A 230,686-nucleotide genomic window follows, 5' to 3' on the forward strand; every position below is an offset into this window, starting at 1 on the left:
GATATACTATCTACAAAAAGTGGCACAACTTAGACCGAAATCAGTGGCACACTTTGCTCCGATATGAGTGGCATAAGTTCGAGCGATTTATCCACACAGAGAGAAATAATCTCTTTGATATCCAATTTTTCCATTAAAGCAGCTTTGCCAATGTACTTCTGTTTTCCCTTTTGAAAAGGATTTTCTTGTAGGTAGTAAGGAATCATGCTTTAAGTATTTAATTACATGAAGTTAAAATTCAGATATAATAATTTTATTACAAATATAAAATTACTTAATATGTTATATATAGCAAATGGTTTATACTATAATAAGACTTCACCGCCATTTTTCGTCGGTGAACAACAAAAAGAATAATACATACTTAACCGACTAATGAATTGATTCTCATTTTAAATATGAGCTTTAAAGTCACTTTTAAAAACAATTTACTTTCTAAATAAGAATTTTTATTAGGAGCTTATTGTTGTATTGTAAGATGTATTACAACTTATAATTAGTGCCTTGCAGAAGTTTTCGAGAATATTAATTTATTTTATTATGCTGCATATGTAGTGTTTGTGGGAGGTATAGAGCTTTCAAATAATAAATGTGTAAAATAAACTATAAATTATTTTATTTAGAGGGTTACCTTTTTGCTTTATTCGGAATTAAGGGGTGTAATAAATGAATAGATCTATCGAAAGATAGGTGGTAACCTGACTCACTACCATTTTAATATTTATTTATTGATAATACATATTAACTAATTCTAAATTTTAATTTATGAAAAAGAACCTTTACTTTTTCCGAGTATGGGTAATGGCCATTGCCATGCTCATTTCAGTAAGTGCTTCGGCTCAGAAGCGAGAACACATTAAAATTGATCCAAACACTCGTTACGACAAGAATGAGCTGGTTTTAAAGTCGGCCATCGGTAGCGATTATCTGATCGACTTTAAGCTAAACTCCTATGATTTGCTCTATATTGCATCGGAGAATGCCTATAAGGTGGAAGCCAACAATATGGGAGATATTCTGGAAAAGGGTAATCCGGCTTTGCCACGATTTGCTCAATCCATCATGATTCCATCAAGTGCGGATATGCAAGTGGAAGTTTTGTCTTCGGAGTTTATCGAAATTAAGGATTTCAACGTGGTTCCTTCAAAAGGTAATCTTACCCGTGATATCGATCCAAAGTCTATTCCTTATAGCTATGGCGAGGCTTATCAGCAGGATGATTATTATCCTTCTAACTTGGCTTCGCTTAATGATCCATACATCTTAAGAAGTGTTCGCGGTCAGGCATTGGTGGTGAATCCGATCACCTACAATCCAGTTCAGAAAACCTTAAGAATCTATACACATATGGAACTGAAGGTGAGTGCAAGCGGAAAAGCATCTACCAAAAATACTTTAACTGGTGTCAAGTCTGCTGCTCCTGACAGGGGATTCGAAAAGGTATATGAGTCTCATTTCTTGAATTACGTTCCTTCGAGCACGAAATACACAGCTTTGAACGATGAGCCTGGCAACATGCTGATTATTTGTTACGATGATTACATGGATGAAATGGCTGATTTCGTTGCCTGGAAAAAGCAGAAAGGAATTCCTGTTGAGATGGTGGCATACAGCACCATTGGTAGTGCTTCGGCTATTAAAACCTATGTGAGTAATTGTTACAACACCAAGGGTTTAACTTATTTGCTATTGGTTGGTGATGCACCACAAGTTCCAACATCATCTACAAGTGCAGGCGATTCGGATAACAACTATGGCTTTATTGCTGGGAACGATCATTACATCGACATTTTTGTAGGACGTTTTTCGGCACAAACTGCTGCACAGGTAACTACTCAGGTAGAAAGAAGCATACATTATGAACGTGATATCAACTCTTCGGATACATGGATTGCATCGGGTGTAGGAATTGCATCCAATGAAGGATCTAACCCCTCAGACGAAGAACACATGAATGCCATTCAAACAAAACTGGAAGGTTATGGTTATACCATTTCGCGCTGTTACCAAGATGGTGGGTCTGCTGCACAGTTGACCAACTTGCTGAATGCCGGTAAAGGAATCATAAATTATGTTGGGCATGGTTCTAATACCGGCTTCGCAAGTATGGTATATACCAATACCAATGTAAACAATCTTACCAACGATAACAAGCTGCCTTTTATTTTTGATGTGGCTTGTGTGAACGGGAATTTTAAGAGCATAACTTGTTTTGCCGAAACATGGTTACGCGCTACACATAACGGCAAACCAACGGGTGCTATGGCAATTTGTGCTTCTACCATCAATCAATCGTGGGTGCCACCTATGATTGCACAGAATGAGATGAACGACATTTTAATTGAGAGCTATGCCAATAACATTAGAAGAACTTTTACTGGTATGGCACTTAACGGGATGTTTAAAATGGTGGATGTTTACGGATCGGGCGGAGAGAATATGATTGACACCTGGACCGTATTTGGTGATCCTTCTTTGCAAGTAAGAACCAAAACACCTACTGTTATGCAGGTAAGTCATTCTGCAACTGCTACTCCTGGCGCTAACAGCTTTACGGTAAACAGCAATACCAACGATGCCTGGATTTCGATGACCCTTAATGGTGAGATTATTGGTACTGCTAAAATCAACAACGGTTCGGCAAATGTAAGCATTAGCCCATTGCCATCAAGTGGAACGATTAAACTTACAGTTACAGGCTATAACAAGATTCCGTATGTTGCTGATATTAATATTTCTGGAAGTGGAGTAGAAGAAGTAGTAGCCAATTTTACAGCGAATAAAACAAGTATTTCTACTGGAGAAAGCATCAACTTTACGGATTTGTCATCCAATAATCCTACTTCGTGGAATTGGTCTTTTACGGGTGGTACACCAGCGGTTAGTACCGCTCAAAATCCTACAGTTACTTACAATACTGAAGGAACTTACTCGGTATCTTTAACGGCAGCCAATAACAGTAGCACCAATACCAAAACCATTACCAATATGATTACGGTAAGTGCTCCAGTATCTCAAACTTACTGCGAAGCAACAACAAATGGCTGTAGTTCTTATGAATACATTTCGAACGTTTCATTCGGAACCATCAACAACAACTCTACTTGTGATGGGTATTCTGACAATACATCCCAGGTAGCAAATGTTGAACAGGGGCTGAGCTATGATATTACCGTAAGCATTGGTCGTCCTGATTCAAGAAACCAGGTAAGTGCTTGGTTCGATTGGAATCGTGATGGAGAGTTTAGCGGAGCGGATGAAGAATACTCTTTAAGTTACAATTATGGAAGTAGCGTTGGTACGGCAACTGGTAGCATCCAGGTTCCTGCTACAGCCAGCTTAGGTGCTACCCGAATGAGAGTGCGAGTTACCTACAATGAAACACCTCAGGCTTGTGGAAATACTAGCTATGGCGAAATAGAGGATTATGGTATTCAGGTAGGAAGTGGAAACAGTTTAAGAGATAGGGCATTAGGAGAGAATGCAAGCATTACGCTGTATCCTAATCCTGCTACCGATTATTTTAAGTTGGAACAAATTGGAATTTCAGGAGAAGTAAGTGTAAAGATCATCAACCTTACAGGTACGGTAGTCAACACATTTGTCTCCGATGGCTCAGATAAGTTTGATATCAGCAACTTAACTAGTGGAATATACATTGTACAAGTAAGCTCTGGAGAAGAAAGTTGGACTAAAAAATTAGTGGTGAAGTAATTAGATATGCTAATCACCCAGGGACTGTTGAATTCCCCTACTCACAGTCCCACCCCTTTTTATTCATTTGGTGCGTGAGTCACACCAATAAGTCTGCCTAAGTTATCATTTAATGTAAATTTAAGTAGTAGTGTAGAACCGGATTTTCGATGCAAATTGATCTTCCGGTTCTTTCTTTTCAATAAAAAGTAGTTTTTAATTGCTTTTGTTTAATTTCACCACTCGTTTGTATGTTCAGACAAAATATTAAAAACATTAGTACAATGAGTCAATATATTTACACACTAAAGCTTAAAGTGCGCGATTACGAGTGCGATATCCAGGGAGTAGTTAACAATTCAGTCTATCAAAACTATCTAGAGCATGCGCGTCATGAGTTTTTGGAATCAATTGGTAGCAACTTTAAGCAACTACACGAAGAGGGAGTAGACGCCATGGTCTCTCGTATCGAAATAGATTATAAAACCTCACTAACCAGTGGCGATGAGTTTGAAGTGCGATTAAATATTGAAAGAGAAGGATTAAAATTGGTATTCAACGAGGATATCTACCGAACATCAGACAATAAACTCTGTGCCAAAGGAAAGGTATTCGTTATTTGCCTTGTGAATGGCAGGTTGAGCAAAGGAGAAGTCTTCGATGAACTGTTTAAAGAATATCTTGTTTAAAATTTACTTTTCTGCATCAGGCAAAATATTGCCTGGTGTGGGATAGTCTTTCCTTCCAGTTCTACTTCCTTAATCTCCAATATCCTAAAATACTGACTCATTAAATCCTGAATTTCTTCTACAGAAGAGAAGTAGAGTTCTGTTCCAATAGGAGTTTTCCTATATTTGCCTTCTCCTCCAAAGTTTTGATCCTTTTTGCTAAAACAAATTGAAAGATAATAGCCACCTTCCGATAAAAGCTTACGTACATTCTGCACATACATTTTCCTGTATTCAGGATAAATATGATGAAGAACTTCAAATTCATAGGCTAGTTCTATTGGAGGCAATGTAATATTGGTAGTCTTACACAAGTCTAACTCATAGAAATCTCCCTTTAAATTCTTGATTCCAAATAATTGATTGGCATGACTGACGGCTATTTGAGAGATGTCTATTCCTGATACTTTGTATCCATTTTGTGCAAAGTAGGCTGCATAATGTCCTAAACCACAACCTAAATCCAGTAAATGCGAAGGTGATGAAACTAGACTTTTTATGGTGTTGATTAAAATATCAGGAGGCGTTTCACGTTTCCATGGTATTTTATCAAGGGGTATTCCTTTATAAATATCTTTCTCATTCATGTTTACCTAAGAAAGAAAAAAACAGCATAATTATCAAGTTACAGGCAATAAAAAAGGATCGAACTCCTCCGATCCTTTCCTAACACAAAGTGTTAACCTTAATCTCAATCTATGATAAAACTACTCTATTCTTTTTTCTTCTTGAATACATTTCAAAGGTAAGGCAATACGCGGTTAAGAGCTGCAAAGGAAAGTTAAAAAAGATTAAATGTAATAGAATAAAAAATGGCTGAGAAACTCAGCCATTTTTATCTAACCATTAACCAACTAACTAAAAAACTCATTTCATGAAAATCCCCTAATTTTCAATTGGCCTATTAGCCTGATATCCTGACAATAACAAGTCGCAAAGCCGTTGTGAGTTTTAATCGGCGGCAAAAGTAGAAAGTATTTGTGAAATTACAAGTCTTGCATGCATAAAATGTGCGCTTTTAAACATTATTTAACACTTCTTATATTGATCTTTTTTCATTTTTAGATTGACATCTATTTATAGTTTCTCTATATTGCAGGTAGAAAGCCTTCCAATTATCTTATTACCACCAAAATATTAGGATATCACAAGTTGTGGCACTGTATATATTGCATTGCTAATTGTGTAACTCTAATACTTTAATTCATGTTCGATCTTGACAAATGGCAGGAGATTTTTGAAACCATCCGAAAAAATAAACTTCGAACCATCCTTACAGGCTTTAGTGTATCCTGGGGTATTTTTATGCTGATTATCCTTTTGGGTTCTGGTAATGGGCTACAAAATGGGGTGTTAGATCAATTCAAGCGTGACGCTATGAATAGCCTCTGGATCTATAGTGGCAGAACCAGTATGGCATTTGATGGCATGCAACCAGGAAGAAGAATACAGTTTACTAATGAGGATTATACTCGCACTAAAGATTCTGGGCTTGATGTAGATAAAATCAGTTCTCGCTATTCCATTTATAGAAATAACGTAATTTCATACAAATCGGAGTACGTTTCCTATGAAATTATTGCGGTACATCCCGACACTGAAGTCTTAGAGAATACGACTTCCCTAAAAGGAAGATTTTTAAATGATGTCGATATAAACCAATATAGAAAGGTGGTAGCCATAAGCACTATTTTAGAGGAAGCACTCTTTAAAAGAGAGGAACCTGTCGGAAAATACATTAAGCTCAATGGCATTCCATTTCAGGTTATAGGAGTCTTTACCGATCATTCAGATAGAGATTTACAAAGGGTATATGTTCCGGTATCCACAGCTCAAAGGGTGTTTAATGGAGCCAATCGAATTTCCAACATGTCTTTTACCACCAATACTCATGATATTGAAGCATTGCAGCAAATGGAGAATCATTTGAGAAAGAGTTTTGCTGCTCGCCATAAATTTGATCCAAAAGACAGAAGAGCCATGTGGATTAATAATAACATGGAAGGTTATCAACGTACCATGGCGTTATTTTCAGGCATTCGAATTTTTGTTTGGATCATTGGTGTATTTACCATTATAGCAGGAATTGTGGGAGTTAGTAATATCATGATTATTGTTGTGCGTGAAAGAACCCGCGAAATTGGAATTCGAAAAGCACTTGGTGCAACCCCTAAATCTATTGTAGGGTTAATTTTGCTAGAATCAGTTCTGATAACCTCTGTAGCAGGATATATGGGATTGGTAATGGGGGTGTTATTATTAGAACTTCTTGCTCCACATACTCAAATCGAATTTTTTATGAATCCATCAGTTGACCTAAGTGTAGGTTTGCAAGCTACGGCTGTACTGGTTTTTGCTGGCTTATTGGCTGGGTTTTTTCCAGCCTGGAAGGCGGCAAACGTCAAGCCAATAGAAGCTTTGGCTGATGAATAGAAAAATAAAACTCATTTCAATAAAAGAAACTTTTAATCACTAAATGAATTATCATGTTTGATAGAGATCGATGGACCGAAATATATATGGCACTTAAAAGCAATAAATTAAGAACATTCCTAACTGCTTTTGGTGTTTTTTGGGGTATTTTCATGTTAATCATCATGCTTGGATCTGGAAGAGGTCTGGAAAATGGCGTGTACCATGGTATGGGCGACTTTGCAACCAATTCAGTATTTATCTGGGCACAGCCAACAAGCAAACCGTATAAAGGATACAAACAAGGACGACGCTATAACTTCACCAACCAGGACACCAAGGCCATTTTGGATAACATACACGAAATTGAGATTCTTGCACCACGTATCCAAGCCTGGGGCGGTGGTGATGGCGAAAATAATGTAATTAGAGGATTGAAAACAGGCGCATTTAGTATTCTGGGCGATGTTCCTGAAGTTAATCAAATAGACCCAGTGACTCTTACATCAGGTAGGTTTATTAACAAAATGGACATCAAAGACATGCGAAAGACTGCTGTTATTGGTAAGCGCGTAATTGAAGTTCTATTTGACGAGGGTGAGGAACCTCTTGGAGAATACATTAAGATTAATGGAGTTTACTTTCAAATCGTTGGAACCTTTAAATCTATGCATAATCAAGGTTGGGGTGATTGGCAAAATCAATGTGTAATTATTCCATTTGCAACCTTGCAAAAAACATATAATTACGGCAATCGAGTAGGACATTATTCCATTACTTCAAAGAAAGAATACTCTGCAAGCTTGGTTGAAGAAAAAGTTAAGAATTTACTACGAAGACGTCATGCCATTCATCCTGATGATCAAAGAGCATTTGGAAGTAATAATGTTGAAAAAGAATTTATTCAAATTAATAACTTATTTATAGGTATAGCTGGCTTAATATGGATTGTTGGCACAGGTACTCTTCTTGCAGGAATTATTGGCGTTAGTAATATCATGCTATTCATTGTTAAAAAACGAACCAAAGAAATTGGAATACAACGAGCTTTGGGAGCTTCTCCATCAATTATAATTAGTTCAATACTTACAGAATCTGTAGTGTTAACTGCAATAGCAGGTTGGATTGGTCTTGTTTTTGGTGTATTTCTTTTGGAGATCATTACAAAAGCAATCCAAAATGGTGGAGGAGATGAAAGTATGTTTTCCAATCCAGAGGTTGATTTCAATATTGCAATTATTGCCTTGGTAATATTAATCATTTCAGGTTTGGTTGCTGGAATAATTCCAGCTAAAAAAGCGATGGCGGTTCGACCAATTGAAGCAATTAGAGATGATGGGTGATGTTATAGTGGCTTGACTATATTGCTGTTTTTTGCTTTATAATAATCTAATTATTATTTTTATTAATTAATAATTAAATATTATGAAAGCTATATTTAAATTAACAAGCATAATTTTCCTTGTATTGTGTTCTATTAGTTGCTTCTCTCAGAGAATTGATGTGAGAGGTAAAGTGGTAGTATTTGACTCTATACCAGTTGTTAATGCTAATGTAATAATAAAAAGTACTAAAGAAACCGTTAAAACCAATCATTTGGGAGTCTTTAAGTGTGAATGTAATGAAAAAGATAAATTAATCGTTCTTGCTAAGGGGTTTAATAAGTATACAATTAAGGTTAAAAAGAAGAACAATGAGTTGATAGGCAAATTAAAATTGGCTAAAATCCCTAAAGCAGCAGAAATTGCAATCAATAAAGGACATATTCTGAAGGTTGATTCATTTAAAGAATTGGCAAAAAAATATTCTGATCAAAAGGATTACTCTAAATATACGTCCTTTATGGATATTATTAGAAACGAATTCCCTTCATTGCAAATTTCAAGTGGAGAAATTATTATACGGGGAAAATCATCATTTTATGGATCAAGTGCAGCAAATATTGAGATTGATGGAGTTATGACAGATTATTCTACTTTGTCTAATTTATCGCCAAGCAATATTGCTAAAATTGAAATTGTTAAAGGGAGTGATGCTGCAATATATGGTGTTCGAGGAGGAAATGGAGTAGTTAAAGTAACTACAAAGAAATAGTTATTATAGAAAATAATAAAAAAGGGTGTCATGTTTGAATTTGACACCCTCTTTGTTTTTAAAATAGCTCCTCTATCGAGAGATACCTTTCTCCTGTATCGTAATTAAAGGTAAGAACTGTTGCATTAGCTTCAACTGAGTTTAGTTGCTTGCTAACAGCAGCAAGTGATGCTCCGGTTGAAATACCTGCAAGTACACCTTCTTTAACAGCTAGTTCTTTTACTTTAGCAAAAGCCTCTTCTTTACTTACCTGAATTGCACCATCGAGTATTTCTGTATTTAAGTTTTTAGGTATAAAACCTGCACCAATACCTTGCAATGGGTGAGGTCCTGGCTGGCCTCCGCTAATTACAGGTGATGCCTCTGGCTCTACAGCAAATACTTTAAGATTTGGAAATTGCTTCTTTAAAATTTCAGCAACTCCACTAATATGGCCTCCTGTTCCAACACCTGTTATCAGATAATCTATACCTTCAGGAAAATCTGCTATAATTTCCTCAGCGGTAGTAGTTCTGTGAATTTCAACATTGGCCTCATTGTCAAATTGTGATGGCATCCAGGAATTAGGATTGCTAGCAATTAACTCTTCGGCCTTTTCAATTGCACCTTTCATTCCCAATTCTCTTGGTGTAAGCACAAATTCGGCTCCATATGCAGCCATAAGACTTCGTCTTTCAACCGACATTGATTCAGGCATTACCAAAATTAACTTATATCCTTTAACAGCAGCTACCATAGCCAATCCAACTCCAGTATTTCCAGAAGTTGGTTCAATAATTATTGATCCTTCCTTTAGAGATCCATCTTTTTCAGCTGTCTCTACCATAGATAATGCAATTCTATCTTTAATACTACCCGCAGGATTCGACCTTTCAAGTTTCATCCATACATTAGCTCCATTAAATATTTTATTAAGTTTTACTACTGGAGTATTTCCAACTCCTTCTAAAATATTGTTCAGTTTCATTTGGTTGATATTTAAATTTGAAAATTGATAATTTTACTTTCATCAAGGTTTGTTCTAACCTTAGTTTCATGCTTGTGATAAACGATACTGTTTGATTCTACACTAGAAGTTAACCAAACATTACCTCCAATAATGCTGTTCCGTCCAATTACAGTATCACCACCTAATATCGTAGCACTTGAATAAATAATTACATTATCCTCCACGGTAGGGTGTCTTTTCTTCTTGGCTAAGCTTTTTTTAACTTGTAATGCTCCTAAAGTCACCCCTTGATATATTTTTACATTGTTCCTTATTATTGCAGTTTCACCGATTACAACACCAGTTCCATGGTCTATAAAAAAAGATTCCCCGATTGTTGCCCCAGGATGAATGTCAATACCTGTTTTTGTATGAGCATACTCACTCATGAGTCTAGGAACAGTAGGAACTCCAAGTCGATGCAAGACATTACTTAGACGATATACCATTATTGCAAAAAAACCAGGATAAGCTATTATTACTTCACCAATAGTTTCCGCAGCAGGGTCAAATTTTTGTATTGCCTCAGCATCTTTTAAAAGTGCGCGATAAACCGATGGTATTTCTATCATAAAATCGTGTGTGATTTCTTCAACTGATTTCTTCAACTGAAAGTTTACAGGTAATAACAAGAGCTTTAAAGTTGATTCCATTTGATAAAGCAAAGACTCTTCTGCACAACAACTCTTACTTCTCCTGGCACTAATAGGAAATAGGGTGTTCATGGCTTCTTCAACAAATCGATGTGCAAGATCTCTTGCAGGCATGTCAATTTCATTGTTGTTTCTGGAAGCTTGTAATTCATCCATTACTTTACTTAAATAACTCATTGCTTTTATGATTTTTAATGTATTGATACGTAATTATTTAGGTAAACTTATAAGTAAACCTATGAGGGGATTGTTAGTAAGATTGATTATCTACTAACAACAGCAACAGCAACAACAGACTTGATTGTTGTTGTATCCAAACCTTTGGGAATAATTTGAAAAGGATTGTTGAATTGAATGCACACCCAATGCAATCGAAGAAGTTCGATCTGATTGTTTGGTTCTGATATGCTTTAAATTCCTTTTCATTTTGAAGTTTCTAGAAGCAAACTTAAAAAAAATAAATTAAACAAGACTCTTAAGTCTGAATATTTCTGTAAAAAAAATGTTATTTATTTTAGCCATGTAAAAAAATAACTTTAACGAGCTTTTTTATTACTTTTAGTATTAGTAACATAAACTAACTGAAAATGAATACATCAAAATATATTTGCCCAAAATGTGGGAGCAATAGCTTTGAAACGGATGAGTTTAGGGCTACAGGAGGAAGGTTTGCTAAAATTTTCGATGTTCAAAATAAAAAATTTACTACAATTACATGTTCCAGATGTTCTTATACGGAATTGTATAAAGGAACAACTAGTCAATTAGGAAATATCTTTGATTTCTTAACCAATTAAAATCATTTTAATGAAGAAAAAATTACTTTTTGTGTGTTTGGGAAATATATGCCGATCGCCAAGTGCCGAGGCTGTTATGAATGGATTTTTAAAAGTAAATATGCTGGATGATGAATTCGAATGTGATTCTGCAGGAACAGGTGGATGGCATGTTGGCGAAAGGGCTGATAGTCGAATGAGAACTCACGCTGCTCGAAGAGATTATGACTTGACAAGCATTGCAAGACAGTTTAATCCGAAAAATGATTTTGATGAATTTGATCTCATTTTAGGTATGGATTCACAAAATGTATCTGACCTGAAAGGAATGGCAAGAAATCCTGAAGATTTGAGTAAAATCAAATCAATGACTGATTATTGTAGCCGATACAAGCACTACAATTCTGTTCCTGATCCATACTACGGTGGGGCTGATGGTTTTGAATTAGTTTTAGATATTTTAGAAGATGCATGTGATGGATTGCTAAAACAAATCGATAAATGATAAAATCTCAAATTATTGAGAAAATAGAAAGCTGGGCAGGATGTAAAATACAGAAAGAAAAATCTGTATCTGGAGGTTCTATTGCTCAAACCAATTTGATTAAACTGGAGGATAACAGAACCTGTTTACTAAAAACGGGTTCTGAGTATTCTGATAGCTTCTTTAAGGAAGCTAATGGCCTTAAAGAGATTCAAAAAGCTACTTGCATCAGAACACCAGAGGTTTATTTTGTTGAAGAAGAATTTTTATTAATGGAGTTCATTGAACAAGGCCATAAAGATCAAAACTTCTTTATAAAATTTGGAAAGCAATTGGCAGATTTACATAGCCGTACCACTTTCAAATTTGGTTTTAAAGAAGACAATTACATAGGTTCGACACCACAGTTAAATATCCCAAAGGGCACAGAATCTGAAAGTTGGATTGATTTTTACTATAACAAAAGATTGTTGTATCAATATAAATTAGCAGAAAAAAATCAACTGGTTGGAAACGAATTAAAAAACGGATTTCTGGTTCTTGAAAATAGGATAGAGGAAATACTGGAAGGTAGCGAAGAAAAACCTTCACTTTTGCATGGTGATTTATGGGGTGGAAATTATCTGTGTGATTTGGATTCTAATCCAGTCTTAATTGATCCAGCAGTGTACTATGGCCATCGCGAAGCTGATTTGGCCATGACGAAGTTATTTGGTGGCTTTACCGATGAATTTTATCAATCCTATAGCAAACACAAGCCTTTACCACAGGGGTACGATTACAGAGAAAACATTTACCTACTATATCATGTACTTAACCATTTAAATTTATTTGGTTCTTCTTATTATGGCCAGGCTGTGCGTTTGGTGTGGTCTTACCTGCACTAAATGCAAATAATTTAACTAAGGAATAAAGAAGTCTTCGGCAATACTTTCAATTTGCTTGTAAGATATTAGTTTGCCCTTTTTATGATATTCTTCCACCCTGATAAGACCTACATTAATTGCATACCACTCAATAAGCGTTGTTTTGTTTCTCAATATGCCAGAGAAATATATTTTATCTGAGGAGATTTTATAGCATTTAAATTTACCTGCAGGCGTTTCAATTCTTTCAACACCATCAACCTTTCGATTTACCAACAAAACAGTCATAGACATTAAAACTGAGCCTGTGCCACGAAGGATATCAGCTTTACAGCTAGCTTCGGGAAGAATTTTACCTGGAATTGGTTTAATTGGTAAAACAACTCGATCCGCATCGATCTTAACGACCATTTTCTGGTAGGAATCTAATTGAATCGGATCTAAATATCTCTCGGCACCAATATAGAAGTTGGAATCTTTAGAGGTGAAATGAAAGTATTGATAGAAGGTGTTTTGCTTGACAGTTGTAATCTCTGATTCGATATTATATCTTATTTTTCCTGTTGAATCTTTTGATTTACTAGCCAATTGCCAAACCTCTGTGTAAGCTTTTCTATTTTTATGATCGTAATTCACATATTTAACTTTAAAATTCCTCTTAGAAGGCATGTATGAGTAATCTCTTTGTCCAAAACAAAAAGTAGAAATCATCAAGAATAAAAGAGTAGAATATATACGCTTCATCAATTCTGTTTTAAAATAATGATTGTATTAAAAATAAATTTACATAAATTTCAACTGAGCAAAAAACTTTAAAGCCTAATATTTATAAGAAGTTCATAGAATTCTAAATAAGCACTAGTCAGTTTAATTATTCTTAAAAACAACTATATTTGAATGACCAACCTTCTAAAATCAACCTGCATTATTAATTATTAATTTTTTTGAGAATGAGAAAATTATTATGTGTAGGTTTAGCTACTATTTTATTAGGATTAAGTGCATGTAGTAGTGATGAATCTGAAATCATTGAAGAAGGGATTGTATCACAACCCCTTAAAATTGATTCTAAAGTGTTGTTGAATTTGGTAAATGATGTTAGAGCAGCAGGTACAACCTGTGGAGATAACTATTATCCACCTGTTGATGCTGTTTCATGGAGTACTAAACTTGAGGAAGCTGCAATAAATCATAGTACCAATATGTATGAAAATGACTTTTTTTCACACGAATCGCCACAGGGAAGCACTCTAACAACACGTTTACAAAAAGTAGAGTATAACTACTCCACAGCAGGTGAAAATATCGCTTATGGCTATACCAGCGAGCAACAGGTGATTGAGGCTTGGTTAAAAAGTCAGGGCCATTGTGCGAATTTAATGAATGGCAATTTTAAAGAAATGGGTGTAGGGCGAGTTGGGAAATACTGGACTCAGAATTTTGGAACACAAAGGTAAAAAAAAACCACACCGAGCGTTAATCGGTGTGGCTTATATCTGTTTGTTTGAAAAGCTTTAAGTCTGTCTGTTAAAAACTTAAATTAATTGTGTTGTGAAGCGAATTATTCTGACACTACTTCAAATTCGATCTCAACCTTAACTTCTTTGTGAAGTTTGATTGAAGCGGTATATTTACCGATCTCTTTTACAGCGTCTTTAATAGAAATCACTTTTCTGTCAATTTCAAATCCTTTTTCAACTAATGCTTCAGCGATTTGGATGTTGTTAACAGAACCGAAGATCTTACCAGTAGTACTAGTTTTAGCACCTAAACTTAAAGTAACACCTTCTAGTTTTTTAGCAACTTCTAGTGCTTCGTTCTTAATTTTTTCCTCTTTATGAGCTCTTTGTCTCATGTTTTCAGCATGCATTTTCTTAGCTGACTCTGTAGCTAAAATAGCAAGACCGTTAGGAATTAAATAGTTTCTTCCGTAACCATTCTTAACAGTTACGATATCGTTCTTATATCCTAAAGTATGGATATCTTGTTTTAAGATTACTTCCATTTCGTTTCCTCCTTCTTTAAAGATTATTTCATCATGTCAGTTACGTATGGTAGTAATGCTAAGTGACGAGCACGTTTAACAGCAGTGGCTACCTTTCTTTGATATTTTAAAGAAGTACCTGTGATACGACGAGGTAAAATTTTACCTTGCTCGTTTAAGAATTTCTTCAAGAATTCAGGATCTTTGTAATCAATGTACTTGATCTTGTTTTTCTTGAAACGACAGTATTTTTTCTTTTTGATCTCAACTGAAGGTGGGGTCAAATATCTGATTTCTGATTGATTCTGTGCCATAGCTTATTTCTCCTCTTTAGTTTCTTTAAGGTTTCCTTTTCTTTTAATTGAATACTCATAAGCGTATTTATCAAGCTTGAAAGTTAAGAAACGCATGATTCTTTCATCACGTCTGTAGTTAACTTCTAATTTCTCGATGAATTCACCTGGAGCTTCAAATTGAAGCAATTGGTAAAAACCAGTGCTTTTTTTCTGAATTGGATAAGCAAGCTTGCGCAGTCCCCAGTTCTCTTCATTTTCAATCTTACCGCCATTTTCGGTAATAAGAGTCTTGAATTTTTCTACCGCTTCCTTTACCTGAGCCTCAGATAAAACGGGAGTTACAATGAAAACGGTTTCATAATGATTCAACATAACTTAAATAATTTAATTAATACTTAATAATTAAGTGTTTTTATTGAGCCGCAAAATTAACTATTCTTTTTTGATTTTTCAAGAATATCAATTCTTTATTCGACTACGATTTGCAAATGTACGGATTACAAGTTTATTAGTAAAGGACTTTAGAGGATTAATTTAAAGCAATATACGGACAGATCAGCATAAAATACACTGTTTTTAATCAGTCTGTATTCCTAGGCTTCCTTGGCAAGAGATCTATTTTTTTGTAACTTATTAGTAACAGTATAACTAAACTCAGGCTTATGAAGGACAGGATGATAACATTAGCGACCTATAGTTACTCGAGAGCCCAGTTGCTTCAAACTCGTCTGGAATCAGAAGGAGTAGAGTGCTATTTAAAAAATTTAAACCTTATTCAATCTGCTATTGGAGGTGGAGTAAAGGTTAGAATAAAAGAAGAAGATCTCAATCGAGCTTTAAAAATTATCGAAGAGCTTGACTTAAGCTACGCGCAGGAAGATTTAGATGCAGCTTTTCCGCATCAGAATATTGATGTAAATCGCATTTTGGTTCCTGTTGATTTTTCGGATTTTTCTCCAAAACTATGTGATTCTGCAGTTGGAATAGCTAAAAAGTTTAATGCAGATATTTTACTTTTTCATACCTATTTTGCTTCGGCCATTGAAACTGTTCCATTTTCTGATAGCTATACATACAATTCAACCGTTGTAGAAGTATTATCAGAGGTAGAGAAGAATGCAAAGGCGAAAATTAAGGAATTGTATTACGATATCCGTAATAGGTTAGAAAAGGAGAAAATTGAAGGAATAGAGGTGGATTATGCACTTAGTGGAGGAACTGCTTCTTCCGAAATTTTAAACATGTGTAACAAGTATCGACCAGATTTAATGATAATGGGTAGTAGAGGCGAAACTGCTGGTACAACGAACCTTTTAGGAAGTGTAGTTTCCAATGTAATTGAAGAAACAGATGTGCCTATGTTAATTTTATCTGACCAAGGAGATGAAGTTGATTTTGATCAGGTTCGTAACATCATGTATGCAACAGATTTTGATAAAGCAGATTTTAGAGCAATTGCCAATCTTAAATATATTACTCAACCATACGACATGAAAATTCACTGTGTTCATTTCGATGATAAGTCCACGAATGATCCAATGGAAGAACACCGAATGCAAATTATTCGCAAATACTTAAAGCGTGCTTTAGGAGATACTGAAGTAAGTTGTAGAATTATTCATGAAAATGAAAAAATGGAAGGAATTGACAAATATATTCATGATCATGATGTAGGCTTAATTGCAATTTTGGCAAGAAAACACAATTTGTTACAAAGACTATTCTTTGGACAAATGTCACGAAAACTATTTATAAAAACACATATGCCAATATTGGTGTTCCACTAGATAGCCAATTAGAACTATAAAAAAAAGACGCAAATTGCGTCTTTTTTTATTTTACTTGTTCACCTATCAGCACAGGGTCTGTATCCTTAGTGATTTCCTTTATTTTTACTTTATAGAAATGATTCCTCTTAAGTTCGCATCCCTCAAACACAACCGGTACATAATGCTCTCCATATCCTTTCGCATTTTTACCATCCGTTTTTTCAACCAAAACAATTTGCTCTTTACCAATAAATTGCTTTCTATATTGAAACTTCACATCATCAGCAATCTCTCTTAAGACTTCACTTCTTTGAGTTTTAATTCTTTCATCTACCTGAGCTGGCATTCGCTCAGCTCTTGTTCCTTTTCTTATTGAATATTTAAAAGCATGTACGTGGCCAAATTGCAAATCTTTGATGATATTACATGTAGATTCAAAATCTTGGTCTGATTCGTCAGGAAAACCAATAATAATATCTGTAGTAATATTAAAATCAGCACGAACTGAACGAACTTTATTTACAATTTCCTTAAATCGCTTAATATTATACATTCTTCTCATCTTCAGAAGAATAGGATCTGATCCACTTTGTAAACAAAGGTGGAGGTGAGGAGTCATCTTTGGGTGATTTAACAGACCTAGAAATTTATTACCAAAACCATCAGGTTCTATAGATGAAATGCGTAGGCGAAAATCTCCTTCTAAATCAAGGATTTGCTCCACAACATCATCGAATTTGTAGCTTTCATACTCGTATCTTCCAATGTTTACTCCTGTTAAAACTACCTCTTTCGCACCATTTTTAACGACATTTTTTACGTTATCTAAGATGTCCTGAATAGGCCTACTTACAGCTCTGCCGCGTACCGAAGGAATGATGCAAAATGTACAGAAATTATCACAACCATCTTGTATTTTAACCATACTTCTCGTGTGGAATCCTTTATCGGTTGAACCGTAAGAAAACAGATCAGAATTTATTTTCGATGGATGAAAAATCTCACCATTATAATGTGCTTCCACCAATGAATAAACCGAACTTTTATGGTCATTTTCAACTACATAATTGATTTCGTTGCGACCTTCGAGTTCTGTTTTAGCATTGTTTGCCATACATCCCGTTACGACTAAAACAGAATCTGGATTTTTTCGATTGGCTTGACTGATAAAGTTTCTGGATTTATGATCACTTTGATGTGTAACTGTACATGAGTTAATGACGTACACATCCGCTTCTTTATCAAACGGAACCAATTTAAATCCATTATCTTGAAACTGAGAAGCTATGGCATCAGTTTCATACTGATTTAATCTACAACCTAAGGTTTTGAAAGCTACTTTTTTCACGCTACTTTTTCATTTACAACAACCAATTCTCCTTCAACAGAAAAATCAGTAGCTGATGTAATTTTAATATCAACAAACTCACCTATTAAAGATTTGTCCAACGATAAAAATCGAACATTTATCTTTCCTTCTGTTAGGGCAGCCAAAAATCCTTCGTGTCTTGCTTCTCCTTTTACCAAAACTCTGAATGTTTTACCCACCATGCTTTCATTATAAGCTCTGGAATGAATTTTCAATTCCTCCGTCAACTGATGATGGCGCTGCTTTTTTACATCTAAGCTCACATCATCAAACCATCTATGACTTAAAGCACCAGGACGAGGAGAATACATGGCGATATAGGCCATATTGTACTGAAATTCTTCCATGGCTTTTCTAGTATTCTCAAATTGCTCGTCATTTTCACCCGTAAATCCAACAATAATATCGGTAAACAAAGTTGCCTGAGGTATTAATCTTCGTATGGTTCGAACAATTTGGCGATACTTCTCAATACCATGTTTTCTGTTCATGTGAATCAAAACCTTGTCATCACCTGACTGTATAGGTAGATGAATCTGCTTTGCAAGACAGTCATAATCAGCAATTACCTCAATCACTTCATCCGTCATATCACGAGGGTGTGGAGAGGTAAAATATACCCAAAATTCTTTCTTTAAATGATTTCCTAACTGACCAATTCTTCTTAAAAGTTCAGGAAAATCAACCTCTTCACCTTTTTTATCCAGACCATAGGAATTAACATTCTGTCCAAGCAATGTAATGGATTTAAAACCTTTTTCTACCAGGTTTTTCACCTCGTCAACAATTTCATCGGATGGACGAGACACCTCTCTACCTCTTGTATATGGTACAGCACAAAAAGAACAGAACTTATCACATCCATTTTGTATTGGTACAAATGCTTCAAAATGTGAAGTATAATTTGGTTTTACATTCCAAAATTCTGAAATATTTTCATTTCGAGCATCAAAACCGCTTTGCAATCCAACTGGTGTAGAGATTCCATATTGCTGAATCATTTCAGGTAATTTTGGTAAATCCTTCATCTGAAAAATGATATCAAACAGTTTTAAAAATTTCTCTAAATCAGATGGTAAAATGCAACCAGAAACGAATGTAACAAGGTTTCGTTTGTTTTTCCAAAGGTTCCATTTATGAATTTTAGAATATACTTTATCAATCGCTTTTTGACGCACGGAACAAGCCAATATTCCAATTAGATTAGCCTCCTCTTCACGATCGGTCCATTGGTATCCCATTTTTTCAATAACCGAACGAACACGCTCTCCATCGGAGGCATTCATTTGGCAACCCAATGATACTAAGTGATATTTCATTCTTCAATAATTATGAATTATAAATGATGAGTTAACTCAATTGCATTTTACATACCATTCGTTCACTCATCTAATTAGTTTATAGTATTTTAAAAATATACTTCCGTATGAATAGGACCCAAGTTAATTCCTTGTTTCTCTAGAATATCATATGCTTCATAAATCATATGGCAATTACCGCATAAATAGCAAACCGTATCAGAAGGTACCGGATTTTGTTTCAAATATTCCGTAACCCTTCCATAAAAATCACCTGAATTTTCCCTAGAAGTACACAATATATAGTTGTTGTTTTGGTAAGATTCTCTTTCGTAGGCTTCTTCTTCCTTTCTTACTCCATGCAACAATTGGTAATCCATATTAGGATGAGTTGCAATAAAGCTATGGATAGGAGAGATGCCTGTTCCCGTAGCAATAAATAAAAACTTCTTTTTGGAAATTTCATCTTCCTTCAAAGAAAAATGACCAAATGGACCATCAACATCTAAATAGTCGCCAGGTTTACAGCGTTTTAATTTCTTCGAAACCAAACCATCTTCCACCTCTTTAATCAATACCTCTAAAAATTTATCTTGTTCAGAACTATAAATTGAATATTCTCTTCGGTCGATACTGCCAGAAAATCCTAAGGTGATATATTGTCCAGTCTTAAAAGTGAAATCTTTCTTTTCCATTTTTATAATATAAGTAGATGGAGTAAGATTTCTTATTTCAATAACTTTATGTGATCTCATACAAATTTTCTATTTTTTTTGATTTTCCCTTCAATTCCCTTTTTCTTTTTTATGTGGAATCTTTTTAAATAAGGGATTACAAAAAAATAGAAATTTCCTTTAAGTTACAAGAATAATAAGACCTTTTTATCTGTTTAGAGTTCAAAAATTATCACTTTTACAAAAAATGCCTTAAAAAAGGTAATTTTACTCTAGATTTATCCAAAATGTGATTTGTTTAATTTATTATCAAATACCTGTATATCCGAATGTTTAGTGTGTGAAGGTACGTTTTAAACTCTCTCAGAATCCATTATTTATTTCCTGCCTTAGTTCTTGGTCAGAATATTATAGAATTTTCGATTTAAAAATTTTAATTGTATCTGTGAATTTTATCACATCATAACTTTGCAATATTTTTATTCGAAAAATGCAGAAAAATCGACTTCTGATTTTTTATAATCATTAATTACTGGAATTTCAATAATTGGACAATCAAAATTCATTTTTTTCAAATAGTGTTCAAAAACTTTTACTGAGTCTTTCAAGATAAATTCACTATTGGCTGGAAAATGATTGTAAATTAACCCGTGCAGTGGAATGTTTCTTTTTTTCAAAATTTCCAAGCTAAGCAGGGTATGATTGATGCTACCCAATTTGGAAGAGCTAACCAAAATGGTTGGGTATTTCTTTTCCTCCAAGAAATCCAGCAATGAATAATCTAATGTAATAGGAACATTTAAACCTCCAACACCTTCAAGAAGAACAATTTCGAACTGGTTATTTAATTTTTTGCTTGAAATATTAATTTTCTCAATATCAATGGTTTCATTTTGCATTTCAGCAGCCAAATGAGGCGATGCGGGATAGTCGAAAACAAAAGGGCAGGTGGTGCCATCTTTATCAACATCCATTAATTCAATTCCCATTATTTCGCGATGAGTCTGAATATCTTCAGATACTCCCTTACAACCTGTCTGTGCAAATTTTTGTGTTATAACATTTACTTGCTTTTTCAATAAGTACTTAGCTAATAGTCCTGTAGCAAAAGATTTTCCAGCATCTGTATCAATTCCAGCAATAAAATATATCGACATGTAATTTATTTTTTAGGTTTTGCAATAAAGTAAATTGGTTGATAGGTTAGAGGCACTCCTAATTCAGTTCCAAAGAGGTCTAAATAATCCTCTTCAAATCTTTTTAAATCACTCTTTGTCCACGCTTTACCAGGAATTCCATTTACTCCAGTTTGTTTCATATGCTTTAATACTCCTACCGGATCGGCAAAGTACCTTGTAATCGTTTCCCTATCACTCCATATAATTTCAAATTTATCAGCGAGCAACCTTTCATGCTTTCCGAAAGGCAGGTAGTTTAATCCTTTGCCTTCAACATCTCTAATTTCCCTGTAGTTATCAGGTCCAAAGGAGCTGAATGCTAATAAAGAGTCAGGATTTAGAACATCGTAAATGTTATTCAAAAACAACTCCAAATCAGTAAACCATTGAAAAGTAGAACTTGAAATAATCAGATCCAGATTCTTAGGAAGTTCAATTGATTCAATATCCCCTCCAAAAAATTGAATGCTATTATCTATGCTTTGTAATACATCTTTATACTCTTCAACAATATCATTAGCAAAGTATTCCTTTGCCTTAAAATGGCGAAAAAACTTCTCTGTTAGGACTGCTGGCCCACATCCTATTTCAAGAACCTTTTGAAAATTCTCCTTTTTAATGTTCAGTAACTCATTTATAAGTCTTGATGCAATAGCTTCTTGAACTATAGCATGTTTACGATAGGTTTCAATGCTTTTTACAAAGCTTTTCTGAACATTTTCTTTATTAATATTTTGATTTCCCACAACTTAAACCTTCAATTATCTCATCCCACGAATTCCATTTGTCAAAGCAATAATGAGGATATTCTCTTTCTACAATTTCAATAGATTCTTCCCATGCAAGCTTCTGGCTGGCCGCTGAGAAAATTAAATCTTGCTTGCCCATTAAGGCTTTGTTGTATATGTTCCAATCTATAAAGTGATTTTGAATTAGCTTCTTTAATTCCTTCAATTCCAGCAGTTGATCATCAAATTCTCTATTCGGAATATTCGATTTAAAGTGAGTGAAGGCAGATTTTCCTCCACACATTCTCATCCAAAATTTTTCCAGATTTTTTGAGTTTAATCCATCAATAGTACCCTGAAAAACAGCAGGAGGAATACCTTTTAAGTTGTCAATCGGGTGTAAAGTGCCATTAATAGCTATCACATCAGCAAATAAACCCTTACGTGCCTTCAGTAGTAGATTTGCAACGTAAACACCTAATGACCACGATATAAGATATACCTTTTCGTAATTTTCGAAAAGACGATTTATCTCCTTAGGAAGTAAAATATCCCTATAATCGTAGCAACTAAGAACATCATACTCCTTTGAAGTTAAATGCTGCAATGGCTTTTCATCACAGCTCCATCCGTTAAAAAAAAGAATACACTTCTTTTTTGAAGTTTTATGTAACCATTTAGTTTCCATCGCAATATTCTTTTATCAATCGTGGTACATCTTGTAATTCTTCCCAATTCATATCTGCACAAATCGACAAACGCAAACGCGAAGTTCCAACTGGCACTGCTGGTGGCCTAATTGGAAAGATCAAAAAACCTTTCTTTTGCAGATATCCAGCTAAATTTACACATTTTTGACTATCACCGATAACTACTGGTACAATATTCGAATTGCCATCGGTTTTTAGACCTAACTCGATGAGTTTATCTCTCAGTTTCTTGGCCAACATCATCACGTGCTCTCTTTCTATCCGCATTTTAACGATAGTACGCAACATGATAATATTCCAACTAATTACAATAGGAGGTAGCGCTGTAGTGAAAATCAAGGATCTCATTCGATTAATCAGGTATTTCTTAATGATTGAATCGCAAATTACAAATGCTCCGATTGAGTTCATAGCCTTTCCAAAAGTACCAATCAAAAGGTCTATTTCATGCATTAAATCAAGCTCTTCAGCCAATCCTAAGCCCTTTTCTCCTCTTACTCCTAATGAATGAGCTTCGTCCAGATATAAAAAGCAATTGTACTTTTTCTTTAATTCGATAAGATTTTGCACATCAGCTTCATCACCATCCATGCTAAAGATCGATTCACTTACAATAAATACCTTATCGTACTTATTTCTTTTATTTTGCAATATTGTTTCAAGATGATTGTAGTCCAAATGCTTAAAACGCATGTACTCTGCATTTGACAGGCGAATACCATCAATTATACTAGCATGGTTTAACTTATCTGATAAGATTAAATCTCCTTTTCCAGATAAGGCCGATAAAATTCCGATATTTGCATGATATCCAGAGTTGAAAAATAGGGCAGAACGTGAGTATAGCTTTTCCAATTCTTCTTCCAACTGCTCATATTCCGTAAAGTTTCCGGTAAGCAAACGTGATGAACCAGATCCAAAAGAATTCCCTTTAGGTCTTGGTATGTTTTTTTTACTTACACCTAGATAATCATTGGAGGAAAGGTTTACTTTAAAATCTTTATATGAGATATTTTTCAATGATCTCAGGTTCCCCGAATCCTCTAATTTACTTAATTCTTCTTTATATCTATTCAATAAACTATTCATCGTAAAATCAAGATGGTTTAACTATAGAAATAAGTCTTTCGCATAAGAAAATCAATTCTTCGTCACTGATAATAAATGGAGGCATTAGGTATACATTCTTGCCAAATGGACGAACCCAGATTCCATTTTCAACAAATTTCTTTTGCATATTGGCCATATCAATAGGTTCTTTCATTTCTATAACGCCAATTGCCCCTAAAATACGTACTTCGGCAACATTACTAAAGCTTCTTGCAGCACTTAACTCCTGTTTCAGAATACTTTCAATCGTATTTACTTTATTTTGCCAATTATCGCTCAATAGCAAGGAAATACTGGCAATTCCAACTGCACAAGCCATTGGATTTCCCATAAAAGTAGGTCCGTGCATAAAATTTCCTGGTGTACCATTGGAAATTCCTTCACTTACTTTTAAATTGGTTAAAGTTGCTGCAAATGACATGTATCCGCCTGTAATTGCCTTGCCGACGATCATGACATCTGGCTCTATGCTTGCGTATTCGCAGGCAAACATTTTGCCAGTTCTACCAAATCCCGTTGCAATTTCATCCAATATCAATAAGATGTCGAATTCATCGCAAATTTGTCTTAATTTTTTCAAATATTCTGGATGATAGAAACGCATACCTCCTGCACCTTGAACAATTGGCTCAAGGATAACAGCAGTTAATTCTTCATGATGCTCCCTTATCATTTTATCCATTGGAGAAAATGCTTCTTCATCCCAACTCTCATTAAATTTGCAAGAGGGAGCTTCTACAAAATAATTTATCGGTAATACTCCCGTGAAAATTTCATGCATTCCAGTAACTGGATCACAAACCGACATTGCGTTAAAAGTATCGCCATGATAACCAGAACGTATTGTAAGAAACTTGTTTTTTTTAAAATTTCTGGTAGCAAATCTATACTGTATTGCCATTTTCATTGCTACTTCAACAGCAACAGAACCCGAATCGCAATAAAATACTTTTTCCAGGGATTTAGGAGTAATTTTTACTAGTAATTTAGCAAGGTCGACTGCAGGTTGGTGTGTGATCCCACCGAACATCACATGAGACATATTTTTTAGTTGCTTTTCAACAGCTTCATTTAAAACAGGATGATTATATCCGTGAACCGCGCACCACCAAGATGACATTCCATCAATAAGTTCACGACCATCTTCAAGTTTTAACTTTACACCATTTGCTGATACCACCGGATATACTGGCAATGGATCTTTCATAGAGGTGTAAGGATGCCAAATATGGTTTTTATCAAAACAAAGGTCTATTTTACCTTGCATACTCATACAATATAAATTCTTTTAATTTCCTGCGTAAAGCTATGATTTCTTAGTTTACAAGGATAGGATTTGAATGTATTTTTATAACATATCTCCTTAAAATCCTTACAATCTAGATTATAATACTAGAAAGGCTGTTATTTCCATGTTAAAAATCAATTTCAAACTCCTTTCATTGAAATTAATGATTAATTTCGAACATTATTAAATCTGACGAATGATATAAATACTAAACAAATGAAACGAACATGAATTTTAGCATTCTAAAATACACACACGAGAATGATTAAATTCATCAAGATCCTGAAAGCTTTCGGGACCATCTAGCAAAAAAATAAAATTTAAACAGATGAAAACATTTAAGTTTTTTTTGACTCTAAGTCTGGCTTTATTCCTAATGAATAACCTATCAGCTCAAAAGATCTATAATCCAAATGCTGATGCAAAAAAGGATATTACTAAGGCCGTGGCTAAAGCAAATAAAGAAGGGAAGCATGTTTTAATTCAAGTTGGGGGAAATTGGTGTCCGTGGTGCATCAAAATGCACAGATATCTTCACAATCAAGAAGAAATCAATAATCTTTTGAATAATAACTATGTATTCTTAGAAGTAAATTACAGTAAAGAAAATAAAAACAAGGAAGTTTTAAAGGATCTTGGTTATCCTCAACGATTTGGTTTTCCTGTAATGATAGTCCTTAACGCTAAAGGGGAGAGAATTCATACTCAAAACACAGGGAATTTGGAAAAAGATAAAAGCTATGATTTCGATCGGGTTAAATCATTTCTTTACAATTGGCGTCCGGACGCTCTGAATCCAGCCAATTACAAATAATCACTAAAATTTGTTAATATTAGACCAAGAACTCCGATTTTATTTGAATAAAGAAATAAATGTACTTTCTTTGTATCGGATTTATAAGAAAATCTAAAGAATAAAATAATAAAAAAAGATTTTATGACTATTGCAAAAGATAAAATGGTATCAGTTATTTACGAATTAAAAACTGATCCAGCTGGTGAAATCATTGAAAAAGCAGTTGCTGAAACTCCTCTAACATTCTTGTGTGGAGCTGGTCAAATGCTTGAAAAATTCGAATCTAACCTTATGGGATTAAAAGTAGGTGAATCATTCGATTTTAAATTAGAAACAGCTGAAGCATACGGAGAAGCTTCTGAGCAAGCTGTTATCGACCTTCCAAAAAATATTTTCGAAGTAAACGGAGAGTTTGACGCAGAAATGATTAAAGAAGGAAACGTGGTTCCAATGCAGGATAGTTCAGGTCGTAGAATGAACGGTATCGTATTAGAAGTAGCAGATGCAACTGTTAAAATGGACTTCAATCACCCATTAGCTGGTGATGACTTGTATTTTAAAGGTGAAGTTATCGAAGTAAGAGATGCTACCGACGAAGAAAAACAAGCAGTTTATGCACCACAAGGTGGATGTGATAGCGGAAGTTGTAATGACGGAGGCTGCGGAAGCGGTTGTGGTTGCTAATAGCAATTCAAAAATATACAAAGCCCGAAAGCCAATTGGTTTTCGGGCTTTGTTTTTTTATTTCATAAAACTACCTTTAAAGCTCATTAAAATAATTGCTCTATGTGGAAAAGATTACCCCTTTATGTAAAAATACTAGTAGGAATGGCTTTAGGTATTGTTGCCGGAATGCTTGCTGTTTATTTTGATCTAACCAAATTCACTACAGACTGGATTAAACCATGGGGTGCAATCTTTTTAAACCTCTTAAAATTAATAGCAGTTCCTCTAATATTTGTTTCATTGGTAAAGGGGATTTCAAGTCTTTCCAATATCTCCAAACTCTCACGCATAGGGATAAAAACCATCTCACTTTATGTAATTTCTACAGTTATAGCTGTTAGTTTTGGGCTTTTACTTGTAAATAGTTTTGAACCAGGAAACACCTTCCCAGAACACAAAAAAATTGAGCTACAGGAAAGATTTGGATCAGATATTAGCCTTAAGAAGAATCAAGCCGATCATATCAAGGAAGAATCTCCACTTCAGTTTTTAGTTGACGTAGTACCAGACAATTTCTTCAAAGCAGCCACAGACAATACCAAAATGCTGCAAATCATATTCTTCGCCATTTTATTTGGGATTGCAATGGTAAGTCTGGAAGAAAAAAAGGTAAAACCAGTAAAGGATTTTTTTGATGGAATAGATGCTATTATTCTCAAAATAATAGACATCATCATGCTTTTCGCACCATATGGAGTATTTGCATTAATTGCTGGATTAATTGTTGATTTTTCAGGTGATGCAGATCTTTTTACAGCATTGGGATGGTATGCAATTACGGTCATAGCAGGATTATTGATCATGATATTTTTAATTTATCCTTTATTCTTAAGAATTTTTACCCCAATAAAGTATACTGACTTCTACAAATCCATTTCTCCAGCTCAATTACTAGCTTTTTCGACCAGTTCCAGCGCAGCAACACTTCCTGTAACAATGGAATGTGTTGAGAATAAAATGGGGGTTTCAAATGAGGTTGCCAGTTTTGTTTTGCCTGTTGGCGTTACCATTAATATGGATGGTACTAGCTGTTATCAGGCTATTGCAGCGGTTTTTATTGCCCAGGTGTTTGGTGTACCATTAGATATTTACGATCAGCTTTTAATTGTGGTAACAGCCACTTTGGCTTCAATTGGAACGCCTGGTGTACCAGGTGGTAGTATTGTAATGCTTATTATTGTCCTCACATCTGTTGGTATTCCTATTGAAGGTCTGGCATTAATACTTGGCATAGATAGACCATTAGATATGCTTAGAACGGTTGTAAATGTAACTGGAGATGCCACCGTTTCGACAATTGTTGCGAAAACGGAAGGAAAATTAACTTACCCTCCACAAATAATCGCAGAAAAAGTAAAATCTTAAAATCCCTCACAAATAGAGTATTTAGGCTTATTGTTGTATTAGCTTTGTTTAATCTTTTACTATTTTGCTTGAACAAAAATCAATTGAATTTGTTTCCTGATTGAACCATTAAAAAAAATGACATGAATTTCAGGAATTACAAATTTAGTTTAGGATTATTTCTCCTAATGATCGCAGCAATAGTTAATGTTTCATGCGAAGACGATGACGATGACATGCCGAAACCAATGCCAATTAAAGAAAATATTGTTGACATTGTTATAGGTAATGATAACTTCTCAATTTTAGCTGCCGCTCTTACAAAGGCAGATTTAGTAGATGCTTTAAATGCCAATGGACCTTTTACAGTATTCGGTCCAACAAATGCAGCTTTTGAGCAATTGTTTATGGATTTGGGAGTTTCAGGTATTGATGATTTGAGTGCTGAAGCTTTAACTCCAATTCTTTTATATCATGTATTGGGAATTCAAGCAAAATCAACAGATTTATCCAATGGGTATCTGGAAACACTAAATACATTTACTCCTGGGGATTATCCGATTAATTTACTTGTTAGTTTTGATTCGGGCGTAAAATTAAATAATAGTGCCAATGTTACCACCGCAGATGTTATGGCGTCCAATGGCGTTATTCACATCATAGACGAGGTTCTTCTTCCTCCTGATGTTGTTGATATAGCTATCGCAAATGCTACATTCTCACATTTAGTAGATGCGGTTATTAAAGCTGATTTAGTGGATGCACTTAAAGGAGATGGGCCATTTACGATTTTCGCTCCAACTGATACTGCTTTTGAGGCATTATTTGCCGATCTGGGCATAAATGGAATTCAAGATTTGTCAGCAGAAGATCTTACCCCAATTCTTACCTATCACGTTGTTTCAGGAAATGTTCGAGCAGCAGATGTTAGCACAGGTACAGTTTCGACCCTAAATACCGAAGCTGATCTTGAAATAGATGCTGATGGTAGTGGAGTTATTATCAACGGATCAAGTAATGTTATTGCTACTGATGTACAAGGAACCAATGGAGTAATACATGTAATTGATAAAGTATTAATTCCTGGTGCAGAAGAGGAAGCACAGTCGATAGCAGATATTGCAGCAGCAAATAGCGATTTTTCTAGCCTGGTAGCAGCTCTTGACAAAGCAGGTCTTGTAGAAACAATGGATGGAGAAGGTACATTTACAGTTTTTGCACCAACCAATCAGGCTTTTCAGGATTTATTTAACAGCCTAGGTGTTTCAGGAATTGAGGATTTATCTGTTGAAACACTAACTCAAGTTCTACTTTATCATGTTTTAGGCAGTAAGGTAATGTCATCGGATATTAATCCAGGATATGTGGAAACACTTGCGACCAATAGTCCGGATATGGATCCTGTAATGTTACGATTAGACACTGATGATGGAGTGAAGTTAAACAAAGAAACAATGGTAACATCTGCAGATATTGAAGCATTTAATGGTGTTATTCACGTAATCGATATGGTTTTATTACCTCCTAATGTAGTTGATATTGCAATTGCTAACGATAGCTTTAAGCATTTGGTAGCTGCAGTTGTTAAGGCTGATTTAGCTGGAACTTTAAGTGGAGATGGACCATTTACAATATTTGCTCCAACCGACGCAGCTTTTGAAGCACTTTTTGAAGCCATAGGCGTTGATGGAATTGACGACTTAAGTGCAGAAACTTTAACCCCAATTTTGCTTTACCATGTTGTTTCCGGTAATGTAAGATCAGATCAGGTATCAACTGGCATGGTTGCAACTCTAAATGAAGGTAGTATGCTTGATATTGATACAAGTTCGGGCGTAACAATAAATGGAGATACCAACGTAACTGCAACAGATATTCAGGGAACTAACGGAGTAATTCATGTAATCAATAAAGTTTTATTGCCAGAATAACCTGTATAATATACACTAAAACCTGCCATTTCATGCAGGTTTTAGTTTTTTTGATTAGATTTAATAATTATTAAAAGGAGTGGATTTAAAATCTTCTCACCAATTGAAAAATATGAGTAAATATTCCATAAAAGATCTTGAAAAAATAACAGGAGTAAAAGCTCACACCATTAGAATATGGGAGAGAAGGTATGGTATTATTCAGCCAGAAAGAAGCAAAACCAATATTCGTTCTTATTCTGATAGTGATCTTCGTAAACTGCTCAATATTTCAATGCTTAATTCATCAGGAATTAAGATTTCCCATCTAGCTAAATTAAGCAGTATTGATCTTGAAGCTAAGATTTTAGAGTTATCAAGATCAAATAAAAGTATCGGATTTCACATAGAGAAACTTACACTTGCAACCGTAAATTTTAATGAAGAGTTGTTTGAGTCTATCTTATCCAAATGTGTACTCGAAAGTGGAATGGAATCAACCATTACAGAAGTACTTTTTCCATTTTTCGAAAGGATAGGAGTGCTTTGGCAAGTTGGCTCAATCAGTCCGGCTCAGGAACACTTTATTTCAAATTTAATTAGACAAAAATTATTTGCATCCATCGATTCTCTTTCAGGAAAGTCAGTTGAAGGTGCTTCGAAAGCATTGATATACTTAAAGGAAGGTGAGTTGCATGAAGTCGGGATTCTATTCTATAATTATATACTAAGAAGAAATGGATTCAGTACACTTTATCTTGGACAAGATCTGCCATTTAAGGATTTGGTAAGTGCAGTAAATGATTACAATCCTGATTATATTATCAGCTCTTTCATTTCGCCAATTAATGCAGAGGATATTAACGTTTACTTGTTAAGTATGGAAAAATCCTTTAAAGGTATAGAGCTAATGGTCACAGGACTACAGCTTAAGCAAGATGGAGTAGAAGTGCCAGATTCCATGAAGTTGATTACATCTCCTCAAAAATTTAAAGAGCTACTTCAATTGAAGTAAATAAAAGACTCTCCGGTCTTATTTAGAAAAACTAATATAAAATTGCCAAAAGCCTTTCATTTAAAAGAATGTAGGCTTTTTTTATTTAGAATCAGAGGCTGTTATTAAAGTTCTGTTTAAGGATTGATTGATTTTTGTCTAATCTTTTTGTATTTTTATTAGACAAAACAACAGGAGGTACAATCATGACAACAATAGAATTTAATAATACGATCGTTAATTTAGAAGAGCAACTTAGAGTTTATGCTTACAGATTAACTAACAACAGAGAAGATGCATTGGATTTATGCCAGGAAACCGTTTTGAAGGCTTTCATATACAAAGCGAAATTTAGCCATAACAATCTTAAAGCTTGGCTCTATACAATTATGAAGAACTTGTTCATAAATGCATATAGAAAGAAGTTAAAACAACGTGAGTGGATGGCTCATGAAACAAACAACAATCTTGGAAAAATGAATGTAAGTTTTGACAATCCATATTCTACACAAAATTATAAGGATATCATGAAGGAACTAAACAAATTGGAAGAATCACTACGTACACCTTTTAAAATGTTTTTAGAGGGATTCAAATATCGTGAAATTGCTGAACATGCAAATTTACCAATTGGCACCATTAAAAGTAGAATATTCCAGGGGCGTAAAATTTTAGCTGAACAATTGGCTGACTACTCATAAGTGCCATCAAGTTTTATCCATTTTTAAATGATAAATTAATCGGGGTTTATTACCTTTGTTCTCGATCAGAGGGAAAAAACCCGATTTATTCATCAAAAACGATTAAGATGGCTAGTAGAAGACGCTTAAAAAAAGACATTGATTATCTTTGTTTTGAGGTTATTTCAGATTGTTATAACTACAATTATTTGCACCCGGAAAACAAGGAGCAGGTAATGGATATCATCAAGGATACTATTATTGCAAGAAATAATTTAATTGCAAGAGTTAATCATCCTGATGGAAAAGATAATCCTAAAATGGTAAAGGCATATTACAAGTCAATTTTTAACGACTTGATTAAGAATGTAGATGAATCATTTACCAGATTAAGCACCTTAATTAAGGAAAAGTAATTTCCAAAATTAGATATTTTAATAGCTTTGCATTTTGCAAAGCTTTTTTTATGCCTACAGAAAAAATCATCTATATTAAAGACATTGGCGAAGTTGCACTAAGAACTGATAAGCGTTTCAAGCGGTTATCAATTCGTATGGCTCCAACAAAAGGAATTTGGATAAATGTTCCGGATGGCATTTCAATCAAGGAAGCCATAAAATTTGCTGAAGAAAACAAGGCATGGATTATTCAAGCCAAACAAAAGAAAGATGCCAGGGAAAGTCAGCAAACCATTTTCGATCAGGATACCAAATTTAAAACCAAATACCACGAGCTAAGAATTACTCAGGTAACTACCAAGTCTTATTCTTCGAAACTTAATAATGGCATACTTGAGGTAATGTATCCTGTAGGAATGGAAATTATTAATACGGACTTGCAAGAGTTCATTAGAAAATCAATCATTGAAACTCTTCGGCGCGAAGCAAAATACTATTTGCCTAAAAGGATAGAATTTCTTGCGAAACAACATGGATTTAAGTACCATTCCGTACAAATTAAGAATACCAAAAGCCGATGGGGATCTTGTTCTCATGATAATAAAATCAATTTAAGTTTGCATTTAATGCGTTTGCCAGAAGAATTATCGGATATGGTTATCCTCCACGAATTGTGTCATACAGTTGTTAAAAACCATTCCATCCAATTCTGGGAACTTTTAGCAAGTCATTGCCCCAATCTTGCGGAAAAGAAAAATAGAATCAAGAAACACTCTATAAACATCATATAAATGAGTACAGAATTATATATCGTAATAGGACTATGCGTATTTGCCTTTCTTGTGGGTAGTCGATTAAAAAAAGCATTGAAAACACCACAAAGTAAATCGAAGCATCAAAAAAAGAAAAACCATGTCAAAAAAAAGGAGTTGTCACCAAAGCAAATAAAACTCCGACGGATATTTACAATTGCAATGCTGGTTTTGGTTTTTGGACTTTTGATCTTCATGATTCCAGCATTATCAAGAGATATTTTAACATCCAATGGGAGTGTAACAGAAAACCTTATTTTAAGAATTTTAATTGTAGGATTCTCAATTTATATTCTTTTTATGGGATATGTAAAGATAAGAAAGTCGAAATAGGCTTTCTTATCTTGCAAACACCATTTTTCCTCTAGATTTTAGCAATAATTATTTTGCTATTTACACTTGCATCTGATTCAATTACTGAGCATTGTCAACAATTCTTACCATTTTTAAGCTCCTTAGCTTGTAATTTTTGTAAACAATCAGACCATTTTGATTGAAAAAATACAATTGTCAATCCATTTCGAGTAAACAAAAGCATTTTTTTCTCATATTATTTGTTTACATCATTAAATTAATGTTGTAAACTGAAATCGGAGTTAAATCCAGTTTTCAAAAATTGAATATTTACATGTGTAGTTTATAGTTGTAACTAAGTTGTCTGTTTCGTATCCAAACTATTGTTCATTCTCAATTGCTTTTTGTATACACATTTCAAATGTATTATATCATTTAAATATAGGTTACAAATCTAATAGTAGTTGATACTTAAGCACATTGGATTCTAGTAACCAGACTTTTACGGATTTGTATTACATCATTACTTTAATTATTTAGTTTACAATACTATAAAACTGTGTGTGTATGGATGATAATTGTAAAATACTAGTCGTTATAATATTGTAATTCAATGTTTTATGAGCTTTAATTGATTTAAAAATCGAATAGTATTTCAATCAAACAGGCCGAACTAGTGTTGATTCTTGTTATATTTCTAATAAATACATTTGTAAATAAATCCTAATGAGCTGCAGTACTGTAATTTAGATCGACAATGGCTATATTTATAGTATTATATACTCTTTTTGTTTAGGTAATGGTTAATGGATGCTATTTATTTTAAGAAGCCTTTTCAAGTCTATGTATACAGAAATTAGGAGCTTAACGCATTTAGAAATGTAATCTACAATTGTAATTAATAATTGTAACTGTTTAAATTACCTATTTACATGCATAAATTACATAAGTAACACGGATTTAAATTTCTTATTTGATTTTTGTAAATTTTATTTTACCTTTGTATCGATAGACACAATTAACATCTGTAAAATATCAACCTATGAAAGATAGAATCGTTCAATTAATTAACAGTGAAGGTTTAACATCTTCTAAATTTGCTGATACAATTGGTGTACAACGCTCTAGTATATCTCATATATTATCAGGCAGAAACAAACCAAGCCTTGATTTTGTACAAAAAATAAGACGTTCCTTCCCTCATGTTAACATTGATTGGATTATTTTTGGAGAAGGTGAAATGTACACATCACAAGACCCTGCTAAACTTTTCGAGAATGAGATGATTCAGTTTGAAAAGGAAGAAGAAACACCTAATATCACTCCACAACCACCCAAACTAAAAAAGGAATCGTCTAATAAGGCTGTTAATCAGCCTGAATCCTTCTCAGAAATGAACGTATTCGTTCCTGGTAAACAAATAGAAAAGGTAGTTGTGTTTTATACTGATAAAACTTTTAGGGAATACAACCCATCTTAAGCATTTTTTAAATTATCTTTGCCTGGATTTATTCTTAACAGATATAATATTGCTAGGCACCATGAAAAAATTAGTACAAGACTTTGAGGTACTACAAAGAAAAGAGCTGAACGATGAGCATTTTGTGCTGGATGTAAAGGCTTTAGAGCCACTTCCGGAAATACGTCCAGGACAATTTGTAAACGTTTTGGTAAAAGACTCCAACACAACCTTCCTTAGAAGACCATTATCGATCCATTTTGTAGATTATGAGCACAATACAATTAGCTTATACATCAAAAAAATTGGTGATGGAACCAAAAAATTGGGCAATCTTAAAGAAGGTGATTCATTAAACATTGTTTATCCATTGGGTAATCAATATTCCATTCCAAATAATGCCAATACATTACTTGTTGGTGGCGGTTGTGGTGTAGCTCCCTTGCTATATCTTGCAAAACACCTAAAAGAAGCAGGTAATAATGTAACTACCCTTCTTGGTGTTAGATCGGAAAAAGATGCCGTAGAGCTTGATGCTTATAAAGAATACGGTAACATCCTGGTTACTACAGAAGATGGTTCCTTTGGTGAAAAAGGATACCCAACCCAACACTCTGTATTGGAAAAAGAAAAGTTTGATTACGTATTTACATGCGGTCCAGAGCCAATGATGAAAGCCGTTGCGGCATATTCTGTACAAAAGAACATCCCTTGCGAGGTGTCGCTTGAAAACACTATGGCATGTGGATTTGGCGCTTGCTTATGCTGCATAACTGAGACAACAGAAGGTAATAAATGTACTTGTACCGAAGGACCGGTATTCAATATAAACGATCTGAAATGGTAAATTTAGGAGTAAAACTTAAAGATCTAAGCTTAAAAAACCCAGTAATGACCGCTTCTGGAACCTTTGGGTTCGGTGAAGAGTTCGAAGATTTTATCGATTTAAGCAATTTAGGCGGTATTTTAGTAAAAGGTACCACCAGACACCATAGAGAAGGAAATCCTTACCCTAGAATGGCAGAAACGCCTTCAGGAATGCTAAATGCAGTAGGATTACAAAATAAAGGCGTTGAAAACTTCTGCAAGGAAATTTATCCACGAATTAAGCACTACGATACCAATATCTTGGTTAATGTTTCAGGATCAGTAATTGAAGATTATGTAGAAACAGCAGCTATGATTAACGAGCTGGAGTATATTCCAGCCATTGAGTTGAATATCTCATGTCCTAATGTAAAGGAAGGTGGTATGGCATTCGGAACCAGCTGTACTTCTGCTGCTTCAGTGGTTAAAGCGGTTCGTGAGGTGTATAATAAGCATTTAATGGTAAAACTATCACCTAATGTTACTGATATTACCGAAATAGCCAAAGCAGTTGAAGCTGAAGGAGCTGATTCCGTATCATTGATCAACACCCTATTGGGCATGGCAATTGATGCAGAAACCAGAAAGCCTTTATTATCAACAGTTACCGGAGGTTTATCAGGTCCTGCAGTAAAGCCTGTTGCTCTTAGAATGGTGTGGCAAGTATTTAATGCAGTTAACATTCCCATAGTTGGATTAGGAGGCATAATGAATGCCAAAGATGCCATTGAGTTTATTTTGGCCGGGGCTACTGCAATTCAAATTGGAACAGCGAATTTTATCGATCCACAGGTTACTGAAAAGGTAGTTGTGGGCATCGAAGACTACATGAAGCGTCACAACGTTCAAGATATCAATGATTTAATTGGCACATTGCAAATTCAGTAATTGAACTTGATTTATTAAAGAAAAAATTCTTTAATTGACATATAATGAGTTTACATGTGTAATTACATCTGTAAACTCATTCTTTTTTGAAAGAAATTACCAGAAGTAATATCTTTATACTTTATAACCTTTATATATTATATAACAACATGTTACAGGGACACGGAGATGATGGATACAAATATAAACAGGACATTAAAGCCAATTTTAGCACCAATGTCTGGTACGGTGGGTATTCCGAAGCGTTAAAAAAACATCTGATAAAGAATTGGAATGCCATAGACTCCTATCCTGAAGCTTCTGCAGAGAGCTTTACCCATGTTTTGGCGAAAGATCTTGATGTTGAAACCAATATGTTGATGGCTGTAAACGGTGCTACTGAAGCCTTTTATCTTATCGCCCAATGCTATGGTAATACGAGCTCTACAATTGTTGTTCCTACATTTTCGGAATACGAAGATGCCTGTAGAATCAATAAACACAAGCTTGACTTTATCAATTGGAAAGACTTGTCCTCTTCTGCCAGCTTCGATACGGATCTTATTTGGATCTGTAATCCTAATAATCCAACTGGCGATATTTTATTACAAAAAGATCTTGATATTTTGCTACAGAATCATCCAAATTCTGTTTTTGTAATTGATGAAGCCTATATAGATTTCACTGATGCAATTTCATCTTCAATAGATTTGATTAAAAAGCATCAAAATCTTATCATCGTAAAATCGCTCACAAAAAATTTCGCAATTCCCGGCCTGAGATTGGGATATTTGATCGCAAACAAGGCATTGGTACAGAAAATTGAATTCTACAAGGCTCCCTGGACGGTAAATTCACTAGCCATTGAGGCTGGAAAATACCTAATTCAGCACAAAGCGGATGTTTTACCTCCTATAAAGTATTATAAATCAAGCACAGAAAAATTCAGAGAAAAATTGGCTAAAATTTCAGGCATTAAAATTCACCCTACAAAAACTTCCTATTTTTTAATCGAACTAGAAAAAGGAGACTCTACAGGGCTAAAAAATTACTTAATTTCTGAATTTGGCATCCTGATTCGAGATGCTAAAAATTTTCGTGGCCTAAATTCTTCTTATATTCGCGTGGCAACATTAAATGAAGAAAAAAATCAGTTGCTAATTGATGCATTACAAAAATGGAGCAAATTAAATACATTATAATACCTCTTCTAATAGGATATATATTGGATCTAGTTTTTGGAGATCCAAGAAAGTTACCTCACCCTATAGTTGGTTTTGGAAATTCAATTTCTATTCTGACCAATTGGTTGAACAAAGGAAAAAATAGATTGATTAAAGGTGCAACGATGTGTTTGTTTTTGGCATCATCAGTATTTGCCCTTTTTTACCTGTCGTCATATTTATTGCTTCAACTTAATGAATATGCGTACCTAATTTTTACATCGGTATTTGTATTTTACGGATTGGCCAACAAAAGTCTTTTGCAGGAAGGAGTTGAAGTCTTTCACCATTTAAATAGCATGGGATTAGAGGCCGGACGTAAAAGACTATCCTGGATTGTTGGACGTGATACATCCCAATTGTCAGAGCAAGAAATTCGCTTAGCTGTATTCGAGACCTTATCAGAGAATTTATCGGATGGCGTTGTTGCACCACTATTTTACTATGCAATTGGTGGAGTTCCTGGCATGATGTGCTACAAAATGATTAACACCATGGACTCCATGATTGGATACAAAAATGACAAGTACATATTATTTGGTGGATTCGCCGCACGTTTGGATGATGTAGTTAATTTTATCCCAGCTCGAATCACTGCCTTGTTAATGACCTTTGTTACTTTGAGTTACCGTGGACTAAAATTCATTTTTAAATATGGGAAAGCACATACCAGTCCTAATGCAGGATATCCCGAATCAGCACTGGCTGGCATTTTAAATTGTCGATTTGGCGGCCCGCATGACTATGGTGGAGTTAGTGTTGATAAACCTTATATTGGTGAGAATGATAGACCTCTGAAAAATGAAGAAATCAATAAAATCAGATACATAAACCACGCTGTCTGTTTTGTTAGCATCCTAATTATTATTGCATGCTATTTACCATGGAATAGCCTGTTTTAAAAAAGGGAAAAAATATTCTTGTCAGACTTATAAATTCGTAAATTCACCATAACAAATCATTCTTATATATAACACTTACATTTAGCTATGATTCATTTAATTACAGGAGGACAAAGGTCTGGGAAAAGCGAATTTGCAGAAAAATTGATCTTAGGTAAAACTTCAAATCCTGTATATATGGCCACTTCAAGGGTTTGGGATGATAATCATAGAAAAAGAATTGAAGCACATAAAACTCGCAGGGGACCTCAATGGACCAATATCGAAGAGGAAAAGTTTCTAAGTAAACATGACGTAAATAACAGAGTCATCTTGCTTGACTGCATTACCCTATGGCTCAACAATTTTTTCTTCGATAATGGAGAAGATGATGATAAAACAATTGCTCAAGCCAAGGAAGAGTTGGACAAAATATTGTCACAGGATTGTGATTGGATTATTGTGACAAACGAATTAGGCTTGGGCGGTCATCCGGGCAATGAAATGGCAATGCGCTTTAATGACATCCAAGGAACCATTAACCAATATATAGCAGCTAAGGCTGATATTGTTAGCATGGTTATATCGGGGATTCCAATAGAAATAAAGAACACACTAAAATAAACCACTAACTAAACTAACATGAACAAACTCCTTACAATTGGAGCACTATTAATTGCTCTTTTATTTACTACATTCTCTTGTAAAAGAGTTCCTACAAAAGCCGAGAAAAGAATAAAGGTTGGCGTATTCGACAAAAATGGCGATAGCCCTTGGTGCATTACCGATGCTGTTGAAGCTCTTAAAATCGATCCAAAAATTGATTGCGAAGTGATTCGTGCAAGTCAGATTGTGTCTGATGAAATTCTTGAGTTCGATGCAATTGTATTTCCTGGCGGAAGTGGAAGAAGTGAAACCATGAGTCTTGGAGAAACAGGTATCGAAAGAGTTGTTTCTTTGGTAAAAGATAAAGGCATAGCTATTGTTGGTATTTGTGCCGGAGCATACATCATGACCAATACACCAAACTATCCAAGTTTGAATTTAACTGGCTATAAAGCAATTGATATTGAGCATGATCATCGTGGACATGGCTTGGCAAAATTCTCTTTAACCAAAGAAGGCGAAAAAATCTTTCCTGAATTAAAAGATCGTGAAATTTCGTTTTGTCAGTATTATGAAGGACCCGTTTTGGTTTCTGCAGAAGATGAAATTGAAGAATCATCATTGGGAACCATGTTGTCTGATGTTCACACTGTTGAAGGATCACCTGCAAATATGACTAACAACAGACCATTTATAGTAGCCAACACTGTTGGAAAAGGAAAAGTAGCATCATTTGTTGGTCACCCAGAATGCACCCCTGGTATGCGTTGGATGCTTCCTCGTATTGTTCGTTGGGCTACCAATAGTGAAATAGTTAAATATCCTAAGTCTGTAGTTCGTCCGGATTTCTTCAAGGAGGAAATCATTTATACCAAAGATATTCAGGATCTTCAATCAAAATATTACAATAACCTTTTGGGATCGAAAGAAGAGAAATTGGAAGCAATTGATAAGGTGGTTGAATTGGCTTGCTGGTCTTCAAAAAAATGGATTCCTGGTTTATTGCGCGATAAAGATGCTACTGTAAGAAGCAAAGCCTCAATTGCATTGGTAAAATTAGAAAGAACAGATGCATTAGCTGATTTGGAAGTAGCATTCGCTAATGAAACTAATGATGATTGTAAAGTTCAGTTGGAGAAGAGTTTAACTGAATTAAAAAATATTCTTGGTAAAAATAGAAATTAACAGATGATTGAATTTAAAATTGATTCTTTATCAGATAATTTAAATAAAGAATTACAGGAGAAGATTGATACGAAAACCAAACCTATTGGTTCGTTGGGAATGTTGGAAAAAATTGCTTTCCAGCTAGGGAAAATTCAAAATAGCCTAAATCCTACAATTAACAATCCTAATGTGGTGGTATTTGCTGGAGATCATGGCATTGCTGATGATGGAGTTAGTTTTTATCCAAAATCTGTTAGCTACCAAATGCTATACAATTATATGGAAGGTGGTGCAGCATCAACTGTATTTGCCAAACAACATGGTATAAAATTTAATGTAGTTGATGCGGGTGTTGATCATGATTTTGATCCAAGCCTTCCTATAATAAACAGAAAGTTGGCCTACGGTACTAATAACTACCGATTGGAACCAGCAATGACCAAAGAGCAATGCCTAGAAGGAATTAAACGAGGTGCCGAAGTAATTAAAGAAATTCACCAAAATGGATGTAATTTCATTATTTTCGGTGAAAAAGGAATTGGAAATACTTCATCGGCTTCACTAATACTTAGTCTTTTAGGAGATATTTCTTTGGAAGAATGTGTTGGCAGAGGTACCGGATTAGATAAGGAAGGTGTAAAAAGTAAATTCGATCTTTTAAACGAAGGGCTTTTAAAATATAACAAATCCAATGATCCAATTGATGTGCTTACTCACTTCGGAGGATTTGAGATTGTGATGATTGTTGGGGCGATGCTAAAAGCAGCCGAACTTAAAATGACACTTTTAATTGATGGATTCATCATTACATCGGCATTACTGGCTGCATTCAAAATCAATCCTAAGGTAAAGGATTACTGCTTATTTGCACACAAATCAAATGAACAGGCTCACATTAAAATGCTGAATATCATTGGTGGCGAACCAATTCTAGACATCGGCATGCGCTTGGGAGAAGCAACAGGAGCAATGGTTTGCTATCCTTTAATAAAGAGTGCAGCTCAGTTCATGAACGAGATGGCTTCCTTTCAGGATGCTGGCGTTAGCGAAGCAAAAGAAGAAGTATAAACCAGATTAAACTCAATTTCAATATGAATTTCGATATAAAAACCCCAAACAAAGAGTTGATTGAACAACTTCAACACAAAATTGATTTTAAAACCAAACCCATTGGTTCATTAGGAATGTTGGAACAATTGGCCGTTAAAATCGGTTGCATTCAAAATACCTTATCCCCAGAATTAAACCAACCTACAATAATGGTTTTTGCTGGAGATCACGGCATTGCACTAGATGGCGTTAGTCCTTACCCACAGGAAGTTACCTGGCAAATGGTTGCCAACTTTATGGCTGGAGGCGCTGCCATTAATGTATTTGGTCGTCAGAATGGCATTGATATAAAAATTGTTGATGCAGGTGTAAATTACGATTTCGACAAAGAATGGAATGTAATTGATGCCAAAGTGGCTCACGGAACCAAATCATACCTTAATGGAGCGGCCATGACAGCAGAACAATTTCAGCTTGCCATTAAAAGAGGAGCAGATTTGGTAGAACAAGCTCACAAAGGTGGAACCAATACCATAGGTTTTGGTGAAATGGGTATTGCAAACACCTCTTCTGCAGCTGTATTATTGCATTTATTGGCTGATGTAGATTTAAAAGAGTGCGTTGGACGAGGAACTGGATGGGACGATGAAGGCTTGAAAAGAAAGTATGAAATTTTGAAATCGGCCGTTGAAAACTACAAAGGAGACTCATCTATTGAAAGTATATTCGCTCACTTCGGAGGATTTGAAATTGTAATGATTGCCGGAGCTATGCTGAAAGCTGCAGAGCTAAAAATGGTAATCATGGTTGATGGATTCATCATTACCTCAGCACTTTTGGCTGCCTCCAAAATTAATCCTAAAGTATTGGAATATTGTATTTTCACTCACAAATCGAATGAAAATGGACACAAGCACATGCTAGAGCATTTAAATGCTGATGCAATTTTAGATTTGGGAATGCGATTGGGTGAAGGAACCGGTGCTGCTGTAGCTTATCCTATTATCGAATCAGCAGTTAACTTCCTGAATCAAATGGCTAGTTTCGAGGATGCTGGCGTAAGCAATAGCGATAAAGTCGTTAATGAATAATATCAGTTCTAAAGCTTAGAAAAAACATGAAACGCGAATTCAACATTTTCTTTACAGGTTTATCCTTTTTCACAAGAATTCCATTTCCAAAATGGGCTGATTTTAAAAAGGAATATCAGCACGAAGCCATTAAGTATTTTCCTATTGCTGGCTTGTTAATTGGTGGAGTAGCGGCTCTTGTTTTTTATGTGAGCAATATACTTTTGCCCTTTAATTTGGCTGTGATATTGAGCATGGTAGCCACAGCATTGCTAACCGGAGCATTACATGAAGATGGCTTTATGGATGTGTGCGACGGATTTGGTGGCGGTTGGACCAAAGAAAGAATCCTTGAAATTATGAAGGATTCGTTAATTGGTGCATTTGGCGTTACGGGAATTATCTTCCTGATATTGACAAAGTTTTATTGTCAGTTCTCCATATCGGCGAACCAATTGCCTTGGATTTTAATTGCTGCACACGCGACAACACGAATGGCAGCAGCTACTTTGGTAAACACACACCAATATGCAAGAGTTGAGAATTCCAAAGCCAAAGACTATTCACAAAAACTAAGCATTGGTAATTTTATATTTATGGTATTAACAGGAATTTTGCCTTTGGCTCTTTTAGGCAATGCTAAATTTTCCCTGATTATAATTCCTGTATATCTTTGCAAGTTCTTATTAGGAAGATATTACAACAAGTGGATAAACGGATACACAGGCGATTGCATTGGTGCAACGCAACAGGTTTGCGAAATCGTCTTTTACCTATCTTATTTAGCACTTTTAAACTATTAATATTACAAAATGGAAATCTATTTAATTCGTCATACATCAGTAGCAGTAGAACAAGGAGTTTGCTATGGACAAAAAGATGTTGATTTGGCAGCAACATATCCTGAAGAGTTGGAAGCTGTCAAGAAAAATCTTGATGGAGTGGAGTTCGATAAAATTTATACAAGTCCACTTTCAAGAGCAAAAAAACTAGCCAACGATATTTATCCTGATCAAGCTGAAGAAGAAAAAAGACTAATGGAATTGCACTTTGGCGATTGGGAAGGAAAAGTTTGGGACGAAATTAAAGATCCTTTCCTTGAGAAATGGATGGAAGATTTCGTAAACCTTAAATGCTCTAATGGTGAGTCGTTTGTAATGCTTCGCGATCGTGTTTTGGAATTTTGGAATGAATTGAAAGCACAGGATCACAATAAAGTTGCTGTGTTTACTCATGGCGGTGTGATTCGAACCATTCAAGCTATTGAAAAGAACATTAAGTTGGAAGATTCATTTAATATCGCAACACCAGCATTTGGCGAAGTGGTTGTATTAAATGTATAAGTTTCTTTCGATAGTATAAGCTTAAGCAGAGCCAATTAGGTTCTGCTTTTTTTGTGGATTTTATTGTGTGGTTTAATGAACAACCTCCCTCGAAAACAAAAATACACCCTTTACACTCATGCAAAGAGTATTTTCTTTTGATAAAACATGCTTTACACGCATGAGAAGCATATTTTTTTGTAGATCCACGAGCAATGCAAGCATGTGCAAATCATTTTTCTCTGATAAAACATTCTTTGTAAGCATGTGAAGTATATTTTTTTTGCGTAAAATAAGCTTTGTATGCATGAGATTTATATTCCTCTGCAATAAAAGATACATTGCAAGCTTGAGATACACATTTTTTTATGGTCGAACATGGATTTAAAGCTTGCAATCCATTTTTTCCTAAAATTAAGTTGCTTCCGCAGTATAGTGGTATTTAGAGAGTTTCTGATTGATCGCAAGTACTTGTGCTACTCAACGATCATTTTAGTTTTAAATTTGTCATCAAAAAATAAAATACTATTTTAGCAAACTGAAATTAACAATAATTCAATATGAAACAACTGTTTATTTCTTTGATTTACTTGCTTTTAATGTGTGTGTCATGTACAGAACGTGTGGTATTTACACATGAGAAGGTTACTCCGGAATATGCAGAGATTGTAAGCAAAGAAGATGTACATGCCTTTGCTGATACACTCATTACTCCTTATATATATACCAAGGTGATCTCGTTACGAATGCTTCCTGTAAAAGAGAAAAAGCAGAAGTTTGTAGAAATGTTATTGCCATCGGTTCTTTTGGCTCAACACAATTTAAATCAGAAAATTAAAAGAGTAGAGCACATTGAAAATTGGCTAAACCAATATCCAAATTACATTGAGAGCGATAGTGTTTTCCTTTTTCAATTGTTCGAGCAGTACAAATGTTCCGAAATATCAGAATTGAAGAAAAGGTTAAAACCGCATCCGGCAAGCATTGTTCTTGGACAAGCAGCTTTGGAATCAGGTTGGGGATCATCCAGGTTTTTTCAGGAAGGTAATAATGTTTTCGGTATATGGTCGTACAACAAAGGAGAGAACAGAATTAAAGCATTGGTGGGAAGAGATTCTACGCATATTTACGTGCGCAAATACTCCAGTATTGAAGAATCAGTAAACGATTATTATCAGACCATTGCAAGAGTTCGTGCCTACAAAGAATTTAGGTTAGAGAGATCAAATACCGAAGATCCTAGCAAATTGGTACCATTATTGCATCGTTATTCGGAGATTGGAGAGGCATATACGAAAAAACTCAATAGACTGATAAAGAACAATAAGCTTACTCAATACGACAGCTATACGATTGATGATAAGTATTTGCAAAAGGAAACCGTTGAATTGGCCCAATTAAATAAATTTCCTCTAAACAATCTTTATTGAAGAATATTTTTGTGTTAATTCTATTTGATTTTTCTCTGAAATCGTTATTTTTAGGCTTGTTTTGACCGAAAAATCTAAAATCAAATAATCATAAAATTCAAAGTATGAAAAAATTAATTTTATTTATCGCAGTATGTTTTTGTGCCACAAGTTTATTCGCACAATCAGCAGAGGAATTAAAAAATGCCGGTAATGATGCGTTAAGATCTAAGGATTACAAAACTGCTCTAGAAAAATACGAAGCATTTTTAGGAGCTGAAGATACATTCGAAGATACTGCATTGGTTTTTAATGCTGCCTACTGTGCTAATAAATCGAAAGATTACGCTAAAGCAGAAAAGTATTTTGCTCAATCTGTTGCAAATAATTATAAACTTTCAAAATCGTATCAATATCTTGCTTTAGTACTAAAAAAGCAAAAGAAGTATGATGAAATGGTTGCTACCTTGAATAAAGGTATCGAAGCTTGCCCTACAAAAAATAAGAAACTAAAAGCATCTTTGGCTAAACATTACTTCAGTGCTGCACAAAAAGCCAATAATTTCGAAAAGTCAGAAGATCTTTATAAAAAAGCTGCAGGGATAGAATCTAAGTATAAAGAAACTGCACTTTTGGCATTGGGTCAGTTGTACTATAATAAAGGAGCTGAATTTTGGCCTGCAAATCAACCTAAAGCTAAATCATATTTTGAAAAATCAACTAATACATTAAATGATGTATTAAAAATGAACCCAGGAAGAAAAGAAGCTTCAGATTTAATCGCAACCATTAAAGGTTTGGTGAAGTAATTTCTTAGAAATAATATAAATAGAAAGGGATACTCAATTTTGAGTATCCCTTTTTGTTTTCTTTCGTATAGGAAATTGTATTTTCATGCCATCAGATTATGAGATTAAATTACGAGCACATTCAAAAGATTCTTTTCAAGGGTATTCTTCTCTTGGCAATATGTGTGCTGTCATTTTCGGTCTGTGCGAACAATGAATTGAAAGGCAAATTCAATTTGCATTCCGTAAACTTGGTTCAGAAGTCTATAGACGTTAGCAAATCAGATGAAACACTTTATTTCTCATTGAGAGCCTATTCTTTGCAGGGATTAAATAAGGTTGACATATACTTTGAATCTCCATCTGGAAAACAAATCATTCAGACCACTTGTGAGAACAAGAAAAAAACCAAAGTTGGAATGCTTTTGGGTAGAATCTTGTTTAAAAAGAAATCAGAAAGTGGTGAATGGAAAATTAATAAGATTGTTGTTGAAGATTTGGAAGGCAATTGCCACACTTACGACAAGAAATTCCTTGCTGAAAATAAATTTACTCACTCTTTGCTAATCAAAAGCAAAAGATAGCTGACCAATACCCGTATATTCAAGAAAAATTTCTCTTATTTATCACTAGTCTTAATTAAAAGTAATTCAGTAAGATACTGATATCATTACAGTTTTTAACTAATTCTCTATATTTCTTACGCTGTTTTATTAGCATCTTTGCAACTCACAAAATACTATTAACCGTGCCTCTTGCACGAAGAAAAACAAACAAATGGCAAAGATTAGTTCAAAAGATGCTTTAAGATACCATGCCGAAGGGCGTCCTGGTAAAATTGAGGTAATTCCAACAAAACCATACAGAACTCAACGAGATCTGGCTTTAGCCTATAGTCCAGGTGTTGCCGAGCCTTGTCTTGAAATTGAGAAAAATGCTGCAGATGCTTATCGATACACAGGAAAAGGAAATCTTGTGGCAGTAATTTCCAACGGAACAGCAGTTCTAGGCTTAGGTAATATTGGAGCATTGGCCGGAAAACCTGTTATGGAAGGTAAAGGTCTGTTGTTTAAGATATTTGCGGATATCGATGTTTTTGACATCGAAGTGGATGCTACTGATGTAGATAAATTTGTAGAAACCGTTAAAGCTATTGCTCCAACTTTTGGAGGTATTAACCTGGAGGATATCAAAGCTCCGGAATGTTTCGAAATTGAAGAAAGACTAAAAAAAGAACTTGATATTCCTGTGATGCATGATGATCAACATGGTACTGCTATTATTTCTGCTGCAGGTTTATTAAATGCTTTAGAACTTGGAAACAAAAAAATTGAAGAAGTAAAAGTAGTGGTAAATGGAGCAGGAGCTGCTGCAATATCTTGTACCAAACTTTACATTTCGTTGGGAGTGAAGCCTGAGAATGTAATCATGTGCGATAGTCGTGGCGTGATCAACACCAAACGTACCGATTTAAATACTCAGAAAAAACAGTTCATGACAACAGAAGATGTTGATACTCTTGAACAAGCTTTAGTGGGTGCAGATGTATTTTTAGGTTTATCAGTTGGTGGAATCATGAGCAAAGAAATGGTTCTTTCAATGGCCGAAAATCCTGTAGTATTCGCTTTGGCAAATCCTGATCCTGAAATTTCATACAATGATGCTTTCGATGCTCGAAAAGATGTTATTGTTGCTACGGGACGTTCTGATTATCCTAACCAAATCAACAATGTATTAGGTTTCCCATATATTTTCCGTGGTGCTCTTGATGTTAGAGCTACAGCCATTAACGAAGATATGAAAATTGCTTCGGTTCATGCCATTGCCAAGTTGGCAAAAGAGCCTGTTCCAGAGGCAGTTCATGCTGCTTATAACGAAGCCAACATCGTATTTGGCAGACATTATATTATCCCTAAAGCATTGGATCCTAGATTGGTTTCGAGTGTTTCCATTGCAGTTGCAAAAGCTGCTGTTGAATCAGGTGTTGCACAAAAAGAAATTACAGACTGGGATGCTTATGCTGAAGAGTTAAAACAGCGATTAGGCACAGAAAATGAGTTGCTAAGAACAGTATTCAACAAAGCAAAAAGATTCCCTAAACGTGTTGTATTTGCCGAAGGTAATAACTTTAATGTGCTTAAAGCTGCCCAAATTGCTCTAAACGAAGGAATAGCAAAGCCAATTATATTGGGTAATCCAGAAAATATTCAGCGCATTGTTGAAGAAAATGAGTTGGATTTAACTGGTGCTGATATTATTGACGTTCGAAGTGAAGCTGAAAGAAGAAGAAGAGACAGCTATGCTAATATTTTATGTGAGAAACGCGGCCGTAAAGGTTTAACTCACAAGGAAGCAGCTGAAAAAATGTACGACCGAAATTATTTCGGTGCCATGATGGTTGAAAATGGCGATGCAGATGCATTTATTTCAGGATACGCAACCAGATATTTCGAAGCACTTAAAATTGCCAGCAAAGTAATCGGTATCGAGGAAGGAATGAAAACTCTTGTGGGAATGAACATAATCATGACCAAAAAAGGACCTCTTTTCTTCTCTGATACTACAGTAAATTCAGAACCAACACCACAATCCTTGGTTGATACAACGTTAAGTACTGCTCGCGCATTAAAAACATTTAATGTTGATCCGGTAATGGCCATGGTATCTTATTCAAACTTTGGTTCGGTAAGAAAAGGTAGCCCTGTAAAAGCCAATAAGGCAATTGAATATTTGCACGAAAATCATCCTGAATTGCCAGTTGATGGTGAAATGCAATTGAATTTTGCCCTTGATAAAAAACTGAGAGATGAGACCTTTGCTTTTAACAAGATTAAAGGAAAAGATGTGAATACAATCATATTTCCAAATCTGAGCTCCGGAAATATTGCTTACAAGCTAATGCAAGATCTTGGTGGATTGGAAAATATCGGACCTATTTTGTTAGGAACTGCAAAGCCTTTCCATATTGTACCAATGGGATGTTCTGTAAGAGAAATCATTAACATGACGGCAATAGCCGTAGTGGATGCACAGGGATAAACTAAAAATTAACACAAATATGAAGAGGATGGAAGTTAATTTCATCCTCTTTTTTTATTAAGAAAGATCATTTTAATTGACAATTGGTATTGTTTTATCATCGGACTTTCTAATTTTGCAAAAATTTTTAATCATGAGTGTAATATATTTTCTAGATCTTATTGGAACGCTAGTATTTGCAATCAGTGGAACATTATCTGCAGCAAATAAAAAGCTTGATTTATTTGGAGCTTACTTTACTGGATTTATTACAGCTATTGGCGGTGGTACGCTAAGAGATGTGATTTTGGGTAACTTCCCAGTTGCCTGGATTAGTGATTTAAATTATATCGTGATTATTAGTTTGGGAGTAATTCTTACTTTCCTTTTCAAGAATACAATTATGACTTTGAAACGCACACTGTTTCTCTTTGATACTATTGGAATTGGAGTTTTTACAATTATCGGTATTGAAAAATCATTGAGTCTTGGTATTCACCCATTTCTGGCAATTATCATGGGCTTATTCTCAGCGGTAATGGGTGGAGTAATTCGCGATACTTTGTGTAACGATATTCCTTTAATTTTCAGAAAAGAAATTTATGCAACTGCATGTCTCGCTGGTGGTGTATTATTTATTTTGTTAAATTCAATAGAGATTAACTCTGCATTAAATCAGTCTCTTACCATTTTTTGTATTATACTTTTCAGATTGCTTTGTATTAGATTTAAAATCTCATTGCCTGTATTAAAATACTAGCTGGTAAGCCATTCCTTTTTCTTTAACGAGCTGAAATTTCGTATATTTAGTAAGCTCGTTAAAAAGGATTCAGATGGCTAATAAAAAAGCAATTTCCATAAACAAACAAGTTCTCCATTTTACTCCGGATGATTCTCGAGTGGTAACTCGTTTTTTTACTCCAGGAAACTTAAAACGCATAGAGAATATTTTTGAACGAATATTTCTTTTGCCTGAGGAAGAAGCTAAAAATATTCTAGATCAAACTTTAAAAAGTTTTTCTAAGCGCCATCGCAATATAAAGAGAATTTTTAAGGATAATTTCGACCAAATTGTTAAGATAACAGAATTCGAAAATGACTTTAGCTTGGAACAAAAGCTATTAATAGGCTCTTATTTCACAATGGAATATTCCATTGAATCCGCTGCGCTTTTTAATCCATCCATTGTTATTCACCCTGAGGCTATCGATTCTGAATCTGATAGATTAAAGGTTCTGTTAAGCTTCAGAGCTGTAGGAGAAGGGCATATTTCTTCAATTGTTTTTAGACGAGGTGTAATTAGGTCTAATGGTGAATTGCTGGTACAAAAAAACAGCGCTTTGGTTGAACGGGTAAACCGAATTCCTGATCCCATATATTTAAAAAGTGATTTTTGCCTGAAGTTAAAAGAAATTGGTACTTATGATTTGGTTTCAAAAATATTAGACAATTTATTGGATGAGTTTACATTTAATGAACTAGAGGAAGCCATTCAAATATTCAGAAAAAAGAAAGATATAAAGCACAAAAAAATAGGGAGGAGTAGCGAAGAGGCTATTGATACCTTACTGTGGTTAGCCAACGCTAATTATGAGATCAAATTTTCGCCTGAATTGGATATTAGCGCACGAGTAATTTTCCCTATTTCGAATAATGAAATCAAAGGAGTTGAAGATGCCAGGTTTGTATTATTTAAAAATGGTAATGGAACGGGAAAACATGTTTACTACGCAACTTATACTGCTTACAATGGTTTTACAGCTTTGCCCCAATTGATAGAAACTGTTGATTTTTGTCATTTTAAAGTATCAGTTCTTTTGGGTGAAGGATCAAAAGGCAAAGGCATGGCATTATTCCCTAGAAAAATACATGGCAAATACGCTACAATATCCAGGAATGACAATGAAAACTTATACATCATGTTTTCTGATAACATTAAGCATTGGGAAAACCCAATTCTTTTGAAACCACCTGCATTTTACTGGGAGTTTTTCCAAATTGGCAATTGCGGTTCTCCCATTGAAACTGAAAAAGGCTGGCTTCTTTTAATTCACGGTGTTGGTCCAGTACGAACCTATACCATAAGTGCCATTTTGCTAGATTTGGAAGATCCAACAAAAGTTATCGGATTATTAAAGGATCCATTTTTAATTCCTAACGAACAAGAAAGAAACGGCTATGTTCCTAATGTTGTCTATTCTTGCGGTGCAATTATTCATAAAGACATGCTGATCCTACCATATGCGATGTCCGATTCACGTTCCGGGATTGCATCACTTAAGGCAGAGGAATTATTCGATAAGATGGTTTACTATTAATGAACAATTTTTGTGTTTGAATCCAAACGTTCTGGCCTATAATAGAACTGTGCACCATTAATGGGTGGTACCAAAAGTTTTTCATACACTTCAATATGCCTTTTAGCAATTTGTGACCAATTAATTTTCTCATTATTAATTCTTATATTCTCTTGAAATTCAATCCTTAAGTCATCATCTTGTAGCAGATTGGTGATGTGATTTACATATTCATCATCCGTTGTTGCATAAAATCCACCTTTAACTTCTTCTATCCAATTTTTGAAACTTATTAATTCAGAAGTAACTACTGGTAATAGCAAAGCTGATGCTTGAGCCAACACTCCACTTTGACCTCCTTTAAGATATGGTAGAGCCATAATATCTGCAGCACTTAAAATTGTATCCAACGTAAATTGCGGAAACTTACCGTAAAGAATTTTAACATAATTCTTGATCTCAGGATTATCCAATGATTTATACATTTGATCTTTGTAATCGGATTGCTCATTAATTCTGCTTCTGGAAGCCATAAGCAAAACTAAATCTTTATTCTTTTCAATTAGTCGAGGAAGCAAATCAATGATTTTCTCAAAATTTTTGGTTGATCTCATATAACCAGCCAACAGAAGCACTTGTTTTCCTTCCAAACCGAGTAATTCCTTCGCATTCTCAACTCTCTTTATTTCACGAACACCGTGTGGAATAACAAGTATTGGATTCGGGCAATCATAGTCCTTCAAAAGAATATCTTTTTGAAAGCTTTCATGAACAATTATCGACGAGCTTAAATTTAAAATATGCTGAACAATTATTTTTTCTTGATATTTAAGGTCCTCAAAAACAGTATGCAAAGTTACAACTACAGGTGTGTCTGCTAAATTACAACGAATTAAAAACTCTACAATCTGCACTCCTCGTTGATCCCCAAATAAGCCAAACTCATGTTCGATTTGAACGATATCAGGAGTTAATCTTTCTACATGAAAGAATAATTTAGAAGCAATGTCCTTGTCATGTGGTGCATATACCTCAAATACATTATCCCCCTTTGCTCCAATTTGAGCTAATATTCTAATTTCTTTTCCCTTAGCACTTACAGAGTTAGTTAAATATTGAGTGTAAGTTGCGATTCCGCATTCCGTAGGCGGATACGTTGAAATATATGCAATTCTCATAATAAGCTTAATTAAAACATTTTAATAGATTTTGTACACTTGTAATCGCAAGACAAACCGTCTCATCACAAGCCCCATAATAAATCCATAATTCTCCATTATCCTTTTCCACTATACCATTGGTAAAAACAACATTAGGGAAGAAGCCATTCTTCTCGTATTCCATTTCTGGAATCAACACAGGTGCATCGAGCTTCTTTAGTATTTTAGTAGGATCATGAAAATCAAGAAGCAGTAATTTTAAGGAGTAAACGCTTTCTTCTCCTTTCGCATGGTATATTATCAACCAACCTTTATCTGTCTTAATTGGAGAGGAACCACCTCCAATTTTTTGCCGTTCAGTTTTTGAACCATCAGGACGTAACAAACAAATATGTTCACCCCAATTCTTCATATCTGGAGAAGTGGCATACCAAATAGAGGGCAATCCAAACCCCTTATTATCGGGGCGATGAATTGCTGCATATTTTCCATTTACTTTTTCAGGGAAAAATGCCACATCCTTGTTTAAAGGAGGAAAAACAATTCCAAGTTTTTCAACATTTATAAAGTCTTTTGTTTTTGTCAAATAAGTTACATATCCATCTCCTGACACAGCTGTGTAATTAATGTAAAAAACATCGTCTATTTGAACTATTCTAGCATCTTCAACGCCAAAACATTCACAATCCAGAGTAGGATAGATAAATGGTTTGTCCTCTACAATAAAGTTAATCCCATCTTTACTTCTAGCCAATCTCAAGTGGCTTATCGTTGTTAAATAATCAACACCTTGATAAAAATACCCCCGTGTATCTTTGTAGATTAATTTAGGATCATTTTTATCAATTCTCATTACCTTGGGCTCACCATCATGGTAATACGGAATGGTAATGTGATTTTTTTCAGGTAAAGAATTCTCCGCCACCCTGATTAAAAGAAGAGTTTCATCTTTAAACTGTATGGCACCAGGATTAAATGCTCCTAATACCTTAAAAGAAGGATTAGAAGCCTTAACATCTTCAGGGTGAATCAATGGATTATTTTTATGTCTCTTCATGATTTCAAGACATATCAATCAAATTGGTGAAGTTTAAGTATTTAGCAGCATGTTCACCATAGGTATCTACTTTATCCTCGGAAATCTGATAAGTGCAACGTTCACCATATACTCCAGAAAATAAAATTTCATACTCCTGATCTTCTTCATCCTGCATTACAATTTTGTAAATGTTCTCATGAATTCTTTTATCCAATAAACTCTTGTGGCAACAAGGACAAAACATAGAGATCTTTTCATTGTTTTCCATTTCAAAATTTGCATGTTTAAGAATCTCATAATCACCAAGGTGTATGCTAAATAGCAGAACTCCTTTTTGACCTTTTTCATTTTTAGCTGAGATTACAATTCTATCATTAACATTCAGATAGTTTCTACAATGTGGACATATATAATTTGCATTCATAACAATGTGTTTAAATAGTTCGTTATTTATAAAAAATATACGCCTTTAATTGAAGAAAGTCAATTTAAATTGATTAATAATCAAGTATATAAAATATTAAATGTTGGCTCATCAAATATAGAAAGCAATTTAGTTTAAGATCAAACTTTCAAATCCATTTTAAATCGGTTATATTTGAGATACTCAGAATTGAAATAGAAAACACAATTAGATTTGAAGTTATTAATAAATATTATACGTTGGGTAGCAAGATTTTTAGGAATATTTCTATTCCTATTTTTTGTTTGGTTTGCTATTGAAATTGGTGCACCGGATTTGGATATGATGAGTAATCAAGAGGTAAAATTATTTCTGGGCAATTTAATAATGCTTATAGGATTAATTGTTGTTTGGAAGTATGAATTTATTGGATGTGTACTTTTAATTGGAGGTTACATCTTTTTCTCCATTGTTAATTACTCATTTTGGATAGGACCCATTTTTCCAATATTTATGTTAATTGGTATTCTTCACCTATTTTGTTGGTTTGCAGATGTTTTTAAAATTGCGAAAAAATTTAATTTTTCTGCTCGATTGTTTTTAAAATAATAGAGTATATAAAAACATTAAAAACGTGTAGATGTAGCATAAAAATTACTAATTTTGAATCTTGACTAACTTAAAAAACATAAATTTAACCACATGTTAAACATTGCATTGTTTGGACCTCCAGGAGCCGGAAAAGGAACCCAGTCTAAAATGCTGGTTGAGAAGTATAACTTAGCATATATTTCAACTGGTGATATCCTAAGAAGTGAAATTGCGGAAGGAACTGAACTTGGCCTACAAGCTAAAGATATAATCAAAAAGGGAGGCTTGGTGCCCGATGAAATTATAGTTCAAATTATTGAGGAGAGAATAAAAACAAATACTGAAGTTAAAGGTTTTTTATTTGATGGTTTTCCTCGCACAACAGTACAGGCCTATATTCTAGAAGGTTTGCTTCTAAAAATGAACACAAAATTGGATTGTATGTTGAGCCTAGAAGTTCCTACGGATCAATTACGCAATCGTTTGCTTGAAAGAGCAACAAAAGAGAATAGACCTGATGATACTGAAGAAGTTATCGATGTTAGGTTACAAGAATATGATACCAAAACTGCTCCTGTAGCTAACTTTTATAAAGAAAAGGAAATCTATCACGGGATTGATGGGTTAGGTGGTATTAATCAAATTTTCGATCGTCTAACGAATGTTATTGATCAAACACTTGAAAAATCTTGGATCAATTTAGTCCTTCTCGGACCTCCAGGTTCGGGAAAAGGAACTCAGGGAAGAAAATTAGCTGAAAAATTCAATTTGGTTTATATTTCAACCGGACATTTAATGCGCCAGGAAATTAAGAAGGGAACCGAAATGGGTAAAAGTGCTAAAACTTATATTGAGAAAGGGGATATTGTTCCTGATGAAATTGCCATTAAACTAATTGAAAGGCAAATTAAAAAACATCCTGATGCAAATGGATTTATTTTTAAAGGATTCCCTAGAACAATTGTTCAGGCATATATATTAGATGGATTGCTAAGAAAACTTCAATCTACTGTTACTTCTGCCATTAACTTGAATGTACCTACATTAGAATCGATTAAAAGGCTTACAGCCAGAAGTAAAACACAAAGCAAACGAGCTTATGATGCTGATACAGATATAATAATACATCGATTGGAACAGCATGAAAAAAGAAGTTCTAAAGTAAGTGATTACTATTCGAAACAAAATAAATTAGAATTAGTTGATGGAGTTGGGGATGAAGATCTGGTTGCAGATCGATTAAGTGAAGCTGTAATTGAATCATTTAAAAAGATTAGATAACAAAAAAGCCGGTTTTGATTTAAAAACCGGCATTTTTTTTCGATAAAACACAAAATCTACCGCTTGACAAGCTCATTTTGATATTTTGTCAAATCTGAGAAAAAATATTTTTTTATTTTGCTAACATTGTAGACAACACCAATCACTGTTAGGGTTTATGTATTTAGAAAAACCTACTATCAATAGTATTCTTAAAGGGTTAAAGGAACTTTCTGTTTCTGATAACACTCAATTTTTATTATTGATAGGAGAAAACTGTAAACTAAATCTGGAGAAACTAGTTCTTTCTTTAAATAAAGCAAAACATTTATTTATAGGCGGGGTTTTTCCTAAAGTGATCTACAAAAGTATTACCTCCGATACTGGGATTATCATTAAAAAGATCAATTTTGATGTTGTTCCAATTTATTTCAACTCTGAAGAGGAGTTTTTAAGTCAATTTGCAAGTTATCACGATCGTCAATTTACTACTGCATTTACTTTAATTGATGGTCTTTCCGAAAAGGCATCTGATCATTTGACTACATTATTTACACACTTAGGAAATAATGTTCGGTTCTTTGGTGGGGGTGTAGGCTGTTTAGAAACCAAAGATAAAGGCATCTTATTAACAAATGATGGCGTTTTTAATACTGGAACCATTATTGTTTTCCTCAATTCAAATACTAGAATGGATGCAAAACATGGTTGGCAGAAGTCTGAAGGACCATTCATAGTCACCAAATCAGAAAAAAATTTAATTAAGGAACTCAATTGGGAAAATGCGTTTGATGTATATCAAAAATGTCTCAAAGAAACCCAAAACCTAAATCTCACAAAAGAGAATTTCTCATCTCATTCAATTCATTTCCCATTTGGAATCTATAAAGAAGACAGGGATTATATCGTTCGAGATCCATTTGAAGTAAATTCCAAGGGATACATTACATGCGTTGGCAACATTCCAGAAAATTCATTAATTGATATTCTAGCAATAGAACAGGACACGCTAGAAAGCATCTCCAGTACAATGATATCCAATTGTGTTATAGAGTCTAAAAATAATCCTATAGCACTAATATTTAGCTGTATATCAAGAGTTAAACATTTACAAACCCGGTTTGATGACGAATTGGTAGCATTTAACAATGAGATAATTACAAATTTTCCTCATTGCGAATTAGAAGGTGCTTTATCCATAGGAGAAATTTATTCTAGTGGAAATGGATACTTGGAATTACTTAATAAATCGGTTGTTTTAGGACTAGCTTATTAATTTATAATAATGAATACAAATAGCTTAATTACTGATATATCGTTTCTATATGAACTTTCTTTATCTGTAGGACAATCTCTTGATAGAAAAGAAAACTGCAAAAATTTCTTACAAACTCTGATGTCAAGAAAAAACCTGGAGTTTGGTGGCGTTTGGATTCGAAATTATAGTATTCCATACTCAACAAAAACTACAGGATATACAGTAATATATTCACATCCTCAAATTAAACTCGAACAAACTGATATAGAAGACTCAGATTTTTTAAATCAATGTTTTGAAGATAAGGATTCCTTTTCAATTCCGTTAAGCATAGAGGCAAGAGAAGCCATTGGATTTAAAAAGAAGGAGAGAGGTGTAATCACTTGTTACAAATTACAGGAGTTGGGTTTTGTAGTTCTGTATACTTCAGCACAGGATAAACTATGGAATGAAATTGAACAAAGGAAACTTAAAAATGTAATCAATAAATTTGCCATTTCAGTAAAAGCATGCCTGTTTCACGAAAAATCTATTCTTGATCTCATCACAATCTCAAAGACCCAGAAAGAATTAGAAAAAGCCAAGAAAGAAGCTGAAGAATCAAATGAATTAAAATCGGCATTTCTTTCAAATATCAGTCATGAATTTAGAACCCCAATTAATGCAGTAATTGGATTTTCAAATCTACTAAAGAATCAATATATTGATTCTTCGGAACAGAAAGGATTTATTGACAACGTACTGAATAGCAGCTACAAACTACTTAAAATGGTTAATAATTTGTTGTATGTATCAAAAGTAGATTCAAACCAACTAAATTACACATTGAAAACCTTTAAAATCAATGAAACATTAAAGGAAGTAAAAGCTCATTTAAATTCCCAACTCTCCAATAAGCCTCAAGTAAATTTTAAATTGGTATTTCCCAATAATTCTGAGGATGTACAGATTGAATCTGACCGTGACAAATTGATTCAAATAATGGATTGTCTGGCTGATAATGCTATCAAATTTACGAATGCTGGCAAAGTTGAATTAGGATACTATATTGATGATAAGTCTATTCCTGTTTTTTACATAAGAGATACGGGCATTGGAATTTCGCAGGAAAAACAAAAACACATATTTGAAGTCTTTCGACAATTGGATTATGAAGCCAATAGAAAATTTGAAGGATTTGGATTGGGACTTACTTTGTGTAAAAAGTTAATTCAATTGTTAAAGGGTGAAATCTGGTTTGATACAGAAGAAGGCGTTGGATCAAATTTTTACTTCAGATTATCGGGCAATGGTAGAATTCAGATGGACTTATTAAATGATACTAAGCCAAACTCAAATGATAGTCTGGGTTCCATTAATGATTTAGATTTTTCTGAAAAAAATATTTTAATAGCTGAAGATGTTCGATCCAACTTTAATTATCTAAACGCAATAATCGAATTAACCGACGCATCTGTTGTATGGGCTCAAAATGGAAAAGATGCAATCCAAATTTGTCGTCATAACAATCCTAAAATAGATTTGGTGCTAATGGATATCAGAATGCCTGAAATTGATGGTTTGGAAGCCATTAAGCAGATTAAAGGCACAAATAAATCAATTCCTGTAATTGTACAAACGGCATATGCAATGAACAATGAACGCGAAGAATGTTTACATGCAGGAGCTGATAATTTCATAACCAAACCAATTGATCCAAGAAAACTAATTCAGATACTTCAGGAATATTTGTAATAACAATTAAAAACAAAATTCATAATAGATATAAAACCAAGCCATTAAAAGTCTTATAATTCACATTATGTTATTTTTATGTATATAAAAAAAGGACCAAACTTTGGTCCTCCAATTTAGCCCTATTGCATATTATCCAATTGAGTTTTTACCTCATTATATTTTTCAAGATAAGCTTCTTTTTGATTTCTAAGTTTGAAATAAATTTCTTTTAGAATCAACAAGGTGTTTTTCTCACCAGGTTTTACTTCGAGTGCACTTTCAAAATATGGTATAACCTGTTCGTAATCAGCATAAACCTCTTTTATTGCTTCATTATACTTTTTAGCATCCAAAATTTCATTTACTTCTTTATGATGCTTACTAACTCTATTTGAAACTATAATGGCCAAATTATATCTAGGAATAAACGCTTCTGGATCTAATTCTATTGATTTTTTATACATAGAAATGGCATTATCTAACTCTCCCATTTTATCATACAATTGGCCTTTTGCGCTATAAAAAGATGCATTGTTTGGATCCAGAGCAATCGCTTTATCTAAATAATCTGCTGCTTTCTGTGGCTCTCCACCGAACATGTAATAATTAATCAGTTCTACAAGCATATCTGAATCATTGGGAAACAACTCAAATCCATTGTGAATATATTCTACAGCTTCTTTTTCATTACCGTTTGCTTTTAAAACTTTCGACAAATATGCATATGTTTTTGCCCCACCATAATTGTATTCAATAGATTGCTTATAATACTTGATAGCTTTTTCAAAGTTTTCAGCTTTTTGAGCAGCCATACCTGCATTAAAAATAACTACAGTATCTACAATTGGATTATCTTTAAATAAATCCATTGATTCAATTTCAAGAACTTTTTCAAATGCAGCCAATGCTCCTGAATAATCTTTATCATTATAGCGATTAACCGCTTCGTTTGTGTAATCAGGAATCATATTAATCATTTGTGCTTTTACCGGCTTAAGCATCTTCCCTTTCTGATCTAACTCAAGAGCTTTCAAATATGCATTATAAGCAATATCCAAAGGATTTTTTTCCAAGTTTTTATAAGCAGGAAGCGGACTTTCGAAAATACCCTGGTAAACTTTACCTTTTACTAGGTAGGCTTTTGGATAATTTGCACATTTTTCATGCTGAATTCCTTCATCGATATTTTCTTTCGCTTTATCTAGCTTACCAGATGTAAGATAATTTTGCGCTCCAGAAACTTTACTTTTTTGTGCGAATACGGAAGAAGCGCTCAACATCATAACTAGAATGAATAGTATTTTTTTCATGTTTTCTATAATTAAACTTAATAATGTTTAAATGTAGAAAAAAAAGAGGGAAACACAATGCTTCCCTCTTTTTTATGTCAATATAGAAATCTTATTCCATTCCTTCCAACTTCGCTTTCACTTCGTTGTATTTTTCCAAATAAGCTTCTTTTTCATTTCTAAGCTTGAAATATAATTCTTTCAAAGTAATCAATGAGTTTTTCTCATCTGGTTGCATTTCAAGAACTTTTTCAAAATATGGGATTACTTTTTCGTACTCTGCGTAAACACCCTTAATCGCATCATTGTACTTTTTAGCATCCATAATTTCGTTAGCTTCTTTATGCTTAGCAATTGCTGCGTTCAGTTTTAAAAGCCCTAAATTATACTGAGATGTGTAATCATCTGGAGTTAATTCTAAAGCCTTAATGTACATTTCTTCAGCTTTTGCAGGTTCTTTAGTCTTTTCGTATAAAGTACCTTTTGCTCGATAGAAAGAACCATTATTAGGATCTAAAGCAATTGCTTTATCAAGGTAATCAGCAGCTTTTTGAGGCTCTCCTCCTAACATGTAGTAGTTAATTAACTCAACTAGCATCCATGAATCATTTGGAAACAACTCAAATCCTTTATGAAGATATTTTACAGCTTCTTCTTCATTACCGTTTGTCTTCAAAACATTAGCTAGGTTAGCATATGATTTAGCTCCTCCATAGTTGTAGTCGATAGACTGTTTGTAATACTTAATAGCTTTTTCATAATTTTCAGCTTTTTGAGCAGCCATACCTGCATTAAAAATAACTGCAGTATCTACTACAGGATTATCTTTAAACATATCCATAGCTTCAATTTCCAATACTCTCTCGAAAGCTGCCAACGCGCCAGCATGATCTCCTTCGTTGTAACGATTTACTGCCTCATTGGTGTAATCAGGAATCATATTGGTCATTTGTGCTTTTACAGGCTTAACCATTTTTCCTTTTTCATCTAACTCTAAGGCTTTCAAATATGCATCAAAAGCAACATCAAGAGGATTTTTAGCCAAATCTTTGTATGCTGGAAGTGGACTTTCAAAAATACCTTGGTAAACTTTACCTTTTACAAGGTATGCTTTAGGGTAGTTTACACATTTTTCATGCTTAATTCCTTCATCAATAGCTGCTTTAGCCTTATCTAACTTACCTGAAGTAAGAAAGTTTTGTGCTCCGGTAACCTTACTTTTTTGTGCGAATACAGCCGAAACGCTCAAAATCATAACCAGAATTAATGATAATTTTCTCATAATCAATGTTTAGTTTTTATAACAATCTTGAACAAAAATATACCTTTCTCCGAATATTCGAACAAGATTAATCACTTTATAATTATTCTAAGTATCAAAATACTATTCTTCAGCATTTTCCGTTGCTTGCTCCGCTCCTTTTTCTTCATCATCTTCATTTGAAGAATTTACCTTAGCTACAGCAGCAATCGAATCGCTCTTCTTACTCAGGTTGATCAAACGAACACCTTGAGTTGCACGTCCCATAACTCGAAGATCTGAAACTGCCAATCGAATGGTAATACCTGATTTGTTGATAATCATCAAATCATCAGCATCAGTAACATTCTTAATAGCAATCAAATCGCCAGTTTTTTCAGTAATGCTTATGGTTTTAACACCCTTACCACCTCTGTTGGTAATTCTGTAATCATCAATATTTGATCTCTTACCATAGCCATTTTCCGAAACAACAAGAATATCCTCTTCTCCATTCTCAACACATATCATGCCAACAACTTCATCACTCTCGTCTTTCAGCGTAATTCCTCGTACTCCAGAGGCTGTTCTACCCATTGAACGAACTTGATCTTCAGCAAATCGAATGGCTTTACCCGAACGCCCAGCAATTACAATTTCATTTTTACCATTGGTAAGTTTTGCTTCAAGAAGTTGATCTCCTTCTCGAATAGTAATTGCATTTACTCCATTTACTCTAGGACGAGAATAAGCTTCAAGAGGAGTTTTCTTAACAACACCTTTCTTAGTACATAGAACAATGTAGTTGTTATTAATATATTCTTCTTCTTTTAGGTTAAGAACATTTATATATGCCTTCACATTGTCATCAGGTTCTATATTCAATAGATTTTGAATAGCTCTACCCTTCGACTGCTTAGTTCCTTCTGGAATTTCGTATACTTTTAGCCAGAAACATTTTCCTTTTTCTGTAAAGAACAACATGGTATTATGCATTGTAGCCATAATCATGTGCTCAAGGAAATCTTCCTCCCTGGTAATTGATCCTTTTGAGCCTACACCACCTCTATGCTGTGTCTTAAACTCTGCCAATGGCGTACGTTTAATGTAACCCATATGAGAAATCGTAATTACCATTTCTTCATCAGCATAGAAATCTTCTGGGTTGAATTCTTCAGAAGCATAAACAATGTCGGTTCTTCTTTCATCACCGTATTTTGCTTTAACTTCTAACAATTCTTCTTTAATGATATCCATTCTCATCGATTCATTAGCAAGAATTGCATTCAAGTGATCGATCAACTTCATCAATTCTTCGTATTCCTCATGCAATTTCTCACGTTCTAAACCTGTAAGTTTTTGCAAGCGCATATCAAGAATTGCTTTTGCTTGAATTTCATCCAAATCAAAGTTGCTCATCAATCCGTTCTTCGCTTCCTCAGGAGTTTTAGAGCCTCTGATTAATGCAATCACTTCATCAATATGATCTAAAGCTATAATCAAGCCTTTAAGGATGTGAGCTTTCTTTTCAGCTTGTCTTAACTCATATTGAGTTCTGCGTACAACAACATCATGTCTGTGCTCTACGAAATTATCAATCAACTCACGCAGATTAAGCAATTTTGGACGCCCTTTTACCAGTGCAATATTATTTACACTAAAAGAGGTTTGCATTTGAGTGTATTTGAACAACTTATTCAACACAACATTTGCAATTGCATCTCTCTTAAGATCAAAAACGATTCTCATACCATTACGGTCCGATTCATCGTTTACATTCGAAATTCCATCAATTTTTTTATCATTGATTAAATCAGCAGCCTTCATAATCAGCTCTGCCTTATTAACCATGTAAGGAATTTCTGTTACAATTATCTTTTCACGGCCTTTTTCATCCGTTTCAATATTTGTTTTGGAACGAATTACTACTCGACCTCTACCTGTCTCAAACGCTTCTTTAACACCTTGATATCCATAAATTGTACCACCTGTTGGGAAATCTGGAGCTTTAATAATCCTTATAAGCTCATCCATTTCCACTTCTTTATTATCGATAGTGGTTACAATTGCATCAATGGTATCCGATAAGTTATGTGGAGGCATATTGGTTGCCATACCTACAGCAATACCAGATGCACCATTAACAAGAAGGTTAGGAATACGGGTTGGAAGTACAGTTGGCTCCTTTAATGATTCATCAAAGTTTGGAACCATATCAACAGTATCTTTATCCAGATCCGATAAGGTTTCTTCAGCAATCTTATCCATTCTTGCCTCTGTATAACGCATAGCAGCTGGGCTATCACCATCTACAGAACCGAAGTTTCCTTGTCCATCAATCAATGGGTAACGTAAAGACCAATGTTGAGCCATACGAACCATAGTCATGTATACAGAGCTATCACCATGTGGATGATATTTCCCCAATACCTCACCAACAATTCTTGCTGATTTCTTATACGGTTTGTTTGCTGTAATACCTAACTCGCCCATTCCGAAAAGTACTCTTCGGTGAACCGGTTTTAAGCCGTCTCTAACATCTGGCAAGGCTCTGGAAACAATAACCGACATCGAATAATCGATATAGGCGGATTTCATTTCCTCCTCGATGTTGATACGTATAATTCTTTCTCCCGTAGTCATCTATAATTAATTTAAAATTCTAAACTTTTCTCAGAACTACAAAAGTAACAAAATATGTGATTTTTGCGTAAGAAAAGCATCTATATTTGTGTATGGATTAAGATAAATATTTTACTTTTTTACTTTAAAGCTTGATTTCTAGTTTAATTCCGATTCTAATTGAGTTTTTAATTGAAAATTGATGTGGAAATTAGGCGGTATCTAATATTTTTTCATTATTTTAAAGTTGCTTTAATCAATTCGAAAAATAATATTCGAATATTTAAATAACAATTACTTACGAATTTAATTTAAAGACCTACTATATGGATTCAAAATTTTCACCTCGTATTAAAGATGTTCTTTCATACAGCAAAGAAGAAGCTGAAAGGCTTGGAAATAGTGCTATTGGAACGGAACATTTGTTTTTAGGAATTCTTCGTGAAGGTGAAGGCATTGCTGTTGATATCCTTATCTCTTTGGGTGTTGATCTTTACGACATCAGAAAAAACATTGAAAGGGAAATTAAATCAGACACTATTACTGATTTAGATCAAAACAACATTCCTTTACAACGGTCAGCAGAAAGAGTTCTTAAATTGATTTATTTGGAGGCTAAGGCCTTAAAAAATAACACCATTGACACCAGTCATTTACTGCTTGCCATATTAAAGGATGATAAGAGTATGGTTACTCAAATTTTAGAGAATCAAACCGTAGACTACAATAAGGTAAAAGAGAATTTAAAAACTTTGTTCCCTAAAGCTCAGGCTGATTATCCATCAGAGGAGCGTGAAGGAAAAAGTGGAATGTCTGGTGGATCAAAGGGATCAAGTGCCCGTGGTAAATCCGAAACCCCAGTATTGGATAACTTTGGTATTGATATTACAAAATCGGCAGAAGAAGGAACCTTAGACCCTATTGTGGGTAGAGAAACTGAAATCGAACGATTAGCGCAGATTTTAAGTCGTCGAAAAAAGAACAATCCAATACTAATTGGCGAACCTGGTGTTGGTAAATCTGCTATCGCAGAAGGCTTGGCTCTTAGAATTGTTCAGAAGAAAGTTTCACGAGTGCTATTTGGGAAACGAGTGGTAACCTTAGACCTAGCCTCTATTGTTGCTGGAACTAAATATCGTGGACAGTTCGAAGAAAGAATGAAAGCTATACTAAATGAGCTATCCAAAACAACCGATATCATCCTATTCATTGATGAGATTCACACCATTGTTGGTGCTGGTGGTGCTACAGGTTCATTAGATGCTGCAAATATGCTAAAACCAGCTCTTGCTCGTGGAGAAATTCAATGTATTGGTGCAACAACTTTGGATGAATATCGCCAGAATATTGAGAAAGACGGTGCTTTGGAAAGACGTTTCCAAAAAGTAATGGTAGAACCCACTTCTGCTGAGGAAACTATTGAAATTCTTAATAATATCAAAGAGCGTTACGAAGACCACCACAGTGTTTATTATACGGAAGAAGCAATCAGTGCATGCGTGAAGTTAACTTCCAGATATATAAGCGACAGATATCTTCCAGATAAAGCAATTGATGCATTGGATGAAGCTGGTTCGCGAGTTCACATTTCAAACATTCATGTGCCGGTAATTATCGAAGAACTAGAGAAAAAGATTGAAGAAACTCGTCAAAGTAAAATTAAAGCTGTAAAAGCGCAAAAGTTTGAATTAGCAGCTAGCTTTAGAGATAAAGAAAAAAACTTTGCTGAAGATCTTGACAAAGAAAAAGAAAAATGGGAACAGGAGTTAAGTCTTAAGAAAGAAAAGGTTTCTGAAGAAGATATTGCAGAAGTTGTTGCTATGATGACAGGAGTTCCAGTTAAAAGAATTGCACAAGCTGAAGGTTCTCGATTACTTAAGATGGATGAAGAATTACAAGGTAAAGTAATTGGTCAGGATGATGCGATTGCTAAAATTGTAAAAGCAATTCAGCGGAATCGAGCGGGTTTAAAAGACCCTAACAAGCCAATTGGAACATTTATTTTCCTGGGTCCTACAGGTGTTGGTAAAACCCAACTGGCTAAAGTCCTTTCCGAATATCTTTTCGATAGTACAGATGCTTTGATTCGTATCGATATGAGTGAGTACATGGAGAAATTTGCAGTATCGAGATTGGTTGGAGCTCCTCCGGGATATGTTGGATACGAAGAAGGTGGACAATTAACTGAAAAAGTGAGAAGAAAGCCTTATTCAGTTGTTCTACTGGATGAAATCGAAAAAGCGCATCCTGATGTGTTTAACATTCTGCTTCAACTATTAGATGACGGTCAATTGACAGATAGTTTAGGGCGAAGAGTTGATTTCAAAAATTCAATCATCATTATGACATCTAATATTGGTAGTCGTGAGTTGAAAGATTTTGGAAAAGGCATTGGTTTCCAAACTGGAGGAAATGATTCGAATGATTATGCCAATAGCATTATCCAAAAGGCTTTGAAAAAAGCTTTCGCTCCTGAATTTCTGAACAGAATTGATGATTTAGTCATGTTTAATTCATTAACTCAGAAGGATATTCATAAGATTATTGACATAGAACTTAACGGATTATATAAGAGAGTCAATGACTTGGGTTATAACATCAAAATTTCAACTGCTGCGAAAGATTTCATTGCTGAAAAAGGATACGATGTTCAGTTTGGTGCCAGACCACTAAAAAGAGCAATTCAAAAGTATCTGGAAGATGAAATGGCTGAAGTGATAATTAAAGCAAGCATCACTGAAGGTGATACCATATCGGTAGGTTTAGACAAATCGAAACAAAAAATCACCACCAAAATACTAAAGGCTCAAAAAGAGCTTAATTAAACGAAAGCCGGAGAGTTAATCTCCGGTTTTTTTATGCTTTTTTCATACTTTTTTATTCCTATTTATTTAGAATAAATCAAAACAATTCCTATCTTTGATCGAAACAACAAAATACATAATTATGCAAAAAAACAATAGCAAAGTTACATTTGCAGGAAATGCAATGACTTTAGTAGGAACAGAAATAAATACAGGAATGAAAGCTGAAAACTTCACAGCCTTGGGACAAGATTTAGCTCCAGTTCAACTTTCTGATTTTGATGGAAAAGTGAAAATTCTTTCAGTATTTCCATCAATTGATACTGGTGTTTGTTCTGCTCAAACTCACAGATTTAACAAAGAAGCTGCTTCGCTTGATAAAGATATTCAAATCATTACCTTATCAAACGACCTTCCATTTGCTTTAGGTCGCTTCTGTGGTGCTGAAGGTATCGAAAATTTGGTTACTTTATCGGATCATAAGGAATGTGATTTCGGTTATAAATATGGTTTCGTAGTTGAAGAATTACGTCTGCTTGCTCGTGGCGTTGTGGTGATCGACAAAAACAACGAAGTAAAACATGTTGAGTATGTTGCTGAAATGACTGAAGAACCAAATTACGAAGCTGCTTTAGAAGTAGCAAAATCTTTAGTTTAATCTAAGCTTGTAAAATATACAGAAAGCTCCTTCGGGGGCTTTTTTTAATATCACAACCTATGTACTTATTTTTCGATACCGAAACCACAGGTTTACCAAAAATATGGAATGCTCCTGTTACCGATTTGGACAATTGGCCACGTCTGGTTCAATTAGCCTGGCTACTGTATGATAGTCGCGATCAGGAAATTAAATCAGCCAATAGAATTATAATTCCTGAAGGATTTACGATTCCTACCGACGCATCGGACGTGCATGGCATTACAACAGAAAGAGCTCTTGCTGAAGGTATAGATCTTTACGAAGCTTTAAATGAATTTTCATCGGCAATGGATGATGCTGAATATTTAATTGCACACAATATTAGTTTCGATGAAATAATAATTGGTGCTGAATTTCTTCGTAAGGATATAACAAGTCAATTGGCTGAGATTCCGAAAATCTGTACCATGAAAACCACAACCAACATTTGTAAAATTCCTGGAAGATATGGTTTCAAGTGGCCAAATTTAACCGAATTATACCAACATCTTTTCCACAAAGGTTTTGATGGTGCCCACGATGCCCTTGCAGATGTTAGAGCTTGTGCAGATTGCTTTTTTGAATTGAAAAAATCGGGAATGTACCAACAGCAAGGAAGTTTATTTTAGAAAAATACTTTGCACAAAAAAACCATCTGTATTTCTACAGATGGTCTTTATTCTATTTTTGTATGATTGGTATTACTTTACAATTCCAAACAAATCGTAATCTTCACAATCTGTTATTTCAACATTGTAGAATTCTCCAATCTTTAAATCTCCATACTCTGCTGGAATCAATACTTCCGGATCCACTTCGTACGAATCAAATTCGGTTCTTCCGTAATAATAATCACCTTCTTTTCTGTCGATCACTACTTTTAACTCTTCGCCCAAACGTTTTTTGTTGGCCTCCATGCTGATATCTTGCTGAATCAACATGATATCCTCTTTTCTTCTCTCCTTTTCTTCTTGAGGGATATTATCCTCGTAGTGATTTGCAGCATAAGTATCTTCTTCGTCGGAATAAGGAAATACGCCCAAACGTTCAAATTTCATTTCCTGAACGAAATTTTTAAGATCTTCCATATCTTCCTCTGTTTCACCTGGATGGCCAACCAACATGGTAGTTCGAAGCGTTATACCTGGTACTTCTTCGCGGATTTTTTTGATAAGATCAATGGTTTTAGCTCTATCTATACCCCTTCGCATCAAATTTAACATGTTGTCACTTGAATGTTGCAAGGCAATATCGAGGTAACGGCAAACTTTCGGATTCTCACGCATTAATTTTAAAATACCGTAAGGAAATTGAGTTGGATATGCATAATGCAATTTGATCCATTCCAGGTCTTCAATTTTAGATAACTCTTCTATCAATTCTGCCAATTTCGATTCTTTGTACAAATCGATACCATAATAAGAAAGATCCTGAGCAATTACCAAAAGTTCCTTCACTCCTTCTTTCACAAGATTTTTTGCTTCTTCAACAATATCTTCGATAGGACGAGAAATATGCTTGCCTGTAATAATTGGAATTGCACAATATGAACATGAGCGATTACATCCCTCCGAAATTTTTAGATAAGCAAAATGCTTTGGAGTAGTAACAACTCTTAAATTTTTGAAATCTGGGACATAGTCTTTATTCAACTCGTTTACCATACCTTTCCAATCGAACTTTCCAAAATACTTATCAACTTCCGGAATTTCCTTACTTAATTGCTCTCTGTATCGTTCCGATAAACACCCCATCACAAAAAGCTTATCGATTCTACCATCTTTTTTCGCTTCCACATATTGCAAGATAGTATCAACCGATTCCTCTTTCGCATCACCAATAAACCCACATGTATTAATAATAATGGTTTTGGCATCGCTATTCTCTTCTTCACATGTAACAGAAAACTGATTTGCATCGAGTTGTTTCATTAACAATTCGGTATCCACCAAGTTTTTTGAACAACCTAAGCTAATAATGTTGATTTTATTTTGACTCATACAATCCTCTTATCTCAAATTAAATTTTGGCAAAAATAGGATAAATTACTCTCTTTCCCATCTCGATATTTACTTTTGAATCTATTTATACCGATTACGAATCAATTCCTATGATTGCTGGGAGCATTGATAAAAAATCAGCAGGTGATTCCGTATCGGCATTAACTCCCGAAATTCGGGACATGCTATTGTAATTAGCAAAACGATTGGTAAATCATTTTGAAGTACAATTGGCATAAAATGAAAAAGGCTACCCAAAAGGCAGCCTATCTTATATTATAATATTCGATCTTTTCAATCAAATAATGAAGCTACGAATTCATTACGGTTAAATACCTGCAAATCCTCCATCCCTTCACCAATTCCTATATATTTTACTGGCACCTTAAATTGATCGGAAACACCAATTACAACCCCACCTTTGGCAGTTCCGTCTAATTTGGTAATTGCTAATGCATTTACCTCGGTTGCTTTGGTAAATTGTTTTGCTTGTTCGAATGCATTCTGTCCGGTAGAACCATCCAATATCAATAGGATTTCATTTGGAGCACCTGGGATTACTCTGTCCATTACACGCTTAATCTTACTCAATTCGTTCATTAAGTTGATTTTGTTGTGCAAACGTCCAGCTGTATCAATGATAACTACATCAGAACCTTCTTCTTTGGCCTTGGTTAAGGTTTCGAAAGCAACAGAAGCTGGATCGGCTCCCATTCCTTGATTCACAACAGGAACTCCCACTCGCTCCGACCAAATAATTAACTGATCGACTGCTGCAGCACGGAAAGTATCGGCTGCACCAAGCATCACTTTCTTTCCTGCGTTCTTGAATTGATGAGCTAGCTTTCCAATGGTTGTGGTTTTTCCAACACCATTCACACCAACTACCATGATGACGTATGGATATTCTGATTTTGGAAGTTCGTAAGCCTCGTAATCACCTTTATTGTTTTCTTCTAAAAGAGCAGCAATTTCCTCTTTTAAGATTCTATTCAATTCTGATGTTCCCAAAAATTTATCCTGAGCAACTCTCTCTTCAATTCGTTCGATGATTTTTAATGTTGTATCCACGCCCACATCAGAAGTAATCAATACTTCTTCCAATTCATCAAGTACATCATCATCAACGGTAGATTTACCAACAACAGCTCTGGAAAGCTTTTTGAATACACTTTCCTTTGTTTTGGCCAACCCTTTATTAAGATTTTCTTTTTTCGATTTCGAAAAACTTCCAAATAATCCCATTTCTTCTAAATTTTAAGCTGCTAAAGTACAAAAAATCGCAAACACAAACAATTAACAATAAACGTTTTAAAATAAAACAATAAAAGTTTTGCTTTAAAGCACAAAAAAAGCTTCCCAAATAATCGGGAAGCTTTTATGATTCAGTATGATATGAATTTCTTACTTCTTAGCAAAGAAATCCTTTACGTTCTCATTTGGAACAATCTCTTCTTTAAAAGAGTATGCGCCAGTCTTAGGTGACTTCACCATTTTGATTACTTTAGCGTAACCACGGCCTTCACCTTTCTGTAGGGATGCTACTACTTTCTTAGCCATATCTTAAAATTATTTAATTTCTCTGTGAAGGGTTACTTTCTTCAAAATAGGATTGTACTTCTTCAACTCCATACGGTCTGGAGTATTCTTTTTATTTTTAGTAGTGATGTATCTTGAAGTTCCTGGCATACCGCTTTCCTTATGCTCAGTGCACTCAAGAATTACTTGCACTCTATTACCTTTTTTAGCCATTTTCTATGCCTTTTTTAATAATTTTTAATAAATCCTTTTTCTTGAGCTTTAGTAAGTGCACCTTTTACTCCTAATTTGTTAATTAGACGTACTCCGGCAGCAGAAACTTTCAATTCAATCCAACGATCTTCCTCAGGAAGATAGAACTTTTTAACGAAAAGATTTGGATAGAATCTTCTTTTAGTTCTTCTCTTAGAGTGAGAAACATTATTTCCCACCATTACGCTCTTTCCAGTAATTTGACAAACTCTTGACATAGTCCAGATTATTTTTTTCCTTAAACGCTTTTCAAACAGGTCGCAAAATACGTAATAATTTTCTAAAAAATCAAATTATCTCACAACTTTTTACAGATATATTTTCAATCAGCATCAATCCACCGCTAATCTGCAAAAACAATACGTTTTTATGATCTGCCAGAATTCAGAATAACAAACAATAAATATCTGAATTGTAAATTGAAGTGATCCTACATGCAAAAATAAAAAAATCCCTCCGAATACGGAGGGATTTAAGCAATTATCTCAAGCTTATTCTCTATTCTTCTTCCTCGTTCAAAGATTTAAATCCTTTACCGATAATTTCATTTGCTTCTGTTACGTTCACAAATGCTTCAGGATCCACTGACTTAACGTGTAGCTTCAAAATCTCAAGCTCTCTTCGACTCATTACAGAGTAAACCATTTTTCTTTCTTCACCCGAATAAGCACCTGTACCAGTAAAAACAGTTGCTCCACGTTTTAAATCTCCTTTAATTTTAGATACGATTGATTCGTACTGATCTGAAACAATCATAACTGTTTTGTGATAGTTTGCTCCACTCACCACCATATCGATAATCTTACCTTCGATATAAATAATGATCAATGAATAAATTACAAACTCCCATCCAATCGCTCCTGTTTCTGTTGGCTGTACCAAAGTAAATAATACAATTATACCATCAACAATCATTACCAATTTACCCAAAGAGATTTTAGTGTATTTTGCAAAAATCATTGCAATAATGTCCGAACCTCCTGAAGTTGCTCTGGATTTAAAGATCATTCCGATAGCAATACCATAGAAAACACCTGCTACAATGGTGTTCAACATTGGATCTGCAATTACTTTTGGATACCCAGGAACAACATATGTCTCCATTATCCAAACGGTCAACAAAATAATACCAATACTAAGCATTGTTTTAATCCCAAATCGAGGGCCTAAAATAATTGTACCAATAATTACCAACGGAACCTCCATTGCAAAAGTACAGTAACTAATTTTCCAGCCAAACAATGTGTTTAGTACGGTTGCAATACCATAAACTCCACCTGGCGCCAATTTGTAAGGCACAACAAATAAGATATCGGAAACAGCAAAAATAATACTACCTATAATCAGGTAAGTGTATGCCGTTAACCATTCATTCGACAAGAACTTTTCTTTAGTAATAAAAGCCATTTTAATAGTGTTTGTTAAAGTGATAAAAATTCGCCGACAAAAATAGATTCGCCGATTTTATTTGCAAGGTTTTTCCTTATTTTTCTCACTTTTACAAACACCTGAAAAACAGAACAAAAAGAAAGTTTGGCATATTTTTTTTAGCAGCTTTTCAAAAAACGATAAAAAAAGACGTCAATTTTTCACTTATGAATAGATAGTCACAAGTATTATTCCTGATTTTAAAATAGTAATAGGACAAAAAAAATAAAATAAAAAATCATGATTATGTCTAATAAAAATACCTTAATAAGTGCCACATCACGTATTTTCACTTTATTTGAGCTCATACAAAACATGTAAACTACACAAAGAGAGAGTTTTCAGGCTGAAACGATATCATCAATACTTATATTTGGCATTCGCTCCATTTTACTTACTTCTATGCTTAGAAATCCATATTCATCTATCACTCGCCCCTCTATAACATAACAGCCTGGTCCACGAAATGGATATTCTTTGGCAATAGGTGGAAAATGCACAGTATCTAACCAATGTCCATCTAAATCTACCCATGTTCCAAAATACATAATTTTACCATTACTGGCTTTTGCGGGTTTGCGATGAATTAAAAAACCAACAATTCTGATGTAACAATTGACTAAACGAGGCAAATGACAGGCTTTTATGTTGGAAGGTAAATCACCTTTCACCAATTGAAATGGTGATTGAACCGATAAGCCTAACAATTCCAATTCGTCGAATGCATCTTCGAGCTTGTGCTTCCACAATTCGGGCAGCTCAAATTCTTTTACCTCTGCCTGAAAAAGTGTTCTTTCCGGTTTGGTCTTCCTGGTGTGTCCTAATAGAAAATGAGCATCCCACAACAGCTCTTTCTTTCCTTTTCCTGTAAATCGAAAAGCTCCAATACGTATTAATATTATCAATTGCTCCAAACTGCTTGGGAAACGCTTCACAAAATCGCGCAAGCTTTTAAAACTTCCATGTTCCCTGCGCTCTTCAATCATTTTTTTTCCTGTTGAACGTTCTAAATCTCTTAAAAGGTAAAATCCCAGCCAAATGGTATCTCCATCAATAATATTTTCCCACGAACTCCGATTTACGCAGGGTACTTCTACCTTGGCACCATGCATTACTGCCTCGTGCAGATAGAGTTGTGCTGAATAGAATCCTCCTCCATTATTTAAAGTTGCTACCATATATTCCAATGGATAATATGCTTTTAAATAAAGCGCCTGAAAACTCTCTACTGCATAACTGGCCGAATGCCCCTTTGCAAAAGCATAATTGGCAAAACTCTCTATTTGCCTCCAGATATCGCTCACCACTGCATCGAGATATCCTTTTGCTTTACAATTGGAGAAAAATTTATCTCTCACCTTTGCAAATTCGTTTCGCTGTTTAAATTTCCACGACATTCCTCTGCGCAAGACATCTGCTTCATCTAAACTTAGCTCGGCAAAATAATGAGCCACCTTAATTACATCTTCCTGATAAACCATTACGCCATAAGTTTCCTCAAGTATATTATATAATTCAGGTAAATTATGTTTTGCCTGTTCTCTCCTTTTCTTATTCTGAAAACGAATAATGTATTCTCGCATCATTCCACTTTTGGCAACTCCCGGACGAATAATGGAACTGGCAGCAACCAGGCGTTTGTAATCTTCAGCTTTTAGCTTGGTTAAAAGCATGCGCATGGCAGGCGATTCCACATAAAAGCAACCAATTGCCTGTCCTTTTTTTAGCATTCTCTTTACGCGAGAATCCTCCATAAACAGTTTGGTGTCGTTAATATCGATATCTATTCCATGATTCTGCTTAACGATCTCCAAAGTATCTTTGATTTTTCCCAAACCACGCTGACTCAGGATATCGAATTTATGCAGTCCCAAATCTTCAGAAATGTACATGTCAAACTGAGTGGATGGGAATCCTTTAGGCAAAAGCTCAGTGGCTGAATAATTACTAATGGGCTCATCGGCGATTAAAATCCCACTGGAGTGAATACTATTGTGGCTTGGAAAGCCTGAAATATATCCACTATAGCGAATCACCCACTTTCCATATTCATCGGCTTGCGCTGGATTCGGATTTTTCTGCAAACGACTGATTTCTTCATCGGGCAAACCAAATACTTTCCCAATTTCGCGAAAAGCTGACTTGTGATTAAATGTGATAAAATTTCCCAGTAAAGCAACATGATCCCAACCATATTTGTCAAACAAATAACGTGTGACATCATCCCGATCTGTCCATGAAAAATCGATATCAAAATCGGGAGGTGATGATCGGAACGGATTGATGAAGCGCTCAAAGTAAAGGTCTAAGTCAACCGGGTCAACATTTGTGATTTTCAACAAGTAAGCAACCAGGCTATTGGCTCCACTTCCTCGTCCAACATGATAATATCCTTCACCTTGCGCATAGCGAACCAAATCCCAATTAATCAGGAAGTAGGAGCAGAATCCAAGTTGTCGGATCACCTTCAATTCCTTGTTTAAACGATCTAAAATTTCATCGGTTATTGTACGATATCGATATTCCAAGCCCTCACAGGCCAATTTCATTAACAGCTTAAAATCTTCTTCTTCCGAATCGGTAAAAAGCTTTTTGTTTTTGTTGGTTCCAAATTCGAAATCCATGCTGCAAGCAGCCAATAAAGCTTCTGTATTTTTTATAATTTCAGGATAATCTTTATACAATTCCAACAGTTCAGACTTGCTTCTATATCTATCTTCAAAACTCGCCTGTTCCTCTTTCGAAAGCTTACTTAGCAGTGTATTTCTGTCAATAGCTCGCAACAGTCGATGAATATTGTAATCTTTCTTGTTGCGAAAGCTTGCTGTTTGTAGAATTACCAGCTTATCCAGGCGATTCTTCCATTCAGAAAAAGGCAAGTGAGGTACATCCTGCGGTCTGACTCCAATGCATTCATTTGCTTTTAGATCTCTATACTGGCTTTGAAATGGATAGATCACATAAACTTCATTCAAATCCGGAGCCTCTGGTTCAAATATCTTACTAACATGCAGGTTTCCTGATAAAAACTCATTGATTTCCCGAAACCCGGTCGCATTTTTGGCCAGCAAAACATACTGCTGCATTGCTCTATTCCTGATATCTGCTCCAACAAGCGGTCTTACATTAAATTCCTTTGCCTGCCGTACAAAATCGAGACTCACGGCTGTATTATTAATATCAGTCAATACAATGGTATCGTGTCCTCCCACCTGGGTTTCCTTTAAAACCTCCTCTACAGAAAGAGCTCCATACTTAAAACTATAATATGAGTGGCAATTCAATAACATTAAATACAATAAAGAATTAACAATTAGTAATGATCTATTACTAATTGATTTTTATCGTCTACGGTGAGCAGGAATAATTGGAGCTTGTCCATTAAAAGGATTCATTCCTCCAATGGTTTTTACATCCATTCCTATGGCGCGTTTCACCGCATTTTTCCCAAATCTGTTTCTCAAATGATCCATTTTCTGATACAACTTAATGAGCTTTTCAGAGTCCTCAAACAGGCGAATCTGGTAAGTTCCGCCTACCAAATTGCTGAAGCAAACTCCGATGAGTCGAATCAAAACCCGACGTTCATACATTTTATCAAACAGGTCGAGTACTGTAGCGATTAGTGTATGATCAAGCGATGTGTAGGGAATTCGCTTCTGTTTGGTGTAAGTTTGAAAATCGGAATAGCGAATCTTAAGCGTCACACAAGCAGTTAGTTTGTTTCCATTTCGGAGCTGATAAGCCAAATTTTCGGCCATTGCAACCAAAATACTACGTAATTTCACTACATCAGTGGTATCTCGCTCAAAAGTTCGTTCTGTAGATATGGATTTTCTCTCATTCCAGGCAATCACTGGAGTGTTATCAATTCCTTGTGCTTTTTTCCAAATCACTTGCCCATTTTTCCCCAGTACACGTTCCATTAATTCCATAGGCATTTCTTGGACCGTTCGTACTTTTTCTATTCCCATGCTTCGCAATTTGTGGTAAGTTTTATCGCCAACCATAGGAATTTTTTTAATGGAAAGCGGAGCCAAAAATGGAACTTCATATCCCGATTCTATATTGATATGATTATTGGGCTTGGCCTCGCCTGTTCCAACTTTAGAAACTGTTTTACTGGTAGATAAACCAAAGGAAATAGGCAAGCGTGTCTCCTTTACGATCTTTTCTCTCAGTTCCTTTGACCACATGTAACTTTCCTTCACAAAACGATCCATCCCTGTTATGTCCATATAAAATTCATCAATGGATGATTTTTCGAACAAAGGCGAACGTTCCTTAATGATTTCCGTTACATGATCGGAATATTCGCTGTAAGTTCCACTATTCCCCCTAATCACAACAGCTTCCGGGCAAAGCATACGAGCCATTTTCATGGGCATGGCAGAATGGATGCCATACGTTCGTGCTTCGTAAGAACAAGCTGCTACCACTCCTCTATCTGATGTTCCCCCAATCAAGACCGGTCGATTTTCCAATCTACTGTCCAACAACCTTTCACACGACACAAAAAATGTGTCTAAATCCATATGCAATATTGTCCTTTTCATTAAATGTCGATATTTTCGTCATAATCCTGTCAATAATTTAGTCTATTCTCCTTATCTTTGAAAGAAAAAAGCATGTTTTTTGCAGAAAATATCAAGTTTCTTCGCAAGAGAAGAAGAAAATCGCAAGCCGATTTGGCTGAACAGTTGGAGATTACAAGAACCACACTGGCTGGCTATGAAAAAAGCGTTCAACCACCTTTTAAAGTACTGGTGAAATTTGCCGAATACTTTAATGTTTCCATTGATGCTTTAATAAGGTATAACCTGCAGGAATTATCGGAATTCCAGCTTTCGCAAATCGAAGATGGATTTGACATTGATGTAACGGGAAAGAAGCTTCGCTTGCTTACCATATCGGTAAATCAGGATGGAGAAGAAAATATAGAAATGGTTCCCTTAAAAGCACAAGCTGGCTATACAAATAGCTATGGCGATTTGGATTTTATAGAATCACTACCAAAATTCTCTCTCCCATTCTTGCCCAAAGATAAAACCTACAGAACCTTCCAAATTGAAGGAGACTCCATGCTTCCCATTCCTGAAGGATCGTGGGTAACGGCATCCTACATTCAAAACTGGGAAGCAATTAAAGATGGTACTCCTTGCATTATTGTTACCCAAGAGGATAGTATCGTATTTAAAGTGGTATACAAGCAATTTGAGAAAAATCAGTCTCTCCTATTGGTTTCTTCAAACAGAAATTATAAACCTTATGAACTGCAAATTGGAAAAGTGGTAGAAATCTGGAAATTTGAGACTTATAATGGCTTTGAGATTTTATAAGAAAAAAAATCAAAAAAAAGTGTAACTAATCATGCTCCTCCCTTACTAAATAGATAAAGAACAAAATACACACACATTGAAAAAAGAAGATCTATTTAATCAAATTCTATCGGATAATAGTGATCGAATACAACGGATATGTCGTTACTATAATTCGAATGCCGAAGATCAAAAAGATATGTATCAGGAAGTACTGATTAATATCTGGAAGAGTTTGGATCAATTTAAAGGTAAATCGGCAATTAGCACATGGGTTTATCGGGTAGCTGTTAACACATCGCTAAGCTTTACGGGCAAAAGCTACAGAGAAATGCAGCTAATAATAAACACCGATACGCAAAATCTAAGCTCCATTTTAGACAATGAAGATTTGGAAATCAAGAAAAAAGAAGAAAAGCAATTCAACCTACTTCAGAATGAGTTAAATATGCTTTCTGTGATCGACAAAGCCTTAATATCTCTTATGCTTGAAGGATTAAGCATGAGAGAAATTGCAGATGTGATCGGCATTAATGAACCCAATGTAAAGGTGAAAATTCACCGCATTAAAACACAATTAAAAAACAAATTAACAGGAGGTAAGCATGAACTTAAATAAAACAAAGAACGAAAAGGTTAATCTGGATCAGTTATTAGGAAAACTTAAAAAGGAGGATAGTAATTATTCTAACCTATGCAAAAGAATGAAGATTGTTTATTGGATTTTCATCCCACTTTACACGATAATTGCCTTTATACACTATTTTGATACAAAAGAGCTTACTGATTTAATTGCAGGACTATTCCTTGTAGCGGCATTTTTACTATTTGCACTAGTATTTGGAAGCTACCAAAAAGAATACAAAAATGTTGATTACTCTCTGCCTACCCTTCTCATGTTAAAGCAAGCTGCAAAAAGGTATCATCCCTTCCGAAAAAAGAGCATACTGATACTTCTTGCAGTTTTTTTAATGAATGCCAGTTTTAATCTTAGATCTCAACCATTATTCAATACTGTTGAATCTCAAATTGTTTTCTTTTCGATTTTCATACTTGCAATCATCATAGGTCTAATAATTTGGTATTTCAAATATAAACCCCTTCGTGATAATGCACTGGCAAATATTGCCGAAATTGAAGGCAATTAAACCTATAAGTCATTTTTTAACATCTCGTTAAAACAAGCTAAACAATTGCAAGCTTACCTTTGCATTATCAATCAAAAAAACAAAAACAGATGAAAGTAGTCGCATTTAATGGTAGCCCCAAAAAAGAAGGCAACACCTATCATGCATTAAAATTAGTGTGTGAACAGTTGGAAGAAAAAGGTATCGAGACCGAAATTGTAAATGTTGGAATCAAAAACGTGAAGGCTTGTACTGCCTGTAACTTGTGTTTCAAGAATCAAGACGAAAAGTGTGTCATCAAAAATAATGATGTGAATAATTGGATTCAGAAAATGAAGGAGGCCGACGGGATTATTCTTGGATCACCAGTACACTATTCATCATTAAGTGCCAGCATGAAATCCTTTCTCGACCGTGCATTTTATGTAGCTGGTGCAAACGGATCATTGTTCCGTCATAAAGTAGGTGCGTCAGTTGCAGCCGTTCGTCGTTCAGGTGGATTACCTGTTTTTAATGAATTGAACAATTACCTGACTTATTCGGAAATGATGATTCCAACATCGAACTATTGGAATGTGATTCATGGATTAATGCCGGGTCAAGTTCATCAGGATGAAGAAGGTGTGCAGATTATGAGAATTTTGGGTAAAAACATGGCTTATCTATTGGAATTAGTTGAAAATGGAAAGAATAAAATAGAAGCCCCTGAGAAAGAAGATAAGGTATACACTCATTTTATCAGGTAATTAGGTAAATGAAAAACAGAAAATCTCCATTGACAGAAATGATAAAAGATCTGATAGTTTGATTATAAAGACGATTATTCATTTAAAAACAATTTAATATGTATTGGAAGTACCTAATTGCAGCATCACTTTTACTAAGCTTTTCTGCTTGTAAACCTTCTAAACAGTCGCAAACAAATAAAATTGAAGTAATTGCTTCATCCGACAAGCAATGGACGGGAGTTGCAGTAAGTAAGGATAACCGATTGTTCGTAAACTATCCCAAATGGTCGAATGATGTGCCCATTAGCGTTGCGGAAATTGTAAGTGGTAAAGCAATCGCATTTCCAAATCAGGAATGGAATAATACTGATGACAAGGAATCCTTTCAGGCTGTTCAGTCGGTAGTTGTTGATGAGCAGAACAAGCTATGGGTATTGGATACAAAAAATCCTCTTTTCCAAGGTGTTTTGGAAGGAGGCCCGAAATTGTATGTTTTTAATTTGAACAACAATGAAAAGGAAAAAGTATATCAATTTCCTGAAGGTGTTTACCAAGCGAACTCTTATTTTAATGATGTTCGGGTTGATACAAAAAATCAATTTGCCTACATGACTGATTCAGGAAACGGAGCATTAATCGTTTTGAATCTGCAATCGGGAGAATCTAAAAGAGTATTGGACCATCACTACTCTACCGAAAGCGAAGTGGATCACCTCATTTGTGATGGAATCAAATGGGAAAACAGTGTACATTCCGATGGTATTGCTCTTTCCCCTGACAAACAGTTTTTGTATTACATTGCCTTAACGGGTCATAGTTTGTATCGGGTTCCTACTGAAACATTACGTTCTCAGAACGTAACAGAAGAACAAATAGCTGAGCAAGTAGAAATGGTAAAAAAAATTCCAGCCACTGATGGAATGATGTTCGATAAAGATGGGAATCTATGGTTAGGCGGTCTGGAAGACAATTCCATTAATGTCCTGAAAAGCGATGGTAATATCAAAAAACTGATTAAAGATGAGATCATTCGTTGGGCCGATTCATTTGCCATAGATACTCAAGGAAATGTATTCTTTACAACATCACAAATTCATTTGCCAGAAATCCAGAGAAAACAATATCAAGTTCTCAAACTATCAAAATAAAATATAAAATGAAAGACGGACTTTTAAAAAACAAAAGGTCCGTCTTTTTGTTTACAATTCAGCGAATCAATGGAAAAAGTACGAACCTTACGATTTTAGATATTGCAATACTTATAAAAGCATACAAACTACAATTAGAATGAAATCATAATCAACAAGATATTAATATGAAAAAAACAGCATTGGTAAGCGGTTCGAACAGAGGGATAGGCTATGCATGCGTACAAGAACTTTTACAAAAAGGACATCGGGTGATTCTTACTGCCCGCACTCTGGAAGATGGAAAAAAAGCAATCGAGAAACTAAAAAGTTTTGGCGAAGTCCACTTTCATCAATTGGATGTTTCCGATGAAAGGAGTGTACAACAAATTGTCAAATATGTTGAAGATAGTTTTGGTCATCTTGATATCCTGATCAACAATGCGGGCATTAATTACGATACTTGGCATTCGGCATTTAATGCCGATTTAGAAGAGATACATCAAACTCTGGAAACCAATTTGTTTGGAGCCTGGCTCTTGGCACAAGCCTTTATTCCTAATATGAAAAAGCAGAAATATGGACGCATTGTGAATGTATCGAGTGGCTTGGGAGCTTTATCGAACATGTCTGCCGGAACGCCAGGTTACAGCATTTCAAAAGCCGCAATGAACGTTCTTACCATAAAGTTGGGCCAGGAATTAAAAAGAAATAACATCCTTGTTAATTCGGTTTGTCCGGGATGGGTAAGAACTGATATGGGCGGTTCAACTGCTCCCCGTGATCCCCAGAAAGGAGCGGAAACCATTGTTTGGGCAGCCGAGCTGGAAGACAAAGGGCCTACGGGAAAATTTTTTAGGGATATGGAAGAAATCGAATGGTAATGAAAGTATCTTTTACTTTTTTAATGGCTGATTAACAAATTATTAACAACCACCACATTTGTTGATATTCAACATACCACACATCCATGTAACCATATTTCAGCTCTGTGCGATATTGATTTCTTTCCTCTTTAGCTCTAACATTGCAGCGTATTTCAAACATGAATGATGAGAGCAATTTTAATTTTACTAATGAGCATCAGCCTTTGTTTTTCGCTTGATGCACAAACCAAAACAACAGAGATGAAAGATCAAAAAGTTTATCCAAAAAGCTTTTCCCACGTTGGAATTACAGTGCCTGATTTGGACAAGGCAGTAAAATTCTACACCGAAGTAATGGGTTTTTATGTAATTATGCCTCCAACCGAAGTCCTGGAAGAAAATGAGACAGCAATCGGACAAATGTGTATCGATGTATTTGGCAAAGGATGGAACAGTTTCCGCATTGCGCACCTTTCAACAGGCGATCGCATTGGAATTGAACTATTCGAATTCAAAGAAAGTCAACCAAAAGCTCCGGAATTCAATCCATTTCAAACCGGCTTATTCCATTTTTCCGTTCAGGATCCGGATGTAGAAGGATTGGTTCAAAAAATTGTTGAGCATGGAGGAAAACAGCGTATGCCTATTCGCGAGTACTATCCAGGTGATAAACCATATCGTATGTGCTATGTAGAAGATCCATTTGGAGTGGTATTCGAAATCTATTCACACTCCTACGAACTTCATTATTCACCAGGAGCGTACAAGTGATTCTCTTTTGCAAAATTTTGTCCCCATTGGTCTAATTTCATGATAATGGGGATAATGCTTTTTCCCGCCTCAGTTAATCCATACACAACTTTTGGTGGCACTTCAGGGTGAACCTCCCTACTTACCAAACCATCCCGCTCCAAGGCCCTTATCGAGAAGGTAAACATACGATTAGAGATACCATGAATGCTTTTTTGTAATTCACCTGAACGCATTTCACCATCTTTCAAGTGAAACAAAATAAGCGATTTGTACTTATCGCCTATCAATTGTAAAGTAAAGGCCAGAGAACAAACAAACTTCTTCCCCTCGTAATTAATGATTTTTGAATTGCTACAATCTTTGGTCATGGTCGAATCTTATTTGGTAACAAATATAAGCTTTTACAGGTAAAGAAAAATCGCCAGCCTACAACTATAGATTGACGATTTAATCTTATCATTAAGGATTTTAATTTACTTTATTTCAATCCACTTCGTTTCAAAAGAGGATCGATTGATGGTTCTTTGCCGCGGAATTTCAGGTACAAATTCATCGGATGATCGCTTCCGCCCTTTTCCAATATATTCTCACGGAAAGCATCCGCAGTTGCCTTATCGTAAATGCCATTCTCTTTAAATGCCTCGAAAGCATCGGCATCCAATACCTCGGCCCATTTGTAGCCATAGTACCCGGCAGCATAACCACCTGCAAAAATATGTGAGAATGAGGTACTCATACAGCTTCCATTCACCTTAGAGAACAATTCAGTTGATGCCATTGCCTGGTCTTCGAATTCTCCCACAGGATTCGTAATTGGCTCATTAACACTATGCCAAGCCATATCATTTAAACCAAAGCTTATCTGACGAACAAAACCATATCCACTTAAGAAATTGCTGCTGTCAATAATTTTCTGAATCAGTTCCTGAGGAATTTTCTCCCCTGTTTTATAATGCGCTGCCACTTCATCCAACCACTCCTTACGGAACGCAAAATTCTCCATAAACTGCGATGGCAACTCCACAAAATCGCGATATACATTGGTTCCCGACAATGCACTATAGGTACATTTCGAAAGCATACCGTGTAATGCATGACCAAACTCGTGCAAGAAAGTAGTTACCTCGTTAAAAGTCAACAAAGATGGCTTGGTTTCTGTCGGACGGGTAAAGTTACATACAATCGAGATGTGTGGTCTGTAATCTTTATTCTCTTTTTTGTACTGATCTACAAATGAAGTCATCCAGGCACCACCTTGTTTGGTACTTCTTGGGTGGAAATCGGCATAAAACAAGGATAAAAAGTTTCCTTCCTGATCTAACACCTCATACACATCCACTTCTTCGTGATATTTAGCGATATCAGCACTCAACTTGAACTGAATGCCATACAATTTGGTAGCCAAATCGAAAATTCCCTTTTTGACTCTCTCCAACTCGAAGTAAGGACGTGTAATTTCATCGTTGATATCGAATTTTTCGGTCTTTAGCTTTTCAGCATAGTAGGCCCAATCCCATCTTTGTAAATCGAAATCTGCCCCAAGCGATTTTGCATACTCTTGCAACTCCTTAAATTCCTCTTGCGCTTTTGGCATTGAAGCATCCAAAAGTTCATTCAAGAAATGAATTACCTTGTCTGCCGATTTTGCCATTCTTTCCTCCAATACATAGTCGGCATAAGCTTCGTATCCCAACAAATGCACCTTGGCCAAACGCAGTTCTACTATGCGATGTATGATCTTTTGATTGTCGAATTTATCGTTGAAACATCGCGAAGTATAGGCCTTGAACATTTTTTCACGCAATTCGCGCTTATCAGCGTATTGCATAAAGGGAACATAGCTAGGAAATTGAAGGTTAAAGATCCATCCATCCTTCTCCTTTTCCTTTGCCAAGGCCGATGCAGCTTCAAGAATTCCTTCAGGTAGGCCTGCAACATCCTCTTGGTTCGTTAAATGAAGTTCGAAATTGTTGGTTGCCGCCAAAACATTCTCACCAAACTGCAAGGTTAATTTTGAGAGTTCTTTCGAGATTTCTCTGATTTTCCCTTTCATCTCTTCATCCAAATCAGCACCTGATCTAACAAAAGACTTGTATCTATCCGTTAAAAGTTTGGTCTGTTCTACATTTAAATCAAACTCATCTCTTTTTTCGTATACCTTTTTCACTCTTTTAAAGAGTTTCTCATTCATGATGATATCATTTGAGAATTCGGTAAGCATAGGCGATATTTCTCGTGCCATAGCCTGCATTTCATCATTGGTGTGCGCATGATTTAAATTGAAGAAAACCGACCCAATTCTATCCAACTGATGACCCGAATACTCAAGAGCTTCAATGGTATTCTTAAAATTTGGTTCTTCAATGGAATTGGCTATATCATCAATTTCGGCTCTGGCATTTTCGATACTCTGCTTAAATGCCGGCATGTAATGCTCCAATTCAATTTTATCGAATGGAACAGACTCATATGGTGTTGAAAATTCTTCTAATAAAGGATTTTTACTCATAATATATCGTGATTTAATAATTTCTCAAACAAAGATAAGAATTGAACATACAAAATCAGGGATGTAAAAATCTTATTTGAAAAATTTTAACAAACATTATCATGTTTATAGCCAATATCAACACATTATATTGATTTTCTTGCTATTACAGAAGAGAAGTATTGAATCATTCCAATCCAAATAAGAATTTCGAAAAGCTTTTCGAAAGCCTCTATTTGCACAATAATCTTATTTGCAGTGATTTAAATCCCAAAAGAATACCTATATTTGACTTGGTTTTGATAAGGGGGAAACTTACAAACCCAAAAGTAAATGTCATGAAAGAATTCAATTTATTAATAAGACAATCAGGTATTGGTGTAGCAAATCTAACTACATCCAACTCTTTCATTGCTTCTCATTTCCCTAAATCACTTAATACTTTTCGCTTTCCCGTGTGGGTACGATAATTTCTTACTAATTAAAGTATTCCTTTAAATAGAAAATCACTATTCATAAAGCATACAACCTTTTATTGCATCTTTTGCATACAGAAAAACATGCAATACAATCATTTGCATCTTGCCCAAATATTTAGGCAACAAGATGTAGTTTCGTATACCATAGAAAATCATTCACATGAAGCGAATTTGTATAAAAATAGGCTCAAATGTACTTACCAAAAGTAAGGGCCAAATCGACAAGCAGAGAATTAAAAACATTGTATTTCAGATATCGGAATTAAAAAAGTTGGGATATCAGTGTATCCTTGTATCATCAGGTGCTGTAGCAGTCGGAAGAAGTAAAATTAATCTGAATCAAAAAACTGATACCATATCAGCTCGACAGGTATGGTCATCGGTTGGGCAAGTTGAATTACTAAACATCTATTCGAAATATTTAAGAGAGTACAACCTGCAATGTGCTCAGGTATTGGTAACAAAGCAGGATTTTAGAACCAGGGAACATTATCTGAACATGAAAAATTGCATCAGTTCCCTCATGGCCAATGATATTTTGCCAGTAATCAATGAAAATGATGCGGTTTCGGTTACCGCACTAATGTTTACCGATAACGATGAGCTTTCCGGTCTTATAGCATCGATGATGGACTGTAAAGCACTTTATCTACTAAGTAATATTAATGGAATCTACACCGGAAATCCAGAAGATCCTAACGCAAAATTGCTAAGAACCATCAATGGTGATATCAACCGATTAAAGCAGTACATCACCACCAAAAAATCAAATTTCGGACGTGGTGGAATGCTTACCAAATGCAGTATTGCCGGAAGAATAGCCAAATCAGGCATACCTGTGCACATTGCCAATGGTTCAAAGGATAATATTGTTCTTGATTTAATAGGAGATCATGAAAATGTAGATCACACTGAATTTATAGCCTATAAAAAAGCATCAACAGTAAAACAATGGCTTGCCGGGTCTGATGGATTCGAAAAAGCACAGGTAATTATTAACCAAGGGGCTGAAGAGGCTTTAAACTCTAACAATGCTACGAGTTTGTTACCGATTGGTGTAACTGATATTAATGGAAGTTTTGAAAAAGGAGATATTGTAAAAATCATGAATGAGAAAGGCAAAGTTTTAGGATTAGGCAAAACTTCCTATAGCAAAACCAAAACAGAAATTCACATGGGAAAAAGTGGAGCCAAACCATTGGTTCATTACGACTATCTATTCTTATATTAACAATTAATTTACTGATAATTACATATCTTTATCTTACATTTAAATTCAAATACAATGAATACCAAAGAACAATTCCATAAAATCAAGGAAGCATCGAGAAAAATGCCTCTTTTACCTACCCAAAAGATTGATGAAATTCTATTAAAACTATCCATAGCAATCGTTGATTCCAGCTCTGCTATTTTAGCAGCAAACCAAAAGGATTTAGAACGAATGTCTGTCGAAGATCCAAAATATGATCGATTGTTACTAAATCATGAGAGAATAATCGGGATTGCAGGGGATGTAAAAAATGTTGCCAGATTAGATTCTCCATTAGGACGTACACTATCATCAAAAAGGCTCGAGAATGGTTTGCTGATTGAAAAGATAAGCGTGGCATTGGGCATTGTTGGTGTTATTTATGAAGCCAGACCAAATGTTACCATTGATGTTTTTGCGCTTTGCTTAAAATCGGGAAATGCTTGTGTTTTAAAAGGAGGAAGCGACGCCATATTCTCGAATCAAGCCATTGTGAAGATCATTAAAAACACATTGAAAGTAGAAAATGTCAATCCAGAAATTATTCAGTTGCTGTCACCAGAACGAGAAGCTGCAGTGGAGTTAATGAATGCACAAGGGTTTGTCGATGTTCTGATTCCACGCGGATCACAGAATTTAATCAACTCGGTTCGTGAAAATTCAAAAATTCCGGTAATTGAAACTGGTGCAGGCATCGTACACACCTATTTTGACAAAGATGGAGACCTCGAAAAAGGGAAAAACATTATTTATAATGCAAAAACAAGACGTGTAAGCGTTTGTAATGCCCTTGACTGTCTCATTGTTCATTCTGATAGATTAAAGGATCTACCTGAGCTGGTAAATCAGTTAAAAGATAAAAATGTAGAAATTTATGCTGACCAAGACTCCTTTGAAGTTCTAAAAGGCTCATATCCTGGTCAACTTTTACTTCAGGCAAGTAAGGAGTCTTATGGAACAGAATACCTAAGCCACAAAATGTCAATCAAAACAGTAAATGATTTTGAGTCTGCACTTAATCACATTTACAAGTACAGTTCAAAGCATAGTGAGGCCATAATAAGTGAGAATAAAGAAACCATAAAAGCCTTTTACTCAATGGTAGATGCCGCGGCTATTTATTCCAACACTTCAACTGCATTTACTGATGGTGCACAATTTGGACTGGGAACTGAAATTGGTATCAGCACACAGAAACTTCATGCGAGAGGACCAATGGCTTTGGAAGAATTGTGCTCATACAGATGGATTATTACTGGTGATGGTCAAATAAGAAGTTAAATTCCCATGCCCGAATGATCTGCATTATATTCGGGCTTTTTTTGTCCATTTTATCTTTATCATTGAACATTTTTTGGTTTATATTGTAATAAGAAAAACAATAATCCAATATAATGAATAATTACACCCTAATTTGGCTTAGAAGAGACTTAAGATTGCAAGATAATGCAGCGATATATCATGCGCTTCAATCGGAGAATAAACTTTTATTCTACTTCAATTTCGATACAGAAATATTAGATCAACTTGAAAACAGAAATGATGCCCGAGTAAATTTTATTCATACCGAACTTCAAAAAATTAATCAGCAGCTTTCACAACTTGGATCTTCCTTAATTGTAAAGCATGGGCCAGCACAGGAATGTCTATTCCAGGTAATAAATGAATATCCAATAGCGAAGATCTATGCAAATAAGGATTACGAGCTGTTCGCTACATCCAGAGACATGAACTGCAAAAGAATTTGTGAATCTCAACAAGTAGAATTTCAACTTTTTAAAGATCAAGTGATATTTGAAGAGCAAGAAATCCTTAAAAAAGATGGAAACCCCTATACGGTTTATACTCCTTACATGAAAAAATGGCGTTCTGAGTTCAATTCGAAGGAACACCTACCCTATTCCTATGAACTAAACTCTACGAATATTGCACAAGTTGAATTTACAGAAATACCACCCTTATCTAAAATTGGTTTCAGTGAATCTTCAATTGAGATTCCTGCCATTAATTTATCTGCGAATATGCTTAACAATTATGATGCTCGTAGAAATTTTCCTGCCTTAAAAGCCACTTCAAACCTGGGTATTCATCTTCGTTTTGGCACCATTAGTATTCGCCAGGCAGTACAAGAAGCATTAAAAGGTGATGATCAATTTTTAAATGAACTTATCTGGCGCGAATTTTTTATGCAAATCTTGGTCAATTTTCCAAAAGTTGAAAGCGAATGCTTTAAATCGGCTTACAACAATATTCAGTGGCTGAATAATGAAGAAGAGTTTGAACTATGGACAAATGGCAAAACAGGCTTTCCGATTGTGGATGCCGGCATGAGAGAATTAAAGGCCACAGGCAATATGCACAATCGCGTAAGAATGATTGTTGCCAGCTTTCTGGTTAAAGATCTTTTAATCGATTGGCGTTGGGGTGAAGCTTATTTTGCCAATCATTTGCTCGATTACGATCAGGCAGCCAATAATGGCAATTGGCAATGGGTTGCAGGATGCGGATGTGATGCAGCTCCTTATTTCAGAGTATTCAATCCCATTGAACAACAAAAGAAATTCGATCCCAATTTTGAATACATTAAAAAATGGGTACCTGAATTAGACACGGATTCCTACCCTAAACCGATGATTGATCACAAGTTTGCCAGGATTAGAGCATTAGAAGCATATAAAAAAGCTCTCAATACATTTTAACAGTTTATTGCCTGCAAAAAACCCCACCTTATTTCATAAATAATCAATTGTTTATGAGAATATTACGCATATATTCATAATTTTTACAGGAAAATTTTAACTTGCCCTGTAACCATTCTCATATTCCCAGGTAACCAATACAGAACAAAGAACAAAACACGCTAGCAATTAATTTTATTGTGAAAAAGAGAGATGACGAACAATTAATGATTTTGGTAAGATCTGGTGAATTGAATGCATTATCACCTTTGTTCGATAAATACCATATGAGACTTTATAATTTCTTTCTGAGATTGACAAAAAACCAATCCATTAGTGAAGACCTTGTACAGTCGGTATTTAGAAGAATATTGACCTATCGAAAGACTTATAACGAACAACACAAATTCCGATCGTGGATGTATCAGATTGCAAGAAATGTACACGCAAATTATTATCGGGATAATAAATTAGTGATTTCAGACTTTAGTGAACCTGAAAAAATCGAATATGAAACCGATTCGGCCATAGAAGAAATGGAAAAGGAATCCAGAAAGAGAATCTTATACGAGGCGATGGACAAATTACAAACGGATCAAAAAGAGATCATAGAACTCAGTCGATTTCAAGGTTTAAAATACCGAGAAATAGCCGAAATAACAGGCCTAAGCGAAACTGCTGTGAAAGTAAAAGCCCACAGGGCAATAAACAAGCTAAGAGAACTTTATTTTAAACTGGCTTAATTTAGACAAGAATGAATTGCAAATACATACAAGACCTTCAGATAGAATATTTAGAAAACAATTTGAATCAGGAACAGACCAATGAAGTTGAAAAGCATCTTTCCTCTTGTGAAAATTGTAGGAATGAATACCAATTTACCAAACAATTTTTGCATACGATAAATGATATTGAAGATGAACAGCCTAGCGCTAATTTAAGTACGAATTTCAACCAATTATTAGAAAAGGAGAAAGAAAATCAGCGCCAGGAATCGAATCAATTTACGGATCAAAAACAAAACAATTATAGGTTTGGTGAGTTCCTAAAATATGCAGCAGCTATTCTTATCATATTCGGAGTTGGTTTTTTATTGGGAAAAAACTCACCCTCCACCAATGATCAAAGCATGGAGATAGCAAGTTTGCAATCGGATTTGAATAACATGAAGCAAAATTTAACGATGGCTACTCTGAAACAACCAACCAGCAGTCAGAGATTAAAGGCTGTTAACATTTTGGAGAAGCAAGATGTCGCAGATGATAAAGTGCTCTCTGTATTGGTTCAAACCTTACAAAGTGATGCTAATGTAAATGTTAGAATGGCAGCAGCAAATGCACTAACCAAATTCGCACAGCATCCCTTGGTAAGAAATGCATATCTCGAAGCCTTAAAAAATCAAAAAGAACCTTCTATTCAAATCACTTTAATCAATATACTCATCGATATTCAAGAAAACAGGGCTAAAATTTTACTGGAGGAGATCATGAAAGAAGACAACAGCCTTCCGGTAGTTAAAAAAATGGCCAAAGAAGGAATTAAAGTTTTTGTTTAGAATAGATTTTGAAATACAATATGCCGGCAGCTCAATTAATATCAATTTTTAAAACATCGAATAATGAATACACTGAATAGACTCCTAATTATCTGCATCCTGATTACAGGAGCATTAAACCTTAAAGCTCAAAATTATGAATTGGCAGTTAGACAAGGTGATCAAATTTGCATTGAAAATCTTCTTGGCGAGATTAAAGTTGAAGAACACACTGGTTCAAAATTGATCATCGAGACGAATTATGAGAAAATAATTCCAGCACGAGCCAAAGGCTTAAAACCAATTTATGGTAGTGGACTGGATGACAATACTAATATTGGAATCAACTCATCTAAAGAGGGAGCAATCCTTACCTTAACGGGATTAGGTAAAGTTACCCAGCACAAATATTATTTCTTTAAAATCCCTAAAGGTGTAAACCTGAAAATTAACTGTAAAAGTCCATTTGCTTCATCAAAAGCCATTGAGATTAACAATTTCAGCTCAGAAATAGAAATCAATACCTTAATGCCGAGTGTCAAGCTAGATGAAGTTACAGGTCCTGTAATCCTTGATTTGATCAATGGTGATGTAGATATTAACTTTAATAGAATTAACCAGGAAAGCCCTATTTCTATCTCGGCAATTAATGGAACAGTCGACATTAAAATGCCATCAAACACTCCTGCCAATATAGCATTGAGCAGCATTAATGGTGAATTCTATACCGATTTTGACATTAAAGTTGATGCAAAAGAAAAGAAAGGTCTTTCGTATGTTGGTGGTGGCAATAAAATTAAAGCCCAAATTAATGGTGGTGGTGTAAACTTTAAAGTAAAAACCATCAACAATAACATTTACCTAAGAAAAAAATAGAGCCAACAGGCTGCTTCGGATCCTTGTTTCATTCTAACTCTTGCAAAGTAAAGAGTTAATCATTTTTTCCCTGGCAGCCTTTTTTGTGCCCTTTTGTTAACAGTTTCAAAACATCAGAAATATGAAAAAATCAATTTATGTCACATTATTGTTCATGATGACAACTGTGTTTGCTTATGGACAGAAAATTGTTGAAAAATCTGTAAAGATCTCATCAGAAGAGAAAGTCTCTTTGGAGTTTAAATTTGCTGATGACATTAAAATTTCAACTTGGGATAAAAACGAAGTGTATGTTAAAGCCTCTGTTAATATCAATGAAAATGAAGACAACGATGCTTTTCGATTTAATGTAAATTCATTTTCTAAAGGCATCGAAATCGAATCGGAAATTGAAAATATGGAAGATTTGCACAGAACCACAATCATTAAAAGAGAACAGAGCAAAGACGGGAAAACAGAAACCATTACAACCAATTCAATTGACATGGAACTTTTCTTTGAAGTAAAACTACCTCGAAATACCAGATTATCAATCAATACCATTAGTGGTAATATAAGCATTGTTGGCTTACAGAGCAAAATGGAGATTGAAACCATTAGTGGATTCATTGACCTGAGTCTACCAAGCAAGCAACAAGCAGATCTGGTTTTGAATACAATTACTGGTGAAATGTATACCGATTTTGAATTGAATACAAAAAACAAGGGAGAATTAAAGCATTACCGCAACGGTAAATTCTCTACATCATTAAATGGTGGCGGTGAGGAAATTTTCCTAAAAACGATAAGTGGTGACATCTTTCTACGAAAAGACAAGTAATACAACTACTTGGTTCCTTCTTTCCGAAGATTTGTTATTACCTTTTTTTACACAGCTTAAACCTTTGAGACAATTATAACTCAAAGGTTTTTGTTTGTTATAAGCCTTCTTTTAAATTCAATAATTACTCATTGTAAGAGTAGATTTAGTAGTTTTAGCTTTTCAAAATGAATTAACCTAAAATAGAAACAAAATTACACCTATGAATCTTGATTTTTATTCAAAACGCATACAGAATTTTAAAGAGGAAGTTCAGTTGCTAAAAAAAGCAAACCGCAAATATTCAGCAATTAGATTGTTTAGTGCAATTGGAGCTTTTGTTCTTTTTTATGTTATTCTTCCCTACTCAATGCCTGCAGCTATTTTTGTTGCTGCCATTTTAATTGGAGCGCTGGCCTATTTTGTTCGCAAATACAGCAGAAATGAGAAAAACATCAAGAGGCTTCTGAAATTGATTGAAATCAATGAAAATGAATTGAATTGCCTGGAAACAAGACATAGTGATCTCTATAACAATGGCAAGGAGTACGAAATACATAACCATCCTTACAGTTCCGATTTGGACATGTTTGGTGAACACTCCATTTACCAATTGATTAATCGTTGCGTAAGCAAGAGTGGAAATGACTGTTTGTCCTCCTACTTATCTGCTCCAGCCGACAACTCAACCATTGCCCAAAGACAAAAAGCCATTCAAGAGTTACGCAATAAAATCGATTGGCGCCAGAATATCATACAATACGGTTTGCAACGAAAACTAAAGACCGATGATCCTGATTTTGTAGGCGAATGGGGCAAAATGCCATCCCCTTTTCATGGCAATAGAAAATTATCACTGATCATCTCCATTTTACCATTTCTGTCGCTTCCAGCACTAGTTTATGCAATGATAGGTTCCTCAATTCCAATTTTATTTTTGCTAATGATTAGCATCTCGATTCACTACTTTAACTTCAAGAAGGTAGGCATTGCTCATAACAGTACCTCTAAGCGTGCAGATATGCTTAAGATTTATGCCAAAATTATAGAAGAATTTGAATCGGAAGATTGGCAATCGGAAAAACTCACAGAAATAAAGCAACAGCTTGCAAGTAATGACATCAAATCCTTCCAAAAAATTAGAAATCTTGGAAAACTAATTGAGCTCCTTGATCAGCGATACAACATGTTGGTTCAAATCCTATTCAATGCTCTTTTCTTTTACGAACTGCACTTGCTTTTCCGCATCGATAAATGGAAAACAAAGTATGGACATGAAATTGAAAGCTGGTTTGAGAGCATTGGTGAAATTGAAGCTTTAAGCAGCATGGGCAACCTTAGCTTTAATCATCCGGAATGGACCTTCCCAACAGTTGTTGAGGAGCATTTTAAACTTGAAATGAAAGAAGCCGGTCATCCAATGATTGATGAAAGCAAGCGTGTTTGCAACGATTATGAAATGAATGGTCCTGGAGTAGTTCACATCGTAACAGGATCGAATATGGCAGGAAAAAGTACCTTTTTACGCACCATTGGTGTAAATGTAGTGCTTGCATTGAGTGGAGCTCCAGCTTGTACAAAGCAAATGCTGGTTTCAAATGTTGAAGTAAATACTTCCATGCGAATTAAAGATTCGATTGAAGAAAATGAGTCATCCTTTTATGCTGAACTGAAAAGAATTCAACAAGTGCTTGATAAGGTAAACAAAAAAGAAAATGCATTGCTTTTACTTGATGAAATCCTTAGAGGAACCAACTCCAAAGACAAACATACAGGATCGGCTGCACTAATCAAGCAATTGGTGAAATACAATGCAGTTGGGCTCGTTGCCACCCATGATTTGGAATTGTCTGTTTTGGAAGATGAATTGCCTGGTCATGTGAAAAACAGATTCTTCGATATTAAAATCGATGGTGAACAATTGTACTTTGATTATAAAGTTCAGAATGGTGTTTGTAAAACTTTTAACGCACCTATTTTGATGAAGAAAATGGGGATTGAGATGGAGCTAATTAATGATTAATTATAAATGATTAATTTTTATACTTTCACTCCAAATTAGACACTGATTTACACGATATTTCACTTTAATTGGGATTATATGTATAGAATTTTGGCATAACTAAGAAATGAATAAAACTCAAAAACAACTTTTCAAATTAATTGGCAACTTATTATCGTTTAAAACTAGGGAAAAATATGGCTTAAAATATCAAAACATTGCTATTCTGGGATTAGTTTGCATTCTACCCATTTTCCATAGATATAATTCATTAGTAGTTTCTGTGAGCGAACTAATAATTGTTATCCCTTTAGTCAGTTTTATAGTTACATTTATGTTCTTTAAATATTATAAGAAGAATTTTGGTTTTATCTGGTCTCTTTTTCACAATCTTACAATTGGTCTACTTGTGCTTTTCGCTTTAATAACTATCAATTCAGCATATCAATCAGATCATATTAAATTCAAATCTTATAAAATTGAAAATGTAAAATTAGCAGATAATCATCAAAAAGGTAGTATGCGTGCACTACAACCAATTATAGCGATTGAAATAAATTCAATTATTAAGCACATTAAAATTCATCCTCAATACACTAAAGTTTCACTACATTCTGATAGCATTAAACTTGGAATTATAAAAGGCAACTTAGGTTATTCTGAAATTAAATCATTTGAGTTTATAAAAAAGTAAGATTATCTATATTATCACTATTGAAAGATTTATTCTGTTTCTAATTAAATTAGTTAATGTTTTGCCTTGCTATTAAAGGAACAGTAACTATTCAAGGCTAAAGTTGTTTTCAGAATTCTGCTTAAACTTTATAAAGGCATTTACTCTTTTGTTTGATTTTATTGTTCCCATTTTTGTTTTAATTTCCTTTGAAAAGGATGACTTATGATCAAATCTGCTGTGTATCAATTTATGATCAGCATTAAATACATTTTTTAATTGAATAAATCCTTTTGGATCTTGAAATGTATAGTTCAGGCTTATATCTGAAAATTTCTTTGCCATAAATGTGCCATGGGGCAATTTATACAAACTATCTAAAACAAATGGCTCCTTTGGTCTCAAAAGCATTTTATCAAAAATACTAATCAGATCTTCCGGGTTTAGATGATTTTTAATTTCCGGAACCGGATTGTATTCATTATCCACAGCAATTCTTGCCAAGGGCAATTTAAATTCGGATTGAAAATAGCAGCTGTCTGTTTTTATGATTGCAAATGTAAGTCCTTTAATTCTTTTGAGATGATGTAATGCTTTCTCTTGCCTGGCCACTGTTTTTCCACCAAATCTTATGCGCCCTGCATTTTCGCTTACTTTCTGAATCAACTGAACACTGTCTTTTTTTGTATCAAAAACAAAGTTTAGAAATGGTCCTGGTATGATATAACGAATATCCATAAGCTCAAAAGTGTACATACTATCCTGGCTTATTAGTTTCCAATAACTGGTACTTTGAAAGCTGGTTTTGTGCGTATTGATATTCATAGGTACTTTTTTAGATATAATGGTGTTTTTGTCCAATTCAAAAAAAGTGGTATCGTTTTGTTGAGGCAGTAACTGCACAAACTTTAGTTTGGTTACATTGGTTTGCTGTTGTGTCTTATTATTAGAACATGCATTACTTACAAATAGTAATAACAAGTAGAGCGCCGTTTGTTTCATATAATATGTGCTTACACAATGATTCATACTAACTGATTTATTGTATTAATTTCTTCTTATCCGTAAACTTACCGCTTAGCAAATTATTTATTTTCAATTGTTTGTTTTAACTCTTCCAAGCAAGTAGATATTTCGGGATACAATCTTTTATTTCTATCACCTCTATCCTTATCCAACAGCCATGAATGAATTAAATCGAGAGTTGATTCTCCCTTGTAATTCAATACCCTAAAATCTAGTCGACTGCTGTCTGATATTAATTCCTTTAAACATGCGCATGCATCTTTTTGAGAGCCCAAACTTAGATGGTTTAGATTTTGTATCATCTGCATTAATGGAGTGTTACCCGCTGAATTTTGACTATTCACATTCATTTTGGGATTACTTACTAAAGTTTTTACCAGAACCGTTGCATAGCCATCTACTGCGTAATGTAAGGCTGTCGCACCAATATAGTCAGGCAGATTTAGATCAATATCAGGGTTTTGCATCAGTTGCTTTACTAATTCTGATCGCAATTGCAGGTTCGATTGAATTTCTTTATCAGAATATCCATATGACCTGTTCTTTGTGTAACACAGCCAAGTTAGAGGCGTTCTTGCCAGTTGATTTTTGATTACATTAGGATTGGCGTTGTAATCCAAGCAAAGTTTAATGTTTTCCTTGTAAAAATCAACTTCATCTATTTTCGCATCAGTGCCTATTCGGTATACAAATTTCGATAATTCCTGCGATGCCCCATTATTATACTCTTCATTCGGTTTTAGCTTGTCAATAAGCTCTGTATTCTTATCATCTAACCAGTTTTTTCTACTTGCATAATCAAAGGCTGAAAAATTAACATTGTTTAAACTATTCAATTGTAGGTCATCTCGATTAAGAAACAGGCTGATTAACTCAATTCCTCGATCATTTATTCTATTTACTCCAATGTTGCCACTCATTAAGTACTGTTGCAGTGGGTTATTGTTATAGTAATAGTTACGAATGTTTACATCGACCTTTGGACTGTTCAATAGTAATTTTATAAGCTCAATTGGGTGATTACAGGATTTCTTTTCCTTTTCAAGATAATATGCACGCAAAGCGTAATGCAAGGCGGTATTTCCCATGGCATCCTGAATATTCGGGTTCGTACTGTCCAACGAAAGTGCTTCCTGTAATAGTGTTAGCTTTTGTCGGCCATTGATATGTTCCCACTGTTCAAATAAAAACAACTTGTGTAAGGGAGTCTGCCCCAATGAATCCTGCATATTCCAATAAGGAACTTTCCATCCTTTGTAGTTATCCTTAACACGAATTGTAATCTTCTTACACTCCCCTTGATCTACAATTTGGTTTTGATTTCTATCGGTAAATAGCAACAGATAGAATTCGCTTACCTTAATTTCCGACATGGCAGTGGAATAGCCCATAAAGTTTAGGGAGTCAATCTCGAACTCTAACTTAAGCATATCCCCCAACGAACCAAGTAAATTCACCCTCTTATTTTTCTCGTTCTGATAAAACAGATAGTGATGTGCACTTGAATTAAATCTCAGAGCTTCATAGCCTCCATTTTTGGCTGTAGCCATTCCAGTTCCCGGAGCAAAACACTCTATGGTGTCAATTGCCATACCTGTTTCCACCACAGGTAATCGTGATACATAATAAAATGCAGCAATGCGAGTAGCGTAAAACTTTTCGTTTGCTAAATCAAAGCGTTTATTGTAAAAACGAAGGGCAAATTTGCTTTTATCTATCTCTATCGTATCACTTTGGGTGGATATTGGCAATTCAGTACCGTTCTGAAAAACATAGACTGTGCTATAGTTATCGGAACGCTTACTTCCTTGTATTTTTAACATTGAGCATGATTGTAGTACAATCACAATAAAGATAAGCCCAATTAATCGTAACGAATATTTCCTCTTCATCCAGTAATTCTTCCTTCTCGGAAGGATAATTAGTACATAAAAAAATCCGAACCATACTGATTCGGATTTTTAAATTTCATAATGAATCTTTATGCTGTTTTTGCTTTTAAATTTCTGATAACGAAATAAGCTCCTAGTAAAACAAACGGTATACTTAACCATTGTCCCATATTCAAAGCCATTCCTTCTTCAAAGGCTTCCTGATTTTCTTTAATGAACTCGATGAAGAAACGAGCGGTAAAAATCAATACCAAAAAGGCTCCGAAAATCATACCTGAACGTTGTTTTGCATCTGTTTTCCAGTACATGTACATCAGAACTCCAAATGATATCAGGTAACAAATTGCTTCGTACAATTGTGCAGGATGACGAGGTGCTTTTGGATCTTCGATTGAAGCTCGTACAAACTCAAATCCCCAGGATACAGTCGTTTTCACACCAATAATCTCAGAGTTCATCAGGTTACCCAAACGAATGAAACATCCTGCCAAAGCAACTGGAATTACAACGTAATCTAAAATCCAAAGAATTGATTTTTTGCTTACCTTTTTTGAATAGAACCACAAAGCAGCAATAATACCGATTGCAGCTCCATGAGAGGCTAATCCTCCACGCCACACCTTTATTATTTCTGCAGGATGTTGCGAGTAAAATTCCCAGCCATAGAAAAAAACATGGCCTAAACGCGCTCCTACCACAGTGGCAATCATGGTATACAAGAACAATTTATCAAGCCATTCCAGCTTAATTCCATCCTTCTTAAACATTTTCTCAACGATATAGTATCCCAACAAAAAGCCAAGGGCAAAAAGTAATCCGTACCAACGAACGGAAAAGGAGCCAATTGTAAAAATTTCAGGTTTTATATCCCAAAGGATTGATAGTAACATATGAGTTATTTTTAGAGTTCAGTGTATCAAAATTAAATGGATTGTCCCGACAAGCGGAACAATCCATGTGAAAATAATATTAATATTTCATATTAGGAAATTAAGCTGGCACACCTTTACCGTGACATTGCTTAAATTTCTTACCGCTACCACAAGGACAAGGTTCGTTACGTCCTACTTTCTGAACATTTCGAACTGGCTCAGCCTTTTTAGGAGCTTCTCTTCTGCCATCAGAACCTAATTCTTCCTTAGAAGTTCTTAGGTTACTCATATCACGCTTACGTTCTTCAGCTTGACGCACTTCTTCAGGATCCTGCAATGGAATGTGACCTTTCATTAAGCTGGCAACCACTTTCTTGTTTACATCTTCAACCATTACTTTAAATAAGTTGAATGATTCAAACTTGTAAATCAAAAGTGGATCTTTTTGCTCGTATGAAGCATTCTGAACAGATTGCTTCAAATCATCCATTTCACGCAAATGCTCTTTCCAGGATTCATCAATAGTTGCTAAAATCGATACTTTTTCGAAAGATCTCATTACATCTTCAGCTTCGGTATCGTAAGCTTTCTTCAAATGAGTAACTACATTGAACATCTTAGAACCATCAGAAAATGGAACCACGATATTCTCGTACATTTCACCTTTCGATTCGTAAACATTCTTGATAACAGGATACGCTTGCTTCGCAATAGCTTCAGTTTTTCTATTGTAAGTATCCATAACCACATCATTTATCTTCTCAGCAATTACAGCAGGAGTTTCTTTCAAAAACTCTTCCTCTGTAACAGGAGATTCAATTGAGAAGGTACGGATCAAATCCATTTTAAACTCTTCAAAATCGCCGCCATGATTTTCATTTGCAATCACTTCAGAAACATCGTACATCATGTTGGCAATATCCACCTGGATACGCTCTCCGAACAATGCGTGACGACGACGCTTGTAGATTACCTCACGCTGAGAGTTCATCACATCATCATATTCAAGCAAACGCTTACGAATACCAAAGTTGTTCTCCTCTACTTTCTTCTGTGCACGCTCAATAGATTTGGTAATCATGCTATGCTGAATCACCTCTCCTTCTTCAAGACCCATGCGGTCCATAAGCTTCACAATACGATCTGAGCTAAACAAACGCATCAAATCATCTTCAAGAGATACGAAGAACTGAGAAGACCCCACATCTCCCTGACGACCCGCACGACCACGTAACTGACGGTCAACACGACGAGAATCGTGACGCTCTGTACCAATAATTGCCAAACCGCCTGCCGCTTTAACTTCATCAGTTAATTTGATATCGGTACCACGACCAGCCATATTGGTTGCAATAGTTACCGTACCTGCCTTACCAGCTTCTGCTACAATATCTGCCTCTTTTTGGTGTAATTTCGCATTCAGTACGTTGTGTTTAATACCACGAATCTTAAGCATTCTACCCAACAATTCCGAAATCTCAACCGAAGTTGTACCTACCAATACCGGACGACCTGCATTCACCAATGCAACAATCTCTTCGATAACTGCTGCATACTTCTCACGCTTGGTCTTATACACCAAATCATCACGGTCATCACGAGCAATTGGCTTGTTGGTTGGAATAACAACAACCTCTAATTTGTAAATATCCCATAATTCACCTGCTTCGGTTTCTGCAGTACCTGTCATACCCGAAAGCTTGTGATACATTCTAAAGTAGTTCTGAAGGGTAATGGTAGCAAATGTTTGAGTAGCTGCCTCAATCTTCACATTTTCCTTCGCTTCAATTGCCTGGTGCAAACCATCAGAGTAACGACGGCCTTCCATAATACGACCTGTTTGCTCGTCAACAATCTTCACTTTACCATCCATCAACACATACTCAACATCTTTTTCGAATAAAGTATATGCTTTCAACAACTGGTTTACTGTATGAACACGTTCTGTTTTAACCGAGTAAGATTGGATCATTTCATCCTTCTTTCTCAGTTTTTCTTCATCAGGAAGATCTGATTTTTCGATTTCATTGATTTCAGTACCAATATCTGGCAATACAAAGAATCCTGAATCGTCGGTATCAGCACTTAGTAAATCGATACCTTTATCGGTTAATTCAATTGAATTATGCTTTTCGTCGATAACAAAATACAACTCATCAGTAATGATGTGCATGTTTTTGTTATTCTCCTGCATATAGAAGTTCTCTGTCTTTAATAAAGTTGCTTTATTCCCTTGCTCACTCAAGTACTTAATTAAAGGCTTCATTTTTGGTAAACCTTTAAAAGTTCTCAATAACAACTTCGCTCCTTCTTCTTGTTCTTTTTTGTCTTCGCTATTCAACAATTTCTTCGATTCGGTAAAGATTTTCATTACCAAGTCGTTCTGAGCCTTTACGATTTTCTGCACCTGAGGCTTCAAAGAATCGAACTGTTGATTGTCACCACGTGGAATTGGACCAGAGATAATCAATGGTGTACGAGCATCATCTACCAATACCGAGTCAACCTCGTCGACAATAGAATAGTTGTGACGACGCTGAACCAAATCCTTAGGATTGGTAGCCATATTATCACGCAAGTAATCAAACCCAAATTCATTATTGGTACCGAATGTAATATCTGAAGCATATGCTTTTCTACGCTCATCTGAGTTTGGAGAGTGCTTATCGATACAGTCTACCGACATTCCGTGGAATTGATACAATGGTCCCATCCACTCCGAGTCACGTTTTGCAAGGTAATCATTCACGGTTACTACGTGAACACCACGACCAGTTAATGCATTCAAAAATACAGGCAAGGTTGCAACCAATGTTTTACCTTCCCCTGTTGCCATCTCTGCAATTTTACCTTGATGAAGAACCGTACCACCAATCAACTGCACATCATAGTGAATCATGTCCCAAACAATCTCTGTACCTCCGGCAGTCCATGAGTTGAAGAATACAGCTTTGTCTCCGTCAATTTGAACATTATCGAAATGTGGAGCCAAATCACGGTCAAACTGAGTTGCTGTAACTTCAATTTCTTCATTCTCTGTTAAACGACGAGCAGTATCTTTTACAATCGCAAAAGCAGTTGGTAAAATTTGCTCCAATACTTCTTCTATTTTCTCATCTATTTCTCCTTCAATCTTATCAATCTGATCGTAAATATCTTCCTTCTCATTCACAGAAAGTCCACCATTTTCGATCTTGTCTTTCAAAGATTTAATCTGATCATTTTCAGCTTGTATGTAATCTTGAATACGTTGCTTCAATTTTGCTGATTCTTCACGAATACCATCGTGGCTTAGTTTTGTTACTCTATCATACTCAGCTTTAATTTTTGCCAAATAAGGAGTTAATTCTTTTAAGTCTCTGTCCGATTTGTTACCAAACAGTTTTCCTAATGTTTTATCTAGAAAACCCATAATGATTTATTGATTTCAGTATTGATTGCATTCCTCTACGAATAGAAGAACCTATAATGTATTTAAAATAGAAAGTTGGTTCAGAATTGAACCTTAATAAATTAGCATGAATAACCTGGAGCACGAATAGGATTATCGCGCTTAACAACTTGGTTAAAACATGGTTCTGAATAAGGTAGATATCCTTTTATATACTCAGGTTCAGGATAATTCAGAAATTTTAATTGTTGGTTTAATGCAGGAATCTTAGGCAGATTCTTCAATACAGATAATTCTTCCGCAGTTGAAAAACATGAACCAGCCAATTGTTCTTGCTCTACATTTACCAGAATTGGCGAAGCAAAAGCTTCATCCAGATGTTCAATATGATCAGCGTACCATTCAGCAAATAGCTCGTTGTCCACAGTAAAATCCTGTGCATTGGCCATAGGTACGGCTGCCGCACATCCTGTGAGCACACAAAAAACTACTATGAGGTATCTGTTCATATCCATCGAGACCAAAAGTAGAAATTTTTATTGGTTTGAAGGCTTTTTTATGAAAATAATTTGAAGGAATAGACCGAGATGACTAATAAAGTTGATTCTCACCCATTCTTTCAAACTCTTTTTGACCGATTCTTCGACCATTAATAATAGTGGTATCCCAATCTTGAATAATTTTCCAAATTCCTGATATCTTTTTATGAACAATATGAAACTGCCCATAATGAACAGAGGTTTCATCATTTATTATCGTTGCCATCTTATAATAGCCTACTTCATAGGAGGTATCAGAATTTGAATGCCTGCTTTCGAACCAAAAATCCAATTTTACAATGGCAGACTTCTCCTTGAGCATTTGAAATCTTTCAACATTGGCAGCCTTAAAAGAGTTTTCTGTATCAATCCCATTTGGAGTAACTCTTAAAGTTTGATCTGCATAGAGATCATTTAATGCTATTGCATCTATCCTTTCAAATGCAGATTTAAACTCTTTCCAAACACTTTGGTCAATGTCATTTTGTATCATTTCCATATTAACTTGAGCTGAACTTAAACCTGATATACACATGATCAGAAGAAAGATGATGGTTCGCATAACAAAGATTTTCTTTTAAAGATAAATTCTTTTTGCAAATCAGATACAAAAAAAGGATGCCACGGTATTAACCAGACATCCTTTCTTATAATATTATTTGTATGGATTATTCAGCAGGAGCAACAAAAGTTCTTGCTTTGAATTCTTTGTCCATCATATAAAGACCATGTCCTTTACCTTCGAACATTCTCAATTGGTCAAGAATTTCACTAACACCAGCTTCTTCCTCTACTTGCTCATCAACAAACCACTGTAAAAAGTTTACTGTTGCATGATCTTTTTCTGCAATGGCAACATTTACACATTCATTAATCAAGCTTGTTACTTTTTCTTCATGAGCTAATGTTTCTTCATAAATGTTTACAACACCATTCCACTCCGAAGGAACCTCAGCAATAGGTTGAAGAATAACACGCCCACCTCTTTCATTTACAAAGTCAAGCATTTTCATAGCGTGGAAAGTTTCTTCTTCAAACTGAACTTTCATCCAATTTGCAAAACCTGGCATTCCGTTCGCGTTAAAATAGTTAGACATTGACAAATAGAAATAAGCTGACCAAAATTCAGCATTAATCTGCTCATTCAAAATCTTCTCAACATTTTTATTGATAGCCATAATATATAATCTTTTTTGTGTTTTTCTAATTTCATTCAAATGTAAGGGAAATCTAGCAATCCCCTGTTTTAGTTTATTAAATTTAATGCTTATTTAAACTCAAACTAAATACTAAACAATTAACAAAGTCAACATAGTAATTGTTCTACAAAAATCAATTAAAATAATACCCCAACAGAAAAATTCCATTGGGGTAAAACCTGAGTGATGTAGTGAAAACTAAACTATTGCGAACTACATCTATACTACATAACAAAATGGTGAAAATACTACGAAATAACACTAAAAATAATTTTAATCATGGCGAGATTAAATATTCAACATTTTGTTTTTTAAATCATATCCATTCAAACTCATTTCTAACGTCAGGTGATTTGAATAAATTGAACAATAGCAAAGTAAGCCAAGAGAAACCTAATCTGCAATCACTATATATTATGATTTTTTACGCAAAAAATCTCATAAAAATACTCACCAAAGTGCAGTATGGCTGCCTAAGGTGAGTATCGAATTAATAGCAAAAGAAAAAATCTTTATATCTAACCAACTAACTTCTCATGAATAAGTTCGTTATTGATTCCCGTTCGTTTAATGTATCTCTCATATTGCTGATTTCTATCATAGCCAAGCATAATTCCCAGAATAAAATCCTGTTCATCGGTAAAATCGGACAAAGATTTATCTCCAAAGAATTTCACAATCTGAATGCATTCCTGTTTCCCAAAAAATACATTAATCTTGTTTTGACTAACAGTTTGTAGAAAATAACTAATCCCCTTGCGCTGCAATAAATTTTCTGTTTTTTCCCTCTCACTGCTATGCATGGTGTGTAATACCAAACTTCTTAATCCTTTGTTGTATTCATAAACGTGGTGAATCAAAATCTGCATGTCAGCAGTCTTATAATCCGAACAAGTTAGCTTTATCATTATCTAATTAAATTGATTTTTAAGTTCCGCAACCCAATCTGCTACTCTTTCTTCTGTTTGGTCATCTTGATTATCAATATCGATAGCCAATCCTACTAACTTTCCATCTTTCTCTGCTTCCGAAGCATCATATTCATAACCATCAGTAGAAGTTTCTCCAACAAGTTCACAGTTTTTTTCTTCCAATGCCTTAAATAACTCGCCCAAACCATCGACAAATGAATCTGAATAGGAATACTGATCGCCTAAACCAAATAGGGCAACTTTCTTTCCATCTATATTTGCATTTGAAATTTCAGATAAAAAGCCTTCAAAATCATCTTGCAAATCGCCAATCCCCCATGTAGAAGTTCCTAAAATTAGGTTATTAAACTTTTCAAGATCAGATGCACTGGCATCAGCAACATCAATAATTGTTGCGATATCTGCGCCAAATTCTTCTTGTATTTTCTTTGCTACGCTTTCTGTATTCCCAGTAGATGAACCGTAAAAAATTCCGATGTTTTGCATTTTGTTCTTATTTAGATTAAATATACCGACAAAAGTAAAGGGCATTTCAATGCTCATCAATCGCTATTTGTTGTGATTTATGACATTTCAAGTTTTTCGCCACACTAAGTTCCCTATGAATCAACACCATAATAAAAATCACACTTCATCATAAATGGGAATTAGTCAAATAAATCACATCTTTGCACCCATAGATATACCTACATATCATTAGCAAATATTATTGCTCATTGCAGAAGATTTATCTATTTTTAGTATTCCGCAGAAGGAGCGCGGAATTTAATCTCTAAAATATTACTTATGGATCCGGTATGGTTGGCTATTGCATTTGGTTTAGGACTTGTTGTCAAATTAATTGGATTACCTCCTTTGGTAGGCTATCTTTTGGCAGGCTTTACACTCAAATATTTTGGTGCAGAATCTGATGATTTAATTCAAAGTATATCCGACCTGGGAATTACTCTACTTCTGTTCACCATTGGATTAAAGCTTAGAATCAAAGACCTTTTGCATCGTGAGATTTGGGGAGGTGCATCCATTCATATGTTGCTGGTCACAATACTTATGGCAGTTATTCTGTTTGGATTAAGTTATACCTCACTACATATATTTACAGATTTCACCTGGCAGCAAGCTTTAATCATTGGTTTTGCGCTCAGTTTTTCCAGTACCATTTATGCAGTTAAAATTCTGGAAGAAAAAAGTGAATTAAAATCTGCATACGGAGTTTTATCTATAGGTATACTTATTATTCAGGACATATTTGCAGTTTTTTATATTGTACTGGTAGCAGGAAAACTTCCAAGCTATTGGGCCATAGGATTACCGGTATTATTCGTTATTATCCGCCCTGTTCTATTACTGATATTGGAAAAAATTGGTCATGGTGAGATTTTAATATTATATGGATTTTTCCTTGCCTTTGTAGTAGGTGCCGAATTGTTCAAGTTTGTTGGCTTAAAAGCCGATTTGGGTGCTTTGGTAGTAGGCATATTGATCTCCAACCATACGAAAGCAAAAGAATTGGCCGACTCTTTAATGAGTTTTAAAGATATTTTTCTGATTGGCTTCTTCCTTTCCATTGGTTTAATTGGCCTGCCAAGTATACAAATGTTGATTCTTGCTTTTGTATTGGCTTTAGCCATAAACTTTAAGGTGATATTGTACTTTTTTGTTCTGACCAGATTTAGAGTTCGTGCCAGAACCTCAGTTTTCACATCTTTGGCCTTGGCCAATTTTAGTGAATTTGGACTCATTGTAGCCTCAATTGCTGTAGGCAAAGGCCTAATTCCTTCCGATTGGTTGGTATCCATAGCGATCTCAGTTGCCATTACCTTTATCATATCATCACCTTTAAACTCAAATGCCCATAAAATATACTTTGGCATTCGTAAGTATTTAAAAATTTTCGAAACCAATAAACGATTGGTATACGATAAAGCTTTTGATATCGGTGATGCAGAAATTTTGGTTTTTGGGATGGGTAAATTAGGAATGGCGGTTTACGAACAATTAAACCGAACATATGGACGTAAGGTATTGGGACTTGATTACAATTACGATTTGGTTCAGCGTTTAAAAAAGGAAGGCAAAAACATTCAACAGGATGATGCAACAGATAGTGAGTTCTGGGAAAACATTTTCGAAAAATCAAATCATCACAAAATACGTTTGGTAATGCTCTGCATGAACGATCACAAATCGAACTTGTATGCAGTAGAGCGTTTGCAAAAAACCACTTACAACGGAAATATCGCAGCCATTGCACGATTTGACGATGAACGACAACAACTTGAAAAAATGAATGTTGATGCAGTTTACGACATCTATTCTGAAGCCGGTTATGGTTTTGCCAATCATGTTTGTCATCAAATTAATATAGGATGTGAAACACGAAAACCAATGTGATAATACTCCACTTGCTCTTATATAATTCGGAAAAATAAACGTACATCCATTACATTAAAGAACAAAGATCTTTAATATAGGTATATAAATCTATAGGAAGGCAAATTATACAATTGCTCTTTAGATTCCTGGTTTGAGTTCATAGTCTTTTTCAAAAATCATACAGGGTAAAAATACACTTCCCTCCTACTACTATCACCTTATTGCATGATATATCTTAAAAAATCAGATCAAATGTCTTTTAATAACAACTTACAAAATCAATTTGCATTTATTGATACATTTTGATGTCCATTATCAGGCAATCTGCCGATTTCCATTCAAAAGTTATAGAAAAAAGATTTTCTGTAAAAAATTCACTTTCGAAAATCCTACTGACATAATGCTGTCACTACTGTCATTTAGCTTTGTTCTATTGTTAATTTATTAAAAATGGAAATTATGAAGAAAGTAACAGCACCAGCAATGATGGTATTGTCTAAAGTCGTGAGAACAACTTTGGAAGATTTAATGAAAAACATTGAAGACTTTCCAAAAGAGATTGTTCAAGAAGCAGTAAATGCAGGATTACATCCTTCAGGTCCACAATATTGGATTTATAAATGGGAAACTTGTGTTACGTTAGAAGAATTTGAATTGAAAATTTGTTTGCCTGTGGCTACTTTTGGCAATAGCTTTAGTAGCGAAAAATTTAAATTGGAAAAACTAGAAGAATATGTACATGTAAAGAAAACACATTTGGGTGCTTGGGATCAACTTAAAGAATCGTACGAAGTACTCATGAAAGAAATGGAAGAAGCTAAATTGGTTCCAGGACAAACATGTCGTGAAATATACATAAATTGCGATTTCGAGAATCCTTCGAATAACATTACTGAAATTCAATTTCAGGTGAATTAAACCATTGTATGTAAGAAGTATCCGGAGTGTTTTAGATGTGATGCAAATACTCCGGATATTTCAACAATTAAAGGGAAGCTAAATTTTGAACAGAATAGACAGATTACAGGCCATTTTAACTCAATTACAAAGCAAGAAAGTGGTAAAAGCACAGGAAATTGCTGATCGATTTGACATTAGCTTAAGAACTGTGTATCGCGATATACGTGCACTTGAAGAAGGAGGAGTTCCCATTGGTTCTGAAACTGGCATTGGTTATTTTTTAGATGACAATTATGCATTACCTCCCATCATGTTCACAACCGAGGAAGCTTCGGCTATTTTAATCGCAGGCAAGCTCATTTCTCATATCTCCGATAAAATTGTAGATGCCTCCTTTCAGGATGCTTTGTACAAAATTAAATCGGTAATGAAATCTGAGGACAAATTGGTTCTTGAAAAGCTTGAGAGCTCGGTGAAGGTATTCACTGGAATCACCAATATTCCTAAAAAGGATTCTATCTATTTGCAGGATATTCAAAAAGCACTGGTAAAATCAAGAATATTAAGATTGGGCTATTTTGCTCACTACAAGCAGGAACTATCGGTTCGCGAAGTAGAACCTATTGGTTTGTTATTTTATGCCCTAAACTGGCACTTAATTGCCTATTGTCGTTTAAGAAATAGTTATCGCGACTTTAGATTGGATCGGATTCGGAAACTGGAAATCACAGAGCAAACTTACCATCGCAAGCTTGATAAAGATTTCGAAGACTATTTGAATCAGGAAAGAGAGCAATATCAACATTTTGAGGTAGAACTCAGAATGGAAAAACCAATGGCTCTGCAGCTTCATGAATCAAAATATTGGTATGGGCATATTAGTGAACATGAAGATGGAAACTTTGTCGTAATGAAATTCTTAAATCCAGATTTAAACGGTTTTGCTCGTTGGATTTTAACAATGACAGATAAAGTTGATATTCTTTCTCCACCCAATCTTAAAAATATGGTAGGTGAAATGGTAAAAAAGCTATATGAAAAATACCAGGACGACTTGCCTTAATTTGAATTCAAATAAGCAAATGACTATTTTCTATATTATTAAATTGTGCAGACAATTCATCTCATTAATTGTAAGCATATTCCTGCTATTTTTACGATTATGAGCTTGAAAATCATTCAAACTTGTAATAACTTCTTATTCTTTTTAACTTTAAGAATCTGACAAAGAAACAAACCATCCTATATTAAACAGATTACCTAAAATAAAATACCTATGCCTAAAACTTATGTAGAAAAGTCGATCACAATTGCTGCTGGTGTTGACAAGATAAAAAGCGTTATTGCTGATTTCAATCACTGGAAAGCCTGGTCGCCGTGGTTCATACTGGAACCTGAAGCAAAAGACACGATTTCTGATAACGGTAAAACCCATGAATGGGAAGGAAAACGAATCGGATCAGGAATCATTAAAGTCGTTTCGGAAGAAGAATCCGTAATTAAGTATGATTTGCAATTTCTAAAGCCATGGAAATCGGAATCGAAAAGCGACTTTATTATTGAGAAAATTGACGAGAACAATACCAAATTGACATGGACCCTGGCAGGATCTCTCCCATTTTTCATGTTCTGGATGAAAAATATGATGGAACGCTTAATAGGAATGGATTACGACCGCGGCCTGTTGATGTTGAAAGATTACATCGAAAAGGGGCATGTTGATGCCAAACTTGAGTTTCTTGGAGAATCGCAATTCGAGGGTTGCAATTTTATTGGCCTAAAGAGCGAATGCACCATTGATAATATTGGCGAAGTAATGGAAGCTGATTTTAAAAAGCTGGCAGAATTCGCAAAAGAAAACGAAGATATCGTTACCTGCGATTGGTTCTCCGTGTATCACAAGTTTGATTTTAACAAGAACAAGGTAGTTTACACTGCTGGAGTTGGAATCAAATCAGATCCTGAAAGCATACCGGCAGGAATGTTCAAAGGAAATCTTCCGGCTACCAAAATACAAACGGTACGTCATATTGGTCCTTACGAACTTTCGGGAAATGGATGGAGCGCGATCATGTCCATGGAAAGAGCCAAAGAGTTCAAACAAAACAAGAAGATCCCTCCGATGGAATTCTACCGCAACAGCCCAATGGAGACCGAGCCAAAAGATTTGATTTCAGACATCTGTATGGCAGTCAAATAAAGTAATGATTTAAACAAGAGGCGCAAAACACTGCGCCTCTTATTGTTATACCTAACATTTCTCCTCCTGCCAGAAAATTCCGCATAAAAAAACAGCCACCCAATGGGCAGCTGTTCTAATTCCAGTAATTGAATACTAGTTTACCGCTTCGTCCATAGCTTTACCAGCCTTGAACTTGATTACTTTCTTAGCAGCAATCTGAATTTCTTTTCCAGTTTGAGGGTTTCTACCTGTTCTAGCAGCTCTTTCAGAGATTGAGAATGTACCGAATCCAATCAATTGAGTACTTTCACCTTTCACTAAAGATTCTTTAATTGAATCCATCATTGCATTTAATGCTTTTTCGCTATCCGCTTTTGACAATTCTGCCTTTTCAGCAATTGCTGAAACCAATTCTTGCTTGTTCATATAATTTTTCTTTATTAAAGTGGGAAGATAATAAAAAATTCCCCAGTTTATTTGATTCTATTGGACTTTATTGATTTAATTTTTTCCAATTGCTCAACAATATAAGCATTTCTTAAGTACAATAAAAATTTTTATTGGGGCTATATTGTAAAAAATTGCCCTAAACCTTGAGTGAATTTTAATGTTCAAATAAAAGTCAATTCTAATCCAGGACATCCACCATAAACATTGGATCCTTGTTAAAAGCCGTCCAATCCTTTTTAAGGGCCTTGTACATCTCTTCCATACCTTCACCCTCTATCCCGCTCTTTTTCAGCTCCAAAATGTATTTCATCAGGTTGTAACAGGTGGTAAACTGCCCACAGGCAATCAAGGAATTCATTCTATCCAATTTGATATCTTCCTCGCTCCACCAAAGGGTTGTTGGGGCTTCCGAAGCAATCATGGCAACGGTTTTCAATTGCTTTTTAGGAGCAGAAATTTCTCCATTATTTTTCTTTTCACCATTCAATTCTCCAATTACCGAGCTAATTCTTCTATTTTTCAAGCTATCCGAAGAGTACAGCAACTCATAATTCAGGTATCTGATTTGCTTCAGGAATACATTATTAATCATTTTGGCACCCGATGTGGCACGTTCTATGATCATGCGCTTTACCAAGTCAATATCCAATCGCTGAAAAGATTGAACTTCATCCAAAAGCGATTCCGGTACATTCTTTCTGAATACCGATTTAAGCTTTCGTATTACATCGTTCTTTACATGACCAAGAATAGCCCCAATTAAAGTAAAACTTAAACCAATCCCTGTAAATACTCCTCCTACAACGTATAAGGATGCCCAGTCTCTCCCCTTAATCAGTTCCAAAGAATTGATCAGCATGATCAGAATACCTGCCAACAACACAGACCAATACAACCAGTGAACACGAACATACCTTAAGAGGCTCTTCATTTTCTCTTTGATCGACAGCTTAGTGGTATCCTGGGTGCTTTCGGCTTGCCAGGGCTGCATATCGCTGCTGCCCACATCGTTTACAATGATCAAATCCAGTGGTTTTTGGCGTTGCTTGGAATTGCTGATGTTCACCATACTCCCAATGCCCTGGTTGTCAACAATGCCTCCATCCATTACACCAACCCCATGGCAGAAATCAGGCAGACGCTTTAAAGCCTTGTAATGAGGATCTTTTTGCTCTCGAATGTAATCGTCAGGAAAAACCAGTGGCTCGAATCCAATGGGAAAACAGGAGGATGAAGCTACGATATCCGACAGCTGTACTTTTGCACTTAGCTGATTCATTTCGGCACAGCGCAAACTTCCATTTCCAAACACACCCACGTTCTGAAAACGGAAAGCTTTGCCATATGAAAACTCCGTAGCGTTGAAACAAACATGTTTCAGACTTGGGGATGTACTCTTTTTGAACATGCCAAACTCTCCCTTGAAAATGGGCATATCAGCATAGGTTAACGCAAAGGCATTGATGAGCGAAGGCTTCTTGTACGGATGTTTCGCCCAGACTTCGGCGAATTCCAACTTGGCCACCGCATGTTCCACCAATTTGTCATTGCTTGGCGCAAAGTTCTGATAAAAAGCTTTGTAGAAAGTATGGAAGTCGAAATTCTCTTCCTGAACAGCCTTTGCATAGGCCACAGCCAGCAAAGAACCTCCACTAACCGAACTTACGGCCTCTACATGGCTCAATAAAGACTCTCCCTGGTAGTTAATTTTATTGAGATAGGACACAACGCCCAGGGAAAAAAAGGTAGCGCGATATCCTCCACCGCTAAAGCACAAGCCGATGGATTCGAATGGGGTGATTGGGGTTTGCATAGGTTATTAATTATAAGAATTGAGTTAGTTTGTCTTTCAAACTATAAATATAATAATTAATACATTTCAATAATGTATCTTTGATGTGTTGAATTACAACTATCCGATCGCTTAACACCCTTGCAAAACAGTTGTGATTTGCTTGCAGAATGTATCTTTGATGTGTTGAATTACAACCTAATATCGTAATCAGTTCCATGCCCACTAGTTGTGATTTGCTTGCAGAATGTATCTTTGATGTGTTGAATTACAACAGTGGGAAGGTAATGAGTTGGATGAAGCAGTTGTGATTTGCTTGCAGAATGTATCTTTGATGTGTTGAATTACAACCTGATCGGCCCTGGTTACAATCGTTGCTGGGTTGTGATTTGCTTGCAGAATGTATCTTTGATGTGTTGAATTACAACCAAACCGTTACATACAACGGTGAACAGGTAGTTGTGATTTGCTTGCAGAATGTATCTTTGATGTGTTGAATTACAACAACATGGTTTGGATTCTGTTGGTATTATGGGTTGTGATTTGCTTGCAGAATGTATCTTTGATGTGTTGAATTACAACCTATCGTGCGCTTAAATACTTATTTGATTAGTTGTGATTTGCTTGCAGAATGTATCTTTGATGTGTTGAATTACAACGATAAGGTTTCAATTCCTCAAGCTCCTGGAGTTGTGATTTGCTTGCAGAATGTATCTTTGATGTGTTGAATTACAACAGAAGATCAGTTTTTATACTCTCATAGCACGTTGTGATTTGCTTGCAGAATGTATCTTTGATGTGTTGAATTACAACCTTTTTCTCTATCAGTGTATCCACTTGTTAGTTGTGATTTGCTTGCAGAATGTATCTTTGATGTGTTGAATTACAACCGCCAGCCAAATCATTAACAAATGGACCTAGTTGTGATTTGCTTGCAGAATGTATCTTTGATGTGTTGAATTACAACAAACGCGCATGGGGTGAACAATTGTGCAAAGTTGTGATTTGCTTGCAGAATGTATCTTTGATGTGTTGAATTACAACTTCCATAACCCGGATAGCTCATTATTTAAAGTTGTGATTTGCTTGCAGAATGTATCTTTGATGTGTTGAATTACAACTAAAATCGATAATAATATAATCCGATTAGTGTTGTGATTTGCTTGCAGAATGTATCTTTGATGTGTTGAATTACAACGTATTATAATGACACATGAACAATTTAATGGTTGTGATTTGCTTGCAGAATGTATCTTTGATGTGTTGAATTACAACCAGCACCCCTAAGTAATGTATTCTCCAATTGTTGTGATTTGCTTGCAGAATGTATCTTTGATGTGTTGAATTACAACTGATACTGGTTCTGGTGATACTGGTTCTAGGTTGTGATTTGCTTGCAGAATGTATCTTTGATGTGTTGAATTACAACAAGATGGTGAGTTTATCGCACAATGTAATAGTTGTGATTTGCTTGCAGAATGTATCTTTGATGTGTTGAATTACAACAATTACTAATAAAACATATATCATAAAATAGTTGTGATTTGCTTGCAGAATGTATCTTTGATGTGTTGAATTACAACACTTTCTTAACAATTGCTTTTTAATAGTATGTTGTGATTTGCTTGCAGAATGTATCTTTGATGTGTTGAATTACAACATTAATTAGGTCGTTAGATATGTACACATAGTTGTGATTTGCTTGCAGAATGTATCTTTGATGTGTTGAATTACAACTGTAATAATTCTGGCAATGTAATTGGATTAGTTGTGATTTGCTTGCAGAATGTATCTTTGATGTGTTGAATTACAACTAAGCAAGCAGAGGTTGAAGAAGTTCAGGAGTTGTGATTTGCTTGCAGAATGTATCTTTGATGTGTTGAATTACAACAGTTTCGGGTAATTCAATGCCATTTCTAAAGTTGTGATTTGCTTGCAGAATGTATCTTTGATGTGTTGAATTACAACTTAGAAATACCGTTATCTGAATTAATGGATGTTGTGATTTGCTTGCAGAATGTATCTTTGATGTGTTGAATTACAACCCTATTGCTAAATATAACTCTTTTAGCATGGTTGTGATTTGCTTGCAGAATGTATCTTTGATGTGTTGAATTACAACAAGTGCTTCTTCTGCCAATTCTCTTTGTTGGTTGTGATTTGCTTGCAGAATGTATCTTTGATGTGTTGAATTACAACTCACTCACTCTCACCCTCACCCCGCCGGAGTTGTGATTTGCTTGCAGAATGTATCTTTGATGTGTTGAATTACAACGGGAAGTCAGTAAGTATTAAATCAACTATCGTTGTGATTTGCTTGCAGAATGTATCTTTGATGTGTTGAATTACAACGTAAACATCCTTTTTACCAACTGTGACTCCGTTGTGATTTGCTTGCAGAATGTATCTTTGATGTGTTGAATTACAACGAATGGCAAGTGCTTTCAAACATCGCTTTTGTTGTGATTTGCTTGCAGAATGTATCTTTGATGTGTTGAATTACAACTGGCTAAATTACCACAAGCAGCTTAGAGTGTTGTGATTTGCTTGCAGAATGTATCTTTGATGTGTTGAATTACAACGGCTTTTCTGAAAATCAAAATGTATTCAGGGTTGTGATTTGCTTGCAGAATGTATCTTTGATGTGTTGAATTACAACGTACGAACAAAATTGCTGTTCTGTTGACATGTTGTGATTTGCTTGCAGAATGTATCTTTGATGTGTTGAATTACAACAGAAATCGATTAGGTTTTCTTCTTTGATTGTTGTGATTTGCTTGCAGAATGTATCTTTGATGTGTTGAATTACAACAACTAAAGAGTTTGGGATTTCATTATAATAGTTGTGATTTGCTTGCAGAATGTATCTTTGATGTGTTGAATTACAACTGTTGAAAGTTAACTTTATGTCATTATATGGTTGTGATTTGCTTGCAGAATGTATCTTTGATGTGTTGAATTACAACCTATTCGGGAATCTTTCTTTTAGTTTTATCGTTGTGATTTGCTTGCAGAATGTATCTTTGATGTGTTGAATTACAACTTATTATGGCCATAGTCATTGTAAAAGTCAGTTGTGATTTGCTTGCAGAATGTATCTTTGATGTGTTGAATTACAACCTAAGGCGATGCAACCGTCAAGTTGCTTTAGTTGTGATTTGCTTGCAGAATGTATCTTTGATGTGTTGAATTACAACCCTGGAGATATTTTTGAACATCCAATTATAGTTGTGATTTGCTTGCAGAATGTATCTTTGATGTGTTGAATTACAACTATCGTTGTGGCTGGGATCATCATTGTATAGTTGTGATTTGCTTGCAGAATGTATCTTTGATGTGTTGAATTACAACGACTGGAAATGGAAACATGTTCGGTAGTGGGTTGTGATTTGCTTGCAGAATGTATCTTTGATGTGTTGAATTACAACTTTGACTTTTTCTATTCAAATATTCACTACGTTGTGATTTGCTTGCAGAATGTATCTTTGATGTGTTGAATTACAACGAAATAAAAAAGATAAAAAAAGTACAGATTGTTGTGATTTGCTTGCAGAATGTATCTTTGATGTGTTGAATTACAACATTTTCACCACAACAAAAAAAAGATCTTTCGTTGTGATTTGCTTGCAGAATGTATCTTTGATGTGTTGAATTACAACAGCTTTTGTTTATGGCAGCCACGACACCATGTTGTGATTTGCTTGCAGAATGTATCTTTGATGTGTTGAATTACAACTGATCAATTAAATAAATCTCTATAAAATCGGTTGTGATTTGCTTGCAGAATGTATCTTTGATGTGTTGAATTACAACAAACAGTATTAAGACATGAAGAGTATGCAAGTTGTGATTTGCTTGCAGAATGTATCTTTGATGTGTTGAATTACAACCGAACCTTCTAATCCTAAAGTGTCTGTTGGGTTGTGATTTGCTTGCAGAATGTATCTTTGATGTGTTGAATTACAACTTGTCCAGTTCGCGCCGAAACTACGACATAGTTGTGATTTGCTTGCAGAATGTATCTTTGATGTGTTGAATTACAACAGGAGGATGAATAATGACAGAAAACAAACCGTTGTGATTTGCTTGCAGAATGTATCTTTGATGTGTTGAATTACAACCGAGAATAACAACTATAACCAAGCCAGTTAGTTGTGATTTGCTTGCAGAATGTATCTTTGATGTGTTGAATTACAACAGCTTGTTGATCACAGAAAGACATATCTGCGTTGTGATTTGCTTGCAGAATGTATCTTTGATGTGTTGAATTACAACATTAAACGTTAATAAACTCCCTGCATTACGGTTGTGATTTGCTTGCAGAATGTATCTTTGATGTGTTGAATTACAACCTATCAAGGGAAAGTATCTCACAATAAGAAAGTTGCAATCTACATCAGAAATGAAAAACCCGAAGCTTTTTGGCTTCGGGTTTTCTTGTTATGGAGATTTTTTGAATTCTAACAGTAGTGATCGAAGCAAGTAATTTTTAAATATGCTAAGCATCTCAAAGATGCTAAGCATGTAAAAACCAAGATCAAAAAAGTTGTAACTGCTGCACCACATCCGGTTTATCAGCTTCTTCCCTGCTGTAAAACAATTCCATGGCTGCAAATTGCTTGTCGGTGATTTTTAGAATTCCGACATGACCATGTTCGGGCAACAAATGTTTTACACGTTTGGCATGAACATCAGCATTTTCGCGAGATGGACAGGTTCGCATGTAAATGGAAAACTGAAACATGGTAAATCCATCTTTCAACAATTCCTTTCGAAATCGGCCTGCTGCCTTCCTTTCCTTTTTGGTATCGGTAGGCAAATCGAAAAACACCAGCACCCACATGCTACGATATTGGCTTAAGGCTTCGTGACTCATAAAAATCGGGATAGAGTATTTTACGTCGTTCTCCGGCAAAACATTCGAACAAGGAGTTTGTGGTTCGGCTAATGGCTGTCATTAAAGGACTTTTTTTACCAGCTATTAACACATCACTGGTTAATACACTCAACAATTTTGCTTTTTGGTCGGTTGTTAAATCTTCCGATGTAAACTCTCCATTGTAATACATGGGCAATACCAACTGATCGCAAAACGGACGGTAAGGTTCCATGATATCATCGGCCAAACAATAGGCATTGTATTTGTTCCTGTGAAAAATACCTAAAGTAGGCAGCATGCCACTACTCACCAAAGCACGTGCTACTGCTGCACGAATTAAAGCATAAGTATAATTCAGCTGCGGATTAGGCGCTTTCCCGAAACGCTCGCGAACAAAATCATCTTCTCCCAAAAGCAAATCCCAATACACTTTGGCAGCACGTCCTTCCACATTGTCCGAATCGCCCGATTTAATTTGAGGAATTAAAGCATGCAATCTTTTGGCCTCCTTTCCCATTTGTTCCAAAATATCTGCCTGATTGGCCACCTTAGCAGCAACCGTTTGAGCCCACAAGTTCTTTTTTAAAGGCTCAGAAGCTGCTATTTGTATTCTAAAACGCTCCGATTGCAAGGAGTTGCCAGCCAAAGGCATGAACAAACCCACAGGGTGATGTTTCTCGTTACAGGATAAAACCGCCACATTGTTTAGTACCAATTCCGAAAGCAAAGCCTGGCTAATGGTTACCTGCGGATGATCCAAAACCACCACTCCTATGTCTTCTATGGGAATGCTGGCAACCTCCTTTCTTTGTTCTGGTTTTAATACTTTCAATTGTTTGTCCTGTCTACGCAAATAAGCAGGATTTCCAAAATACAATGTGCGTTTTATCATGATTGTCTATTTTAATTTCACATACTCATTTCCAACTCTTGCTTTTGGTAAAGTTCTTCTCCAACACTTACAATTCTACCAAGATGATCCAATCTCACCTTTTTAATTGTTCCAAGAGGTGCTGTACTTCTGATATTTATATAGCTTATATCTTTTAAAGCTTTATTTTCTTCAACATTTGTTTCCAAATGAAATCTAAACATATAATTCTTTGTAGCAATCTTCTGTACTCTATACAAATGCTTCGAAACTACTTTTGCATTTCTCTCATCCAATAAATCCAAATCATTTGGATCAAAACCTTCGGCAGGGAAAACAAACATTTCATTTTGTTTCATGGTAAACAAAAATTGCCATCCTTCCTTCTTCTTATAGTCGTAATCAATTACAGAAACTCCTGCATTTACCCTGGCAACAGCCTCATAAAAAGAAACAACCTGTTCTTGCAATTTGCCTTTGTGGTCTCTATAAATAGCCACATGATGGTTGTTTCCTGTACTTACAAAATCTACTGGTTTGGTTTTGCCTTCAGCATCCATTATTAAATTGCGATTGTGATCTTTCTGATCGTGTAAGGCTTCTGCATTTTTTACACCAGAGATTTTAACACGTTTCATTGCGATTCCAGCCTTTTCATTCAACCAAATTGGATTTTTATCAAGATTTGAAAAAGCTTCCTTAGCATTGCCTCCAAACTCTTCCAGTCTGGCACTCAAAATTCTTTTTACACCTTCATCTATTACCTTATCCAATTTTAAATCAGGTCCTATTTCCTTTCTAATGGTATAATTCTCTTCTGCTACATGAATTTTTACCTTTTCAGGCACTTGTTCTTGTTTTGCAGCATCGGTATAAACTGGATTCTTTGCAACCGCATTTTTTCCGGTAAATGCTTTCTTGGCATCGTTCCCAAATTCAGCCAGGCGCCTTAAAATGGCATCCTTGTATTTTGGTTTGCATACTTTTAGTGCTGTTTCAAAAGTCATTTTGACACCTAATTTTTCCTCTTTTACCCCTTGCTCTATTATCCTTCCATAAACTGTTTCTTTATGTAGCTGTCCGCGAGGTGTAAGTTGTACTTTTTTAAAGGTTTCACCAGATTTCCTGTAATGGTTTACATTCTGCGTTACTACCTTATTTTTAGCTTTAAATGAAATTAGTATTTGTTCCAGATGATTTTTAACCTCCTGTCTGAAATTGGGCATTGGTGATTTAAATACACGTTTCTTTCTCCCGCTTTTAGTCTCTAAAGCGGTCGTTATTTTATTTCTAATTCCGTATAGTTTGCTCTCTTTCTCGCGAGAAGCATGCAAGTTATTTAAATATTGAACATGATCGTAGGTAGTAAAAGCAGCAGTTAAGGCATCCATAGCATGATGGCGATGATCGTTGCGCTTGGTCCAATCTTTTATCACCAGTACTTTCTGATCATTCTTTCTTTCCTGCTCTTCGGTCAAACCTAAAGCTTTGTACTTCGGCAAATTCAATTCCTTCATTACATTCACCAATCCCCAATCATCACGCAAACGATCAGTAACACTACCCGAGGTGGTGTTAACCGTTCGGATTACTTCCATTAACATTTGCTTTGCTTTTTTAGCTATATACTGGCTGTTTCTAAGATCACGCTCAATAAAATCATTAGGCAAATCCACTTCCTTCATCAGTAATTTTTCATACTTAGCCTTACTGATGCCTTTTACTTGTTTGGTATTATGAGTTTTTAACCAGGCAGCATACAAACTTTCCACTCTTGCCTTAAAATCCAGCAATTCAACACTGTATTTTTCTGAAATAAAATCCATTGCAGTCGAATCACCTTTTTCCAAATTCACCTCCCGAAAAGCCAACGTTTTATTCGAAAAAGAGTCATCAAACAATTTTGCTTTTGGAATAATATGCTCAATATCTATATCCTTTGAAAATAGTTGTGATGGTGAAATATAACGATTGGTAAAGATGGTCTTATAACCATTCTCACTCAATTCTTCATATAGTCTATATCTAATAATATCATTTCTTGTAGGATTCAGCACATTAAAAGGAGCTTTTCTAAGAATTTTAACAATCTCTTCATTTCTTTTCTTAGCATCATTAATTCCTTGGGTCATTCTCTTTCGCTCATCAGCCGACTTTTTCAACTCACGAGCCAATTCAATCCTTACTTCATCAGGTTTTCCATATACCTCAATTACCTGATTCACCAAATTCACCATTTGATTCAAAATCTTTTCAACCACAGGATTGCGCAAACTATTTTTGGGCAATAAATTTAATTGATCTTTTAGCTCCCTACTTGCCAATTCTTCTGCATTCAAAGAGTGTGAATGATTATAACCAGCCTCATTGCAGGCTTCGGAATACAGAAATCCCTTTTTCAAATATGGATATATCTTTTTTATGGCACGAGCACTCAATTGTCCATAATCCTGCTGCAAATTTAAATTAGCCAACATAGCTGCATATTGAGGCTGAAAACCAAAACCTTTGTGCAGCTTTTTCTTTAATGCTACTGCCGAATTTCCATAAACAAACTGATCTTCCTCACTAATCTTCTCATCATCTTCAACAGAATAAATCAAATGCCATAACTGATATGCAGCTTGCTTATCAAATTCATTTCCCTTAATATCGGCATCAAAACGAAGTAAATCTTCAGATAAACCAATCTCTGGAAAGATTGCTTTCAACTCCTCATTAATTTCTCTTGCTGATTTCTTAGCCCAATCGAATCCATAACCCTCATACTCTGCAATCAATTGATAAACTCCATATAGCTGTTGATTTGTTGTATTACCTGAAAGCCCTTCCTTATAGTTCAGTTTCCATTCTTTTTTCGGTAGTTCCAAACACTTCAATACCTGATCGTGACTTAAATCTCCTCTTACATTCAACTCTTCGAACAAAATCTGCCTTTCCATTTCATCAAGTTTTCTCTGCTCTTTACTTTTCTGGTTTTGAAGCTCTAAACTATTTACCAAGCACCAAACTTTAAACTCTTGAAACAAAGGTGATGACTTTGGTATAGCCTTATGTTTCGGTTCAAACTCACAATTACTAATTAAGTGTTTCTGCGATTTCAACTTACGCTGATAAAAGATAACAACATCGCGCACTTCTTCTTTCAGTTCTGGAGTTAACTCCCTATGGTGCTGAGCTTGTGTTTCCCATATCTTCTCAAACTCATCTAAATAATCCTGACGATAAAAAACTTTGTTCTTTAAACTGCCGTGGAAATTCTTCTGTAACTGGCGATAAAGATTCTGTCCTATGGTTTCCTTTTCAAAATACAGTTCCTTACTTCTATCGCTAATAGCTCCCAGGTAGCCACTCGATTTATTTAGGTTATTATTAATTTCGACCAATACGTAAGCAATAACTTCTATCGGTAACTGCTGCTGGAGAGCATCTACTCTCCATTGATAATGTTGTAATTTTACTTGCTCACGTTTACCCTTGTTCTCAGCAGTGTATATCTGGTGCACTGCTAAAAACAATTTTCGAGTATTTTGTTGCCCTTGCCCTTCAAGTTTCCTGTAAAACTCTTCGGTAAGAATATCCGGATGATACTGTTTCTGATAATTCCATATTGCATCGAACTCTGATTTTAAATCAGAACGATAAAATTCTGGAATATAATTTCTACCATCATTTAACAAGTTCAATACATACTGTCCCGGAGTCAATCCTTTATCGTATAATTCTTTTGCTATAGCCATTCCGTCAATCACACTTCCCTCTTCTTCATTTTTGGCTTTACGACTACTTTTGTAACCTCTTTTTTTATTAATGGCAAACAATACTCTGGCAAACTCCTCCAACTCAATTTTATCAGTTGCTGCTGCTGATCGCAATCTCCAAGTTTCATGAGTTGTAAAATTTCCTTCTTCCGTTAAAACTGTATCCTTCAGAATTATACCCGATTTTATAAGTAGTTCCTTAAGGTTTTGTCTCCTTTGTTTATAACGTTGTAGGTTTCTTCTTGCACCACGCTTTAAAGTTCTATCAGCATTCACCGATAATGGGTTACCTTTTTCAAAATCGGTTTGCTCATCTGTCGTTAATGGATTAACGCGTACACCCAATTTAATTATTTCTGAATGTTCGTAATCATTCTCAGCCTCATTAACCAAAGCCCAACCTATTGAGGTTGTTCCAAGATCTAATCCTAATATTTTTTTCATTATGAGTTGTATGTTTAGTTTATTGTTTCTATTTTTGGAGTACATTCTGTAAGCAAATCACAATAAGGATTATTCCGTTGTGAAAACATTTAAGCCGCCTCGACTTTCCATTCGGGGCTTTTTTATGCTCTAATCTTTCCTGATATATGAGCTATCGGTTTCCATAGCTATAATCCAAGCTGTTTCGTGAAGTAAACCGATATAATTGTGCGAAGTGTTGGTCATGTGATTGAATAATATTCTTCTCAATAGAATGAACAATATGTAAATATAAAAAAATTATTTAGAAGTAAACAGTAATTATTCTGGATAAATCTGGTTCGATATTAGCTCCATTTTTATTTATTCAAGATTAAATTTTTGGCCAAGCAAAACAGTTCATTCTGATGTGGAATCAGTTTAATTTGGATAATTTACAAACTAATATGAGCAATTTACAAACTAATATGGGCTGTTTTTAAACTGATTGGAGCTGTTTTAAAACTGATTTGGGCTGTTTTTTAACTAATTTGAGCGATTTACAAACTAATATGAGCTGTTTTCAAATTGACTTGGGCTGTTTACAAACTCTAAATTCTTAGATTTTAATTGATTTCTATTTACATGCATAACTGTTGTAACAGAATATAAAACCATTTAATTTGCCTACTATTTGTATTATACAGCGATTCATCCTTTGCATTTTATATAGTCATAATTTTATTTATAAAGCAAAAGCTTAATTTTTATCAACTTTCCACACCACAAACCTTAATAGTTAATTATCTGTACATTACCAGATTTTAGGCTAAAGTTAAATCCTTGTGTAACTCTTGTTTTAGGTTTTTCAACTATTAAACTTAATCAATATTTTTGAGTTTATAAATTCAAATTTGCCTTAATATCAACCATACATTAATGATTTTTTGATTTCTGAAAGCATTGAAAACACAAGTCTTTCAGCCTGTTGATCAAAAAAATATATATTTTTTCGTGTTTTTTCTGGGCAAGTTTTCTAGCTTTAATATAGACGCCCAACTTAATATTTACGAATTAAAAAGAAATCATTATGAGTTTTATCCTAACATTGATCACAACAATTAAAAGTTTTATTTCTTCAACCGAAGAAGGTTATGCAGAAAAATCGGATAATTTTATTGAAAAGGCTCCAGCCTACATCGAACAGGGAATTCTGCCCAAAGAAGCCACCGAAGCCTTAATTGCCAAACTACAAGAAGTGGAGGCACTGAGGAAAGAGAAAAATGAATTGATACAGGCTTCTCACAATAAGCGCCAAGAGTTTGTAGGAAGCAAAACAGATTGTGACAGAGTACTACGAGACTATAAAAACGAGGTCGATCTGAACCCGGCAGTTCCTGAAAATGTAAAAAGGGAATTGGGATTGTTGAATGAAAAAAAGATTGAAGAAAGTAACAACAAACGACCAAAGTTGGATGTAAAACCAATAGGTGGTGTTCCCCGCATTACTTATCAAAAAAGTCCGATGGACGGCATAAAACTCTACTCCAAAATTAATGATGGAGAATACAACTTCGAAACTACCGTAAACCTCTCTCATTTCGACGATACCCGTGCCAGAATCAGCACTAAGGAGACCGAAATAAGAGAATATTACGCCTACTACATTTACAAAGGACAAAAAGTGGGCAAACAATCGAATGTGGTTCGAGTGGTATTGGAGCCAATCGAATAGTTTTAATTGAAGGTTTTATCCCCTTATATCCTTACCAAATTCTGAAGAGGCTTCAAACTTGCAGGCAAGCGAAGCCTCTTTTCTGTTTGCTCCTTTCCAATCCTATACTAAAATCTGAGCTAAAAATCGCCGAAGTCGGCCTGAAATGCGGCTATGAGAATGCTTCGCACTTTTCAACGGCTTTTAAGAAGCAAATTGGGCTAAGTCCGCTTGATTTTCGGAGGGGAATTGTGGACATGTGAACCTTATGGGAAACTTCAACCAAATGTAATATTTAATGAGCCATTATAGAAAAATGGTATAATGTCGATTTAAAAAATTTTAGGCAGTGCGAGCTTGCAAAGCAATGGCTCATTCATTTCCACATTCGGTATTATTCTGCCCAGACCAAGATCTAATACCAGACATCACAATATAAAATATAGCCCTCTGCTAAAGCAGAGGACAAATGGAAAAGCTTTGTGCTATACATGATCTCTTTACCTTGGGTTTTAACCCAAGTATTTTTAAGAATGATTGTTCTTTTAGGCCAAAATCTGCTAGACATGTAATAGAACATTAACGCCTCTTATAGCCCAAATTCATAATACTGTATTAACTCTCCCTCCACATGTTTAAACTTTTAGTTAATTATTCATTTTTCACTCTTGATTTACAATTTTGTAATCCATATATGTTCATTTTTGATAAATTTGAACTTTTATTTTATGTAATACGATTTAAAATAAGGAACCAATATCTCTAAATAATAAAAATGAAGAATCTAATTATCCTATTGTTTCTGATATCATCTTGTTTCACAAGTTTTTCTCAGAATGAAAAAAAAGCAGAGAAGGCTGCTTTAAAATGCATAAACAAACACTTAGCGAAGGCTAATAAAAATGTGAATTATTTATTAGATGCTTTTGATCAGTATACAGGATTTGTATCTAAAATGAACATTGAAAAATTTGAACAAAAGAAACAGGAAATCGACTCTATTCTTTCTAAAAGTGGATACCTTAAATCAGGTTATTTAGATTTCGATTTGCTTAAACAATGTATGCAAAAATCATATCATTTAAATAATACAAAAAACGATACTACATCAACTTATTATCAACTATTGAGTCATGTTAATTATCTTTCTAAGAATCCAACCATAACAGATGAACTTTCGTCCACATTATTAATTGGGACCATAAAATCAATTATCCCAGATGATAAAAAAGATGAACCTATTTATAAAGCCATTTCACTTATTATGTGGCATGGCTATATTGTAAAACCATCTTCCAATAAAAAAGAATCAATTAGCCTTAGTGATTTTGAATATCACAAAAATGATGAGCAGTTTGAAGTTGTTTCAATTGTTGAAGACAATGAAACTACAGAGGAAACAGTATCTCACGAAGATGAAATCAGTGATCTTGAATTCGATTGTGGAGAAATGGCTTTTATGTTGGTTCAAAAGATGCCAGAATATAAAGGTGGTGCTGAAGCTTTAAATAAATATTTAAAAGTACATTCTGCCAAACTTAAAGGAAGGGTATTTGTGAGCTTTACTGTTAATTGTCATGGAAAAGTAATTAATCCTAAAGTTGTTCGAGGCTTAACTCCCCTTGCCGATGCAGTTGCGCTGCAACTAATAAAATCGATGCCAGATTGGATCCCTGGCGAGCAAAGTGGTACAGCTGTAAATGTAATGCAGACACATCCGATAATTTTCGAATAACCAATAAAGATTCAATCAAATTACCTTTTACTTTCTGATTAATAATATTGAGTTATTACGACTCACAATATGTGTTTAAGGCTACTATAAGTTAGCCTTATTTATTTTAATGATATCCTAAACTTTAATCAAACATTTAATCAATATTGATGACGAAGATTTCCACAATCGGTATTATTTTGTCCAGACCAAGATCTAATACCAGATAAAAATATAGCCCTCTGTTAAAGCCTACTCTTTATACACAAATATGAAATAACGATATTGATTAGATACAAATGAATATTAAAGAGCATTTTCATATTGAGTTTTTCCCTTTTAGGGAACCGTAGCGAAGCGGAGCTCATGAACACAATTGAAAATGGAGTTTAATGTGAACAAACTGTCGACAGACTAAAGGGTGAATTAGTAAAAAATATAAGCAATAGCACCCCTCTGCCTGTCGGCATCTCCCCTAAAAAGGGAGAATTTAGAATTAAACGATTGTATATTTAATTCTCATTCGAATTATATTCAGGAATATAAATTTGTATAAAGAGTAGCTGCTAAAGCAGAGGACAAATGGAAATGGTTTGTGCTTTACATGATCTCTTTACCTTGGGTTTTAACCCAAGTATTTTTAAGAATGATTGTTCTTTTAGGCCAAAATCTATCTTTGACAAAACATATCAAGCATGTTGTATCAGCATAGCTACCAATCTAATACATCGTCTGCCCAAACTTGGCTTTCAGGTTTCTATCGTACATGATGATGCTACCGGCAACCGAAACATTTACACTTAGGCGAGTATCGAATTTTACCAGGTGGTGCGATTTTTCGATGGCAGTTTTGGTTAAGCCGTTGTCTTCGGCGCCCAATAGGTATACACAGCGGCGTGGATGTTTGAACTCTTCCAGGTTCACAGCTTTATCATCCAGCTCCACTCCTACCAGAACGGCTCCCTTTGGCAGGTGGGCATAAAAATCATCGAAATTGTCGTAATGGAAATACGGCATGGCTCCTGTGGCCTTGTGTGTATCGCAGGCTTGTTTTGCATAGCGTTTGCCAACGGTAAAAATAAAGCTGGCGCCCATGTTCTGTGCCGATCGCCACAACACCCCTAAATTCTCTGGTGTTTTTCCATTCTGTATTCCAATTCCAAAAAATCCTTGTTCCAGTGTATCTATCATTTGTACTTTAAATTACCTGCTGTAAATCTATATTGGCTTCATCTTTCAAATCAGATTGTGATTATCCGTTCAACCACTTCTTAAAATCGTTGCTTCGGTCCTGACTCACTATGGCATCCATACATTCGGCCTGATCGGGTTTTAAGTTGAGTTTGATTCGTGTTTTCGAGTAGTAATGCATGTCGATAATGGAGGCATAACTCACCATAAACTTACGGTTGATGCGAAAGAATCTTTTGGGATCCAACTTGCTCTCCAAAGAGCTTAATGTCCCATCGCACAAATAACGGTGTCCATCGAAACCAAAAAGGTAAAGCGATTTTCCATCGGCCATAAAATAGGCGATTTTATCTACCTCAAGAGAACACAAACGATCGCCAAGACTTACCATGAAACGTTCCTGGTATGCATTTCCAGCCATCAAATGATTTAAAGATTGCTGCAGGGAAGACAAATCAACCGTTTCCTTTTTTTGATATCTTTTTTCGAATTTTTGCAATGCCATTTCCAAATCATCCGGATCAATCGGCTTTAGCAAGTAATCCACACTGTTTTGCTTAAAGGCCTGTATGGCATACTGATCGTAAGCCGTAGTAAAAATTAAGGGACTATCAACACTTGTTTTATCGAAAATGCCAAAACTATTGCCATCGCCCAGGTGAATGTCCATAAAAATCAAATCGGGCCTATGTGAAGAAAGGTACTTTACAGCATCCTTAACATTCTCTAAATGTGCTGCAATTTGAACTTGATTTGGGCGCAGGCTCAAAAGCATCTTCTCCAACTCACGTGCTGCCAACTGCTCATCCTCTATGATTACTACTTCTATCATCTCCTCTTGCTTTTTACAACTCTCTTTTTACACAAATATGAAAACTATATTGATTAGTTACAGATGAATCTCACATAGCTTTTTCAAGTTTAGTTTTCCCTTGTAAGGGAACCGTAGCGAAGCCGAGCTCGTGAACACATTAATGTGAAAATTGTATGTGAACAAAATCCCGATAGGGAAAAGGGTGAATTGGTAAAAATATAAATAAACGCACCCCTCTGGCTGTCGCCATCTCCCCTAAAAAGGGAGAATTCCAAAATAAAACTAATGCATATCTATTTCCTATATTCTAAAAATAAATTTGCTTATAGTGTATTCGCTTTTTCAAGGCGCCAATTTACAAAAGAAAAGGGGCATTCCGTAATGGAATGCCCCAATTTTTGATATGCTAATGATCCTAATTTCTCAAATTAGGGTTATTGTCAATCGCTTCCTGAGGGAAACGCAATGTATAACGAGGATCGTTCTTTACAAGAGTTGCAGTTTCACCCTTGTATGTATGAACGATTTCTTCCTGTGTTGTTCTTCTTAAATCGAACCAACGGTGACCTTCGAAAGCCAACTCACGGAAACGCTCGGTGGCAATCTCGGCAATTAAATCTGCTTTATTCAATGCATTGATTCTTGTTTCTTCAGTAGCATAGAAATCCGCTGTCAATCGTTTTGCTTTTAACTGATTCAAATAATCTTTCGCGTCATCCAATTCATCCAAACGAGCCTTACATTCTGCTACAATCAGATACAATTCAGCAGTACGGAAAGTACATTTCGAAGCCAGCTCAATCCCTTTATCAATGGCAAACTCTTCACCATCTGCTTTAAAATACAAAGCAAAACGTAAATCATTGCTTTGATCGAATGCAGCCTTCATTTCTTCCGAAATATAAGTAGCATCACGTAAATAATCAGTTATATTATCATCCATGGCAAGAATGCTTTCTACAGCATCGTACATGTGTGGAGCTTTCGAATTATCAGCTGGCAAATCCTGTAAGTCTGATTTCAATTTTAAAGCTTCCATAGCACTTTCCTGAGCTTTTGCGTATTCAGCCATGTACAAATATACTCTCGACTGAAATGCCAATGCAGCCACCTTGCTAAATCGATAGTTCAAACCTGTTGCATAAGTATCCACTTTCAATTTGGAAAGACCATCTGCAATATCCGATTGAATTTGCTCATATACTTCAGCAACTGTATTGGGAATGTACGCTGCCTCGCTGTCAATTTCCAGAGAAAGAGGAATTCCTTGATCTGTAGCAGCGCTTGCTTTCTGATAAGGCTTTCCAAACATGTTTACCAGGTTAAAATGAATGTAAGCTCTTAATAGATACGCTTCTCCTACAATCTGATCAATTTCTTCCTGTGTTGCTTCGGTTGCATCACCACCTTCTGCAATCACATGATTGGCATACATGATTACTTTATAAAAAATATCATAAGTATAAGTAATTGTATTATCGGCAGGATTGGCATCGTTCCACATGTAAATATCCTTTACATTGGATAAATCCCATCTGCTTTCATTTAATTTTACTTCGTCGGTACGAAAAGCCAACTTTGCTTTATCAGCAGGCACTGCATTATAAGCACTACTTAAAAGATCTCTAAAATCTTCCCCTGTAGTTGGAATCACTCTATCCTTTGGCTTTACATCCAAATAATCCTCGCAGGCAGAGAATGATACTACTGCCAGCAATAAAAATAAATATGTACTAAATTTTCTCATTTCTCTCAATTAAAATGTAAGGTTAACACCAATGGTATAAGATTTTTGCTGTGGCTGAGCATAAATATTTCCAAAAGATTCCGGATCGAAATATCCATCAAATCCATTTGAAATCACGAAAGGATTTCTGGCTTCAAAACTCAAACGAACACTAGACAAACCAAGATCTTGAAGCATGTTCTTGCTTAGGGTATATCCCAAACGAATGCTACTAATTCTTAGGTAATTCACCTCTTTGTGCCAAATGTCTAAACTATTGTAGAAATCAGGACGCAGATTGGTGTATAATTGCTCTTGCATCCAATACTGTCCATCTGCCGATGCTTTTGTCATTAGGTTTGGTAATGATTTGTTGTCACCTCTTAATACATCCAAAAGAACTCTTGAAACATTGTTTGATTTATCATATTGAGTCATGCTATAAGGAGGTCTTTCCATTACATTCATTCCCAAATTGAAGTTGGCCGAAACCGTAAGGTCAATGTTCTTGTACTTGAAAGTATTGATGATACCACCAGAGTATTTAGGATCTCTACTACCTACGTTCACAAGCAAGTCATTCAACTCTTCATTAGAAAATCTCGATCCTGCCAAATAGTTAGGATAATAGTCAGCCATTTGGTCATACAATGCGAAATACTCATCTGCCGATACAATCTTACCATCTTTTTCAAATTGAGGGTAACCGTTTTCATCCAATCCTGCAGTTTTAATTACCCAAACTGAATTGGCTGAGTAACCTTCGCGTGATGGAGTTGTTGAATTGATCTGTTGCTGCTCTTTTAGTACTTTATTTTCGTTGTGAGCAATGTTAAAGTTTGTATTCCACTCAAAATTGTCTGTTTTAATATTACGAGTAGAAATGCTTAATTCCCAACCTTTATTGGTCATTTCAGCCCAGTTTACCGACATTGAATTGAATCCATTTTCCAATGGAACGGCTTGCGATCCAATCAAATCAGTTCCTTTACGATGATAATAATCGAAGGACATGCGAACAGCATGACGCAAAACAGACAAATCGAAACCAACATTATAAGTTGAAGTTTTCTCCCATCTTAATTTGTCGTTAGGAAGACCTGAAACTGAAATTCCATTCTCACTGTTTCCTGGCAAATTGGTTACCGTAGTTGGCGTTCCTACAATATAAGGTGAGCTTTGTTTATCGATATTTCCCTGTAAACCATATGAAGATCTGAATTTTAACGCGCTCAACCAGTTCACATCTCTAAAGAAAGACTCTTCCTTGGCATTCCATGATGCACTTAATGCATACAAAGGCAGGTATCTGTATTTTGAATCTACACCAAACAAGTCTGATCCATCGAAACGCACACTACCAAAGAATGTATATTTTCTGTTGAAGGTGTATGATGCTGTTCCAAAGAAAGAAGCATATCTGTTCTTTCTATAGGTTTTGGTAAACAGTGGGAATGATTTTGCATCCGCTTCATCTCTATAAATTACTGGCTTAGACGTATTATTCTTGCTATTCCAACCGTAAGCAGAAGTTGCAATCTGAGTATATTTAGATTCTCTGATCTCACTACCAACCATCACATCAACCTCATGCAATTCGTTATAAGTTTTCGAATACTGAAGAATGTTTTTCCAGTTGTAATAAGTACTCTCTGCATCCCAGTTTTTAATAATTCCACCTTCAGGCAAAAAGTAATTTTCATACTTATTATCAACTATGCTACCATATCCACTCTTGTAACGAGTTCTACGTACGAAGTATGTCTCTTGCTCTGCTTCCTTGGTAGTATTCGATTTGTCAACCTGGTATCCGAATTGAGATCTATAAGTTAAATTTGGATGAATTTTCCAGTTCACCTTAAAGATAGAGTTTAGGTTGTTCCCTTTTAAAACATGGCTTGTGCCTTCTCTCTCTTCAAGAATATTATAGTCCAAATTAATGATTCGCCATGAACCTTTTTCGTTCTGGTTGTATACATAGTTCCCATTTTCATCTCTTAATCTCAAATAAGGATTAGATGAGCGAATGTACTGAGATGGGTTGGTCAACATGCTCCCCTCTGTTAAGAAGCTCTGGTTTCTTCTTTGGTTGGCAAACATGCTTACCCCAAAAGACAAGTTATCGGTTAATTTAAAATCAGTTTTTAAAGTAACATTGTAACGATTAAGCGATGTACCTTTGGTTGTACCTTTCTCGGTGTGTGCACCAGCAGAGAAATAGTAAGTTGCTTTTTCGCTACCGCCTGAGATGCTTAATGAGTGATCCTGGTTCACTGCATTCTGATACAACTCATCTTCCAAATTAGGATCAATCGTTCTCAATTGGTTAATTGCGGCAAGAGATTCGGCACTAATTGCATCGATACCACCAGCCTGGAAATTGTCCCAATCGTTATTTGCATTTAAAATTTGAGCTACACCACCTTTACTAGCATTATAAGTTAAATCTGTTCTTCCTGCCATCAACAACTCCAAATCCACTTTTTCGCTGGAATTCATCAGGTTCAATTTGTCAAAATCAGGTTTAGAAATAAATGAAGTATTGCTGGTAAGCTGTACTCTCATTTTTCCCGCTTTCCCTTTTTTAGATGTAATTACAATTACACCATTTGCAGCACGAGCACCATAAATGGCAGTTGCAGCAGCATCTTTCAATACGGTAATGTCTTTGATATCCTGAGGATTTAAACCGGCAATCGAAGAATTGTACAATTGATCGATATTGTCTTTGTCGTTAAAATCAGGCACATCATTTCCTTCCAATGGAATCCCATCCAATACCCAAAGAGGATCTTGAGTACCATTTAATGAAGCCGTACCACGAATACGAATTTTAGCAGGAGCACCCGGAGCACCACTTTGAACCACACTGGTAACACCAGCCAACTGACCCGACAACATTTGATCTACATTGGCAACACCAGCCTGACGGATGTTATCAGCATTTACCTTAACAACTGCTGAAGTTACTTTTCGTTTTTCAATTTTTTGGTAACCTGTAACGATAACCTCTCCCAATTCACTGGTTGATTCGCCCAATTTAATGGTAACGAAAGATTTTCCCTTAATGTCTACCACTTGAGTTTCAAAACCCAAAAAGCTACATGAAATGGTATTTAATTGTTTAGGAACTTCAAGGCTAAAATTTCCATCGAAATCTGTAATGGTTCCCAAGCTAATGTTTTCAATAATTCCCTTCATACCTGTTTCAGCTCCAATTGTTGCTTTGTCGATATAAACCGAAGCACCAATCAGAACGTCACCATCCTTCTCAGAAAGTACCTTTCCTTTAATCAGCTTCATCTCTTGGGCCCAAACAAATGCGGGCAATAAGATCAAAAGCAAGGTTAGCATTCTTTTCATAAACTTTTGTTTTTTATTGGTTATTAATTAATGGTTATATTATACGAAAAAACAGGTAAGGAGAAGGTAAATTCTCCCAACCTGCACTAACTAATTATAGATGTATATTAAGCGCTTCTTCAATTCGAAGAAGTAAATCTTGATAATGAAACTTGGTAGCTTCATCATAAATTGTTAATCTATTTCTAAGTAGATCTCGGATTCTCATCAGCTCTCCTCGTTTCACCGATACCACATCTGATACCCTGTTGCTCGTGGCATAGAAAATATTTCTGTCGGCATATTTACTTTCCATATCCTCTATTTCACTGCCCGAATCAAACATCTTCTTACTTTTCACTGCATAATCACAAAGCATTGGCATGCGACTGTGATGCCCGCAACCACAATGATTGTGATGATCATGTAGTGATTTCTTGGTAGTCTTTACCATGGTTTTGTTGTGGGTAATGATCAGGTTATCCACAAAATTCTTCTGCATTTGACGAGTAAAGACATCTAACTTTTGTCGCTTAATGGTTTTGGCAAAAACACCATTGTGTAGATCTCTAATCATTTCAGTTACCGTGTAAGCTTTTCTACCATTCATCGCTTCGTTTTGCAACATTCTTTGCAAACGCTCATCTTTTAGGATTGAAAAGAAAAGCTGAGAATTTAAATCTCTGAAAAGCGTTGTTGGAGCGTACTCAATGTTTCCGATAACTGATTCTCGAATTGGATATGTTTTTTTGTAGATCTCAGCATTGGTAATCCATTCTGGATTTTTCACTACTTCATCGATGATGTATTGAACGGCATCCTTTTGCTTGGCTTTTTCAACATGAGCATAAGCTGCTTTGTTTTCACCATAAACAGGCTGATCCAAATAGATACCACCAATGTTTGCAATTACATGATTGGCGTAGGTAAACCATTGCCCGATAACTCCCATCATCATCTTCCCAGCCTTCTCGTAGCTTACACCTTCTTCATAGGTCCATTTTTCTACTTCAGGAACAATTCGCTTCAAATTTTTCAATCCATAACGACTTGCTTTCATTGAGTTGTCACCCAAGTCTTCACTTTGTGCCGAAGGGTCAATAGTATTCTTTCCACTTTGCTGAGGTCCGTAATGGTACAAAGGATCATTTTCATGTTTGCGGATCATATTGCCCAATACTTGCAACTCATCCCAAGGTGTATTCTTATCGATCCAACGGTATGCCCATGCAATGGCATATTTATCGTACACCCCAATTTGTGGAGTGATATTTTTTACGCCATCTTTAGGCTGAGCCACGTAATTGAAACGTGCATAATCCATGATCGATGGTGCGGTTCCTCCCATTCTTTGGGTAAAAGACTTCGATCTTAATGAATCCACCGGGAAAGCATAGGATGCTCCCATATTGTGCATCAATCCAAGTGTGTGACCAATTTCGTGAGAAGAAACAAAACGAATGGCATGAGCCATGTGTTCATCTGTAAATTTGTTATCTCTTGCTTTGGGATCAATGCTTCCAGTCTGAATTCTAATCCATGAATGAAGAGCGGTCATTACATTGTGCCACCAAATTACATCCGCTTCAATAATTTCACCCGAACGTGGATCCACAACAGATGGTCCCATGGCATTCGCCTGGCTTGATGCTGCATAGGTAATCATTGAGAAACGAACATCATCACCATCAAAATCAGGATCATCTACAGGTGCATCCTTTGCGATAATGGCATTCTTGAAACCCGCTTGTTCGAAAGCTGCTTGCCAATCTGTAATTCCATCTTTAATGGCTTGTCTCCATTGTGGTGGAGTTGATGGATCGATATAGTATACAATTTGCTTTTTAGGTTCTACCAATTCACCAGCCAAATACTTTTCAACATCCTCTTTTTTAGGCTCCAGTCTCCAACGGTTCACAAATTCACGATTCTCTACAGCTTGCTGATCATCCTTATAATAGAAATGCTTGGTAGTAAAGTAACCGATTCTTCTGTCTGCAAAACGAGGCTTCATTGGTTCTGCAGCCAAGAGTACAATATTAGAAGTCACCTCTATCGAAACAGTAATCCCTTCCGCCTTAGTGGTCAAAAGTGATTTCATGATCACATTTTCAGGAAAACTTTTGGCTGCATTAATCTTAGACAATGACTTAATGGCACTACCAGGCATTCCCAAAACTCCAAATAAATCATTCAAACTCTTTTCCGATCCATCAAATACTTTGTTTACTTTAAAAACATAGGATGTAGAATCTTTTCCGATGCAAGCCAAATCGAAAGCTTCTCTGATTGAAGGAATGTAATTGTCTTTTACCGATTGAGTAATTGCATCCCCTTCTTTTCCTTCGTAATATGGATGGTAAGTTTTTACCCAAATTTTCTCTTCCAGAGTATCCGCTTCAAAACGAATTAAAAGGTTTTGGTAGTTGATCCCTTTGTTCAAACCCAATTCGTTCACCTGAGAAGGAACCTTTGAAATCTTGTTCACCAAAAGGAAATCACGTCCTATTAAAGAATCTGCAATTTCGAAATAGTAATCCTTCTTTACACGGTGGATGTTAATGACACCCTTTTTTGTGTCGGCATCCGAAGTGATTACTTCTTCAAAAGCTTTTAAATCAGATTTAGATTTACTGCTTGTGGTTGAATCTACTTTTGTTTCTTTTTTCTTCTTTTTCCAAAAATTAAAGATTCCTTCTTCAGGAGAAGTCGAATGGATTTCTGATGCTAAAGAATTAGCATGCATACCCCCCAGAATGCAAGCCATTATCATCAGCTTCCCAATCGACTTAGTAGGTGTAATTGTATTTAAATTCATTTATAATGATTTGTTTCAAAGAGATCAATTAATAATCTCCTCATATTTGTTGTTTTGCATTCATTATTGCTACTGCTATGGCAGCTCAAAGCAAGAATTGGGAACAAAAGTGAATTATTTCAAACTCACAAGGAAAAAGAAAGGAGTGAATCCGAAATATTGGGGAGTGAAAGACAAAAAAAATGGTATGAATGGATTGCAGGCAATAGAGAGCTTTGCTAAAACAGAGGCAAGATTGCAATAAAATGTTCCTTCTCAATGCCGTAATACGGCTTTCTATCGCCAAGGAAAGAGTATAAAGCATCAAGATTTTTCAATCCTGTTCCCGGAGAATGATTTAAATCGGTACGTGGTTGATAAGGATTCTCAACCAAAAGACAATTGTCATCAGTAATCTTTATTCGAATGGTAAGTGGCTTATCGCTGGTAATAACATTGTGTTTAATGGCATTTTCAACCAATGATTGAATACTTACAGATGGCAGTTTATATTGCATTGCATCCTCAGGAATATCATAGTTCAGAATTAAATTTTCTCCAAAACGTATTCTTTGTAAAAAGACGTATTGCTTTATAAAATCCATTTCCTGTTTCAGTTGAATCAAATTACTGTTGTTACTGTCGAGCAGATATCGGTATACCTTTGACAAATTCACAATGAACTTACGAGCCAATTTAGGCTCCCCATCTACAAGGGCATACAGTGAGTTTAAGGAATTGAATAGGAAATGGGGATTAATTTGATTTTTGATATTCTTTAACTGAGCCTTAACCTTCTCCTCTTCTTCCTCCTGTGCTTTTTTTCTCAATTGTAAAGTTTCACTGATATCCAGTTTAAAACTTGCCACGCCGACAACCTTACCTTCTGCATCGGATATGGCATTGAATATCTGCTGGTAATCTATTCCATTACGCTGATATTCTACCAAGAAATGCTCTCCTCCCAATGCTCTATCCAAGTACTTTTTCATTTCGATGCGAAAATCTCCATAGTACGCATCTAAAATATTCTTCCCCTCTTTTATTAGTTCGTTTTCAAATTTAAGAACCTCCTCTTTATGCACCGAATTAAAACTTGTATACCTGTAATCTCTTCCCACCGAAAAAATCATAATTTGATCGGTACTCTCCATAATGGAAGATAATTTACTTACCTCGTTCATGTGTCTTCTTTCTGCTCTTCTCCTTTTGGTTGATTCATAAAGCCAACGACGCTGAGAAAAATAAAGAAAAACCATCAACAAAAGAGCCAGGACCAATCCAATTAATATGGTTGAATTTCTTGTGGCTTGCACCGATTCTTTTACGTTGAAAAGTGGCACACTTACCGTAATGAGCCAATTGGTATTGGTTTCGCCAATATTAACAGGCTGATATACCCTAATAACAGGTACTTGAAGGAATTGGGAATGAACTTCGTTGTGCATTTTTTTACCACTTGCCAACACCTCTCGTATGCCATCTGCATCATTCAAATAATCAATACTTTTGCCAATAAAACTTTCCTCGGGATGTGATATACAGAATCCTTGTTCGGAAATAATACTTACATAGGCTCTTCCCAAATCTTCATTATCGTAAAAATGTTGCTGAAATCGATACAGATCCAAATCGGCACCCAACACTCCAATAATACGATTCCTACGTTCAACCGCAACCAAAATAGAACTTATTAAACGATCATCGGATCCCTGATAAGGGACAGATATGTTCTCAATTTTACTTTGTAGAAATTGAATCGACAATTGGGCATGTATTTGATTCAAATCAGATTGGTAAAAAGAAGTATCTATCTGATCATTTTTTCTATTCAAAGAATCAATAGGAATGTACCAAACTGCATTAATTTCATTTCTCAACTTCAGTTTGGTGATTAGCGCATTATTAATTAGTGCGGATTCCTCCGTGTTCATATCGATAGTCTCTTCTATCGATTCGGCCAGCATTTTTGTACGCAAAATGCTTTCATCCAGCTCTCTTTTTACAATCAAAAAACTATTTTGTGCTTTCGATAAAGCCAGATCCACGCTCATTTTACGGGCAGTAATGGTCATTTTATCCCCAATCAAATATGCTACCACTCCAAATGCCAAAATGATAACTGCTCCTATAAAGATGATGGATTTGTTACGAAAATTCATTAATTACAGATTTTTTATGCACAAAACTTACTAACAAACAAACATTTACAAATATGAAATTCTACCATTTCAAAAAATAGAGTACAAAAGTAATATTTAGAATGAATTAGAAATAAGTTTTGATAAATTTTATAAATAAGAACATTAAAAGGCTTCAAAATTAGACAGCTAACATGTGATCATATCAGAATAAACAATTCACCCTCAACCAAACTGACAATTAATATATTGCTGAAAGATGTTGATTAACAAAAACTTATTATGCGATAAATATTTTTCGAATTTAAACCTGTTAATTAACATACAACAAAAGCGATTCCCATCATTTTATAATCAATAAAAAAGAATACATTTGCAAAGCTTTTGGTGCTCTATTTGCATTCAGCAAGTGGAGTTAAAAGGGAATCCGGTGTAAATCCGGAACAGTACCCGCTACTGTAAATCTCGTTAATATCCATAGATATTAATTCGTTCTCAACAGTCAAAATCCACTGTCCTATAGGGATGGGAAGGAGTTGAGAATCGGGAAAGTCAGGAAACCTGCCAGGAGATATTGTTTAATTATTGCTTCCGGGAAAAGAAGTTAATGATGATTTGAGTATATTTTCTGATTTCATTTACCTCACATATTCCAGGAATGCATTAGTATATTTTTACTATGCATAAGATTTTTTGTATGTTGTTAATGCAGGCAGTATGTTTCTCTGCATTCTCACAAAATTTTAGCCTTAGTGGCAAGGTGTACAACAAAAACACCAGAGAGGGAATTGATTTTGCTTACGTCTACCTAGATAGTTTAAATACGGCAAGTACCCAAGATGGTGGGCAGTACGCATTAACCAATATAGCCAAAGGCAAATACAGTCTTTGCGTTTCGGTTCTTGGCTACGAGAAGTTCTGCCAGGAAATTGATGTAAACACTTCCAAAAATTTCAATATTGGACTGCAACCAAAATCTTTTACCATTTCTCCTATCGTTGTTACAGGTACAGGTACACATTATAAGATTGATAATGTACCAGTTCAAACAGAAATCATTACCAAAGAGGACATTGCTGACATATCGGGCCGAAATGTAGAAGAAATCATTTCGGGTATCTCCTCTTCTATTGACTACACTACCAGTTCGATGGGTTCCAATATCAAAATTAATGGTTTGGGCAAAGACTATGTATTGATCCTTTTGAATGGCAAAAGATTAACTGGAGGTGTAGGCGGATATGCTGATTTAAACAGAATTAACTCAGCAGACATTGAGCAAATAGAAGTAGTAAAAGGTGCTTCCTCTACCCTATACGGATCCGATGCCATAGCCGGAGTAATCAATATCATCACCAAAAAAGTAAAAGGGAAACGATCTGCAAGCAGTAGTTCCCGCCTGGGTGCTTACGGAGATTTCAAACAGCTGAACTCTTTCACTTTTAGTGAAGGGAAACTATCTGGCAAAACTACTTTTAACTACAAGCAAAAAGCTGGATACCAGTTAAATTCCATGAAGTTTAATAACAAATGGGATTCCAATCACGATTTGCCATTTTTGGTTCATACCTACTATAAACCTGCAAATAAAAGTAAAGCTTATACCATTAGCCAGTTTTTAGAGTATGAGGTAAACCAGAAGTTAAGTTTGAATATGGATTTGTCGTGGTACGAAAAAACACTGTACCTCCCATTCAGAGCGCAAATGCATAACTACTACTACAACAACAGGGCTGTTTCGCTAGGAGGCAAATACAAATTGAAAAATAAAAATTTCCTAAGCTTTAATTTTGATGTAAACAACTACTTGTACTACAAGGAATATCCTTACAAATACAACGAAACCTACATTACAAGTACCGATGTAATCAAGAAGACCTATTATCCGGGTGATCGATTTAAAAACTCAGATGTGGTAAATGTAATTTCGCAGGTAAAAGGGGTTTTTAACATCAACCACAAGAACAAACTAAGCTTTGGAACTGTGCTTAGAGGCGAATACCTAGAAGCGGAATACAGGTTAACCACACCTAAAGTTAATGCCTACACTTACTCCTTGTATGTTCAGGATGAAATGAAGCTAAGTAAAAAATTAGATTTGGTTGCTGGTCTTAGAACCTTGTATCATGATAAAACCGGAATTTCGGTAACGCCAAAACTAAGCATGATGTACAAAGAATCTAAATTCACCCATAGATTTACCTACTCTAATGGCTTTAAAAGTCCTACTTTAAAAGAATTATACTATTACTACGAAAGCAACCGCATGGGCATGTATCGCCTATATCTTGGCAATGAAGACTTGAAAGCTCAGAAATCACATTACTTTTCATTATCAAGTGAATTTAAGGCCAACAAGTTTAAAACGGGCCTAAATATTTACCTGAACAGAATCTACGACAAAATTGATTATAAAATTATTCCTACAACATACGACCATGCACGAAGAGGAATTGAGGAAACAAAAAAGCGTTACAATATAGACGATGCAAGAACCATTGGTGCTGATTGGCACTTTAGTTTCCCTATATTTTCTCAATTGCGATTCAACGGAAGTTACAGCTACGTAAGTGCAAAAAACCTAACACAGGATATCAGATTAAATGGCATATCAGAACACAGTGCAACCTGGAAATTATCCTGGACAGAAAGATGGAACAAGAAGAAACTAAATATTAGTCTATCTGGCGTTTACAAATCAGATCGTTTCTATTTGGAAGAAGATTTGGAGAGAAGTTATGCAGATGCTTACCAAGTTTGGAAACTCTCTTCGAACCTAAGCATTAACAAATGGGAAAACTACAAAATTCGAATCACTGCAGGAATCGACAACCTGTTCGATTATGTAGATGACAGACCATATGGTTCACATTACGGAACCTTAAATCCGGGAAGAACAATCTTTGTAGGGTTGAATGTAAACTTTAGCAAATAAGCTAAAATCCCTTTGGGGATTTATTAATAAAATCAAATTAACAAAAACACAAGACAAAATGAATTTAATCAAAAGATCAGCTATCGCTTTGTGCGCATTAGCAATGGTATTCACTGGTTGTAGTGATGACGACAATGACGACAAGAACACTTTAGGTGACAAAGAAGGTATCCTATTGGTAACTTTTGGATCTTCATTCCCAGATCCACAAGAGACATTCAAGAACATCGATAATGCTGCAAAAAAACGATTTGCCGGTGAAACCATTAAATGGGGTTACACCTCCGATATCATTATCAACAAATTGCGTCAGGGAAATGGAGAAGGTTCTTTAAAAGGACAAATTATCGACAATGACACGCCTCAGGAAGCTTTGGAAATCATGGTAAAGGATGGCTTTTCTAAATTCGAAGTACAATCTTTACATGTTATTCCTGGTGAAGAATTTGACGAGATGAAAGAAGCAATTGTAGTATTTAAAGCTAAATATGAAGGAGTCGAAGTAAAAATTGGTCGTCCTTTATTGGATAGTGATGCCGATATTAAAGCTGTTGCTGAAATTATGGCTGCTAAATTTGCTACTGAAATTACTGAAGGTCCAGTATTGTTAATGGGACACGGTACTCCACATGCAGCGGATGCTCAGTATTTAAAACTTCAAAATGAGCTTCAAAAAATCAATGCTAACTTCTTTGTGGGTACTGTTGAAGGTATAGGTTTTGATGCTGGAAAAACTTCAATTGGTGGTATTCTAACTGAATTGGATAAACTTTCTCCAAAAACGACCAAAGTTACCATTACGCCATTAATGTCTATTGCTGGTGATCATGCAAATAACGATATGAATGGTAACACTGGTGAAACTGATCCTGCAGAACAATCTTGGAAAGAAAGATTAGAAGGAAAAGGTTACACTGTTAATACTGTAATGAAAGGTTTAGGCGATTACAACGAGATTAACAAAATCTGGATGGACCACCTTGAAGATGCTGAATAAACTACTGCCAACATCATATTTTATTTAAAATCAAAGGCAGAAATTTATTTTCTGCCTTTTTTTGTGGCCTTTGCAGAAAAAAGACTACCTCGTGATAAGGTAGTCTTTCGGATTTCACATTTTAAATCAAATATAAGCAACATGCTTGCAGTTAAAATCTTATTTTATTTAGTTACTAAGAACTTTTACTTGTGCAAACTGGCGATGCCCATTCTCTGTTCCATGGTATCCAAAACCACTTTGCTTGGCTCCTACCCAAGGAGCATCTCCACCACCAACACCACTGTTGATTCCAACCATTCCGGCTTCTAATTGCCTGGCTACATTTTTTGCATCTTCTCCACCATACACTACAGCACCCAAACCGTAAATAGTATCGTTGGCAAGGTCAATGGCTTCATCTAAATCGCTGTACCGGCTAATGCTTACAACTGGACCAAATGTTTCTTCGTGTTCCATTAACATTTCTCTGTTAACTCCACTTAATACGGTTGGCACAATATAGTGCTCGGGATGATTTTCACCACCTAATAATAATTTGGCCCCTTTATCAACTGCATCATTAATATGAGCAATAATTTTACTACGCTGAGTATCATTGATAATTGGTCCTATATTTACATTATTATCATCCCAAGCACCTATTTTGTAATATGAAGCAATTTCCTTTACCCTATTTTCAAAAGCTTCTGCAATACTTTCATGTACATAAATACGTTCCGTAGAGGTACACATCTGCCCTGCATTTTCGAAGCTACTTCCTACCGCAAAACGTGCCGCTGAGTCCAAATTGGCATCAGGCAATACAATCATCGGGTCATTTCCGCCCAATTCCATTACCAAACGTTTAATGGAACCCGATGCACGTTTCATGATATCTTTTCCAGCCGCCATAGACCCGGTAAAAGCAATCATTTTGACATCACTATCCACCAATTTTTGTCCTTGCTCTTTGTCGCCATGAACAATTTGCAGCACATTTTCAGGCAAATACTTATTTAATATTTCCACATACTTTTGAGCAATTAAAGGTGTTTCTTCCGATGGTTTAAACACTACTGTATTTCCTGCAGTTAAGGCAGGAATCATAAGGTTTACAGCCATTGCCAAAGGATAGTTCCAGGGCGATATTACGGCTACAACTCCCAGTGGATCGAATTCAATTACTGAACCTCTTCTTTGCTCCGGTTCAATTGCTCTTTTAGCTTCGTTGGCAATATATGGAGCACCGTAGGCTACTCCATTGACTTCGCCTGTTGATCGGCGATAGTCTTTTCCCATTTCTTTGCTAAGTAAAACTGCAAGTTCTTCCGATTTTGAACCAACTTCCTGTGAAGCTTTTTCAATCAGGTCAACACGCTTATCAGCACCTAGAATTCTCCATGCTTTCTGCGCTTTTTTAGCACGATTTACAATTTGTTCTATTTCTGATATGGCTGTGCTTTCAACACTTCCCACAAGCTCGCCATTACTTGGATCGAACGACTTTAAAACTCCAATCATATCTAATTCTTTCTTTAAATAAAACGTTTCATTAATTCATCAATAGTCTGATCGGCATTAGATTCATTGATATTGAACTGGGCCATTGTATTCAGCACACGTTCTTTTCTGTGTGGATCATTAAAATCTTTTATGGATTTCATTACTCCCGATCTTCTTCCCACACTAAATATAATCTGGTCTTCTCTCGATAGATCCAAATACCACTGCAAGGCATTCACCATCTTGTCTTTATCTTGTGCTAATCTTCCTTCTACTTCTTCAATTAAATTCAGAATGTGATCACTTTTAACGTAACTATCTATTCCTTCCAGATTTTTAATCATGGTTTGCAGTTCCTTTGCCATCATGGCATCATTGGTTCTGGTAAAGGTTCCATTTCGATAATCTTCTACCAATAATATATCATCTGGTAAGGCCAAAGTTCTAATTCTTATAAAATCAGGATTGATTTGATTTAAAGCATCGGCAGTATCAAGAGCATTTCCTTCCGAATATTCCTGTCCGCCTAAACCTGGCATGTAATATTCGCTCAATTCAATTCCCGCTCTTTTTACTTTCTGTCCTGCAAGTATGTGTGTTTTTTTGTCAACGCCTTTCTTAACAATCTTTAAAACATCGTCATTAGCCGATTCCATTCCAATATGTATGCGGTTTAATCCTGCATCTGCTATTCGTTTTAAATCTTCATCGCTGATATTGTTAATGGTATGAGAACGTGCATAAGAAGTAACTCGCTCAACATTTGGAAAATAATCGCGCACTCTTTGAAGGATATCAACCAAATCGTCTGGTTTCATTATCATGGTATTTGCATCCTGAAGGAAAATGGATTTCATTCCTGTTTTCAACCATTGTGTAGCCGAATAATAAGCCCATTCGTTATGAATACCTGCAGTCTTTTTTAAAGATTCCACTCTTTTAAGTTCTGCTAAATTGTTGGCTTCTTTGTTCTCTTCAGACAATGCGTCAATCCATAATTTTAGATTCTCGATATCTTCAAATACGTGTTCTATAGAGCGAATGCTAAATTTCTCTCCTTTGTATAATCCACAAAATGTACACTTGTTCCATGAACAGTTTCTGGTTAATCGCAGTAATAAGCTATCGCCTTCGCTTGGAGGTCTTATTGGCCCTACTTCAAAGCCTTTATAATCTTCTTTTACTTTCATGTGTTTTCCCCTAAATGTTTATTTTGATTTTTTTAATAGTAGATACTTGTAACCTGAATCCATTTTATCGATGTGTCTTTGAGCAATATCTTCATCGATCATATATCTAAATGTGCTGAATATATACACGAACAAGGTTAAAGTTACGCCTATTAATATCCACTCATGTCTTGGTAATAATAAAGACGATGCTGTTAGTACAAATACAATACCTGTGTTTAGGATGATGTATTTTCTGATCTTAGGAAATAAGATATAGTATGGAACTTGTTTACCCAGGAAGAAAATTACAATGCCTGCCATGGCTAAAAATCTAAATGTTCCTATTTCCAAATCATTTAATATTGCATGTCTGATTAGATTAGCAATAACTGCCAGTCCCATATACAGGAACAGATTGGGAAAAATAATCAAATAGGCTTTTTTGATGCTTTTATTCTCGGTTAGTAGGTAAATGAAATCGAATAAAATCCACCAAATTCCTCCAATCAGGATAAAACCTGTTATCGTAGCCATAACATTAAATGTATTCCATTGAATCCCCTGTAAAGTATTCGAAAGACTGATCACAGATTCTCCCAACAGAATAATCATTAACAGTCCTGTTCGCTCAACAAGATGCTCACTATGAATTTTGGCGTGCGTCATCTTTCTGCCTAAAATAGGTGGTAGAATTAAATCCAGTAGAATACTCAGGTAAACCACTACATATTTTATTTCGTGATCAATTAATATGGCACTAAAACCAAGCAAGGCATTTATCAAATATACCCTCCCCAACATTTTTGCATGCTTTTCATCCTTCTCATGCTTTTTGTGAGAATTCATGTACAATAAAGCAATAATCACTCGAATGGCTGAGAAGAAACTAATAAATCCATAAAATACCTTGTCAAAATCTACATCAATAAAAACAGATAAGCCAATCATTAAAAACATGATAATCAAGGTAACGAAACGATGATTTTTGCTATCGGTATCATACAAATTGCAGTACACCGTATGATTTGCCCAAAGCCACCAAACCGGAATAAAAACCAATGGAAACTTAATGATGTAATTCCAATCCAGGTGTCCATCGTGAGTATGAGCCAACATATGAGTTATGCTACTAATAACCACGACAAAAACCAAATCGAAAAATAGCTCCAGCCAGGTAGCTTTTCTGTCTTTATTGAAATACTGTAGAATTTTCATGTTTGAATGTAATTGTTAGATTATTCAATTTCTCATGTATGGAAAATTAAATTCCTTTTAATGCTTCCAGAATATCTTCAGGGTTTGCACGCATAGTGTAGTCCTCATCAGCAAATGCATAGCGAATGGTGCCTGTTTGATCTACAACATAAGTAGCAGGTAGTGGCAATTCAACCTTTTTGCTGTTGTTGTGTTTCTTTAGGTCTAGTCCAAAGCCATTGTAGGCCTCATCAAGATATTCCGGGAATTCGAATACAATTCCAAAGTCGCGAGCCAGCTTATTATCAGTGTCTGTCAGTACTTCAAATTTCAGTTCATTCTTCTCCACGGTAGACATTGAGTTATCAGGTTTTTCAGGAGAAATGGCAATTAGCTTTGTACCCAGATTCTCAAACTCCGGCAGGAATTGCTGCAGAGCTCTTAGCTCCAAATTGCAATATGGACACCATCCTCCCCTGTAGAAATTGATTACTATTGGATTATTTTCCAAAATTTCCTTGCTACTCACTTTTTGATCTTTGGCATTGTTTAAAATAAACATGGGAATTGTATCCCCAACCTTCAATCCTTGACTGGCAAAGTTCATATCTCTTAGTTCCTGAATTTGCTTGTCGAACTTGGTGGTTGTCTCTTTCGGCATATCCTGATACACCTGCTTTTTAAATGCTTGCAATTTGTCTTGTAACATGCTTGTTTAGTTTTAAGTATTTATAAATCTTTCCATTTCTAATGTTGAAACAATCTGAACCATCTATTCCTGCTTGTCAAGTGTAGAAGATAGATCCGTCAGGCTATCGACAATTGTACTTGGTTCAATCACGCCATGCGAATCACTTGTCCAGGGATCAAATATGATTTTCGGATTACGCTGTACCCAGACAGAACGAAATCCATAAGCAATGGAACCTATTACATCAAAAGGATTACTTGAGATTAACCATGTATTCGACTTTTGAGAACCTGTTTCATGCATAAAGTGTTCGTATGTATTCGGATTTGGTTTAAAGATCTGCACATCCTCAACACTGACTATCCCATTAAAGTAATCAGTTAGATTTGCATTGCTAAGGAGTTGTTTTATTGCCTCTTTACTTCCATTTGAAAAAGCATACAATTTATGGTTCGCATTTTTAAGTTTTTGCAAACCTTCCTCAACATCCGGGAAAGCAGGTAAAACCTTATATTGATTCATTAATTCACTTTTTTGGCTTTCCGTTAAATCTGTTCCAAACAATCTATTGCAATAATCCAGCGCATCCTTTGTACATACTGAGAAATCTTCATATTGCTTCATGAGTCCCCTTCTAAAAGAGTATTCAAGCTGTTTACTTCTCCAGCTTTCTGAGAAAATCTTTGCCTTTTCGCCAATCATCTCTTCTAACATTTCAACAACACCAGCAGTGTTGATCAGTGTTCCGTAAATATCAAATGCCAAAGTATATTTCATTTGTATGCCATTTTATCATGATTAAAAAATGAACCGAACCAACAACAGTCCTATTTTTGGTATCCATCGAAGTCAGAATTGCTCGCCACAAATTCATTGCAGCAAGCAACAAGTTCAATTTCCTAGTTATTTCTGATTTGTGAAATACACTGACCCAGAATCATACCACATGATTTGCCACGTGCGCACGTTGTTTCAGCTAATAAATCTGTATCTATTGACTCGACTGATCGGTTTTTAACCAATGCAGATATCGACTTTGGGTGCCCCATGCATCCTTGACGTGTAAATTTTATATCAAGGTTTCGAATAATTTGTTCCGAACCATTTTCATCAATATCAAACACCCATGTTTTCATACATGTATCCTCATTTGAAACATCAAACTCTAATCTTTTCATAAGTATCAAAATTTTATTGCCTGCCGCATAAGAAATACGGCAAGTAAGCATGTTGAATTAGTTTAATTGTGTAATTATTTTGGTCATGTGATCTTTCAAACGAATCAGATCCTGTTCTGCCTGTGGTTCTTTTATCACATTAAAAGCTCCAAAACTTTCTATGGACTCCATTCCACAAAATTCATTGATTTTGTGCAAGTGAAACAGTGATTCATCAAGACTTTTTCCTTCAAAGAATTGCTCAGTATCGTTATAAGCATATGCCGGAGAGTTAGCGGTAATGGAGAACATGTATTTCTTTCCATTCATCATCCCGTTTCCATATCCATACTTCTTCCCTTCTTCGCCCATTCCAAAAAACACACCATGAGCATATACCTCATCAATGTACTTTTTCATTAAAGCAGGAGCTGAGAACCAGTAAATAGGAAACTGAAATATAATAGCATCTGCTTGCTTGAACTTCTCTTGTTCCTCTTCCGGATTGTATCCATCCTTAATGATGGTTTTGGTAATGGTAAACTTACCTTTTAGCTGATTTTCAATCTCATCAAACATGGTTTGATTAAAGCGACCTTCTGCAAATGCGTAAGGCTCATGTCCGTTAATTAATAATACTTTCTTCATCGTCGATTTCTATATCTTATACAATATTTATTTCTGGTCTTTTTATCTCTTGCAGCTTCCCTTATTACACGAATGATCATTAGAATCTGCATCAACCTTTTGCTCATTCAACCACGTGTTTAAAATGCTTTGTACATTTTCAAAAGCTTGAAAACCTGGTGTGATCATTGTAAGACTGCTGTCCTTTTCTCCAATTAAGCTTGGAAATCCTGTTACGCCTAACTCCCTGCTTTTCAAAAATCCCTGATTGGTTTTCAGAAAAATGTCCTTGGAGTTGAATTTCTCTATAAAAACTTCCCTTTCTATACCAAACTTCTCAGCAAGATCTGCTAATATCTCTTCCTTAGTAATGTCTTTCCCTTCCGCATAAAAGTTTGACTGCATTAGCTTCAAAAACTCATAGGATTTTTCAGGAACCAATTCCTGAATAACATGAAATGCCCTGCTAGATGGTTCTGTATCGTAACAAAACTTGTCATGAACAAACTTCATTGAATAATCGAATGCTTGTCCACTTGCCAGGTTAACGCTTGCCCAGGCTCTTTGTAACATGTTTTTGTATTTTTCGGACATTACCTCTTTGTTTCCAGGGGAGTATCCACCTGGAATAATTTCTATCTCTACCTGAGGATAATTCTCCTGAATCTTGTCAATGACCGTAGTAAAGCCATAACACCAAGAACACATCGGATCGGAAAAATATAACAACTTCATACGCTTCTTATTAGGTTCTGATTATTGAATAGTGACCTTACCTGGTCATTAACTCTTGTTATTACTCTACAAACTTGAATTGATCATCAATTTCAGGATGAATAATATGAGCTGCATAATTCACGATTGTTTTTCTCCCCACATGTACAAGAATCTCATACAAGCGTGCTCTATCAATATTCATCTTTTCAATCTTAGTTAAATCTTTTTCACTCAAGTGACCTCTCTTATCCAAAATTGTATTGGTAATCCATACTAGGTTTCCAAGATGTTTATCGCTAAGCTTTTTACCTTTTCTAATTGCAAGAACATCTTCATGTGACACTCCGTTTAATTCTGAAAATTTTGAATGCATACTGGTACAATATGCACAAGCATTGTAAACTGAAGTTGCCAATTGAACCACCTGTTGCTCTTTTTGTGTTAGATATGCAGCATGCATAATTTTGTCCGACTCTGTATAAACCAATGGAGCTACAGGACTTTTAGACATTTCTACCAAAAGGTTTGGAACAAATCCAAAATCAGCTTTAATCTTAGCTCTTGTTTCTTCACTGGTCATTTTTTTATCTTGTGCATTCCCTGGTAAAACAAATATCAGGCTTAGTATTACTGTAATCAAACTTAGTTTCGTTACTGATTTCATAATTGTAATTTTTGAATGAATTAGTTTTGTTTATTTAATAATTACATGCATGTCAATTTATTTTGTTTTAGATCTAGCTTTACAGTGAATTTGAAATATTGCTTTCGTATTAAATCGGTATTTATAGATTATTTCATTGTTTTATCTAAATCTTCGATACAAAGTAAAATTATTTATATATATTTGCAAAACAGAAAAAAACGATAGATTAATCGATAATAACGATCATGAATATTCAATTCATTAAATACTTTGTTGTTTTATCAGAAACACAAAGCTTTACAAAAGCCGCTGAAAAGATGTTTGTAGTACAATCGACCTTTTCGGCAGGTATTAAGAAGCTTGAAGAGCACTTCGATTGCAAACTATTTCATAGGGACAAACGAAATGTTAGCCTTACAAAAGATGGAGAAGCACTTCTGCCAAAAGCCAAACAGCTTCTATCGCTATGGAATTCCATAGAAACTGATTTTGAAAACTCAGAAGTCAAGTCACTAAAAGTAGGCGTATTGGACGACCTGATTAGTGATGCTTTTGTTCCCATGTTAAAATCTTTTAAGGAATTACATGGCCACATTAAAGTGGAAATCATTGATAATGCCAGAGACGTATTGGTGGAGAGATTGGTAAAACAAGAATTAGATGCCATCTTCATTGACAATGAACACATCGATCCGATCAATTTCGATAAAAAATTAGTGTACGAAGAGATATTAGAAATCGCCGTTCCAAAGAATCACTTTTTGGCCAATAAGGAACAGTTGGAACTAAAGGCTATTCATCAATTGCCATTTATTGAAAGATGTAATTGCAAACTATTCAATGAAGTACAATCAACATTGGATGAAAGAGATATTAAACTGGAAAAGGTATTCTCGGCAAAGACCAATGAAACTGCTGCATCGCTGGTAAACTCCGATTTAGGAATAACATTATTGGCTCGACCTGAAAAGGAGGTTGAAGGAGTTAAGTTTATTCCAATTTGTGATGCAGACTTTGTTAGAGAAATTGTGCTTGTCTGGAGAAGGGATAACAAATCTAAGGCACTTGAATTTTTTATTGGATAACTTTTTATCAATGGAATAAAAAAAGGCCTTCCGTTTGGAAGGCCTTTCATATATATTATCTAATATGATTAGATAGCGTCTACAATTGCATTCAATGTAGCTGATGGACGCATAGCTTCGAAAGCCATTTTATCGTTTGGCATGAAATAACCACCAATGTTCATTGCTGAACCTTGAGCATCGTTCAATTCCTTAACGATTTTCTCTTCGTTAGCTTGCATTTCAGCAGCAACCTTAGCAAACTTTTCTTTCAACTCAGCATCTTTATCTTGAGCAGCTAATGCTTCAGCCCAATACATTGCCAAGTAGAAGTGAGAACCACGAGTATCCAATTCGTTTACCTTACGTGATGGTGATTTTCTTTCATCCAAGAATTTAGTTACACCAGCATCCAAAGTATCAGCAAATAGCTGTGCTTGCTCGTTGTTGAAGTTGTTAGCAATGTGCTCGAAAGATACACCTAATGCCAAGAACTCACCAAGTGAATCCCAACGTAAGTGACCTTCTTTTTCGAACTGTTGTACGTGCTTAGGAGCTGATCCACCTGCACCAGTTTCGAACAATCCACCACCATTCATCAATGGAACAATAGATAACATTTTAGAAGAAGTACCTAGCTCAAGAATTGGGAACAAGTCAGTTAAGTAGTCACGCAATACGTTACCAGTTACTGAAATAGTATCTTCACCTTTACGGATTCTTTCCAATGATACAGTAATTGCATCAACTGGAGCAAGAATACGAATATCTAATCCTTCTGTATCGTGATCTTTTAAATACTTGTTTACTTTAGCGATTAACTGAGCATCATGAGCACGATTTTCATCTAACCAGAAAATTGCCGGAGAACCAGTTGCCTTAGCTCTATTTACAGCCAATTTAACCCAGTCCTGAATTGGAGCATCTTTCACCTGACACATTCTGAAGATGTCGCCAGTTTCAACAGCTTGTTCCATATAAACAGTTCCGTCGAAATCTACAACGCGAATTGTACCTTCACCTTGTGCATAGAAAGTTTTATCATGTGACCCGTACTCTTCAGCTTTTTTAGCCATCAAACCAACGTTGGATACAGATCCCATAGTAGCTACATCATAAGCTCCATTTTTCTTACAATCATCGAAGCAAACCTGGAACATTGTTGCATAACATCTATCTGGAATTAATGCTTTACAGTCCTGAAGTTCTCCTGCAGGATTCCACATTTTACCTCCATCACGAACAACAACTGGCATCGATGCATCGATGATTACGTTGTTTGGTACATGTAGGTTGGTAATTCCTTTATCTGAATCAACCATAGCCATATCCGGACGAGTTTTGTATACTTCCATGATATCAGCTTCGATTTCTGCTTTCTTGTCTGCTGGTAATTTTTCAATCTTAGCATAAAGATCACCCAAACCATTGTTAAAATTCACTCCTAATTCCTTGATTGTATCAGCGTGCTTAGCAATAGCTTCTTCGTAGAATACTTCTACTGCATGCTTAAACATCTCAGGGTCTGAGATTTTCATCATAGTTGCTTTAAGGTGTAAAGACCAAAGTAGTCCTTCTTCTTTAGCAGCTTCGATTTCCTTTTTGTAAAATGCACGTAATGCTTTCACATTCATTACTGAAGTATCAATAACTTCACCAGCTAACAATTCCTGCTTCTCTTTTAATACAGTAGCAGCACCTGTGTTGTCAACAAACTCGATACGTACATTGGTTTCTTTCTCAATAGTTACTGATTTTTCAGAACCATAGAAATCCTTTTCAGTCATGTGAGCTACGTGAGATTTAGAATCTGCAGACCACTCTCCCATTCTGTGTGGATTCTTTTGAGCGAACTTCTTAACAGAAGCTGCAGAGCGACGATCTGAGTTACCTTCACGTAACACAGGGTTTACTGCACTACCCAATACTTTTGCGAATCGTGCTTGAAGTTCTTTCTCTTCAGCAGTTTTTGCTTCCTCAGGATAGTTAGGAATGTTATACCCTTTTTCCTGTAATTCAGCAATTGCAGCTTGCAACTGAGGAATTGAAGCACTAATGTTTGGCAACTTAATAATGTTAGCCTCTGGAGTTAATGTCAACTCTCCCAATTCAGCCAAATAATCAGGAATTCTCTGATCTTCAGTTAAATTCTCAGGAAAATTAGCAATAATTCTACCTGCTAAAGAAATGTCTTTAGTTTCAATTTCAATGCCTGAAGTTTTAGTAAAGGCTTTGATAATAGGCAACAATGAATATGTTGCCAAGGCTGGAGCTTCATCAATCTTGGTATAGATTATCTTTGCTGTCTGTGCCATGTTGGTTGTTGTTTTGTGTGTTTTAAATTAAAAATAGTCTGTTTAACTCTTTTATGTAAGAATTAAGCACAATTCAAACTTGTGGTAAACATAGATATTTTTTTTAATTCCCAATTTAAAAGAGCTTATTTTTTAACGATTTATTTCTTTAATTATAAATAGCTATAAATAAGGCCCATGAATGAATTCATGAGCCTTATTTAGTCTAAATGTCATATGCTTTATAACCTATTTATGCTTTTCTATTCAAAATCGAGGGAGAATTTTTGTTTTAACACTGCCAAAGCGGGATTTTTCTTGCACAAATAATCATATCTGTCGGTATCTGTAAACACCCTTTTGGTTTTTGTGGTTGCTGACTTTACTGTCTCCACCGATATAGAATTGTTGTTATATATTCGCCTGAAATAATTTTGTAATTCTAACAATACACTATTGATATCGTCTTCCTGAAGTGGATTGCTCACCTTTAAAACAATCTTATTATCGGTAAGCTCAGGCTGGTTTACTGTTAATGCCAACCTAACACGTTCACTCTTGTTCTTGATACGGGCAAACTCCTTTAGTTGCGTGAAAACTCCTGCTTTGCTATACTCAGTGTTCGCATGAGTTCCTGTCGTATCATAAATCTCGGTTTTATTTTCGTTGGTTTTGCTAACGATTTGTGGTTTTTGAATACCCGATTTCAGTGCTTGCTTAATCGATACCGTAGAAGTATAGGTATTTCTAGGTACACCGGTATCAATACTTGTCTTATATTCGGCTTTTGCAGGATTGCCATTGTTCTGTACAGTGGTTGATACCTTGCCCACACTTTTCTGTACATTTTGAGTAGGAGAAAGAGTTCTCCCATCAATAGCAATCCTCAATAATTTCTTGGAATTCTTTTTTAAACTAGCTCCTTTTTTTTTTGATTCAATTATCTGGGACAATTGAATTAAACTTAGCTCGATTAATAAACGTGGATTCTGACTGGATTTGTATCCGACATCACATTGGTTAAGTATCGTGAGCGCCTCATACAAGAAATCCACCGGGCATTTCTTTGACTGATCGACATACTTCTGTTTCACACTCTCACTCACTTCCAATAATTGTATGGTTGCTACATCTTTTCCAACCAACACATCGCGAATGTGAGCACTTAAGCCTCCAATAAAATGATGTCCATCGAAACCTTTCTCAAAAATCTCATTAAGCATTACCAATACATCAGTAACCTTTCCTTCCAATGCAGCATCAACAATACGGAAGTAATAATCGTAATCCAGTACATTTAAATTCTGAATTACATTTTCGAAAGTGATTTCTTTTCCGGAAAAACTTACAATCTGATCAAAAATAGAAAGCGCGTCACGCATTGCTCCATCGGCTTTCTGACCAATTACATTTAAAGCTTCTTCGTCAATACTAACAGATTCTTTCTCGGCAATATTCTTAAGATGCTTCACCGCATCTTCCACTTTAATGCGATTAAAATCGAAAATCTGACAACGCGATAAAATTGTTGGTAAGATCTTATGCTTTTCGGTTGTTGCCAATACAAAGATTGCATGAGCAGGTGGCTCTTCCAATGTTTTCAAGAAAGCATTAAATGCCGATGCCGATAACATGTGAACCTCATCAATAATATATATGCTATAACTTCCGATTTGAGGTGGTATTCTTACCTGGTCAATTAAGGTACGAATATCATCAACTGAGTTATTCGAAGCAGCATCCAATTCATGAATATTGTATGAACGGTTCTCATTAAAAGCCTTACAAGATTCACACTCGTTACATGCTTCAAAATCGGAAGAGATATTTGAACAATTTATGGTTTTGGCAAAAATACGTGCACAAGAGGTTTTACCTACACCTCTAGGACCGCAAAACAGGTAGGCATGTGCCAAATGATTGTTCTTGATCGCATTTTTTAAGGTAAGGGTAATAGACTCCTGACCTACAACAGTTGAGAACGTTGAAGGACGATATTTTCTAGCTGAAACGATAAAATTTTCCATATATATAATTGAACCAAAAAGAGGTCGATTTTTCTTTTTTTCGAAATTCAAATATACAGAATCAATGCAAATAAAACATCATGAAAGTGGGAAGAATTTGCAAACGATTTTCATGCATTTTCTTATTTCCAATAAGCCAATAAATTAGTCACTATATCCAATAACAAAGACTCCTAATAATTAGAAGTCTTTATAAATATTTTAAACAATTTTGAATCCAAACTCAAGTCGGAATCTAAACTGATAACTGAATCTAAGCCACCGTATCGTAACGCGAAACTCTATGTACACCTTTAATTCTACGAAGTTTTACCATTAGTGTATTCAAATGCTCAATATTCGATACAACAACCGTAAGGTTTCCTTCGAAGCTTCCTGCATTGGTTTCAACCGAAATGGATCGCATCTGAACCCGCAAATCTTTCGTAATTACCTCAGAAATATTGGTAACCATTCCCAATTCATCATCACCAGTAATATGAAGAACAGCCTGATATGAAGCCGCACCTTTCTCTGTCCAATTGGCCTTAACCACACGATAAGGATACCTGCTCATCATTTCTTTGGCATTAGAACACCCAACCCTATGAATACGAATGCCTTTGCCAATGGTAATAAAGCCGAAAATATCATCTCCAAAAATTGGATTACAACATTTTGAAAGCGTATAATCCACATTGGCAATGTTCTGATCTACGATTAATACATCTTCACCAGCTGTTTGGGTAGTTCTTGCTTTGTAGTCAGGCATCTCTTCAGGTGTCTTTTCCACCACAACTTCCTCTCTGGTTAGAATATCTTTGATTTCTGACAAATCATGAAGCTCGGTAGCAATGCCATAATACAAATCTACTGCTAGCTTGTATTTGTATTCATTCATTAACTTACGGATATTCTCATCACAGAACTCTATCTTCCAATTCTTCATCCTACGCTTCAAGGTTTCCTTGCCCATATCAGCCTCCTTGAGCATTTCCTCTTTCATCGACTGGCGAATTTTGTTCTTTGCTTTAGTGGTAACAACAAAATTTAACCAATCAGACTTTGGTTTCTGTGTATTGGAAGTCGTAATGGCAACCTGATCTCCATTTTTCAACTCATGACGAATGGAAACATTTTTTTGGTTTACAGTTCCGCCAATACATTTCCCACCTAAATCAGAGTGAATGGAATAAGCAAAATCTAATAATGTAGCTCCTACCGGCAATTGTTTCAAATCCCCCTTGGGAGTAAATACATATATCTCCTTGTTATATAAATCGGCTTTAAATTTATCAATCAAGTCAATTGAATCACTCTCCTGGCTCTCCAAAACTTCACGAATATCCTGCAACCAATTGTCCAATCCTCCATCGCCTTTATCTCCTTTATATTTCCAGTGAGCTGCAAAGCCCTGCTCAGCAATTTTATTCATGCGTTTGCTTCGAATCTGGACTTCAACCCAACGTTTATCAGGACCTAATACAGTTGTATGTAATGATTCATAACCATTCGATTTTGGAATCGTAATCCAATCGCGCAAACGCTCTGGATTTGGTCTGTACAAATCACTTACCGCAGAGTATACTTTCCAACATTCCGATTTTTCTTTCTTAGGAGAAGCTTTTAGAATAATACGAATGGCAAAAATATCATATACTTCTTCGAACTCCACTTGCTTCTTTTTCATCTTATGCAGAATGGAAGCAATGGTCTTGGTTCTGGCCTTTACCTTATATTTTACACCTAACTGGTCTAGTTCCTTTTTTATCGGATCTACAAAATCGTTAATAAACTTTTCTCGCTCCTCTTCCGAATCCTTTAGTTTCTGAACAATTTCGAAATAAATATCAGGCTGAAGGTAACGCAAAGCCAAATCTTCCATATCCGACTTCACATTGTACATACCCAAACGGTGTGCCAATGGAATGTATAAGAATTCTATTTCTTTTGCCAAAGAAATTTGTTCTTCCTTTGATTTGTGTTCCATATTTCGCAAATGGAACAAACGATCCGCTAAAATGATTAGAACCACACGAACATCATCAGCGAAGCTAAGCAAAAGTTTTCTGAAATTCTCGGTATGTTGAGTCAGGTTTTGATTGTAGATGTTTGTCACCTTAACCAGTCCGGTGATAATATGAGCTACCTTATCTCCAAATAAACCCTTTATTTCATCGATATTAACTTGTTCTTTTTGAACAAGATCATAAAGCAATGCACAGATAACCGAAGTACGTCCGAGTCCAAGTTCTTCAACTACAATTTGCGCCACCGACAATGACCTGTAGATGGCAGGATCGCCATTACTTCTTCTCTCACCTTCGTGATCTTGTAAACTTAAATCGAATGCTTTTCTTACCAGCTTGATATCTGCCCTGGTAACGATGTTTTTACAGGTCTTAAGTAAGCGTTTGTATCTTAATAATATTTGCTTTCTTTCTTCTTCTTCCCTATTTAATTCTGTCATAATTGTCTCACTTAATCAAGAGATTTAATCATATCGGCAAGTAACGAAAAATGTTTTTAAGTCCTGCTTCTATATTTTATGAAATATTTATTTCCATTGCTTTTTTAAAGCTCAATAAAAGTATAAAAGCTATTAAAAACAGACAAGAAGATTAATACTTTTTAACGTATTTAAATGCTCAAAGAATTTACGAAAAAATAATGATATGGCAGGTCTCAACTCATTATCAATTCATTGTTAATTTCTTGCCAATTAAGTATAAAAAACTGCTCGGATTTCTTAAATTTGTTAGCTCAGTATATGAATAAACAGCTAATGGACAAAGGCAAATCAAAGCACATACTCTTTACCCGAAAACTTACCGATAATCATTATGAGTTCGGAAAAAAAATGGGATTATCATTAGAAGATTATCCTTTCATTGACATTGAGTTAAGCAATTTACCTAATGAAACAATCGAAAACCTAAAAACAAACGAGAATGCATCCTGGATATTTACCAGCAAGAATTCCGTTAAGAGTTTGCTAAAATCATTTCCTGATATTTCGAACTATTCATATCGAAAATGTTTTGCGGTTGGTGAAAAAACTGCCGATGAACTCCGAAAGCAGAATTTTGAGGTAATCGTTCCCGAAAATCACAATGCGCTTTCTTTGGTTGACAGACTGGAGCAAGAACCTTCGGGAATTCCGTACTTCTATTTCTCTGGAAACATGCGCAGGAAAACAATTGCCAACTTTTTTAATGAAAATGAAATCAAGTATCAGGAAATTGAATGCTATATTACCCATTTAATTCAGCCAGACTTGAAAATCGATCAGTTTGATGCCATTTGTTTCTGTAGCCCAAGTGCAGTAGTTAGCTTCTTCTCAAAATATCAACTAAGAGAGGACATTCCATGTATTGCCATTGGAAATACCACTGCAGTTAAACTGTTAGATTACACCGAAAACGTGGCCATGTCGGAAAGGACAAACATTTATTCCATGCTAGAAATTTGTAATGAATATTTAAATTCTTAAAACCATACACTATGTATCAATACAAAAGAAGTTCCGAACTATTCGATGAAGCGAACAAATACATTCCAGGTGGTGTTAACTCACCAGTTAGAGCTTTTAAATCGGTTGGAGGAACTCCTGTTTTTATCGAAAAAGCAAAAGGTAGCATTTTAACAGATGCTGACGGAAACGAGTATATCGATTATATCTCATCATGGGGACCAATGATCTTGGGTCATGCTTACCCAAAGGTGATTGAGGCAATTAAAGCTAAAGTTGAAGATTCAACATCATTTGGTGCTCCAACTGAATTGGAAATTGATATCGCCAAACTGATTGTGGAAATGGTTCCGAACATCGATAAAGTAAGAATGGTAAACTCGGGAACTGAGGCATGTATGAGTGCCATTCGTGTTGCCAGAGGTTATACGGGTCGTAACAAATTCATCAAGTTCGAAGGATGTTATCACGGTCATGCCGATTCTTTCCTAATTAAAGCAGGTAGTGGTGCCAGTACATTTGGTGTACCAAACTCTCCTGGTGTAACACCGGGAACTGCTAACGATACGCTGACTGCAAAGTACAACGATATCGAAAATGTAAGACAGTTGGTTGCTGAAAATAAAGATGAAATTGCGGCAATTATTATAGAGCCAATTGCGGGTAACATGGGATGTGTTCTTCCTAAGAAAGGATTTTTGGAAGATTTGCGTGAGCTATGCGATAAGGAAGGAATTCTGTTGATCTTCGATGAGGTAATGAATGGTTTCCGTTTGGCAAAAGGTGGTGCCCAAGAATATCTAGGTATCAAGGCCGACTTGGTTACTTTCGGTAAAGTAATTGGTGGTGGTATGCCCGTTGGTGCTTATGCTGGCCCTGATGAAATCATGAAGGTTGTTTCTCCTCTTGGACCTGTATACCAAGCAGGAACCCTATCAGGTAATCCAATTGCCATGATTGCTGGCTACACTCTTCTTAAAGAATTGAACGAGAATCCTCGATACTTTACTGAACTGGAAGAAAAAACTGAATACCTGCACAAAGGCTTGGATAAAGTATTTGCAGAATCAGGATTCGATTACAAGATTAACCGTTGCGGATCGATGATTAGCGTATTCTTTACCGATGTTGAGGTAGTTGATTTCGATACGGCAGCAACAGCTAACAATGAGAAATTCCCTCAGTTCTTCCACGAAATGTTGAAAAGAGGCATTTACCTTCCGCCTTCATCATTCGAGAGTTATTTCTTATCAAACTCTCTTACATACGAAATGTTAGACAAAACAATTCAGGCAGCTAAAGAATCTTTAGAGGCTATGAAATAATAACCTTTGAGGGTCTTAAAAGAAACTTATATTAAAATGAGCAATAATTAATTTTAAAGATTCTCCCCTTTTAGGGGAGATGGCGACAGCCAGAAGGGTGTATTGAATTGTATTTTTCTTCGTTCACCCTTTTCCCTGTCGGGATTTTGTTCACATTAAACTCAATTTTCAATTGTGTTCACGAGCTTCGCTCCGCTACGGTTCCCTAAAGAGGGGAAAATTCAACTTGAAAATGCTATTTTAAGATTCATCTAAATCTAATTGATTTCATATTTTCATTAAATCTCACTTCAAGTGAGGTTCACAATTAATTCTACTCTTTATTTGGTACATCTGATTAAACTCGGAACCCGAAAAAGAATCTTAACCAAATACCCCGGCAAAATGATTATATCCAAACAGAACCTCCTCAACACCCACCAGAGAATAAAAGATTACATCCACCGGACCCCTATCCTAAGCTCACAACTAATAAACGAAATAGTAGGAGCTGAACTGTTCTTTAAGTGTGAAAACTTTCAGAAAATGGGAGCATTTAAAATGCGTGGTGCCAGCAATGCCATTCTCCAACTATCGAAAACCGAGAAAGAGTTTGGTGTAGCAACTCACTCATCGGGAAATTTCGCACAAGCTTTGGCACTTGCCGCAAAGTTGCAAGGCATTAAAGCCTATGTTGTAATGCCATCAAGCGCACCGGAAATTAAAAAAGCAGCTGTAAAAGGTTATGGTGGTGAAGTTATTGAATGTGAGCCAAACCTAGAGGCTCGAGAAAGCACACTAAACGAGGTGGTGAACAAAACCGGAGCTGTATTTCTTCATCCATATAACGATTACAACGTAATTCAAGGACAAGGAACTGCAGCCATGGAGTTAATTGAAGAGCATGCCGATTTGGATTGTATTTTTGCACCTGTTGGCGGTGGTGGTTTATTGGCAGGAACTGCTTTGGCAGCTCATCATTTTTCGCCAAGTACAAAAGTAATTGCTGGTGAGCCTATGGGTGCCGATGATGCCTGGCAATCATATCAAAAAGGGGAAATTGTTCCTCAAACCAATCCCAATACCATTGCCGATGGTTTGTTGACATCACTTGGCGACAAAACTTTTCCTATCATCAAGGAGCATGTTGAAGATATTGTAAGAGTGGAAGAAGAGGAAATTGTTTCAGCCATGCGATTGATTTGGGAGCGAATGAAGATTGTTGTGGAACCATCAAGTGCCGTCGCTCTTGCTGCGTTCGTCAAAGAGAAAGAAAAGTACCAAAATCAGAAGATCGGTATCATCATTTCGGGCGGAAATGTTCAGCTCGATAAATTGCCATTTTAAGAATCATCATTCATGGACCTAAAAAAATTACTTGATCCTTTTCCTATAAAAAAGGAGGCTGAGTTGGTGGCACAAAGCATTGCTGAGGATCCAAAACATGTTCAGCAACTGTGGGAATGGTGCATCAGCAATGAAAAACATTCCTGGCGTGCCAGCTGGCTGATGGATAAGATTTATGATATTGATCCGGATTTGGTTCGTCCCTATATTCCAAAAATGATTGCTTTGATACCAACACTTGAAAATGAAAGCAAGCAGAGACAATATCTAAAATTAATTAGTTGCGAACCACTTCCTAAGGATATCTCAGGTGAATTTATCAACCGTTGTTTCGATCTACTAATCACGGCCACGACCCCTGTTGCCGTTAAGGTTCATGCCATGCAAATACTTTACAACTTCTCTAGCAGAGAACCTGATATTAAAAACGAACTTGCCCTTATTTTGGAAGAACAAATGGAACATGGAACAGCTGGATTTTGCTCAAGAGCCAGAAAATTATTAAAGACATTAAGATAAGGACTAGTTTATTTTGTCAGTTGTACAAGATTAACTTAAAAAACATCTCCTATATTTCGTCTATCAATAAAAACATTTAACTTGCAATTCTATCTTTACAACCAATACGCTATAAAAAAATGAAGTTAAGCAACAATGATTTCATTACAGAAGAAGAAAAGGAAACCCTCAGGAAAGATGCAATAGATAAAGAGTTTACAAGATTAACAAAACATCTTAAAGTTAAGAGTAGAATTATTAACTTTTATCGAATTGCTCTTGCTACCGGACTTATTGGCTTTTCAATATTTTACTACAATATTCGATTTCAGGATGAAGAACAGAAACAGTTTTCGCTGAATAAACAGCAAACTGTTCAGGCTGCTACAAAAATCACAGTAAAAAAGAAGGAGCCAAAAGTAGCAACATCAAGTCTATATTTCACAGTGTTTTTTCTAAACGAAAACAATCATCCCTTGGCACAATTTAAATCAAAGAAAAAAGCTTTGAAGTTTTGTGAAATAATAGGCAAAATGGACTTGCCTACTACCACAATTGTTCGCGAAACAACTAAAAGAACAAAAAACAAACTTCAATCTCAAATCTACCCTTACAAATACACCGTTCAGTTAGGAGCCTACAATCAAGATTTTCTGCAGGATTTTAAAGATCATTTTATATGGATGAGCTATCAGCATCAGGATGAATATCACAAATTCAGAATAGGTCCTTTCTATGGATATTCAAAGGGTAAACAGTTTCTGGGAGCAATCAATTTACAAGACAATTACATACTAGCCTATTAATCTGATTTCAATGATTAAGAAGCCATACCATATAGGTTATCAAAGTCAATGCGAATTAATCTATTTCTATCTAAGTTACTAACTCCTAAAACTTGATACTCGTGATTATTGACAGCTAGTGTCAAATGCTATACCTTTAGAATAGCAAAGCAACAAATCATGAAGTTTATTTTTACATCTGATCTGGACAGCTACAGGATCAGATCAATTTTATTGACTCTTACCTAAAAGATTTTCTGAAAGAGATATCCATTAAAACCCTTTTTATTCCCGGTAATATCGATTGGCCGGGAGCTATTCATATTATCAATAAACTGCCGAATGAATATGGCATTCGCGAGATCCATCCCAATGGAATACCTCTAGAAAATAACATGATACTTGCTGGATACCCTTTTGTTCCTCCTGGCCCCCTGCATAGAAAGGATTTCGAATTACGGGATTTGAAAACTGATAAGCACACTCCCATTCCTGATTCATATGTCACCAATAAAATAGGCACACGAAAATATATTAAAACTGACTATTTCGAAAAAAAACAGAGTATTGAGGAAGACTTGCAGCACATCCATCCGCAATGTAAAATTTTAATTACTCATACACCTCCATGGAGCAAATACCTGGATTTGTGTTATGCAAACAAACATATTGGTAGCAAAGCCATACGAAACAAAATACAAGAACTAAAGCCTCACTTAAGTCTGCACGGTCATGTTCACGAATCTCCAAGTATAACAGGAAAGTGGTATGAAAAAATAGGTAACACGATTAGTATTAATGTTGGTTCGGATCAAAAAAACTTACATGCCATTGTGGGAGAAATCAATAACAATGGAATGATCAAAAAAATTATACACACCGTATATAGAATTCTGCCCATAAATATTTAAGAAACCTCATGCAATTTGAAAAAGTTTTACATTGATTCTCACAATCTTTTTATCATACAGATTATTTCCTTAATTTTATTGAGCATAAAATAAAAGTAAAGTAAGATGAAAGCGTTAGAAGAAATGCCTAAATGGATGCTTGACAAATGGCAAGGAATCGCCGACTTGTTAGCAGAAATTCTCTCTATACCTGCTGCTTTAATCATGAAAGCTGAAAATCAGCAAATGGAAGTGTTTATAACCAGTAATTCGAAGAACAATCCATACAATGCTGGTGATAAAGAAGACTGGCATGGCTTGTATTGTGAAACAGTAATCAAGTCGAATGAAAAATTATTGGTTGCAAATGCATTAACAAATAAAGACTGGGATCAGAATCCAGACATTGAATTGGGAATGATTGCCTACCTTGGTTACCCGATTTTATATCCTGATAAATCACCCTTTGGAACAATTTGTATTCTGGATAACAAGGAAAACTATTTTTCTTCTGTTCATGAAAAAACTCTAAGGCAATTTAAAGATGTAATTGAACTGGACTTGGCCATGGTAACTTCATTTGAGGTAAAATCCTCCAAAATGATTCAAACCATAAAAGAACAACAGGATCAACTAAAAAGACAAAACATCGCTTTGCAAAAAGCCAAAGAAAAGGCTGAGGAAGGAAATCGTTTAAAATCGGCTTTCTTACAGAATATTTCGCATGAAATTAGAACTCCCTTAAATGCTGTTGTTGGTTTTTCAGAACTATTATCAAAGCCGGATTTAACTAATGAAAAAAGAGATTATTTTTCTTCGATTATTCTAAAAAACTCAGAGCAATTGTTATCAATAGTATCAGATATCTTGACTGTTTCAGAGATAGAAACAGAGCAACATCAAGTTAAAATTGAATACACTTGCCTTGATTCGACCTTACAAGATCTTGAGGATATCTACAAACAAAGATACCAAGACAATGGTATTGATTTTATCAAGCGTATCCCGGAAAATCTTCGTGGGCACAAAATTAATACAGATAAAACCAAACTGAATCAAATTATTACAAACCTGTTAAACAATGCATTTAAATTCACCGAAAAAGGATCGATTGAATTTGGAGTTGAGCTTAAAAATGATGATTATGAATTCTACGTAAAAGATAGTGGAATTGGAATATCGGAAGACATGCAAGAAGAAATCTTTAATCGATTTACACAAACCAACGAAACCATTAGCGAATTGTATGGTGGTATAGGCCTAGGCCTTTCTATATCAAAAGCATTTGTTGAACTGCTCGGTGGAAAAATATGGTTAAAATCAGAAGTGGGTAAAGGTTCTAATTTCTACTTTACACTTCCCAATCGATAAGACATTAAAAAAGGAGAAAGCCAAATCACTTTCTCCTTTGTTTATCTTAGATAGACAGGATAAATCTCATCTATTATCTACCCCAGTCAGATTCTTTCACTTTCTTCACTAGATATTCAACATTCTCAACAGGAATTGATGGCAATAAACCATGACCAAGGTTGAAAATCCACTTGTGATCTGTTCTTCCATAGTTCAAGTAATACTCAAATTCACGATCGATAGCTTCTGGTGTTGATTCCAGAATTCTAGGATCGAAATTTCCTTGTAGAATCATCTCCTCTCCAACAATGCTTCTCACTTCGTGCAATGGCATTTGCCAATCCACGCTAACACAATCACACAGGTCGTAATTCACCATATTAATACCTGTTCCCAATCCTTTCGGCAAGTAAATGGTCTTCACCCCTTTTTCACGGACTGCTCCCAAAATCGCTTTTACCGATGGCAAAAATACTTCTTTGTACAATTCAACAGGAATTAAACCTGCATGAGTCTCGAACAATTGAAATGCCTGAACACCGTGTTCAACCTGCTTTAATGCATAATGAATACTCATTTCGGTGATTTTTGCCACCACTTTCTTCATCAATTCCTTATCGCGATAAATTGCAGGAACAAAATCAGGGAAATTTTGATTTCTACTAAAGCCCTGATACATATAACAAAGCGTGGTTAAAGGGCCTCCGCAAAAACCAATCAATGGAATATCCTTAGGTTTAATTTCAAGAATTCTGTCAATTGCGGCATAAATATGATCAAGCTTCTCCGGTTTTTCGGTTAAGAATGACAAAGGATCGGTAACATCTTTTAAAGCCGTTGCAAAACTTGGACCTTTCCCTTCAAAACTTAACTCCATTCCCAAAGCTTCGGGAATCACAAGAATGTCAGAAAATAGAATTGCAGCATCAACTCCCAAATCATGAATTGGCAACATGGTAACATCCGCAGCCAAATTCGGAGTTTCCATCATCTCTTTAAAACCATAGGTTTCTCTTAGTTTCATGTACGATGGCAATACTCTTCCCGCCTGACGCATAAACCACATTGGTGGTCTTTCTCTTTTAACTCCGTTAATTGTATCTAAAAATAGGCTCATGTGAAATTAGTCGTTAGTGATTCATAACTAGCTTGTGGTAATTTATGCTTTCCCGTTTAAAACATTTGCTACGTCCTGCGCGTGGTAAGTAATAATAATATCGGCTCCAGCTCTTTTGATTGACATCATGATTTCCATCATTACACGTTTTCCATCAATCCAATCGTTAGCTTCTGCTGCTTTTACCATCGAAAACTCTCCACTTACGTTGTACGCTGCAACTGGTACATTGAATTCATGCTTTGTGCGATAAATCACGTCCAAATAACTTAAGGCTGGTTTTACCATTACCATATCAGCTCCTTCTGCAATGTCCATTTCAACTTCTCGAATTGCTTCATCACTGTTTCTAGGATCCATTTGGTAAGTAGAGCGATCTCCAAATTGTGGTGCACTTTCAGCAGCGTCTCTAAACGGACCATAGAAACCAGAAGCATATTTAGCTGAATAAGCCATGATAGGAATTTTCTCGAAGCAATTCTCATCCAAAGCTTTTCTCATGTATCCTATGCGACCATCCATCATATCACTTGGTGCCACCATATCAACACCAGCCTCGGCCAATGAAACAGCTTGAGCTGCAAGAGTAACTAGAGTTTGATCGTTATCTACATCACCATCTATTATGGTACCACAGTGACCATGTGTTGTGTATTCACAATTACAGATATCAGCAATGATGTACATTTCAGGGTATTTTGCTTTGATTGCTCGGGTAGCCTGCTGTACAATTCCATGATCGTGGGTTGCTACTGTTCCATCGGCATCTTTCGTTTCAGGGATACCGAACAATAATACTGATTTAACACCTGATTCCAATAATTCTCCACATTTTTCAACCAATAAATCAACTGACAACTGGTCGTTACCTGGCATACTTTTTATCGGATTCTTAACCTTCTCTCCCGGACAAACAAAAAGTGGCATGATTAAATCATCAACAGAAAGTGAAGTTTCTGCAACCATATCACGAACAACTTTGCTGTAACGCAATCTTCTCATTCGTGTATCAGGAAAAAGTGGACGTAAACTCATAGTGTGTGTATTTTGTAATTTTATTTATTGAAATAATTTTCTGTTTAACTGTAAAACTCCTAAAGATAAAAATTTATTCCTTTTACCTTACAAGTATCTTTCATTTGTTGCGCCAATTTTGTCGATTCCTCAACAGATTTTTCTATTGAAACTTCTATTTGTTCAACAATGAATTGATTGGTTTTTAAATCCCCTACAATCGCAATCATTGTCAAGTTTTCATTGCTCACCACTGCATGCGCTGCCAATGGAAACTTGCAACCTCCCTCAATTTCTGCCATAAAAGCACGTTCAGCCAGAACTGCATGCATGGTAGGTTCATGATTTACCTTCTTCACTAAAGCAATGGTTTCCTCATCATTATCTCTACATTCAATAGCAATTGCACCTTGACCAATTGCTGGAATACATTGATCGACATCTAAAAGTAGTTTCTCCTGAAATTCCTTTCCCATTCTATTCATACCTGCAGCAGCAAGAATAATGGCATCATACTCACCATCCATTAACTTTTGCATTCTGGTATCAATATTTCCTCTGATCTCTTTAAAATTGGTATCAGGTCTTAAATCCGCCAACTGAACTCTTCTACGAGGACTTCCCGTTCCCAAAACAAAGCCTTCAGGCATTTGATCTATTGTACTTCCATCGCGACTTATAAATACATCGCGTACATCTTCACGTTCAGGAAAAGCAACCAATTTTAATCCATCAGGATGAAAACTTGGGACATCCTTTAAACTATGAACTGCAATATCTGCCTCTCCTTCAAGAAGTGCATGTTCCAGTTCTTTTACAAACAAACCTGTACTTCCAAATTCAGTAAGCGAGCGATTCTGAACTCTATCGCCTTTTGTACTAAATTTAATTACCTCAAATTCAACATCTGGATTGGCATTCTGTAGTAATTCAACAGTTTGCATTGTTTGTGTATAGGCAAGCAAACTTGGACGTGTTGCAACTCTAATCTTTTTTTTAGCTGGCATTTAGGATAGTATTTCGTAGTTATTTTAGGAAATAAAAAAGCCATATAAAACTTGTTTATACAGCTTTTTATCGAAAGCTCAAACGGCTTTACGAATCCATATCTTTAAAAATCATATTTAGGGTTTCCATTGGACTCGATTGCTTTTTATGATGATCTTTCAGGTGATTGATACATGCTCTGGCAATCTTGTTCACAATGTTATTGGTAATGTGCTCTACCTTTTTCAACTCATCTTCAGACAGTTTGTTTTTGTGATAATCGAGCTCCTTTCTTTGTACATTTTGCAGATTTTCCTTCAAAGCTACAATTACTGGAGAAAGGTACTTTACCTCTAACCAACCATAAAATTCACCTATTGAAGCATGAATGATTTTCTCTGCATCAGGAATACATGCTTTACGCTGATCAATGGCTTCTGAAATATGTTTTGATAATTCATCTACTGTAATCACCAGTACATTTTCCAAATTATCAATTGCTGTATCAACATTACGTGGCACTGAAAGATCCAGAACCAATTTACATGATTCAACACCTTTAAAATGATCAAGCGTTAAAGTTGGTTTTGCTGCTCCTGTTGCAACAATAATCACTTCTGCTTTTTCAACTTCCTGAGTTAATTTCTCGATAGGTTGGTGTTGAATATTATATCTTTCTGCTAGTGCTTCTGCTTTTTCAATGGTTCGATTTACCAAAGTTAGCGAACGGTTGTTCATATGCTTTAACAGGTTCCCACAAGTATCTTTTCCAATATCACCAGTTCCATAAAGAAGGAAATTACATGTTTCAAGTGTTGAAACTTTGTCCTTAATATATTGAACAGCAGCATGAGAAACAGAAGCTGCACCTTTGCTAATATCCGTTTCGTTTTTTATTTTTTTACTTGCCTGAAACACAAACGAAAACAATCGATTCAAAAATGAATTAACCATTCCCCTTTGCTCAGACTGCTGATATGCATTTTTAACCTGTCCAACAATCTGAAAGTCGCCAATAATTTGCGAATCTAAACCCGCGGTTACCTTATATAAATGACGAATACATTCATTTCCATATAGAGTGTATCCGTTGTAATTTAAATCATTTCTATTCCCTTTGCAGTATTTTAAGAACAGATCTGTGATGATTTCGACCTCGGAAGAGTGTGCATAAATCTCGGTACGATTACAAGTAGATATGATTACCATACCTTCAATTTGATGCTCTTTTGCCTCCTTCAACAAGTTTTCCTGATCTTCTGAAGATAAAGAAAACATTCCTCTAACATCCAGAGCCGTCTTTCTATAGCTAATTCCTAGAACAAATAATTTTTGTAGATTTTCTCGAATTTGTAATGACATAAAAACGGAATTTGTTTGCTAATTCGTTACAACCTATTATCTGTAGGTGCAACAAACCGATTCAAATATAAAGGTAATTATTCAAAAAACCTCCTAATTTCAGTAAGTACATAAATAGATATTGACCACTTTAATTATTATGAAAATTCAAAAAACCCAAAAAGGGATTTTAATATCTTAAATACCACAATAATTCAAGTTTCTTTCATAATTTTACCATTCCTAATATATTTAATCATTCAAAATAAATTTAATTAAAAGCAACGATATTTTTAGATCAATTTAAATGAATAAAACGTTTCAAAATGCAAATAAAACAATCAGCATATTAGGATGCGGATGGTTGGGCTTACCTCTTGCTGAAGAGTTCATCAAAAATGGGATATATATTAAAGGTTCCACTCCTACCCATGAAAAATTAGAACTACTAACACAAAAAAACATTCGAACATTCCAAATTAACTTAAATCCAAAGATCAATTCAAATTTTGATAAAGACTTTTTTAATGCCCATATTTTGATTGTGAATTTTCCTCCTAAAAGAAGAGAAGACATTGTTGATTGGCATACAAATCAAGTTGCATCTCTAATCGGTGAAATTCGCAAATCAGATATTAAAAATGTAATTTTTATCAGCTCCACCTCTGTTTATGCCGACATTAACAATGAAGTTACTGAGGAAAATATGGAAAATCCAAGTAAAAAGAGTGGTAAAGCATTACGCATTGTAGAAGAGCTGTTTTTTAATGAGAATGATTTTCAAACCACGGTTATTCGATTTGGAGGATTAATTGGTTACGATCGCAAACCAGGTAGATTTTTTGCTGGTAAAAAACAATTAAAAAACGGAGATGCTCCTGTTAACCTCATCCATAGAGATGACTGTATTGGCATTATTCAACATGTAATAAAAAATGAGATTTGGGGGGAGGTGATTAATGCTTGTTGTCCAATACATCCTACACGAAAAGAATTTTATAAAATTGCTGCCCAAAAGGATGGTTTTGACCTACCAGAATTTGTTGATGGCAAAGAAAATTACAAAATCATTAATTGCGATAAACTTAAACAGTTAGGATATTCATTTAAATACCAAGACCCAATCGATAGCCTTAAAGCTTAATTAAATTTTACCTTCGAGCTAAAAAAAGATAAGATCATCCTATTTTTTATTACTATAATCAATTTATTATAAGGCACTTTATTATTTTAACTAATTTTAGGGCAAATAGTCATGAAGTAATGGTTTATCTGCTACTAAAACAACCAACAAAAGATATTAACTCTTGGAGAGAATCCTTCGACCGATTTCTAGAATATCGAAAAATTGGTGGAGAATTGTCTTGCAAGATATATCAAACTCCACGAAAAAAAAATGAATTAATTGTTCTATCGGAGTGGAGAAGCATGGATGATGTAACAGAATTTCTTGAGTCTCAATCTTTTGAAATGATTAAAGAGCTTGAAATGAACGAGCCTCTTACCATTAAGCTACTTAACAAAAAAGGTATATCTAAGTATATCAAACAATTACATTAAATCCTCCACTTTAACTATTCTTTCTGAGGTAATTGCCAGTATTAGTTTTTCAATAATATCCATAATCAAATCTGAAAATTCATCTTCGTATATTTTTTCATCCAACTTTTGTAAAGCATCCTTTAATTTGAATCGATTCAAATCTGCTTGATTTAAATTGTTAAGGTATTCCAAAACCTGCAATTCATTAAGTGCAATCTCATCTGTATAATTTAGTGGCAATATTTCTAAATCTTCATTGGGAAATATTTTACCACTCTCCTCTACAACCGAATTAATTAAGGTATTTAAAACATCTATTGCATCTATAAGACTTGCTTGATAATAGGACAATTCTTTCAAATCGTTTAATGCCTCAATCGTTATGGAGTTCATTAAAAGCAAATACTCTTCAAGTTTCTCAAGAACCTCAGAAGCTACTCCTGGTTGAATTCTATAGAATTCTATAATTTCTTGTAATATTTGATTTCTTTTCTCGCTTATCGTTTCCAAAATATGATACTTAAATTCCTTCACTTGTTAATTGCAAATGTGTAGTTTCAAAAAACTGAGGCCCTAATTTCTTCAACACATCAGACACCAATTGAGAATTTCCATCAATTCCCAAAATTGCATACCCTTTATTGCCTCTTTGTCCTAATTTTAAATCGTTCACATTAATATTTCGAGATGCCAATGCAGATAATAGAATCAATAAAATACCGGAAGAATTGTTATGAATCGATAAGATCATCTGTTTACTGATAGCAATAGGTAAATTAACTCCATCCACTTCGATCAGGTAGTTCTTTCCTTTTTGAAGATCCGGAATATCAAACTTATCACATACATAAATTTCGAAAAAGTTATCTCCACCCGTTCCTTTTACAAATTCCACTGCTTCATTAATAGATTTTTCTTTTCCTGATAAAGTTAGAAATGCAGTTGCCGTTCCATCGTTATTCGAATTTAGATAAGCGGTTTCAACATTAATTTCTTCAGAAGCCAATGCATTAAAAATCATTGATAGAACACCTGGATTATCCTCATGATGAGAATACAATCCTTTTATTTTTTGATTTGTATTTTCAGGTAAAGAATTGCTAATTGTGATCGATTTATCCCCTTTTCTTATGCGAATAGCTTCAAAATCTCCCAATGAGGTAGCATTCTTATGATGTTCGAGAAAAGTACGGTATCCTCCTCCAAACGAAAATTTAGGAATTCGCCTTTGCTTACGATCTTCGAATCTTAGATTTAGCATCTCTATTCCCAAATTCATTACCTTGTATTTTTCCTCTTTAAAACCTGAATTTCGCAATGGTCTTTTCTCAGGTATCGATTTGGAAAAACTTACATAATGTTTGTATCCTGCTTCATATGCATATTCAATTCCGGTTTGATAATGATTACCCAAATTTTGAGTAGTATGAGTATCGGTACCCAAAGCAATAGGAATATCCAGTTGTTTCGCTCTTTTTAAGATTGACATATCAGGATAAATCCCACAACCTTTATTGATACCAGCCAAATTCACATCAAGTGCCAAATTGTATTCACTAATCATTTCCAAAAGGAAGCGCATTCTTCTTGCAAGAATATGATCGGAAGTTTCAAGTTCCAACAATGGTTTTGGAATAGGCGCATACAACTTAGGCAAATCAAGATGACCAACAATTTGAATCATCTCCCAACTTGTATCTATCATTTCAATCAACTCCTCAATATATCCTAACCAATAATTCTCAACTCCTCCTCTTACCTCTATAAGCTTATCGGTCTCTTCCTGCGATCCGTCATAAGGTATCCCTTCTCTGGAAAAGTGCAAAGAACCAATCACAAAATCAGCACTTTGAGCTTGAAAAATCTTTGATCGATTCCACTGCATCCCTAAATTTGGTCCCAACCATTCGAGTTCGATTCCATATCGAATTGAAATTTGATTACCATATTTTGCTTTAAGCGCATCTATTTTCTCGGGATAATGAAAATAAGCATTATCTCCTCGTATGAATTTTACGCCCAAACGCTCTTCTGCAGCATATCTAAATCGTGTTAACCTTGGGGTATGAATAATAAATGAAATATTGGGGTGGGCCTTCTCAATTGCCATTTCGGTAATTTTCTCCAGCTCGTCCACACCATGTTTCACATGATCATTTCCTGTTCCAACGTGTATTCCGTGTGTTTCCCAAATAAAATATTCAGGACTATTTGTGGTATTTAGTGGCATTTGTGTCATTTTGATTAATAGTCCAGTAAAATTAATCATTTGATTAGGATTTGAAAGCAGATTAAAACAGAATGCATAAAAAACCCGCCTTCCATTATATGGGAGACGGGCTAACCAGAGTACCCACTACAATAACTCTGGCTTATCAAACAAGAATTTGAAAAATCGAATACTAACATTTTTTTGAAACCAATTTCCTGTTTTATATTTTTTACAAACCAATGGAAACTCCAACCTTCATGAACCAGTCATTATCTAAATCAAATTTCATAATGCTATCTCTATCATCCAGAAACTCAAATCGTCTGTTAAAGGTAAATCCAGAACTTAGCTTAAGATTTATCATCTTATAAAGTTTTTGATTTACCAGCAAACCACCACCCATATTCATGATTCGAACATTATCCATTTTCTTTTCTTCATTGTATAATATTTTGCTTAGTGTATAGTTGTCTCCTACCATTGTTAAATTGGTTCCAATCTCTGTATTCTTTCCCACTTTGTATTTGATCTGAAATCTTGGGAAACCTAGATTAAATGACCATTTTTCCTTGTATTTCCACATTAAACTAAACATGGGTAAAGGTGCTGGTATTCCTGTAGTCTCTGAATACATGGCTCCAATTTGAAGATTCATATTGGGATTTACTTTTTTTATAAACATTAACATCCCCATTAATCGAACATCTTTCCATTGAACTGAAGAAGTTAAATTCGATGAAATCTTCGGGGAGACCATCCCCATCAGGGCCCAATTGTTTTTTAATTTCCTCATATATCCTACCGAATAGGATATTGTGTGAAAACGCTCTAACTCGTCTAAATTTGCATCAACAAACGGGTAATCGATATTTGTTTGAGCATATTCAAATTTGCTTATCAACAAACTTCCCTCTTTCTTTAAGCTTAAAGGCATGGCAAACCTGATACTATACTTATCAAACCTTACACTATTGGCTGAATTGTCACTTCCAAGTCTGACAAAATCAACACCCGCCAATTCTTTTTCCATTTGTGCATGTACTGATGAGGAAATAAGAAGAGTAAAAAGAAGTATAACGATTTTCCTTTGCTTTCGATCCATATAATTCTCCTGGATTAAATCCTATTCTATTGCTCTAGCAACACTCCACTAACTATTTTAATATTTAATTCTGACAGCTTTGCATTATAACCCGCAGCTGCCTTATTATTTTTAGCTTCTACTAAATTTAGCTGTGCCTCGCGAAAGCTTGTTGATGTTACTTGCCCCAAGTGATAATATTCCTTGGTCTGTTCAAAATTTAAACTTGCTGCATTCAATGCATCTTCTTCCAAAGCCAAAACTTTAAGATTATATTGGTAATCCGCATAAGCATTTATTAGGTCTTTTTCTAACTTCAATTTTTTATCCTGTAACTCAAATTCTGTAATTTGCTTTTGAATTTTAGCATTCGCAACCTCCGTTTTTTTCCTCTTTCCATCAAAAATATTGAAACTCAAAGTCAATCCCCCGGTTAATTGAGTATGCGAATTTGTTCCCATTATTTCATTTTCATAATAAGAGTATGAGGATTTTAAGCTTAGTGATGGCAATTGCCCTGATTTTGCCTTCTTTACGGCAATTTCATCTTCACGTAATTCCCTTGTTTTAAGTAGATATTCCGCATTTTCTTCCAAGGTCTTACGCTTCAATTCCATCATGTTGAATTCTTGAAAATTAGAAGCGTCCTTTATCAACTGTATTTTGGTTTCGGCACTTCGCCCCAATAAAACATTCATCTCTCTAATTGCTTCCTCATAGCTTTGTTGTGACTTCAAGTACACACTACTATCACGATTAAAATCCACCTTTGCATTCAGAACTTCCAGCTTATTAATATTTCCGAATTCATATTCTGATTCGTTTCGTAGCAATCGCTCTTTGGATATCTGCAAATTTTCAGAGGCCACATCCAATTCATCATAGGCTTTACTTAATTGATAGAAACCAGAAATAACATTGGTAATTGTATTCTCAATATTGAATCGTTCAGTCAATTCCGCTTGCTGCTTTCGAAAATTCAAAATTTTGTAGGTGTATCTTGCTCCCAAACCATTAAATAAGGTATATGAGAAATTTAAAGCTCCTGAAGAGTAGATTTTATCCTCATTGTGTTCAGAGTAATTTACACCTCCACTGGCATTTAGTGAAGGCAGTAAGCCGGCATTACCTTTTGTAGCATTATTAGCTGAAACCTCAGCCTGGTTTTTCGCAACTTTTATATTCAAATTGTTTTCTAAAGCCATTGCTACAGCAGTCTCTAGTGTCAAAGCCTCTTGAGCCGATAATGGAGCAGATAACAACAGAAATCCTATTAATACTCTTATCTTTTTCATTTGTTAATAATTTAATTTTTAATTATCCTGCTACTAAACAACAACAAAGAATTTGTCAGTAACATCAGATTAAGTAATTACCTAACGAAACAGAAACACAACTATAATTGCGCTGAATAAATCAAAAAAACAAAACCAAGAATTTAAATTTTATAATTCGATTTTCTTAACAACATCTTCATTCTGAACTTTGAATTTTGCAGTCTGAAATTTTGGAGGGCCAAAGAATCCCCTGACATTATTGGAAACACCTACTCTTTCCATGGGTCTCCCTTTACTATTACGGTCTAACTTGTTATTACCATTTTCATCATGAAAACAGATGATGGCGTACGTTCCTGCCTTTATCCTTTCAAAACTTACATTTGCTTTGCGATTCTCAATTGTTACTTTTTTTCGAATACATGGATTTTTAAGATAATTATCAGTATTACTATAAAGTGCTACGATTACTTGTCCATTGTCTGATTTCAATCCGGAAACCTGGACCTTTATAGATTTTTCATTTTCTTGAGCAAATGTGTTGCTAATAAAAAGCAAACATGTTATAGCTGTAATTACTAATACTTTCATCTTGTAAATTTTTCAAGTTTAAGACTAAATGAAATTTATCACCTCTATGTTTCTTTGCAGGACTGGAACTATTGCCTAACGACTGGCTCAATACTTTCTCGTGTTGGCATTATGCCTGTAGTTATATATTTCCATCTGCATTTTATTGAATTAACTACAATTAAAAGTACTGGCAATACAATCAGGTTTAATAGGGTTGCGACCATCAATCCATAAGCCATAGATATTGCCATAGGAATTACCATTTTAGCTTCAGGTTGGTTGGATGCAATCAAAGGAGTTATACCAACTATGGTTGTTAATGAAGTCAGGATTATTGGTCTGAATCGTGACAAAGCAGTCTCCTTAAGAGCTAGCATAAATTCTGTTCCCAATTTTAGCTTCTCATTAAATGTGCTTATCAAAACAATAGAATCATTAACCATTACCCCCATCAATGCAACCATTCCAAGGTAAGAAGGCATATCTAAAGCTACTCCGTGCAACCAGTGTCCCCAACCTACACCAATAAATCCAAATGGGATTAAAATAAACACCAACAAGGTTTGTGTATATGATTTAAATGTGAAAATTACAATTGAAAACAACAGTATCAGAATTACCGGTGCAATCATGATTCCAGAGTCTTTTGCTTTCCCCATTTCTTCTGCATGACCACCATAACGAATTCTAAGTCCTGAATATTTGTTCATTAGTTCAGGTAATATCACATCATCAATCTCACTATTGATTTCAGTCATATTTACCTTTGCATTTGCAGCATCAGCCTCAATGGTAATTTCTCTCTGACCACCCAAGTGATTTACCTGCACAAGGTTTCGCTCAAATTCTATATTTGCGATATCCTTCAAATAATATTCTCCACCATCGCTGGTTCTGATTCTCATATTCTCAAGATTTCCTATTGATGAACGTTCAGATTTTTCATATCTAACCCAAACCCTCACCTCATCAATTCCTCGTTGCAATCTTTGAACTTCTTTTCCATAAAATCCAGAACGAACCTGGGAAGTAATTTCACTTAGGTTTAAACCCAATTTGTAAGCACTTTCCTTCAGAGTTAATTTCACCTCACGCATTCCAAGCTGGTCGTTATCCATCACATTTGTAAGTCCTTCCAATTTATTAAGCCTTGCCTTAAATTCATTCTTTGCAGCATACAAATCATCTAGATTACTACTTTGTAATGAAACCTTTACCGCTTTTCCAAATCGATTTTCCTGTACATAATTTATTCTTTCAGCCTGTGGAATCTCTCCTACCATTTGCTTCAGCTCTTCATTGAACTCTGAGGATAAAAAGTCTCTATGCTCAGTACTTAGCAAATAAATCGTTAACACAGCATAATTTGTAGAAGTAACATCTATAGCTGTATATGTAATAATTGACTCTCCTGTAGCGCTCTTTTCTTTCCATTTTTCACCCAATTCAATGGCTGCATTCTCAATCTTTGTAATGTAATGAAGAGTTTCAGATTCTGGTGTTCCTGCTGGCATATCCAACTGAACGGTAGCATAGTTACTATTATCAACCGAGCTATCACCTGTTCTGATAATTCCTCCCAGTAAACCACCAATGGTTACAAAGAAAAGCCCTATGGTTAAGCCAATGGTAACCAGCTTATTGTTTAGGCTAAAATTCAATAAGGGTTCGAAGGTATGTTTACGAAGTTTTAGTATTGTCGAGCTCGACAGCTTCTCCAATTTCGATTCCTTTTTACCTCTCTTCAGTGCTTTGGAGTGAACAGCATGAGCCGGGAGAATAAAGAATGCTTCCACCAAAGAAAAAAACAGCGCAAATATGACTACAAAAGCCAAATCTCTAAAAAATTCTCCAATCACACTATCAATAAAAAAGAAAGAAATAAAAGCTACAATCGTTGTTAATACCGCTGAAAATACTGCAGGCAAAACCTCCATTGTACCGTCAATTCCTGCTTGTAATGCCGATTTCCCTTTCTCAAAGTGCTGATAAATATTTTCACAAATCACAATTCCATCATCCACAAGGATACCAATCACGATAATCATACCAAACAGTGATAGCCTGTTTAGAGTAAGACCATACATGCCTGCAATCATAAACATTCCCATAAATGAAATTGGAATTCCCAGGGCGACCCAAAATGACAATCTATGATTAAGAAAGAGAGACAAAAACAATAAGACAAGTAAAAATCCAATAATACCGTTATTCGCAAGAATATTCTGCATCACTTTTATCGAAACTGAATTGTCATATAGCAATTCAAGCTTTACTGTTTCCTTAGAATCATTAAACTCTTTTATATAAGTATTAATTACATCGGAAATATAAAGAATATCCTCACGTGAAGTTTGTGTTATTGATATCTTTATTGCCGAATTACCATTAACATAAGTTCGATTAGGATCTTCAGACCAACGATCGATCACCTTAGCAACATCGCTCAAGTAAACCGTTCCTCCTTTCGACTGAGATCTAACTACAATATCATTAAATCCTTCGGCATAATATTCCTTCTCTCGAACACGAATTCTCAGTTCTTCATCTTCACCACGAATGGTTCCTCCTGTAAGTTCAATATTTGCATTACCAACTGCCGAATAAATTTCATTAATACTGACATTATAGGCCTTCAATGCATCTTCGTTTACACTGATTTCAATTTCTTCATAAGGAAAACCACTTAAAGTAACTTTTGAGATTCCATCCATTGCGCGAAGATCATTCTCAATTTCCCTTGCATACTTTTTTAAGTCTCGTAGGCTTAAATCCCCATTTAATGCCATGGAAACTGCCAAAACTGTAAACTCACGTTTTTCCGTACTAATATTTTCCACACCCACAGGAAAAGAACTAATGCCATCCACAGCATTTTTTACATCCTGCAATGCAACGTTCGCATCATATCCTGTTTCCAAGTCAATAGTTACCGTACAGAAGTTTTCCTTCGATGAGGAAGTGATTTTCTCTATTCCGCTAATTCCTTTAATGTTATCCTCTATTTTTAAGGTAACACCCTTTTCTACTTCCTCAGGCGAAGCGCCCGGGTAGGATGCGGTCACGGTTAACATTCCCGGATCTATTTGAGGCATCACAGAAGAATTTAAGGAGAAGACACCAAAAATTCCCAGTAAGATAAATACACCTGCCAATAAATTTCCAGCAAAGGGATATTTGATAAAGTATTGTACCAATGATTTCATACTTGTTTTCGCTTAATCGTTTGTGATTACTATTGCATATTCTTAACAGGGTCGACTATTAATCCCTCGTGAATGGCAAATATTTTTAAGGCCAGCAAGCTTCCGTTTGGTAATCCCTCGATGATTACTGTATTCTCTTTTCTTTGAATCACATTAACCTCCTGTAGATGAACCTTTTTATCATTTACAATAAAAACATGTTTTGAATCGGCAAGTAGTCTTCTTGGTATTTCAATCCCAAGTACATTATGAACCAAAGAAATATCAGCGTTTAAAAACATAGACTCTTTTAATCCTTTTCCTGAAACTGAAATGTATACGTTCACCATTTGGGTTTTGTCGTCAATTTTATTGCTGATGCGTCTAACTTTACCATTCCATTTTTGTCCCGTTGCATTCGAGTACAATTTCACTTCATTTCCTACTTCTATGCCATCCAGGTTATTTAAGTCTACACCTACCACCAAATCGAAAACATTGGTATTAACAAATTCACCAAGCTTTTGTCCCGACATAACTAAGGTTCCAGGCCTAATATTCGATTCAATAACCTCACCAGCAAAAGGTGCACTAATATTATATTTTCTTAACTGTTCTTCTTGGCTTTTCAAGTTGTAATAATCGGAATAAACACTTTTTCCTGCCAGGTAGTATTTCTCTTTTTCGTTAAATGGTTCTGGAATTGGACTTATAAATCTTTCAACATCAAAATTTTTTAAATACTGTTCCCATACCGAATAACTATCCGGATAATCATATTTTAAATCAGGAAGGATATTCGCAATTTTATTCATAAAGCTGCTTCGCTTCGAAAAAACTTCCGATTCAAACTTGTCTTTATTAATCGATAAAAGTGTTTCTCCTGCGGAAAACTGAATTCCTTCCAAAAATGCTTTGTTGGAGCTTTCCAAAATCCCACTCACCTCGGCATATACTTCCATTTTGGAATAAGCCTCAAGCTTACCCACCACTGAAAGGTGAAGATCCAATTCTTTATTTTGAACTTCCTGTACCGGAAGAACGATTTCTTTTGCTACAGTTTCCTTTTCTTTAGGAGCTTTTTTCATTCCAGCAAATAAAAAGCTTAAAGCGATACAAGCTATGATCACTAAAATGCCCAGAAGAATACTCTTTCTTTTCAACATGATTGATTGCTTTTAAATTTTGCTACAATCATATCCATAAATTATCTTGATTTTAAATCTAATCGACCAACAGGTGCCATTAAGTGGCGATAGATTCATGTTTGTAGATATTATTGGTTAAATTCGAATTTGCATGTGTTTACCGACGACTCTATCGAGTTTGTCGATATTTTATGCAGACGAGAATTTTTATGCATTCATTAGATGAAAATTTAATTTTAAATGAATATCAAGGATAAATTATATCATTTTTTTTCCATTCGTTTGGTTCAACACTTATCATTCTGGACCGTTTTTATTCTCTTGGAATTGGGGCGTTTTGTTGATATGGAACCTAAACGTTTGTATAATGAAATCATATTTGAAAGTATACAACTACTTGCCATCGTAATTATGGTTTATTTCAATCTTCGCTTTCTGATACCAAAATTTTGGAACAAAGGAATGTATGTAAGATATATTTCACTGATTGTACTTTCTGAAATCGTAATGATCACATTCCTTAGTGTAACTTTCTACCTCTTCCCCGATGTTCATATGAAGAAAATGCTTTACGAACATCCGGAAAGGTTGATATTACTGAACTTTTTCAAATTAAATATCTTCCTTTTGTCTACCTCTCTATTCCATTTTGTAAAAGAATGGATTGCATTAAAAGATGAAAACCTAAAGTTTACAGCCAAAGCACAGGAACAGCTCGAGGCAGAGCTGAACTTACTTAAAGAACAGGTCAATCCGCACTTCCTTTTCAATACCTTAAACAATATCTATTCCATGAGTTTATACGATTCTGTAAAAACTCCTGAAATGATACTGAAGCTTAGTCAGTTGATTAGCTACATGCTTTATGAATGTAAAGATGAAAAGGTGAATCTGGAAAAAGAGGTTCAGTTCATTAACAATTATATCGAATTGGAATCACTGCGTGTTGAGGATACTGCCAATATCAATCTGAATATTATGGGTGAAGATCAGGATTATAAAGTTCCTCCATTACTGTTTATTCCACTAATCGAGAATGCATTCAAACATGGCATCCATAGCGAATCCGAGAAAGCGGAAATCAACATCGATTTGCGCTTTTACACAGATAAAATTGAACTGAAAATTGTAAACCCGATGGATCCCGATCAGCCTAAAAATGAAAAACCTGGTGGCCTGGGAATCGAAAATGTGAAAAAGAGATTAAATTTATTGTATCCTAAAAATCACAGCTTTATTATAACTGCAAACGAGACACATTATCAAACATTGGTCTGTATCACTTTAAACAAGGAATATGAAGATTAAATGCATAATCGTAGATGATGAAGTTCACGCAAGAAAGGTGTTGGAAAAATTTATTTCTGATATTCCTCACCTGAAACTTGTAAAGTCGTGTAAAAATGCACTGGAAGCCATGCAGGTATTAAACAATCAGGATATCGATGCAATGTTTCTGGATATTAATATGCCGAAAGTGACAGGCTTGAGTTTCCTGGAAAATTTAAGACATCCTCCTGCGGTAGTAATTACCACTGCTTATAGAGAATATGCTGTAGAAGCTTTCGATCTGGATGTAATTGACTATTTACACAAACCCATTCCTTTTCCAAGGTTTTTAAAAGCTATCTCTAAAATTGAAGAAAAATTAAAGTCAAAAACAGAACAAACTCTAATTTCTTCAACACTGGATACAAACAGGCAGGAAGAGTTCATATTTATCAAGGCAGATAAAAAAACAATCAAATTAAATTTTGATGATATTGTTTACATCGAGGGATTAGGTGATTACATTAAAATTCACGTTAAAAAGAAGACCATTATAAGTAAGTTAACGATCAAAAAAATGGAAGAATTACTTCCGTCAGATATTTTTCCTCGCATCCATAAGTCATTTATCATTTCTCTAAAAAATATAGTGGCGATTGAAGGAAATCAAATTGAAATTGGAGACACGAAAATACCTATTGGACAGATTTACCGCAAATCTTTCATGGATATTATTAATTCTTTTCTTAAAAAATAATTATCGTATTTATCAAATGAAAAAAGCAGATTTGTATAAACAAACCTGCTTTTTTCATTTCATTTTCATCACCATTATGTTGCCCTCTTTAACACATGAATATTATCACTATAATATCCTTTATCATATGGTTGCCTACCAAATAAGAATTTGTTATACTTAAAATCATTTAACAGCAACTTTGCATTATTTACCGTGCCTTTTTCCACCAACTTATTTATAAATTCTACCTGATCTTTTCTGCTGAATCTGTGTCTTAAAACAAATAGGTTTATATCAGCATATTTACCAGAAAGTAATCCATCGGTTACGGCCGATACCGGAGCATTATCCATGACAATGTAATTGTAACGACTTTTAAGTGTTTCTATAAATTTACTAAACCTACCATTAGTCATAAGTTCGGCTGGATTAATTGGCAATGGTCCTGCAGGAATAAAACTTAGATTATCAACTTGTGTTGGGTATATAATATCTTTAAAGTTATCCTTATCTTCTAAATAACTACTCATTCCAGAGGAACCACAAACACCAAAAGTTTTGCTCAATTTAGGTTTACGCATATCCGTTTCTACAAGAATTACATTGCGGTGATTCATAGCCAGAATTGCTGCAAGATTTACACTAACAAATGACTTACCTTCTCCCGAAATTACAGATTGAACTGAGATTATCTTTTGTGTATGATCAGCTAATAAATTTTCCATATCTGTTCTCAGACTTCTAAATGATTCAGTTATCTCAGCCAGAGGACGTTTTGCAACCAAAACCTCATTTTTGTGTTTATTGTGGGTTATGAAGCCTAAAACCGGCAGCTTTGTTACCTTTTCAAGTTCATAAATACTGCCAATGGTATTATTAAAAAAATAAGCAGTTTTTAAAAATAGAAATGGTAATGATACACCTAGAACCAAGCCGATCAGAATATTTAAAAGTGTATTCGGTCCTACTTTTTTCACCGATAGTAAAGAAGCCTGATCTATAATTTGAGAATTAGAAACGTTAGATGCAATAGTTAATTCCGCTTCAGCCCTCGCTTTAAGTAAAAAATTATATAAATCGTTATTCAAATCATACCTTCTTTTAATATTTATAAACTTTTTTTCAATTTTGGGTAGGCCAGCAATTAGTTTTTTCTGATCATTAAGGCGTTTTTCTATACTTTTTAAATCTCTTGCAGAGTTAATCAGTAAATTTGCCAGATTTTCTTTCAAGCTTTGTTTCGTATGCCTAATTTCCTTTTCCAAAACCAACATATTTGGTTCGTTTTCTTTTGCACTATAAGATAACACTTCTCTTTTGCCAGTTAAATCTGCTAACTTCAAGACAAGGTTATTTAAAATCGGATCGGTTATATCAACTACAGAAGGCACTATCATTGTTTTAATTCCATAGTCACCTTCAAATTCATTTTGCAAGTTGCGATCCACTTTCTCAAAATGGGTACTATTATTTAAATATTTATTTAAACTTTTATAATAATTTAGTTTCCTTTCTGCAATTGAATACTCATTTTCAAGCTTCTTCAAGTCCGAACTAATTAACCTAGACTCCTGTTCCAAATTCAGGCTCTTATTTTGCGATTGAAAATCACTAAACTGATGTCCGGTTTGGTTTAAAGAATCAGTTACATCTTCTAGTTGGGTATCGATAAACCTTATCATGTTGCTTGAAATTCTGTTCTTTTCAGTCAACTCATATTCGATATACACTTTACTTAATTCATTAACAAAATCAACCACTCTTTTAGGGTGGACTCCCCTCATTTTTATAGCAATAAGATTACCGGATAAATCTTGTAGCGATACATCCAGAGAAGATAATAGATTCAAACTAAGACTATCTAAGTCATTAAAAACAAGACAATACTCTACCCCTGTTGGTACAATCAAATCTGGTCTAAGATCAAGAGTAAACGCAAAATATTCATTTTCGAATGGTTCTCCGAACCTACCTTTTTGCAGAATAGCATCCATTTTTTCATTCGCATCAATTCTAACGAGAAATTCTTCTTCGGAAAGCATTGTAATACAAATAGGAACACCTTTGGGATTAAATGAGTTTAATATTTCAGTTACCGTAAATGGCTCATTACCATAAAGGTCAACTTCGTAAAACAACATTTTTTGAAACCAGGAAGTTTTCCAATTTAAATTTTGTATTACCCTATTAGTTAGCAAATTAGATTTCAAGACTCCAATATGATCTTGAATATTACTGCGAGTAAAGTTTCTTTCACTATCAAAGAATTCTTTTCCATGTAGGTTATTTGATTCATTTTGTACCAATATGGTGCTCTGAGCTTCAAACTTAGATGGCGAATAATAACTATAAGTATAAGCAGAAACCATACCTAGAATACCAAAGATTGCCAACCAATACCACTTTGACAAAATATTATTCCGAAATGCCATTATTCGATTCTTTTCCTCAAATACCATTTTTTCTATAAAATTATCTGAGTCGGACATGATTTTTATTTTTTGTTAAAACTCAATTTATAACAGGAGGTATATTAAGCTAATTATTTAATTTAAGGAGTTTTATTCAGAATACCTTTATTTTATTTACTGAACACTCTTTTAGTTACAATATTCTTGATGGCCATATAAAGGTATTTTAGATCGGTAGACACAGGATTTTTAAGATATTCTTTAATGTACTTCTTTTCGGATTGTTGGATCTCATCAAGTGTTTCCGGCATATCAGCATAAAAAGGAGGAATAATTCCTGGGCAGACTAATTTTCTAAGCTCCCTAAGTTCCTCATCATATAAAGATAAATACCGCTTACTAATAGGCCGAACTCCTACTAATTTCATTTCTCCTTTTAATAGGTTTATTAAGTTAGGAATTTCATCAATCCAGAATTTGCGAAGAATTTTTCCAAGTGGAGTAACACGGATATCATTACAAATCTTCCCTCCCTTGGCCAGGCTGTTTTTTTTGATAAAATAATCCTGTAAATATTCTGAAAAAGGTACCATTGTTCTTAGTTTGTATACGAATATTTCCTTTCCACCTTTTCCTATACGCCTCATCTTAAACAATAAACCATAAGACGAATATTTATCGAAAACAGGCACCTTACGTTTTTTTGCAAGTAAGTAGGTATAATCACCGCATTCATATTCCGATTCCAGCTCATATCCACTGGCAAATAAGCGTCCAATTATCTCTAACCTACGCAACGATCTGTTTTTGCCTTTTGTTAGAAAGAAATATAGTTTGCGTGTAATGGATAATTTTGGAAAAACCCTTCGATAAATAAAATAGATCGCATATCTAATCTGATTTAAAGGAAATGGAGATGAATTTAATACCTTTTCTTCAACTTTCTCCTGATCCTCAAAACGGCAAATAAAACTACCTCCATCGTCAAGCTTAGAATTTATAGAGCCAAAAAACTCATTGATGCTAATCATGTTATTAATTGGTTCTATGCTAGCCAATAATTTATAATTCTTCCCTGTTAACTTACTTATATCTTCAAAGTTTCTCGAACTTATTAGAATGTGTCTTGAGTTATAGCGATTAAAATATTTACTGATAAAATTGAATCCATTATTGCCAATTTCCTTTGCAAGATCACTATAGTTATTACGATAGATTGTGAACTTGTGAGATGTTCTATTGGATTGTATATATCTTTCAATCTTTATAAACTTGTCAACTACTTTATACTCTTCATTCATAACAATCAGGATTTAGAGTCAATTAGAAATTGAAATCTACAGTAAAGTCACTATTCCAGTATTAAACAAACAGTTCAATCAGTACAATATGTTTGTCATTATAAAAGGATGTCTTAGATTTTTCGAAATCGAATCAACCCTTTCTTTAAAGGATTTTTAAGAGTTTGGAAAATGAGTTCCTTGCACCAAGCATAGTTTAAGTCATTCCATCTTTGGGGGTGGAAAGTCATCATAATTTGATTTGGCAATTCATTATTATCGAGTGCTTTAATGATGCTAAAAGAGGATTTATAAACCATTCCATTCGCATTCCATATTTTCTGATATTTTTTTACTTTATCTCTTACACTTACATTGAATCCATTCCAGCACCTACCAGTATCCGTTAAATAAAATACTTTGCTAAAGTCAATATCAAAATATGGTTCTCCTATAATTCCAAAAGCTGAATAATGAAATTTCTTCCACAAATCTTTACTATCGTATACGGACGTGGGACTTCCATGCATACATATTGTTTCTACAGGAACAATACATCTTAATCGGTTCAACTGATTTTTAAAATCCAATAATGCAAGATCCAAAATATCACTTGAATTATTTTCATGATGAAGCGACAGAGCAACTTTAGCAACAACTGCCAAGTTCTCATAATGATAACCTATTTCGTGTCCTAGGTTCGAAATTTCCTTTATTATTCTTTCATCCCAGCTCCCCCTAACAGATCGAAAATAATAACTCCCTTTTATGCCCAAATTAGATTGAATACGAGCAAATCTCAATGAATTTTCAGGTAATTTATCTACATCATTCCGCAGAATTACTACTTTTTGCTGAGGACTTTTTAAATAGTCACAGAATGGTTGAAACTGATAACCTTTTTCCTCAAATTTTGCAAGTAGTTTCAGGTATGTATCTATAGTAAAGTCGAATTGCAAAGTAAATAATCATTTACAAATAAAAAGCTCTAATTTTAAGAACAAAATAATAGTTATTAAGCCTAAATACAGTCATATTTTTTTAAGTAACAACTTTCGTCTCATGAAAAATGCTACTTTAACAAAGTAAAAAAGCAGAGGTTGATGTATTTTTTGATATCTACCTGGATTGTACAGCTTTCCTCCAAACCGTAATTTATTGGTCCTAACTCCGTAATCGGCATTTGGACTTCCTGCTCCTGCAAAATCATAAACTGAATAACCATTTTCTTTTCCCCATAAAAACAATTCCCAGTTTAGAAGATCATTTGCATTTTTAGAATAATACTCCTTTAGACCTCCTGCATAAGTAATATATAACACTTTCTTATAAGCTAAAACATAGCGAAAAGCAATGGTTTTGTCTTCCCAATTGGCCGTAAAAACAAGAAAGCGGGGATCAATCTGAAAATGAGCTTTGCAATTTTTAAAGAAATCGATGTTCGGACAAGGTAATTTTATCCGATTATATACTTTCAATAATATCTCATAAGTATTTCTCAGTTTACTTTCCGTCGTTTCCATCTTAACAGTCACCCCTTCTCGTATTGCTTTTCGAATGCTATGTCTTTTACTATTCTTTATATTTGACCAAATTTCTTCCTCGTCCTGATTCAAATCCAGCAAAATATTGAGATGGTCCAGATACTTGTAATTACATTTAAGAAAAACTGATTTATTGAATGAAGTATCACTCCAATTCCGAATTTGAGTAAAGAGTACTTTATCCTTAATTAAGTCATTATATTCGTCCAAGATTAATTTCAAGACCTCCTTATCATTTTCCTCTATAAGTGGACCACCTCTTATAACGGCACGTCTCGAAAATATGCCCAAATTCCTTTTGGTTTCTTGCTGAATAACTGCCAGTAGTATTCCTTTTATTGATTCATCATCCATTACCACTATTAGAATGGGTACAAAACCTTCAGTTTCTTCAAACACAGCGTACATTTGTGGTGTTTGAAAAACATTCCCATGAGGATGATTACGAACAAATTCACTCCAGCATTTATGGTTTACCAAGCTGGCATCATTAATTACTTTAAGCTTGGGACTACTTGTAAGGCTTTTATGTATCGTAGTATTTATCGCCATTTATAATAAACCTATTAAATACATTTTTATACTCTCGAGCTATTTGCGACCACAAGTATTTTTTCTTTAAGCAATCATATGCATTCACCGCATATTCCTTCATTTTATCAGGATTTTTTGAAGCAAACTCCATTTTTTCAGAAAGATCTTTAGCATCTTTTACCTTAAAGAAAAGAACCTCTTTATCATTGAAAATATCTCTGTTTTCAGGAATATCAGAACAAATAATGGGGACGTTTAAAGCTGCAACTTCCAATAACATCATCGACATAGATTCATTCTCGGAAGGAAAGACAAAAAATTTGCTACCTGCAATCAATTCAAAGAGCCTTCTTTTATCCTTAATTAATCCAGTAAATTTTATTCCTCCAATTTTTTCCTGCCATTGCAACAACTTTTTCTCATAATCCGGGTTCTGCTTTAGATCTCCCATTATAATGGCCTTTTCTTTTACTTTAAGTAAGTCAAGTGCTTCAAGAAATGTATGACAACCTTTATCAGGTAACATTCTTCCTGCAGCAAAGGATATGTAATTTTCTTTTTTCGATTCTATTTTTATGTCAGCATTGACACCATTCGGGATATACATTATTTTTTCCTCGGATATGAGTTCTCTCACCAAACGTTTATCTTTTAAAGAAACTGTAGTAATAAAATTGGCGTGTTTCAAAAAATATCGGTCCTCAAATTCAAAAAAGAACTTATAGCGTATCCATTTAGAGGTAAGAATCATTCCGTGAGTTGTAACTACGATTGGATACCGTAATTTTAGTAATGGAATTACAAAAGTGGCATCCCGATGATGCAAATGAATCAAATCAAATTTCTTAAATAGTAATGCATTCAATGCTGACCGGAGATAATATATAACTGCATTTATTTTCTTAAAAGGTAATTTCTTAAATACAATTTGAAAACAACTTTTCCAGTATCCGGATTTTAAATTGGTATGTGAACTAACGGAGTAAATTGTAAAATCAAACTCATCCGAAAGATGATTGATTATATTTTCTCCAACGGCAGCAGCTCCTCCATAAGCTGGAAGACCTTTTAAGCCAATCACCCCAATTTTAGGTTTGGACACTTCTTTCATAAACAATAATCAAATCATGTAACCAGCTTAGCTGTTTTTTTATAAAAATCTATTGTTTGTTCAGCAACAACCGCAGGATGAAACTTTTTGATTGCCTCTTCTTTCGCTTTTTGAGAAAAATCAGAATACGATACATCTCCATTACAAAAGCATATTAAATACTTTTCGAGTTGCTCCACATCATTTGGCGGAAATATAAACCCAGTTTTATCACTTATCATCTCTGCAATTCCACCAACATTTGTTGCAATAACAGGCCTACCTGCCGCCAAGGCTTCCGCAATACTTACAGGTAAGGATTCCTGAAGGGAAGGCAAAACCATAAGGTCTGCGGTTTTGTACAATTCCAGTATTTCATTCTGACTTTTCCAACCTAAGAAATCAACATTCATTGAAAGATTATTCTCCTCAACAAACTGCATTATCATATTTTTATAATCCTCGTTTGTAAAATCACCAACTATATCGAGATGAACTCCTGCAATTTTATTTTTCACTTTAGCAAGTGCTTTCAACAAACAGATGAGATTTTTGCGATAATTGATAACTCCAACGTACATGATTCTTTTTCCAAAATCTTTATGAGGTTCCAAGTCAAAAAATATTGGATTAACAGGATTGTAGATCAATTTGCCAGTATAATTATTCTTTTTTAAGCCAAGCAAAAACTTCTCATTATAGTTGGAAATGAATATATAATTCATAAAGCTTGGAAAATAATGGCGTTCGATCACTTTTTTGATCCAAAATTTAATCTTCCTTGCAATTGTATTCTGATAATTCAATTCCTCAGCCATAATACCATGCTGAGTAATAATCACATTCTTTTTGTTTAATCCTCTCAAACAAAATAATATTGGCGAACTTCCATGCAGATGTATAATATCAGGATTATAATTTTCGATTACTTCTCGAACACTTTTTTGCACATGAAACAAATAATAGTACAAATCTCCTCCAATAAACTGCTTTTTAGGTATGTATTCAATGGTAATATGATCTTCGAGTTTTATTCTTTTTCTACTTTCTGTTTTTCCCACTGATAGAATTAAAAAATTGACCTCCGGAAATTGTTTAAATCCTTTTAATAAATTAATAATCACAGCATCAACACCTCCTTTAATGGAATTCAAATCAAGAGGCAAAGAACTTATTATTAACACTTTCATTAGCATGATTATTTTACCATAGGTTTTTCACTCATCAGAAAATTATCATTTTCGAAAAGTAGTTTGTTTTGTATTTCTGATCGAGCAGTATTAAAGCAAGGATAACAAAGTACAAGCCTTTTAGGTACTCATATCTCAAAAATACATTTGAATAAATAATGGTATCCATAAAAAAAACAATTGTAAGTCCTAGAAAAGCCAGATAAATTGGATTACTTCTGTATTTGTTTAAAACCATGGCAAACAATCGCATGTAAAACAGCAAATAAACGATGGTACCCAATAATCCTATCTGGAGCAGCAACCACACAAAGCCCATCCTTCCTCCATATCTAACACCATACTCATTCTTTATGGACCCCATGCGCACGTTATATTTTGATTCTATTAATTTACCGGCACCATCACCCAATAACATTTGTTGTGGTTGAGATTCCAATGTATAATTGATAAAATATGCCAATCCATCTTTTCTTCTCATTTGGTATTTATCATTTGATTTGGAGCTGGTATAATTATCCACGTAAGTGATAATATAATTCAGATCAAAACTTCCCCAGTTGCTATGCTCTGGATTCAGAGTTTTATTTGTCCTGGCAGTGATATAAAAAACTGCTACTCCAATTATACAAGCTAAACTAATCTTACTCCATAAATTCGAAACCTGCCTGGTACTTTCAAGCTTCACAAACAAAATAGCGACTAGTAATAGGATTATAGGTACAAAAAAAAGAATAGCTCTTTTATTTCCTACAATTCCCATAAGACTAAAAAGGAAGATGAAAATCAGGTATTTGCTCTTATTTTTAAATAAATACAGGCAGAATAATATCGTGATTATAAACAATGGAAATATAGTTGAAACACTTCCTGCATTAATTGATAAAGTACCTATTCCTCCATGTTCGGTTTGTCCGATTAATACATATTTAATAAGTATAGCTGGTATTTGAATTAAGACAAGTATTTTAATAAAGGTGATTACTTTTTTTATGATGAGAAAATTGGTCTCGTTATATAGTATGAGAAAATAGAAATAAGATAAACTTGTATAAACAAGAAAATAAAGCAACGAAAAATAATCAATACCGTTAATTAAAGAACTGATTAATGATATTCCCATAAATCCAAAATACCACCATACAAAAGGATATTTCAATTCATTTCCTTTAGCAATAAAGCTGTATACCAACAGTAACACCGCAAGAAATGGAATTCCCAGTTTGTATATTCCAGAATCCAATCCTAAGAGTTGTACTAAACCAGTACCAAATATTAAAATCCAATATAAATAATGAATATAAAGCCTAAGCATCGGATACAAATGCATTTAAATAAGGTCTTAAATTTCTATTCACGATCTTATTCCAAGTGTAATTTTCTAATGAGTTTACAATTGAATCATGATTATAGTTTGATCTATTCTGATAATATTTTTCCAGAGCATCATAGAATGAATCGGATGTATCCTGACATAAAATACCATTATCTTCATTTATTAAATTGGAATTTTCGTAAGTAGCCGTCCCAATACAAACCATTCCAGCCAGAATATATTCAAAAGTTTTTGTTGGTGGCTGAAAATTAAAATATGGTGTAATTGGAATATAACAAACACCTATATTTGACTCCCTGTAATAATCCTGAATTTCATCAAAGTTTTTACGACCATGAAATTTTACAATCTCAGAAAGATTTAAGTCTTGAATTGTTTGGCGAAGCAATTCTTCTTCTTGAAATGATCCAAATCCAAATATATTGTATGAACATTCAATCTTAGCATTGTATTTCTTATAAAATTTAGAAAATCCAACAACTGATTCATGTAACTTCCTGTGATTTAATGTACCTACATACAATAGTTTTATAGAGTCGTATCCAGAATTACTATCCTGTAATATTTCTGCTCCTAAAGGCAAGTAATGGCATTTTGAAGGATTAATAGCAAGATGTTTAATCAATCCACTAGATATAATCGTAATGTGATCAAAGAAATAAGACTCAAATCGAAGCAGCCAATTTTGAAACCAATTAACTAGTGGGTTTTCTTTAACAGATCCTGTTCTGATATCCATAATCAAAGATTTATTCCCTGATAACAATGTAAGCAAGAAGCAAAACTTAAAACTATAAGTGAAAATAATATGATAATCAGAATAAATTACCTCTTTTGCAACAAACTTCAGCCATCTTAAATATCTCAAGAATCGATTTCCTTTAAGAGGCACATACTTTATTTGAACACCAGGAAGGACTTTCTTTTCTAATCCCTCATCAAAACAAAGAAATGTAATCGAAAAATCCTGTTTTAAGTATTTACAGTAATAGTAATAATCGGTAAGGTACCCAAATTGCCCAGGAGAAATAAGTAATAATTTCTTTTTCATTGGAAAAAATTAATGGGAATTTTAGACTGTTTTTTCATACAATTCTTCGTAGGCGGAAATCATTTTCTCTTGTGAAAAATGCTCTGCAATTATTCTTCTTCCCTCCTTACCTAATTCTTTCATTTGCTTTTTATCACCAGCCAGTTCAATAATGCTTTCTGATATTTCCTCAATTCTATGCAAACTTGTAATTTTTGCACAATTGCCTTTTTCTGTAATCTCTTTAAAAACTGGTATATCAGAAATAACCACTGGTAATTCACAACTCATCATCTCCAACAATGCAAGTGCCAAGCCCTCGTAGGTTGATTGAAAAAGACCAATATCAGCCTGATGTAAATATTTTACAACATTGTTGGTTACACCTAAAAATCTAACATTATCAAGAATCTGATTTTCTTCGCAATATTCTTTCAAATTTTCTTCGACTCCTGCACCAATGAAACACATTTTAAAATTTGGGTATTTCTCTTTTAAAGCTGGTAACGAACGAACCATATCCCAATGGTTTTTGGCTTTTAAAAAGCGACCAACATGAACAATTACCGGGTAATTTAAACCAACATCTTGCTTGTTCCCAATCGGATTAAAATAATTCAAGTCAACACCATTGTTAATTTTTATCGGATTCAAAATCTTTAATTTTTGCCGAATCATTTTTCTCACTTCTTCACTTACACAAACCAATCTGAAATTTAAAAGCTTATATGTCCATTTCTCCACATTTCTATCAATTTTTGAAAACCAATAAGACGATTTATAGTGTCCTCCAGAAGTATGAATTGTTGCAATTCGATTCTTAATACCTAAGCCAATAATTGTAAGTAGTAAATAGGTTCCCACCCCCCACAAATGAGAGTGAATGGTATAGGGATTAATACTCTTTACTATTTTCCTAAACTTAAGAAATACCTTTGGTGAAAAAATCCAATATCTTGATTTTAATGGCACCCCCAAGGATATAACTTTAACTTTCTCTTGATTCTGCAACTTCTTAAGCAAAGGAGCTTCATCAAAAATTGTGATGATATAAGCTTCAAATTTTTCCCTATTGATGTTGGAACTAATATTTAGACAAACATTCTCGGCTCCAGCTACACTTAGAGAATAAATTACGCTAACCACCTTTTTCATATTCAAAAAATCTGAATGTTTAAATATTGAAATACTTGCTTAAAATCAATCAACTTGTACTTAATTTTGGTATCGTTATAAGATCTAGTTTTTTATTAGTTAGGTAAAGTTTCGAAAGTATTACCATTGATATTTGAATTAATTGAGCGATAAAAACAATTTCGAATCCAACACTGCTGCTAAACAAGTATATCAAGGATAAATAAAGCAATGACAAGACTATAATTATGTAGAGAACCTGCCTGTGGTATCCCAGAAAATTGGTTACCGGATGAATTCCCATAAATACAATACCTACAAATAAGTTAAAGATGGCAAAATCGAGATAATAGATATATTGCAAATATTCTTTGCTAAAAACCAATTCTACAATCAGTTCATCTAATAGCACGAACACTCCAAACCCTATACCTAGCAAAATGCTTAAAAAAAGAAATGATTTTAATAGGTTAGATCGAAGTTCCTTGAGTTTATTTTCTGCAATAAATTCGCTAACTATTGGTGATATGGTTATAGATAAAGGGCCAGCAAGTCTATTTATTAAACCTACAACCACTTTTATCATTTTAAAACATCCCGCATAACTAACACCAAAAAAGCCTGATACTATTAAGACATCCGCTTGGAAAATAATGGTATCAAATGATGAAATAAAATTGGTATACAATGAGAAATCAAAGATATCTTTATATTTCTCTTTAATCAGACTGATTTTCTTGTTTAAAAAGCGATGCAGAGCGTCCTCTTTTAATACATTGTAAAAACTCTTATTTAATACGATATCGTACGTTACTTCTGCTAAAACGAAAGCAACAATTATATAGACAAATCCAAGATTCATCCAAAGAACAAGCATGACCAAAGATAACTTTACAAATCCTGCAATTACTTGTGATTTAAAGAATAAGTGATACTTATCGAGAACCCTCAAGTATCCTGTTGCGGTTCCATTTAGTTTTGTTAAAATACTAAGCAAATGAATTTGTGCACAATGCTTATAAATCTCAGGTAAATTAATGGTTTGGTAGATTAATTCCAGAAGTCCAATCCCAAAAACAAAAGCGATAATGGCTGTTATAAAATCGAGACGAAAAGAATACTTCAGCAAGGATTGAACAATCTCAGAAGTGTTCTTGATCCGAGGGTAATATTTAATAATTGTTTGCCAAGTTTGGAAATTTAGTAAAGTTCCAACCGTTAATGTGTAAGATTGAATAATTCCAATAACTCCAAACTCCTCTATACTGATTTTTTTGGCAATTACAACCAATACAATAAAACCAAGAAAGGAAGCTATCGCATTTGATGAAAATAGAATTCCACTTCCAGCTAAAATCTTCCTATATATTTTAACTTTTTCCCCGTTCAAGAGTTAGCATTTATATGGTTAGCATTATCTTGGTCATAGTCTGCCATCAACCAAATCACGCGGATAAATTGCTTTAACATCATAAATCACAGCATCATGTCCATTCTTTAGTTTCTTTATATTTACATTTTTAATTTCATCGTGAGCTACTGCTGCAACCACAGCATCATACTTGTTACCATTTAAATATGGTATGATTTTCAAATTGTATTTTTCTCTTACTTCCAATGGGTCTGCCCAAGGATCGTAAACATCAACCTTGCAACCAAAATCCTCCAATTCTTTTATCAATCCAATTACTTTGGAATTTCTGATATCAGGACAGTTTTCTTTAAAAGTTATGCCCATTACCAAAACATCTGAACCTGGAATCCTAAATCCTTTTTTCACCATCTCTTTTATCACATTAAAAGCTATAAAAGATCCCATTTCATCATTCAACCTTCTTCCTGCCAACAATATTTGAGGATTATACCCAACCTCTAATGATTTATGTGCCAAATAATAAGGATCAACCCCTATGCAATGACCACCTACCAAGCCTGGTTTAAAAGGTAAAAAGTTCCATTTTGTAGAAGCTGCTTCCAAAACCTCATTTGTATCAATGCCCAACTTGTTAAAAATAACTGCCAACTCGTTTACAAATGCTATATTGATATCGCGTTGTGCATTTTCAATTACTTTGGCTGCTTCGGCAACCTTAATTGATGATGCTTTATAAGTTCCAGCTGGTATTATTGATTTATACAATTGATCAATGAAATCGGTGGTTTTAGGTGTTGAACCAGAAATAATTTTACAAATTGTGGTAAGTGTATGAACCTTATCACCGGGGTTGATTCTTTCTGGTGAATAACCGCAAAAAAAATCTTTGTTATAGATTAATCCACTGTATTTCTCTAATACCGGAACGCAATCCTCCTCTGTAGCTCCAGGGTATACGGTTGATTCATAAATTACCACATCATTCCTTTTAAGCACCTTACCGATGTACTTTGATGCTTCATACAAAGGACTTAAATCAGGATGTTTGTTTTTATTTAAAGGCGTTGGTACTGCAACAATAAATACATTGTGTCCTTTTAATTGATCAGGATCGCTAGCAAATTGCAAATGAACTGATGATTTTAAGTTCTCATTAACCAGATCTTTTCTCCAATCTCTTCCCGATTTCAACTCGTTTACCCTTTTCTTATTAATGTCAAAACCGAGTGTTGGAAATTTCTTTCCAAATTCAACAGCTAAGGGTAAACCAACATAACCAAGCCCTACAATAGCAATTTTAATATTCTTCATTTCCCAAATATTAAGAGTTAAAAAGCAGAATTGATTAATAACATCTAGGATATCTTGCGTTTAATTTCTTCCACATTAAATTGTTTTACCCAACCATTTCTGCGCTTAATACTTGTTAAATCGCGCAATTGATAAATTCGTTCAATAATATCTACAACCTTTAGGCCTTCGAGTGCATTAGTTGCAATCACTGCTTTATTTTGAAGCTTATTAACAACATTTGCGATTACATAATGGTGGTTTTGAGCAGATCCTTTGTAAGCTCCATAATCAATTGGTGGGTTAGATGGTTTTAAGTTTGGCATTTCATAATTTTCAATATCACAATAAACTACGTCATTCATGTATTGACCTGCCACCTTTACAGTTCCTTTCTCACCGATTACAGTTACCGAACTTTCCAAATTTTTATTAAACACAGCAGTGGAATAATTTAAGCTGCCAATTCCTCCACTCACAAATTCAAAACTCACTACACCTGAATCTTCAAAATCTGTTAATTCTGCATGCTTAAAATCTTTAAATATTCCATTTACATTTTTGATATCGCCAAATAACCAATACATGATATCAATAAAATGAGAGAACTGAGTAAACAAAGTACCTCCATCCTCTTGCTGTGTTCCTCTCCATGAATTAGGCTGATAATATCTTTCATCTCTGTTCCAAAAACATGACATTTGAACCATATGGATTTTCCCTAACAGTTCCTGATTAATGATCTCTTTTAGCCAGATTGCAGGAGGAGAATAACGATTTTGTTTCACAACAAAAATATGTCTTGAAACTTCTAGTGATTTGTATAGCATTTTCTCCGCTTCAGACTTACTTAATGCCATTGGTTTTTCACAAACTACATGAAATCCCATATTTAGTGCTTCAATCGTAACCTCTGCATGCAAGCCATTAGGAACACAAACATTTAGCACATCCATATCTTTATGCTGACGTAACATTTCTCTATAATCCCGATATAATGGAATTCCAGGGATAAATAGTTCCAGCTCTTCCAAAGGCAATAAGTCACAACAGGCAACTATCTTAGCATTTCTGTTACACCGAATCATTTCCAAATGTCTTTTTCCTATATGCCCCAAACCAACAATCCCAAACTTAATCTTTCTCTTTGCTGTCATCATCATAGATCTTTAATCAACTGCACTATTCTTCTTACATACTACCTGATTCTGAATTAGATATTCATCACCAGTTTCTTTACAAATTGCAACGCCACTGTCATTAAAATATAACCTGTGTCCAAATTCACTTACCCATCCAATTTGCTTTGATGGATTTCCAACAACTAAGGCATAATCCTTTACTGGTTTAGTAACAACAGCACCAGCACCAACAAATGCATATTTACCTATTTCATTTCCACATAATATGGTAGCATTTGCCCCAATGCTTGCCCCTTTTCGAACCATGGTTTCTTTATACTCGTCTTTTCGTATCACCGCTGATCTTGGATTGATTACATTGGTGAAAACCATAGAAGGACCAAGAAAAACATCATCCTCACAAATCACACCAGTATAAATTGATACATTGTTTTGAACTTTTACATTTCTTCCTAAAACAACACCTGTTGAGACCAACACATTTTGTCCAAGATTACAATTATCACCAATTTTACATCCGCTCATGATATGGCTAAAGTGCCAGATTTTTGTTCCCACACCAATGCTGCAGTTGTCATCAATTACAGCTGATTCGTGTGCAAAATAGTCTGTTTCCATCTTGAATCTCTTTTGGTAGCACTAACCATAGTCAACATTTTATCCATAATTTCCTCAATTGAGTCTGTAATATATTTCAACTCAATTCTATTCATTTCAGTATGAATCGGAAGAGACAATACCCTTTCACACAATTTCTCTGTCATTGGTATACTGCCCTTTGGATATTCATCAGAGCAATATGCTTTCTGAAGGTGGTTAGGAACGGGATAATATATCATGGTAGGAATTCCACGGTTTTTCAATTCCAATTGTAAGCAATCTCTCACATTGTTAATATTGAACCTATCACTTAAATCAATTTTTAAAGTAAACTGATTGTAAACATGTGTAGAATTTCTCGAACATATTGGAGTTGATATTCCCCTTACACCATTTAATTTATCTCGATAAAATTTAGCCACCGCTTTTCTTTTTTCGGTGAATTCATCCAGATGTTGCAGCTTAACTCTTAAAACAGCCGCCTGTATACTATCCAATCTTGAATTACAACCTATTATATCATGATAGTATTTTTGTTTTTGTCCATGGTTAGCCATCATTTTAATGCGATCAGCCAATTCATCATCATTCGTAAATAAGGCTCCCCCATCACCATAACACCCTAGGTTTTTGGATGGAAAAAATGAGGTCGTTCCAATATCTCCCATCGTTCCTGCTTTAACAGATCTTTTGTCTGAGAAAGAAAAGTCGGCACCAATTGCCTGAGCCGTATCTTCTACTATTCTCAAACTATACCTATTCGCAATTAGAAGAAGCTCTTCCATTTCGGCACATTGTCCAAATAAATGAACAGGAATAATTAATTTGGTTTTGGGAGTTAATTTTCTTCTCAGATCATGCAAATCGATTGTAAAAGTGTGGGGGTTTACATCCACAAATACAGGTTTAAGCCCAAGCAGGAAAATTACTTCAACTGTTGCTGCATAAGTAAATGATGGAACAATTATCTCAGAATCTGCTGGTAAATCAAGAGCCATAATGGCTAATTGTAATGCATCAGTCCCATTTGCACAAGGAATTACATGCTTAACTCCAATCTTGCTAGCCAATTCTTCTGCAAAACATTCAACCTCCGGGCCATTGATAAATTTCCCGAATTGCAGTACACTATTTATTGCAGGATCAATCTCTTTTCTTAATCTGTTGTACTGCCCTTTTAGGTCAACCATCACAATTTGTCTTTTCATCTGTACTAAATATTTGTAAAGTTTTAAGCACACTATTGCAACACCATATCACAGATTGGTGAACTAAAGATTAAATTTCAGGAAGTTTAAAGGGAGATGAAAGGGTATTCTCTATTTGAGGAAAATTTGGGCAATACTTCGTTTCCTCAGTCCCATATAATTGTAAAGTAGGACGAATTTGCTTCTTTCTCGAAAGAAACTTAAAATAGTATTATCGAAATTGTTATTAACATTCATGGTAAAGTTGTAATTCTAAATTTTGAGGAATGAAAATCTCAATTTCAATACTCAGTGATCCAGATTTTCTTGCGTTCTGAATTTCACAAGTAATACAATTTCCTACCATTTTAAATAAAAGTCAAGATTGAGATATTATATTTCATTTTTTTAGAAGAAACTTTTATAAATCATCAGATAAGCTACATAAAATACACATATAGCTCCATAAGAAAACTTAAACAAATTCATGTTTTTCCGGAGAAATCAACGGTTTATTTATCTTTGGTATTTTGAAATATGTGGACTTGAGTTTGAAACTCCTTTCTGTTTGGACAGAATTTTTCTATTTTTGATTTTATTAATGAAATATTTTCTCATAAAGTTTATCTTATATAATAACTCTTCGAATAAGCTACCTTCTTTCCAGATTTCATCCTTCTTCGCTCTTAATTCCTTATAAATACTCGGTATAATACTCCATTTATTGTAAAAATAGATTTCATCTAACCAATATATTTTACCACGACCTTTTTCTTCAATTTGCTTTTGAAGAAGGTTAACATTTTCCTGAATATCAAATTCCAAATCATAAAGTTCTTCTGACTTTGTTCTTTTGTTATAGATATACTTAAAATTGTTTTTTATTACAGCCAACTTTCGGTTTTCTTGCAAATAATATTGTGTATCAATAAATATACATTCTTCCTTTGAAACCTTATTTTCCAAAATAATGTCCATTAATTGAGTATGACTTGTTGGGAAATCTATGGTTTTCTTATCGCCAATTCTGGGCGTTATTAAAGGTACATGTACTCCCTCTTCATAAAGATGAAATCCGTAAACCGGTATGCCTTTAGACATGTTCATATGCCCATGATCTGACGTAATATAAATAGAATCATCGTCATAATATTTGCGCATTTCACCAATAAAAAAATCAAACATATCAATATCAGAATCATAACATGATGCACCATATAAGACATGAGGAAAATGAATCCACAAAAGGGCTTTCTCCTCTTTTACTTTTAGAACCTCCTCTACAATTCGATTAACAGTATCCTTAACAGTCTTATCTCTATTGGTTATTTTTGTTATAGGTTCTGCGCCAACCCTTTGTTCTATATCCAAATTATGAAAGCAGGTTTTATCTCCATAAATTTTAGTATAAGGAATAACATTCCGAGACCAGCTTTCTCCCCAAAAAATATGGCAAGCATATCCACGATCTTCCAATATTCTAAACAAGGAGTCTCCTATATAATGTTCTACTTCAGCAAATTTTTTACGGTCCATATCGTGACAATATTTACCTGTAAACATTGAAGAATAAGACATTGCAGAAGTAGCTGCTGCGGTATAGTGTCTTCGGAAAACGGTTCCCTTTTCTGCTAACTCATCAATATTACTGGTCTTCCATATTTGGCCGCCATAACAACCCAAAGCTGCTGTTCTTAGTGTATCTTTAGAAATTAGAAGAATTTTTTCCTTCATAAGAGAACCTGTTATTAATAATATCACATCACCACAAGGAGAATTAATCAAGGTAACCGATATGTAAGTTGGTTTATCAATACAATTACAAGCATTACCTCTATACAAGTTCAGAACAAATTCTTTATAAAGCAAATATCAATTTGAAGGTGCTACTTATTAACAAATGAAAGTAATGTAGAAAAAAGAGGCTATATCATTACTGAAATAGCCTCTTTATTATATTTTAAGTTTTTCTTATTTATATTCGTAAGCACCAGCATCTAAACCTGATGAAATCCTTCTGTTGTTTTCTTTATCAAACTCTGGAAATTCATTAATTCCTGTCGCAAAATTCAGTGCCTCAGCATTTGATTTTAAGTGAAAATTTCTTGCATTAAAATCAATAAAACCAATGTCTTTATTGCTATATAAGTTTTGCAATTCTGAAAATGGATTAGAACTCGAGGAGTCAATATAATTATCGTCTCCATCTGCTCTAATTAGGATATTTCCGTAAGATTCTAATTCACTAGATAGTGATTTCCAAGAGTTAGCATAAACAACAGGTTTGTTATCCGATAACATAGTATTAAAACGAACCGTCACATTACCCAAAGGGGAGTCTTCATTCGATAAATAAAGAGCAATTGCATTCTCATAATTATCAAATATGACATTATTCTCTATTAATAACGTACCATTAAATGCAGGATGATCGCTAGAGAAAGCTATACCACTGGCTCGTCCATTATATATTTTATTTTTTGAGATTGTGCCATACGATCGCACACTGATACCTAAACCTTTACCATCTGCCGACCCACAGTTGTATATTGTATTATCTTCTATAAGGAAATTTTTACCACATAAATATATTCCATGGGGTGTATGTCCTTCTACATCTACAAAAGCAACATCGTGTATTTTATTATATATACACTTAGTGTTAATATGACCTTCACCGGCAAATATTCCTATACCTGAAACATCGTAAATTTCATTTCCTTCAATTGTAATATTATTTGAATTTTGACCTGCTTGCAGGAATATTGCATGTGAATTTAAATTTCTAAAGATACAATCACGTATTATAATTTCATCCACAGTTTTAATAACAAGTGCTATGTCATCAATATTTTCGAAGGTACAGTTCTTTATAAGCAAACTATCATTTTCATGGCCATCAATAATCAAAGTCTCATTAAACACTTTATTCTCAATTGTAGATCTGTTACCATCTTTGGAAGTATCATCACTACCGTTACCTTCTTCCGTGTTACCTTCTTCCGTGTTACCTTCTTCACTGGTATCATCTCCAGTACTATCATCGTCATTATTCTCATCCTCAATCACATCAACATCTTCTGTTGGATTTTGATCTTCTACAAACTCGTCATCACAACTTGCAAAAGAACACCACATACTCAATATCATTATAATCGCAATCACTTTTCTCTCTACTCTCATGAAAATTGTTATTAAGATAGTTTATTTTTTATTTAAATTTTTCACAATACAATCCTTTTCCAAACGATTAGTTTAGATCACAATTCAAAAATATTAGCTCTAATATTCTTTCGATTAGAGCATAAATTTTGTTGTATTGTACCAAATTATTTATGCTGGTTTAGATTTTGCCCAAATGTGTGGAATGTTAAAAAACAACTCAATTTGAGATTGATAAGCACCATTGTTGCTTCTTTTTTTGGGGATCTTTTTGTTTGGGAAACAAGTTTTAAAGAATTCTATAAATGATAATTCCCTCTTCTTTATTTTTGTCATTTGTATTTTATTAGACGTTATTCAACTTCACAATTCATTTAGAGATTTCTGTGCCAAAAAAATGACACACATACATTCATTACTCAACACCATTTTTAACGAGCACAATATCTGAATGTTACAAAAGTTTAAGAGTTCTTAATCAGTCTATTTATAAATAGGCTGATTTTCAAAGCTGTAGAAAAGCTCCACAAATCGTGGATTCATTCCTCTTTTCTTAATCTGTTGTTATTCAGGAACAAATATAAACTCTGATATTTTAGAACAATGGGAATGCTACCTGATTTTTATCATTTTTGCATTAATTAACATTTTTTAGTTCGGGTTGTTCCGAACTAATACTATATTTGCACTGTCAAAAAATTAACAAGGATGAAGAACCAAGTCGATTTAGAAAAAAGGAAGAAAATATTAGTAGAAAGCTACGGACTGTTTATGGAAAAGCAAGAAAAAATGGCTCCTATAGCAGCACGAATCTTTGCGACACTCCTTATTAACAAGGAAAATGGTTCTACTTTTGATGAATTGGTAAATTTCATTGGAGCTAGTAAAAGTACAGTTTCTACAAATTTGAAAACTCTTCAGAAAAATGAAATAATCACCTATCACACAAAACCTGGTGATAGAAAAAAATATTTCACCCTAAACCCTGTTGGTTTTTTGACCAGAATTAATGAGAGCATTAAAATGTATAGAACCGAACAGAAATTATTAATTCAAGTTAGAGAATACAAACAACTGGCAAATGAGGTGTCAAATGATAAAAAGTACACCATCGATCATGATATGCCTTATTTGGATTTTTTAACAAACACAATCAACCTTTTGGAACAACTTCACAAAAACATTGAAACCAAATGTTCTCGTTTCGATCATTTTTCTAAATAAATTTTGGCATTCTAAATTCATAAAACTTGACACACTTATAGTTCTTTTACTCTAGAACTTACCAAACCAAAGATTATTTAAACATTAGGAATTACCAAAAATATTAAAAATCAACATCCCTAAAGTTCGTTTCAGTCCGAACTTTTAGAACTAAAAGAATATCACATGAGAAAAAACTATTTATTCGCTGGTATAATAATCCTCCTGCTAGGATTTACATCATGCAAAAAAGGAAATCAAGCTCAAGCCGGACATGGTCCGATGCCTTTTCCTGTTCAAACTGTTGAAAAATCCAATGTCACTACATATAATGAATATGCAGCCAATATTGAGGGGATGCAAAACATCGAAATCCGACCTAAAGTAGATGGATTCATTGATGAAATATACATCGACGAAGGTGATCAGGTAACAAAAGGGCAATTACTCTTTAAACTTAGCGCAGAAACCTTAAGCCAACAGGTTAAAGCTGCTAAGGCAAATATTAAAGTAGCCGAAGCTCAAGTATTTTCAGCACAGGTAGAAGTTGACAAAATTACGCCATTGGTTGAAAAAAACATTATCAGTTCCATTCAGCTTAAAACTGCAAAAAGCAATTTAAATGCTGCAAAGGCACAGTTAGCTGCTTCAGAAGCTCAGTATCAAAATGCAAAAGAGAACCTTGGATATACAATGATTAAAAGTCCTGTTGATGGATTTATCGGTAGCTTGCCATACAAAGTTGGAAGTCTTGTTGGAAGAACTGAAGTGAATCCATTGACAACAGTATCGAATATCAAAAATGTCTATGCATATTTTACTTTGAATGAGAAGCAATTATTACAATTCAACAGACAATTGAATGGTAGTAGTGTTGATGAAAAAATCAAACAAATGCCGGATGTAGAATTAGTATTAGCTGATGGTTCTGTTTACAATCAAAAAGGTAGGATTGAAACCATTAATGGTATGGTAAACCCTCGAACTGGTAGCATTAGTTACAGAGCCATTTTCCCAAACCCTGACAACTTGTTAAGGAGTGGAATTAGTGGAAAAGTGAAAATGGCATCCAATATGAATGATATTGTTTTGCTACCTCAAAAAGCGACTTACGAATTACAAGGAAAAAAATTCGTTTACCTAGTGGGAAAAGAAAACAAGGTAGAATCGAAAGAGGTGACAATCGCTAATACTGTGGACAATCATTTTATCGTAAAAGATGGAGTAAATCCAGGACAGAAATATGTTGTTGATGGCTTGATTAAACTTCGCGAAGGCATGCAGATCATCCCTCAAAGCGGGCAATCGAAAGCAGATGGTAATGTTGCCTTTTCTCAAAAGTAAGCAGTTCTTTCAGTTTTAAAAATTAAACAAAAATCATGTTAAGAAGATTTATTGAACGGCCGGTATTATCGACCGTAATATCCATACTCATCCTAATTTTAGGGATATTGGGACTTACATCTCTGCCAAGAGAGCAGTTCCCGGAAATTGCACCTCCAACCGTGCAAATCTCCGCAACCTATCCTGGTGCAAATGCCGAAACATTACTAAAAAGTGTTGTTGTTCCCATTGAAGAGGCTGTAAATGGTGTTGAGAACATGACCTACATGTCTTCAACCTCAAGTAACGACGGAACAGCCACCATTAGTGTTTACTTTGAATTGGGAACCAACCCGGATATTGCAGCTGTGAACGTACAAAATCGTGTAGCAACTGTGAATAGTAAACTGCCTCAGCAGGTAATTCAATCTGGGGTAACCACAAAGAAAGTTCAGACCAGTGTATTGATGTTCTTGTCTCTGTATTCAGAAAATGATGACTTTGATGCCACCTTTATTGAAAACTATGCTCGTATCAACCTAATTCCTATGATTAAAAGGATTAATGGGGTTGGAGATGCCAATGTTTTTGGATCGCGAGATTACTCCATGAGAATCTGGTTGAAACCGGAAAAAATGGCTGCCTTTGGCTTAACACCTCAAGATGTTGTAGCTGCATTAAACGAGCAAAACCTTGAGGCTGCTCCCGGTAAGTTTGGAGCAAACTCAAGCCAATCGTTCGAATATGTAATTCGCTACAAAGGGAAACTTTCTACTCAAGAAGAGTACGAAAACATAATTCTTCGTTCGGAAGGAAACAGTGATTTTCTAAGACTAAAAGATGTAGCAAAAGTTGAACTTGGTGCTTTTAGCTATGCAACAAAGAACATTACAAATGGAAATCCATCTGTTGCCGTCGCAGTATACCAAACCTCAGGTTCCAATGCTCAGGAAATTATCAAGGAAGTAGAACAAACTTTAGAAAAGGCAAGTGCCGATTTTCCAAAGGGAATCGGCTATGTAATTCCTTTTAACACGAATGACTTTCTTGAGGCATCTATTTCAAAGGTAATTTCAACACTTATTGAGGCATTCCTTTTGGTATTCCTGGTTGTGTTCCTTTTCCTACAGGACTTCAGATCAACATTGATTCCAGCAATAGCTGTTCCGGTTGCAATTGTCGGTACTTTCTTTTTTCTGAATCTTTTTGGATTCTCGATTAACATGCTGACTTTGTTTGCCCTGGTTTTGGCCATTGGTATTGTGGTTGATGACGCCATTGTGGTTGTGGAAGCGGTTCATGCCAAATTAGATAATGGAGCAAAAAGTGCCAAGAAAGCTACGGTATCTGCAATGAGTGAAATCACGGGTGCGATTATCTCTATCACCCTTGTGATGTCTGCAGTATTTATTCCGGTTTCCTTCCTGAAAGGTCCAACTGGTGCATTTTATCAGCAGTTTGCAATCACCTTAGCGGTAGCCATTGTTATTTCTGCAATCAACGCATTAACATTGAGTCCTGCCCTTTGTGCCTTGCTTTTGAAACCTCACAATCCAAGTGAAGATCACAAAAAAGGATTGATGAATCGATTCTATACATCTTTCAATACTGGTTTTGATGCAATCACCGACAGGTATACCAGCTCTGTGAAATTTCTTATCAATAGAAAATGGTTAGCAGGAGCAATACTTATTGGCTTTACCCTGTTGGCAGGATGGTTCTTTAAAACCACTCCTACAGGATTTATTCCAAATGAAGACCAAGGGATCATCTTTTGTGATATCACTTTGCCTCCGGGAAGTACTCTTGACAGAACTGCTAAAGTAGCAGGAAAGGTAGAAAGCATTATCGAGGAGATTGATGTTGTGCAGGAGCGCATGTTCGTGATTGGATTTAGTTTGATGAGTGGAACCAATGGTGGATCGAAAGCATTTGCCGTTATCAAGCTTAAAGATTGGCACGAGCGAAAAGAAGATCACCAAAAAGTAAATGCCATTATCGGACAGCTGTTTGGTCGCACTGCGGCAATAAACGATGCAAGAATTCTATTCTTTGCTCCTCCTACTGTTCGTGGTTTTGGTAACTCTGATGGTTTCGAGATGAGACTGCAAGATAAATCGAATGGCTCATTTGACGACTTAATGGCAAAAAGTGGACAATTCCTGGGCGCGCTAAATCAACGACCAGAGATTAAATATGCCATTACTTCTTTCAATACTGGTTTCCCTCAATACGAAATGGAAGTGAATGTTGAAAAGGTAAAAGAGGCTGGTATTTCTGTTAATGGACTATTTTCAACCCTTCAGGGATACTACGGAAGTTGGTATGCTGCCGATTTTAATAGGTTTGGTAAGCAATACCGTGTGATGATTCAGGCTTCGCCTGAGGATAGAGAAACCATTGAATCGATGAACAATGTATTTGTTCGTAATGCGAACAATGAGTTGGTATCGGTAAGCCAGTTTGTCAACATGAAAAAGGTAAATGGTCCTGATGTGGTAAATCGATTCAACCTGTTTAACTCAGCAACCATTAACGGTAACGTAAACCCTGGATACAGTACTGGTGATGCTATTCAAGCCATTCGCGAGGTAGCAGCACAAACGCTACCTTCAACTTATGGATATGAATTCTCAGGAATGACCCGTGAGGAAGAAAAAGCAGGTAACCAGGCAGTAGTTGTTTTTATATTGAGTTTGATTTTTGTCTATTTCCTTCTTGCTGCGCAGTACGAAAGTTATATTCTTCCATTCTCAATTCTATTGTCACTCCCTATCGGGATTTTTGGAGCCATATTCTTTGTAAAGCTTATTGGTTTGGAGAACAACATTTATTTCCAGGTTGCCTTAATCATGTTGATTGGTCTATTAGCGAAGAATGCCATCCTGATTGTAGAGTTCGCTCTTCAGCGTCGCAGACAGGGAATGGAACTATTGCAAGCTGCCGCTGAAGGTGCCAAAGCACGTTTGCGTCCAATCCTAATGACATCCTTTGCCTTTATTCTTGGTTTGATGCCATTGATGCTGGCAAGTGGTGCCGGAGCTGTAGGAAACCGCTCCATTGGTACAGGAGCCGTTGGTGGTATGTTGATAGGAACTGTATTTGGAGTATTTGTAATTCCTGCCTTCTTTGTGATTTTCCAAATGATTCAAGAGAAAATTAGCGGAGCTCCAAAAGAAGAGGAATTGGAAGAAATTGAAGTAGAAGAACTGGCTAAGATTCAATAATTAGAATACGATCAATGAGAACAAAGAAAATTATATATGGAGTGGTATTTTTAGCATTTGCTACAACAAGTCTGCAGTCTTGCTTTGTGGCTAGAAAATACCAACAACCTGATATCGAAATTCAGGATCAATACAGAAATGTATCAACAACTGATTCGGCCACATTAGCCAACATGCCTTGGGAGGAATTGTTTACCGATGCCAAGCTGAACACTTTGGTTCGTGAGGCCCTGAATTCCAATCTTGATCTTCTGATGGCAGTGGAGAGAGTTAATGCTGCTGAAGCTTATTACAAGCAAGGAAAAATGGGCTATCTCCCATCCTTGAACTTGGGTGCCAACGGTGGTAAATACGAATTGTCAGATAACAGCATGTCTGGCGTTTCAGCCGGAGGAAATGGTCCAAGCTATGAAAACTACCAGCTAAACGGTACCATTTCGTGGGAAGCAGACATTTGGGGAAAAATCAGAAGCAACAAAAGAGCCTCTCAGGCGGCTTACTTGCAGTCTGAAGCATCAAGACGAGCTATTGAAAGTGCATTGGTTGCCAATATGGCTTCTGCTTACTATCAACTGGTAGCATTGGATGCACAAGTTGAAGTGGCCACTAAAACGGTTACCAACCGCAAAGAGAGTCTGGAAACCATGATGAGTCTGAAAGAGGCCGGACAGGTTACCGAAGCTGCTGTTAAGCAAACTGAAGCTCAATTGTACAGCACTCAAATTTTATTGCTTGATCTGAAACAAAATGTATCGCTATTGGAAAATACCATCTCCATTCTTCTGGGAAGAGCTGTTGGTGATATCGATAGAGGTAAGCTGGCAGAACAAGAAATCAATATCCAGCTGGAAACTGGTTTCCCGGTTCAATTGCTTAGCAACCGTCCGGATGTTATGGCGGCAGAATTTGGCTTAAAGAATGCTTTTGAGTTAACCAATGTTGCTAAAAGTAATTTCTACCCAAGCATTAGCGTGAGCGCAACAGCCGGATTTGAAAGTTTAAAATTTGAAGACTGGTTCAGTTCTTCTTCCATTTTCAGTAATGTAATTGGAAACCTGACCCAACCGCTTTTCAACAAAAGAAATATCAGAACCCAATATGAGGTTGCAAAGGCAAAACAAGCCGAGGCAAAATACAACTTCAAGAAAGCTTTATTAACTGCCAGCAAAGAGGTATCGGATGCCTTGTACAGCTACCAAACAGAAAAGGAAAGATATGAAATCAGAAAGCAGGAATTGCAGGCTTTAACCGATGCGGTGAGTTACTCTGAGGAACTCTTAAACAGCGGATATGCCAATACAACCTATTTGGAAGTATTAACAGCACGAAGCAATGCTCTTTCTTCTGAGATTAACATGATCAATTCTAAATTCAACCAGTTAAACTCTGTAGTTGAGCTTTATAAAGCTTTAGGCGGAGGCTGGAAACAAAAATAAAGTGGGATGAAGTGACCAGATCAATAGTGGGTATAAAAATTGTTGGTGGTTCTTCAATCAAAATGATCTGGTCACACTTTTATCGTATTTTACCTTTCATTTAGCATATCAATTACAGCATCGGTTCATTTTGAATTGATGCTGTTTTATTATAATGTCATCAACTTTTAAAATCCAAAAAACATTTATCTTCGTGATATAAAAAAGTAAGATATGTCAGATAAAATCATACGTTGGGGAATTATTGGTTGTGGAAAAGTAACTGAAATCAAAAGCGGACCAGCTTATCAGAAAACTCCAGGATTTGAACTTTTAGCCGTAATGCGCCGCGATGAGAATTTATTGCGTAGTTATGCACAAAGACATAACATTTCAAAATACACCACAAATGCCGACGAAATAATTCATGACAATGATATTGATGCGATTTACATTGCCACTCCTCCCGATTCTCACAAAGAATATGCTTTAAAGGTTGCTGAAGCCGGAAAAATTTGCTGCATCGAAAAGCCAATGGCTCCATCCTACTCCGATTGTATTGAAATTACAAATGCTTTCGAAGAAAAGAATTTACCTCTTTTTGTTGCCTATTACCGACGTTCACTTCCACGGTTTAATAAGGTAAAGCAATTGATCAATGACCATGCAATTGGTCAAATAAGACACATTAGCTGGCATTTGAGCAAGGCACTAAATCCCTTGGATCTATCAGGAGAATACAATTGGCGCACCGATAAGCAAATTGCTCCCGGAGGATATTTCGATGATTTGGCAAGTCATGGCCTAGATCTGTTCACTTATTTACTTGGTGATATTGAAAATGCATCAGGAATTTCAACAAATCAACAAGAACTCTACCCTGCCAAAGATGCCATAACAGCCTGTTGGATTCACCAGAATGGAATAACTGGAACTGGGAGTTGGAATTTTGGCTGTAACACCCGAGAAGATAAGGTTGAAATATATGGAAGTAAAGGAAAAATGACATTTTCAGTTTTCGATGAGCTAGCTATTCTATTGGAAAATGAAAATGGCATTCAGGAAGAATTCATCGAGAATCCTGAAAACATACAGCTGTATCATGTTCAAAACATGAGAGACCACCTGCTTGGAAAGCTTATTCATCCATCTACCGGAAAGTCGGCCAGTCATACCGCATGGGTAATGGACAAAATTTTAGGAAGGGTCACACTCCAGCGGTAATGATAGATTTACGGTTGTCTATACCGATTATGACATCTAAATAATCAAACAACAAAGCTTACCACACTCGCCTGCTTTTCTCATAAATAAGCAGGCATAAAAAAAGCAGCTCAAGTGAGCTGCTTTCTATATTTATAATGCTAATTAATTAGCTTTTCTTCACTTTTTCAAGCTCCGCAGCCAATTGATCAACCAATTCATCTAACTGGTTGATAACAGCCATAATGGTTTCTGGTTTCGACAAATCAACACCAGCTTTTTTCAATTGCTCCATTGGGAAATCATTACCTCCTGATTTCAATAGGGTAATATATCTCTCCAAAGCAGCTTGTCTATCCTTTTTGTTACCTTCCATTACATCCTTGTATAATTTAGCTGATGAAGCAAAACAAGTTGCATACTGGTATACATAGAATGGTGAATTGTAGAAATGAGGAATTCTTGTCCAAGGATAGTTTGAATATTTTGTTTTTTCAGTTGCATCACCATAATACTCGTTAGCAATACCACCCCATACATTGGTCAACACATCTGCATTTACTGGTTTTCCCTGCTCTACCATCGAGTGAACCTGATATTCGTAATCAGCAAACATGGTTTGCGCATAGAATGTACCAATAATACCTTCAATAGCCTGAGTTAACAAAGCAATTCTTTCCTTAGGATCTTTGGTATTTTCCATCATGTGATCCAACAACAAACGCTCGTTAAAAGTAGATGCAACCTCTGCAACAAAAATTGTATAACCATGGGTAGCAAAAGGCTGATTTTCGTTTGAAAGAGTTGTGTGCATTGTATGTCCCAACTCATGTGCTAAAGTAAACACATAATCCAAGGTTCCATCGTAATTCAATAACATGTATGGATGAACACCATAAACACCAGCAGAAAAAGCTCCAGAACGCTTTCCAGGATTTTCGTATACATCTAACCAACCACTTTCAGTTGCATTCTTCAGTTTAGCCTGGTACTCTTTACCCAAAGGAAGAACCGATTCAACTACTACGTCAACAGCATCTTCATATGGATAGTTTTTATTGAAATCAGTCAAGCTGATAGAACCATCAAAGCCATAGTATTTTTCAAGACCCAAAACTTTCTTTCTAAGTTCTACATACTTGCGCATTGGAGCAGTGTTTTCCTTCACTGTCTTGATCAAGTTCAAGTAAACATCCTTAGGAATGTTATTTCCTTCCAATCTTGCATCTAAGCATGATTCATATTTTTTAGCACGAGCACCTGCCCAGTTTGCCTGAACGATTCCATTGTAAATAGCAGCGTAAGTATTCTTGTTCTTGTAATATACATCATACAATGCTTCGTAAGCTTTTTTACGATCTTCCTGGTTAAGGTTGTTGGTCACGATTTGTGAGTAAACACCTGGAGTAACTTTTACCTTTTTACCATCAGACAATTCCACTTCCTGGAATTCGATATCAGCTGTAGAGATTGCTTTAAAAACGTTACCAGCTGTACCTGTTACCTGTGAATAGTAAGATAGCAATTGCTCCATCTCTTCGCTAAGAACATGCTTTTGTAAACGGTACATGTCCAATAAGTCGAATTTATGATCTTTCAAAGCAGAATTTGAAGCAACCCACTCTTTCATTGTTGCTTCCGGAATTTGGATCATTTCAGGAGAAATCCAAGCAGTAGCTACTCCAAATTGAGCGAATAGCAATTGAACTTGCTGAAGCTTAGCCATTAGCTCCATATTTCTTTGGTCAACTGTACTTTGGAAAGAAACGAACTGGTATACTTTGTATGCCTTCTTCATTAAATCTTCCTGAATCTTCAACATTTCTGCTAAATTTTCAGAACTCTCACCCAATTTACCTTTAAAGCCTTGAATTTTTTCCATATCTACTGAAATGGCTTTAAAATCAGCTTCCCAAGCTTCCCAATTTTCGTAGATATCAGAAAAATTCCATTTGTATTTCGCTGGAATTTCTTCTCGCGTTTTATAATTTACCTGTGCCGTAGCTTGCCACACAGTACATGAAATAAGAAGAGCCAAAGTAAAAACTCTTCCTATACTCCTTAGTTTAGTGTTCATTTTTTAAAAGTTATTAATAGTTAATTTTTTCCCATTAAGACAAATATATGGCGATATTACCTGATTTTATGTCTGGATAACATGCAATCTTATAAATTTTAGATCATTGAAGATATTCTCCGATAAGCAATGCATTTAGCCGGATGTAATAATGTTTTGGGCTTTATAAATATGTCTTTGCTATAAAAGCCCTATATGCATTTTAGATATGCTATTAAACCTATCTAATAAAGTAAAACTCTAAAACAAAAATCTTAATATTGTCAACAGTAAAATAACACAACATATCATGTCAGAAAATTACAAATTCGTTCAGAATACAAAATGTGAATATTTCCCATGCCATAAAGTTAAAAACGAAGCAGATTTTAACTGCTTGTTCTGCTTTTGCCCATTGTACATGTTGGGTGACAAATGTGGTGGAAACTTTACCTATACCGATAATGGTATTAAAAATTGTAGCGAATGTACCTTGCCGCACTCAAAGAATGGCTATGATCATGTAATGAGTAAAATGGGTCTGGTAATGGAAAAGGGGAAAAAGCAAGATTAAAAAAATCCAATAACAAAAGAGTCAGTTAAACTGACTCTTTTGTTATTTTTAGGGTTTAAATCATAACAGGAATCCTAATGAGTGAAACCAATATACCCAGATATAATTTCAATAATAGAAGCACTAAATTGGGCTTAGAAATAATTCCTTTGCAAAGAATATTAAAACATTCTCAAAAGAATAATTACAAAGCGCATCGATTAAACTTCTATCAGATATTAGTCTTTACCAAAGGAAGAGGTACACACGAAGTAGATTTTGAGGAGATAGCTTATTCTGAAAATACAGTGATTCCAATTGCAATGGGACAAGTCCAGCATTTCTCTGCCAATCAGCAAGCCGAAGGATTTGCTGTAGTGTTTACTCCTGATTTTATCATCAAGGGAGGAGCCGATTATCAGTATCTTTATGACTACACCATTTTTACCCATTCATTAAAACCCATCAGCAATTTTGCCAATAAGGAAGTATATGCACTCTTAGATGAAATGATTGCAGAACAAAGCAAAGATTTACAATTTGACACAGCTGAATATCAACGCAATCTTCTTAAAAATTTCTTAATTCAAATCGAAAGAAACAAGCGCGAAAGAGTAGATATTATATGTAATGACTCTTTTGCCGTATATATAAAGTTCAAAAAAATTGTTGAAGAAAAAGTATCCTATAAGCTGCGAGTAAGTGACATTTGTGATGAACTAAAAGTTACTCCAAAGCAACTAAATGGTGCCATTAAATTATATGTAAGCACTAATGCCAAGCAATTTATAGAAGATAGATTGGTGCTGGAAATTAAACGATTATTGGGTTATACTGCCCTTTCCATAAAAGAAATAGCATACAAAATTGGTTTTGAAGATCCTACCAACTTTACCAAGTACTTTAAATCAAGAGTAAACATGCTTCCTTCTGAATATCAAAAAACAACATTAAAACAGTAAATTCTGATTTTACCATTCAAGTGAACTTTTTTACCTTTCACATGCCTTCTTGCTCCTATACATTTGTGGTATACGATTAACAAACAAAAATCATTTAAAGTATAGGATATGAAAATAGCAGTTACAGGGGCTACTGGTCAACTAGGTAGCCAAGTTGTTGAACAACTTAAAAGCAGGCTTTCTAATGAAAATATTGTAGCATTGGTAAGAAACACTGAAAAGGCTGCAAATTTGGGAGTAGAAACCCGTGAATTTGATTACAGTAAACCAGATCATCTTTCGAAGGCACTTACTGGTATTGATCGCCTATTATTGATTTCGGGTACGGAATTTGGACAAAGAAGTGCACAGCACAAAAATGTAATTAATGCAGCTAAAGAGGCTGGGGTAAAATGGATCGTTTACACAAGTGTTCTTCATGCCGACACTTCGCATCTAAATCTTGCTGCAGAGCACGTAGAAACAGAAGAAATTCTTACAAATTCAGGTATTGAATTTACCATCCTAAGAAATGGTTGGTACAGTGAAAACTATACTGCATCGGTTCCTGGAGCAATTGGCGGAGGTGCGTTTTTAGGAAGCGCTGAGGATGGAAAAATTTCATCCGCGGCAAGAGCTGATTATGCCGAAGCTGCTGCAATTGTAATTGCAGATGAATCACATAAGGGTAAAGTTTATGAATTAGCTGGTGATGATTTTTACACCTTAACCGATTTGGCTGCTATAATATCGGAGCAAGCAGGGAAAAATATCCCTTACAACAATTTGCCAGAAGAAGAATATGCCAATATTCTTAAAAACATTGGTCTTCCTGAGGGATTGGCCATAGGATTGGCAAGTTGGGATGTGAGTGCTTCTACGGGTGCTTTATTCGATGATTCACGCACACTTTCTTCTATTTTAGGAAGACCAACAACTCCAATTGCGGAATCAGTAAAAGTGGCATTGCAGTAATTTCTTTAAAATTTCAATTAATAATAGAACAAGTATAAAAATAACCCAGTCAGGTCTCACAACCATTGACTGGGTTATTTTATTTTAAGGCAATAAACTATTCTACTTTTAATTTTTTACTGTTCAAGTCTTTCTACGACTCTTCCAAATACTCTTCGGCAACCCACCCTTCAATTAAAACTTTGCTCCAACCATCTTGCGATTCAAGAACTTTGGTTCGTGTTTTTTGGTTTAAAACTCCTTCCACTTCCCCACTTGGTGACTTTCGTAAATTAAGCTTATTAGCAGCTACAACCGCATTAGTTAATTGGCTTTTTCTGTTCTGAGCAGGAATACCATCAACAATCTCAATCCAAACTCCTTCTCCATCCTCGATTGCATCTACAATAATCTTATAAATTCCCTGATATGCCTTCACACTGCTACTAACAAATCCTTCCTCAATCTGGTTGTTATTGGCCCCATCGCCCACCAATATACACCCATCCGTATCTTCCTTAGTATTCCCAAAATGAATATAGACATATTTAAAATTCGGAACATTCAGCAAGTGTAGCATTCCCTTGTGCATATTCGGAAACTTCTGAGTATATCTATGATTTTGTCCACCTTCAGTTCTGAGTGTGATTCCATAAATCCCTGCAGGTATACATGTCTCCCCCGGTATTTTCTTTTCTCTCGCTGCGTCTTCGAGTGTATAACAGGAAAAATGCCCATCAATAAACAACATGCCCAATGTAGAGCTTTCCGACATGCTGTATCGTATCAATTGTAGATTCATTTCTTTTCAATTCAGTTAAAGGTATATTTTTATCTATGAATTATATTTTAAACAGATCATTTTAAGATATTAAAGAGCTGGCAAAATATCAATGGCAAGAACTTATATTGGTAAACCTTTGATTCTGCTCTTGCATTTTTTTAATTAATCTGTAAGTTTTCCACTGTTTTATTCTTCGACGAATTAACTTTATTTATTAGATTTACAAAGTAAATGACTCTGTTTTGTTTTTATGCATTGCATTTTTTGGTTTACTGACATTTACCATAGGTTTTTTTAAAAACATCAACAGAGCACATTTATTTTTCGACATTAGTGAACCTTTGGGATTCCATGCCCAATGGTTCGCTATTTATTATGTGACTTTCAGCCAACACATACACATCTTAGAATAAATTCCACGTACATTTTTAATTATGAAAATGGCCTCGGACGAAGATACACACCCCCTATGTGGCACAAATACACCCCTCGGAAGAAATTCAAAGCATATTTTATATTCACAAAATGCGCTTGTATAAAAATCCAAGCCCTTTATTAACATCTAAAATCAAGCTGTATTTTTGTCCCCTTGGAGTCTATCAGAATACATCATCCTGTATCTTGGGCATTTACAATTAGAACTAGTTGGTTGTAAAACTTCATTTGTAGTAGCATAATGAGTCTATTTTAGAATTCACCTATCACCTCTATCCAACATATTCTTCCTTGAAAACGATAATGAAGTTATAATTATTGTAAGAAAACAACAAATATTTTAACATTATTTTTGTTAATCCTATTTTGAATCATTTAATATTACTAAAAGTTTCGTTTTCATTTTTATGATTTCTTGTATAGAGGTTGTAAGTTGTGTACATTTAACATCTTGACGTAAAATAAATATAGAATTGTAGACTATTTTAGGAATTCACAACTATGGTCATTGCAATAAAAAATATCACTTTAATTCAGATTAATTTTATGAGACATTACCTTCTTTACATTTTCTTCATAATAGCTATAATTAGTTTTCCTTCTTGCAAGCAATCCAAACCTTTGCAAGCAAACAAAGCAATTATAAGCGGCGAAGTAATCAATTTCTCTCAACACAAAAATAAAACATGGATCGAAGTTTTACATCCTGATATTTTTGCTCAATCAACTCCCTTCAAACAGATTAAAATAGATTCTACTGGTAAATTTAGATATCAAGCCCAACTTATAAGTCCCGGTCTTTGTTGGGGAATTTATAATAAATGGTTTCCATTCGTAATTAGTCCTGGTGATAGTTTACATTTCACCATTGATGCAAATATTTGGAATGATAAATCAAGAAAAGCAATATCAAAAGAAGATTATATCCAAATAAGCGGTACAGTAAAAGAAGACTATAATAAAATTAGAAATTTTCAAGAATGGGCGAGCGACTCTTTATACACAGGATCTCTTAGGCAATCTATTGATGAAGCAACAAAGACAAAATCACCTGAGGAATTTAAAGAGTTTATATTTAAAATAGAAAGTAATACTAAAAGTATAATTGAAAAATTTGGAAAAGAATTTGGTGCAGGACCATTGTATTACGACATTCTCAATGCAGAAAACCAATTCAGAAACTTAGATCATTTAATGCGCTATCGGTGGTCAAATCCTATGATGAAAAATGTTAAAACAGAAGATATTGAATTGCCAAAAAATTATTTCTCTTTTCTGAAAAATTACAATATGAACAATCGTGATTTCTTTGTTTTACAACAATCAGATGTACTTAAAGAGTTACTAAACCTATATCTATTCCAAGATAAAGAACTAAGAGAAATTTATTTTGACATTCGTAAAAACAAAGAAAATGCAAAAGTTCCAAACAACTATTTTTCTAATCAAGCCAACCACATAAACAATCAGACACATGGTATAACAAAAGATTTACTTTTGCATCTATTTGCCATGCGCAATTTCAAGGATACTCCACAAAATTCATCAATCGCTTATTCCTCCGTTAAAGATTTAATTCAAGATTCGTACATCGCCAATCATTTAACTGAAGAATACAAAAAACTTACGCTTAAAAACCAAAACACCATAAAATCCAAACCGAGCGAACATACAGCTCTTGATTCTATTATTGATGTGAATAAAGGCCAAATATTATATGTTGATTTTTGGGCGCCTTGGTGTGCTCCATGCCTGAATGAAATGAAGCCTTCTCAAAAATTGAAAAAGAAACTAAATGGCAAGCCAGTTCAGTTTGTTTATTTAGCCTGTAGAACTAATAAAGACAAATGGGAAACTACAATTGCAAATAAAAATATCAGTGGAATAAATGTATTACTCTCCGATAAAGATTATCAAACACTTAGCAAAAGATACAATATCCAAGGAATTCCTCATTTTCTATTGATAGATAAATCGGGCAAAGTAGTAAATCAAAATGCCCCTAGACCCAGCAATGAAAATATTGAAACACATATTTTAAAACTAAAATAACGTAAAACAAAACGCTAATTAGAATATAATCTCATAACCGAATCATCAACCAAAACACCCAAAATATGAAAAAGATCCTATTAATTTTAACAGTACTGATGGCTTTATTTATAGCTGGAAAATCCATCGAAAACAATAATCCTTTTATCCTTAATGGTCATATAAGTGGCATAAATAAAGGAGAGATTGTACTGTTAACATTTACAGAAAAAGGCTATCAAACAGACACTAGTAAAATTGTGAATGGAAATTTTCAATTTAAGGGCGATTATCCAAAACTACTTATGGGAACATTACGATTAAAGCTAAGACGTAATGGCAAAGAGGTCGTTCTAAAGAAACAGATAATGCTTGAGAATGTGAAAATGAATTTTGAAGGATCAGTAAATGATTTTGAAAATGCTAAAATTACCGGTTCTGTTATTCACTACGATTACGAACGCTGCAAAGAAGGCAAAAAACAAATTCGTTTAAAATACGAAAGAATAAAACAGACCTTTCCTAAGTACAATCCCAATGCAAGTGATGAGGATAAAAAGGCATTACAGGCAAAATATGCCAAACATAAAAAGGATCTTAATGGTGCAATTAAGCAATACGAAAAAGATTTTATGCAGAAGAATCCCAATGCACTTTACTCGGGGTACTTATTTGAAAGAGCAACCATTTTCAGATCTTATGAGCAGCTATACGAATTGGTGAAAGATTTGCATCCTGATTTAAAGAAACAGCCATATGTAGCCAAGGTAATCAGCAGAGTTGAAAATATGCGTCGCCTTGAAATAGGTTTGGACAAAATCATGGATGGAGTTCATCCGGTTTCGTACCAGGTTGACAAAGAATACAAAGGAAAAAGAATATTGGAAGTAATTTATTTGGCAAGCTTTACAAATAACCAGCTTTGTGCTCTTAAAAAAGATGGAACAATCTTGATTCTGGATGAAATTGGAAAAATTGCAAAACGATTTAAGCCTTCCCTTTCTGGGAAACCTACTGCAATTTCTGTGGATATCGAAGACAATATCTATGTACTATCCAGCGAAATGAAACTTGTAAAGAAAAAGATCCGTGGCAGAATGGTATCGAAAGAATTGCCTGTTGCCGTAGAATGTCAAATTTTCTCGAAGGAAGGTGAAGCAATTTGCAAATACAAGCTATCAGGGGTTCATATTGCTTCGGGCAGTCGTGTGGTAGATCAACATCTGATCGTATCAGATTGCAAATTAAAGAAGATTCAGATCCACGATAGAACATCAGGCGAACTTTTAAAGGAGATAGACGACATGCGTGCCTGCTGTGGTATTCTCGACTTCTCTGTAAACAAGAAAAATGAGATTATTGTGGCCAATTTGGGAGCATTTAGAGTTCAAGGTTTTGATTACAATGGAAACAGTTTAATGGCATTTGGTAAGCGCGGGAAAGAGTTGGGTGATTTTCATGGATGCTGTAATCCTGTTAGTGTTGCTACCCTTTCGAATGGAGCCATTGTTACCGTAGAAAAAGATCCTACCCGAATAAAAGTATACAGTAATAAAGGAGCAACGCAAATTGATGGAATAGAAGAGCTGGTAAAAGGTTGTACCTACATTCCTATGATTGTTGACAACAATAACAACCTTTACCTGGCATCTGAGGAAAAAGGCATTGTGAAATGTAGTGTAGCCAAGTAAATTCAAATAATAAATAGATTAGAATGCAAGAAGAAACAATCATCATTGCCTTTGTAGCAATAATTATCATCGTAATTTTGTTGGCATTTTTCTTTAGCAAAAAAGCAATTGTCAAGCGTAAACTAAAGAATTCAGAACTCAAAAGGCTTTCCAGTTTCAGAAGTGGAGAAATAGCTAAAATAGTAGGAAAAGTCAAATTTGTTGATTCTCCATTAATTGCTCCTCTTTCAGGACGAGAGTGTTCACATTATCATGTGCTGATTGAACAAGAAAGGTCAACAGGAAAAAGCTCGACATGGGATACCCTTGTTGATGAAGAAAGACACAGCAAATACTTGATTAAAGATGGTAGCAAATATGCTTACATTAACGATAGTCTATTGAAATCTTACATTGTTGACGATGCCAAGTACAAATCAGGCTTTTTGAACGACCCTACCGAGAATATGGAATATTTCTTAAACAACAAAGGAATTGACACTACAAATTTCTTTGGCTTTAACAAAACCCTTAGATGCAAAGAGGGAGTTCTGGAAAAGGATGAAGAGATTTCTGTATACGGTCATGGAGAATGGAAAGAGGCCATAGAATTAGGCCTTCCGGAAGAGTATGGACAAGTTCTCGAAATTACCTCAACAAATGAAGAAGCCATTTACCTTAGCGATGATCCTGCAACAACAGAGGAAAATGAGGTCAACATAAATTCATCAAGAAAACATGAAGTTAAAAGAAGTCGATATAGAAAATAACAGTTGATATTTTCACTATAATCTAAGGTTTAATTACACCTTACAAATTAACATGAAGAATATTTAACTTGACAAATAATTATCATTTATTCATCAACTAATAGGACATTTATATTGTAAATTACAATCCGAAACAAGTTTATTTTGTATGTTAGCTACCTGAATTTAAAATATCAAATCACATGAAAAAATTTTTACTACTAGTTGTTGTACTATTTGTTGGTACAAGTGTATTTGCTCAAGATGTACAGTTCGGAGCAAAAGGCGGTTTAAACTTTGCAAATTGGATTGGTGATGATGCTGATGGAACTGATATGAGAACAGATATTCATTTAGGTGTATTCGCAAGATTTGCAATTAATGAAAATATTGCTTTTCAGCCTGAATTGGTGTACTCTCGCCAAGGAATGAAAGTAGATATGGGTTCTGATGTAAAGTTTAAATCAAACTATTTGAACATTCCTTTGTTAATGCGTGCTAAAATGGCTGATAAATTTCATGCTATTTTGGGTCCTCAGGTAGGAATTCATTTGAATTCTGAAGCTGACGATGGTGATGTTTCTGTAGATGCAGATAATATGAAAGGACTTGATTTAGCACTTGCATTAGGTCTAGAATATGATATTGCAGACAATGTAGCTATAGGTCTTCGTTACAATTGGGGATTATCAAAGGTTGTTGATGTAGACGAAGCAAAAGTTCAAAATTCAGTATTCCAGTTCGGAGTATCTGTTGCTTTCTAAAATTTTGCAACATGAAAATATTAAACCTGGCCATTTGGTCAGGTTTTTTTATGCTTTAAAATCAGGTCAAAATTACCGCGATTCCTATAGCCATTGTGTAAGAAGTATTCTATTTTTGTCGCGAATTTCCATTTGGAAAATACAAGAATTGAAAATCAAAAGAAATGATCGACTTTAAAGTTGCAGAAGACAAGTGTATTGAATGTGGCCTATGTAAAGAGGATTGTCCTGTAGGAATTATCAACCTTACTCCCAAGGCTGCCATTGCGAAAGAGAAAGAAAAGAATTGTATGAAATGTCAGCATTGCTTGGCCATTTGCCCAACTGCTGCAATTTCTATATTAGGAAAAAAGCCTGAAGATTCAATTTCATGTAAAGCTGAAATGCCATCGGCTCAGGCCATGAGTAATCACATTAAAACCAGAAGATCAGTACGCAAATTTAAAGATGACAATTTGGATCAGGAATTGATTCAGGAATTGATGGAGACAGCATCTCATGCGCCAACCGGACACAACGACAATGCCGTATTGTTTTCATTAATAAATAATAAGGAAGATCTCCTCATTTTCCGTGATGCAGTTTATAAGGCCATCAAAAAAGTATCTGCAGAAGGAAAGCTTCCTAAAAAATATGCTATGCTTGCTTCATTCCAAAAACTATGGGAAAAAGCTGGCGTTGATATCATTTTTAGAAATGCTCCTCACATGCTCATTGCCACTGCTCCAGCTAAAGATGCTTCTCCAAAAATAGATTCAATAATTACTTTAACTTATTTTGAATTTGCAGCCAATGCGAATAATGTTGCTACACTTTGGAATGGTATGATTACTTGGGTTATTGAAGAAATTGATCCTTCGCTACGAGATCTGGTTGGTATCCCACAGGATCATTCTATAGGTTACACCATGATATTTGGAAAAGCTGGTGTAAAATATGCGCGTGGCATTCAATCTGATGGATTGCATTTGAATAAAATCAACTTAAAAAATTAAGCCTAATTGTCACAGCCTCGTTTTGGAACAAACGAGGCTGTTTATTTTTATACTTTCTCTTCTAATATCACTCCCAATTTCTTCTAAGAGTTTTTTTAGTATAGCCTGTTCATTTTCAAATAACATTTCTACTTAACACCCAAGTGTTAAATAATATTTTTCGCAGAATTATCCGATTATTATAAAAACAGAACTCTTTTCAACTAGATTGATTCTAAATTGACTATTTTTACATTGTAATCTCTACATTGCAAAACTCCAAGAATACCAGAAACTTTGGCCATTCGAAAAGCTTTGCATTAACAACATCATTACATCTTGGTATTGCGCAACAAAAAAATAGTCTGTTCCTTTGCGCTCTGAAAGGAAAACGGACAAGTTTATCTTGTTTATTTTCTATGGCTAGATTGTCAATTTTGATAATCAAACACAAAATATAATTTTAAACACAACCATTTCGAGTTCAAATTCAACATTAAGGATTTGAATTAATCATGATTGAAGAAATTCAATCAACGAAAACTATTAACTGCAATGGTAAAAATGCAATTTAAAGCCGGCGAATGGCAAAAGACAATTAACGTTAGAGATTTCGTTAGTAACAATTTAACCTCATACACTGGGGATGCATCATTCTTATCAGGAGCTACAGAACGCACTAAGCAATTGTGGCAAATGTGTCTTGATGCAGTGAAAGAAGAACGTGCAAACAATGGTGTTCGCTCAATCGACACTGAAACTGTTTCAACGATCGCTTCTCACGGTGCTGGGTATATTGACAAATCTTTAGAGGTTATCGTAGGACTACAGGCAGACGAATTGCTTCGCAGAGCAATGAAACCATATGGTGGTATCGCCGTGGTTGAAAAAGCTTGTACTGAACAAGGTCTTGAAGTATCAGATCGTGTTAAAGATATTTTCCGAAACTTCGCAAAAACTCACAACGATGGGGTTTTTGATGCTTATACAGCTGAAATCCGTAAGTTCCGTTCATTAGGATTCCTTACAGGTTTGCCAGATAACTACGCTCGTGGTCGTATTATTGGTGACTACCGTCGTGTAGCTCTATACGGTATCGATCGTTTGATCGAAGCTAAAAAAGAAGATTTGGCTGGATTGAATGGTCCAATGACTGACGAAACTATCCGTCTTCGTGAAGAAGTAGCTGAGCAAATCAAAGCTTTGGGTCAAATCAAAGAATTAGGTGCTAAATATGACTTGGAATTAGGTCGTCCTGCTGAAACTGCACAGGAAGCTATCCAATGGGTTTACATGGGATACCTTGCTGCTGTAAAAGAGCAAGATGGTGCTGCTATGTCATTAGGTAACGTTTCTACTTTCCTTGATATCTACATCCAAAGAGATCTTGAAGAAGGAACAATTACTGAAGAGTTTGCTCAGGAAATGATTGACCAATTCGTAATGAAATTGCGTATGGTTCGTCACCTTCGTATGAATGCTTACGATGAAATTTTTGCTGGTGACCCAACTTGGGTAACTGAGTCAATCGGTGGTAGAACTTTGGACGGAAGATCAAAAGTTACCAAAACTTCTTTCCGTTTCTTGAACACACTTTACACATTAGGTCCATCACCAGAGCCAAACATGACTGTTCTTTGGTCTGATCAACTACCAGAAGGATTCAAGAAATTCTGTGCTCAGGTTTCTATCGATACTTCATCAATCCAGTACGAGAATGACCAGTTGATGACCGACACTCGTAAGTCTGATGACTACGGTATTGCTTGTTGTGTATCATACCAGGAAATTGGTAAGCAAATTCAATTCTTCGGTGCTCGTTGTAACTTGGCTAAGACTTTATTGCTTGCCTTGAACGGTGGTCGTTGTGAGAAAACTGGTACTCAGTTGATCAATGGTATTCCTGCAATGAAGAGCGATGAGTTGAATTACGAAGAAGTAATGGCTAACTATACAATCGCAATGAGAGAAATGGCTCGTGTTTACAATGAGTCAATGAACATCATCCACTACATGCACGATAAGTACTACTACGAAAAGGCTCAAATGTCATTGGTAGATACAAATCCTGCTATCAACCTTGCATACGGTATTGCTGGTCTTTCAATCGTAGCTGACTCACTTTCTGCTATTAAGAACGCAAAAGTAACTGCAGTTCGTAACGAAGAAGGATTGACTTGCGACTTTAAGATTGAAGGTGATTTCCCATACTATGGTAACGATGATGATCGTGTAGACTGTTTTGCAGTTGAGATTCCTAAGATTTTCAACGGTATGTTGAAAGAACTTCACACATATAAAAATGCAGAGCCAACAATGTCTATTCTAACCATTACTTCTAACGTAGTTTATGGTTTAAAGACAGGTGCTACTCCTGATGGTAGAGCTGCTGGTGTACCATTCGCTCCAGGTGCTAACCCAATGCACGGACGTGACACTAACGGTGCAATTGCATCTTTGAACTCTGTAGCAAAAATCAACTACGAAGATTCATTAGATGGTATCTCTAACACATTCTCAATCGTTCCTAAGTCATTAGGTGCAACAGAAGATATCCGTCAAGATAACTTGGTAACCATGATGGATGCTTATTTCATCAAAGGTGCTCATCACTTGAACGTGAACGTATTGAACCGTGAGATGTTAGAAGATGCAATGGAGCGTCCAGAAGAATATCCGCAGTTAACTATCCGTGTATCAGGATACGCTGTAAACTTTGTACGTTTGACTCGCGAACAGCAACTTGAGGTAATCTCTCGTAGCTTCTTCGAAAAAATGTAAGAACGTTTTTCTACTTATATACCGAGATCCGGGAACACGCTGTGCTTTCCGGACTCGTTTTTTATTTAAGATATGAATCTGGATTACAACTGAAAGGTTCATTAACTAAACAACTAACTCTCAACAATGTTAAACGTTCATTCATTCGAATCTCTTGGTACTTATGATGGTCCCGGTATTCGTCTTGTTGTATTCCTTCAAGGGTGTGCATTTAAGTGTTTGTACTGTGCAAACCCAGATACCATAAGCTTTAAAGGAGGTACTCCTACTCCACTTGATGAAGTGATGAGAAAAGCGCGAAACCAACGTCCATTCTTTGGCAAGCTTGGTGGAATAACCATTTCAGGAGGAGAACCATTATGGCAAGCTGCTGAATTGAAAAAACTATTCAAACAGCTAAAAGAGGAAGATTTTAATACATGTATCGACACAAATGGTAATGTTCTTAACGATGATGTGAAAGAATTAATCTCAAATACCGATTTGGTTTTACTAGATATTAAGCACATTAATCCTGATTTACATGTAAAACTAACCGGCAAAAGGAATGATACAACTCTAAAATTTGCCAAACATCTTCGTGACGAAAATATTCGAACCTGGATGCGTTACGTTTTGGTTCCCGGTTATTCTGATCAACCAGAATATTTACATGAAATGGGGAAACATTTTCAAGAATATGGAAATATTGAAAAGCTTGAAATTCAACCCTATCACAAATTGGGTGTTCATAAATACGAGCATCTAAAATGGGAATACAAATTAGAAGGAGTTCCCGAAAACACCACAGAACAATTAGAGACTGCGAAGAATATTCTAAGCCAATATTTCAAAGAAGTTATTATAAATTAAGAATTGCATGTAATAATCGGTAATTACATTTTTAATTACTAATTGTTAATTATTAATAGAATACAATGTCGTATCAAGATATTAATGAAATCATTGAGGTGCAAAAACCTCAAATTGAAGTAAGTGTTAAAGAACAAAACGGTTTCAACTCTCCTGCTGAAACTGTAGAAGAAGTGAATCACACTGCAGAGGCTAAAAAGGCAATGGCAAATAAAAAAACATTTGTATTGGCTTTATTGGCTGGTGGATATATTGCTATGGGTAGCCTTCTGGCCTTAATTGTTGGCGGTGCGATGCCAGGTTTTGCCGAAACCAACCCAGGTTTGCAAAAATTCTTCTTTGGAGCAGTTTTCCCATTAGGATTAATTCTTTGTGCTGTTGCTGGTGCTGAATTATTTACAGGCAATACTGCTTACTTTATTCCATCGGTATTCTCAAAGCGTATGTCATTTAAAGTGCCACTGAAAAACTGGGCTATTGTATACTTCGGCAACTTCATTGGATCATTACTCGTTGCTTACTTCTTGGTTTATCTTACTGGTGCGATTATGAATTCACCTTCTGTTGATTCAGCCATTAATATTGCAATTACAAAAACTTCTAATCCATTCTATAAGACATTCTTAAAAGGAATAGCATGTAACTGGATGGTAGCCTTAGCGATGTGGTTGGCTTATGCATCGAAAGATATTGCAAGTAAAATATTAGGAATTTGGTTTCCTGTTATGGCTTTTGTAGCAATGGGATTTGAACACTGCGTTGCAAACATGTTCTTTATTCCTGTGGCTATTTTTCATGGTGCTGATATTACTTGGATGGATTTTATTGTGAAAAATCTTATCCCTGCAACTTTAGGAAACATTGTAGGTGGCGCACTATTTGTTGGAACAGCTTACTGGTATGTATACGATAAGAAAAAGTAAACAATTGAAAATATATCTTGACTAAAGATTTTATTCCTGTTATTTAATTCAAGAAGAGCCATTGAAATATCAATGGCTCTTTTTATTAGTTATTTTTTGTCTCGTTCCTATTAGTAATCTGATTTTGATTAAAAATATACTTGGTTGTAAGCCTTAAAAATTAGCAACCATATGATCGAATCCATCAAACATTGACTGGTGATTTTTTTTATAATTTTCATATGAATCTCCCATCTGCTTTCTCATTTTCTTTTGAACTTTCTCATCCAATGAATCTAAAAAATCATCAATTTTATTGCCATTTACAAACAGCGAATATTCATCTTTAAAGTCTTCAATGGTAGGTTCGCGTCTAAGCTCATTCTTTATTCGAAAGTAATTATCCTTTACTTCTTCGGCATATTTTTTCTTAGATTTCTCGTAGTATTCATCTATTGTACAAACTGCTTTCGCTGGTCTGCCTACCGCAATACAATTTGAAGGTATATCTTTTGATACTAAAGAGCCATGACCTATAAATACATTATCACCAATAGTCACTCCCTTCAGAACTGTCACCTCTCTTGCAAACGCAACATTATTCCCAATTTTAACTTTCCCAGTAGAATGAAGAGGCAGGAAATCATTGTATTTTATTTTATACAATCTCGAAACAGCATCATGGGTTAAAAGAGTAAAATTCTTATTAAAATAAACATTGTCACCAATTTCAATTAACCACGGTCTAGTTAAATCAATATCTACTGTCTTCCTATTTTTAAAATGAATATTCTTTCCCATGATAACACCCTTTCTTTTCAGGTATCGATGGAAGCGTTTCTTTGAGGTAAGAGCAAACAGGTATCTTATCTTTCGAATCATTTAGAATATCTATTGTTTGGATGGCAAAAATAAGAGTTCCTTGAAAAATACAAAGGTTTTAATGCAAAATTTTCAAGATGCAAAACACTGTATATCAGATATGAAAACTATGTTTAGCATCATAATTTCTTTTTAAAAAAAATTATAAAAATTCCATCACAACAATCTTTTCTTAAACTTACTCATCAACACCTACTTAAAATATCATTCAACATTAACAACTCTTTAACACAATTTAACATTTATCTAATTATACGTATATTATTAAATTAATCATCGGATTTTGCCACAAAAAGCAGTCTTATGAATTAAACTACAAAATATAGTTTCTAGGTAATTTGAATATTTAATAGTTTTCAGAGTTTAAATTTTTTAACCTATCAAAATACTTAATCGTATCTTTACTTATGTATTAATATAACCTATTATTGCGGAATTGTATTTCTACAATAATTATAACTGAAGGCCTTGTTTATGTGCAAAAAAAGAGCCATTCAAATATCTATGGCTCTATTATATGTTAGCTTATTTTTTATTCAAATTTTTTGTGTCTTAAACTCTTATTGGTAAAGTAAAATAAAAAGTTGTACCAACCCCAATCGTAGATTCACACCAAATTTCTCCTCCCAACAGTTCAACCAAGCCTTTCGCAATAGATAAACCAAGACCTGTTCCACTGTTGTTCTCCATTCCTTGATTTTTAACTTGCAAAAAACGATCGAATATATTCTCAAATTGATCTTCAGGAATTCCCACACCAGTATCTTTAATCTTAAACAATAAAGAAGCACTATCCCTTTTCGAGCAATGAATTAATACTATTCCCTTACTAGTAAATTTACATGCATTTCCCACTAAATTAATAAGTATTTGCTTTAATCTTACCTCATCGGTATATAAACGATCATGCATTTCAGTCAAATCAATTTGTACCTTCAGCTCAATGCTATAATTTTTAATTTTATCATGATTTGCAAAAGTATCCTTTACGTTATCTATTATATTTTTAATACTAACCTCTTCAATGTACAATTTAATTTGTTCGCTCTCAATCATGGAAATATCCATAATATCATCAATTATCTTTTGCAAATAGTCGGAACTTTTCTGAATAAAATTACAATATTTAAGCTGCTTATCTTTAGATAAATTTGGTGTAGCTAATAGTGAAGAAAAACCAACTATGCTATTCATAGGTGTTCTTATTTCATGTGACATATTAGCAAGAAACTGCGTTTTTAAGCGATCTGCATTTTTAGCAATTAATGTTGCCTCTTTTAGCTGCTCTTCTCTTTCAATTTGCATTGATATATCACTCATTATTCCCAGCATTCGATAGGCCTTATTGTCTTTATCTTTAAGGAAGGTACCCTTGTCATTTATAGGAACATATGAACCATCTTTTCTTTGATATCTGTATATTACATCATAATTTTCTCCATTAACAATGCATTCTTCCAAAATGTTTTTAGTTTCATCAACATCATCAGGATGCACAAACTTTTCCCAGTCATTGATTGTTACCGCTTCATATTCTTTTGGTGTTGTACCAATCGTTCTCTCCAAATCACCAGACCAATATATACGATCATTTAATAAGTTATAATCATACACAATTTGTCCTTTTTGTTCTGCCACCACTCTATACCTCTCTTCACTATCGCGCAAAGACGTTTCAGCCATTAACCTATGAGAAAGCTCTTTATTTAATTCTGAAGTACGTATCCTTACCAACTTCTGTAACCTTTTGTTGAAAACTAAAATTATTGAAAACACTCCCAGCAAAACAAGAAGTATACTCGCTGTCCAATACCAAAAGGATTCTCGTTCCCAAAATTCACGAGTTGAAAGAAAAACCCAGCCTTTACGTATTTTGTTTTTTTCACTTCTATTAATTGAACGAATTGTATTATTTAGAATATCCCTTAAAATTGGCATATCGTCCCGTACTCCCATCGCAATTCTATAGGTAAAATCGACATCACCTGCCACATGAAGCTTCACAATACCCAAATTCTCCAGATGAAATGAAGCCGATGCTAAATCCACTATCATTGCATCTGTTTCATTGAAAACTAACTTTTTAAGTCCTGTTAAATCATCTGGTACTAAATCTAAATCTAATTCAGGATAATTTTTTACCACATATTCATGTACAGCAAATAAATTACTTACACTAACTTTTTTTCCCTGTAGGTCGCTTATAGACAACTTTCTATTTTTACTGCTAATAATTACTGCAGGCGATTGATAATAGGGTTCTGTAAAAAGTAAATATTCACTACGTTGAGGAGTTTTTGCTATAGAAGTAGCAATTTCAACTTTTTTATCTTTAATTAAATTTAAGTTTTCTTCCAGGTTATTTCTGTGCGTTCGAATGAATTTAATATTCAATTTTTTTTCAATTAAATTTAAATAATCATTCGAAATACCAACCACCTCATTTTTAGAGTTTAGAAAATCAAGTGGCGCAAACAAAGGATCTTGAACAACCCTAATTGAATCACCATTTTCTAAAAGCCATTTTTGCTCATCCTTATTTAGAAAGCCAGCTGCATCCTCCTTTTGACATCCAAGTAAAAAAACAATTAATATTAATAGGAA

190 protein-coding genes, 2 pseudogenes, 2 CRISPR repeat arrays and 1 riboswitch (1 of these 195 cut by a window edge) are annotated in these 230,686 nt (G+C 35.0%); of the genes and pseudogenes, 97 read left to right on the forward strand and 95 right to left on the reverse strand.

The features are described from left to right. Nucleotides 1-29: 29 nt before the first annotated feature. The gene (locus M0051_RS03615) at nt 30-206 is read right to left on the reverse strand and encodes a hypothetical protein (RefSeq protein ID WP_306740179.1); all 177 of its coding nucleotides are present in this window, start codon (nt 204-206) and stop codon (nt 30-32) included. Nucleotides 207-765: 559 nt separating this feature from the next. Between M0051_RS03615 and M0051_RS03620 the strand changes: the two genes are divergently transcribed. Beyond that, nucleotides 766-3,714 carry a C25 family cysteine peptidase gene (locus tag M0051_RS03620; RefSeq protein WP_306740180.1) on the forward strand — a complete coding sequence of 983 codons (2,949 nt, stop codon included), beginning with the start codon at nt 766-768 and terminating at the stop codon, nt 3,712-3,714. A gap of 263 nt (nt 3,715-3,977) precedes the next feature. Next, complete coding sequence (locus M0051_RS03625) at nt 3,978-4,382, forward strand: thioesterase family protein (RefSeq protein ID WP_306740182.1); 405 nt, start codon at nt 3,978-3,980, stop codon at nt 4,380-4,382. Here the strand turns inward: M0051_RS03625 and M0051_RS03630 are convergent. Next, complete coding sequence (locus M0051_RS03630; RefSeq protein ID WP_306740183.1) at nt 4,379-5,008, reverse strand: class I SAM-dependent methyltransferase; 630 nt, start codon at nt 5,006-5,008, stop codon at nt 4,379-4,381. The two genes, M0051_RS03625 and M0051_RS03630, sit on opposite strands and share 4 nt — an antisense overlap. 619 nt (nt 5,009-5,627) lie before the next feature. Here M0051_RS03630 and M0051_RS03635 point away from each other — a divergent pair. From M0051_RS03635 to M0051_RS03645, 3 genes are all read left to right on the forward strand, one after another. After that, the gene (locus M0051_RS03635; protein ID WP_306740184.1) at nt 5,628-6,854 is read left to right on the forward strand and encodes an ABC transporter permease; all 1,227 of its coding nucleotides are present in this window, start codon (nt 5,628-5,630) and stop codon (nt 6,852-6,854) included. A 53-nt stretch (nt 6,855-6,907) separates the two neighbouring features. Continuing rightward, a complete protein-coding gene (locus tag M0051_RS03640) occupies nt 6,908-8,176 on the forward strand; it encodes an ABC transporter permease (protein WP_306740185.1) in 1,269 nt (422 codons plus the stop codon). A gap of 82 nt (nt 8,177-8,258) precedes the next feature. Next, nucleotides 8,259-8,927, forward strand: coding sequence for a TonB-dependent receptor plug domain-containing protein (locus M0051_RS03645; RefSeq protein WP_306740186.1), 669 nt, complete (start codon nt 8,259-8,261; stop codon nt 8,925-8,927). Between the two features lie 58 nt (nt 8,928-8,985). Here the strand turns inward: M0051_RS03645 and cysK are convergent, their stop codons facing one another. Together cysK and M0051_RS03655 are read right to left on the reverse strand one after the other, a co-directional pair. After that, nucleotides 8,986-9,894, reverse strand: coding sequence for a cysteine synthase A (cysK, locus tag M0051_RS03650; protein WP_306740187.1), 909 nt, complete (start codon nt 9,892-9,894; stop codon nt 8,986-8,988). An 11-nt stretch (nt 9,895-9,905) separates the two neighbouring features. After that, nucleotides 9,906-10,745 carry a serine O-acetyltransferase gene (locus tag M0051_RS03655; RefSeq protein ID WP_306740188.1) on the reverse strand — a complete coding sequence of 280 codons (840 nt, stop codon included), beginning with the start codon at nt 10,743-10,745 and terminating at the stop codon, nt 9,906-9,908. A gap of 410 nt (nt 10,746-11,155) precedes the next feature. Between M0051_RS03655 and M0051_RS03660 the strand changes: the two genes are divergently transcribed. The 3 genes from M0051_RS03660 to M0051_RS03670 are packed head-to-tail and all read left to right on the forward strand — an operon-like array spanning nt 11,156 to nt 12,715. Further along, entirely contained in the window at nt 11,156-11,365 is a 210-nt protein-coding gene (locus M0051_RS03660) for a zinc ribbon domain-containing protein (RefSeq protein ID WP_306740189.1), read from the forward strand. A gap of 10 nt (nt 11,366-11,375) precedes the next feature. Further along, nucleotides 11,376-11,849: a low molecular weight protein-tyrosine-phosphatase gene (locus tag M0051_RS03665; protein ID WP_306740190.1), complete on the forward strand. Its 474-nt coding sequence runs from the start codon at nt 11,376-11,378 to the stop codon at nt 11,847-11,849. Then, complete coding sequence (locus M0051_RS03670) at nt 11,846-12,715, forward strand: fructosamine kinase family protein (protein ID WP_306740191.1); 870 nt, start codon at nt 11,846-11,848, stop codon at nt 12,713-12,715. Before M0051_RS03665 ends, M0051_RS03670 begins: the two co-directional genes overlap by 4 nt. A gap of 15 nt (nt 12,716-12,730) precedes the next feature. Here M0051_RS03670 and M0051_RS03675 read toward each other — a convergent pair whose 3' ends face one another. Then, on the reverse strand, nt 12,731-13,438 hold the full coding sequence (locus tag M0051_RS03675) for a hypothetical protein (protein ID WP_306740192.1): 708 nt from the start codon (nt 13,436-13,438) through the stop codon (nt 12,731-12,733). Between the two features lie 206 nt (nt 13,439-13,644). Between M0051_RS03675 and M0051_RS03680 the strand changes: the two genes are divergently transcribed. Beyond that, nucleotides 13,645-14,151 (forward strand): CAP domain-containing protein, encoded by a 507-nt coding sequence (locus tag M0051_RS03680; protein ID WP_306740193.1) that lies wholly within the window; start codon nt 13,645-13,647, stop codon nt 14,149-14,151. A 104-nt stretch (nt 14,152-14,255) separates the two neighbouring features. Here the strand turns inward: M0051_RS03680 and rplI are convergent, their stop codons facing one another. The 3 genes from rplI to rpsF are packed head-to-tail and all read right to left on the reverse strand — an operon-like array spanning nt 14,256 to nt 15,346. Beyond that, nucleotides 14,256-14,699, reverse strand: coding sequence for a 50S ribosomal protein L9 (gene rplI, locus M0051_RS03685; RefSeq protein ID WP_110359544.1), 444 nt, complete (start codon nt 14,697-14,699; stop codon nt 14,256-14,258). A gap of 23 nt (nt 14,700-14,722) precedes the next feature. Continuing rightward, nucleotides 14,723-14,992, reverse strand: coding sequence for a 30S ribosomal protein S18 (rpsR, locus tag M0051_RS03690; protein WP_054721204.1), 270 nt, complete (start codon nt 14,990-14,992; stop codon nt 14,723-14,725). A 3-nt stretch (nt 14,993-14,995) separates the two neighbouring features. After that, complete coding sequence (gene rpsF, locus M0051_RS03695; protein ID WP_110359545.1) at nt 14,996-15,346, reverse strand: 30S ribosomal protein S6; 351 nt, start codon at nt 15,344-15,346, stop codon at nt 14,996-14,998. A 290-nt stretch (nt 15,347-15,636) separates the two neighbouring features. Here rpsF and M0051_RS03700 point away from each other — a divergent pair, with 290 nt between their 5' ends. Further along, entirely contained in the window at nt 15,637-16,761 is a 1,125-nt protein-coding gene (locus M0051_RS03700; RefSeq protein ID WP_306740194.1) for a universal stress protein, read from the forward strand. A 46-nt stretch (nt 16,762-16,807) separates the two neighbouring features. Here the strand turns inward: M0051_RS03700 and mtaB are convergent, their stop codons facing one another. The 8 genes from mtaB to bioA form a co-directional block, all read right to left on the reverse strand. After that, nucleotides 16,808-18,091, reverse strand: coding sequence for a tRNA (N(6)-L-threonylcarbamoyladenosine(37)-C(2))-methylthiotransferase MtaB (gene mtaB, locus M0051_RS03705; protein ID WP_306740195.1), 1,284 nt, complete (start codon nt 18,089-18,091; stop codon nt 16,808-16,810). Then, entirely contained in the window at nt 18,088-19,431 is a 1,344-nt protein-coding gene (miaB, locus tag M0051_RS03710; protein ID WP_306740196.1) for a tRNA (N6-isopentenyl adenosine(37)-C2)-methylthiotransferase MiaB, read from the reverse strand. The genes mtaB and miaB overlap by 4 nt, the downstream gene beginning before the upstream one ends. Before the next feature lie 89 nt (nt 19,432-19,520). Further along, a complete protein-coding gene (locus tag M0051_RS03715) occupies nt 19,521-20,165 on the reverse strand; it encodes a ferredoxin--NADP reductase (protein WP_306740198.1) in 645 nt (214 codons plus the stop codon). A 398-nt stretch (nt 20,166-20,563) separates the two neighbouring features. Continuing rightward, nucleotides 20,564-21,241 (reverse strand): dethiobiotin synthase, encoded by a 678-nt coding sequence (bioD, locus tag M0051_RS03720; RefSeq protein WP_306740199.1) that lies wholly within the window; start codon nt 21,239-21,241, stop codon nt 20,564-20,566. Nucleotides 21,242-21,246: 5 nt separating this feature from the next. Then, nucleotides 21,247-22,008, reverse strand: coding sequence for a malonyl-ACP O-methyltransferase BioC (gene bioC, locus M0051_RS03725; protein ID WP_306740200.1), 762 nt, complete (start codon nt 22,006-22,008; stop codon nt 21,247-21,249). After that, complete coding sequence (locus M0051_RS03730) at nt 21,989-22,678, reverse strand: pimeloyl-ACP methyl esterase BioG family protein (RefSeq protein ID WP_306740201.1); 690 nt, start codon at nt 22,676-22,678, stop codon at nt 21,989-21,991. The genes bioC and M0051_RS03730 overlap by 20 nt, the downstream gene beginning before the upstream one ends. Then, nucleotides 22,668-23,789, reverse strand: coding sequence for an 8-amino-7-oxononanoate synthase (locus M0051_RS03735; RefSeq protein WP_306740202.1), 1,122 nt, complete (start codon nt 23,787-23,789; stop codon nt 22,668-22,670). The genes M0051_RS03730 and M0051_RS03735 overlap by 11 nt, the downstream gene beginning before the upstream one ends. Before the next feature lie 7 nt (nt 23,790-23,796). Beyond that, nucleotides 23,797-25,083 (reverse strand): adenosylmethionine--8-amino-7-oxononanoate transaminase, encoded by a 1,287-nt coding sequence (gene bioA / locus M0051_RS03740; RefSeq protein ID WP_306740203.1) that lies wholly within the window; start codon nt 25,081-25,083, stop codon nt 23,797-23,799. 343 nt (nt 25,084-25,426) lie between these two features. Here bioA and M0051_RS03745 point away from each other — a divergent pair, with 343 nt between their 5' ends. The 27 genes and pseudogenes from M0051_RS03745 (at nt 25,427) to M0051_RS03870 (ending at nt 51,097) form a co-directional block, all read left to right on the forward strand. After that, complete coding sequence (locus tag M0051_RS03745; RefSeq protein WP_306740204.1) at nt 25,427-25,912, forward strand: thioredoxin family protein; 486 nt, start codon at nt 25,427-25,429, stop codon at nt 25,910-25,912. A gap of 123 nt (nt 25,913-26,035) precedes the next feature. Beyond that, complete coding sequence (locus M0051_RS03750; protein ID WP_306740205.1) at nt 26,036-26,578, forward strand: peptidylprolyl isomerase; 543 nt, start codon at nt 26,036-26,038, stop codon at nt 26,576-26,578. A gap of 102 nt (nt 26,579-26,680) precedes the next feature. After that, the gene (locus M0051_RS03755) at nt 26,681-27,985 is read left to right on the forward strand and encodes a dicarboxylate/amino acid:cation symporter (RefSeq protein ID WP_306740206.1); all 1,305 of its coding nucleotides are present in this window, start codon (nt 26,681-26,683) and stop codon (nt 27,983-27,985) included. 122 nt (nt 27,986-28,107) lie between these two features. Beyond that, a complete protein-coding gene (locus tag M0051_RS03760; protein ID WP_306740207.1) occupies nt 28,108-29,895 on the forward strand; it encodes a fasciclin domain-containing protein in 1,788 nt (595 codons plus the stop codon). 112 nt (nt 29,896-30,007) lie between these two features. Further along, the gene (locus M0051_RS03765; protein ID WP_306740208.1) at nt 30,008-30,889 is read left to right on the forward strand and encodes a MerR family transcriptional regulator; all 882 of its coding nucleotides are present in this window, start codon (nt 30,008-30,010) and stop codon (nt 30,887-30,889) included. A 185-nt stretch (nt 30,890-31,074) separates the two neighbouring features. Then, nucleotides 31,075-31,569: an RNA polymerase sigma factor gene (locus M0051_RS03770; RefSeq protein WP_306740209.1), complete on the forward strand. Its 495-nt coding sequence runs from the start codon at nt 31,075-31,077 to the stop codon at nt 31,567-31,569. A gap of 107 nt (nt 31,570-31,676) precedes the next feature. Then, nucleotides 31,677-31,964, forward strand: coding sequence for a hypothetical protein (locus M0051_RS03775; RefSeq protein WP_306740210.1), 288 nt, complete (start codon nt 31,677-31,679; stop codon nt 31,962-31,964). A gap of 50 nt (nt 31,965-32,014) precedes the next feature. Beyond that, entirely contained in the window at nt 32,015-32,737 is a 723-nt protein-coding gene (locus M0051_RS03780) for a M48 family metallopeptidase (protein WP_306740211.1), read from the forward strand. Then, nucleotides 32,738-33,091, forward strand: a complete 354-nt coding sequence (locus tag M0051_RS03785; RefSeq protein ID WP_306740212.1) for a hypothetical protein — start codon at nt 32,738-32,740, stop codon at nt 33,089-33,091. It begins immediately after the preceding gene. A gap of 1,003 nt (nt 33,092-34,094) precedes the next feature. Next, the gene (locus M0051_RS03790; protein WP_306740213.1) at nt 34,095-34,532 is read left to right on the forward strand and encodes a helix-turn-helix transcriptional regulator; all 438 of its coding nucleotides are present in this window, start codon (nt 34,095-34,097) and stop codon (nt 34,530-34,532) included. A 61-nt stretch (nt 34,533-34,593) separates the two neighbouring features. Beyond that, complete coding sequence (locus M0051_RS03795) at nt 34,594-35,358, forward strand: dihydroorotate dehydrogenase electron transfer subunit (RefSeq protein WP_306740214.1); 765 nt, start codon at nt 34,594-34,596, stop codon at nt 35,356-35,358. Further along, nucleotides 35,352-36,266, forward strand: a complete 915-nt coding sequence (locus M0051_RS03800) for a dihydroorotate dehydrogenase (RefSeq protein ID WP_306740215.1) — start codon at nt 35,352-35,354, stop codon at nt 36,264-36,266. The genes M0051_RS03795 and M0051_RS03800 overlap by 7 nt, the downstream gene beginning before the upstream one ends. 149 nt (nt 36,267-36,415) lie before the next feature. Continuing rightward, complete coding sequence (locus M0051_RS03805; RefSeq protein WP_306740216.1) at nt 36,416-37,447, forward strand: histidinol-phosphate transaminase; 1,032 nt, start codon at nt 36,416-36,418, stop codon at nt 37,445-37,447. Beyond that, nucleotides 37,423-38,370, forward strand: coding sequence for an adenosylcobinamide-phosphate synthase CbiB (gene cbiB / locus M0051_RS03810; RefSeq protein ID WP_306740217.1), 948 nt, complete (start codon nt 37,423-37,425; stop codon nt 38,368-38,370). Before M0051_RS03805 ends, cbiB begins: the two co-directional genes overlap by 25 nt. 87 nt (nt 38,371-38,457) lie before the next feature. Then, on the forward strand, nt 38,458-38,973 hold the full coding sequence (locus M0051_RS03815; RefSeq protein ID WP_306740218.1) for a bifunctional adenosylcobinamide kinase/adenosylcobinamide-phosphate guanylyltransferase: 516 nt from the start codon (nt 38,458-38,460) through the stop codon (nt 38,971-38,973). Nucleotides 38,974-38,991: 18 nt separating this feature from the next. After that, nucleotides 38,992-40,140: a BPL-N domain-containing protein gene (locus tag M0051_RS03820; RefSeq protein WP_306740220.1), complete on the forward strand. Its 1,149-nt coding sequence runs from the start codon at nt 38,992-38,994 to the stop codon at nt 40,138-40,140. Between the two features lie 3 nt (nt 40,141-40,143). Next, entirely contained in the window at nt 40,144-41,190 is a 1,047-nt protein-coding gene (gene cobT / locus M0051_RS03825; RefSeq protein WP_306740221.1) for a nicotinate-nucleotide--dimethylbenzimidazole phosphoribosyltransferase, read from the forward strand. A 23-nt stretch (nt 41,191-41,213) separates the two neighbouring features. After that, nucleotides 41,214-42,263, forward strand: coding sequence for a nicotinate-nucleotide--dimethylbenzimidazole phosphoribosyltransferase (gene cobT / locus M0051_RS03830; RefSeq protein WP_306740222.1), 1,050 nt, complete (start codon nt 41,214-41,216; stop codon nt 42,261-42,263). Between the two features lie 26 nt (nt 42,264-42,289). Continuing rightward, a complete protein-coding gene (locus M0051_RS03835) occupies nt 42,290-43,045 on the forward strand; it encodes an adenosylcobinamide-GDP ribazoletransferase (protein ID WP_306740223.1) in 756 nt (251 codons plus the stop codon). 9 nt (nt 43,046-43,054) lie between these two features. Beyond that, the gene (gene cobC, locus M0051_RS03840; protein ID WP_306740224.1) at nt 43,055-43,585 is read left to right on the forward strand and encodes an alpha-ribazole phosphatase; all 531 of its coding nucleotides are present in this window, start codon (nt 43,055-43,057) and stop codon (nt 43,583-43,585) included. 539 nt (nt 43,586-44,124) lie between these two features. Next, on the forward strand, nt 44,125-44,994 hold the full coding sequence (locus M0051_RS03845) for a glucosaminidase domain-containing protein (RefSeq protein ID WP_306740225.1): 870 nt from the start codon (nt 44,125-44,127) through the stop codon (nt 44,992-44,994). A 104-nt stretch (nt 44,995-45,098) separates the two neighbouring features. Further along, on the forward strand, nt 45,099-45,782 hold the full coding sequence (locus tag M0051_RS03850; RefSeq protein WP_306740226.1) for a lipopolysaccharide assembly protein LapB: 684 nt from the start codon (nt 45,099-45,101) through the stop codon (nt 45,780-45,782). Nucleotides 45,783-45,880: 98 nt separating this feature from the next. Next, a complete protein-coding gene (locus M0051_RS03855; RefSeq protein ID WP_306740227.1) occupies nt 45,881-46,345 on the forward strand; it encodes a hypothetical protein in 465 nt (154 codons plus the stop codon). A gap of 193 nt (nt 46,346-46,538) precedes the next feature. Next, a pseudogene (locus M0051_RS19725) lies at nt 46,539-47,813 on the forward strand (malic enzyme-like NAD(P)-binding protein); the annotation flags it as partial. 21 nt (nt 47,814-47,834) lie between these two features. After that, nucleotides 47,835-48,800, forward strand: a pseudogene (locus M0051_RS19730) (phosphate acyltransferase); the annotation flags it as partial. A gap of 133 nt (nt 48,801-48,933) precedes the next feature. Further along, the gene (locus M0051_RS03865; protein WP_306740229.1) at nt 48,934-49,539 is read left to right on the forward strand and encodes a trimeric intracellular cation channel family protein; all 606 of its coding nucleotides are present in this window, start codon (nt 48,934-48,936) and stop codon (nt 49,537-49,539) included. 73 nt (nt 49,540-49,612) lie between these two features. After that, on the forward strand, nt 49,613-51,097 hold the full coding sequence (locus M0051_RS03870; RefSeq protein ID WP_306740230.1) for a glycoside hydrolase family 130 protein: 1,485 nt from the start codon (nt 49,613-49,615) through the stop codon (nt 51,095-51,097). Here M0051_RS03870 and M0051_RS03875 read toward each other — a convergent pair. The 3 genes from M0051_RS03875 to M0051_RS03885 are packed head-to-tail and all read right to left on the reverse strand — an operon-like array spanning nt 51,094 to nt 53,699. Further along, complete coding sequence (locus M0051_RS03875) at nt 51,094-52,254, reverse strand: glycosyltransferase (RefSeq protein WP_306740231.1); 1,161 nt, start codon at nt 52,252-52,254, stop codon at nt 51,094-51,096. The genes M0051_RS03870 and M0051_RS03875 overlap by 4 nt on opposite strands. A 7-nt stretch (nt 52,255-52,261) precedes the next feature. Next, nucleotides 52,262-53,293, reverse strand: coding sequence for a glycoside hydrolase family 130 protein (locus M0051_RS03880; protein WP_306740232.1), 1,032 nt, complete (start codon nt 53,291-53,293; stop codon nt 52,262-52,264). Nucleotides 53,294-53,297: 4 nt separating this feature from the next. Then, a complete protein-coding gene (locus M0051_RS03885) occupies nt 53,298-53,699 on the reverse strand; it encodes a hypothetical protein (protein ID WP_306740233.1) in 402 nt (133 codons plus the stop codon). A 213-nt stretch (nt 53,700-53,912) separates the two neighbouring features. Here M0051_RS03885 and M0051_RS03890 point away from each other — a divergent pair, with 213 nt between their 5' ends. From M0051_RS03890 to M0051_RS03905, 4 genes are all read left to right on the forward strand, one after another. Then, complete coding sequence (locus M0051_RS03890; RefSeq protein WP_306740234.1) at nt 53,913-54,287, forward strand: hypothetical protein; 375 nt, start codon at nt 53,913-53,915, stop codon at nt 54,285-54,287. A gap of 93 nt (nt 54,288-54,380) precedes the next feature. Continuing rightward, nucleotides 54,381-55,550 carry an adenylate kinase gene (locus M0051_RS03895; RefSeq protein WP_306740235.1) on the forward strand — a complete coding sequence of 390 codons (1,170 nt, stop codon included), beginning with the start codon at nt 54,381-54,383 and terminating at the stop codon, nt 55,548-55,550. 157 nt (nt 55,551-55,707) lie between these two features. Continuing rightward, nucleotides 55,708-56,805, forward strand: coding sequence for an FIST signal transduction protein (locus tag M0051_RS03900; RefSeq protein WP_306740236.1), 1,098 nt, complete (start codon nt 55,708-55,710; stop codon nt 56,803-56,805). 9 nt (nt 56,806-56,814) lie between these two features. Further along, nucleotides 56,815-58,521: a response regulator gene (locus tag M0051_RS03905; protein ID WP_306740238.1), complete on the forward strand. Its 1,707-nt coding sequence runs from the start codon at nt 56,815-56,817 to the stop codon at nt 58,519-58,521. A 122-nt stretch (nt 58,522-58,643) separates the two neighbouring features. Here the strand turns inward: M0051_RS03905 and M0051_RS03910 are convergent, their stop codons facing one another. The 3 genes from M0051_RS03910 to gyrA all read right to left on the reverse strand — a co-directional run bounded on the left by M0051_RS03910 (nt 58,644) and on the right by gyrA (nt 63,675). Beyond that, nucleotides 58,644-59,813: a lipopolysaccharide assembly protein LapB gene (locus M0051_RS03910; RefSeq protein WP_306740239.1), complete on the reverse strand. Its 1,170-nt coding sequence runs from the start codon at nt 59,811-59,813 to the stop codon at nt 58,644-58,646. A 91-nt stretch (nt 59,814-59,904) separates the two neighbouring features. Further along, on the reverse strand, nt 59,905-61,074 hold the full coding sequence (locus tag M0051_RS03915; protein WP_306740240.1) for a tetratricopeptide repeat protein: 1,170 nt from the start codon (nt 61,072-61,074) through the stop codon (nt 59,905-59,907). Nucleotides 61,075-61,176: 102 nt separating this feature from the next. After that, the gene (gene gyrA / locus M0051_RS03920) at nt 61,177-63,675 is read right to left on the reverse strand and encodes a DNA gyrase subunit A (RefSeq protein WP_306740241.1); all 2,499 of its coding nucleotides are present in this window, start codon (nt 63,673-63,675) and stop codon (nt 61,177-61,179) included. A 305-nt stretch (nt 63,676-63,980) separates the two neighbouring features. On the opposite strand from gyrA, the gene M0051_RS03925 reads away from it, so the two are divergent. The 3 genes from M0051_RS03925 to M0051_RS03935 all read left to right on the forward strand — a co-directional run bounded on the left by M0051_RS03925 (nt 63,981) and on the right by M0051_RS03935 (nt 67,766). Continuing rightward, the gene (locus tag M0051_RS03925; protein ID WP_306740242.1) at nt 63,981-66,479 is read left to right on the forward strand and encodes an ATP-dependent Clp protease ATP-binding subunit; all 2,499 of its coding nucleotides are present in this window, start codon (nt 63,981-63,983) and stop codon (nt 66,477-66,479) included. A gap of 121 nt (nt 66,480-66,600) precedes the next feature. Continuing rightward, entirely contained in the window at nt 66,601-67,116 is a 516-nt protein-coding gene (gene tpx / locus M0051_RS03930; RefSeq protein ID WP_306740243.1) for a thiol peroxidase, read from the forward strand. A 59-nt stretch (nt 67,117-67,175) separates the two neighbouring features. Then, nucleotides 67,176-67,766, forward strand: a complete 591-nt coding sequence (locus tag M0051_RS03935; protein ID WP_306740244.1) for a 3'-5' exonuclease — start codon at nt 67,176-67,178, stop codon at nt 67,764-67,766. A 72-nt stretch (nt 67,767-67,838) separates the two neighbouring features. Here M0051_RS03935 and rimO read toward each other — a convergent pair whose 3' ends face one another. The 8 genes from rimO to dinB all read right to left on the reverse strand — a co-directional run bounded on the left by rimO (nt 67,839) and on the right by dinB (nt 76,912). Then, complete coding sequence (rimO, locus tag M0051_RS03940) at nt 67,839-69,137, reverse strand: 30S ribosomal protein S12 methylthiotransferase RimO (protein ID WP_306740245.1); 1,299 nt, start codon at nt 69,135-69,137, stop codon at nt 67,839-67,841. 294 nt (nt 69,138-69,431) lie between these two features. Continuing rightward, nucleotides 69,432-70,382, reverse strand: coding sequence for a signal recognition particle-docking protein FtsY (gene ftsY, locus M0051_RS03945; protein WP_306740246.1), 951 nt, complete (start codon nt 70,380-70,382; stop codon nt 69,432-69,434). Nucleotides 70,383-70,541: 159 nt separating this feature from the next. Then, complete coding sequence (locus tag M0051_RS03950) at nt 70,542-70,697, reverse strand: DUF4295 domain-containing protein (protein WP_306740247.1); 156 nt, start codon at nt 70,695-70,697, stop codon at nt 70,542-70,544. Nucleotides 70,698-70,706: 9 nt separating this feature from the next. Further along, a complete protein-coding gene (rpmG, locus tag M0051_RS03955; protein WP_054721833.1) occupies nt 70,707-70,889 on the reverse strand; it encodes a 50S ribosomal protein L33 in 183 nt (60 codons plus the stop codon). Between the two features lie 14 nt (nt 70,890-70,903). Then, the gene (rpmB, locus tag M0051_RS03960; protein WP_054721835.1) at nt 70,904-71,146 is read right to left on the reverse strand and encodes a 50S ribosomal protein L28; all 243 of its coding nucleotides are present in this window, start codon (nt 71,144-71,146) and stop codon (nt 70,904-70,906) included. A gap of 280 nt (nt 71,147-71,426) precedes the next feature. Continuing rightward, on the reverse strand, nt 71,427-72,335 hold the full coding sequence (locus M0051_RS03965; protein ID WP_306740248.1) for a YitT family protein: 909 nt from the start codon (nt 72,333-72,335) through the stop codon (nt 71,427-71,429). A 362-nt stretch (nt 72,336-72,697) separates the two neighbouring features. After that, on the reverse strand, nt 72,698-75,646 hold the full coding sequence (locus M0051_RS03970; RefSeq protein WP_306740249.1) for a DNA polymerase III subunit alpha: 2,949 nt from the start codon (nt 75,644-75,646) through the stop codon (nt 72,698-72,700). Between the two features lie 51 nt (nt 75,647-75,697). After that, nucleotides 75,698-76,912, reverse strand: a complete 1,215-nt coding sequence (dinB, locus tag M0051_RS03975; RefSeq protein ID WP_306740250.1) for a DNA polymerase IV — start codon at nt 76,910-76,912, stop codon at nt 75,698-75,700. Nucleotides 76,913-76,984: 72 nt separating this feature from the next. Between dinB and M0051_RS03980 the strand changes: the two genes are divergently transcribed. The 7 genes from M0051_RS03980 to M0051_RS04010 all read left to right on the forward strand — a co-directional run bounded on the left by M0051_RS03980 (nt 76,985) and on the right by M0051_RS04010 (nt 82,293). Further along, on the forward strand, nt 76,985-77,695 hold the full coding sequence (locus M0051_RS03980; RefSeq protein ID WP_306740251.1) for a LexA family transcriptional regulator: 711 nt from the start codon (nt 76,985-76,987) through the stop codon (nt 77,693-77,695). Nucleotides 77,696-77,771: 76 nt separating this feature from the next. Next, the gene (locus M0051_RS03985) at nt 77,772-78,293 is read left to right on the forward strand and encodes an RNA polymerase sigma factor (RefSeq protein ID WP_306740252.1); all 522 of its coding nucleotides are present in this window, start codon (nt 77,772-77,774) and stop codon (nt 78,291-78,293) included. Continuing rightward, nucleotides 78,280-78,822, forward strand: coding sequence for a hypothetical protein (locus tag M0051_RS03990; RefSeq protein WP_306740253.1), 543 nt, complete (start codon nt 78,280-78,282; stop codon nt 78,820-78,822). The genes M0051_RS03985 and M0051_RS03990 overlap by 14 nt, the downstream gene beginning before the upstream one ends. A gap of 89 nt (nt 78,823-78,911) precedes the next feature. Beyond that, nucleotides 78,912-79,547 carry a flavodoxin family protein gene (locus M0051_RS03995; RefSeq protein WP_306740255.1) on the forward strand — a complete coding sequence of 212 codons (636 nt, stop codon included), beginning with the start codon at nt 78,912-78,914 and terminating at the stop codon, nt 79,545-79,547. 98 nt (nt 79,548-79,645) lie between these two features. Continuing rightward, nucleotides 79,646-80,677 carry an L-dopachrome tautomerase-related protein gene (locus M0051_RS04000; RefSeq protein WP_306740256.1) on the forward strand — a complete coding sequence of 344 codons (1,032 nt, stop codon included), beginning with the start codon at nt 79,646-79,648 and terminating at the stop codon, nt 80,675-80,677. Nucleotides 80,678-80,844: 167 nt separating this feature from the next. Then, nucleotides 80,845-81,540, forward strand: a complete 696-nt coding sequence (locus M0051_RS04005) for an SDR family oxidoreductase (RefSeq protein ID WP_306740257.1) — start codon at nt 80,845-80,847, stop codon at nt 81,538-81,540. A gap of 243 nt (nt 81,541-81,783) precedes the next feature. Then, nucleotides 81,784-82,293 carry a lactoylglutathione lyase family protein gene (locus M0051_RS04010; RefSeq protein WP_306740258.1) on the forward strand — a complete coding sequence of 170 codons (510 nt, stop codon included), beginning with the start codon at nt 81,784-81,786 and terminating at the stop codon, nt 82,291-82,293. Here the strand turns inward: M0051_RS04010 and M0051_RS04015 are convergent. Together M0051_RS04015 and M0051_RS04020 are read right to left on the reverse strand one after the other, a co-directional pair. After that, the gene (locus M0051_RS04015; protein WP_306740259.1) at nt 82,269-82,643 is read right to left on the reverse strand and encodes a helix-turn-helix domain-containing protein; all 375 of its coding nucleotides are present in this window, start codon (nt 82,641-82,643) and stop codon (nt 82,269-82,271) included. The two genes, M0051_RS04010 and M0051_RS04015, sit on opposite strands and share 25 nt — an antisense overlap. 110 nt (nt 82,644-82,753) lie before the next feature. After that, on the reverse strand, nt 82,754-84,784 hold the full coding sequence (locus M0051_RS04020) for a M3 family metallopeptidase (protein WP_306740260.1): 2,031 nt from the start codon (nt 84,782-84,784) through the stop codon (nt 82,754-82,756). Between the two features lie 618 nt (nt 84,785-85,402). Between M0051_RS04020 and proB the strand changes: the two genes are divergently transcribed. The 9 genes from proB to M0051_RS04065 all read left to right on the forward strand — a co-directional run bounded on the left by proB (nt 85,403) and on the right by M0051_RS04065 (nt 95,077). Next, on the forward strand, nt 85,403-86,473 hold the full coding sequence (proB, locus tag M0051_RS04025) for a glutamate 5-kinase (protein WP_306740261.1): 1,071 nt from the start codon (nt 85,403-85,405) through the stop codon (nt 86,471-86,473). A 54-nt stretch (nt 86,474-86,527) separates the two neighbouring features. Then, nucleotides 86,528-87,775 carry a glutamate-5-semialdehyde dehydrogenase gene (locus tag M0051_RS04030; RefSeq protein WP_306740262.1) on the forward strand — a complete coding sequence of 416 codons (1,248 nt, stop codon included), beginning with the start codon at nt 86,528-86,530 and terminating at the stop codon, nt 87,773-87,775. A 113-nt stretch (nt 87,776-87,888) separates the two neighbouring features. Next, a complete protein-coding gene (locus tag M0051_RS04035) occupies nt 87,889-89,193 on the forward strand; it encodes a deoxyribodipyrimidine photo-lyase (RefSeq protein ID WP_306740263.1) in 1,305 nt (434 codons plus the stop codon). Between the two features lie 179 nt (nt 89,194-89,372). Further along, nucleotides 89,373-89,915, forward strand: coding sequence for an RNA polymerase sigma factor (locus M0051_RS04040; RefSeq protein ID WP_306740265.1), 543 nt, complete (start codon nt 89,373-89,375; stop codon nt 89,913-89,915). An 11-nt stretch (nt 89,916-89,926) separates the two neighbouring features. Next, complete coding sequence (locus tag M0051_RS04045; RefSeq protein ID WP_306740266.1) at nt 89,927-90,727, forward strand: HEAT repeat domain-containing protein; 801 nt, start codon at nt 89,927-89,929, stop codon at nt 90,725-90,727. 63 nt (nt 90,728-90,790) lie between these two features. Next, the gene (locus M0051_RS04050) at nt 90,791-91,582 is read left to right on the forward strand and encodes a DUF4097 family beta strand repeat-containing protein (protein WP_306740267.1); all 792 of its coding nucleotides are present in this window, start codon (nt 90,791-90,793) and stop codon (nt 91,580-91,582) included. Between the two features lie 121 nt (nt 91,583-91,703). Continuing rightward, on the forward strand, nt 91,704-92,402 hold the full coding sequence (locus M0051_RS04055; RefSeq protein ID WP_306740268.1) for a hypothetical protein: 699 nt from the start codon (nt 91,704-91,706) through the stop codon (nt 92,400-92,402). Nucleotides 92,403-92,604: 202 nt separating this feature from the next. Next, nucleotides 92,605-94,404 carry a hypothetical protein gene (locus M0051_RS04060; protein ID WP_306740269.1) on the forward strand — a complete coding sequence of 600 codons (1,800 nt, stop codon included), beginning with the start codon at nt 92,605-92,607 and terminating at the stop codon, nt 94,402-94,404. Nucleotides 94,405-94,510: 106 nt separating this feature from the next. Then, nucleotides 94,511-95,077, forward strand: a complete 567-nt coding sequence (locus M0051_RS04065; RefSeq protein ID WP_306740270.1) for a hypothetical protein — start codon at nt 94,511-94,513, stop codon at nt 95,075-95,077. Between the two features lie 87 nt (nt 95,078-95,164). Here M0051_RS04065 and M0051_RS04070 read toward each other — a convergent pair whose 3' ends face one another. From M0051_RS04070 to M0051_RS04110, 9 genes are all read right to left on the reverse strand, one after another. After that, the gene (locus tag M0051_RS04070; RefSeq protein ID WP_306740271.1) at nt 95,165-96,058 is read right to left on the reverse strand and encodes a hypothetical protein; all 894 of its coding nucleotides are present in this window, start codon (nt 96,056-96,058) and stop codon (nt 95,165-95,167) included. 83 nt (nt 96,059-96,141) lie between these two features. Next, a complete protein-coding gene (locus M0051_RS04075) occupies nt 96,142-97,905 on the reverse strand; it encodes an ankyrin repeat domain-containing protein (RefSeq protein WP_306740272.1) in 1,764 nt (587 codons plus the stop codon). A 158-nt stretch (nt 97,906-98,063) separates the two neighbouring features. After that, on the reverse strand, nt 98,064-98,864 hold the full coding sequence (gene lgt, locus M0051_RS04080; RefSeq protein WP_306740273.1) for a prolipoprotein diacylglyceryl transferase: 801 nt from the start codon (nt 98,862-98,864) through the stop codon (nt 98,064-98,066). A 100-nt stretch (nt 98,865-98,964) separates the two neighbouring features. Then, nucleotides 98,965-102,258 carry a preprotein translocase subunit SecA gene (secA, locus tag M0051_RS04085; protein ID WP_306740274.1) on the reverse strand — a complete coding sequence of 1,098 codons (3,294 nt, stop codon included), beginning with the start codon at nt 102,256-102,258 and terminating at the stop codon, nt 98,965-98,967. A 101-nt stretch (nt 102,259-102,359) separates the two neighbouring features. Then, a complete protein-coding gene (locus M0051_RS04090; RefSeq protein ID WP_306740275.1) occupies nt 102,360-102,746 on the reverse strand; it encodes a hypothetical protein in 387 nt (128 codons plus the stop codon). A gap of 82 nt (nt 102,747-102,828) precedes the next feature. Then, entirely contained in the window at nt 102,829-103,338 is a 510-nt protein-coding gene (locus M0051_RS04095; RefSeq protein ID WP_306740276.1) for a hypothetical protein, read from the reverse strand. A 106-nt stretch (nt 103,339-103,444) separates the two neighbouring features. After that, the gene (locus M0051_RS04100) at nt 103,445-103,954 is read right to left on the reverse strand and encodes a ferritin (protein ID WP_306740277.1); all 510 of its coding nucleotides are present in this window, start codon (nt 103,952-103,954) and stop codon (nt 103,445-103,447) included. 539 nt (nt 103,955-104,493) lie between these two features. Continuing rightward, nucleotides 104,494-104,883, reverse strand: a complete 390-nt coding sequence (locus tag M0051_RS04105) for a DUF2023 family protein (protein ID WP_306740278.1) — start codon at nt 104,881-104,883, stop codon at nt 104,494-104,496. A 3-nt stretch (nt 104,884-104,886) separates the two neighbouring features. Beyond that, entirely contained in the window at nt 104,887-105,450 is a 564-nt protein-coding gene (locus M0051_RS04110) for a flavodoxin (RefSeq protein ID WP_306740279.1), read from the reverse strand. Between the two features lie 243 nt (nt 105,451-105,693). Here M0051_RS04110 and M0051_RS04115 point away from each other — a divergent pair, with 243 nt between their 5' ends. From M0051_RS04115 to M0051_RS04130, 4 genes are all read left to right on the forward strand, one after another. Next, nucleotides 105,694-107,301 (forward strand): cation:proton antiporter family protein, encoded by a 1,608-nt coding sequence (locus M0051_RS04115; RefSeq protein WP_306740280.1) that lies wholly within the window; start codon nt 105,694-105,696, stop codon nt 107,299-107,301. A gap of 441 nt (nt 107,302-107,742) precedes the next feature. Beyond that, a complete protein-coding gene (locus M0051_RS04120) occupies nt 107,743-108,201 on the forward strand; it encodes a GyrI-like domain-containing protein (protein WP_306740281.1) in 459 nt (152 codons plus the stop codon). Nucleotides 108,202-108,286: 85 nt separating this feature from the next. Further along, nucleotides 108,287-109,246, forward strand: a complete 960-nt coding sequence (locus tag M0051_RS04125) for a YafY family protein (RefSeq protein ID WP_306740282.1) — start codon at nt 108,287-108,289, stop codon at nt 109,244-109,246. A 213-nt stretch (nt 109,247-109,459) separates the two neighbouring features. Beyond that, nucleotides 109,460-110,383, forward strand: a complete 924-nt coding sequence (locus M0051_RS04130; RefSeq protein ID WP_306740283.1) for an SRPBCC family protein — start codon at nt 109,460-109,462, stop codon at nt 110,381-110,383. Nucleotides 110,384-110,518: 135 nt separating this feature from the next. Here the strand turns inward: M0051_RS04130 and M0051_RS04135 are convergent, their stop codons facing one another. From M0051_RS04135 to cas9, 5 genes are all read right to left on the reverse strand, one after another. After that, the gene (locus M0051_RS04135) at nt 110,519-110,806 is read right to left on the reverse strand and encodes an HU family DNA-binding protein (protein WP_306740509.1); all 288 of its coding nucleotides are present in this window, start codon (nt 110,804-110,806) and stop codon (nt 110,519-110,521) included. 187 nt (nt 110,807-110,993) lie between these two features. Then, nucleotides 110,994-112,628, reverse strand: a complete 1,635-nt coding sequence (locus M0051_RS04140) for a patatin-like phospholipase family protein (protein ID WP_306740284.1) — start codon at nt 112,626-112,628, stop codon at nt 110,994-110,996. 130 nt (nt 112,629-112,758) lie between these two features. Next, nucleotides 112,759-115,343: a CRISPR direct-repeat array (repeat unit 47 nt; unit sequence GTTGTGATTTGCTTGCAGAATGTATCTTTGATGTGTTGAATTACAAC). 568 nt (nt 115,344-115,911) lie between these two features. After that, a CRISPR array of direct repeats spans nt 115,912-116,959; the repeat unit is 47 nt; unit sequence GTTGTGATTTGCTTGCAGAATGTATCTTTGATGTGTTGAATTACAAC. A 185-nt stretch (nt 116,960-117,144) separates the two neighbouring features. Continuing rightward, nucleotides 117,145-117,483 carry a CRISPR-associated endonuclease Cas2 gene (cas2, locus tag M0051_RS04145; protein WP_306740285.1) on the reverse strand — a complete coding sequence of 113 codons (339 nt, stop codon included), beginning with the start codon at nt 117,481-117,483 and terminating at the stop codon, nt 117,145-117,147. Next, nucleotides 117,452-118,378 carry a type II CRISPR-associated endonuclease Cas1 gene (gene cas1, locus M0051_RS04150; RefSeq protein WP_306740286.1) on the reverse strand — a complete coding sequence of 309 codons (927 nt, stop codon included), beginning with the start codon at nt 118,376-118,378 and terminating at the stop codon, nt 117,452-117,454. The genes cas2 and cas1 overlap by 32 nt, the downstream gene beginning before the upstream one ends. Before the next feature lie 17 nt (nt 118,379-118,395). Beyond that, the gene (gene cas9 / locus M0051_RS04155; protein WP_306740287.1) at nt 118,396-122,562 is read right to left on the reverse strand and encodes a type II CRISPR RNA-guided endonuclease Cas9; all 4,167 of its coding nucleotides are present in this window, start codon (nt 122,560-122,562) and stop codon (nt 118,396-118,398) included. Nucleotides 122,563-123,610: 1,048 nt separating this feature from the next. On the opposite strand from cas9, the gene M0051_RS04160 reads away from it, so the two are divergent. The 3 genes from M0051_RS04160 (at nt 123,611) to M0051_RS04165 (ending at nt 125,969) form a co-directional block, all read left to right on the forward strand. Beyond that, on the forward strand, nt 123,611-124,255 hold the full coding sequence (locus M0051_RS04160) for a hypothetical protein (protein ID WP_306740288.1): 645 nt from the start codon (nt 123,611-123,613) through the stop codon (nt 124,253-124,255). Nucleotides 124,256-124,341: 86 nt separating this feature from the next. After that, nucleotides 124,342-124,497, forward strand: a complete 156-nt coding sequence (locus tag M0051_RS19735; RefSeq protein WP_373568299.1) for a helix-turn-helix domain-containing protein — start codon at nt 124,342-124,344, stop codon at nt 124,495-124,497. A 512-nt stretch (nt 124,498-125,009) separates the two neighbouring features. Further along, entirely contained in the window at nt 125,010-125,969 is a 960-nt protein-coding gene (locus tag M0051_RS04165; protein WP_306740289.1) for an energy transducer TonB, read from the forward strand. A 699-nt stretch (nt 125,970-126,668) separates the two neighbouring features. Here M0051_RS04165 and M0051_RS04170 read toward each other — a convergent pair. From M0051_RS04170 to M0051_RS04195, 6 genes are all read right to left on the reverse strand, one after another. After that, on the reverse strand, nt 126,669-127,139 hold the full coding sequence (locus M0051_RS04170; RefSeq protein WP_110359693.1) for an RNA methyltransferase: 471 nt from the start codon (nt 127,137-127,139) through the stop codon (nt 126,669-126,671). A gap of 61 nt (nt 127,140-127,200) precedes the next feature. Next, nucleotides 127,201-127,971: a LytTR family DNA-binding domain-containing protein gene (locus tag M0051_RS04175; protein WP_306740290.1), complete on the reverse strand. Its 771-nt coding sequence runs from the start codon at nt 127,969-127,971 to the stop codon at nt 127,201-127,203. Between the two features lie 397 nt (nt 127,972-128,368). Further along, nucleotides 128,369-129,700, reverse strand: a complete 1,332-nt coding sequence (locus M0051_RS04180; RefSeq protein WP_306740291.1) for a RagB/SusD family nutrient uptake outer membrane protein — start codon at nt 129,698-129,700, stop codon at nt 128,369-128,371. 9 nt (nt 129,701-129,709) lie between these two features. Next, nucleotides 129,710-133,042 (reverse strand): SusC/RagA family TonB-linked outer membrane protein, encoded by a 3,333-nt coding sequence (locus M0051_RS04185; protein ID WP_306740292.1) that lies wholly within the window; start codon nt 133,040-133,042, stop codon nt 129,710-129,712. 94 nt (nt 133,043-133,136) lie between these two features. Further along, nucleotides 133,137-135,839 (reverse strand): zinc-dependent metalloprotease, encoded by a 2,703-nt coding sequence (locus tag M0051_RS04190; RefSeq protein WP_306740293.1) that lies wholly within the window; start codon nt 135,837-135,839, stop codon nt 133,137-133,139. Between the two features lie 218 nt (nt 135,840-136,057). Next, entirely contained in the window at nt 136,058-137,980 is a 1,923-nt protein-coding gene (locus M0051_RS04195; RefSeq protein ID WP_306740294.1) for a histidine kinase, read from the reverse strand. Between the two features lie 347 nt (nt 137,981-138,327). Further along, a riboswitch (cobalamin riboswitch) is annotated at nt 138,328-138,543 on the forward strand. Nucleotides 138,544-138,638: 95 nt separating this feature from the next. Between M0051_RS04195 and M0051_RS04200 the strand changes: the two genes are divergently transcribed. Then, nucleotides 138,639-140,894 (forward strand): TonB-dependent receptor, encoded by a 2,256-nt coding sequence (locus M0051_RS04200; RefSeq protein WP_306740295.1) that lies wholly within the window; start codon nt 138,639-138,641, stop codon nt 140,892-140,894. 58 nt (nt 140,895-140,952) lie between these two features. Then, nucleotides 140,953-141,891 carry a sirohydrochlorin cobaltochelatase gene (locus M0051_RS04205; RefSeq protein ID WP_306740296.1) on the forward strand — a complete coding sequence of 313 codons (939 nt, stop codon included), beginning with the start codon at nt 140,953-140,955 and terminating at the stop codon, nt 141,889-141,891. Nucleotides 141,892-142,059: 168 nt separating this feature from the next. Here the strand turns inward: M0051_RS04205 and M0051_RS04210 are convergent, their stop codons facing one another. The 9 genes from M0051_RS04210 to M0051_RS04250 form a co-directional block, all read right to left on the reverse strand. After that, the gene (locus M0051_RS04210) at nt 142,060-143,394 is read right to left on the reverse strand and encodes an aldehyde dehydrogenase (RefSeq protein ID WP_306740297.1); all 1,335 of its coding nucleotides are present in this window, start codon (nt 143,392-143,394) and stop codon (nt 142,060-142,062) included. A gap of 14 nt (nt 143,395-143,408) precedes the next feature. Then, nucleotides 143,409-144,566, reverse strand: a complete 1,158-nt coding sequence (locus tag M0051_RS04215; RefSeq protein WP_306740298.1) for a radical SAM protein — start codon at nt 144,564-144,566, stop codon at nt 143,409-143,411. A gap of 18 nt (nt 144,567-144,584) precedes the next feature. Next, nucleotides 144,585-145,763 carry a low temperature requirement protein A gene (locus M0051_RS04220; RefSeq protein ID WP_306740299.1) on the reverse strand — a complete coding sequence of 393 codons (1,179 nt, stop codon included), beginning with the start codon at nt 145,761-145,763 and terminating at the stop codon, nt 144,585-144,587. 46 nt (nt 145,764-145,809) lie between these two features. Next, complete coding sequence (locus M0051_RS04225) at nt 145,810-146,451, reverse strand: peroxiredoxin-like family protein (RefSeq protein ID WP_306740300.1); 642 nt, start codon at nt 146,449-146,451, stop codon at nt 145,810-145,812. Nucleotides 146,452-146,514: 63 nt separating this feature from the next. Further along, nucleotides 146,515-147,210: a haloacid dehalogenase type II gene (locus M0051_RS04230; RefSeq protein WP_306740301.1), complete on the reverse strand. Its 696-nt coding sequence runs from the start codon at nt 147,208-147,210 to the stop codon at nt 146,515-146,517. Nucleotides 147,211-147,332: 122 nt separating this feature from the next. Next, the gene (locus M0051_RS04235; RefSeq protein WP_306740302.1) at nt 147,333-147,611 is read right to left on the reverse strand and encodes a TSCPD domain-containing protein; all 279 of its coding nucleotides are present in this window, start codon (nt 147,609-147,611) and stop codon (nt 147,333-147,335) included. A gap of 57 nt (nt 147,612-147,668) precedes the next feature. Continuing rightward, a complete protein-coding gene (locus tag M0051_RS04240) occupies nt 147,669-148,238 on the reverse strand; it encodes an NAD(P)H-dependent oxidoreductase (protein ID WP_306740303.1) in 570 nt (189 codons plus the stop codon). A gap of 42 nt (nt 148,239-148,280) precedes the next feature. Next, nucleotides 148,281-148,952 (reverse strand): DsbA family protein, encoded by a 672-nt coding sequence (locus tag M0051_RS04245; protein WP_306740304.1) that lies wholly within the window; start codon nt 148,950-148,952, stop codon nt 148,281-148,283. 61 nt (nt 148,953-149,013) lie between these two features. Next, nucleotides 149,014-149,598: a carboxymuconolactone decarboxylase family protein gene (locus tag M0051_RS04250; protein WP_306740305.1), complete on the reverse strand. Its 585-nt coding sequence runs from the start codon at nt 149,596-149,598 to the stop codon at nt 149,014-149,016. A gap of 227 nt (nt 149,599-149,825) precedes the next feature. On the opposite strand from M0051_RS04250, the gene M0051_RS04255 reads away from it, so the two are divergent. Next, nucleotides 149,826-150,665, forward strand: a complete 840-nt coding sequence (locus M0051_RS04255; RefSeq protein WP_306740306.1) for a LysR family transcriptional regulator — start codon at nt 149,826-149,828, stop codon at nt 150,663-150,665. A gap of 68 nt (nt 150,666-150,733) precedes the next feature. On the opposite strand, the gene M0051_RS04260 is transcribed toward M0051_RS04255, so the two are convergent. From M0051_RS04260 to M0051_RS04270, 3 genes are all read right to left on the reverse strand, one after another. Continuing rightward, a complete protein-coding gene (locus M0051_RS04260; protein ID WP_306740307.1) occupies nt 150,734-152,959 on the reverse strand; it encodes an NADP-dependent isocitrate dehydrogenase in 2,226 nt (741 codons plus the stop codon). 242 nt (nt 152,960-153,201) lie between these two features. Beyond that, nucleotides 153,202-154,965, reverse strand: a complete 1,764-nt coding sequence (locus tag M0051_RS04265; RefSeq protein ID WP_306740308.1) for a DNA polymerase III subunit gamma/tau — start codon at nt 154,963-154,965, stop codon at nt 153,202-153,204. Nucleotides 154,966-155,218: 253 nt separating this feature from the next. Continuing rightward, entirely contained in the window at nt 155,219-157,414 is a 2,196-nt protein-coding gene (locus M0051_RS04270; RefSeq protein WP_306740309.1) for a bifunctional (p)ppGpp synthetase/guanosine-3',5'-bis(diphosphate) 3'-pyrophosphohydrolase, read from the reverse strand. A gap of 300 nt (nt 157,415-157,714) precedes the next feature. Between M0051_RS04270 and M0051_RS04275 the strand changes: the two genes are divergently transcribed. The 7 genes from M0051_RS04275 (at nt 157,715) to M0051_RS04305 (ending at nt 164,611) form a co-directional block, all read left to right on the forward strand. Beyond that, nucleotides 157,715-158,437 carry a uroporphyrinogen-III synthase gene (locus M0051_RS04275; protein WP_306740310.1) on the forward strand — a complete coding sequence of 241 codons (723 nt, stop codon included), beginning with the start codon at nt 157,715-157,717 and terminating at the stop codon, nt 158,435-158,437. A gap of 11 nt (nt 158,438-158,448) precedes the next feature. Further along, the gene (gene hemL / locus M0051_RS04280; RefSeq protein ID WP_306740311.1) at nt 158,449-159,741 is read left to right on the forward strand and encodes a glutamate-1-semialdehyde 2,1-aminomutase; all 1,293 of its coding nucleotides are present in this window, start codon (nt 158,449-158,451) and stop codon (nt 159,739-159,741) included. A 384-nt stretch (nt 159,742-160,125) separates the two neighbouring features. After that, nucleotides 160,126-161,067 (forward strand): pyridoxal-phosphate dependent enzyme, encoded by a 942-nt coding sequence (locus tag M0051_RS04285; RefSeq protein ID WP_306740312.1) that lies wholly within the window; start codon nt 160,126-160,128, stop codon nt 161,065-161,067. A gap of 12 nt (nt 161,068-161,079) precedes the next feature. Further along, complete coding sequence (locus M0051_RS04290; RefSeq protein WP_306740313.1) at nt 161,080-161,586, forward strand: hypothetical protein; 507 nt, start codon at nt 161,080-161,082, stop codon at nt 161,584-161,586. 119 nt (nt 161,587-161,705) lie between these two features. After that, on the forward strand, nt 161,706-162,371 hold the full coding sequence (locus M0051_RS04295) for a hypothetical protein (RefSeq protein ID WP_306740314.1): 666 nt from the start codon (nt 161,706-161,708) through the stop codon (nt 162,369-162,371). A 236-nt stretch (nt 162,372-162,607) separates the two neighbouring features. Next, a complete protein-coding gene (locus M0051_RS04300) occupies nt 162,608-163,261 on the forward strand; it encodes a metallophosphoesterase (RefSeq protein WP_306740510.1) in 654 nt (217 codons plus the stop codon). Between the two features lie 105 nt (nt 163,262-163,366). Next, entirely contained in the window at nt 163,367-164,611 is a 1,245-nt protein-coding gene (locus tag M0051_RS04305) for a GAF domain-containing sensor histidine kinase (protein ID WP_306740315.1), read from the forward strand. 73 nt (nt 164,612-164,684) lie between these two features. Here M0051_RS04305 and hemE read toward each other — a convergent pair whose 3' ends face one another. The 4 genes from hemE to hemA form a co-directional block, all read right to left on the reverse strand. Next, nucleotides 164,685-165,710 (reverse strand): uroporphyrinogen decarboxylase, encoded by a 1,026-nt coding sequence (hemE, locus tag M0051_RS04310; protein ID WP_306740316.1) that lies wholly within the window; start codon nt 165,708-165,710, stop codon nt 164,685-164,687. A gap of 42 nt (nt 165,711-165,752) precedes the next feature. Further along, the gene (hemB, locus tag M0051_RS04315) at nt 165,753-166,745 is read right to left on the reverse strand and encodes a porphobilinogen synthase (protein WP_306740317.1); all 993 of its coding nucleotides are present in this window, start codon (nt 166,743-166,745) and stop codon (nt 165,753-165,755) included. A 59-nt stretch (nt 166,746-166,804) separates the two neighbouring features. Further along, nucleotides 166,805-167,731, reverse strand: a complete 927-nt coding sequence (hemC, locus tag M0051_RS04320; RefSeq protein WP_306740318.1) for a hydroxymethylbilane synthase — start codon at nt 167,729-167,731, stop codon at nt 166,805-166,807. 88 nt (nt 167,732-167,819) lie between these two features. After that, nucleotides 167,820-169,073: a glutamyl-tRNA reductase gene (gene hemA, locus M0051_RS04325; protein ID WP_306740319.1), complete on the reverse strand. Its 1,254-nt coding sequence runs from the start codon at nt 169,071-169,073 to the stop codon at nt 167,820-167,822. Nucleotides 169,074-169,359: 286 nt separating this feature from the next. Here hemA and M0051_RS04330 point away from each other — a divergent pair, with 286 nt between their 5' ends. Both M0051_RS04330 and M0051_RS04335 read left to right on the forward strand, forming a co-directional pair. Then, nucleotides 169,360-170,196 carry a hypothetical protein gene (locus M0051_RS04330; protein WP_306740320.1) on the forward strand — a complete coding sequence of 279 codons (837 nt, stop codon included), beginning with the start codon at nt 169,360-169,362 and terminating at the stop codon, nt 170,194-170,196. Nucleotides 170,197-170,315: 119 nt separating this feature from the next. Then, nucleotides 170,316-170,612, forward strand: a complete 297-nt coding sequence (locus M0051_RS04335; RefSeq protein WP_306740321.1) for a hypothetical protein — start codon at nt 170,316-170,318, stop codon at nt 170,610-170,612. Here the strand turns inward: M0051_RS04335 and M0051_RS04340 are convergent. The 7 genes from M0051_RS04340 to M0051_RS04370 form a co-directional block, all read right to left on the reverse strand. Beyond that, nucleotides 170,604-171,104 carry a hypothetical protein gene (locus M0051_RS04340; RefSeq protein WP_306740322.1) on the reverse strand — a complete coding sequence of 167 codons (501 nt, stop codon included), beginning with the start codon at nt 171,102-171,104 and terminating at the stop codon, nt 170,604-170,606. The genes M0051_RS04335 and M0051_RS04340 overlap by 9 nt on opposite strands. A 10-nt stretch (nt 171,105-171,114) precedes the next feature. After that, entirely contained in the window at nt 171,115-172,863 is a 1,749-nt protein-coding gene (locus tag M0051_RS04345) for a histidinol-phosphatase HisJ family protein (protein ID WP_306740323.1), read from the reverse strand. Between the two features lie 172 nt (nt 172,864-173,035). Next, nucleotides 173,036-173,836 (reverse strand): DUF6268 family outer membrane beta-barrel protein, encoded by an 801-nt coding sequence (locus tag M0051_RS04350; protein WP_306740324.1) that lies wholly within the window; start codon nt 173,834-173,836, stop codon nt 173,036-173,038. A 98-nt stretch (nt 173,837-173,934) separates the two neighbouring features. After that, nucleotides 173,935-175,182 (reverse strand): TolC family protein, encoded by a 1,248-nt coding sequence (locus M0051_RS04355; protein WP_306740325.1) that lies wholly within the window; start codon nt 175,180-175,182, stop codon nt 173,935-173,937. A gap of 150 nt (nt 175,183-175,332) precedes the next feature. After that, nucleotides 175,333-175,755, reverse strand: a complete 423-nt coding sequence (locus M0051_RS04360; RefSeq protein WP_306740326.1) for a DUF2141 domain-containing protein — start codon at nt 175,753-175,755, stop codon at nt 175,333-175,335. 68 nt (nt 175,756-175,823) lie between these two features. Beyond that, nucleotides 175,824-178,943: an efflux RND transporter permease subunit gene (locus M0051_RS04365; RefSeq protein ID WP_306740327.1), complete on the reverse strand. Its 3,120-nt coding sequence runs from the start codon at nt 178,941-178,943 to the stop codon at nt 175,824-175,826. Nucleotides 178,944-178,972: 29 nt separating this feature from the next. Next, nucleotides 178,973-180,088, reverse strand: coding sequence for an efflux RND transporter periplasmic adaptor subunit (locus tag M0051_RS04370; protein WP_306740328.1), 1,116 nt, complete (start codon nt 180,086-180,088; stop codon nt 178,973-178,975). Between the two features lie 222 nt (nt 180,089-180,310). Here M0051_RS04370 and M0051_RS04375 point away from each other — a divergent pair, with 222 nt between their 5' ends. Together M0051_RS04375 and M0051_RS04380 are read left to right on the forward strand one after the other, a co-directional pair. Next, on the forward strand, nt 180,311-181,378 hold the full coding sequence (locus M0051_RS04375; protein WP_306740329.1) for a sensor histidine kinase: 1,068 nt from the start codon (nt 180,311-180,313) through the stop codon (nt 181,376-181,378). After that, complete coding sequence (locus tag M0051_RS04380; protein ID WP_306740330.1) at nt 181,368-182,096, forward strand: LytTR family DNA-binding domain-containing protein; 729 nt, start codon at nt 181,368-181,370, stop codon at nt 182,094-182,096. The genes M0051_RS04375 and M0051_RS04380 overlap by 11 nt, the downstream gene beginning before the upstream one ends. Nucleotides 182,097-182,170: 74 nt before the next feature. Here the strand turns inward: M0051_RS04380 and M0051_RS04385 are convergent, their stop codons facing one another. The 16 genes from M0051_RS04385 to M0051_RS04460 all read right to left on the reverse strand — a co-directional run bounded on the left by M0051_RS04385 (nt 182,171) and on the right by M0051_RS04460 (nt 202,404). Further along, complete coding sequence (locus tag M0051_RS04385; protein WP_306740331.1) at nt 182,171-184,567, reverse strand: polysaccharide biosynthesis tyrosine autokinase; 2,397 nt, start codon at nt 184,565-184,567, stop codon at nt 182,171-182,173. 92 nt (nt 184,568-184,659) lie between these two features. Further along, nucleotides 184,660-185,790, reverse strand: coding sequence for a sugar transferase (locus tag M0051_RS04390; protein ID WP_306740332.1), 1,131 nt, complete (start codon nt 185,788-185,790; stop codon nt 184,660-184,662). A 113-nt stretch (nt 185,791-185,903) separates the two neighbouring features. Then, nucleotides 185,904-186,728: a hypothetical protein gene (locus tag M0051_RS04395; protein WP_306740333.1), complete on the reverse strand. Its 825-nt coding sequence runs from the start codon at nt 186,726-186,728 to the stop codon at nt 185,904-185,906. Nucleotides 186,729-186,800: 72 nt separating this feature from the next. After that, nucleotides 186,801-187,865, reverse strand: a complete 1,065-nt coding sequence (locus M0051_RS04400) for a GNAT family N-acetyltransferase (RefSeq protein WP_306740334.1) — start codon at nt 187,863-187,865, stop codon at nt 186,801-186,803. Beyond that, nucleotides 187,840-188,958 carry a glycosyltransferase family 4 protein gene (locus tag M0051_RS04405; RefSeq protein WP_306740335.1) on the reverse strand — a complete coding sequence of 373 codons (1,119 nt, stop codon included), beginning with the start codon at nt 188,956-188,958 and terminating at the stop codon, nt 187,840-187,842. Before M0051_RS04405 ends, M0051_RS04400 begins: the two co-directional genes overlap by 26 nt. Before the next feature lie 14 nt (nt 188,959-188,972). Next, complete coding sequence (locus M0051_RS04410) at nt 188,973-190,127, reverse strand: glycosyltransferase family 4 protein (RefSeq protein WP_306740336.1); 1,155 nt, start codon at nt 190,125-190,127, stop codon at nt 188,973-188,975. Nucleotides 190,128-190,161: 34 nt separating this feature from the next. After that, nucleotides 190,162-191,457, reverse strand: coding sequence for a hypothetical protein (locus M0051_RS04415; protein ID WP_306740337.1), 1,296 nt, complete (start codon nt 191,455-191,457; stop codon nt 190,162-190,164). Beyond that, nucleotides 191,435-192,514: a glycosyltransferase family 4 protein gene (locus M0051_RS04420; protein WP_306740338.1), complete on the reverse strand. Its 1,080-nt coding sequence runs from the start codon at nt 192,512-192,514 to the stop codon at nt 191,435-191,437. Before M0051_RS04420 ends, M0051_RS04415 begins: the two co-directional genes overlap by 23 nt. Nucleotides 192,515-192,535: 21 nt before the next feature. After that, nucleotides 192,536-193,648, reverse strand: a complete 1,113-nt coding sequence (locus tag M0051_RS04425; RefSeq protein ID WP_306740339.1) for a glycosyltransferase — start codon at nt 193,646-193,648, stop codon at nt 192,536-192,538. Nucleotides 193,649-193,697: 49 nt separating this feature from the next. Continuing rightward, on the reverse strand, nt 193,698-195,017 hold the full coding sequence (locus M0051_RS04430; protein ID WP_306740340.1) for a lipopolysaccharide biosynthesis protein: 1,320 nt from the start codon (nt 195,015-195,017) through the stop codon (nt 193,698-193,700). A 33-nt stretch (nt 195,018-195,050) separates the two neighbouring features. After that, the gene (locus tag M0051_RS04435) at nt 195,051-196,313 is read right to left on the reverse strand and encodes a nucleotide sugar dehydrogenase (RefSeq protein ID WP_306740341.1); all 1,263 of its coding nucleotides are present in this window, start codon (nt 196,311-196,313) and stop codon (nt 195,051-195,053) included. A 44-nt stretch (nt 196,314-196,357) separates the two neighbouring features. After that, nucleotides 196,358-197,449 (reverse strand): Gfo/Idh/MocA family protein, encoded by a 1,092-nt coding sequence (locus tag M0051_RS04440; RefSeq protein WP_306740342.1) that lies wholly within the window; start codon nt 197,447-197,449, stop codon nt 196,358-196,360. Between the two features lie 12 nt (nt 197,450-197,461). Continuing rightward, the gene (locus tag M0051_RS04445) at nt 197,462-198,052 is read right to left on the reverse strand and encodes an acyltransferase (protein WP_306740343.1); all 591 of its coding nucleotides are present in this window, start codon (nt 198,050-198,052) and stop codon (nt 197,462-197,464) included. Continuing rightward, on the reverse strand, nt 198,016-199,242 hold the full coding sequence (locus M0051_RS04450; RefSeq protein WP_306740344.1) for a DegT/DnrJ/EryC1/StrS aminotransferase family protein: 1,227 nt from the start codon (nt 199,240-199,242) through the stop codon (nt 198,016-198,018). Before M0051_RS04450 ends, M0051_RS04445 begins: the two co-directional genes overlap by 37 nt. A gap of 495 nt (nt 199,243-199,737) precedes the next feature. After that, nucleotides 199,738-200,955, reverse strand: a complete 1,218-nt coding sequence (locus tag M0051_RS04455) for a sulfatase-like hydrolase/transferase (protein WP_306740345.1) — start codon at nt 200,953-200,955, stop codon at nt 199,738-199,740. A 237-nt stretch (nt 200,956-201,192) separates the two neighbouring features. Then, nucleotides 201,193-202,404: a right-handed parallel beta-helix repeat-containing protein gene (locus M0051_RS04460; protein ID WP_306740346.1), complete on the reverse strand. Its 1,212-nt coding sequence runs from the start codon at nt 202,402-202,404 to the stop codon at nt 201,193-201,195. Between the two features lie 687 nt (nt 202,405-203,091). Between M0051_RS04460 and M0051_RS04465 the strand changes: the two genes are divergently transcribed. The 5 genes from M0051_RS04465 (at nt 203,092) to M0051_RS04485 (ending at nt 210,775) form a co-directional block, all read left to right on the forward strand. Next, nucleotides 203,092-203,607: a GbsR/MarR family transcriptional regulator gene (locus M0051_RS04465; protein ID WP_306740347.1), complete on the forward strand. Its 516-nt coding sequence runs from the start codon at nt 203,092-203,094 to the stop codon at nt 203,605-203,607. Nucleotides 203,608-203,772: 165 nt separating this feature from the next. Next, entirely contained in the window at nt 203,773-204,930 is a 1,158-nt protein-coding gene (locus tag M0051_RS04470) for an efflux RND transporter periplasmic adaptor subunit (protein ID WP_306740348.1), read from the forward strand. Between the two features lie 35 nt (nt 204,931-204,965). Further along, nucleotides 204,966-208,136: an efflux RND transporter permease subunit gene (locus tag M0051_RS04475; protein WP_306740349.1), complete on the forward strand. Its 3,171-nt coding sequence runs from the start codon at nt 204,966-204,968 to the stop codon at nt 208,134-208,136. A gap of 14 nt (nt 208,137-208,150) precedes the next feature. Next, nucleotides 208,151-209,572 (forward strand): efflux transporter outer membrane subunit, encoded by a 1,422-nt coding sequence (locus M0051_RS04480; protein WP_306740350.1) that lies wholly within the window; start codon nt 208,151-208,153, stop codon nt 209,570-209,572. Nucleotides 209,573-209,785: 213 nt separating this feature from the next. After that, the gene (locus M0051_RS04485) at nt 209,786-210,775 is read left to right on the forward strand and encodes a Gfo/Idh/MocA family protein (protein ID WP_306740351.1); all 990 of its coding nucleotides are present in this window, start codon (nt 209,786-209,788) and stop codon (nt 210,773-210,775) included. Nucleotides 210,776-210,923: 148 nt separating this feature from the next. Here M0051_RS04485 and pepF read toward each other — a convergent pair whose 3' ends face one another. Continuing rightward, entirely contained in the window at nt 210,924-212,831 is a 1,908-nt protein-coding gene (gene pepF, locus M0051_RS04490) for an oligoendopeptidase F (protein WP_306740352.1), read from the reverse strand. A 289-nt stretch (nt 212,832-213,120) separates the two neighbouring features. Between pepF and M0051_RS04495 the strand changes: the two genes are divergently transcribed. The 3 genes from M0051_RS04495 (at nt 213,121) to M0051_RS04505 (ending at nt 215,279) form a co-directional block, all read left to right on the forward strand. Further along, nucleotides 213,121-213,384: a cysteine-rich small domain-containing protein gene (locus M0051_RS04495; RefSeq protein ID WP_054721345.1), complete on the forward strand. Its 264-nt coding sequence runs from the start codon at nt 213,121-213,123 to the stop codon at nt 213,382-213,384. Between the two features lie 149 nt (nt 213,385-213,533). Further along, nucleotides 213,534-214,325 (forward strand): AraC family transcriptional regulator, encoded by a 792-nt coding sequence (locus M0051_RS04500; protein ID WP_306740353.1) that lies wholly within the window; start codon nt 213,534-213,536, stop codon nt 214,323-214,325. Between the two features lie 108 nt (nt 214,326-214,433). Beyond that, nucleotides 214,434-215,279: an SDR family oxidoreductase gene (locus tag M0051_RS04505; RefSeq protein WP_306740354.1), complete on the forward strand. Its 846-nt coding sequence runs from the start codon at nt 214,434-214,436 to the stop codon at nt 215,277-215,279. Nucleotides 215,280-215,412: 133 nt separating this feature from the next. Here the strand turns inward: M0051_RS04505 and M0051_RS04510 are convergent, their stop codons facing one another. Further along, nucleotides 215,413-216,060 (reverse strand): DUF5675 family protein, encoded by a 648-nt coding sequence (locus tag M0051_RS04510; protein WP_306740355.1) that lies wholly within the window; start codon nt 216,058-216,060, stop codon nt 215,413-215,415. Nucleotides 216,061-216,978: 918 nt separating this feature from the next. Between M0051_RS04510 and M0051_RS04515 the strand changes: the two genes are divergently transcribed. From M0051_RS04515 to M0051_RS04550, 8 genes are all read left to right on the forward strand, one after another. Beyond that, entirely contained in the window at nt 216,979-218,529 is a 1,551-nt protein-coding gene (locus M0051_RS04515) for a TlpA disulfide reductase family protein (protein WP_306740356.1), read from the forward strand. 65 nt (nt 218,530-218,594) lie between these two features. Further along, on the forward strand, nt 218,595-220,199 hold the full coding sequence (locus M0051_RS04520) for a DUF4369 domain-containing protein (RefSeq protein WP_306740357.1): 1,605 nt from the start codon (nt 218,595-218,597) through the stop codon (nt 220,197-220,199). 23 nt (nt 220,200-220,222) lie between these two features. Continuing rightward, complete coding sequence (locus tag M0051_RS04525; protein WP_306740358.1) at nt 220,223-220,948, forward strand: hypothetical protein; 726 nt, start codon at nt 220,223-220,225, stop codon at nt 220,946-220,948. Between the two features lie 182 nt (nt 220,949-221,130). Next, nucleotides 221,131-221,691: a porin family protein gene (locus M0051_RS04530; protein WP_306740359.1), complete on the forward strand. Its 561-nt coding sequence runs from the start codon at nt 221,131-221,133 to the stop codon at nt 221,689-221,691. A gap of 164 nt (nt 221,692-221,855) precedes the next feature. Then, on the forward strand, nt 221,856-222,686 hold the full coding sequence (locus M0051_RS04535) for a nitroreductase family protein (protein WP_306740360.1): 831 nt from the start codon (nt 221,856-221,858) through the stop codon (nt 222,684-222,686). Between the two features lie 498 nt (nt 222,687-223,184). Further along, a complete protein-coding gene (gene pflB, locus M0051_RS04540) occupies nt 223,185-225,446 on the forward strand; it encodes a formate C-acetyltransferase (RefSeq protein ID WP_373568300.1) in 2,262 nt (753 codons plus the stop codon). Between the two features lie 126 nt (nt 225,447-225,572). Further along, nucleotides 225,573-226,298: a pyruvate formate-lyase-activating protein gene (gene pflA, locus M0051_RS04545; protein ID WP_306740361.1), complete on the forward strand. Its 726-nt coding sequence runs from the start codon at nt 225,573-225,575 to the stop codon at nt 226,296-226,298. Nucleotides 226,299-226,363: 65 nt separating this feature from the next. After that, nucleotides 226,364-227,221, forward strand: coding sequence for a formate/nitrite transporter family protein (locus tag M0051_RS04550; RefSeq protein WP_306740362.1), 858 nt, complete (start codon nt 226,364-226,366; stop codon nt 227,219-227,221). A 153-nt stretch (nt 227,222-227,374) separates the two neighbouring features. On the opposite strand, the gene M0051_RS04555 is transcribed toward M0051_RS04550, so the two are convergent. Beyond that, entirely contained in the window at nt 227,375-228,082 is a 708-nt protein-coding gene (locus M0051_RS04555) for an acyltransferase (RefSeq protein WP_306740363.1), read from the reverse strand. 552 nt (nt 228,083-228,634) lie between these two features. Then, nucleotides 228,635-230,686 carry the 3' portion of an ATP-binding protein gene (locus tag M0051_RS04560; RefSeq protein ID WP_306740364.1) on the reverse strand. Its footprint extends 12 nt past the window's final position, so 2,052 of the gene's 2,064 nt are visible here — the last part of the coding sequence; its start codon lies off the right edge, out of view; the stop codon is at nt 228,635-228,637.

It is taken from the genome of Marinifilum sp. D714 (assembly GCF_030851345.1).
GTDB lineage: Bacteria > Bacteroidota > Bacteroidia > Bacteroidales > Marinifilaceae > Marinifilum.

What these genes read in the sequence shown, in the direction of transcription:
- M0051_RS04510 (WP_306740355.1), bottom strand. Translation starts at nt 216,060, where the DNA reads ATGAATCTACAATTGATACGATACAGCATGTCGGAAAGCTCTACATTG.
- M0051_RS04015 (WP_306740259.1), bottom strand. Translation starts at nt 82,643, where the DNA reads ATGACCAAAGATTGTAGCAATTCAAAAATCATTAATTACGAGGGGAAG.
- M0051_RS04375 (WP_306740329.1), top strand. Translation starts at nt 180,311, where the DNA reads ATGAATATCAAGGATAAATTATATCATTTTTTTTCCATTCGTTTGGTT.
- M0051_RS04035 (WP_306740263.1), top strand. Translation starts at nt 87,889, where the DNA reads ATGAATAATTACACCCTAATTTGGCTTAGAAGAGACTTAAGATTGCAA.
- M0051_RS04305 (WP_306740315.1), top strand. Translation starts at nt 163,367, where the DNA reads ATGAAAGCGTTAGAAGAAATGCCTAAATGGATGCTTGACAAATGGCAA.
- M0051_RS03895 (WP_306740235.1), top strand. Translation starts at nt 54,381, where the DNA reads ATGTTAAACATTGCATTGTTTGGACCTCCAGGAGCCGGAAAAGGAACC.
- M0051_RS04100 (WP_306740277.1), bottom strand. Translation starts at nt 103,954, where the DNA reads ATGGCTATCAATAAAAATGTTGAGAAGATTTTGAATGAGCAGATTAAT.
- M0051_RS04440 (WP_306740342.1), bottom strand. Translation starts at nt 197,449, where the DNA reads ATGACAGCAAAGAGAAAGATTAAGTTTGGGATTGTTGGTTTGGGGCAT.
- M0051_RS04365 (WP_306740327.1), bottom strand. Translation starts at nt 178,943, where the DNA reads ATGAAATCATTGGTACAATACTTTATCAAATATCCCTTTGCTGGAAAT.
- M0051_RS03795 (WP_306740214.1), top strand. Translation starts at nt 34,594, where the DNA reads ATGAAAAAATTAGTACAAGACTTTGAGGTACTACAAAGAAAAGAGCTG.
- M0051_RS04390 (WP_306740332.1), bottom strand. Translation starts at nt 185,790, where the DNA reads ATGAATGAAGAGTATAAAGTAGTTGACAAGTTTATAAAGATTGAAAGA.
- rpsR (WP_054721204.1), bottom strand. Translation starts at nt 14,992, where the DNA reads ATGGCACAGAATCAATCAGAAATCAGATATTTGACCCCACCTTCAGTT.
- M0051_RS04505 (WP_306740354.1), top strand. Translation starts at nt 214,434, where the DNA reads ATGAAAATAGCAGTTACAGGGGCTACTGGTCAACTAGGTAGCCAAGTT.
- hemC (WP_306740318.1), bottom strand. Translation starts at nt 167,731, where the DNA reads ATGCCAGCTAAAAAAAAGATTAGAGTTGCAACACGTCCAAGTTTGCTT.
- M0051_RS04230 (WP_306740301.1), bottom strand. Translation starts at nt 147,210, where the DNA reads ATGAAATATACTTTGGCATTTGATATTTACGGAACACTGATCAACACT.
- tpx (WP_306740243.1), top strand. Translation starts at nt 66,601, where the DNA reads ATGCAAAAAAACAATAGCAAAGTTACATTTGCAGGAAATGCAATGACT.
- M0051_RS04275 (WP_306740310.1), top strand. Translation starts at nt 157,715, where the DNA reads ATGAATAAACAGCTAATGGACAAAGGCAAATCAAAGCACATACTCTTT.
- M0051_RS03970 (WP_306740249.1), bottom strand. Translation starts at nt 75,646, where the DNA reads ATGTTATTGAATTGCCACTCATATTATAGTTTTAAGTATGGAGCTCTT.
- M0051_RS03615 (WP_306740179.1), bottom strand. Translation starts at nt 206, where the DNA reads ATGATTCCTTACTACCTACAAGAAAATCCTTTTCAAAAGGGAAAACAG.
- M0051_RS04425 (WP_306740339.1), bottom strand. Translation starts at nt 193,648, where the DNA reads ATGAAAAAGGTGGTTAGCGTAATTTATTCTCTAAGTGTAGCTGGAGCC.
- lgt (WP_306740273.1), bottom strand. Translation starts at nt 98,864, where the DNA reads ATGTTACTATCAATCCTTTGGGATATAAAACCTGAAATTTTTACAATT.
- gyrA (WP_306740241.1), bottom strand. Translation starts at nt 63,675, where the DNA reads ATGACTACGGGAGAAAGAATTATACGTATCAACATCGAGGAGGAAATG.
- M0051_RS03630 (WP_306740183.1), bottom strand. Translation starts at nt 5,008, where the DNA reads ATGAATGAGAAAGATATTTATAAAGGAATACCCCTTGATAAAATACCA.
- M0051_RS03780 (WP_306740211.1), top strand. Translation starts at nt 32,015, where the DNA reads ATGCCTACAGAAAAAATCATCTATATTAAAGACATTGGCGAAGTTGCA.
- M0051_RS04235 (WP_306740302.1), bottom strand. Translation starts at nt 147,611, where the DNA reads ATGAAAAGATTAGAGTTTGATGTTTCAAATGAGGATACATGTATGAAA.
- M0051_RS03765 (WP_306740208.1), top strand. Translation starts at nt 30,008, where the DNA reads ATGAGTAAATATTCCATAAAAGATCTTGAAAAAATAACAGGAGTAAAA.
- M0051_RS04265 (WP_306740308.1), bottom strand. Translation starts at nt 154,965, where the DNA reads ATGGAAAATTTTATCGTTTCAGCTAGAAAATATCGTCCTTCAACGTTC.
- M0051_RS04160 (WP_306740288.1), top strand. Translation starts at nt 123,611, where the DNA reads ATGAGTTTTATCCTAACATTGATCACAACAATTAAAAGTTTTATTTCT.
- M0051_RS04495 (WP_054721345.1), top strand. Translation starts at nt 213,121, where the DNA reads ATGTCAGAAAATTACAAATTCGTTCAGAATACAAAATGTGAATATTTC.
- M0051_RS03670 (WP_306740191.1), top strand. Translation starts at nt 11,846, where the DNA reads ATGATAAAATCTCAAATTATTGAGAAAATAGAAAGCTGGGCAGGATGT.
- M0051_RS03880 (WP_306740232.1), bottom strand. Translation starts at nt 53,293, where the DNA reads ATGAAGAGACATAAAAATAATCCATTGATTCACCCTGAAGATGTTAAG.
- M0051_RS03965 (WP_306740248.1), bottom strand. Translation starts at nt 72,335, where the DNA reads ATGGCTTTTATTACTAAAGAAAAGTTCTTGTCGAATGAATGGTTAACG.
- M0051_RS04065 (WP_306740270.1), top strand. Translation starts at nt 94,511, where the DNA reads ATGAATAAAACTCAAAAACAACTTTTCAAATTAATTGGCAACTTATTA.
- M0051_RS03925 (WP_306740242.1), top strand. Translation starts at nt 63,981, where the DNA reads ATGGATTCAAAATTTTCACCTCGTATTAAAGATGTTCTTTCATACAGC.
- M0051_RS04175 (WP_306740290.1), bottom strand. Translation starts at nt 127,971, where the DNA reads ATGATAGAAGTAGTAATCATAGAGGATGAGCAGTTGGCAGCACGTGAG.
- M0051_RS03655 (WP_306740188.1), bottom strand. Translation starts at nt 10,745, where the DNA reads ATGAGTTATTTAAGTAAAGTAATGGATGAATTACAAGCTTCCAGAAAC.
- M0051_RS04515 (WP_306740356.1), top strand. Translation starts at nt 216,979, where the DNA reads ATGGTCATTGCAATAAAAAATATCACTTTAATTCAGATTAATTTTATG.
- M0051_RS04465 (WP_306740347.1), top strand. Translation starts at nt 203,092, where the DNA reads ATGAAGAACCAAGTCGATTTAGAAAAAAGGAAGAAAATATTAGTAGAA.
- M0051_RS04295 (WP_306740314.1), top strand. Translation starts at nt 161,706, where the DNA reads ATGAAGTTAAGCAACAATGATTTCATTACAGAAGAAGAAAAGGAAACC.
- M0051_RS03730 (WP_306740201.1), bottom strand. Translation starts at nt 22,678, where the DNA reads ATGGAAACTAAATGGTTACATAAAACTTCAAAAAAGAAGTGTATTCTT.
- cbiB (WP_306740217.1), top strand. Translation starts at nt 37,423, where the DNA reads ATGGAGCAAATTAAATACATTATAATACCTCTTCTAATAGGATATATA.
- M0051_RS03875 (WP_306740231.1), bottom strand. Translation starts at nt 52,254, where the DNA reads ATGAGAATTGCATATATTTCAACGTATCCGCCTACGGAATGCGGAATC.
- M0051_RS04360 (WP_306740326.1), bottom strand. Translation starts at nt 175,755, where the DNA reads ATGAAAGTATTAGTAATTACAGCTATAACATGTTTGCTTTTTATTAGC.
- M0051_RS04335 (WP_306740321.1), top strand. Translation starts at nt 170,316, where the DNA reads ATGGTTTATCTGCTACTAAAACAACCAACAAAAGATATTAACTCTTGG.
- M0051_RS03905 (WP_306740238.1), top strand. Translation starts at nt 56,815, where the DNA reads ATGAATACAAATAGCTTAATTACTGATATATCGTTTCTATATGAACTT.
- cobC (WP_306740224.1), top strand. Translation starts at nt 43,055, where the DNA reads ATGGAAATCTATTTAATTCGTCATACATCAGTAGCAGTAGAACAAGGA.
- M0051_RS04055 (WP_306740268.1), top strand. Translation starts at nt 91,704, where the DNA reads ATGAAAAAATCAATTTATGTCACATTATTGTTCATGATGACAACTGTG.
- proB (WP_306740261.1), top strand. Translation starts at nt 85,403, where the DNA reads ATGAAGCGAATTTGTATAAAAATAGGCTCAAATGTACTTACCAAAAGT.
- hemA (WP_306740319.1), bottom strand. Translation starts at nt 169,073, where the DNA reads ATGTCATTACAAATTCGAGAAAATCTACAAAAATTATTTGTTCTAGGA.
- M0051_RS03625 (WP_306740182.1), top strand. Translation starts at nt 3,978, where the DNA reads ATGAGTCAATATATTTACACACTAAAGCTTAAAGTGCGCGATTACGAG.
- M0051_RS04205 (WP_306740296.1), top strand. Translation starts at nt 140,953, where the DNA reads ATGAATTTAATCAAAAGATCAGCTATCGCTTTGTGCGCATTAGCAATG.
- M0051_RS04200 (WP_306740295.1), top strand. Translation starts at nt 138,639, where the DNA reads ATGCATAAGATTTTTTGTATGTTGTTAATGCAGGCAGTATGTTTCTCT.
- M0051_RS03800 (WP_306740215.1), top strand. Translation starts at nt 35,352, where the DNA reads ATGGTAAATTTAGGAGTAAAACTTAAAGATCTAAGCTTAAAAAACCCA.
- M0051_RS04050 (WP_306740267.1), top strand. Translation starts at nt 90,791, where the DNA reads ATGAATACACTGAATAGACTCCTAATTATCTGCATCCTGATTACAGGA.
- M0051_RS04195 (WP_306740294.1), bottom strand. Translation starts at nt 137,980, where the DNA reads ATGAATTTTCGTAACAAATCCATCATCTTTATAGGAGCAGTTATCATT.
- M0051_RS03755 (WP_306740206.1), top strand. Translation starts at nt 26,681, where the DNA reads ATGTGGAAAAGATTACCCCTTTATGTAAAAATACTAGTAGGAATGGCT.
- M0051_RS04130 (WP_306740283.1), top strand. Translation starts at nt 109,460, where the DNA reads ATGCCTAAAACTTATGTAGAAAAGTCGATCACAATTGCTGCTGGTGTT.
- M0051_RS04225 (WP_306740300.1), bottom strand. Translation starts at nt 146,451, where the DNA reads ATGTTACAAGACAAATTGCAAGCATTTAAAAAGCAGGTGTATCAGGAT.
- cobT (WP_306740221.1), top strand. Translation starts at nt 40,144, where the DNA reads ATGATTGAATTTAAAATTGATTCTTTATCAGATAATTTAAATAAAGAA.
- hemE (WP_306740316.1), bottom strand. Translation starts at nt 165,710, where the DNA reads ATGAGCCTATTTTTAGATACAATTAACGGAGTTAAAAGAGAAAGACCA.
- M0051_RS04405 (WP_306740335.1), bottom strand. Translation starts at nt 188,958, where the DNA reads ATGAAAGAAGTGTCCAAACCTAAAATTGGGGTGATTGGCTTAAAAGGT.
- M0051_RS03715 (WP_306740198.1), bottom strand. Translation starts at nt 20,165, where the DNA reads ATGAGATCACATAAAGTTATTGAAATAAGAAATCTTACTCCATCTACT.
- cobT (WP_306740222.1), top strand. Translation starts at nt 41,214, where the DNA reads ATGAATTTCGATATAAAAACCCCAAACAAAGAGTTGATTGAACAACTT.
- M0051_RS03845 (WP_306740225.1), top strand. Translation starts at nt 44,125, where the DNA reads ATGAAACAACTGTTTATTTCTTTGATTTACTTGCTTTTAATGTGTGTG.
- M0051_RS04110 (WP_306740279.1), bottom strand. Translation starts at nt 105,450, where the DNA reads ATGAGCATTGAAATGCCCTTTACTTTTGTCGGTATATTTAATCTAAAT.
- M0051_RS04180 (WP_306740291.1), bottom strand. Translation starts at nt 129,700, where the DNA reads ATGAGAAAATTTAGTACATATTTATTTTTATTGCTGGCAGTAGTATCA.
- M0051_RS03990 (WP_306740253.1), top strand. Translation starts at nt 78,280, where the DNA reads ATGAACTTAAATAAAACAAAGAACGAAAAGGTTAATCTGGATCAGTTA.
- M0051_RS04355 (WP_306740325.1), bottom strand. Translation starts at nt 175,182, where the DNA reads ATGAAAAAGATAAGAGTATTAATAGGATTTCTGTTGTTATCTGCTCCA.
- M0051_RS03665 (WP_306740190.1), top strand. Translation starts at nt 11,376, where the DNA reads ATGAAGAAAAAATTACTTTTTGTGTGTTTGGGAAATATATGCCGATCG.
- M0051_RS03870 (WP_306740230.1), top strand. Translation starts at nt 49,613, where the DNA reads ATGGCTAATAAAAAAGCAATTTCCATAAACAAACAAGTTCTCCATTTT.
- M0051_RS04000 (WP_306740256.1), top strand. Translation starts at nt 79,646, where the DNA reads ATGTATTGGAAGTACCTAATTGCAGCATCACTTTTACTAAGCTTTTCT.
- M0051_RS03865 (WP_306740229.1), top strand. Translation starts at nt 48,934, where the DNA reads ATGAGTGTAATATATTTTCTAGATCTTATTGGAACGCTAGTATTTGCA.
- M0051_RS04045 (WP_306740266.1), top strand. Translation starts at nt 89,927, where the DNA reads ATGAATTGCAAATACATACAAGACCTTCAGATAGAATATTTAGAAAAC.
- M0051_RS04535 (WP_306740360.1), top strand. Translation starts at nt 221,856, where the DNA reads ATGATCGACTTTAAAGTTGCAGAAGACAAGTGTATTGAATGTGGCCTA.
- M0051_RS04260 (WP_306740307.1), bottom strand. Translation starts at nt 152,959, where the DNA reads ATGGCACAGACAGCAAAGATAATCTATACCAAGATTGATGAAGCTCCA.
- M0051_RS04290 (WP_306740313.1), top strand. Translation starts at nt 161,080, where the DNA reads ATGGACCTAAAAAAATTACTTGATCCTTTTCCTATAAAAAAGGAGGCT.
- M0051_RS04115 (WP_306740280.1), top strand. Translation starts at nt 105,694, where the DNA reads ATGGATCCGGTATGGTTGGCTATTGCATTTGGTTTAGGACTTGTTGTC.
- M0051_RS04445 (WP_306740343.1), bottom strand. Translation starts at nt 198,052, where the DNA reads ATGGAAACAGACTATTTTGCACACGAATCAGCTGTAATTGATGACAAC.
- M0051_RS03820 (WP_306740220.1), top strand. Translation starts at nt 38,992, where the DNA reads ATGAACAAACTCCTTACAATTGGAGCACTATTAATTGCTCTTTTATTT.
- M0051_RS03900 (WP_306740236.1), top strand. Translation starts at nt 55,708, where the DNA reads ATGTATTTAGAAAAACCTACTATCAATAGTATTCTTAAAGGGTTAAAG.
- M0051_RS04010 (WP_306740258.1), top strand. Translation starts at nt 81,784, where the DNA reads ATGAAAGATCAAAAAGTTTATCCAAAAAGCTTTTCCCACGTTGGAATT.
- M0051_RS03885 (WP_306740233.1), bottom strand. Translation starts at nt 53,699, where the DNA reads ATGAATGCAAATTATATATGTCCACATTGTAGAAACTATCTGAATGTT.
- cas1 (WP_306740286.1), bottom strand. Translation starts at nt 118,378, where the DNA reads ATGATAAAACGCACATTGTATTTTGGAAATCCTGCTTATTTGCGTAGA.
- M0051_RS04345 (WP_306740323.1), bottom strand. Translation starts at nt 172,863, where the DNA reads ATGATTAATTTTACTGGACTATTAATCAAAATGACACAAATGCCACTA.
- M0051_RS04470 (WP_306740348.1), top strand. Translation starts at nt 203,773, where the DNA reads ATGAGAAAAAACTATTTATTCGCTGGTATAATAATCCTCCTGCTAGGA.
- M0051_RS03855 (WP_306740227.1), top strand. Translation starts at nt 45,881, where the DNA reads ATGAGATTAAATTACGAGCACATTCAAAAGATTCTTTTCAAGGGTATT.
- M0051_RS03815 (WP_306740218.1), top strand. Translation starts at nt 38,458, where the DNA reads ATGATTCATTTAATTACAGGAGGACAAAGGTCTGGGAAAAGCGAATTT.
- dinB (WP_306740250.1), bottom strand. Translation starts at nt 76,912, where the DNA reads ATGAAAAGGACAATATTGCATATGGATTTAGACACATTTTTTGTGTCG.
- miaB (WP_306740196.1), bottom strand. Translation starts at nt 19,431, where the DNA reads ATGAAATATCACTTAGTATCATTGGGTTGCCAAATGAATGCCTCCGAT.
- M0051_RS03950 (WP_306740247.1), bottom strand. Translation starts at nt 70,697, where the DNA reads ATGGCTAAGAAAGTAGTAGCATCCCTACAGAAAGGTGAAGGCCGTGGT.
- M0051_RS04380 (WP_306740330.1), top strand. Translation starts at nt 181,368, where the DNA reads ATGAAGATTAAATGCATAATCGTAGATGATGAAGTTCACGCAAGAAAG.
- M0051_RS04415 (WP_306740337.1), bottom strand. Translation starts at nt 191,457, where the DNA reads ATGCATTTGTATCCGATGCTTAGGCTTTATATTCATTATTTATATTGG.
- M0051_RS04435 (WP_306740341.1), bottom strand. Translation starts at nt 196,313, where the DNA reads ATGAAGAATATTAAAATTGCTATTGTAGGGCTTGGTTATGTTGGTTTA.
- M0051_RS04555 (WP_306740363.1), bottom strand. Translation starts at nt 228,082, where the DNA reads ATGATTCGAAAGATAAGATACCTGTTTGCTCTTACCTCAAAGAAACGC.
- M0051_RS04190 (WP_306740293.1), bottom strand. Translation starts at nt 135,839, where the DNA reads ATGAATTTAAATACAATTACACCTACTAAGTCGATTGGGAAGCTGATG.
- M0051_RS03935 (WP_306740244.1), top strand. Translation starts at nt 67,176, where the DNA reads ATGTACTTATTTTTCGATACCGAAACCACAGGTTTACCAAAAATATGG.
- M0051_RS03680 (WP_306740193.1), top strand. Translation starts at nt 13,645, where the DNA reads ATGAGAAAATTATTATGTGTAGGTTTAGCTACTATTTTATTAGGATTA.
- M0051_RS03910 (WP_306740239.1), bottom strand. Translation starts at nt 59,813, where the DNA reads ATGAAAAAAATACTATTCATTCTAGTTATGATGTTGAGCGCTTCTTCC.
- M0051_RS03835 (WP_306740223.1), top strand. Translation starts at nt 42,290, where the DNA reads ATGAAACGCGAATTCAACATTTTCTTTACAGGTTTATCCTTTTTCACA.
- M0051_RS04385 (WP_306740331.1), bottom strand. Translation starts at nt 184,567, where the DNA reads ATGTCCGACTCAGATAATTTTATAGAAAAAATGGTATTTGAGGAAAAG.
- M0051_RS04550 (WP_306740362.1), top strand. Translation starts at nt 226,364, where the DNA reads ATGTCGTATCAAGATATTAATGAAATCATTGAGGTGCAAAAACCTCAA.
- M0051_RS03770 (WP_306740209.1), top strand. Translation starts at nt 31,075, where the DNA reads ATGACAACAATAGAATTTAATAATACGATCGTTAATTTAGAAGAGCAA.
- M0051_RS04250 (WP_306740305.1), bottom strand. Translation starts at nt 149,598, where the DNA reads ATGAAATCAGTAACGAAACTAAGTTTGATTACAGTAATACTAAGCCTG.
- M0051_RS04460 (WP_306740346.1), bottom strand. Translation starts at nt 202,404, where the DNA reads ATGAGAGTAGAGAGAAAAGTGATTGCGATTATAATGATATTGAGTATG.
- rpmB (WP_054721835.1), bottom strand. Translation starts at nt 71,146, where the DNA reads ATGTCAAGAGTTTGTCAAATTACTGGAAAGAGCGTAATGGTGGGAAAT.
- M0051_RS04530 (WP_306740359.1), top strand. Translation starts at nt 221,131, where the DNA reads ATGAAAAAATTTTTACTACTAGTTGTTGTACTATTTGTTGGTACAAGT.
- M0051_RS03645 (WP_306740186.1), top strand. Translation starts at nt 8,259, where the DNA reads ATGAAAGCTATATTTAAATTAACAAGCATAATTTTCCTTGTATTGTGT.
- M0051_RS03805 (WP_306740216.1), top strand. Translation starts at nt 36,416, where the DNA reads ATGTTACAGGGACACGGAGATGATGGATACAAATATAAACAGGACATT.
- M0051_RS03850 (WP_306740226.1), top strand. Translation starts at nt 45,099, where the DNA reads ATGAAAAAATTAATTTTATTTATCGCAGTATGTTTTTGTGCCACAAGT.
- rimO (WP_306740245.1), bottom strand. Translation starts at nt 69,137, where the DNA reads ATGAGTCAAAATAAAATCAACATTATTAGCTTAGGTTGTTCAAAAAAC.
- M0051_RS04215 (WP_306740298.1), bottom strand. Translation starts at nt 144,566, where the DNA reads ATGAAAGTAAAAGAAGATTATAAAGGCTTTGAAGTAGGGCCAATAAGA.
- M0051_RS04140 (WP_306740284.1), bottom strand. Translation starts at nt 112,628, where the DNA reads ATGCAAACCCCAATCACCCCATTCGAATCCATCGGCTTGTGCTTTAGC.
- M0051_RS04450 (WP_306740344.1), bottom strand. Translation starts at nt 199,242, where the DNA reads ATGAAAAGACAAATTGTGATGGTTGACCTAAAAGGGCAGTACAACAGA.
- M0051_RS04475 (WP_306740349.1), top strand. Translation starts at nt 204,966, where the DNA reads ATGTTAAGAAGATTTATTGAACGGCCGGTATTATCGACCGTAATATCC.
- M0051_RS04400 (WP_306740334.1), bottom strand. Translation starts at nt 187,865, where the DNA reads ATGGCGATAAATACTACGATACATAAAAGCCTTACAAGTAGTCCCAAG.
- rpsF (WP_110359545.1), bottom strand. Translation starts at nt 15,346, where the DNA reads ATGTTGAATCATTATGAAACCGTTTTCATTGTAACTCCCGTTTTATCT.
- M0051_RS04220 (WP_306740299.1), bottom strand. Translation starts at nt 145,763, where the DNA reads ATGAAAATTCTACAGTATTTCAATAAAGACAGAAAAGCTACCTGGCTG.
- M0051_RS04070 (WP_306740271.1), bottom strand. Translation starts at nt 96,058, where the DNA reads ATGAAACAAACGGCGCTCTACTTGTTATTACTATTTGTAAGTAATGCA.
- rplI (WP_110359544.1), bottom strand. Translation starts at nt 14,699, where the DNA reads ATGGAAGTAATCTTAAAACAAGATATCCATACTTTAGGATATAAGAAC.
- M0051_RS04420 (WP_306740338.1), bottom strand. Translation starts at nt 192,514, where the DNA reads ATGAAAAAGAAATTATTACTTATTTCTCCTGGGCAATTTGGGTACCTT.
- M0051_RS03660 (WP_306740189.1), top strand. Translation starts at nt 11,156, where the DNA reads ATGAATACATCAAAATATATTTGCCCAAAATGTGGGAGCAATAGCTTT.
- cas2 (WP_306740285.1), bottom strand. Translation starts at nt 117,483, where the DNA reads ATGAGTCACGAAGCCTTAAGCCAATATCGTAGCATGTGGGTGCTGGTG.
- M0051_RS03700 (WP_306740194.1), top strand. Translation starts at nt 15,637, where the DNA reads ATGAAGGACAGGATGATAACATTAGCGACCTATAGTTACTCGAGAGCC.
- M0051_RS03640 (WP_306740185.1), top strand. Translation starts at nt 6,908, where the DNA reads ATGTTTGATAGAGATCGATGGACCGAAATATATATGGCACTTAAAAGC.
- M0051_RS03675 (WP_306740192.1), bottom strand. Translation starts at nt 13,438, where the DNA reads ATGAAGCGTATATATTCTACTCTTTTATTCTTGATGATTTCTACTTTT.
- M0051_RS04255 (WP_306740306.1), top strand. Translation starts at nt 149,826, where the DNA reads ATGAATATTCAATTCATTAAATACTTTGTTGTTTTATCAGAAACACAA.
- M0051_RS04330 (WP_306740320.1), top strand. Translation starts at nt 169,360, where the DNA reads ATGAATAAAACGTTTCAAAATGCAAATAAAACAATCAGCATATTAGGA.
- M0051_RS03775 (WP_306740210.1), top strand. Translation starts at nt 31,677, where the DNA reads ATGGCTAGTAGAAGACGCTTAAAAAAAGACATTGATTATCTTTGTTTT.
- M0051_RS04485 (WP_306740351.1), top strand. Translation starts at nt 209,786, where the DNA reads ATGTCAGATAAAATCATACGTTGGGGAATTATTGGTTGTGGAAAAGTA.
- M0051_RS04170 (WP_110359693.1), bottom strand. Translation starts at nt 127,139, where the DNA reads ATGATAGATACACTGGAACAAGGATTTTTTGGAATTGGAATACAGAAT.
- hemL (WP_306740311.1), top strand. Translation starts at nt 158,449, where the DNA reads ATGTATCAATACAAAAGAAGTTCCGAACTATTCGATGAAGCGAACAAA.
- M0051_RS04120 (WP_306740281.1), top strand. Translation starts at nt 107,743, where the DNA reads ATGAAGAAAGTAACAGCACCAGCAATGATGGTATTGTCTAAAGTCGTG.
- M0051_RS03995 (WP_306740255.1), top strand. Translation starts at nt 78,912, where the DNA reads ATGAAAGTAGTCGCATTTAATGGTAGCCCCAAAAAAGAAGGCAACACC.
- M0051_RS04185 (WP_306740292.1), bottom strand. Translation starts at nt 133,042, where the DNA reads ATGAAAAGAATGCTAACCTTGCTTTTGATCTTATTGCCCGCATTTGTT.
- M0051_RS04060 (WP_306740269.1), top strand. Translation starts at nt 92,605, where the DNA reads ATGAATCTTGATTTTTATTCAAAACGCATACAGAATTTTAAAGAGGAA.
- hemB (WP_306740317.1), bottom strand. Translation starts at nt 166,745, where the DNA reads ATGAGTTTACGTCCACTTTTTCCTGATACACGAATGAGAAGATTGCGT.
- M0051_RS03915 (WP_306740240.1), bottom strand. Translation starts at nt 61,074, where the DNA reads ATGAGAAAATTATCATTAATTCTGGTTATGATTTTGAGCGTTTCGGCT.
- M0051_RS04285 (WP_306740312.1), top strand. Translation starts at nt 160,126, where the DNA reads ATGATTATATCCAAACAGAACCTCCTCAACACCCACCAGAGAATAAAA.
- M0051_RS03750 (WP_306740205.1), top strand. Translation starts at nt 26,036, where the DNA reads ATGACTATTGCAAAAGATAAAATGGTATCAGTTATTTACGAATTAAAA.
- M0051_RS04165 (WP_306740289.1), top strand. Translation starts at nt 125,010, where the DNA reads ATGAAGAATCTAATTATCCTATTGTTTCTGATATCATCTTGTTTCACA.
- M0051_RS04095 (WP_306740276.1), bottom strand. Translation starts at nt 103,338, where the DNA reads ATGCGAACCATCATCTTTCTTCTGATCATGTGTATATCAGGTTTAAGT.
- M0051_RS04020 (WP_306740260.1), bottom strand. Translation starts at nt 84,784, where the DNA reads ATGAGTAAAAATCCTTTATTAGAAGAATTTTCAACACCATATGAGTCT.
- M0051_RS04270 (WP_306740309.1), bottom strand. Translation starts at nt 157,414, where the DNA reads ATGACAGAATTAAATAGGGAAGAAGAAGAAAGAAAGCAAATATTATTA.
- M0051_RS03760 (WP_306740207.1), top strand. Translation starts at nt 28,108, where the DNA reads ATGAATTTCAGGAATTACAAATTTAGTTTAGGATTATTTCTCCTAATG.
- cysK (WP_306740187.1), bottom strand. Translation starts at nt 9,894, where the DNA reads ATGAAACTGAACAATATTTTAGAAGGAGTTGGAAATACTCCAGTAGTA.
- M0051_RS04075 (WP_306740272.1), bottom strand. Translation starts at nt 97,905, where the DNA reads ATGTTAAAAATACAAGGAAGTAAGCGTTCCGATAACTATAGCACAGTC.
- M0051_RS03745 (WP_306740204.1), top strand. Translation starts at nt 25,427, where the DNA reads ATGAAAACATTTAAGTTTTTTTTGACTCTAAGTCTGGCTTTATTCCTA.
- M0051_RS04455 (WP_306740345.1), bottom strand. Translation starts at nt 200,955, where the DNA reads ATGAAGGAAAAAATTCTTCTAATTTCTAAAGATACACTAAGAACAGCA.
- M0051_RS03785 (WP_306740212.1), top strand. Translation starts at nt 32,738, where the DNA reads ATGAGTACAGAATTATATATCGTAATAGGACTATGCGTATTTGCCTTT.
- M0051_RS03980 (WP_306740251.1), top strand. Translation starts at nt 76,985, where the DNA reads ATGTTTTTTGCAGAAAATATCAAGTTTCTTCGCAAGAGAAGAAGAAAA.
- M0051_RS04480 (WP_306740350.1), top strand. Translation starts at nt 208,151, where the DNA reads ATGAGAACAAAGAAAATTATATATGGAGTGGTATTTTTAGCATTTGCT.
- M0051_RS04005 (WP_306740257.1), top strand. Translation starts at nt 80,845, where the DNA reads ATGAAAAAAACAGCATTGGTAAGCGGTTCGAACAGAGGGATAGGCTAT.
- M0051_RS04105 (WP_306740278.1), bottom strand. Translation starts at nt 104,883, where the DNA reads ATGATAAAGCTAACTTGTTCGGATTATAAGACTGCTGACATGCAGATT.
- M0051_RS04030 (WP_306740262.1), top strand. Translation starts at nt 86,528, where the DNA reads ATGAATACCAAAGAACAATTCCATAAAATCAAGGAAGCATCGAGAAAA.
- M0051_RS04350 (WP_306740324.1), bottom strand. Translation starts at nt 173,836, where the DNA reads ATGGAAAAAGAATTGGCGGGTGTTGATTTTGTCAGACTTGGAAGTGAC.
- M0051_RS04090 (WP_306740275.1), bottom strand. Translation starts at nt 102,746, where the DNA reads ATGAACAGATACCTCATAGTAGTTTTTTGTGTGCTCACAGGATGTGCG.
- secA (WP_306740274.1), bottom strand. Translation starts at nt 102,258, where the DNA reads ATGGGTTTTCTAGATAAAACATTAGGAAAACTGTTTGGTAACAAATCG.
- bioA (WP_306740203.1), bottom strand. Translation starts at nt 25,083, where the DNA reads ATGAGTATGCAAGGTAAAATAGACCTTTGTTTTGATAAAAACCATATT.
- pepF (WP_306740352.1), bottom strand. Translation starts at nt 212,831, where the DNA reads ATGAACACTAAACTAAGGAGTATAGGAAGAGTTTTTACTTTGGCTCTT.
- M0051_RS03735 (WP_306740202.1), bottom strand. Translation starts at nt 23,789, where the DNA reads ATGAATAGTTTATTGAATAGATATAAAGAAGAATTAAGTAAATTAGAG.
- M0051_RS04370 (WP_306740328.1), bottom strand. Translation starts at nt 180,088, where the DNA reads ATGTTGAAAAGAAAGAGTATTCTTCTGGGCATTTTAGTGATCATAGCT.
- M0051_RS03635 (WP_306740184.1), top strand. Translation starts at nt 5,628, where the DNA reads ATGTTCGATCTTGACAAATGGCAGGAGATTTTTGAAACCATCCGAAAA.
- bioD (WP_306740199.1), bottom strand. Translation starts at nt 21,241, where the DNA reads ATGTCGATATATTTTATTGCTGGAATTGATACAGATGCTGGAAAATCT.
- rpmG (WP_054721833.1), bottom strand. Translation starts at nt 70,889, where the DNA reads ATGGCTAAAAAAGGTAATAGAGTGCAAGTAATTCTTGAGTGCACTGAG.
- M0051_RS03620 (WP_306740180.1), top strand. Translation starts at nt 766, where the DNA reads ATGAAAAAGAACCTTTACTTTTTCCGAGTATGGGTAATGGCCATTGCC.
- M0051_RS04210 (WP_306740297.1), bottom strand. Translation starts at nt 143,394, where the DNA reads ATGATTGGAGTTTTAAAGTCGTTCGATCCAAGTAATGGCGAGCTTGTG.
- M0051_RS03790 (WP_306740213.1), top strand. Translation starts at nt 34,095, where the DNA reads ATGAAAGATAGAATCGTTCAATTAATTAACAGTGAAGGTTTAACATCT.
- M0051_RS04410 (WP_306740336.1), bottom strand. Translation starts at nt 190,127, where the DNA reads ATGAAAGTGTTAATAATAAGTTCTTTGCCTCTTGATTTGAATTCCATT.
- cas9 (WP_306740287.1), bottom strand. Translation starts at nt 122,562, where the DNA reads ATGAAAAAAATATTAGGATTAGATCTTGGAACAACCTCAATAGGTTGG.
- M0051_RS04525 (WP_306740358.1), top strand. Translation starts at nt 220,223, where the DNA reads ATGCAAGAAGAAACAATCATCATTGCCTTTGTAGCAATAATTATCATC.
- M0051_RS04245 (WP_306740304.1), bottom strand. Translation starts at nt 148,952, where the DNA reads ATGAAGTTGTTATATTTTTCCGATCCGATGTGTTCTTGGTGTTATGGC.
- ftsY (WP_306740246.1), bottom strand. Translation starts at nt 70,382, where the DNA reads ATGGGATTATTTGGAAGTTTTTCGAAATCGAAAAAAGAAAATCTTAAT.
- pflA (WP_306740361.1), top strand. Translation starts at nt 225,573, where the DNA reads ATGTTAAACGTTCATTCATTCGAATCTCTTGGTACTTATGATGGTCCC.
- M0051_RS04520 (WP_306740357.1), top strand. Translation starts at nt 218,595, where the DNA reads ATGAAAAAGATCCTATTAATTTTAACAGTACTGATGGCTTTATTTATA.
- M0051_RS04240 (WP_306740303.1), bottom strand. Translation starts at nt 148,238, where the DNA reads ATGAAGAAAGTATTATTAATTAACGGACATGAGCCTTACGCATTTGCA.